General features: G+C 36.0%; 206 protein-coding genes, 2 tRNA genes, 17 pseudogenes and 5 riboswitches. Of the genes and pseudogenes, 63 read left to right on the plus strand and 162 right to left on the minus strand.

Annotated elements, in window-relative coordinates; genetic code table 11:
• Positions 1 to 647: 647 nt before the first annotated feature.
• Positions 648 to 1,229 carry an SMI1/KNR4 family protein gene (locus tag BM350_RS15265; RefSeq protein ID WP_090920465.1) on the minus strand — a complete coding sequence of 194 codons (582 nt, stop codon included), beginning with the start codon at positions 1,227 to 1,229 and terminating at the stop codon, positions 648 to 650.
• Between the two features lie 336 nt (positions 1,230 to 1,565).
• Between BM350_RS15265 and BM350_RS15270 the strand changes: the two genes are divergently transcribed.
• Both BM350_RS15270 and BM350_RS15275 read left to right on the plus strand, forming a co-directional pair.
• Complete coding sequence (locus tag BM350_RS15270) at positions 1,566 to 2,468, plus strand: VanZ family protein (RefSeq protein ID WP_090920462.1); 903 nt, start codon at positions 1,566 to 1,568, stop codon at positions 2,466 to 2,468.
• Between the two features lie 1,454 nt (positions 2,469 to 3,922).
• Positions 3,923 to 5,040, plus strand: a protein-coding gene (locus tag BM350_RS15275; RefSeq protein ID WP_244548023.1) for an IS3 family transposase whose coding sequence is annotated in 2 segments (ribosomal slippage) — positions 3,923 to 4,130 and positions 4,130 to 5,040 — 1,119 coding nt in all. Because the reading frame shifts where the segments join, the coding sequence is not laid out codon by codon here.
• Positions 5,041 to 5,042: 2 nt separating this feature from the next.
• Here BM350_RS15275 and BM350_RS15280 read toward each other — a convergent pair.
• Positions 5,043 to 5,390, minus strand: coding sequence for a hypothetical protein (locus tag BM350_RS15280; protein WP_090920460.1), 348 nt, complete (start codon positions 5,388 to 5,390; stop codon positions 5,043 to 5,045).
• Between the two features lie 445 nt (positions 5,391 to 5,835).
• On the opposite strand from BM350_RS15280, the pseudogene BM350_RS27590 reads away from it, so the two are divergent.
• Together BM350_RS27590 and BM350_RS27005 are read left to right on the plus strand one after the other, a co-directional pair.
• A pseudogene (locus BM350_RS27590) lies at positions 5,836 to 6,033 on the plus strand (recombinase family protein); the annotation flags it as partial.
• 143 nt (positions 6,034 to 6,176) lie between these two features.
• Entirely contained in the window at positions 6,177 to 6,353 is a 177-nt protein-coding gene (locus BM350_RS27005) for a hypothetical protein (protein ID WP_170857723.1), read from the plus strand.
• 593 nt (positions 6,354 to 6,946) lie between these two features.
• On the opposite strand, the gene BM350_RS15290 is transcribed toward BM350_RS27005, so the two are convergent.
• The 4 genes and pseudogenes from BM350_RS15290 to BM350_RS15310 form a co-directional block, all read right to left on the minus strand.
• A complete protein-coding gene (locus BM350_RS15290; RefSeq protein ID WP_016113520.1) occupies positions 6,947 to 7,375 on the minus strand; it encodes a GNAT family N-acetyltransferase in 429 nt (142 codons plus the stop codon).
• A 248-nt stretch (positions 7,376 to 7,623) separates the two neighbouring features.
• Positions 7,624 to 8,463 carry a DUF3952 domain-containing protein gene (locus BM350_RS27595; protein WP_244548016.1) on the minus strand — a complete coding sequence of 280 codons (840 nt, stop codon included), beginning with the start codon at positions 8,461 to 8,463 and terminating at the stop codon, positions 7,624 to 7,626.
• Positions 8,460 to 9,317, minus strand: a pseudogene (locus tag BM350_RS27600) (type VII secretion protein EssC); the annotation flags it as partial. The gene BM350_RS27595 and the pseudogene BM350_RS27600, both read right to left, overlap by 4 nt.
• Positions 9,318 to 9,781: 464 nt before the next feature.
• Positions 9,782 to 10,369: pseudogene (locus BM350_RS15310) on the minus strand (S8 family serine peptidase); the annotation flags it as partial.
• 366 nt (positions 10,370 to 10,735) lie between these two features.
• On the opposite strand from BM350_RS15310, the gene BM350_RS15315 reads away from it, so the two are divergent.
• Together BM350_RS15315 and BM350_RS15320 are read left to right on the plus strand one after the other, a co-directional pair.
• Positions 10,736 to 11,053 (plus strand): PadR family transcriptional regulator, encoded by a 318-nt coding sequence (locus tag BM350_RS15315; RefSeq protein WP_090919455.1) that lies wholly within the window; start codon positions 10,736 to 10,738, stop codon positions 11,051 to 11,053.
• On the plus strand, positions 11,050 to 11,772 hold the full coding sequence (locus BM350_RS15320; protein WP_090919458.1) for a DUF2812 domain-containing protein: 723 nt from the start codon (positions 11,050 to 11,052) through the stop codon (positions 11,770 to 11,772). The genes BM350_RS15315 and BM350_RS15320 overlap by 4 nt, the downstream gene beginning before the upstream one ends.
• 317 nt (positions 11,773 to 12,089) lie before the next feature.
• On the opposite strand, the pseudogene BM350_RS27605 reads toward BM350_RS15320, so the two are convergent.
• The 6 genes and pseudogenes from BM350_RS27605 to BM350_RS15350 form a co-directional block, all read right to left on the minus strand.
• Positions 12,090 to 12,496, minus strand: a pseudogene (locus BM350_RS27605) (helix-turn-helix domain-containing protein); the annotation flags it as partial.
• Positions 12,497 to 12,673: 177 nt separating this feature from the next.
• A complete protein-coding gene (sdaAB, locus tag BM350_RS15330) occupies positions 12,674 to 13,333 on the minus strand; it encodes an L-serine ammonia-lyase, iron-sulfur-dependent subunit beta (protein ID WP_090919463.1) in 660 nt (219 codons plus the stop codon).
• Positions 13,334 to 13,704: 371 nt separating this feature from the next.
• On the minus strand, positions 13,705 to 14,616 hold the full coding sequence (locus BM350_RS15335) for a DMT family transporter (protein ID WP_090919466.1): 912 nt from the start codon (positions 14,614 to 14,616) through the stop codon (positions 13,705 to 13,707).
• Entirely contained in the window at positions 14,613 to 15,845 is a 1,233-nt protein-coding gene (gene hemA / locus BM350_RS15340; RefSeq protein ID WP_090919469.1) for a 5-aminolevulinate synthase, read from the minus strand. Before hemA ends, BM350_RS15335 begins: the two co-directional genes overlap by 4 nt.
• A 559-nt stretch (positions 15,846 to 16,404) precedes the next feature.
• Positions 16,405 to 16,587, minus strand: a pseudogene (locus tag BM350_RS15345) (DDE-type integrase/transposase/recombinase); the annotation flags it as partial.
• 673 nt (positions 16,588 to 17,260) lie between these two features.
• Complete coding sequence (locus BM350_RS15350; RefSeq protein ID WP_090919472.1) at positions 17,261 to 19,222, minus strand: bifunctional metallophosphatase/5'-nucleotidase; 1,962 nt, start codon at positions 19,220 to 19,222, stop codon at positions 17,261 to 17,263.
• Between the two features lie 157 nt (positions 19,223 to 19,379).
• Between BM350_RS15350 and BM350_RS27010 the strand changes: the two genes are divergently transcribed.
• The 3 genes from BM350_RS27010 to BM350_RS15360 all read left to right on the plus strand — a co-directional run bounded on the left by BM350_RS27010 (position 19,380) and on the right by BM350_RS15360 (position 20,680).
• A complete protein-coding gene (locus BM350_RS27010) occupies positions 19,380 to 19,523 on the plus strand; it encodes a hypothetical protein (RefSeq protein WP_170857724.1) in 144 nt (47 codons plus the stop codon).
• Between the two features lie 30 nt (positions 19,524 to 19,553).
• Positions 19,554 to 19,952, plus strand: a complete 399-nt coding sequence (locus BM350_RS15355; protein ID WP_090919475.1) for a CHRD domain-containing protein — start codon at positions 19,554 to 19,556, stop codon at positions 19,950 to 19,952.
• 209 nt (positions 19,953 to 20,161) lie between these two features.
• Entirely contained in the window at positions 20,162 to 20,680 is a 519-nt protein-coding gene (locus BM350_RS15360; RefSeq protein WP_090919478.1) for a hypothetical protein, read from the plus strand.
• A gap of 386 nt (positions 20,681 to 21,066) precedes the next feature.
• Here BM350_RS15360 and BM350_RS15365 read toward each other — a convergent pair whose 3' ends face one another.
• Positions 21,067 to 21,345: a hypothetical protein gene (locus tag BM350_RS15365; RefSeq protein WP_090919481.1), complete on the minus strand. Its 279-nt coding sequence runs from the start codon at positions 21,343 to 21,345 to the stop codon at positions 21,067 to 21,069.
• 5 nt (positions 21,346 to 21,350) lie between these two features.
• Positions 21,351 to 21,575, minus strand: a complete 225-nt coding sequence (locus BM350_RS15370) for a helix-turn-helix transcriptional regulator (protein ID WP_090919484.1) — start codon at positions 21,573 to 21,575, stop codon at positions 21,351 to 21,353.
• Positions 21,576 to 21,782: 207 nt separating this feature from the next.
• Here BM350_RS15370 and BM350_RS15375 point away from each other — a divergent pair, with 207 nt between their 5' ends.
• Positions 21,783 to 22,223 (plus strand): hypothetical protein, encoded by a 441-nt coding sequence (locus BM350_RS15375; RefSeq protein WP_090919487.1) that lies wholly within the window; start codon positions 21,783 to 21,785, stop codon positions 22,221 to 22,223.
• Between the two features lie 316 nt (positions 22,224 to 22,539).
• Here BM350_RS15375 and BM350_RS15380 read toward each other — a convergent pair whose 3' ends face one another.
• Positions 22,540 to 22,899: a hypothetical protein gene (locus tag BM350_RS15380; protein ID WP_090919490.1), complete on the minus strand. Its 360-nt coding sequence runs from the start codon at positions 22,897 to 22,899 to the stop codon at positions 22,540 to 22,542.
• Between the two features lie 179 nt (positions 22,900 to 23,078).
• Here BM350_RS15380 and BM350_RS15385 point away from each other — a divergent pair, with 179 nt between their 5' ends.
• A complete protein-coding gene (locus tag BM350_RS15385) occupies positions 23,079 to 23,705 on the plus strand; it encodes an FMN-binding negative transcriptional regulator (protein ID WP_090919492.1) in 627 nt (208 codons plus the stop codon).
• A gap of 478 nt (positions 23,706 to 24,183) precedes the next feature.
• On the opposite strand, the gene BM350_RS15390 is transcribed toward BM350_RS15385, so the two are convergent.
• The 11 genes and pseudogenes from BM350_RS15390 to BM350_RS15435 form a co-directional block, all read right to left on the minus strand.
• Entirely contained in the window at positions 24,184 to 24,462 is a 279-nt protein-coding gene (locus BM350_RS15390) for a hypothetical protein (RefSeq protein WP_090919496.1), read from the minus strand.
• Positions 24,434 to 25,816, minus strand: a complete 1,383-nt coding sequence (locus BM350_RS15395) for a hypothetical protein (protein WP_348272205.1) — start codon at positions 25,814 to 25,816, stop codon at positions 24,434 to 24,436. The genes BM350_RS15390 and BM350_RS15395 overlap by 29 nt, the downstream gene beginning before the upstream one ends.
• Positions 25,809 to 25,862 (minus strand): annotated as a pseudogene (locus tag BM350_RS28055) (hypothetical protein); the annotation flags it as partial. The gene BM350_RS15395 and the pseudogene BM350_RS28055, both read right to left, overlap by 8 nt.
• Before the next feature lie 178 nt (positions 25,863 to 26,040).
• Entirely contained in the window at positions 26,041 to 27,147 is a 1,107-nt protein-coding gene (locus BM350_RS15400) for a VWA domain-containing protein (RefSeq protein WP_090919502.1), read from the minus strand.
• Positions 27,137 to 29,443 carry a DUF5682 family protein gene (locus BM350_RS15405; RefSeq protein WP_090919504.1) on the minus strand — a complete coding sequence of 769 codons (2,307 nt, stop codon included), beginning with the start codon at positions 29,441 to 29,443 and terminating at the stop codon, positions 27,137 to 27,139. The genes BM350_RS15400 and BM350_RS15405 overlap by 11 nt, the downstream gene beginning before the upstream one ends.
• Positions 29,404 to 30,510: an ATP-binding protein gene (locus BM350_RS15410; protein ID WP_090919507.1), complete on the minus strand. Its 1,107-nt coding sequence runs from the start codon at positions 30,508 to 30,510 to the stop codon at positions 29,404 to 29,406. Before BM350_RS15410 ends, BM350_RS15405 begins: the two co-directional genes overlap by 40 nt.
• A gap of 15 nt (positions 30,511 to 30,525) precedes the next feature.
• Positions 30,526 to 33,954 carry a DUF4132 domain-containing protein gene (locus tag BM350_RS15415; RefSeq protein ID WP_090919510.1) on the minus strand — a complete coding sequence of 1,143 codons (3,429 nt, stop codon included), beginning with the start codon at positions 33,952 to 33,954 and terminating at the stop codon, positions 30,526 to 30,528.
• 762 nt (positions 33,955 to 34,716) lie between these two features.
• A complete protein-coding gene (locus BM350_RS15420; protein WP_090919513.1) occupies positions 34,717 to 35,145 on the minus strand; it encodes an SMI1/KNR4 family protein in 429 nt (142 codons plus the stop codon).
• 53 nt (positions 35,146 to 35,198) lie between these two features.
• Positions 35,199 to 35,837: a hypothetical protein gene (locus tag BM350_RS15425; RefSeq protein ID WP_090919516.1), complete on the minus strand. Its 639-nt coding sequence runs from the start codon at positions 35,835 to 35,837 to the stop codon at positions 35,199 to 35,201.
• Positions 35,838 to 36,210: 373 nt separating this feature from the next.
• Positions 36,211 to 36,675: pseudogene (locus BM350_RS15430) on the minus strand (DUF2004 domain-containing protein); the annotation flags it as partial.
• Positions 36,676 to 36,732: 57 nt separating this feature from the next.
• Positions 36,733 to 37,201 (minus strand): annotated as a pseudogene (locus tag BM350_RS15435) (ankyrin repeat domain-containing protein).
• Between BM350_RS15435 and BM350_RS15440 the strand changes: the two are divergent.
• Positions 37,200 to 37,553 carry a DUF6262 family protein gene (locus BM350_RS15440; RefSeq protein ID WP_090920024.1) on the plus strand — a complete coding sequence of 118 codons (354 nt, stop codon included), beginning with the start codon at positions 37,200 to 37,202 and terminating at the stop codon, positions 37,551 to 37,553. The pseudogene BM350_RS15435 and the gene BM350_RS15440 overlap by 2 nt on opposite strands.
• Positions 37,554 to 37,988: 435 nt before the next feature.
• Here the strand turns inward: BM350_RS15440 and BM350_RS15445 are convergent.
• The 9 genes and pseudogenes from BM350_RS15445 to BM350_RS15485 all read right to left on the minus strand — a co-directional run.
• Positions 37,989 to 38,315 (minus strand): annotated as a pseudogene (locus BM350_RS15445) (IS6 family transposase); the annotation flags it as partial.
• Between the two features lie 23 nt (positions 38,316 to 38,338).
• The gene (locus BM350_RS27610; RefSeq protein ID WP_348272207.1) at positions 38,339 to 38,689 is read right to left on the minus strand and encodes an aldose epimerase family protein; all 351 of its coding nucleotides are present in this window, start codon (positions 38,687 to 38,689) and stop codon (positions 38,339 to 38,341) included.
• 175 nt (positions 38,690 to 38,864) lie between these two features.
• Positions 38,865 to 41,384 carry an RICIN domain-containing protein gene (locus BM350_RS15455; protein WP_090920027.1) on the minus strand — a complete coding sequence of 840 codons (2,520 nt, stop codon included), beginning with the start codon at positions 41,382 to 41,384 and terminating at the stop codon, positions 38,865 to 38,867.
• A gap of 337 nt (positions 41,385 to 41,721) precedes the next feature.
• Entirely contained in the window at positions 41,722 to 44,865 is a 3,144-nt protein-coding gene (locus tag BM350_RS15460) for a beta-galactosidase, LacZ type (protein ID WP_090920030.1), read from the minus strand.
• A gap of 203 nt (positions 44,866 to 45,068) precedes the next feature.
• The gene (galE, locus tag BM350_RS15465; RefSeq protein ID WP_090920033.1) at positions 45,069 to 46,055 is read right to left on the minus strand and encodes a UDP-glucose 4-epimerase GalE; all 987 of its coding nucleotides are present in this window, start codon (positions 46,053 to 46,055) and stop codon (positions 45,069 to 45,071) included.
• Entirely contained in the window at positions 46,052 to 47,581 is a 1,530-nt protein-coding gene (galT, locus tag BM350_RS15470) for a UDP-glucose--hexose-1-phosphate uridylyltransferase (protein ID WP_090920036.1), read from the minus strand. Before galT ends, galE begins: the two co-directional genes overlap by 4 nt.
• A complete protein-coding gene (locus tag BM350_RS15475; protein ID WP_090920050.1) occupies positions 47,578 to 48,747 on the minus strand; it encodes a galactokinase in 1,170 nt (389 codons plus the stop codon). Before BM350_RS15475 ends, galT begins: the two co-directional genes overlap by 4 nt.
• A gap of 183 nt (positions 48,748 to 48,930) precedes the next feature.
• The gene (locus BM350_RS15480; RefSeq protein ID WP_090920039.1) at positions 48,931 to 49,962 is read right to left on the minus strand and encodes a galactose-1-epimerase; all 1,032 of its coding nucleotides are present in this window, start codon (positions 49,960 to 49,962) and stop codon (positions 48,931 to 48,933) included.
• Between the two features lie 20 nt (positions 49,963 to 49,982).
• A complete protein-coding gene (locus BM350_RS15485; RefSeq protein WP_090920042.1) occupies positions 49,983 to 51,443 on the minus strand; it encodes a glycoside-pentoside-hexuronide (GPH):cation symporter in 1,461 nt (486 codons plus the stop codon).
• Positions 51,444 to 51,695: 252 nt separating this feature from the next.
• Here BM350_RS15485 and BM350_RS15490 point away from each other — a divergent pair, with 252 nt between their 5' ends.
• Entirely contained in the window at positions 51,696 to 52,601 is a 906-nt protein-coding gene (locus BM350_RS15490) for an AraC family transcriptional regulator (protein ID WP_090920045.1), read from the plus strand.
• Positions 52,602 to 52,724: 123 nt separating this feature from the next.
• On the opposite strand, the pseudogene BM350_RS15495 reads toward BM350_RS15490, so the two are convergent.
• The 9 genes and pseudogenes from BM350_RS15495 to BM350_RS15535 all read right to left on the minus strand — a co-directional run.
• A pseudogene (locus BM350_RS15495) lies at positions 52,725 to 53,093 on the minus strand (DDE-type integrase/transposase/recombinase); the annotation flags it as partial.
• 386 nt (positions 53,094 to 53,479) lie between these two features.
• The gene (locus tag BM350_RS15500) at positions 53,480 to 53,794 is read right to left on the minus strand and encodes a hypothetical protein (RefSeq protein WP_090920367.1); all 315 of its coding nucleotides are present in this window, start codon (positions 53,792 to 53,794) and stop codon (positions 53,480 to 53,482) included.
• 436 nt (positions 53,795 to 54,230) lie between these two features.
• Positions 54,231 to 54,758: an SMI1/KNR4 family protein gene (locus tag BM350_RS15505; protein WP_090920364.1), complete on the minus strand. Its 528-nt coding sequence runs from the start codon at positions 54,756 to 54,758 to the stop codon at positions 54,231 to 54,233.
• 210 nt (positions 54,759 to 54,968) lie between these two features.
• On the minus strand, positions 54,969 to 55,448 hold the full coding sequence (locus BM350_RS15510) for an Imm30 family immunity protein (protein WP_090920362.1): 480 nt from the start codon (positions 55,446 to 55,448) through the stop codon (positions 54,969 to 54,971).
• A 337-nt stretch (positions 55,449 to 55,785) separates the two neighbouring features.
• Complete coding sequence (locus BM350_RS15515) at positions 55,786 to 56,109, minus strand: hypothetical protein (RefSeq protein ID WP_170857730.1); 324 nt, start codon at positions 56,107 to 56,109, stop codon at positions 55,786 to 55,788.
• 238 nt (positions 56,110 to 56,347) lie between these two features.
• On the minus strand, positions 56,348 to 56,836 hold the full coding sequence (locus tag BM350_RS15520; protein WP_090920357.1) for a hypothetical protein: 489 nt from the start codon (positions 56,834 to 56,836) through the stop codon (positions 56,348 to 56,350).
• A 266-nt stretch (positions 56,837 to 57,102) separates the two neighbouring features.
• Positions 57,103 to 57,738, minus strand: a complete 636-nt coding sequence (locus BM350_RS15525; RefSeq protein WP_090920354.1) for a hypothetical protein — start codon at positions 57,736 to 57,738, stop codon at positions 57,103 to 57,105.
• Positions 57,739 to 58,025: 287 nt separating this feature from the next.
• Complete coding sequence (locus tag BM350_RS15530; RefSeq protein WP_090920351.1) at positions 58,026 to 58,508, minus strand: hypothetical protein; 483 nt, start codon at positions 58,506 to 58,508, stop codon at positions 58,026 to 58,028.
• A gap of 369 nt (positions 58,509 to 58,877) precedes the next feature.
• Positions 58,878 to 59,267, minus strand: coding sequence for a hypothetical protein (locus BM350_RS15535; protein WP_090920348.1), 390 nt, complete (start codon positions 59,265 to 59,267; stop codon positions 58,878 to 58,880).
• A gap of 307 nt (positions 59,268 to 59,574) precedes the next feature.
• Here BM350_RS15535 and BM350_RS15540 point away from each other — a divergent pair, with 307 nt between their 5' ends.
• Together BM350_RS15540 and BM350_RS15545 are read left to right on the plus strand one after the other, a co-directional pair.
• Positions 59,575 to 60,318 (plus strand): siderophore biosynthesis protein, encoded by a 744-nt coding sequence (locus BM350_RS15540; RefSeq protein ID WP_090920346.1) that lies wholly within the window; start codon positions 59,575 to 59,577, stop codon positions 60,316 to 60,318.
• Positions 60,319 to 60,504: 186 nt separating this feature from the next.
• A complete protein-coding gene (locus BM350_RS15545) occupies positions 60,505 to 61,221 on the plus strand; it encodes a hypothetical protein (protein WP_090920343.1) in 717 nt (238 codons plus the stop codon).
• A gap of 256 nt (positions 61,222 to 61,477) precedes the next feature.
• Here the strand turns inward: BM350_RS15545 and BM350_RS15550 are convergent, their stop codons facing one another.
• From BM350_RS15550 to BM350_RS27620, 33 genes and pseudogenes are all read right to left on the minus strand, one after another.
• Entirely contained in the window at positions 61,478 to 61,987 is a 510-nt protein-coding gene (locus BM350_RS15550; RefSeq protein WP_090920341.1) for an ankyrin repeat domain-containing protein, read from the minus strand.
• A 260-nt stretch (positions 61,988 to 62,247) separates the two neighbouring features.
• Positions 62,248 to 63,396 (minus strand): suppressor of fused domain protein, encoded by a 1,149-nt coding sequence (locus tag BM350_RS15555; protein ID WP_090920338.1) that lies wholly within the window; start codon positions 63,394 to 63,396, stop codon positions 62,248 to 62,250.
• Positions 63,397 to 63,664: 268 nt separating this feature from the next.
• Positions 63,665 to 64,360 (minus strand): Imm3 family immunity protein, encoded by a 696-nt coding sequence (locus BM350_RS15560; protein WP_090920335.1) that lies wholly within the window; start codon positions 64,358 to 64,360, stop codon positions 63,665 to 63,667.
• 21 nt (positions 64,361 to 64,381) lie between these two features.
• Positions 64,382 to 64,555: pseudogene (locus BM350_RS27615) on the minus strand (deaminase domain-containing protein); the annotation flags it as partial.
• 255 nt (positions 64,556 to 64,810) lie between these two features.
• Positions 64,811 to 65,320 (minus strand): ankyrin repeat domain-containing protein, encoded by a 510-nt coding sequence (locus BM350_RS15570; protein WP_090948266.1) that lies wholly within the window; start codon positions 65,318 to 65,320, stop codon positions 64,811 to 64,813.
• A gap of 86 nt (positions 65,321 to 65,406) precedes the next feature.
• Positions 65,407 to 65,916, minus strand: coding sequence for an ankyrin repeat domain-containing protein (locus BM350_RS15575; protein WP_090919120.1), 510 nt, complete (start codon positions 65,914 to 65,916; stop codon positions 65,407 to 65,409).
• A 168-nt stretch (positions 65,917 to 66,084) separates the two neighbouring features.
• The gene (locus BM350_RS15580; protein ID WP_244548020.1) at positions 66,085 to 66,267 is read right to left on the minus strand and encodes a polymorphic toxin type 15 domain-containing protein; all 183 of its coding nucleotides are present in this window, start codon (positions 66,265 to 66,267) and stop codon (positions 66,085 to 66,087) included.
• Positions 66,268 to 66,441: 174 nt separating this feature from the next.
• Positions 66,442 to 66,687 (minus strand): hypothetical protein, encoded by a 246-nt coding sequence (locus BM350_RS15585; RefSeq protein WP_090919118.1) that lies wholly within the window; start codon positions 66,685 to 66,687, stop codon positions 66,442 to 66,444.
• Between the two features lie 404 nt (positions 66,688 to 67,091).
• A complete protein-coding gene (locus BM350_RS15590) occupies positions 67,092 to 67,442 on the minus strand; it encodes a hypothetical protein (RefSeq protein WP_090919116.1) in 351 nt (116 codons plus the stop codon).
• Between the two features lie 734 nt (positions 67,443 to 68,176).
• Positions 68,177 to 68,662: a hypothetical protein gene (locus BM350_RS15610; protein ID WP_090919109.1), complete on the minus strand. Its 486-nt coding sequence runs from the start codon at positions 68,660 to 68,662 to the stop codon at positions 68,177 to 68,179.
• A 354-nt stretch (positions 68,663 to 69,016) separates the two neighbouring features.
• Positions 69,017 to 69,481, minus strand: coding sequence for a hypothetical protein (locus BM350_RS15615; protein ID WP_090919106.1), 465 nt, complete (start codon positions 69,479 to 69,481; stop codon positions 69,017 to 69,019).
• Between the two features lie 16 nt (positions 69,482 to 69,497).
• Entirely contained in the window at positions 69,498 to 69,599 is a 102-nt protein-coding gene (locus BM350_RS15620) for a zincin-like metallopeptidase toxin domain-containing protein (protein ID WP_280141391.1), read from the minus strand.
• Between the two features lie 212 nt (positions 69,600 to 69,811).
• Positions 69,812 to 70,213: an Imm48 family immunity protein gene (imm48, locus tag BM350_RS15625; RefSeq protein WP_090919104.1), complete on the minus strand. Its 402-nt coding sequence runs from the start codon at positions 70,211 to 70,213 to the stop codon at positions 69,812 to 69,814.
• 11 nt (positions 70,214 to 70,224) lie between these two features.
• Complete coding sequence (locus BM350_RS15630) at positions 70,225 to 70,716, minus strand: hypothetical protein (RefSeq protein WP_090919102.1); 492 nt, start codon at positions 70,714 to 70,716, stop codon at positions 70,225 to 70,227.
• Between the two features lie 355 nt (positions 70,717 to 71,071).
• A complete protein-coding gene (cdiI, locus tag BM350_RS15635; RefSeq protein WP_090919100.1) occupies positions 71,072 to 71,455 on the minus strand; it encodes a ribonuclease toxin immunity protein CdiI in 384 nt (127 codons plus the stop codon).
• An 80-nt stretch (positions 71,456 to 71,535) separates the two neighbouring features.
• Positions 71,536 to 71,997 carry a hypothetical protein gene (locus tag BM350_RS15640; RefSeq protein WP_170857726.1) on the minus strand — a complete coding sequence of 154 codons (462 nt, stop codon included), beginning with the start codon at positions 71,995 to 71,997 and terminating at the stop codon, positions 71,536 to 71,538.
• Between the two features lie 12 nt (positions 71,998 to 72,009).
• Positions 72,010 to 72,225, minus strand: coding sequence for a hypothetical protein (locus tag BM350_RS15645; protein WP_244548021.1), 216 nt, complete (start codon positions 72,223 to 72,225; stop codon positions 72,010 to 72,012).
• 94 nt (positions 72,226 to 72,319) lie between these two features.
• Positions 72,320 to 72,718 carry a ribonuclease toxin immunity protein CdiI gene (cdiI, locus tag BM350_RS15650; protein WP_090919099.1) on the minus strand — a complete coding sequence of 133 codons (399 nt, stop codon included), beginning with the start codon at positions 72,716 to 72,718 and terminating at the stop codon, positions 72,320 to 72,322.
• 134 nt (positions 72,719 to 72,852) lie between these two features.
• Entirely contained in the window at positions 72,853 to 73,314 is a 462-nt protein-coding gene (locus BM350_RS15655; RefSeq protein ID WP_090919097.1) for a hypothetical protein, read from the minus strand.
• Between the two features lie 16 nt (positions 73,315 to 73,330).
• Positions 73,331 to 74,305 carry a hypothetical protein gene (locus BM350_RS15660; RefSeq protein WP_090919096.1) on the minus strand — a complete coding sequence of 325 codons (975 nt, stop codon included), beginning with the start codon at positions 74,303 to 74,305 and terminating at the stop codon, positions 73,331 to 73,333.
• 561 nt (positions 74,306 to 74,866) lie between these two features.
• On the minus strand, positions 74,867 to 75,355 hold the full coding sequence (locus tag BM350_RS15665; RefSeq protein ID WP_090919094.1) for an SMI1/KNR4 family protein: 489 nt from the start codon (positions 75,353 to 75,355) through the stop codon (positions 74,867 to 74,869).
• Positions 75,352 to 75,600 (minus strand): HNH endonuclease, encoded by a 249-nt coding sequence (locus BM350_RS15670; RefSeq protein ID WP_348272208.1) that lies wholly within the window; start codon positions 75,598 to 75,600, stop codon positions 75,352 to 75,354. Before BM350_RS15670 ends, BM350_RS15665 begins: the two co-directional genes overlap by 4 nt.
• Positions 75,601 to 75,677: 77 nt before the next feature.
• Positions 75,678 to 75,908, minus strand: coding sequence for a hypothetical protein (locus BM350_RS15675; protein ID WP_090919090.1), 231 nt, complete (start codon positions 75,906 to 75,908; stop codon positions 75,678 to 75,680).
• Between the two features lie 190 nt (positions 75,909 to 76,098).
• Positions 76,099 to 76,524 carry a hypothetical protein gene (locus tag BM350_RS15680; protein ID WP_090919088.1) on the minus strand — a complete coding sequence of 142 codons (426 nt, stop codon included), beginning with the start codon at positions 76,522 to 76,524 and terminating at the stop codon, positions 76,099 to 76,101.
• 349 nt (positions 76,525 to 76,873) lie between these two features.
• Complete coding sequence (locus BM350_RS15685) at positions 76,874 to 77,257, minus strand: IS630 family transposase (RefSeq protein ID WP_090919086.1); 384 nt, start codon at positions 77,255 to 77,257, stop codon at positions 76,874 to 76,876.
• 8 nt (positions 77,258 to 77,265) lie between these two features.
• Entirely contained in the window at positions 77,266 to 77,799 is a 534-nt protein-coding gene (locus BM350_RS15690; RefSeq protein WP_090919124.1) for a helix-turn-helix domain-containing protein, read from the minus strand.
• 826 nt (positions 77,800 to 78,625) lie between these two features.
• Positions 78,626 to 79,072, minus strand: coding sequence for an SUKH-3 domain-containing protein (locus BM350_RS15695; RefSeq protein ID WP_090919084.1), 447 nt, complete (start codon positions 79,070 to 79,072; stop codon positions 78,626 to 78,628).
• A gap of 28 nt (positions 79,073 to 79,100) precedes the next feature.
• Complete coding sequence (locus tag BM350_RS15700) at positions 79,101 to 79,676, minus strand: hypothetical protein (RefSeq protein ID WP_090919082.1); 576 nt, start codon at positions 79,674 to 79,676, stop codon at positions 79,101 to 79,103.
• A 152-nt stretch (positions 79,677 to 79,828) separates the two neighbouring features.
• Positions 79,829 to 80,290, minus strand: coding sequence for a DUF2004 domain-containing protein (locus BM350_RS15705; protein WP_090919080.1), 462 nt, complete (start codon positions 80,288 to 80,290; stop codon positions 79,829 to 79,831).
• 496 nt (positions 80,291 to 80,786) lie between these two features.
• A complete protein-coding gene (locus tag BM350_RS15710; protein ID WP_244548022.1) occupies positions 80,787 to 81,314 on the minus strand; it encodes an Imm6 family immunity protein in 528 nt (175 codons plus the stop codon).
• A gap of 173 nt (positions 81,315 to 81,487) precedes the next feature.
• Positions 81,488 to 81,820: a hypothetical protein gene (locus BM350_RS15715; protein ID WP_090919078.1), complete on the minus strand. Its 333-nt coding sequence runs from the start codon at positions 81,818 to 81,820 to the stop codon at positions 81,488 to 81,490.
• A 603-nt stretch (positions 81,821 to 82,423) separates the two neighbouring features.
• Positions 82,424 to 82,675: a hypothetical protein gene (locus tag BM350_RS15730; RefSeq protein ID WP_035431854.1), complete on the minus strand. Its 252-nt coding sequence runs from the start codon at positions 82,673 to 82,675 to the stop codon at positions 82,424 to 82,426.
• A 213-nt stretch (positions 82,676 to 82,888) separates the two neighbouring features.
• A pseudogene (locus BM350_RS27620) lies at positions 82,889 to 83,236 on the minus strand (hypothetical protein); the annotation flags it as partial.
• Positions 83,237 to 83,303: 67 nt separating this feature from the next.
• On the opposite strand from BM350_RS27620, the pseudogene BM350_RS15740 reads away from it, so the two are divergent.
• Positions 83,304 to 83,921 (plus strand): annotated as a pseudogene (locus BM350_RS15740) (IS3 family transposase).
• A 131-nt stretch (positions 83,922 to 84,052) separates the two neighbouring features.
• On the opposite strand, the gene cdiI (BM350_RS15745) reads toward BM350_RS15740, so the two are convergent.
• Entirely contained in the window at positions 84,053 to 84,436 is a 384-nt protein-coding gene (cdiI, locus tag BM350_RS15745; RefSeq protein ID WP_090919072.1) for a ribonuclease toxin immunity protein CdiI, read from the minus strand.
• 20 nt (positions 84,437 to 84,456) lie between these two features.
• A complete protein-coding gene (locus BM350_RS15750) occupies positions 84,457 to 85,173 on the minus strand; it encodes a CdiA family toxin C-terminal domain-containing protein (protein WP_170857729.1) in 717 nt (238 codons plus the stop codon).
• Between the two features lie 64 nt (positions 85,174 to 85,237).
• Here BM350_RS15750 and BM350_RS15755 point away from each other — a divergent pair.
• Together BM350_RS15755 and BM350_RS15760 are read left to right on the plus strand one after the other, a co-directional pair.
• A pseudogene (locus tag BM350_RS15755) lies at positions 85,238 to 85,495 on the plus strand (IS3 family transposase); the annotation flags it as partial.
• Positions 85,496 to 85,611: 116 nt separating this feature from the next.
• Positions 85,612 to 87,072: an IS1182 family transposase gene (locus tag BM350_RS15760; RefSeq protein ID WP_090919068.1), complete on the plus strand. Its 1,461-nt coding sequence runs from the start codon at positions 85,612 to 85,614 to the stop codon at positions 87,070 to 87,072.
• Positions 87,073 to 87,281: 209 nt separating this feature from the next.
• Here BM350_RS15760 and BM350_RS15765 read toward each other — a convergent pair whose 3' ends face one another.
• From BM350_RS15765 to BM350_RS15805, 9 genes are all read right to left on the minus strand, one after another.
• Positions 87,282 to 87,632 carry a hypothetical protein gene (locus BM350_RS15765; RefSeq protein WP_090919066.1) on the minus strand — a complete coding sequence of 117 codons (351 nt, stop codon included), beginning with the start codon at positions 87,630 to 87,632 and terminating at the stop codon, positions 87,282 to 87,284.
• A gap of 18 nt (positions 87,633 to 87,650) precedes the next feature.
• On the minus strand, positions 87,651 to 89,315 hold the full coding sequence (locus BM350_RS15770; protein WP_090919064.1) for a deaminase domain-containing protein: 1,665 nt from the start codon (positions 89,313 to 89,315) through the stop codon (positions 87,651 to 87,653).
• A 34-nt stretch (positions 89,316 to 89,349) separates the two neighbouring features.
• Complete coding sequence (locus tag BM350_RS15775) at positions 89,350 to 89,679, minus strand: MFS transporter (RefSeq protein WP_090919063.1); 330 nt, start codon at positions 89,677 to 89,679, stop codon at positions 89,350 to 89,352.
• On the minus strand, positions 89,679 to 90,410 hold the full coding sequence (locus BM350_RS15780; protein ID WP_090919062.1) for a DUF5081 family protein: 732 nt from the start codon (positions 90,408 to 90,410) through the stop codon (positions 89,679 to 89,681). Before BM350_RS15780 ends, BM350_RS15775 begins: the two co-directional genes overlap by 1 nt.
• Positions 90,411 to 90,430: 20 nt before the next feature.
• The gene (locus BM350_RS15785) at positions 90,431 to 90,736 is read right to left on the minus strand and encodes a WXG100 family type VII secretion target (protein ID WP_090919061.1); all 306 of its coding nucleotides are present in this window, start codon (positions 90,734 to 90,736) and stop codon (positions 90,431 to 90,433) included.
• A gap of 70 nt (positions 90,737 to 90,806) precedes the next feature.
• A complete protein-coding gene (locus BM350_RS15790) occupies positions 90,807 to 91,205 on the minus strand; it encodes a hypothetical protein (RefSeq protein WP_090919059.1) in 399 nt (132 codons plus the stop codon).
• A gap of 375 nt (positions 91,206 to 91,580) precedes the next feature.
• Positions 91,581 to 92,972: a M60 family metallopeptidase gene (locus BM350_RS15795; protein ID WP_090919057.1), complete on the minus strand. Its 1,392-nt coding sequence runs from the start codon at positions 92,970 to 92,972 to the stop codon at positions 91,581 to 91,583.
• Positions 92,973 to 93,678: 706 nt separating this feature from the next.
• Entirely contained in the window at positions 93,679 to 94,656 is a 978-nt protein-coding gene (locus BM350_RS15800) for an ornithine cyclodeaminase family protein (RefSeq protein ID WP_090919055.1), read from the minus strand.
• Between the two features lie 280 nt (positions 94,657 to 94,936).
• Positions 94,937 to 95,941, minus strand: a complete 1,005-nt coding sequence (locus BM350_RS15805) for a proline racemase family protein (protein ID WP_090919053.1) — start codon at positions 95,939 to 95,941, stop codon at positions 94,937 to 94,939.
• A gap of 282 nt (positions 95,942 to 96,223) precedes the next feature.
• Here BM350_RS15805 and BM350_RS15810 point away from each other — a divergent pair.
• A pseudogene (locus BM350_RS15810) lies at positions 96,224 to 96,406 on the plus strand (helix-turn-helix domain-containing protein); the annotation flags it as partial.
• Positions 96,407 to 96,639: 233 nt separating this feature from the next.
• Here the strand turns inward: BM350_RS15810 and BM350_RS15815 are convergent.
• From BM350_RS15815 to BM350_RS15845, 7 genes are all read right to left on the minus strand, one after another.
• The gene (locus BM350_RS15815) at positions 96,640 to 97,407 is read right to left on the minus strand and encodes a hypothetical protein (RefSeq protein ID WP_090919051.1); all 768 of its coding nucleotides are present in this window, start codon (positions 97,405 to 97,407) and stop codon (positions 96,640 to 96,642) included.
• 311 nt (positions 97,408 to 97,718) lie between these two features.
• Positions 97,719 to 99,764 carry a glycoside hydrolase family 13 protein gene (locus BM350_RS15820; RefSeq protein WP_090919049.1) on the minus strand — a complete coding sequence of 682 codons (2,046 nt, stop codon included), beginning with the start codon at positions 99,762 to 99,764 and terminating at the stop codon, positions 97,719 to 97,721.
• Positions 99,765 to 100,152: 388 nt separating this feature from the next.
• On the minus strand, positions 100,153 to 101,202 hold the full coding sequence (locus BM350_RS15825) for a M42 family metallopeptidase (protein ID WP_090919047.1): 1,050 nt from the start codon (positions 101,200 to 101,202) through the stop codon (positions 100,153 to 100,155).
• A gap of 144 nt (positions 101,203 to 101,346) precedes the next feature.
• The gene (locus BM350_RS15830; protein WP_090919045.1) at positions 101,347 to 101,802 is read right to left on the minus strand and encodes a GNAT family N-acetyltransferase; all 456 of its coding nucleotides are present in this window, start codon (positions 101,800 to 101,802) and stop codon (positions 101,347 to 101,349) included.
• Positions 101,803 to 102,034: 232 nt separating this feature from the next.
• On the minus strand, positions 102,035 to 102,361 hold the full coding sequence (locus BM350_RS15835; protein WP_090919043.1) for a nucleoside triphosphate pyrophosphohydrolase: 327 nt from the start codon (positions 102,359 to 102,361) through the stop codon (positions 102,035 to 102,037).
• A gap of 196 nt (positions 102,362 to 102,557) precedes the next feature.
• On the minus strand, positions 102,558 to 102,893 hold the full coding sequence (locus BM350_RS15840; RefSeq protein WP_090919042.1) for a hypothetical protein: 336 nt from the start codon (positions 102,891 to 102,893) through the stop codon (positions 102,558 to 102,560).
• An 85-nt stretch (positions 102,894 to 102,978) separates the two neighbouring features.
• A complete protein-coding gene (locus BM350_RS15845; RefSeq protein WP_090919040.1) occupies positions 102,979 to 103,767 on the minus strand; it encodes an enoyl-CoA hydratase in 789 nt (262 codons plus the stop codon).
• 341 nt (positions 103,768 to 104,108) lie between these two features.
• Here BM350_RS15845 and BM350_RS15850 point away from each other — a divergent pair, with 341 nt between their 5' ends.
• On the plus strand, positions 104,109 to 105,440 hold the full coding sequence (locus tag BM350_RS15850; protein WP_090920645.1) for an O-antigen ligase family protein: 1,332 nt from the start codon (positions 104,109 to 104,111) through the stop codon (positions 105,438 to 105,440).
• Positions 105,441 to 105,483: 43 nt separating this feature from the next.
• Positions 105,484 to 105,957 carry a hypothetical protein gene (locus BM350_RS15855; RefSeq protein ID WP_090920649.1) on the plus strand — a complete coding sequence of 158 codons (474 nt, stop codon included), beginning with the start codon at positions 105,484 to 105,486 and terminating at the stop codon, positions 105,955 to 105,957.
• A gap of 179 nt (positions 105,958 to 106,136) precedes the next feature.
• On the opposite strand, the gene BM350_RS15860 is transcribed toward BM350_RS15855, so the two are convergent.
• From BM350_RS15860 to BM350_RS15875, 4 genes are all read right to left on the minus strand, one after another.
• Positions 106,137 to 106,826, minus strand: coding sequence for a pseudouridine synthase (locus BM350_RS15860; RefSeq protein WP_090920652.1), 690 nt, complete (start codon positions 106,824 to 106,826; stop codon positions 106,137 to 106,139).
• A 100-nt stretch (positions 106,827 to 106,926) separates the two neighbouring features.
• Positions 106,927 to 108,486 carry a fatty acid--CoA ligase gene (locus tag BM350_RS15865; RefSeq protein WP_090920655.1) on the minus strand — a complete coding sequence of 520 codons (1,560 nt, stop codon included), beginning with the start codon at positions 108,484 to 108,486 and terminating at the stop codon, positions 106,927 to 106,929.
• Between the two features lie 146 nt (positions 108,487 to 108,632).
• On the minus strand, positions 108,633 to 110,123 hold the full coding sequence (locus BM350_RS15870) for a coproporphyrinogen III oxidase (protein WP_090920658.1): 1,491 nt from the start codon (positions 110,121 to 110,123) through the stop codon (positions 108,633 to 108,635).
• Positions 110,124 to 110,577: 454 nt separating this feature from the next.
• Positions 110,578 to 111,450, minus strand: coding sequence for a Cof-type HAD-IIB family hydrolase (locus BM350_RS15875; protein ID WP_090918461.1), 873 nt, complete (start codon positions 111,448 to 111,450; stop codon positions 110,578 to 110,580).
• Between the two features lie 135 nt (positions 111,451 to 111,585).
• Here BM350_RS15875 and BM350_RS15880 point away from each other — a divergent pair, with 135 nt between their 5' ends.
• Entirely contained in the window at positions 111,586 to 112,200 is a 615-nt protein-coding gene (locus BM350_RS15880; protein ID WP_090918463.1) for a DNA-3-methyladenine glycosylase, read from the plus strand.
• Between the two features lie 194 nt (positions 112,201 to 112,394).
• Here BM350_RS15880 and BM350_RS15885 read toward each other — a convergent pair whose 3' ends face one another.
• From BM350_RS15885 to BM350_RS15895, 3 genes and pseudogenes are all read right to left on the minus strand, one after another.
• Positions 112,395 to 113,219 (minus strand): DUF4037 domain-containing protein, encoded by an 825-nt coding sequence (locus tag BM350_RS15885; RefSeq protein WP_090918465.1) that lies wholly within the window; start codon positions 113,217 to 113,219, stop codon positions 112,395 to 112,397.
• A gap of 162 nt (positions 113,220 to 113,381) precedes the next feature.
• Positions 113,382 to 113,738, minus strand: a complete 357-nt coding sequence (locus tag BM350_RS15890; protein ID WP_090918467.1) for a YlbF/YmcA family competence regulator — start codon at positions 113,736 to 113,738, stop codon at positions 113,382 to 113,384.
• Between the two features lie 189 nt (positions 113,739 to 113,927).
• Positions 113,928 to 114,305 (minus strand): annotated as a pseudogene (locus tag BM350_RS15895) (DUF445 family protein); the annotation flags it as partial.
• 348 nt (positions 114,306 to 114,653) lie between these two features.
• Between BM350_RS15895 and BM350_RS15900 the strand changes: the two are divergent.
• Positions 114,654 to 115,718: a YheC/YheD family protein gene (locus BM350_RS15900; RefSeq protein WP_090918469.1), complete on the plus strand. Its 1,065-nt coding sequence runs from the start codon at positions 114,654 to 114,656 to the stop codon at positions 115,716 to 115,718.
• 45 nt (positions 115,719 to 115,763) lie between these two features.
• On the opposite strand, the gene BM350_RS15905 is transcribed toward BM350_RS15900, so the two are convergent.
• Positions 115,764 to 116,009 carry a hypothetical protein gene (locus tag BM350_RS15905; RefSeq protein WP_090918471.1) on the minus strand — a complete coding sequence of 82 codons (246 nt, stop codon included), beginning with the start codon at positions 116,007 to 116,009 and terminating at the stop codon, positions 115,764 to 115,766.
• A 54-nt stretch (positions 116,010 to 116,063) separates the two neighbouring features.
• Positions 116,064 to 116,258, minus strand: a complete 195-nt coding sequence (locus BM350_RS15910) for an alpha/beta-type small acid-soluble spore protein (protein ID WP_090918472.1) — start codon at positions 116,256 to 116,258, stop codon at positions 116,064 to 116,066.
• A 252-nt stretch (positions 116,259 to 116,510) separates the two neighbouring features.
• Between BM350_RS15910 and BM350_RS15915 the strand changes: the two genes are divergently transcribed.
• Entirely contained in the window at positions 116,511 to 116,711 is a 201-nt protein-coding gene (locus BM350_RS15915; protein ID WP_090918474.1) for an alpha/beta-type small acid-soluble spore protein, read from the plus strand.
• A gap of 237 nt (positions 116,712 to 116,948) precedes the next feature.
• Here the strand turns inward: BM350_RS15915 and BM350_RS15920 are convergent, their stop codons facing one another.
• The 5 genes from BM350_RS15920 to BM350_RS15940 form a co-directional block, all read right to left on the minus strand.
• Complete coding sequence (locus BM350_RS15920) at positions 116,949 to 117,683, minus strand: amino acid ABC transporter ATP-binding protein (RefSeq protein WP_090918476.1); 735 nt, start codon at positions 117,681 to 117,683, stop codon at positions 116,949 to 116,951.
• A 27-nt stretch (positions 117,684 to 117,710) separates the two neighbouring features.
• Positions 117,711 to 118,412, minus strand: a complete 702-nt coding sequence (locus BM350_RS15925) for an amino acid ABC transporter permease (protein WP_090918478.1) — start codon at positions 118,410 to 118,412, stop codon at positions 117,711 to 117,713.
• Positions 118,399 to 119,205: an amino acid ABC transporter substrate-binding protein gene (locus BM350_RS15930; RefSeq protein ID WP_090918480.1), complete on the minus strand. Its 807-nt coding sequence runs from the start codon at positions 119,203 to 119,205 to the stop codon at positions 118,399 to 118,401. Before BM350_RS15930 ends, BM350_RS15925 begins: the two co-directional genes overlap by 14 nt.
• 370 nt (positions 119,206 to 119,575) lie before the next feature.
• The gene (locus BM350_RS15935; protein WP_090918482.1) at positions 119,576 to 121,576 is read right to left on the minus strand and encodes an ABC transporter ATP-binding protein; all 2,001 of its coding nucleotides are present in this window, start codon (positions 121,574 to 121,576) and stop codon (positions 119,576 to 119,578) included.
• On the minus strand, positions 121,573 to 123,327 hold the full coding sequence (locus tag BM350_RS15940) for an ABC transporter ATP-binding protein (RefSeq protein WP_090918484.1): 1,755 nt from the start codon (positions 123,325 to 123,327) through the stop codon (positions 121,573 to 121,575). The genes BM350_RS15935 and BM350_RS15940 overlap by 4 nt, the downstream gene beginning before the upstream one ends.
• A 713-nt stretch (positions 123,328 to 124,040) precedes the next feature.
• Here BM350_RS15940 and BM350_RS15945 point away from each other — a divergent pair.
• The 3 genes from BM350_RS15945 to BM350_RS15955 all read left to right on the plus strand — a co-directional run bounded on the left by BM350_RS15945 (position 124,041) and on the right by BM350_RS15955 (position 126,437).
• A complete protein-coding gene (locus BM350_RS15945) occupies positions 124,041 to 125,480 on the plus strand; it encodes an NADP-dependent glyceraldehyde-3-phosphate dehydrogenase (protein WP_090918485.1) in 1,440 nt (479 codons plus the stop codon).
• 241 nt (positions 125,481 to 125,721) lie between these two features.
• Entirely contained in the window at positions 125,722 to 125,907 is a 186-nt protein-coding gene (locus BM350_RS15950; protein ID WP_090918487.1) for a hypothetical protein, read from the plus strand.
• A 344-nt stretch (positions 125,908 to 126,251) separates the two neighbouring features.
• On the plus strand, positions 126,252 to 126,437 hold the full coding sequence (locus BM350_RS15955; RefSeq protein ID WP_090918489.1) for a hypothetical protein: 186 nt from the start codon (positions 126,252 to 126,254) through the stop codon (positions 126,435 to 126,437).
• Between the two features lie 59 nt (positions 126,438 to 126,496).
• Here the strand turns inward: BM350_RS15955 and BM350_RS15960 are convergent, their stop codons facing one another.
• Positions 126,497 to 126,871 (minus strand): hypothetical protein, encoded by a 375-nt coding sequence (locus BM350_RS15960; protein ID WP_090918491.1) that lies wholly within the window; start codon positions 126,869 to 126,871, stop codon positions 126,497 to 126,499.
• 220 nt (positions 126,872 to 127,091) lie between these two features.
• A riboswitch (Lysine riboswitch) is annotated at positions 127,092 to 127,271 on the plus strand.
• 132 nt (positions 127,272 to 127,403) lie between these two features.
• On the opposite strand from BM350_RS15960, the gene BM350_RS15965 reads away from it, so the two are divergent.
• The 3 genes from BM350_RS15965 to BM350_RS15975 all read left to right on the plus strand — a co-directional run bounded on the left by BM350_RS15965 (position 127,404) and on the right by BM350_RS15975 (position 130,727).
• A complete protein-coding gene (locus BM350_RS15965; protein WP_090918492.1) occupies positions 127,404 to 128,822 on the plus strand; it encodes an amino acid permease in 1,419 nt (472 codons plus the stop codon).
• Between the two features lie 370 nt (positions 128,823 to 129,192).
• Entirely contained in the window at positions 129,193 to 129,561 is a 369-nt protein-coding gene (locus BM350_RS27275) for a hypothetical protein (RefSeq protein ID WP_090918493.1), read from the plus strand.
• 65 nt (positions 129,562 to 129,626) lie between these two features.
• Positions 129,627 to 130,727, plus strand: coding sequence for an ABC transporter permease (locus tag BM350_RS15975; RefSeq protein WP_090918494.1), 1,101 nt, complete (start codon positions 129,627 to 129,629; stop codon positions 130,725 to 130,727).
• An 85-nt stretch (positions 130,728 to 130,812) separates the two neighbouring features.
• On the opposite strand, the gene BM350_RS15980 is transcribed toward BM350_RS15975, so the two are convergent.
• From BM350_RS15980 to BM350_RS15990, 3 genes are all read right to left on the minus strand, one after another.
• A complete protein-coding gene (locus BM350_RS15980; protein WP_090918496.1) occupies positions 130,813 to 131,358 on the minus strand; it encodes a GNAT family N-acetyltransferase in 546 nt (181 codons plus the stop codon).
• Between the two features lie 26 nt (positions 131,359 to 131,384).
• Complete coding sequence (locus BM350_RS15985) at positions 131,385 to 131,930, minus strand: GNAT family N-acetyltransferase (protein WP_090918498.1); 546 nt, start codon at positions 131,928 to 131,930, stop codon at positions 131,385 to 131,387.
• A gap of 262 nt (positions 131,931 to 132,192) precedes the next feature.
• Positions 132,193 to 133,452: an MDR family MFS transporter gene (locus tag BM350_RS15990; protein ID WP_090918501.1), complete on the minus strand. Its 1,260-nt coding sequence runs from the start codon at positions 133,450 to 133,452 to the stop codon at positions 132,193 to 132,195.
• A gap of 105 nt (positions 133,453 to 133,557) precedes the next feature.
• On the opposite strand from BM350_RS15990, the gene BM350_RS15995 reads away from it, so the two are divergent.
• A complete protein-coding gene (locus tag BM350_RS15995; RefSeq protein ID WP_090918503.1) occupies positions 133,558 to 135,291 on the plus strand; it encodes an SgrR family transcriptional regulator in 1,734 nt (577 codons plus the stop codon).
• A 117-nt stretch (positions 135,292 to 135,408) separates the two neighbouring features.
• Here BM350_RS15995 and BM350_RS16000 read toward each other — a convergent pair whose 3' ends face one another.
• Together BM350_RS16000 and BM350_RS16005 are read right to left on the minus strand one after the other, a co-directional pair.
• Positions 135,409 to 136,206, minus strand: a complete 798-nt coding sequence (locus tag BM350_RS16000; RefSeq protein WP_090918504.1) for a phosphotransferase — start codon at positions 136,204 to 136,206, stop codon at positions 135,409 to 135,411.
• A 325-nt stretch (positions 136,207 to 136,531) separates the two neighbouring features.
• Positions 136,532 to 136,987 (minus strand): Lrp/AsnC family transcriptional regulator, encoded by a 456-nt coding sequence (locus tag BM350_RS16005; RefSeq protein ID WP_090918506.1) that lies wholly within the window; start codon positions 136,985 to 136,987, stop codon positions 136,532 to 136,534.
• Positions 136,988 to 137,258: 271 nt separating this feature from the next.
• On the opposite strand from BM350_RS16005, the gene BM350_RS16010 reads away from it, so the two are divergent.
• Complete coding sequence (locus BM350_RS16010) at positions 137,259 to 138,164, plus strand: DMT family transporter (RefSeq protein ID WP_090918508.1); 906 nt, start codon at positions 137,259 to 137,261, stop codon at positions 138,162 to 138,164.
• A gap of 165 nt (positions 138,165 to 138,329) precedes the next feature.
• On the opposite strand, the gene BM350_RS16015 is transcribed toward BM350_RS16010, so the two are convergent.
• Complete coding sequence (locus BM350_RS16015) at positions 138,330 to 139,484, minus strand: cation:proton antiporter (RefSeq protein ID WP_090918510.1); 1,155 nt, start codon at positions 139,482 to 139,484, stop codon at positions 138,330 to 138,332.
• Between the two features lie 271 nt (positions 139,485 to 139,755).
• Here BM350_RS16015 and BM350_RS16020 point away from each other — a divergent pair, with 271 nt between their 5' ends.
• A complete protein-coding gene (locus BM350_RS16020; RefSeq protein WP_090918511.1) occupies positions 139,756 to 141,159 on the plus strand; it encodes a branched-chain amino acid transporter BcaP in 1,404 nt (467 codons plus the stop codon).
• A gap of 47 nt (positions 141,160 to 141,206) precedes the next feature.
• On the opposite strand, the gene BM350_RS16025 is transcribed toward BM350_RS16020, so the two are convergent.
• From BM350_RS16025 to BM350_RS16040, 4 genes are all read right to left on the minus strand, one after another.
• Positions 141,207 to 141,407 (minus strand): hypothetical protein, encoded by a 201-nt coding sequence (locus tag BM350_RS16025; RefSeq protein ID WP_090918513.1) that lies wholly within the window; start codon positions 141,405 to 141,407, stop codon positions 141,207 to 141,209.
• A 268-nt stretch (positions 141,408 to 141,675) separates the two neighbouring features.
• The gene (locus BM350_RS16030; protein WP_139207733.1) at positions 141,676 to 144,144 is read right to left on the minus strand and encodes a LamG-like jellyroll fold domain-containing protein; all 2,469 of its coding nucleotides are present in this window, start codon (positions 144,142 to 144,144) and stop codon (positions 141,676 to 141,678) included.
• Between the two features lie 142 nt (positions 144,145 to 144,286).
• Positions 144,287 to 144,889, minus strand: coding sequence for a DedA family protein (locus BM350_RS16035; protein ID WP_090918517.1), 603 nt, complete (start codon positions 144,887 to 144,889; stop codon positions 144,287 to 144,289).
• Positions 144,890 to 144,900: 11 nt separating this feature from the next.
• Positions 144,901 to 145,179: a YkvA family protein gene (locus BM350_RS16040; protein WP_090918519.1), complete on the minus strand. Its 279-nt coding sequence runs from the start codon at positions 145,177 to 145,179 to the stop codon at positions 144,901 to 144,903.
• Between the two features lie 373 nt (positions 145,180 to 145,552).
• Here BM350_RS16040 and BM350_RS16045 point away from each other — a divergent pair, with 373 nt between their 5' ends.
• Complete coding sequence (locus tag BM350_RS16045) at positions 145,553 to 146,362, plus strand: non-homologous end joining protein Ku (protein ID WP_090918521.1); 810 nt, start codon at positions 145,553 to 145,555, stop codon at positions 146,360 to 146,362.
• Between the two features lie 167 nt (positions 146,363 to 146,529).
• Here BM350_RS16045 and BM350_RS16050 read toward each other — a convergent pair whose 3' ends face one another.
• Together BM350_RS16050 and BM350_RS16055 are read right to left on the minus strand one after the other, a co-directional pair.
• Entirely contained in the window at positions 146,530 to 147,309 is a 780-nt protein-coding gene (locus BM350_RS16050) for a DUF2935 domain-containing protein (RefSeq protein ID WP_090918522.1), read from the minus strand.
• Positions 147,310 to 147,366: 57 nt separating this feature from the next.
• Entirely contained in the window at positions 147,367 to 147,750 is a 384-nt protein-coding gene (locus tag BM350_RS16055) for a VOC family protein (RefSeq protein ID WP_090918524.1), read from the minus strand.
• A 111-nt stretch (positions 147,751 to 147,861) separates the two neighbouring features.
• Here BM350_RS16055 and BM350_RS16060 point away from each other — a divergent pair, with 111 nt between their 5' ends.
• The 4 genes from BM350_RS16060 to brnQ all read left to right on the plus strand — a co-directional run bounded on the left by BM350_RS16060 (position 147,862) and on the right by brnQ (position 150,657).
• Positions 147,862 to 148,077 carry a spore coat associated protein CotJA gene (locus BM350_RS16060; RefSeq protein ID WP_090918526.1) on the plus strand — a complete coding sequence of 72 codons (216 nt, stop codon included), beginning with the start codon at positions 147,862 to 147,864 and terminating at the stop codon, positions 148,075 to 148,077.
• A 7-nt stretch (positions 148,078 to 148,084) separates the two neighbouring features.
• A complete protein-coding gene (locus BM350_RS16065; protein ID WP_090918545.1) occupies positions 148,085 to 148,348 on the plus strand; it encodes a spore coat protein CotJB in 264 nt (87 codons plus the stop codon).
• Between the two features lie 13 nt (positions 148,349 to 148,361).
• On the plus strand, positions 148,362 to 148,931 hold the full coding sequence (gene cotJC / locus BM350_RS16070) for a spore coat protein CotJC (RefSeq protein WP_090918527.1): 570 nt from the start codon (positions 148,362 to 148,364) through the stop codon (positions 148,929 to 148,931).
• A 406-nt stretch (positions 148,932 to 149,337) separates the two neighbouring features.
• Positions 149,338 to 150,657 (plus strand): branched-chain amino acid transport system II carrier protein BrnQ2, encoded by a 1,320-nt coding sequence (gene brnQ / locus BM350_RS16075; RefSeq protein ID WP_090918529.1) that lies wholly within the window; start codon positions 149,338 to 149,340, stop codon positions 150,655 to 150,657.
• 296 nt (positions 150,658 to 150,953) lie between these two features.
• Here brnQ and BM350_RS16080 read toward each other — a convergent pair whose 3' ends face one another.
• From BM350_RS16080 to BM350_RS16090, 3 genes are all read right to left on the minus strand, one after another.
• Entirely contained in the window at positions 150,954 to 151,154 is a 201-nt protein-coding gene (locus BM350_RS16080; protein WP_090918531.1) for a hypothetical protein, read from the minus strand.
• Between the two features lie 237 nt (positions 151,155 to 151,391).
• Positions 151,392 to 152,390, minus strand: a complete 999-nt coding sequence (locus tag BM350_RS16085) for an ABC transporter permease (protein WP_090918547.1) — start codon at positions 152,388 to 152,390, stop codon at positions 151,392 to 151,394.
• Between the two features lie 2 nt (positions 152,391 to 152,392).
• Positions 152,393 to 153,295 carry an ABC transporter permease subunit gene (locus BM350_RS16090; protein WP_090918533.1) on the minus strand — a complete coding sequence of 301 codons (903 nt, stop codon included), beginning with the start codon at positions 153,293 to 153,295 and terminating at the stop codon, positions 152,393 to 152,395.
• Between the two features lie 402 nt (positions 153,296 to 153,697).
• On the opposite strand from BM350_RS16090, the gene BM350_RS16095 reads away from it, so the two are divergent.
• The 4 genes from BM350_RS16095 (at position 153,698) to BM350_RS16110 (ending at position 158,016) form a co-directional block, all read left to right on the plus strand.
• Positions 153,698 to 154,798 (plus strand): efflux RND transporter periplasmic adaptor subunit, encoded by a 1,101-nt coding sequence (locus tag BM350_RS16095; protein ID WP_090918535.1) that lies wholly within the window; start codon positions 153,698 to 153,700, stop codon positions 154,796 to 154,798.
• Positions 154,795 to 155,469: an ABC transporter ATP-binding protein gene (locus tag BM350_RS16100; RefSeq protein WP_090918537.1), complete on the plus strand. Its 675-nt coding sequence runs from the start codon at positions 154,795 to 154,797 to the stop codon at positions 155,467 to 155,469. The genes BM350_RS16095 and BM350_RS16100 overlap by 4 nt, the downstream gene beginning before the upstream one ends.
• Positions 155,470 to 155,471: 2 nt before the next feature.
• A complete protein-coding gene (locus BM350_RS16105; protein WP_090918539.1) occupies positions 155,472 to 156,656 on the plus strand; it encodes an ABC transporter permease in 1,185 nt (394 codons plus the stop codon).
• A gap of 193 nt (positions 156,657 to 156,849) precedes the next feature.
• Complete coding sequence (locus BM350_RS16110; protein WP_090918541.1) at positions 156,850 to 158,016, plus strand: LCP family protein; 1,167 nt, start codon at positions 156,850 to 156,852, stop codon at positions 158,014 to 158,016.
• 534 nt (positions 158,017 to 158,550) lie between these two features.
• On the opposite strand, the gene BM350_RS16115 is transcribed toward BM350_RS16110, so the two are convergent.
• From BM350_RS16115 to ugpC, 4 genes are read right to left on the minus strand one after another with little or no spacing between them, the layout of a single operon-like run.
• Positions 158,551 to 159,942: an ABC transporter substrate-binding protein gene (locus BM350_RS16115; RefSeq protein WP_090920022.1), complete on the minus strand. Its 1,392-nt coding sequence runs from the start codon at positions 159,940 to 159,942 to the stop codon at positions 158,551 to 158,553.
• A gap of 32 nt (positions 159,943 to 159,974) precedes the next feature.
• Positions 159,975 to 160,793: a carbohydrate ABC transporter permease gene (locus BM350_RS16120; RefSeq protein ID WP_090920019.1), complete on the minus strand. Its 819-nt coding sequence runs from the start codon at positions 160,791 to 160,793 to the stop codon at positions 159,975 to 159,977.
• Positions 160,790 to 161,722 carry a carbohydrate ABC transporter permease gene (locus tag BM350_RS16125; RefSeq protein WP_090920017.1) on the minus strand — a complete coding sequence of 311 codons (933 nt, stop codon included), beginning with the start codon at positions 161,720 to 161,722 and terminating at the stop codon, positions 160,790 to 160,792. The genes BM350_RS16120 and BM350_RS16125 overlap by 4 nt, the downstream gene beginning before the upstream one ends.
• Entirely contained in the window at positions 161,719 to 162,810 is a 1,092-nt protein-coding gene (gene ugpC / locus BM350_RS16130) for an ABC transporter ATP-binding protein (RefSeq protein WP_090920014.1), read from the minus strand. Before ugpC ends, BM350_RS16125 begins: the two co-directional genes overlap by 4 nt.
• A 386-nt stretch (positions 162,811 to 163,196) precedes the next feature.
• Between ugpC and BM350_RS16135 the strand changes: the two genes are divergently transcribed.
• From BM350_RS16135 to BM350_RS16160, 6 genes are all read left to right on the plus strand, one after another.
• Positions 163,197 to 165,398: an MMPL family transporter gene (locus BM350_RS16135; RefSeq protein WP_090920010.1), complete on the plus strand. Its 2,202-nt coding sequence runs from the start codon at positions 163,197 to 163,199 to the stop codon at positions 165,396 to 165,398.
• Positions 165,399 to 165,864: 466 nt separating this feature from the next.
• A complete protein-coding gene (locus tag BM350_RS16140; protein WP_090920007.1) occupies positions 165,865 to 166,929 on the plus strand; it encodes an ABC transporter permease in 1,065 nt (354 codons plus the stop codon).
• Positions 166,929 to 167,642: an ABC transporter ATP-binding protein gene (locus BM350_RS16145; protein ID WP_090920004.1), complete on the plus strand. Its 714-nt coding sequence runs from the start codon at positions 166,929 to 166,931 to the stop codon at positions 167,640 to 167,642. The genes BM350_RS16140 and BM350_RS16145 overlap by 1 nt, the downstream gene beginning before the upstream one ends.
• A gap of 224 nt (positions 167,643 to 167,866) precedes the next feature.
• A complete protein-coding gene (locus tag BM350_RS16150; protein WP_090919997.1) occupies positions 167,867 to 168,238 on the plus strand; it encodes an HsmA family protein in 372 nt (123 codons plus the stop codon).
• Positions 168,239 to 168,295: 57 nt separating this feature from the next.
• Positions 168,296 to 168,694 carry a DUF2871 domain-containing protein gene (locus BM350_RS16155; RefSeq protein WP_090919994.1) on the plus strand — a complete coding sequence of 133 codons (399 nt, stop codon included), beginning with the start codon at positions 168,296 to 168,298 and terminating at the stop codon, positions 168,692 to 168,694.
• 13 nt (positions 168,695 to 168,707) lie between these two features.
• Positions 168,708 to 169,190, plus strand: a complete 483-nt coding sequence (locus BM350_RS16160; RefSeq protein ID WP_090919991.1) for a CcdC family protein — start codon at positions 168,708 to 168,710, stop codon at positions 169,188 to 169,190.
• Positions 169,191 to 169,357: 167 nt separating this feature from the next.
• On the opposite strand, the gene BM350_RS16165 is transcribed toward BM350_RS16160, so the two are convergent.
• Together BM350_RS16165 and BM350_RS16170 are read right to left on the minus strand one after the other, a co-directional pair.
• Positions 169,358 to 170,335: an ABC transporter permease gene (locus BM350_RS16165; protein ID WP_090919988.1), complete on the minus strand. Its 978-nt coding sequence runs from the start codon at positions 170,333 to 170,335 to the stop codon at positions 169,358 to 169,360.
• The gene (locus BM350_RS16170) at positions 170,336 to 171,202 is read right to left on the minus strand and encodes an ABC transporter permease subunit (RefSeq protein WP_090919986.1); all 867 of its coding nucleotides are present in this window, start codon (positions 171,200 to 171,202) and stop codon (positions 170,336 to 170,338) included.
• Between the two features lie 1,386 nt (positions 171,203 to 172,588).
• Between BM350_RS16170 and sdaAB (BM350_RS16180) the strand changes: the two genes are divergently transcribed.
• The 3 genes from sdaAB (BM350_RS16180) (at position 172,589) to BM350_RS16190 (ending at position 175,778) form a co-directional block, all read left to right on the plus strand.
• Positions 172,589 to 173,287, plus strand: coding sequence for an L-serine ammonia-lyase, iron-sulfur-dependent subunit beta (gene sdaAB / locus BM350_RS16180; protein ID WP_090919981.1), 699 nt, complete (start codon positions 172,589 to 172,591; stop codon positions 173,285 to 173,287).
• Between the two features lie 22 nt (positions 173,288 to 173,309).
• A complete protein-coding gene (gene sdaAA / locus BM350_RS16185; protein WP_090919978.1) occupies positions 173,310 to 174,200 on the plus strand; it encodes an L-serine ammonia-lyase, iron-sulfur-dependent, subunit alpha in 891 nt (296 codons plus the stop codon).
• Between the two features lie 258 nt (positions 174,201 to 174,458).
• A complete protein-coding gene (locus BM350_RS16190) occupies positions 174,459 to 175,778 on the plus strand; it encodes an amino acid permease (RefSeq protein WP_090948271.1) in 1,320 nt (439 codons plus the stop codon).
• A gap of 265 nt (positions 175,779 to 176,043) precedes the next feature.
• On the opposite strand, the pseudogene BM350_RS16195 reads toward BM350_RS16190, so the two are convergent.
• From BM350_RS16195 to BM350_RS16210, 4 genes and pseudogenes are all read right to left on the minus strand, one after another.
• Positions 176,044 to 176,127: pseudogene (locus BM350_RS16195) on the minus strand (IS6 family transposase); the annotation flags it as partial.
• Between the two features lie 208 nt (positions 176,128 to 176,335).
• Positions 176,336 to 177,592, minus strand: coding sequence for a neutral/alkaline non-lysosomal ceramidase N-terminal domain-containing protein (locus BM350_RS16200; RefSeq protein ID WP_090919222.1), 1,257 nt, complete (start codon positions 177,590 to 177,592; stop codon positions 176,336 to 176,338).
• Positions 177,593 to 177,676: 84 nt separating this feature from the next.
• Positions 177,677 to 178,246 (minus strand): GNAT family N-acetyltransferase, encoded by a 570-nt coding sequence (locus tag BM350_RS16205; protein WP_090919220.1) that lies wholly within the window; start codon positions 178,244 to 178,246, stop codon positions 177,677 to 177,679.
• 218 nt (positions 178,247 to 178,464) lie between these two features.
• Positions 178,465 to 179,883: a SpoVR family protein gene (locus BM350_RS16210; RefSeq protein WP_090919217.1), complete on the minus strand. Its 1,419-nt coding sequence runs from the start codon at positions 179,881 to 179,883 to the stop codon at positions 178,465 to 178,467.
• A gap of 167 nt (positions 179,884 to 180,050) precedes the next feature.
• On the opposite strand from BM350_RS16210, the gene BM350_RS16215 reads away from it, so the two are divergent.
• Positions 180,051 to 180,392, plus strand: a complete 342-nt coding sequence (locus tag BM350_RS16215; protein WP_090919214.1) for a DUF952 domain-containing protein — start codon at positions 180,051 to 180,053, stop codon at positions 180,390 to 180,392.
• Between the two features lie 31 nt (positions 180,393 to 180,423).
• Here BM350_RS16215 and BM350_RS16220 read toward each other — a convergent pair whose 3' ends face one another.
• The 3 genes from BM350_RS16220 to BM350_RS16230 form a co-directional block, all read right to left on the minus strand.
• The gene (locus tag BM350_RS16220) at positions 180,424 to 180,984 is read right to left on the minus strand and encodes a nitroreductase family protein (RefSeq protein ID WP_090919211.1); all 561 of its coding nucleotides are present in this window, start codon (positions 180,982 to 180,984) and stop codon (positions 180,424 to 180,426) included.
• Between the two features lie 309 nt (positions 180,985 to 181,293).
• Complete coding sequence (locus BM350_RS16225; protein ID WP_090919209.1) at positions 181,294 to 182,703, minus strand: sensor histidine kinase; 1,410 nt, start codon at positions 182,701 to 182,703, stop codon at positions 181,294 to 181,296.
• Positions 182,690 to 183,376, minus strand: a complete 687-nt coding sequence (locus tag BM350_RS16230) for a response regulator transcription factor (protein ID WP_090919228.1) — start codon at positions 183,374 to 183,376, stop codon at positions 182,690 to 182,692. The genes BM350_RS16225 and BM350_RS16230 overlap by 14 nt, the downstream gene beginning before the upstream one ends.
• A 445-nt stretch (positions 183,377 to 183,821) precedes the next feature.
• Between BM350_RS16230 and BM350_RS16235 the strand changes: the two genes are divergently transcribed.
• The 7 genes from BM350_RS16235 (at position 183,822) to BM350_RS16265 (ending at position 187,816) form a co-directional block, all read left to right on the plus strand.
• Positions 183,822 to 184,421: a hypothetical protein gene (locus BM350_RS16235; protein WP_090919206.1), complete on the plus strand. Its 600-nt coding sequence runs from the start codon at positions 183,822 to 183,824 to the stop codon at positions 184,419 to 184,421.
• Positions 184,422 to 184,565: 144 nt separating this feature from the next.
• Complete coding sequence (locus tag BM350_RS16240; RefSeq protein WP_090919203.1) at positions 184,566 to 185,075, plus strand: PCYCGC motif-containing (lipo)protein; 510 nt, start codon at positions 184,566 to 184,568, stop codon at positions 185,073 to 185,075.
• 183 nt (positions 185,076 to 185,258) lie between these two features.
• Positions 185,259 to 185,498, plus strand: a complete 240-nt coding sequence (locus BM350_RS16245; protein WP_090919201.1) for a YhdB family protein — start codon at positions 185,259 to 185,261, stop codon at positions 185,496 to 185,498.
• A gap of 138 nt (positions 185,499 to 185,636) precedes the next feature.
• Positions 185,637 to 186,524, plus strand: a complete 888-nt coding sequence (locus BM350_RS16250) for an LCP family protein (RefSeq protein WP_090919198.1) — start codon at positions 185,637 to 185,639, stop codon at positions 186,522 to 186,524.
• Positions 186,525 to 186,677: 153 nt separating this feature from the next.
• Positions 186,678 to 187,109, plus strand: a complete 432-nt coding sequence (locus BM350_RS16255; protein ID WP_090919196.1) for a disulfide formation protein C — start codon at positions 186,678 to 186,680, stop codon at positions 187,107 to 187,109.
• The gene (locus tag BM350_RS16260) at positions 187,109 to 187,525 is read left to right on the plus strand and encodes a thioredoxin family protein (RefSeq protein WP_090919193.1); all 417 of its coding nucleotides are present in this window, start codon (positions 187,109 to 187,111) and stop codon (positions 187,523 to 187,525) included. The genes BM350_RS16255 and BM350_RS16260 overlap by 1 nt, the downstream gene beginning before the upstream one ends.
• Before the next feature lie 75 nt (positions 187,526 to 187,600).
• Positions 187,601 to 187,816 (plus strand): DUF1540 domain-containing protein, encoded by a 216-nt coding sequence (locus BM350_RS16265; RefSeq protein ID WP_090919191.1) that lies wholly within the window; start codon positions 187,601 to 187,603, stop codon positions 187,814 to 187,816.
• A gap of 66 nt (positions 187,817 to 187,882) precedes the next feature.
• Here BM350_RS16265 and BM350_RS16270 read toward each other — a convergent pair whose 3' ends face one another.
• From BM350_RS16270 to BM350_RS16280, 3 genes are all read right to left on the minus strand, one after another.
• Positions 187,883 to 188,155 (minus strand): hypothetical protein, encoded by a 273-nt coding sequence (locus BM350_RS16270; RefSeq protein ID WP_090919188.1) that lies wholly within the window; start codon positions 188,153 to 188,155, stop codon positions 187,883 to 187,885.
• 195 nt (positions 188,156 to 188,350) lie between these two features.
• The gene (locus BM350_RS16275; protein ID WP_090919185.1) at positions 188,351 to 189,124 is read right to left on the minus strand and encodes a L,D-transpeptidase; all 774 of its coding nucleotides are present in this window, start codon (positions 189,122 to 189,124) and stop codon (positions 188,351 to 188,353) included.
• Between the two features lie 253 nt (positions 189,125 to 189,377).
• A complete protein-coding gene (locus BM350_RS16280; protein ID WP_090919183.1) occupies positions 189,378 to 190,241 on the minus strand; it encodes an SDR family oxidoreductase in 864 nt (287 codons plus the stop codon).
• Positions 190,242 to 190,476: 235 nt separating this feature from the next.
• Between BM350_RS16280 and BM350_RS16285 the strand changes: the two genes are divergently transcribed.
• Entirely contained in the window at positions 190,477 to 191,778 is a 1,302-nt protein-coding gene (locus BM350_RS16285) for an NCS2 family permease (RefSeq protein ID WP_090919180.1), read from the plus strand.
• Between the two features lie 34 nt (positions 191,779 to 191,812).
• On the opposite strand, the gene BM350_RS16290 is transcribed toward BM350_RS16285, so the two are convergent.
• Positions 191,813 to 192,667 (minus strand): patatin-like phospholipase family protein, encoded by an 855-nt coding sequence (locus BM350_RS16290; protein WP_090919177.1) that lies wholly within the window; start codon positions 192,665 to 192,667, stop codon positions 191,813 to 191,815.
• A 123-nt stretch (positions 192,668 to 192,790) separates the two neighbouring features.
• Complete coding sequence (locus BM350_RS16295; protein ID WP_090919174.1) at positions 192,791 to 193,261, minus strand: MarR family transcriptional regulator; 471 nt, start codon at positions 193,259 to 193,261, stop codon at positions 192,791 to 192,793.
• A 158-nt stretch (positions 193,262 to 193,419) separates the two neighbouring features.
• Here BM350_RS16295 and BM350_RS16300 point away from each other — a divergent pair, with 158 nt between their 5' ends.
• The gene (locus BM350_RS16300; RefSeq protein ID WP_090919170.1) at positions 193,420 to 194,607 is read left to right on the plus strand and encodes an MFS transporter; all 1,188 of its coding nucleotides are present in this window, start codon (positions 193,420 to 193,422) and stop codon (positions 194,605 to 194,607) included.
• A gap of 228 nt (positions 194,608 to 194,835) precedes the next feature.
• On the opposite strand, the gene kdpDN is transcribed toward BM350_RS16300, so the two are convergent.
• The 15 genes from kdpDN to tenA all read right to left on the minus strand — a co-directional run bounded on the left by kdpDN (position 194,836) and on the right by tenA (position 207,900).
• A complete protein-coding gene (kdpDN, locus tag BM350_RS16305; protein WP_090919225.1) occupies positions 194,836 to 195,981 on the minus strand; it encodes a KdpD-like non-kinase potassium sensor in 1,146 nt (381 codons plus the stop codon).
• A 65-nt stretch (positions 195,982 to 196,046) separates the two neighbouring features.
• The gene (kdpC, locus tag BM350_RS16310; protein ID WP_090919167.1) at positions 196,047 to 196,628 is read right to left on the minus strand and encodes a K(+)-transporting ATPase subunit C; all 582 of its coding nucleotides are present in this window, start codon (positions 196,626 to 196,628) and stop codon (positions 196,047 to 196,049) included.
• An 18-nt stretch (positions 196,629 to 196,646) separates the two neighbouring features.
• Entirely contained in the window at positions 196,647 to 198,746 is a 2,100-nt protein-coding gene (gene kdpB, locus BM350_RS16315; protein WP_139207758.1) for a potassium-transporting ATPase subunit KdpB, read from the minus strand.
• A 13-nt stretch (positions 198,747 to 198,759) separates the two neighbouring features.
• Positions 198,760 to 200,427 (minus strand): potassium-transporting ATPase subunit KdpA, encoded by a 1,668-nt coding sequence (gene kdpA, locus BM350_RS16320; RefSeq protein WP_090919161.1) that lies wholly within the window; start codon positions 200,425 to 200,427, stop codon positions 198,760 to 198,762.
• A 19-nt stretch (positions 200,428 to 200,446) separates the two neighbouring features.
• Positions 200,447 to 200,563 carry a K(+)-transporting ATPase subunit F gene (kdpF, locus tag BM350_RS16325; RefSeq protein ID WP_348272206.1) on the minus strand — a complete coding sequence of 39 codons (117 nt, stop codon included), beginning with the start codon at positions 200,561 to 200,563 and terminating at the stop codon, positions 200,447 to 200,449.
• Positions 200,524 to 200,628 carry a hypothetical protein gene (locus BM350_RS16330; protein ID WP_090919155.1) on the minus strand — a complete coding sequence of 35 codons (105 nt, stop codon included), beginning with the start codon at positions 200,626 to 200,628 and terminating at the stop codon, positions 200,524 to 200,526. The genes kdpF and BM350_RS16330 overlap by 40 nt, the downstream gene beginning before the upstream one ends.
• Positions 200,629 to 200,727: 99 nt before the next feature.
• Positions 200,728 to 200,871: riboswitch (cyclic di-AMP (ydaO/yuaA leader) on the minus strand.
• Between the two features lie 564 nt (positions 200,872 to 201,435).
• Positions 201,436 to 201,672, minus strand: a complete 237-nt coding sequence (locus tag BM350_RS16335) for a hypothetical protein (RefSeq protein ID WP_090919154.1) — start codon at positions 201,670 to 201,672, stop codon at positions 201,436 to 201,438.
• A gap of 17 nt (positions 201,673 to 201,689) precedes the next feature.
• Positions 201,690 to 202,091 carry a hypothetical protein gene (locus tag BM350_RS16340; RefSeq protein WP_090919152.1) on the minus strand — a complete coding sequence of 134 codons (402 nt, stop codon included), beginning with the start codon at positions 202,089 to 202,091 and terminating at the stop codon, positions 201,690 to 201,692.
• 93 nt (positions 202,092 to 202,184) lie between these two features.
• Positions 202,185 to 202,329: riboswitch (cyclic di-AMP (ydaO/yuaA leader) on the minus strand.
• A gap of 94 nt (positions 202,330 to 202,423) precedes the next feature.
• Positions 202,424 to 203,245, minus strand: a complete 822-nt coding sequence (thiD, locus tag BM350_RS16345) for a bifunctional hydroxymethylpyrimidine kinase/phosphomethylpyrimidine kinase (protein ID WP_090919150.1) — start codon at positions 203,243 to 203,245, stop codon at positions 202,424 to 202,426.
• Between the two features lie 5 nt (positions 203,246 to 203,250).
• Complete coding sequence (locus BM350_RS16350; RefSeq protein WP_090919148.1) at positions 203,251 to 204,270, minus strand: thiazole biosynthesis adenylyltransferase ThiF; 1,020 nt, start codon at positions 204,268 to 204,270, stop codon at positions 203,251 to 203,253.
• Positions 204,263 to 205,033 (minus strand): thiazole synthase, encoded by a 771-nt coding sequence (locus BM350_RS16355; protein WP_090919146.1) that lies wholly within the window; start codon positions 205,031 to 205,033, stop codon positions 204,263 to 204,265. The genes BM350_RS16350 and BM350_RS16355 overlap by 8 nt, the downstream gene beginning before the upstream one ends.
• Before the next feature lie 2 nt (positions 205,034 to 205,035).
• Entirely contained in the window at positions 205,036 to 205,239 is a 204-nt protein-coding gene (gene thiS, locus BM350_RS16360; protein WP_090919144.1) for a sulfur carrier protein ThiS, read from the minus strand.
• A 187-nt stretch (positions 205,240 to 205,426) separates the two neighbouring features.
• The gene (gene thiO / locus BM350_RS16365) at positions 205,427 to 206,536 is read right to left on the minus strand and encodes a glycine oxidase ThiO (protein ID WP_090919141.1); all 1,110 of its coding nucleotides are present in this window, start codon (positions 206,534 to 206,536) and stop codon (positions 205,427 to 205,429) included.
• Positions 206,520 to 207,149, minus strand: coding sequence for a thiazole tautomerase TenI (gene tenI, locus BM350_RS16370; RefSeq protein ID WP_139207757.1), 630 nt, complete (start codon positions 207,147 to 207,149; stop codon positions 206,520 to 206,522). The genes thiO and tenI overlap by 17 nt, the downstream gene beginning before the upstream one ends.
• A gap of 55 nt (positions 207,150 to 207,204) precedes the next feature.
• Complete coding sequence (gene tenA, locus BM350_RS16375; RefSeq protein WP_090919137.1) at positions 207,205 to 207,900, minus strand: thiaminase II; 696 nt, start codon at positions 207,898 to 207,900, stop codon at positions 207,205 to 207,207.
• Between the two features lie 85 nt (positions 207,901 to 207,985).
• Positions 207,986 to 208,086, minus strand: a riboswitch (TPP riboswitch).
• A gap of 59 nt (positions 208,087 to 208,145) precedes the next feature.
• Positions 208,146 to 208,254, minus strand: a riboswitch (TPP riboswitch).
• Positions 208,255 to 208,850: 596 nt separating this feature from the next.
• Here tenA and BM350_RS16380 point away from each other — a divergent pair.
• Positions 208,851 to 210,011: an SH3 domain-containing protein gene (locus tag BM350_RS16380; RefSeq protein WP_090919135.1), complete on the plus strand. Its 1,161-nt coding sequence runs from the start codon at positions 208,851 to 208,853 to the stop codon at positions 210,009 to 210,011.
• A 6-nt stretch (positions 210,012 to 210,017) separates the two neighbouring features.
• A complete protein-coding gene (locus BM350_RS27625; protein WP_090919133.1) occupies positions 210,018 to 210,371 on the plus strand; it encodes a hypothetical protein in 354 nt (117 codons plus the stop codon).
• Positions 210,372 to 210,682: 311 nt separating this feature from the next.
• On the opposite strand, the gene BM350_RS16390 is transcribed toward BM350_RS27625, so the two are convergent.
• From BM350_RS16390 to BM350_RS16405, 4 genes are all read right to left on the minus strand, one after another.
• A complete protein-coding gene (locus BM350_RS16390) occupies positions 210,683 to 211,834 on the minus strand; it encodes a DUF3965 domain-containing protein (protein WP_090919131.1) in 1,152 nt (383 codons plus the stop codon).
• 334 nt (positions 211,835 to 212,168) lie between these two features.
• On the minus strand, positions 212,169 to 212,588 hold the full coding sequence (locus BM350_RS16395; protein WP_090919129.1) for a CBS domain-containing protein: 420 nt from the start codon (positions 212,586 to 212,588) through the stop codon (positions 212,169 to 212,171).
• Positions 212,589 to 213,334: 746 nt separating this feature from the next.
• A tRNA-Glu gene (locus BM350_RS16400) sits at positions 213,335 to 213,406 on the minus strand.
• A 1-nt stretch (position 213,407) separates the two neighbouring features.
• Positions 213,408 to 213,482, minus strand: a tRNA-Asn gene (locus tag BM350_RS16405).
• Positions 213,483 to 213,495 lie beyond the last annotated feature (13 nt).

A 213,495-nucleotide genomic window follows, 5' to 3' on the forward strand; every position in this document is an offset into this window, starting at 1 on the left:
TTTTTCACCAGCTACTTCAAACTGAATTTCTCCATTTACTTCAAAAACCCGTTCAATAATGGGTATTGTAATCATTTTATTTTCCTTTATTTTTCTCTTTCGTACTAGTTCTAAGTTGATAATATTCATGATGAAATCCCCTTTTGTGTATGTAAGACAGAGAAAAAAAGCACCCACATGAGTACTTTTTTAACTTGAATCACCATTTTACTTTTTGAGCTGTTACTCTATGTATATTTTACCATATTTATCTATAACATTTGTTGATAAAGTTATTTTATTCCAATCTTTTATGACTCATAAGTGTACATATCAGGGACATAGCTTTTGAGACATTCGTAAAAGTATACTTTTACGGATGAATCAAAAGGCTCAATTAAAACTACATACAAGAAATCTAAAACGTACATTTTTAGGACATAGTTTCTAAAGTAAGTCTTGTGTAAAGTGATAATAAAGTTATTTAATTCTGATTTAAAAATATAAGAGCCTCGCTACAAATCATATTGTAGTAAGGCTCTTTAAAGTTGTTTAATTTCTAACCTGTTAAATGTGTTTGTAGACAAAAATTAATAATAAAGTTGTTTAAATCTTGTTCAACTAAAGCACCCGTTAGTTTAAGTGTAATTCTTTACAAATTATTGAGATTATTCTTCTTCGTCTAGAAAATTAAAACCACCATCAAGAAGATCCTGTAAATACTCATCAAAGCTGTTTGCAATCACTTCATATTGATCAGGGTCGTGCAAAAAGCGAATTATTTGACCACATACACCTTCATCAGAAGGGTTAAAATCAATATAGAGTCTTGATGTTCCACCATTGTTCATACAGTCTGAAAAATGAATATACGTGCCAGGGAGAAGTCCTTCTGGATTTATCTTAGAATCAACAGCATCCTCGTCATCTTGGTATTCTAAAAGATAGGAGACGTCTTCTTCTTCTTTTGAACTTTCGAGCATCTGCTGTGTAGAAAGCAAATAATATGGATACTCTTCAACATCTGAGCCTAAAATACATACCGCAATTTTGTTTTCTCCATATTTCCGCCAATATGTACCATCAATATTTTCAAGTAAAGAGATTAGTGATTCTGGACAATTTGGATATTCTGACCTTAATGTATCAATATCCTCTTTTGTAGCACCGTACGCTTTATTTAGTGCCTCGAGCTCATCTGTTGATAATGCTGCTCTCAAGCCGTTTAAAAATTTGTTTACCAAATCCATTATTTCGTCCTCCCAATAATAAAATATAAAATTTATTTATTAGGCTATACGCCTAACATACATAAGATTATTCACTTTTATCGAAAGCCTCATTGCATCTTTTTGTTCAAGCAAATGTAAGCAGATAATCCCATTGTAATTATTGATAGGATAATTTTAGCATATTTCACTCTTGAAATATGTCAGTAAATATTAAAATCAGGTCATTTTCACTCTACTAGGGGCACGGCAACGATTCTTTCTTTTTTGAACCCCTGAAGAAAAATACGCTTTATAATCACAATTTAGTATAATAATAATTTGTGGTAAATAATATGTCGAAATTAAGGAGAGATTATGGAAGCAAAATTACGGAAATTCATCATTGCAGGAACCATTTTATATACAATTTTAATTTTATATTTTATGTTCTTTGCTTTTAATAGATTAGATGATGCAACCAGCGATTATGGATACACATTTTTGCTTGTTCCGAACAGTGTTCCGCTTCAATTTCCAGAACCAACTTTTTCATGGTTATTTGACTTTGGAAACATTGCTGCTTTTATCCCTTTTGGAGTAGTAATTCCTCTGTTGTATCGTTCTGGTTTTGGGAAGTTCATATCCTTGTTTGTCTTAACGATTCTCGTTCTGGAATCGTTGCAGGCTTTAACTCATCTTGGCGGCTTTGATGTAGCTGATGTTTTATCTAATACATTAGGTGCAGCGATAGGATTTATCGCCTATAGAGTGGGGTTCTCTTCAAAAATTTCTTATAAAAAGCTTATTGCTTCGGCTCTATCTATTGTTGTTCTTCTAGTTGGAGTAATCGTGATCTCAGAAACCATCAATTATGTTGTGGCAAAAAGAGAAGGCCCGATTCAAGCATTACACAATGTGAAAGAAATGAATGGAACCATGCCCATGACTAAAAATCTTCCGATTTTCACCATATCAGGTAAGAAAATAGAACCCAAAATGAACGTGTATAACAGTGAAGGTGATAAAAGCAAATCATATACTTACATCTTGGAGAACAAGAAAGAGGTGATGTTCTACTCTTATTTTAGCATTCCAGACAAGGGTGAAATCACTATACTGCTAGATGGAAAAGAAATAGCTCATATTAAACAATATCCTAACGCAGAACCTTTAAACTTAGCATCTGATGACAAAATAAGCGAAATTACGATTATCGTTTCCGGAAATGCTAAACTATGGGACGTTAGATTCAGTGAAATGAAGCATTGGTGGGAGTGAAGAACCAACATTCTAAGGGGCTTTCTTTGCAATGTTTTCAATAAATATGGGGTACGGAAACGATTCAAAGAATAACCCGCCACATCTGTAAAAAATAGAATTTATGTGTATTTTTTACTTTTCAGAGCCCGAAATACAATACTTAAATTATTTTTTAACAATATATATTTTAAAATTTATCTCAATGGAGTAAACCCTATTGATAATATAGCAAGTTGTTGAGGTTAAAGGCTTTAGAAGCTCTCAAATAGACTTATCAAAATTAAGTTTTGGAATTTAATCCTAGAGTGGCCCTTGAAATCCATAATTGTTTCCGTACCCCTGAAAGTTTTTCCAAATTCATAAAAAGGGTGTTTTTGCCCAAATCCTCGAGGATGGGTAAAAACACCCTTATTCAATTTTGAAATAAATTTTTGGAACATCCTCAACCTATGGTATTGCACCCGTACTATCTATATAATAAAGCGTCCCAAAAACTTTACTTTTTGGGACGTTTTCAATAAAATAACTAATTTACTTATTCCGTTATGCTTCAAAAGATACCTATTTTTTAGAAGTACTTTAAAAGTGTTGTTTTAGATGTCTTGATACATAGACTTTGTGTGTTTTACACTCCTTCAAAAAGTGTACTTTTTGACATGGCTATAAATCTAGAATTTTTCATTTCAAAAATACAACTCATTATTATTTGAAATGTGTCAATTAAAATGTATATGATTTGACATGTACATTTTAAAAAGAAGTTAAAATCCTTTATCTATAAGGATTTTGCTAATAGTTCACTTGCTATTCCCCCATTTCGAGGGGATGGGCAAAGATACCTACAAGAGGGTTGCATAGTGAGTATGTCAACTCCTTATCCTCCCGTCCCCTTTCGGGTTCGGTCCGGTACCGTTGACACACCCGATACAACTACCTCTTATCTATGTATTTCACTTACCTTTTTTAATTCTTTCACAAAATCCTGTAGTTCTTGTAGAAATGATAGCTCAAATATGTACATTAATGCTTGAATAAATATGTACAGATAAGACGCCATTCTCCATACTAATCCTGAGGTGGTTAGTGTGTATATTAAGCTAGATATTCAAACAGAATTCGAGGTTAAAAGTCTTACAGACTTACCTAAGCTAAAATTACTAATGGAGAATTTGAACATGAAAATAAATAAGAGTCAATTAGCAAGAGAGTTAAGCGTTGATCGTCGAACAATCGATAAATACTTAAATGGTTTTACGCCGAAACAAACAAGAACTAAAGTTTCAAAGATTGATGAATATTATAAAGATATTGCGACCCTTCTATCCAGTGATTCCAAGCAAACTTTTTATTATAAGAGAGTGCTGTGGCAATATTTAACAGATAATCATGGATTACAATGTTCACAGTCTGCTTTCCGCGCTTACATTAACAAAAGACCTGAATTTAAAGCATATTTTGACGAGGGTAAAAGAATGATTTCAAATCATTCAACAGGTATTCGTTATGAAACACAACCTGGTGAACAATTAAGCAGCGAGTATGGCGTATCAGAGGTAACCGTTTATAAATGGATTAAAATATATTCCCCTATCACATCAGTTGATGAAGATGAAATAACACTAGAAGATCTAAAACGAATGAAAAAAGAAATGCTTCGTTTAAAAGAAGAAAATGAAATATTAAAAAAGGCTATGGCCATATTCGCGAGAAAATAGAAGATACAGAATTACATCAGTTCATTGATTGTCAAAAAGAAACGCACTCTGTTCATATGATGTGCCAAGCTCTTGGGATAGCGAGAAGTTCTTACTACCAATCTCAACACAAAACAGAGTCAAAGCGTAGTCGTGAAAATAAAGAATTAACCCAAAAAATTAAACAAATTCATCAAGATAGCGAAGAGCGTTATGGTGCACCTAAGATTCATCAAACACTATTGGAACAAGGTGTACAAGTAAGCATAAAGCGTATACAACGGCTCATGAAAAAAGAAAATATTCGTTCCATTATCTTGAAAAAATACAAACCACATTCATCAAAATCAACTGTAGAAGAACGGACAAATCTATTAGAACAGGACTTCTCTACAACAACAATCAATGAAAAGTGGGTAGCGGATATTACCTATATTCACACGCAAAAAGATGGTTGGTGTTACCTTGCATCTGTGATGGATTTGTATTCTAAAAAAATTGTTGGATATTCATTTTCACGAAATATGACAACAAATCTTGTGGTAAAAGCGTTAGAAAACGCTTACTATACACAGAAACCACCAGAAGGGCTCATTCTACATACTGACTTAGGGACTCAATATACAAGTCAGGAATTTCAAACCTTACTCGCGAGTTTTAAAATCAAACCTTCTTTCAGTAAGAAAGGCTGTCCGTATGATAACGCTTGTATCGAGTCGTTTCATGCCATTTTAAAGAAAGAAGAAGTATATCGTACAAAATATTTCACATTTGAACAAGCAAACTTAGCATTATTTCAATACATCGAGGGATGGTATAACCGCAAGAGAATTCATAGTAGCATTGGTTATAAAACTCCCCAAGCAATAGAAGATCTGGCTAAAAAAATAGCTTAGATTTAACTTTTTTGTGTCCAAAATATTGACTCAAATCCAAAGAGATGTGTCTTCGTTTCTTGGACAGAAGCATATACATATGGGACTTGAGGAACTACTCCTATAGTTTCCCATTGGTTAGCCATATTCCAGTCCCCATCTGCATTAAATTTTGCAATTAAATCCACTACTCCATACTCATATTCTGACCTTGTATTTATATCTTGATAAATAACAGGGGCATATCTTGTAATATAGTCCCAGTAAGATTTTCCATCTGTACTTAAACGATCGAATAAAGGACTGTGACCGTTCATCGTTTGTGCCTGTGCACATTCTGCTGAATTTGAAGAATTTTCATTTAAGTTCATGGGTAATCCTCCTTTATAAATATGGTATTATTTTCCAAACAAATATCTCTTAGCGTACAGTAAAGGGGGGAAGTTGTGTCTAAACGTACACAATTTACGAAATGATATGGTCAAGCCTACTAGTAATAGTAAAAAATATAAATCCTCCTTTCTAATATTGATTGTAGTTTTTATCTCGTCATTTAGAGGGAATATTTAGGAGTAATACATGGCATATCTCGTGCTTTTATGGCAGACGAGAAATATGAGGAAAAAAGTCAGATCTAATTGCGCCAGTTAAATGTGTTGGAAACGACTTTTTATGTAAAATTTCAACAAATATATTCAATTTCCTCTAAGTTTCATAGTGATTATTTATTGAAGTGAAAATTCGTAAAAACAAGAAACATCTCTAACAATAGAGATGTTTCTTGTTTTTTGAAAGAATCCAAATCGGATTCTTTTTGAAGGAATTGCTCTTGCTAGGAAGCAAGGTAAACGTTTAGGACGTCCGCCTGTCGAAATAACGGAAGAATTTACGGATTCTTACAAGGAATGGAAATCTGGTTCTATTACAGCAGTAGGAGCCATGAAAAAGTATGGTATCAAACGTTCTTCTTTTTATAAGCTTGCTAAACAATATGAGGAAAAAATAAAAGAATAGTTTGTCTTATTAGGGTGTTTTTGCCCATCCCCTCACAAAGGGGAATAAGAGGTCTGTGTAGTAATGGAACTAAATTATGCATTAGGGCCCAGTACCAGCGTTGCTGTAACCAGGGGCTAAGTAAATAACAATAGGAGGATACTGTGAAAGGAAATAAGAAACAAGAAGTACAATATATAAGAGAATATACATTGAGAAATAACAGTATAAAATCTATAAAAGTTGAGTCATGGCGTACGATGGAAGATGAAATGCGTGTATTGGGTTTGAAGGAATCGGATATTTTTCAAATTCAGTTAATAAGAAAAAAATCTAATTAAAAAGGTCGTAAAAAAACAAACCCTCATAACAGAGGGCTTGTTCTCGCAAATTTGGAGGGTATCCAGTTGTCGATAAATTAATACTACCATATATTCAACATTGTGATATTGAGAAATAAAATGCTATTTTATTAAGGTTAAAATAAAATTTTCTCACTTCGCAAAGCTGCTAGATCAATAGTAAGATGTACTTGACTACCAGTCATTCTGTCATTCCTTATTGCAGCTCTGTGTGTACGGGGCTGATTTTTTTGTAAATGGGTGTTTTCTTAAAAAGAACTTCTAGTGATTGCTACAAGTTCTTTTTGTTAAACTCCATTTTGTTTGTTATTGACTATATTAAAACGTTTAAAAAGATTCTTAGAATAAGTGGAAGGTTTTTGCTTAGTACTTGCATATATTTTAATTGTAAGCTAGGGAAAGAGGATTAATGGTACAGTGATATATCAATATGAAATTGATCTTTCTGTGATGTATAGCGACAAAGTTGTTTAACTTACAATAAAGTCCTTTAAAAAATAATAAAGCTGTTTAATTCTTATTGGACTAACGCGGTAGTTTAGTGCAAAAATCAAAGGTGCTCCACCTTTACCTTATTTTAACTTTAGCTGTAGTATAGGGTATGGACGTCCAGAAGAATCTGTTTCCGTTTCACTTACTATAAAAAAGCCATTATTTATATAGAATTTAGTTGCACTCTTATTGTCTTTATTTACATCAACTGTCGTAATATCAAAATCTTTAATTAAAGAATAAATAATAGCTTTACCGTATCCTTTACCTGTTTTATTTGGTTTTAAGAATAACATTTCTAAGTGTTGTTTATTTACAGCAGAAAAGCCAATTAAATCATCTTTTTCATACCATAACTGGATATTAAGATGTTGAAAATATGAGGGTATTTCTTTTTTAATCTCTTCTCTATCGGTATCTGTTAAAAAGTGATGAGTAGCTAAAACCGACTCTTCCCATATGTTCAAAATTGTAACATAATCTTTCTGATTTGCTTTTCTATATATCATGAATATCTCTCCTTTAGTTTTAAATTATCAACTCCTTCCCAATAAGTAATTTATGATTTTCATGTTATATAGCCATGAACTTATATTGTTCATTAATAAAACCTCCAATAAACATTTAATTATTTATTCTATAAAGGGTCTCGCCACATCGCTATCAAGCTAAGAAAATACAACTACCCCCAGAACGAGATTTTGTTCTAACTTGTAATAAAAAGCTCTTTTTTTCGTTTTGGGGTGGATTTGTTTTCTTAAGTTGATGGGCATGACTCTCTCCCCTCATTAAATTTATTTTTATAATCTAAATACTCCTTTTTTCCACCTTTATCATTATCTTGTTTATGCGCAAAGCCAACAGCATAACTATCTTCAAATGATAACAACTGATTCTGAACTTTCTTTTTATACTTGATATCCAAACTCATATCTACAACTTCATTAGGTTTATTAGGTGAATTTAGCTTCATTTCTAGTTCTGCTGATATAAATTCATCATAATCCAAGTGTAGTTTCGGTTTCACAATTTTATCAAATTGTTGTTTATTAAACTTAAACGTGACCAGTACAGGCTCATCCATTCCTCTTCTTGTATCTTCAGGTGTAACTTTCGCAAGCCCTTTTAAATCTGTAAAAAAGAAAGTAACTAAAGAGGCGTCTACATTAGGTGTAGAAAGCTGAATGTTCTTATTGGAATAACTTATGTTTGTTGTATACACATTTTTCTCTTTTTTATCCGTTACATCACTTATATGTCCTCCAGAGTAATGCATTGTGTACGTACTCTTAGACTGTGAAGTTACACCATAAAATGAATGATCCCTTATCGAAAAAATTCCTTCCGTGACTTGGTCTATTCTTTCTTCATCCTTCTTCTTTTCATCCCTCTTCTCTCCCACCTTCGGATACTCTAGAATTCTATAAACACCTACTGACACATAAGCATACCCATCATCACTTGCAGCCATCACAGTCTTCATATCACCTTCATCCAGTGCTTTGGCAATATCCTTATACTCAACCTTGCATCCTGTAAGCGTTAAGCATGTTCCTAGTAATACACTTATGAAACTCATTTTCACTCCTTTTTTCATACCGTCACCTCGTTCGTTACTCTTGGCATTTTCAATTTAGTAATACTTCCTTTTACATAATAGTATACTTCATCTTTTCCTAAAGCTGGTTCGTTACTTACATACTTGATGCTGAAAATGCTTTGGTCGTTTAAAGGCATTGCGATGATTGCTGTTGTTAGTTTACTTCGCATTTTCATTGGCAATGCATCTCTGTTTCGGTCCATATATTCATGATGACCAGCCAAGATAAAGTAAATGCCTACTGCACGAGATAAATCTATTAAAGTTGCTGCTGCTGTGTCTTCGATGTAAACAAGTCGATTAAATTCTTCGACGTTTGCGATGATAATAAGTTGTTTTGTGAATGCTGGTACTTCTCTACCTTCTTGTCTTGCTTGTGATAATTCATTGGATCGTTCGCGAATAGTTTCCATCCAATGCTTGAGATGAGTATTCACATCATTTTCTACTACGATGTAGTGGCTCACACTCTCTTTATATTGAATAAATCCGTAGTCGCTCGTGTCTACTAACGTTACACTTTCAAAGCAGTCTTTATTCGTTTGAGAAATGATACTTGATACGATTTGTTTTCTTATACTATCGTCTACACCATAAATCATTAAGTGGTCATTTACCGCGCTATCATGGGCAACAACTTCCACCTCTTTAAAATCAAGACCCATTGGAATTTGTCCAAGTTGTAATGCTTGTTTCACTTGTTTATGGTTACGATATGTCATTAAATCAATTACTTCTGGCATCATTGGAATTGCTTTTGGACGCTCTCCTTGCCATGCTTCATCCATTTCATGTGCTTCTTGTTGCAGTAATTGAATTTGTTGCAGTGCATCTTCTGCTGTTGTTGGTAATGTGGTGCTATCCCATCGCCATCAACTTAAGATTTTAAAGTACCCCATTCCCATCAAGCTAATATTTTGAGACATCCCCATAACAAAAATCCCACCTTTTTACAGTTATTTATGAGAGTTCGGCTCATTTTTTTGTTACAAGTTAACACAAAATTTCATTCTGAGAGCGCTATAAATTTTTAAGTTGATGGAGATGGGGCAGGGACCCTTTCAAAAAATAAAAACAGATTTTCCTTCGCTGAGCATAAAGCGAGTTAAATAAGTTACTTATAATTAAAGGACAATATGGAACACGAAGAAATGTTGCAAATCAATCTCCGAAAATGATGTAATATCTGCAGCGAAATAGGAAGATAGCTATTTGGTCATAAAAAACTGTACCCCAATTATTAGTTACGTCTAACAATTGGAGTACAGTTCATTTAGAGAGTTCCTTTTGTTTCATGTATGCATATACATAAAATCTATTTTACATTTAATACATACGACCCATTTTTATTTGCATATTTATAAACATGCAAATAATATTTCCCTGGTTTCGCATTATATTCTCCTTTAATGACATTAGACTTATTTTGTCCATATGCTACAAAGTTTTGTAAATCTGATTCATGATAAAGCGTCCATGTCATTCCAATCTGTTTTTCATTTAATACGGAAATATCTATATTTTGCGGTGAATTAATCGTAAAAGTATAGATATCTACCTTATCATTATCGTTAAGATTACCTTCAATAGTCGTATTAAAATTTAACAGTTTTGCCTGTATGTGTTGGTTATTTGGCTCTTGTTCTCGCGGTTTTTTTGAAGCTGAATCTTCTTCATTTGGTTGAAATCCTAATTTTAATAATATAGCTTTTAAATCTGGTAAAACACCAATTCTATCGTAAGATGGCTCCCCAGATTGTGTTCCTGTGTTTGGGTTACTTAAGATGTCCCTTAACTCACTTGGCCTATAGGGTTGACCCAAATGCTCTTTCGCAATGCTTTGTATGGAAACGGCTGCACCAGCAATAATTGGTGAAGCGCTCGATGTACCATTAAAGCTAGACGCTAGGTGTAAAAAGAAGCTGTCCCAAAAGGTCGTTGAATAACGGCATTTTGAAGACAGCTTCTTTTTTACTCTTATATGGAGTAGTGACAGGGTTGCTGTCATAGACAGCAAAGTATGAACCAATAAAATTATAAAAAGTGCAGTTTAGTTGTAGAAGGATAATGAACAAGAACATCCTATATTTTTAGATTTAGCGAAAAGCCCATTGTAAGGGTTCTTTTTTGATTTTTAAGGAAAAATATCACATATTTATGTATCGATATGTGATATAACTCTAGACATATATATCATATCATGATATATTGTTTTTGGATATACATATCATTTTATGATATATCTTAAAAAGATATAGAAGGTGATTGGTTGAAGAAAACTGAGCAATTAACAGATTCAATGTTTAATATTATGGCTACTTTAAGTAAACCAATGCATGGTTACGCTATTATGAACTTAATTGAAGAAACAACAAAAGGGGCAATTACTATAGGTCCTGCTTCAATGTACACGATTATTAAAAAGTTATTACAACAAGAGTGGATTTATTTGCATGATGGGTCGGATTCAAGACGTAAAACATATCTGCTTACTGAGAAGGGCAGAGAAGTATTAGAAGAAGAGCTGAAGCTAAGAAAACTGATGATTCAATTAGCGGAAACTGGATTGAAGGAGGTTGAAGAATGAGACAAACAAAGTATATTACGTCAGGTGGGTTAGCTTTTTCTGAGGATAAGGACATGGAAAAATTACGCCGATTTTCTTTGAAGGGTTGGCATGTCAGTGACTTTCAGTTTATGGGGTATACGCTTGAAAAAGGAGAAAGCTCAGATTATATCTACAATGTAGATTATCGTTCATTAAAAGAAGATGAAGAAGAGGAATACTTTTACTTTTTTTCATCTTCTGGATGGTCGCATATTGCCTCAGAAGGAAATATTCATTTATTTCGAGCATATCCTGGTACAAAACCAATTTATAGTGACCGTGACACATCGATTGAAAAGTACGAAAATTCAAATCGTTCCGTAAAATGTCTAGCAATTCCGTTAGTTTTAATAACAGTACTTGTATGGATTGGAGCAATGATAAGCTCTGGTACCTTAAAATCATTACTTCATGTAATAGCTGTTATTCTCAGTGTAATTGCCACCCCAACAGCTTGGACTGTAATCGCAACATACAATAACAAATGGAAGGCAAAAGGAAAAGAAGGATTAGTCAATCTATTGAAAACTATACCATTCTTTCTCTTCTTAATTGCTATTATTACTTTGTTATTTGTCGATGGCTCAGACAGTGTAGTTCGCCTCTTAGCGTCTATGGCAATTGGAGCAATCGCACTTCCAACTGCTATTTGGGTCATCATGTCTCTTTATCATAAAATGGGGGGGAATAGAGCTTAGTATAAAGGTCGAAAATAAAGTTTTTAGACATTGTTATTGAGCTAGAGGGGGCTTTAGCGAAGTAAGAAATGATTAAACTTAATTATAAAAAGTTGTTATTTAGTCAAACAGAAAACCGTTATTTTGGTCACTTTTTTCAAAATAACGGTTTTTTTAATTACTGCTGGTATAAGCCTCACCATACATGCCCATCAACTTAAGAAAACAAATTCACCCCAAAACGAAAAAAGAGCTTTTTTATTACAAGTTAGAACAAAATCTCGTTCTGGGGGTAGTTGTATTTTCTTAGCTTGATAGCGATGGGGTGGGACCCCCATTAGATGTAAACGCTCTTTTTCCGCTTGTAACGCCTCTATTGAACCTTCTACTACACTTTGTCCTTTAGTTGTGCTTGTTTTTTTCTTTTCCATGGATGGACGCCCCTTTTTCTTTGATTGTAGGGTATCCAATCCTCCTGTTTCATAAACTACTTTCCATTTTCGAAATGTTTTGCAAGAAGGAATATTGAAAAGCGCCGCTGTTTCCCTAATAGATGTCCCTTGTTCATTCATATAATGAAGTACATCTAGTTATACTCGGAAGAGTAGGATGTATATCGTTTTTTAAAAGCTTTTTCACCTAAAGATTCATATCTTTTAATCCATTGATAGAGCTCACTAGCATCAACACCTACAGATGTAGAATTTGTTCCTCCATCTTCAGCCCCATCTAAATACCGTCGCATCGCTTATATTTTGTCTTGTGAAAAAAATTTAGCCATAAAAAAGTGCCCCTCCAATTGTTAAACTGTGTCTAACAATTTGGGGGGCACTTCATTTCAGTCGTCTTTTCCGGTTCTGATGCAAAAACTATATGCCTTATGTAACTAATCTCTAAAACCTGGACATGCTGATAAAACTGTCTAACTTAAGGCTAGTGTTTGATAAACCTTTGGTAATCCTTTAATTTCCTCAATTACTTCATGATTTAATAGTTCCTCAGTTTCAATTACCAATAGAGATATTTTTCCTTTTTCCTTTTGCGATACACGTATCCTATTAATATTAATTTTACGTGTTGCTAATATAGAAGTTACAGACGAAATAGTCCCAAAATGATCATTGTTCATAATAAGAAGAGCTGATCTTGTTTCATTTAAATTCAAATCAAAACCATTAATCTCAATAACTTTGATTTTTCCCCAACCAATCGAACAAGCAATCATCTCAATTTTATCTTCACCTTTGTATAAAGTAATCTTTACTGTATTGGGATAAGACGGTTTTGCAATCTCTTCTATACAATTAACTGTAATTCCTCTTTCTGCTGCAATTGTAAGTGCTTTAGAGAATAGTGGGTCATTCATTTCAAAGCCCAAAATACCACCAACAAGTGCTACGTCTGACCCAAAAGTGCAATCAGTTTTTTTGAATGCCCCATATAAAGAAATTTCGATTTTTTCTGGAGGCTTTAAAAATAGCTGACGAACAATATGTCCTATCTTTGTTGCTTCTACTCCATAAGCACTAGGTGTTCCAATAGTAATAGGACCAATAACATCAAATACTGATTTATATTTCATGATTATCCTTTCTCCTTAATATTAGTAGTAGGGGTGCATTAATAAAATGTTTTTGTATTAAGAAAATATTTCATAACTGAAAGGTAATGAAAATACGGATTATAATAAGCGATCCATCCTTTTAGTAAGATATCTATTCAATATAAAAAGTTTTTTAATATTTTTAACAATAACTTTTAATAAAAAGATGTATTGATTTATTTGTCATTATTGAAGGGGAACGATCATGTTTATTTAAAAAATCAGTAAATAGAGAATGCAATTTGTTAGATAGTTATGCCTTATTTACAATTACACTAGAAATCCTATAGATCTGTTCATACTATAAGGGAACAGTATTATATTTTATAAATAAAGCCCATGGGAATTTTTTAATTCCCTGGGCTTTCATTTTTCATAATATTCCGACTTCTGTACGGTAAGCGAAATCCTAGTGCAATTGCTGCTCCAATGCAACTAAATAAACATCCGAACAGTAAATAGAGAGTAGGTGTAGAATCTCCAATCGCAACAGAGGCAATCCCACCTATTGCCGGAAAGAGTGCCACCATATAACTACTAACTGATGCACCAATTCGTTCTACTAGCTTGAGGTAGAACATCCATGCCCCAAAGGAAGCAAATACAGTTAAAAATGCCAAAGCTCCAAGATAAGAAACGGACGTTGGTAGTATAAAGTTCTGTTCCTGAAAGGTACAAACAGCAAGTAAAAGTATCGAAGCCACAACAAAGCCAACACTATTCGAATAAACAGCATTAATACCACGTCGTGCATTTCGAGCGGAAGCTGCGTCACCAATAGCTGTAAGTATAGTTCCAAACAATGCGAGACCTATTCCTTTTAGATCACTTGTACTAGAGCCCTGTGTTAGTAGTGGATAAACTAATATAGAAACACCTACAATACCAACTATTCCCCCTATTAGAATTCGAGGATGAAGACGCTCATCTAGAAATATACGAAGTGCAATTGGTGTCAGAACTGTCTTCAATGAAAACAGCAGCGTTACTAGTGCAGCAGAAATCCAAATTGTCGCGTAGTATAAACACAAGTAACTTAGAGCTAAGTTACATACCCCAAAAGTAACAAGGGGAAAAACATCTTTACGAGAAGGCCTACCATTTGGACGTACCACGCACATGAGGACAATAAACATTAGTGCAGCCCCTACCAAGCGATAGGTTAATGACAATTCAAGGCTTACAGGAGTACCTTGTATTTTTACTGCAATAAAGTTCAATCCCCAAACGATTAAGCAGAAGATGTACATAAAAATTGTCATCCGTGTAACACTTCGTTCTGCGGTGCAAAAGGAATATCGAAATAATTAAAAACTTCTGTTAATACAACGGCCAGTTGTGCTATCTGTTCCTCAGTGTGATTTGGTGTAACATTAACTCGGAAGCGTTCTGTGCCAACAGGAACCGTTGGTGAATTAATAGGTTGCAGATAGACGTGATGTTGTTCAAGTAGACGTTGGGCAGCCGCTTTACATTTTTTTGCATCACCAATCAGTATAGGGAGAATATGAGTTTCACTTGAGTCCATTATCGGAATATTTGCTTGAGCAAGTGCTTCTCTTAACATGCTAGTTTTTTGGTGTAGAGCGTTCCGCTCGTTATCTGAAGATTTTAAGTGTTCCACACTAGCATAACAGGCCGCGACAACAGCTGGTGGTAAGGATGTTGTAAAAATAAAACCAGATGCAAAAGAACGAACAGCATCAATTAGTAATGATGAAGCTGCAATGTATCCCCCGATTACTCCAATACCTTTTGCCATTGTTCCTTGAATAAAGTCCAATCGATCCACAAGACCTAGTTCAGCAGCTATTCCTGCTCCGCGAGGACCGTACATACCGATTGCATGTACTTCATCAAGAAATGTTAAAGCGTTATATTTATCTGCAAGATCCGCAATTTTCTGAATCGGTGAGATATCGCCATCCATTGAGTATACTGATTCAAACACAATAATTTTTGCTCGATCATGTGGTTGAGCTGCAAGTAACTCTTCCAAATGGTTAACATCATTATGTCTAAATATTGCTCGTTCGACTTGAGTGCTACGTATACCATTAATAATTGAAGCGTGATTTCGTTCATCAGAAAATACTATGCAATTTGGAAATAGACGAAGTAAACATTGTAATGTTGCATCATTCGAGCCATATCCTGTAGGAAAAACTAATGCGGCTTCTTTACCATGCCATTCTGCAAGTGAAGATTCAAGTGCAGCGTAATGATAATGTGTACCACCTATATTTCGAGATCCGCCTGAACCAGCACCAAATGCTCGAATTGCATCATGCATTGCTTCAGTAACTACTGGGTGCTGAGACATTCCTAGATAGTCATTGCTGCACCAAACGACAACTGGTTGCCCATCTTTCTGGCCATTCAATTGTGCTAAAGGATATTGGCCACGCATCCGATTAATTGTAACAAATTCTCGATATTGTCCGCTTTCTTTCAAAGATTCGAGCTTATTTTCAATAATTTTTGCATACATGACTTTTCCTCCAAGTATAGTTATAGTTTACAGTTCATCCAGTTTAATATTTTTTCATAAAAATTACGGAAAACTCTTAAACAATTGTTTTTTATTATGTTGGGAAAATATAATAAAACCAAACCAAAAACAAAATTATGCATATTTTTATAATTTTGTTTTTTAAAAACTTCAAATTTCTTTAAGTCAATATAATTAATTTCAAATAAATAATAACAATTTTTTGAAAATAAAACCATATTTTAGAATTTTATCAATAAAAAACAGATAATTATCATTAAAAAATGGTCATATTAAGCTAAATATTATAAGTAAAGACTAGTTTCCTCTAAAAGAATCACTGTAATAATTTGCAAAATCCATATAAAACAATACCTTTAGAACAAAATATAAATATAATTTTCTTATTTTTTATCAATATAACTTTTTAAAATTCTGTTGCAAAGTTGATTAACATCAAACTAGATAAGCAATTGGGGAGTACTTATTATGCAACTATAAATAAATCCCTTAATTCATTGCACACCGAAAAACAGGAGTCTGGTTTATGACTTCTGTTTTATTTGTATAGGGCATGATCGGTTTCGATTCCTTTCAAGGTACATGAAGCATGACGAATACTTTGAAGTCCTGCGAATTTGGCAAAGCGCCTTGTTACATGTCTATGGTCTTGTTCGATGAGATTGTTCAAATGTCTGACTGTACAATGAGTTGTATGTTGATAAAAACCTTGTTCTTTTAATTGAGGTCACCATACATACCAATTCAGAAGGAATAGTATATTTTTCACCAACAAGGGGTCACTTACATGCCCATCATTATCAAGCTAATAAAACAAAATTTACCTAAAATGAAAAAAATACGCTATTCTTTCTGTAGAATCATAGGAAAGGATGGCGTTTTTGTATATCTATTTCCGTATCTGATAAATTGCAACTATTTGCTCAAGAAATTCAAAGCTTCTTATCCCCAAATATCTTACGAGATCTTGCTAGAAGAACAAAATTTTTGATGAAGTAAATATACTAAGAGTTGTAAAAAGAAAAAGCCGATTTCCTATAAAGTGAAACTTCACTCTACATCTACAATATGCTAAAAACCGTAGAAATTCATTATTCCTACGGTTTTATAACATGAAGTCTCGTTCTATTTCATAATATTTTTCACATGACCAATTCGTATTTCACCTTCAGGATAGTATAAGTAACATATCCTGCATCTAGGTAAGTATATCTATACACCAAAAATTACAACTGTAACATCCCTATTAGAATGCAAATCAAAACATTCATACAAACAAGATTTTATTTAACATACCTTATATATTATATAACCATTCTTTTGAATACCGGATCAGTCAATTCTTCCTTAAAATGTAATAGGGAATATATTTTCAAACTAAAACAATCTAAGTATTAGATTTCTCCTATATTTTTAATAACCCTATTAAGTTTTTTGTAAAATTCACCTTTTGTTTTTACATGTTTAAACTGATTTGGATTAACGTGAGCTTTTTGAGAGAGTGCTACAATCTCTTCTTCTGTAACTGAATCTTTAGTATTTATAGATGCTATATTTGTATATTTTCCATCTTCTGTTTTTGGAATTTCTAAAATCCCTTTATTTACGAGATTCACTACAGCCTTATGCTCTGAAGAATGTGTATCTACACCGGTAATTTTCCAATTATGCATAACTTTTGGCGTGTATACACCATTCTTTACCTCTTTTAAATATGTAATAGCAAGATTACGAATGGTTCCACCTGTTTCACCAAATGCATTCTCTTGTTTAGATGACCAAATCTGTTCAAACTTACGTCCCTCTAAAGCCCCTCCTTTTGCTTGAAGAGCCTCCATTCTATATGCATTCATTCCCAAAGTCATAACATCGCTCATTTTGATTGGTTTATTTGTACGAATAGATCGCAAATTTGTAATTCGACTTCCATATGGTTTTGTTAAGTCAATTTCGTATTTCACGCCTCCAAAGAAGTCGTTCGTACTGTATTTAGACGCACGGCGTGTTTTATCAAAGCTAACTGTTACATCTCCGGCACGAGATGTGTTAAAATACCCCGCCGCCCATTCCATATAATCTTTTAAATCTTTTCCCGTTATCTTATATACTGTAATTTCTCCCAAAGCATATTGGTAATTATACGCAATATCTTTCTTCTTAATAGGACCTACATCTAAACGAGCATAATCGTTATCAATTTGATGGGCTACTACATCTGCTTTACTGTAATAGAGCATGACTTCATGAAAGAAATCTGATAAAGGTGTCTCTTGAATTTGCACGCTCGGGATACCATTTATTTCATTTTCAGGAACAAGATTCCTCCCCTTTAATTGAGCGACTACAACATTTGCATCTCCTCTCGCATACTCGTGAAAAGGTGTTAATGTTTCTTCAAGTGCAGGATCGGATAATACCGTTGTTCCGTCAGCATTTTTTACAGGTAAAGTGGTAGCTGTTTTATCTTTTAAAACCAGCTTCCCATCTTGCTTTGTAAAAGTAAGGTCAATACGTGAGATATGCGTGCCATACTTATCTGGTTCTGTAATAATAACACCATTTACAACTTCTTTTTTAACAAGTTTATGCATATGTGCTGCAAAAATAGCGCTTAGTTCTGGACAGGCATTTGCAATATCTTGAACCCCAGTACCAGGGATGCCATTCTCATTTTCTAGTCCCATATGCATAACCCCTACCATTACATCTACTTTACCTTCTAATTCTTTAATTGCCTTTTTTGTCTCTTCTACTGGATTTTTCACCACTAAACCAGCCAAATGATCTGTCCCTTTTTCAAAATCACTAATCATTGGTGTATCCATGCCAATAACTCCAACTTTGATGCCACCTTTTTCAATTATCGTATATGCAGGAAGAAAACGCTCTCCATTTTCCTTGTAAATATTTCCTGCTAAAGTCTTTCCTTTATATTGCTCACTAACTTTTTTCAATGTATCTAATCCAAAATTGAATTCATGATTTCCAAATGCCCAAGCATCATATCCCATTTCGTTCATTGCTACCATCATCGGAGACTGTGGCTTATCATTGAATAATTCTACTGAGTTCCCTTGAATTGTATCTCCAGCATCTAATAATATGGTATTCGGATTTTCTTGACGTACCTTCTTTATAACCGTATAAAGCTGCGTTAAGCTTCCACTCATATTAGCACCATCAAGTGCATAATCCCAAGGCATAAACCTACCATGAATATCTGCAGTACCCAATAATGTAATATTAACATCAGATTCCTCTGCTTTAGAGATAACTGGTTTGATTGTTATTGCTGCTCCAAGCAGTATAAAAATAACAAAATAACATACAAGGCTCTTCCATCTCATTTTTGGCATAATAACAATGTTTCTCCCCTTTTTGTACTGTCATATAGTTTCTTGAACTTTAAAAATGTAACTTATTATTTGGAAAACTTCAACTGCAAAAGGTAATTTTAAATATTTATATCCCCTATTATTGATCATCTAAATTATAGAAAATTGGAGTGAGGTAATGAGTGAAGACAAAGAAACACCTGAAAGAAGAAGAGAAAGACTAAGACAAGAGAAAGGGAGAATAAGAAAAAAGCAACCATTCCTTTTAAGAAAGGTTGCTTTTTTAACTTTTCACCATTTAAGAAGGACAAGCATATATTAGGAGTGAAGAAAAAGCATAGGGGGGATAAACATGTTCTTCTCAAAGTTACGTGGCAAAAATGAAGTTCCACCAGTAGAAACAGATGCTCGAGGAAAAGCTTTCTTTAAATTAAGCCAAGATAAACTAAGCTTAAAGTTTAAATTAGATTTATTTGATATAGAGAATGTAGTAGTTGCTCATCTGCATCTAGGGGCGAAAGGAACAAATGGTCCTGTTGTAGTATTTTTATTTGGTCCTATAACAAATCCAGTTTCGATAGAGTGTGCAACTTTTACAGGAACAATTACTCAAGAAGAATTGATTGGTCCATTAGCTGGTCAAACATTAGACGATCTTGTAAGAGAAATTAATTCTGGAAATATTTATATTAATGTTCATACCGTACAACATCCTAATGGTGAAATTCGTGGCCAATTGCATCATTGCTAATGACAGCAGTGAAAATATTTTTAGTGTAAGACATAAAGCATCCATTTGGGTGCTTTTTTATTTTGAAGGAGGAGTTAGACAAATTACTTCTTATTCGGATAAGTTTCTTCTATAAATATTTCTCAAGTTTTTGATATGTAAAAAAAAGTAAATCCGTTCTATAATAGCAACAGTTAGATAATTCTGATTCCAAGAAAGGTGATGAGTGTATGTTTAAAAAAATTATGGTAACAAGTGCGCTATTATCTGGAGTTTTAGGAGTATCAACAATAGCTCCATCAGAATCTAAAGCTGAAACAAATTCTTCAGTAAATCAACAATACATTTCAGAAGGGACTGAATTCCCAAATGGAATTAACAGCCCCTTTGCCCCAAATTCTTTTGAGCAAAATAACCTTATGCAAGAAAACCTAGCTGCAGCATTTAAATGGCAATATAATGCTAATTACAAATTCTCTACATCAATTCAAGTGAAAAAAACTGTACCTGCATCAAATAACGGATATATTGGAGTAGCCTTTCAAAACAATAAACCTTTTAAATTTAATGTTGTAGTAAAAAGTCTATCATCTGGAAAAACAATAACTCATACTGTGCAGGGACAACCGACCAGTGGTAACCAGCATGTTACAAACTTTTTTGGCCCTATGAAAGCAGGGAATTATGTTGTAACTTTAGTAAATACAGATAAATCATGGCACGAAGGAAACGTTTGGCTTGGATGGTAATAAAAATTAGGAAAAAATCAAATGATGATTCATAAAGTGAAACTTCCATCAGTGGGGGTTTCCTTCATCCCCACTGATGGTTAGTTGAACCAATCGGGCTCTTACAGGCAGTTATCCCCCACCTATCTTCTTCGCTTTCTCTGAATCTTGAGGTGGGGGGTCTTACTGCCCTAAAGTAGCGGGATAAAATACAAGATTTTTTAATCCCAATCTATTTCTAATAGTGTTAGCACACTATACTAAAAAGAATTAGGTCATAGCAGCCATGATGCTGCACTATTATATACTCAACTTGGAGATACAACGATTAAAGATAGGAAAAAGAATAGTTAAAAGGCGTATTCCATAAGCAGGATACGCCTTTTTTATTGTATGTAAGAAGATGTTTAGCTTTTTGCTTGATGATATGTTGAGCTGATTGCTCCAACAATAAAACTTAAAACTAGCGCACAAAAAATTAATTTACGATTCATGTCAGGCGCAGGGTCCCAAGAGATTATTGCAGTGAGAGAAAAAAGCAGTGTGTAATATTGAGCGTTATTAATTTTTAATCGAAGTAATAAACTTCTTTCATCAGATTTTCCTATTTTAGAATTTGAGTACGTCATAATACCTACAGCGATAAATCCAACTACCATAATACCTACAGCGAAATAATTAAACAAATGAATCAGTCCTCTCTTTTATATGTAAATACTTCATTAATAGATACCCCAAACTGGTTGGCAATTCTGAAAGCTAACAATAAGGAAGGTGTATATTTATTTTGTTCTAATGCATTAATCGTTTGCCTTGATACATCCACAAGTTCAGCTAGATCTTTTTGTGTCATTTTTCTAAGTACTCTTAGTTCATACACTTTATTTTCGGTTGTATCGTTTAATTTGTTTTTCAAACAAATCACCACCTCTTTTTGATCTACCTTTATAGTAATGTATTTCTTACTAAAAGTAAAGTATTTTTGACATAAAGTATAAAAAATTATACTTTATGTCATTTTTTTCTTACAATATCTATAAAACATATCCATAGGGAAGCGTGTAGAACCTTGTTATAATGAAAAGATATCCATATCTTAGTTATAGTTGAGGGGGAATTAAATATGGAAAATATAAATAGAATTTTAAGTGATTTTGCTACGGTTAATGAATATGATGGTGTCGGGAATGATTACAGACTATATCTTTTATCAGAAAATACACAAGAAGATATATGTAAACTTATAAAAAAGGATATAAAAGCTACTAGTCATGACACAATAGAACTTATAAAGTTGAAAGAATGGCAGCGGGATTTCCTTTCTTGTAGCTTTCCTGAAAGTGAAGAGTATTGGTTTGGGACAATACCACATGGGTATGATTTAAACGGATTAAAACCGAAAGAATTTATAATAGAACAATTATTAACTGTATTTGAACAAGGAATTGAAGATGTTTATTTGGTTGAAGTAGATATAGGAGATTATTACGCTTGTAGTTATGAAGATTATGTTTTTAAAACCAATAAGGGGATTTATTATCTTTCTATGCAAGTACATGATTAAACATATAAAATATTTTATGGCTAAAGCATGTTTTCTAAAACATGCTTTTTCTTTTGCAATGAAACTCAAAAACGATCGTTGTTCAGGGTTGATGAACCCCTTAGAATAATAAAGTGAAACTTCCATCAGTGGGAGTTTTCTTCATCCCCCACCTATCTTCTTCTCTTTCTCTGAATCCTAAGGCGGGGTCCTACTGCCCTAAAGTAGCGGGATAAAGTTAGCGTTTTTTCATGTTTAGCGTGTATTTTCGTTAAAATGTAGACGTGACTTCTAATTATATTCCCTCTCTAGTTTATCAATTTTTTGACCTTTTTCATCATGTACTGATATCAACTAACGCATCATCGTAATCCTGTAATTCTTCCATAATTTCTTTTAATCGGTTCATATGATTCATAAATTCTTGGTGAGAAATTTCTTGATAATCAAAAATCCCCTCTCCATATTTATCACTTTCAAATATTTTTACTTTTGCGCCTAACTTCAACAAATTATCAACTAACCCTTTTAAGTTCTGCATATCATCAATATCGTTCGCATCCGTTTCGGCAAAACAATCTTCGTTTTCAATTTTATTTTTTATGTCTGTAATTCCTAAACCAGTATACTTTCTCAAAGGAACTATATATGTATGAAGCGCATCATTAGGGCTTATTCTAATTGCGATTTTACTCATCTATTATTCTCCTTTTTGCTAAAATTCTTATTCCCATCGTTTCAACACATCACTGATTTCATTGCGAAAAAACACCAGTAAATAATATACAATATTTTCTTAAAAATCATTTTATTTCAAATAAAACGTGTTATATTTTATGAATCATTATAGATTTTCACACTTTAAGGAGGTTTTTTATGTATACACCTAAATATTTTGAAGTGCAAGATTCAGAACTTATTTTAGAATTTATCAAAAACTATTCATTTGGAACCTTACTATCTAGTACGAAAGATTTCCCAATTGCAACACACCTTCCGCTAGATATATATAATGAACAGGGACATACTTACTTATCTGGACATTTCGCTTATGCCAATCCTCACTGGAAATTGTTAAAAGAAAATCCTCAAGTATTAGTTACATTTCTAGGGCCACATGCTTATGTGTCTTCTTCCTGGTATGCACAAGAAAATGTACCCACATGGAATTATGTATCAGTCCATGTATATGGTACAGCTCAGCTCGTAGAAGGCGAAGAGTTAGAACTTATGTTAGCAAAAATGCTAAAGAAATATGAACAAGGTAGAGATAATGGAGTATTATGGGATACTTTAGATCCAACATTTTTAAAACAAGAGATGAAAGGGATTGTAGGCTTCAAAATAAAAGTTGAGAAAGTTGAAGCTTCCTTTAAATTAAGTCAAAATCGAAATAATGATGATTACAAATCGATTACTAATAATCTTAAGAATGAAAAGGATATCTCTGCAATAGAAGTAGCTAACTGGATGGAAAAAATGAGACCAATTAATGAAAGTTAAGTTCAGAACAAAATCATAGGGGTGGCAGAAAGAAAAAACAGACAAAAAGCGAAAATTCCTGTATTGTACGAATTACCAACACAATAACAATGGAAAATTTTCGCTTTGTTTATTCATACTACTAATGATTTATCATAGTAATAATACGTTTGTTAATGAAACAAGTATCAAAAAACTTTTAACAACTAGAAATCAAGCAAAGATTTCCCCAAAATACTCTCCTGCTTCTTTTTTAGTTTTATCTTTATTATATATTCATTTTAATCTTTTGACATCTTTGTCTAGCTCTGCCTCCAAATCTCGTATGTGGCAGAAAAAGGTCCTGACCGCTTCTATGCATGGCCAGATTCTCTCGCCCACCTAAAAAGAAAGACGGTTTTTATGTCGATTTTTTAATTTGTATTTATATAGTAGACAAAATCTTCCTATAGCAGTATGTATAACATCTTCTGCCTTATCTAAATTCCAAGTTACATATCTATAAATGCAACATTTCGCTCTTTATAACTTGAATATACTCCTGCAACTTACAAAACGCTTCTGTGAGCTTGCTTGTTTCTTCTGTATGAAGGAAGCGTGCTTTGTTTCGCTCTTCCTCTATGATAAGCAGCTGCGCGGCAGCATAAGAGAGACCATACCGTTCGCATTCTCGTTTCATATCATGAAAAAAAGAAAGAGGTACAGTACCTGCTCCCGAGATGAGCATCTCATCTAGAAATTGTTCCAATTCATCGATTATACGCACTAACTCTATCATAGAACGTTTCTCCTTCATTGAGTGTAATATTTACAATCTCTCCTGCTTCTGTATATAAGATGACAGGTGTGACAACGAGCTTTGTACTCTCCTGATAGGAATGAACAAGCATTCGCTTTACGTTCAACGAGCCCATATACATTTTTACCAGTCTAATCATTCGTTCGTTTTCTGGTCGTTTCAGCATTTGCATTTGCAATATTTTACCGTCCTTATCGATAAGAGGAACAATCCATTTTTGTTCTTTTTCCTGAAGCAGCCATTCTCCTATTTCAGCAGCTTCTATACAAAATATTCCTTGCTTATTTGTCTCTAGCTGCTTTACTTTTTCTAACAATTCCTCCCATGAGGTCAGAAAAAGAGATTGCCACTCTGCTACATTTGTTTTTCCATCTGTTTCCCCTGCTGTTTGTGAACTAGATGACAATTGAAAATCGGCGTTAAGTTTTGCCTGCTTCAGTCGAAAAAATGAACGAGACAGTTCGTATCCTTTCCCTGCAATTCCCCATGGAGCTTGCTTTTCATGAAGTATTTCAGGAGTTGTGCTCATTCCTTCATAAAACATCGGACGCGACTGCGTGTATGTCATCCACTTTTCCTGCTCTTGATTATAGAAATAATACGTTACACCAACATAACCGGACTTCGTTTGCCAGCCGGATGCACCGAAGGCATACAAAATAAGCGGCGGTACTTCATAATATTCCGAGCGATACGGGCTCTCTTGCAGGCAATGCCTTTCTAATAACACAATGTGTTCATAAATCGCAGACAGCGTTTGCCGATAGGATGCCATTTGAAAAGACGCATGTTTCATCCGATATAGCCCGATATCTGTCGCGAGCTTACGAAATAAGTTCTCTAACTTTACTAGTTTCAAAGAACGAGCTTTTACAGAAAGTTGTTCTATTTCATTGATTGTGTTTTCAGTAAGCCGCGTTAATCCAAAATGAACAACTTGCTCGATCATCTCTTTGAAAGGGGATAACTTTTCCGGAGCAATGATAAGGGGGTTCATCTGTTTCGTTTCATGCAAGACCCCTTTCTCCTTTTGATACCAATACACGGCTTCCGCCTTATGACGGCATATCCCATCTGCTTTACACGTACAGATCGCATCAGCTACCGATTCAGCCGTTAGAAAGCGAACCGTTATATTCTCTTCTGGAAAGGACGCAATTAAAGCTGCCTCTTCTTCCAAAATGAACTTCGGCTGAAATGTTTCGCGAAACATCATTTCAGCCCACACCTTTTCAGAAACAATGCTGCGTACGTCCACATTCAAAAGAGGGGAAAAATCAACCTTCGTTTCCTCTTCTCCTTCATACATCTTCTTAGCTTCGAGCAGCGCCATAATTACATGCTTGCAAATGGAGCGGGCCTCACAAGTACATGAGTAACTACGGATATCACCTGTAAACGTTACAGCAATTTCGTCATCAAACTGTATTTGCGCTGCATTCTCTTCTATGTCCATTTTGACATTTGATACAGCTGCCAGATCCTTGGTCGCCCTCTTATATGTTCCTTTGTTGGACATTGCGATCAAGTATGTTTCATCAATAGAGGAAAGAACATTTAAGAAATGATTGCTGCGATCCACTGTGCCAACCTCCCTGGTGTTAGCGCCGCTACATGAGCACCGAGCGCTGCCATTTTTTTCGCTGCCTGTTTATCATAAAAAGGCTGTGCAGTTGGATCAAGAGAAGTAAGTACAATAAGCTTTGCTCCTGATTCCACAATCTTTATCGCTTCTCGGTACATTTCAGCGTAACTGCCGCCTTCATATAAATCCGTTACAAGCACAACAATTGTTTTGTGCGGCATCTCTATTTTATTCGTTGCATAGCGCAGCGCCTGGGCAATATACGTTCCGCCCCCAAGCTGTACATTCATAAGCGTTTCGACTGGATCGTCAATACGATCTGTTAAATCAACAACGGATGTATCAAAGATGAACAAATCTGTCTTAATCGTTGGTAAACTTGCAAAAATGCCAGCCATAACTGCACTATGAATAACAGAATCAATCATGCTTCCGCTCTCGTCTACTGCAAGAATTACACGCCATGGGTTAACGTGCTTCGTTGCCGCATAGAAATATGGTTTTTCAATATGGATGGTGTTCGTTTCCTTGTCAAAATGCTTCATGTTCTTTCGAATCGTTTTCTTAAAATCAAAGTTGCGCATCGTGTGTACACGGCTAGCGCGGTTTCGATCCGGTCTGCCACTTAAAGCGAGCTTCACTTCCTGCTCTAAATTAAGGCGCAACTCCTCAGCTACTTTGGCCACAATACGCTTTGCGGTGTCCAATACATCCGGATTTACATGATCCTTAAATTGTAAGATGCATTTTAACAGATTCATATTTGGTTCCATTTTTTCAAGCGTTTGCTTATCCTGCAGCAAAGCCGTTAATTCATACTTTTCCAGCGCATGTTTTTCCATAATTTCAATTGTTTCTTTCGGAAACAACTCGCGCACTTTCGAAACCCAAGTGGGCACTGTTAGCTGCGAAGGATCCAGCGACCCGCCGCGCTCTTCCCCGCGCTCCCGTTCATACAAAAACTCCAGCGCTTCGTCCATCTCCCTGTATACAGGGCTTTCTTCCTGAAATGTTATTTGATCATCCGCATATTTCCCAAGAACAAGACGCCATCGATTCAAAGAGATCTTATTCTCCATCTTCTAGCCCCCGTCTCATCAAAATCTCCCGTGCCTTCTGGTCTAACTGCATTGCATACGTCAGCACAGCTTCCGAAATCACTTCTTCTTTCACCACTTCTTCTGTTGTGTCATATAACCGAGCAATCTGTCTGGCGATCGTATCGACTTCAAGCGGAGTGAATTGACTGAACAAGAGGCGCAAATGCGGCAGTACTTGCAAAAATGTCTCCTCATCAAGTTCTTGCAGAACATGAGACATCCCGCCAAGCAGCGACTCGTTATATAAGAAAATATCTTTTGCACCAGCAAACAAACCATTCAAAAATAGAGGGGCCTGCTTTTGCATATCGCCGCTCCCATAAAAGTATCCTTCTGCCACTTGAATGACATCATCAACCGTCCTCTTCGTTAAGGACGTTAACAGCCCAAATACTGCTCCTTCTACCTGACTTTCCCGTTTTTCTTTTTGCAAATAAAGCTCTAACGCTTCAATAAATTGCTGATCTGCAGGCTGCAATGTATACAAATCGATAAGCTTTTCCGCAATAATTTCCGGCTCGCCGCCATCTAAAACAGAGAATAACGAAAGCGCTTTGCTTCGGGCGCTTTCCGCCTGTTGATTCGTTTTTTCTATTTGCGATAAATAATAAGCGCAATCTGCTATAGACACAAAGTCTCCATCCTCTTGTATAGCCTCATCCATTAACGGGATGTACATGGAAAAATCGGAAAATAACCCGCTTAAGTAGGCTTCCATCAATAAAAGAGCCACCTCTCCCGCACGCCCTTTTGCCTTATACAGCTTTGCTCGCAGCACTTCCTGAGCGGCTTCTCTTACCGTTCCACCATACACAGATAAGTCAATGAGAGCACTTTCCACCTGTGCTGAGAAACGATATTTCCAAGTTTCTCGCATAAGATTGATGTTCTGTTTTCTAGCAAGATTTGGGCCGCGCAGCTTCTCGCAAAACGGAACCTCTAAAAAAGCAAGGCAATGAAAGAATTGACTTAAATGCTGATGCCGTTCTTTCTTATATATGTCAAGAATCGTTTCATGCGGTACAGTGGAGCGGGCTGGAAGACGAAACGAACGAACAGAGGCACGAAAATCATGCACGAGCGGCGGCACATCCGCTTCTTTTGACAATTTTCCTCGCTTCGTCCCTTGCAGACTCTTCTGAAGCAGCATCAAAGGTTTATCTGCCGAGGATATCTCTCCCTTAACAAATGCGCTATGCACCGCGTCCATCAGCTCATACAATCCAGGTTGCATCTTGCCTCGAAGTAGCGCAAGTTCACGGATCATTCGCGCAGCCTCAATCTCATCTGCTATTGATATCCCTTCTGTTTTTAACTGCCTAGCAACCCGTATCATAAATTGCTCAGCTGCCGCTTTATCCCTGTTCTCCCATATGTGTTGGTAAAAAGCAGGTGCAGGCATGCCGCTCCCATAACCGCGCGTCTGGTCGCTTTCCAAAAAGGAGTACGGCATAAGATACGTTTTTGCATATGCTGCAGACAACGGACTTTTGGACAGTTTCTTCTTTTCTCCTTCTAATTCAAGAAGTCCCTTCACATGAAAGCCTCCGGTAATTACGAGCACCTTATCATATGCTTTACGCGCTTTTTCAATTTCCTTTGCCATATGTATTTCTCTAGCCATGCAGCCGTCTTCTATCAACATCTCCTGCGTATAGTCCGCACGCGTGTAATAACAATAATGGAAGAGCTGCTGGATAAACTCCTCGCTTGTCATATGAAAACCTTGCAATTCAAAATATTTCTCCCAAAATTCATGAAAACTTCGGCAACCCGTTTTTTCCGAGAGCATACGGACATATTGACTGTGCCGGAAGTATTGTTCATCATACTTCCCGCGCTCTTCTTCGTTTTTCGTTACATACAAATATTCCTTATAGGGAAGATCAATAAATGAAACCGGAATGTTGCGTGCAGCTCCTTCCCGAAGTGCGACAAGTTCCGGTGAATAGTCGAGAAAGGGATAGTACGCACGGTACTTTCCACTCTCTCCTTTTTCAAGCACATCCGCTTTATCATCATAACTGCAATATATACAAATCGGAGCCTCACTCTCGGCACTCACGATATGCGGAATAAGCGGATTACAATCAATTGGCCCCTCTATAAGAATCGCATCCGGTTTATATGATTCAACTATTTTTTGTACATGAAAAGAGCATGCAGGACTATGATGGCGAATCGGCACGTATACGACGTTGTTGTTTACATTGTAAGCTCTTTGAAACAATGTGTTTACTTCAGCTGATTGCGAGCTTCGAAAAACGACTTCCATGCCTCTCCTCCTACTTGACTTCGTGCTCTGACGATGCTTGTAAAGTAACTGCGCAGCTTTTCTAAATCTTCCTTGTTTTCTTTCGCAATCGTTCCGGATAAGTATCGAACAAGTGCATCCATCTTTACCTGTCCGCTTCCATAATAATACGCATCCATTGCACTTTGATAATATACTGATACTGCTTCTGCGGTACTCATAACAGAAGAAGGCTGATCAATTCGTTTTCCTTCAGCGGTCACGCCTTCCCGCAGCTCATGAAAAACAGTCGCCAATAGCTGAACAACCGTCCGGTCCACTTCTGGTACGATGCCAGATGCCCCTAATAAGCGCATTACTTGCGACTCTATAATTTTTGCTTCAAGCTTTACATCTTTAATTGGATGCACTGTTTCAAAATTAAAACGACGCTTCAATGCACTACTCATTTCATTCACACCGCGATCACGTGTGTTGGCAGTCGCAATAATATTGAATCCAGGCTTTGCTGTAAGAATTCCTTGCTCCCCAAACTCCGGAATGTTCAGCACCTTATCGCTCAGAACACTAATCAACGAATCCTGCACTTCCTGCGGGCAGCGCGTCAACTCTTCAAATCTAGTTAATATCCCTTGTTCCATACCAACGAAAAGGGGGCCTGGCACAAGGGCCTCTCTTACAGGCCCTTTCGCAAGAAGAAGTGCATAGTTCCATGAGTACTTAATCGTATCTTCCATCGTAGCAGCTGTTCCTTGCACAGTGTTACGACTATTTCTGCATATCGCAGCAGAAAGCAACTCACTTAACATCGTCTTTGCTGTTCCCGGCTCTCCGATTAGCATAAGTCCGCGATTCCCTGCTAATGTGACAATAGCTCGTTCCACAAGCGCATCATTACCGTAAAATTTACGACTAATTTCTACTTCCTGTCCCTGCCAAAGAAGCGGTTCTTCTTGTCCGATAATAAACGTACGAACCGCACGTGGTGACAACCGCCAGTTAGCTGGTTTTGGAAACGAATCATTCGCTTCTAAAGCATTCAATTCTACTTCATATAATTCTTCCATTAACGGTTTAATAGATTGCATATGTCATTTCCCTTCTTATCGCTTACTGCGCCAGTTTTCATCACGGCCGAGATTCGATTCTGTCGTCCGTTTTATATCATATAAAATTTCGCTGAAAAAACGTTCAGGTACTTGCTTTGGTGCGATACGTCTCGCATCATCAATTTCGTCATAGGAGTATGAATCGCGGCTCACTGTGCCAGCTTTATAAAATTGAATTTCAAATAAGCAGACATCGTCCTCTCCTTCATATCCAACCGATACACCTTCAAATGCAAGCTCCGCCCCTAATCCTGTGCGAGCGTCTTCCTTATAGAAGGTATAATACACACCAGCATCTGCAACCGATCCGCGATTCCAGCCGTACTTCGTCAACTTACCAAACAGCGAACGACCATTCATTTGAATGCCAGCAAACCTTTCCACAGTTACTTCCTCATCTTCCTTCGCCCGAAATACTTCGCGGGCAATTTGCGGGAATGGCTGGACAACCTCATAATCTTCTAATTGTTCCTTCCATAATTCCCGTTCCTCTTCAGACAATTCTAGTGGATGGATCAAACCAATAACGGTGTCTGGCGTAAATTCATGCTCATCTTCTTCAATCGTATTAAACGTACCGTCCTCCATATAACGGAACATCGCAAGCACTTTTCCTTCCTTATACTCGCCCCAAATAAGCGAGATAGCAAATTGCTGCATAATTGGATTTTCCACAAACAGAGACTTCCATGTATCTTGTGACCAATAGCGATTGAGAGAAAGCGCCATTTCCAGACGCTGCGTTTGCATCGTAATGATGCTTCGCAGCTGTTTCTTGATAGACGATAACTCCGCCTTAGCCTCTTCTGCCTTTTCCGCATGATCTTTTGCATTTGGTTTCGGAAGCGACTTCATTTGTTTTCCTTCTTCTGTTTTTAAATCGATTTTCAAGTTTGGCGTTAAATAGGCAGTAAACGTCCTGCTTCCGTAATCAATTGTCTTTTCACCGCGTTTATTAAAACCAAGGTCTGGAACAAGCTGATCTTCTAATTCTTCTTCTGTTATACCGCGCGTTTTAGCAGCGAGACTCAACGCTTCTTTCGCAGCATTACGCACCTGCTTATGTTTATATTTGAATGCCATAGTATTAATCGTCATAAGTGCAAGATGTGATGAAGACAACGCCAACGCCTGAACAGCTGCAGCAGCGATAGCTCCGCGCATGCCAAGTGCCCACTCATCAATCTGCTTTTTGAGAAGCAGCGCCATTTCATCATTACTATGAATGCCGTACATCGAAAGAATACCGCGCTTCTTCGCTTCCGCACCTTGAGAAATCCACAGCTGATAAATCGCTTGTATATGTTCTTTCAAATCTTGTTCATTCAGAGCAGCACCTATTGCTTCCGCTGCTTCCTTTTTCTCAATTACAGACTCCGATACATACTGCTGAAAATAAGCAAGAGGAAGCGTTGCATCTGCAATTGCATCGGAATCACGAAGACGAATTTGCGGTTCAAATCCGAGCCACTGCACGAGTGCGTTTCTTTTTTGCGGCGTTAAAATACGTGTACAAAGAGCTTCAATACTTCCTGATGCCCCTTCTAGGACTTCATCACCAAGCAGCGGAGCAAACTTCTCCATCAAAGAAGCATTTTTCTTTTCTTGCAAAGCTTCCTGTACAAGCTGTGTATATTTTTCAGATTTATAGTATAAAAGTGTCTGCATTGCATTTTCGCGCACGACTTTCTTTCTACTGTTCAGTTCCTTTGCTACATCCTCTGCAGCTTCCACATCTTTTGTAAGCAATTCAACTGCAACAGCACGTACTTTTTTAGAGGAATCTCCGAGACTTTGAATGAGAAGCGCGCGCGTTTTAACCGCATCATTCTTTGCTAGCTCATCCAAAATGAAAATTCGTTCATCCACAGAATACTCAGTAAATGTCTCTGTCACATATACCCGTTCTTTTACAAACAAATTAACGAGCGCCTCTTTTGCCTTATTTTCCTTCCCACTGTGCCAGGCAGCTTGTTTAACTGAATGAGAAACGAGCTTCTCCCTTAATAAACCATAGGAAAGAAGATCTTCTAACATTTGTTCCAGCGAACTTTCCATATGAGAATATCGGTACAGAAGTTCATATAAACTACAATTATAATCATTCACGAATTGAAGTTCGAGCGCTGCTTCTCTCTTTGCCGCTTCCTCTATATCCCAAAGGAGTGCAATTTCTAAGACAGGCATTCTCCAGTAATTATTTTGATGTTTCGAACTTTCGAATACTTGCTTCATATCTTCAAATGACAATTTTCCAACTAAATAGTCACGATATGTATCACGTATATCAGATGATATCGACTGAAGGACAATCGTTAAAAATTCTTCACGTACTCTGTTTCGATTTAATTCGCATCCATTTTCCGCCAAAAGCATCGCCACGAAAAGATAATGACTTTGACTTACATATTGCAGCGTACGCTGAACAAATTCCGGCTGCTCTTCCACCATACGAAACAACAATTGATATTCATATACCTGGTCGAAGTTAATACCACCTAAATGATGATGTGTAAGACGATATGCGAAAAATCTTTCCTCTGAAATACCGAATTGTTCGCACAAATTTCGAATTGTTTCATACGCTTGTTTATCCAAACGTTTTGTTCTTACATGATTTCCAAACTGATCAAGAACACGACACACATGACCCTTTGCATAATTCATAAAATTTTCAACAGAACATTTCGCTAACAAGTCCATATATCGTCTTGCCACATTCGAATGCTGATAAACACGAAATAATAGCTGCCAAGTCACATCAGGTAAAGACGAACCGACGGAAACTTCACTAACAGATTCACCTTGAACGTATCTTTTAGCCAATTCTATCTTCTCTTGTGCCCCGTCCAGCCTCAATATAAACTCCGCATGCTCTTGCAGTTCTTTCTCCAATAAAGAACTGTAAGTAAGAAATCTCTCATAATCTGTACCTAGCATAAGCAGAAGTAAAACTAGCTTTGGCCGACCTGTCAGTACTTGCAGTTGTCCTTCTATATACTCTGGATTCTCCTGTATTAACTGTCTAATAAAAACATCCGCTTCATTTACATAACGCGAAAGATTTGTTAAGTACTTACAAGCAGATGCTACAAGTATATCCAGCGAAAGGCCGCTTTTTTCGAAATAAACCTTCATCTCTGGAAAACTTACACGTGTAAAACGTACTAGAAGAACATTTAACAATTGCTCCTCAAGCAAATGATAAAATAACCGAAAAAAAACTGGATCTTGCTTATACGTTTTCTCAAAATCGTTCATAAACTGCCAAGAAAAACTATCTCGTTTATTTTCGCGAATGGTCGTTCGTTCTATATGTTTTAAAACTTCCTCATCTCTCGTCTGCAAGTAACGTATTGCTAAATCCTCTTGTTCTCCTGTCATATTAAGGTGCTGAAACAACTGATATGTACTGACTGCCATCTTCTCTGCCTCCCTAGTTCTTTTATAAGTTCATCACTGTAACTTGTAGTTAGTTACATCATATAAAAATGATAACGCTTATTTTTTCATATATCTGAAATCTCTAATTCTAAAACACTTAATTGCAATAAATCGTTTTGCGTAACATACGGAATATATTTACATTACTAGTATAGCATATTAACCTCAATACGAACATATGTTTCTGTGAAATATATGATATATATAAATCCAACTTGACTTTCCAACACACAAGTCGCCGCCATGCTGAATAAAAAATAACCTGTTACTTTCTTTCTCTCTTTGTTTGAACTTCGCACGTGGCAGAAAAAGGAACCATCCTCTTCTACGCATGGCCAGACGCTCTCGATTATCTAAAAAGAAAAGGGGTTTATGTCAGGTTTTTAATTTGGACTTATATATCACATCATCAGATTTTTATACTTGCAATTTACAACTATATATCCATTTCATTTAGAAGTTTGGCAAGGGGTATGATTCCATTAAAAATATGCTTCTTATTACCTATAGAAAGTTATTTTCATTTTTCAGCATATAGATTGCTGCCACGAAGATAGAAATGGACCTACTCCTTGCTGCCTTTCTTTATTTTAAAATTTTGCGCGTGGCAGGAAAAGGCCCTGACCGCTACCATACATAGCCAGTCTCTCTCGACCATTTAAAAAAATGCTTTTCTGTCAGTTTTTCATAGGGTGACTAAGTAGTTACAATCCTTCTATTTGACATTAACTTATTCTCTAGCTAACAGTTAAAATATTCCTTTAAAAACACATAAAATGTTGACCAAGTTTCCTTTAACTCCCCACTTAAAAGCAGTTCATCTCCACCTTCAAAATGAACCGAATAAACTCGATCAGTCACACTATCAAGCACTAGTACGGCATTTGCTAACATTTCACTTAAAACCAGATACTTTTTAGGAAATCCATGCTCATTTCGAGCAATCATTGTATTTGATTGAATATTGTTCTCCTCATCTACAATATCTAACAGCTCGTAAGGAACGTGCTCTTCCCAAAAAGGTCCAGCATACCGAGAATAAAATTCACTAAATGTATCAGATACTTCTACACCTAAGCTAATTAAGGCCTCTTTCACTTTTTTCTTATCTTCACGTTTATAAATGTCTTCTCCAAGAACTTGGTCTAATTTATCAGGCAACACATTCACTTTCATTCCCTCCTAAAGCTTCCTCTCCTTTGGTTTTCCAACGATTCACAAAATCATTTTTTTAGTGTTCCCAACCAAACTTCCCCAACATTAACCTTATAAAGAACGTCATCTCCATCACTGAGCTTAATCTTCTGGATTTTATAAGCCTTATTTATTATTTCATTTACCTCGTCTTTTGTTCTAAACCCTGTTACTATATCTTCTTTTAGTTCCTTATCCCAATACATTTCGGTATCAATGTGAGCTTCCCAATTAAACAAAGCTAATTTATCCTTTAATGATTCATATTTATGAAACGGAAATCTCTTTGTGGTAAGGTTTTTGTCAAAGGTATCATTATAAGTATTTATACAATCCTTGTAAGAAACGACAATTTGAGAACTTATAAAGTCTGGTTCATATAACCAAATTTTCAGGTAAAAGTTTTCATCCTCCATTGTCATTTTTTCATACCAGTTTAGATATACATCTATTATTTCATTTAATAATAAACGGTTATACCAATTAGGAGGATTTCTACGGACTAAAGAATAAAAGGGATGAATCCACAACTTTGCATAATCTCTTTGATGCTCACGAATGTAACTCATATCTATGTCGATTACATTTTGCTTCCATCTTTCTATCTTTCTCTTATGTCGTTTCCACCCTCGTATTTTCTTCTTTTTAGAGTGATAAAACTCTTTCATTTACACACATCCCTTAACAATTGTAGAAACTCTTACGTATTTATTTTTGACAAACGCAAACTATCATGAATCATACAATCCATGTAATTACTCAGCCCTACATTTCATTTAGAAGTTTGGTAGGGGGTATGATTACAGTGAAAATAAACCCCTTATTACCTATAGAAAGTTATGTTCATTTTTCAGCATATAAATTGCTGCCATGAAGATAAAAATGGACCTACACCTTGCTGCCTTTCTTTATTTTAAAACTTTGCGCGTGGCAGGAAAAGGCCATGACCGCTTCTATGCACGGCCAGATGCTCTTGTCCTCCCCAAAAAGAAAGAGTTTTTTATGTCGTTTTTTTAATTTGGATATATAAATTAAAATTGCAATATCCTTATCCTGGTAACCTACCTCAGTTACTTTTTCATTTAATAGACGAAGCCCTAATCCATTTTCCATATCCCATGTACAATTAAATGTGATTCCAATATCTTGACCTTCAAAAATACCCGCATATGAAACAACAATTCCATCTAAACTTATCATTTCTAGTATTTGATCAGTCGTTTCAACTAGTGGATAATTCTCATTTACTTCAATATCATAACCTAGTTCATATCGCTCTTGTTTGTAATATTCTAATATTGATTGCAATAAACTTGGTTGTAAGTCCTCCCAATTTTGCATTAATGATTGATATGCTGTATATTGATCTTCAACAAACTTGCCATCTTCTTCACCCTCTATCATCAAAGCTATCTCAGTTTCTTTTCCCTAAAAATGAATAGTGGTATCCTTAGTCCAAGCATAGTCATACTCAATTTCACCAAAAATCGGATCGTTTATAGCCATTTTAAAATCTCCTTTTTTGTTTATTAGCAAATACTTTTAAATAAAAAATCTCTTTTTCTATTCTTTTTCATCCATCTTTTGCTTTAAATATTCAGCAATTTTTGTTTGTCCTCTTTCAATGGCAAATACATAAACATCCATATCCTTCATACTGCCGTCAGAGTATTTTATAGATATATCTATATTATTCTCAACTAACAATCTCAAAATGGCCACCATATATTGTAGCAAACAGAGGATTTCTATCTGGTTCACTAGTATCAATCTCAACATTTTGGTTAATGAGATATTCTGCAATATCTAAATGTCCTTTTGTAGCCGCTCTTTCAAGGGCATTTGTAGAAAAAGTTCCACCCTGTGCATGAATATCTATCCCAGCATTAATAAGATATTCTATTATTTTTAAATGCCCATGAGCCGCTGTTACATGTAACCATGTAACAAAGGGTGTCATCCATGTTAACATTTCTGGGTCTTTCTCAAGTAAATCTCTTATAGAGTGAAAAGAAAGAAAGGTGTTTTTCATGACTAATTACGATCGTATAGAGCATTTAAAACAGATTCATAAAGAAAGAAAAGCAAATACCTTTCAAAAAGTCGATAAAGCGATAAAAAGCATAAACTTTAATAGTGTAGCAAATGAATCGGGAGTAAGCAAAGCAACGCTTTACAACGATCATGAAATCAGAGAACGTATTAACTCCTTACGGCAACAGCAAACCCAAGCCCCCACTCAAAAACAAATTAAACGTGAGATGATTGAGAACAACAAAGATGCAATTATCGCTTCTTTGAAAAGAAAAATTAAAAAGCTAGAAGAAGATAATAAGGAGTTACGAAAGCAGTTAAAATGCGCTTATGCAGAAGTATATAAGTGAACGGAAAACTGGTGTTTCTCGACTTGTAACTCGAACCTTATTTACAGTCGAAAGAGCAAAACCAAAATCCTTTGCAAGAGTACTCTTTACTTGTTTTGCATTTCCTTCAAGTTTATTAGTTGTAAATTCAGAAACATGAAGAACATTTTCTTTGATTATATCTTGTATAGCTGGTTCCACACACGTTCTATAGATGAATGATCCGATGACAATCATAATTAGAAAAGCAAATGGAGATTTTTCTTTTATTTTTGCTGAAGTATCTAAAACTATACTAGCCCAATTGTTTAAAGTCTCAATAATTTTGTTGGGATTAGTTTGTTCTTGTAATGCTATAACTTCTTATTCAATTTCTGTTTGTACGTAAGTGACATTATGAAATGATTTCCATCCTAGCATAGAACGAACACGTTTCTTGATAAAACGATGATCTTATTCCACGATATTGTTTAAATATTTCTTTTGTCTGAGTTGCATGCCTGATGACATGTTTTTTTCCTTCCTCAATTCTTCAACTGCTATAGGATAAGCCGGATTTTTATCCACTGTTATGACACGCGGCTTAGAAACATGAAAAGACCGCAAAGCTTTCTTGAAAAAGCGCTTTGCAGCCCTGTGGTCTCTTGTTTGGCTTGGATAAAAGTCAATCGTATTTCCTTTAGAATCGACAACTCGGTACAGATACATCCATTGACCTTTAACTTTTATATACGTTTCATCAACTCTCCAGAAGTCATTTGCTTGCTTGAGGTGACATTGTATCCATATTTCACCTTCCCCTTACTTTAAACAATACCGAAACTATATTTGGTTACAGAGCGATATTCCTCATCTTTGTTTAAAACGCAAGAAGGAAAGTTGGGATGATGAATGGAATCTGGTAATCCTTGTGTTTCTAGACACAAGCCAAGGTATTTTTGTGATTGTACCCCGCGCATGGAAAAGTTATCATCCAATTGGTTGCCGGTATACAATACTACCGCATCTTGATTTGTTTCTATCGTTAGCTTTCTCCCGCTTTCTTCATCCCATAAAACAATTTCTTCATCATAGTTGGTATTCAGGAGGAAAGGATGGTCATACCCTTTACTGGCTAATATATTTTGAGGATTGTTGGAAACAACACCATCGCCTATTCTCCTTCATTCCCGGAAATCAAAAGATGTGTGATTAGTTAAATTCAGCAATGTCTTTCAATCAGATTTTCCATAATAGGAGGCCAGGAATTCATTAAGCGGCTTTCCATCGATCATTATACTCTCAAGTGTAGCATCATCATCAAGTACTAACGCAGCATTAGGACCATCACCCTTATCCCCATACCTTTATTTCTGAAATAGCTATACAAGTACCTTGTGCTGCTTTCATCACAGCTCTAATCTGCGATGTGGCAATCGGTGCAAAATGAAGGGTTAACTCTTTTTTCATATTAACATCCGACTGAGTTCCCTCGATTACTTTCCACTCTTTCCCATCCCAATATTCGAGGTGCAAAGAAGCAGGTGGTCTCGTACCTCCTAAATCATCATAAAAATGAAAATCTAATTGGGAGACAGTATTCTCATGACCAAAATCTATTGCCACCCAATCTTCTGGTCTCCAACTGTTTGGATCCCAGTTGGTCCATCGAACAGATGAAATATCTCCGTCATTCACATTCGCTGCTTTATCATTTCTTCCGGTAAAAGAAGCGCTCGCTTTAGGATACTCCTGTCCCGATCCTGGCGGATTTAACGCTATATTTTGCAATACTGTTCTTTCCACACTTTCAGCTTTGACGACTTTCCAAACCTGGTTGCTGCCTGCATTCGGTTGCCATACACCGACAGGTGCATCTTCTTCCTTAGATCCACCCCCTACGTCTAGTAATTTTCCACTCTGTACATTAATGAGCGTGTACTCTTGATTTCCGTATGTTGATAACATCCATTTTTGATTAGCGGCGCTTTCATCAGCCTTTTGTTCAACTGCAGACCCATTTTCAACACCGAGTACGTTCCCACTCGCAGTGTCGACAATTTTGTAATATTCCTTCGTGCTATATCCATTTGTCACTTTCTGAATGCTCCACTGTTGGCTCTCTTTATCACGATCATAGGTTTTTTGAACAATCGATTTACCGTCCTGTCCCTTATCAAGCACTTTTCCACTATTCACACTGGAAATTGTGTATTTATCCTGCGTATTCAAAAAGATATTGTCTTTATTCACTCCACTCACATCTGATATCACAAATGTTGTAACGGATTGGGGTTGAACAACAGTCGATAACGTTTTATCGAAAATCTTGATTTCCTCTTTTTTCTGTAAATTGTCTACAGCTGATGTCACATAAGGTGTGGCTGCTGATGTTTCTTTTACAGACTCGAACCCAGACAAGTCAACGTTGATCGATTTTTCTTCTGACGATGAGTTTGTATAGACTACAACAACCGAATTATTCTTGCTATCAATAGCCGCCAAGGTATTCTTGTTATTAGAATTAATCACCTGGTCACCAGGTCGTATAAACTTACTGTAGTTACCCATTGTATAATACTTTTTGTTTTTATTTATCTTCACATTACTAGGATCTTTCGGCTCAAAATCCACTTGTATAAGTCCCCAGTTACTATTTTCATGTTGAGGATCCATATTCACTTCATCTTCAATCGCTTGCCAAACAACCCATGCTTTCGGTTCCAGTTGCTGAATATCATCTTGAATTTTCTCTGATAAAACAAGTCCTGGTCTGATATCTTCAAAATTTTGCCCATCACCGCCATGACCAAGATCATTCTCAGACATCCATAATGGTTTCCCCGTACCTTTAGCAATATCTCTCACCGCAGTTCGGTTAGCGGTATTGTAAGTATGTACATTTAATCGCCCAATGTTGTTGCGAGTAACACTGTCATACTGATCCCAATCGTTTCTAAAATGCGATGGACTGGTCTCGTCCATAGCTGACACAGAAGTACTCAATCTTTTTTCATCCAATTGTTTCTTTACTTCATTGATGATTTTGGTTTGTGATGCAGGAGACCAGTTTGATCCTTCTTGTCCATTTGTCGATTTCCAAAAACCTGTATTTGGTTCATTTATTGGTGAAAGCGTTTTAAATTTAATGTTCATATCTTCCTGTAAATGTCCAACTACTGTTGTTAAGTAATTTGCAAAATTTTCATATTGATCAGACTTTAGATTGTCATCCCATGGATTCAAATTTCCGGATACATATCCGCTCTGAGTCATAAAATATGGAGCTGAGTTTGAAAATGCTTCAAAAGTATCTGCCCCTCTTACTTTGGCTGCCTGCAACCACCATCGCTGGTTGGCATCTGCACTCCAATCCCAATGCTCGGGATTTTCAGGATTCCACCAATTCTTCTGCTCAGTCCAATTCTCAGTACTCCCATTTGGTGGCCCATATTCAGCAGGTCTATTCCAATAACCTGGGACCGCTCCTCCTTTACGCATATATGGAGTCGTTTCAGGAGAGTTACCCCCGCCTATATTATAACGGGCGATATTGAAATTAAGCCCATTCTCACTATATAGAGCATCTGCCAGCTCATTTTTCATGTTATCCGGCCACCCGCCCGTAATATTGGCAAACCACACCAGAGCTGTTCCCCATCCATCAAAGGGCGCCTGTTGGTAGCTTGGGTCTAGTTTAATTTGCTCCTGGGTAATATTCACTTTATTAACAGTTTCAGCATTTACGAAGCTCTTTGATGTTGTCGGTGCAAGCAGGCCGAACACAAACCCGGTGACCAAACTACAGGTTATAAGTTTTTTGTCAACTTTCTTTAACTTCCTTAACAACATTGAGTGCTTCCTCCTTTTCATTTAGTTTTTAAATATGTTTTATAAGCGAATCTCTGTCGTTTTTTAGTTACACCCTAATCCCCCTCTCTTAATCTCTCAGGACTTTAAGAGATAACGATTAAAATCTTGTAAATAAAGAGACTACTTTTTTAGCACCTTAAGAATTTGGTTGCACTTCGTACACATGATTAAAGTAGGACCTCCCAGTTGTTTTACTGATTGTAATTGAGCATGTTCACATTTTTCCATGTTTTGTTTTACACCTCTTTTTGTAAAAGAGGAAACTCAAGGCTTTTATTACATCTCAAAATTATAATAAAATCTCTTAGAATTTCCCCTTAAATGTCCTATTCTTAATTCAATTTATATTATTTTTTTCGATTCCCTTGAAAGTGAAGGAATACGTATAAGTTCGGTTAGCATAAAGTGTAAACTCCGGATGAGTTGGTTGTCCCCAACTATCATCCCCACCGACACCCATCTGCTTGTAATTGACTCTTAACGCAACTTTATTGCTTTTAGGCAATTTGTATGGATGGTCATGTTCCTCCAACTCAAATGGAGTATACGGCAACGCATTGACTTCAACTGTTGGCAATCCGGAAACCATTAATCCGATTCCTTCATTATTTGTAATAGTCGCCCACCTTACGTCTACCTTATTTCCACACTCCTGTGGCTTTAGATAAGGAGTATATTGATCCTTTACTTTACCATTATGGATGGCAATCTTTGCTCCTGTTTCTCTGTCCCAATAGTTTTCATGAGGGCCTTTTCCGTACCATGTGATGTTTTCAAACGCTTGGTCCATGATAACCATCATGCCAATTTCCGGGATTTCCGGAAGTTTTTCACCAGGGCAAAGATCCTGCTTCACTTCAACAATCCCATTACCTAGGATAATATAACGGATTTTGCATTGTGACGGTGCAGCTGTTGAAAGCTGGAATTCCGCTTCGATAGTCACCAAATTAGCCTTACGTTCAATAGTTAATGCTTGTAATTCTCTTTTTTGGCCCACCTCTCTCCACGTCGCAGATCTTGAAGCCAACCCTCTTCCTCTTGCTATATCATTGTCCGTGGAAGCTCTCCAAAAATTCGGTTCAAAGCCGCTCTTTAATAGTTCATGACCTTTATAAGAATACGATTCTATGCTTCCGCTTTCTTTGCTGAAAACAATCGCAAAGTCCTGACCCTCTACTTGAAGTTTAGTGTCACTTTCAACTACCTTCACTTCTGGATAGTCGTTTTCAATCGTTTTGATTTCCACCTTTTCAACCGGTATAATAAATTGTTCAAAGGCAATTTCATGGCCTTTTTCTGCCCATAATGTTTCCCCTTTTAAGCGAAGACTAACTGTTAAGATATATTCATCTGGTGTTACTCTTTCTTCCGGCAACTGATAAGGTAGTTGAACAACATCGGCACTAAGAGGCTGAATGTCTACAATCTCATACCCTGTTTCAATTACTTCTCCATTTTTCATGATCTCCCATTGTAGCTGATAGTCTTTGAGATTCGTAAATAAATGTTGGTTTATTATTTCAACTGTACCCTTCTTCACGTCAACTGCTTTAATTTTTACATTTTGATAGCATTTCTTTACTTCAAAAATCTTAGGAGTAATGGTGCCATCAGCAAAAATTAACCCATTTCCAGAGAAGTTTCCGTCATGTAGTGTCTCACCAAAATCACCGCCATAAGCCAAATATTCAATTCCATCAGCTGTTTTCGTCTTTAACGCCTGATCTTTCCAGTCCCAAATAAAGGCCCCTTGAAGGATTGGATATTTGTCAAATAAATCCCAGTATTTGAAGAGATTTCCGCACGAATTCCCCATCGCATGGCTGTACTCACAGAGAATGTAAGGTTTAGTCGGATTATTTTGAGCATATTTCTCCACACCATCGACATTAACGTACATAGTACTTTCAATATCCGAAGCAGCTTCTGACGCACGATAATGAAACACACCTTCATAATGCACAAGTCTTGTTGGATCATTTTCTTTAAAGAATTGATGCATCTTAATAAAGTTATCACCACCGAACGATTCATTGCCAAGAGACCAGATTATGATGGAAGGGTGATTTTTATCCCTTTGAAACATCGAATTACAGCGATCAAGGACATTTTCTGTCCATTCAGGCTTACTACCCGGTACCGTATCGCCCTCTTCCTCTTGTCCATATTCCCATGTACCATGTGTTTCAAGGTTCGTCTCGTCAATCACGTAAAGACCGTATTCATCACAAAGTTCGTACCATACTGGATGATTTGGATAATGTGAAGTTCGAACTGCATTGATATTAAACTTCTTCATCAGCTTTATATCATGGAGCATATCCTCATAATTGATGTCTGCGCGTCCTTTTTCCGCAACAAATTCATGACGATTAACTCCTTTAAAGACAATACGTTTCCCATTGATTTGCATAAGGCCGTCTTTTAGCTCAAATTTTCGGAATCCGACTTTACAGCTTTCCGTTTCAATAATGTGGCCTTTTTCATCTTTCAAACTTAAAACAAGTGTATACAGATTCGGATGCTCTGCACTCCATTTCAATGGATTCTCTACAAATTTTGAAACATTTAAGACCACTTCAGCTTTACCATCGATCACTATATCAGCCGTAACTGGCTCATCAAACACTTTGTGATTGTCTTGATCGTACAACATGGCTTCAAACGAGACTGCACCTACATTCCGTTCAAAATAGTTCGTCACTTTTGCTTGAATCTTTACATCCGCATTCTCATAATTTTCATCCAACTCTGTTACAACAAAAAAATCATTGATGTGTACCTCTGGTGAGGAATATAGATAGACATCTCGAAAAATCCCACTCATTCTCCAAAAGTCCTGATCCTCAAGCCAACTTGCATCACACCACCGATAAACTTCGACAGCCAGTTTATTTTCACCGTCAATAAGATAAGGCGTTAAGTCAAAATCTGCTGGTGTAAAAGTATCCTCACTGTAGCCAACAAGCTCCCCATTAACCCAGACATAAAAAGCTGACTCTACTCCCTGAAAACTAATATAGACAGGTTGTCCATCCCAGGCTTTCGGTACAGTGAAAGTCGTTCTATATTGCCCAACAGGATTATACTCTGTCGGAGCAAACGGCGGTTTGATATCTTCCCTTCCTTCCCATGGGTATGTCAGGTTCGTATAGTGTGGGTAATCATATCCCTGAAGCTGCCAGTGTGCTGGGACCTTTATTTCCTTCCATGTACTGTCGTCATAGTCGTTTTCGAAAAAATTCCGGATTCGTTTTTCTGGATTTTCTGAAAAACTAAACTTCCAATCTCCATTTAAACAGTAATAATAATTAGAAGTCTTTCGATTCCCTTTTAATGCTTCTTCTACCGTTGCATATGGCATCAAAGTCGCATGAGGTTCCAGTCGGTTCAGTTGAAAAATATCAGGATTGTTATTCCATTCCGGATATCCATTTTTAGGTGGTGCATAATTAAATTTTTTTAATATTTTTAACATATTATTCCTCCTCTTCCGAAATAAAAACTCTACTCAATTTTAAAAATAGTCATAATCACTCTTACTCTATATCAAGAATATCAACCAGCATGAAAATATTTATTTATATAACTTCAACGTTATTTAACGTTTTTTCGAAAGAAGTCTCTCTCTTCAATAACTAGAAATTTCACCTCCTCTAATACAGTTCTTTTTCGAATATTTTAATACCCTTCTGGATGGCTTTGATGCCATTTCCATGCTGTAGCGATAATATCCTTAATAGAAGTATATTTTGGTTCCCAACCAAGAATTTCCTTGGCTTTCACACTTGATGCAATTAACACATCTGGATCACCTGGGCGACGCGGACCGATTTTTGCTGGAATTGGATGTCCTGTGACTTCACGAGCAGCTTTAAGTATTTCTTTATTTGAATAGCCTTCTGCTGAACCAAGATTAAATACGTCCGATTTTCCGCCAGCTTTTAAATATTCTAGCGCTTTGATATGCGCATCGATTAAATCTACTACATGAATATAGTCACGGATGTTCGTTCCATCCGGCGTGTTATAATCGTCCCCATAAATCATGAGCTGATCACGCTGACCAAGTGCTACCTGTAAAATAATCGGAATTAAATGTGTTTCATGAGTATGGGCTTCTCCAATTGAGCCATCTTCTTTTGCACCTGCAACATTAAAGTAACGAAGCGCCACATAATTCATGTCGCTTGCCTCACTTTGCCATTTCATCATTTGTTCCATCATCAACTTACTTTGACCGTATGGGTTGATTGGATTTGTTGGAGTTGTTTCCTTAATTGGCACCTCTTCTGGAATTCCAAACGTTGCAGCAGTTGAAGAAAAGACAATGTATTTCACGCCGAATTCTCTCATGACTTCTAAGGTAATTTGCGCGCCGTAAACGTTGTTATTGAAATATTTCAATGGCTCTTCCATTGATTCACCAACAAGTGAAAATGCGGCAAAATGTATCACACCTTCAATATTCTTTTCTTGAGAGAAGACTTCACACATGAATTTCTTATCACGTATATCTCCCTTGTAAAAACGCGCTTTTTCATGCAACGATTCGATATGACCGGTCAATAGATTATCGATTACCGCTACATCATAGCCATTTGTGATTAATTGATTGACGGCATGTGAACCGATATAGCCTGCACCACCTAAAACTAAAACTGTCATCTCGTCATCACCTCTCGATTTGTGTTTTGTAATTCTTTGATAAAGCGATCAAACCCTGCTCTACCATCTTTATTCATCTTATAGACACCAGCATCTTCTAAGACGCGTTCAAATGTTTTTGCAACTTCAGTTTGAAGAAAGCTTTGGATAGTCTCTTCCGTATAGCCACCCTGGGCTTTTAATTCATCTGCCCATTTTTGATGGATTTCAGGAACATTGGCTTCCTTATCTAACAAGTACAGCTCAACTTCATGAAGCTCCTCAATCAAACGTGGAGGGAGAACCGCAAGGCCCATGACTTCAATCAGCCCGATATTTTCTTTCTTAATATGCTGTACATCTGGGTGTGGATGAAAAATTCCATCAGGGTATTCTTCACTCACATTATTATCACGCAGTACAAGATCAATTTCATACTTTTCTTCGCGGCGCCGCACAATTGGTGTAATCGTATGATGTTCTGTGCCATCTTTTGACTCTGCACGAATTTGTAAGAATTCATCTGAATAGTTCTTCCAACTTTCATGGATGTAGATGCTGGCATTAATTAGTTCTTCTTTGTTTAAAGAAGAGAGGCGAATCACACTCATTGGCCAGTCGACAATACCGCAAGAAATATTTGGGTATTCAGGTAGTTCAAATGTTTGAAGAACTTTAGCCTTTGCCATTGGAAAACTATAGCGTCCAGCCTGATAGTGATCATGACTTAAGATAGATCCTCCTACAATAGGTAAATCCGCATTTGAACCAATGAAATAGTGTGGCATGATTTCTACAAAACTGAATAAACGAGAGAATGCCTCACGAGAAATTTTCATTGGCCGATGCTTCTTAGATAATACGATGGAGTGTTCATTAAAGTATGCATATGGTGAATATTGAAAACCCCATTCCTCTCCATCTAGCTTGATGTTAATGATTCGGTGATTGCTTCTGCCTGGGTGGTTCAAGCGACCGAAATACCCTTCATTTTCAATACAAAGTAAACATTTTGGATAATTGCCCTTCGGTGTATTTCTAGCCGCTAAGATCTCTTTTGGATCTTTCTCTGGTTTGGACAAATTAATAGTAATCTCAAGTTCACCATATTTTGATTCTGCTAAATAATGAATATTTTTTGCAATTGCACGGGTCTTTATATAATCATTGCGTTTACTTAGCTCAAAGAAGTAATCCGTTGCTTGTTCAGGACTTTTGCGATATGCCTCCTGAAAATTTGCATTGACCTTGGATGGAAGCGGTGTAATCACATTCATTAAAAGCGCTTCGAACATATCACGATTGGCTTGGTTTTTAGAGATAATAAGATTTTCCGTCGCTTTATCTATAAGCGTATCTAACAGCACATGTGGGTCCGTTTCAACTACACTAGTAATCTCTCCCATTTCCGATTCGCCAATCAAACGTAATAGTTGATTGTGCATATAAATTCGGTCATTTTCCTCAATGGCTCCATTCTCAATTGCAAGTGTAGTAAAATCATAAATTGCTTGCCATGTGTTCATCGTTTCCACCTCACTCATCATCCAATCACTGTAGTTCCACTACCAATGTGGGCCACATAAAAGACAGGCGCATATCCCACAACTTTGAGATATTCATCATAAACATTGTTTTTAAAAGTGTGGGTTTCACTTTCTTTTACTAATGCGATGGCACATCCCCCAAATCCTGCTCCAGTCATACGCGCTCCAAGCACACCCTCTTGTTTTTGCGCAGCGGCCACCAATGTATCTAATTCAAGCCCGGTTACCTCATAATCATCTCTTAAAGATGTATGAGAAGCATTCAATAGCTTTCCGAATTCTTCTAAATTACCTGCAGTAAGAGCTGCTTTGGCTTTTTTTGTGCGTTCATTTTCGTAAACTGCATGCTTCGCACGTTTAATTAGGATTTCATCTCCAATAAGATTTTGATTTGCATCAAATTCTGTTTCGCTTAGTTCTCCAAGTGCATGAATCTCTAACTTCGTTTGGAGACGTGCGAGTGCTTCTTCACATTCAGCACGGCGCTCATTATATTTTGAATCTGCTAGTTCACGACGTTTATTCGTATTCATAATTACAATAGCATAGTCGTTTAGAACCACTGGAACCATTTCATACTCTAACGTATTGGTATCAAGGAGAATCGCTTTGTCTTTCTCACCAAATCCAATGGCAAATTGATCCATGATACCAGAATTTACACCAATGAACTCATTTTCAACTTTTTTACCCATTTTCACTAATTCAAGTCGCGTTATGTCTAAGTTGAACAAGCCTTCTAATACTACGCCTACAAGTAATTCAAGTGAAGCACTACTTGAAAGCCCCGCTCCGTTCGGAATCGTTCCTTCAACTAATAACTCAAAACCACAGTCTATTTTATGACCTGCTTCTTTCAGTGTTAAGATAACTCCTTTTACATAATTTGCCCAATTAGCACTTTTATCGTAATCGAGTTCATTTAACGTGAAGCTAATCACTCCAATTTCTTCAAAGTTCGTTGAGTAGACTAATACTCTATCATCCTTACGACGTCTAGCTACTCCGTAAGTTCCATAAGTAATAGAAGCGGGGAATACATAGCCACCATTGTAGTCTGTATGTTCTCCAATTAAGTTAATACGTCCTGGAGAAAAATATTGAGTTGTTTCTTGAGGTCCAAATACCTCAGCAAATTTTAAGGCTAGTTCACGTTTCTTTTCCATAAGTATAAACATCCCTTTTGCATTCATTTTAAATAAGGAAATTATCTCCGTATTCACTGGCTTACTTCTAACAGTTCATCATTATTTCTAGACACAACATCGTATTTTAAATACATTCTGATAGTAGTATCTAATTTTTTCTATACATGTTTCATATTTAAAGAGACTATCCAAAATATGATCTCAAATAATATGAAATTCTGTCATCGTATGATAAGTTGAATCCGCCCTAAGAACCATATCCCCAAAATCAGGATACCGTTCAGCTCCCGGGGAAACCTGTGTTTCAAAGGTAATTCCACCATGGTTTGCAAGTTGTTTGCCATGCATGAGAGGCGTATTCTCACCAAAATTTGCCGTAAAGATGACGACACTTGGTTCTTTTGTGGCTATTTCAATAGTAACCACTTCATCCGGGCTAATGAGTTTCACTGAACGATGTGATAGTCCAGGTCGGTTTAAGAAAAATGGGTGATCAATTCCATCCACTAATTCTTTTTGACCAAAAGTACTATTGAAAGTTTCTTTGAGTTTAACTGGCTTTCGAAAATCAAACGCAGTTCCTTCTACAGGCCACTTTTCACCAATTGGAATACTTTCCCGATTAAGTGGTGCAAATCTATCACTATCCACCCATAATGTGTGTTCATCTACAGGTTGCGTTACATCACCAGTTAAGTTGAAGTACACGTGATTTGTTGGATTAAACAAGGTATCTTTGTCACTTGTCGCCCTAGTTTCTACTTTCCAAACATTCGTGTTAGTTAACGTGTAACGTATCTCGACATTAAGATTCCCCGGAAAACCATTTTCACCATCTGGACTCACCGTGTGAAATATCACTGAGGCCTCATCATTATTATCGACAACTTGATATTGCCACTTTTTTTCTTCGAATCCTGGGTTACCGCCATGTAAAGTGTGTCCAGTTGTCTCATCAATTTGTATTTTATAGATTTCCTCATCAATTTGAAAAGTTCCATTTTGAATTCGTCCAGCTACTCGTCCAATTGAGGCACCAATATATAAATCCTTTTCAAGATATTCCTTTGCCGTATCAAAACCAAGTACGAGCTCACGTAAACCATTCGTTGTTGGTACCTTTAAACTCGTAATGCGAGCACCTAAATCTGAAACGGTCAATTGCAGACCGTTCAGATTGGTAATAGTGATAATCGTATAACCTGCACCGAAATCTTTTGTTGTAATGTTCATTTTAAATATCCTCCACTCTTTTATTTAGAATGAGAAAGTGCAGCGCTAGAATTGAACTCTTCAGTTGCTTCCTCGCCATGATTTAGCTTTGCTTCTAGTTCTTTGACGATTTGTGCATGTTTTTTCTCTGTTAATGTGATCTTCCATGCGAAAATGATGGCAGAGAAAATCATGAGTGCTGCTGGAAGGTAGAACGCATAAAGATGGAACGTCGAAACACCCTGTGCAGTAATGTCTGCTGCTGTAGCATTGCCAGTCATTCCAGCAGCAACAGCTACAAACCCAACGATTCCGTTTGATAAAGCCCCAGCAAGTTTATCAAGTAATGGACGAATTGATAAAGTTACAGCTTCGTTTCGGACACCATTTTTCCATTGTCCATATTCAACCGAGTCGGTAATCGTCATCAAAGCTGAAAGGAAAATCAGCTGCTGAGGGAAGTAGTAGAGCACCAATCCCACAATAACCATTGGTAAACTTGTTCCAGCTAAGATGAAACATACATATGCCAGAAGCATCATCACAATACCGCCAATATAGACAAAACGTCTTGAAATTAATTTCGTGAGTGTTGGGAAAAGTGGAACGGCAATTAAGCCTAATACAGCTGCAATGAATCCCACAATCCAGAACTCACCTGAATTTCCTAGAATATATTTGAAGAAGAAGAATAACACAGCAGTAGTTGCAACATTAGCAATCGCATATGCAATATATGAAAGTGCTAGCCACATCAACTGATCGTTTTTAGCAATAGCTTTGAAAACATCTTTAAAGGCTACTTTTTCTTGTTGCTGACGAATGACGCTATCATTTTCTTTTGTGCCAAGTGCTGTAATAATCGCTGTTCCACCAGAAAGAACAGCAGCAATCAAACCAAACCAAAACCAACCAGAAGCTGATTGAGAATGTTCACCAGTCATCAAGAAAGTAAAGAAGGTAACGATTGGTACAACTGCTAGTGTAGTACCATTTGCACCAAGTGATGAACCAAGTCGTGCAGATGTTGCTAATTTTTCTCGTTCCTTGGTATCAGTGCTTAACGCTGGAATCATCGACCAAAAAGCAATATCCTTAAATGAATAAAAACTATCTAGCAAGATATAAACAATTGCAAACAAAATGATGAATAGTGTAGTATTATGAATTGCAAGACCAAAGAAATTGGTAAAGATGAATGCAAGAAAAATAGAACTAACTACACCACCAATGACTAACCAAGGCTTAAACTTCCCGAATCTCGTTTTTGTGTTGTCAATTACTCCTCCAATAATCGGATCAAAAACAATTTCTACCAATCGAATTACTACGACTAAACTCGTAACAATTCCAATCATTTTTGCAGTCGTTGCTTTATCAGCCCCAGTGAACATCGCACTCGTAACAAAGACCATAAAATAAGTGCTCAAAGTTGCATAAAATATATCATGACCAAATGCACCTAAGCCATAGGAAACACGTTGTTTTAGTTTTCCATTCATGTTCATTCTCCTCTTTTGTAATTTTTTCCACCACTTAATTTTAATAATGATATAAGAGCGTTTACAAAGTTAAACATAAAAAACTAACGAACTACATGAATCTCCTTCCTATGTTTTTGTTTTTCAAGTATAGTTTAACAAGAAAGCGCTTTCTGTTTTATATCATTTTGTGACCTTGATTTAACCTTTTGTTGCATTTCTTCCTTCAAAAGGCAGATGAGGTTATAGTAAGCACGAAGAGGGGAGAAGCCCATGGAACAAGCAATCTTTATGAAAAAAGAACAGCGTCACTTCTCAAGCGAACTTTATTTTGATTTTTGTGGTTTTTCAAAAACACTACCTTTTCATGCTTTTGGACCAGCTGTACGTAACAACTACATTATTCATGTCGTGTTGGATGGAAAAGGAACGTACTATGTAAAAGATGAAAAATATTCATTAAAGAAAGGAAATATTTTTCTCATTCGCCCAGGAGAGTCGACCTTTTATCGCTCGGATGCAGAAGAACCATGGTTGTATGCGTGGCTGTCATTTGGTGGGAAGGTAGCAGACGAAATTATTCATTATTCAATTTTTAAAGAAGATAACTACTCTGTTACTTCAACTAATATTCAACAATATTCGGATATTATCTTGGAGTGTATGAATTGCTCCAACGGTACATTAGAAGATGAATTAAAGTTGAATGAGTTGACCTATCGGCTTTTAAGATTATTACTTACAGATGGTGGCGAATTCTCAACAGGAGTAAAACAAAAGTTTTCACGACTCGCGATTGAAGCGATGACATATATTGGGGAGCACTATCTAGAGGAGATTACAGTAAGGGATGTAGCAGATCATCTTGCGGTCAATCGAAGCCATCTTTCGCGGGTCTTTCACAATCATTTCGGGATGAGCATGAAAGACTGGATTTTAAGAGTGCGCATTAATCACGCAACGTATTTACTTTCAATGACAAATGAATCGGTAGAAAACATTTCTTATCAGGTGGGCTTTCGTAGTTTAGTAGTCTTTAGCCGCATATTTAAAAAAGTGATTGGAGAAACACCTACGCATTATCGAAAACGTATGTCGAAAGAGAATTTCCAAATAATCTCTTTATCAAGCTTGAAGTTCTTACTTGATGAACAAGAAATTATTTCACGGGCCACTTAGGAAAAATGAATAAAATTTCTAGAATAACAATTATAAATTCAAAAAAAGTACGAAGAATTTAAGGTTCTGGTGCAAAAATGTTAGTTAGAAACATAGAGTAGCAAATCCCTCTACATTTCTCTCTTATGAAACTAAACCGAACAATCTATGAATAAGTTCTCTCTGGTTTTGGACGTACTTGTCCGGTAAAACAAGTTGTCCTCTTTTCAGCATATGCATGGCTTCAACACCACTCAATATAGAAGTGGCTGTTTCATACGACTTGAATCCTAACATAGAACGCACGCGTTTCTTAATGAAACGGTGATCCTGTTCCACTATATTATTGAGATATTTAACTTGCCTTATTTGTATGCCTTCAGGCATACGTTCCTCTTCTTTTAACTCTTGAATGGCTACGGGATAGGTTAGGTTCTTGTCTACTGTTATAACACGAGGTTTACAAATATGAGAAACAGCCAAGGCTTTCTTAAAAAAGCACCTGGCTGCTTCTCATGCTTTCTATCTTTCTCTTATGTCGTTTCCACCCTCGTATTTTCTTCTTTTTAGAGTGATAAAACTCTTTCATTTACACACATCCCTTAACAATTGTAGAAACACTTACATATTTAGTTTTGACAAACGTAAACTATCATAAGTATCTGTCATCTTTTGTTTTAACTATCATGAATCATACAATTTATTTAAAAACTCAGTGAAAGTACTTGCCACATGTCCATCAACCTAACGAAATTAAATACCCCCAGAACGAAAATTTTGTGCATTTTGCTCATTTTATTGTTTTGGAGTAACTCATTTTTTTAGCTTGATGGGCATGAGCACAATTTTCTTCTTATGTTATCTAAAATAAAATATGTATATTGTTTTATAAAAAACAATTATTTACGACGCCTTCTCTTTGCTTTTTTACGCTGATTTGTATGACTATATTTTTTTATATGAGTGCTTCTGTTCTTCTTATAATCAGGTAACTTACATATAAGAACAGTAATTGCCCAAAAAATGAAAAATATAAGGTTTGCAATTATCCAAAGGTTAATATCATAGTCATATAGCTTACTAAAATACTTTTTGTCACGAGTAATATGGCTTACGTTACTGTCAATTGCTTCGAGGGTGTAAGGAATAACCCAAAAGGAACCAATTAATATAACAATTGTTCCAAGAATGAAACTGAGTATATGTTTTATCAAGTTCTATTCTCCTTTAATTATGTTTATTGTATACGTTCATATAGTTCTGGTGCAAAGATTGTATTTATTTGAAAGAGGTATATAAATTTCTATTGGAATCTATTTTTATAAATGGGCTCTTGCCACATCACAATCAAGCTAAGAAAAACTTGAATAAATTTCGCTAACGATAATTATGTAAATGAGCTGTCCATATGGGCAGCTTATTGTATTTTTTGCTTAGCGTGGGTTCTTTGCAAAATGCTGGCGATACCACATGCCCAGCAAGCTAAGGTTTTTATGTACCCCCTAAATGAAAATTTTCTTTCTCTATAGTTAGTTACTTTGAGAAGTCAGCGCATTTTTCGTTTTAGGGGTGTTTTCTTTTCTTAAGTTGATGGGTATGTATGGTGACCCCTAATACCGCCTTTCCATAATCTATTTCCGCCTAAATGATTTATACTATGAACCTATACTCATCTCCTGGAAAATCATCTGGGAAAGCGAAACATTCTATTTCCTTTGTTAGAATTTTATATAGAAACTCAGCTAATCCCATATTATATTCATAATAGTTTGCTAACCTTGATTCATATACGACGATATGCCATTCATCGCCTATATTAGATGTTAACCAGTAAATTTCGTCCCCATTATCTGTTATTGCACATGGCAATAATCCACCCTCATTTGGAAAAACATTATGTGTAAAATCTTCTGGAAACGCATTCTTTGATACAATATATGCTTCTCTAATTTCTTTACCTTTTTCAATTAGATTTAAATTCATATTTCGGGTAAATGGATTTAGAACCCATAAAAATTCACCTATACTTCCAACTCCATATGTATTTATAAATTTTTTATAATCTGTTGGTAGCTTGATTCCTAATATGAATTCAATCTCATCCCATTTTTCTTTAGTATATGTATCTAACAAGTCATTATTGGGTTTAATTATATTTTTTAATTTACTTATATACATTCTATCTTCCTCACTTTCTACTTCATCCAGTTACACCTGCTGCGCTATCTTTCATCTTATAATGCTCGCAATGATTGTATTGAGTCGTTTCATACCATTTTAAAGTTGATTTCTTCAGTGATGGTACAAACCCGTTTGATACGGATATGGCGTGTCAAAAAAGACGACAAAAAACCGAAATGACACTAATTTATCAAATCGGTTTTTATTCTATATGAATGAATTTCTATCAGCCTCTTTTAATTTGCTAATAATTTCATTAGCAACGCCCTCGAATCTTTTAGGATCGTCAGAAATAATTTCATTAAGCAAATTGATTACTGTTAATTTTATATCATTATTCATTCCTACAAGAATTTTAGCATACTCACTTCTATATAAATCATTATTTAAAATTCTTATGTTTAGTAGCATTGCCCACTCTTTTGCACTCTCAACCATTTTTGGTAAAGCTTTAGGCATCTCTGTTAGATATTTTTCCATTTCAAAACTTTCAATAAAATGAACTAGACCAAACATCACTTCTTCCTCTTGTGTTTCATCCTCAAATACTATACACAACCCTTTAATAAGCTTCTCATCATCACAATCTGCTAAGTTTTCTAATGCATCATCAAACTCTTCACATTCTGATTGATTTTTTAAAAACCTACAATTATGTAATCTCTTGATTTCAGATCTACTGTCCATATAAACTTCTCCTTTTGAAAGGATTAACAAAATCAGATATTATTGAAAAACATAAGACAAATAAAACGGAAAACTATAATGTTCCAACTATTAGGTTAGTAAAATAACTTACTTTCAGTTGTCTACTATATATATCCATTTTAATTTTCCGACATATCAGTCACTGCTATGCAGAATACAGCATGACCCGTACTCGCTTTATCCTTTTGTTTTAAACTTTGCATGTGGCAGGAAAAGGCCCTGACCGCTACTATACATAGCCAGTCCCCCTCGACCACTTAAAACATGCTTTTCTATCGGTTTTTCATAGAGTGACTGAGTAGTTATCAAAGATTTACTATTCAGTGTCTTCTGATATTCTATCATCTAATTCTTCTCTCGCTCTCGCTATTTCTCTACACGTTTCAATTAAATTGCTCAACATTTCAAGGGAGATCTGTCTATCTTCCTCAAGAATTCTTACTTCTGCACCCAATGCGTTCAAATTAACAACAATATTTTTAAGTTTAATCAATTCTTCTGTATCATAATAACTAAACTGTAAAACTGGAGTTTCATCTTCTATATTTCTTTTTAGCTCACGAATTGATTTATGACTAAATTTTCTTAAAGAAGTAATATACTTAACAATATTCTTATCTGGTCTAACTATTAAGGACATATAATGCACTTTCAGACCCTCCTTAAAAATAGAAAACATCTAATATCGGCTCTTCTGGCAAACTATTCCCCGTGTCATCTATACAAATCATTAAGCATAATACTAAGTGCTAATTTATTCGCTAAGGAATTTAAAGTTCATGATCAAGTGGGAAACGAACTTATAAAATTTATTAAAAAAGAAGAAACTTAGAATGTTGAGATGAAATAGAGAGAAATAGAAAGCGACCTTTCCTAAATTATAGTTTGGCTATATCAATAGGCCCCTCTTCAACAAACCTTTCATACCATCTGTTCAGTGGAAAATGTGCAGCCCTTACTATATCTAATGTGTTTATTTTAAGAACAAACATACCTCCTCGTTCAAGTATGCTGATTAATGGTTCATATACACTTAGATATTTAATAACATCTGGATTTTTATTAGCATACTTAGCTAATTGTATGTAGTATTGTATTATATTTTTGATATATATATTTTTACCTAAAAATTCTACAGTTTTTGAGTTGCAGTAGTCAGAAATAACTACTTCTCCCTCAGAATCACCAAGTAGTTTGGCTATATTTGCAACTAGAGGTTTTATTGGTTGTATCGATTCCTCCTCAAAAAATTTAGCTAATCTCTTCAAAAATTCATAACCTAAGTTAGCTTCTGCTTCCGATGCATTTGTACCCACTACATCCCATTTTATATTATTAATTCTTACTATTGCCTCGTTCATATACATTTGTTTAACCTCAAAGTTAATAATAAATGTCTTTATCCATATTTTGAATAAAATCTAATCCAGCATCATATACCGGAAATAGATTAATCGGGTTTGGAGCTGTTAAATTTGCTTTATCATGTGCATTTTTTAAAGGATCAGGATCAAACTATTGATAAATCATGAATATTTAAAAATAAATATTTTTTCATAGTTTCAGCTGTTGTTTTGGAATAAAGTAGGATTAAAAAGATGCTACAAACGTTAATTTTAGTAGAAAGAAAGGGTTATTTACCCTTCAGCCACTTATCTCTAAACAATTCTTTATCTTCAAGTAAGTTATTCCTAGCCAGTTCATGACACACTAACCAAAAATCTTTTTGCCACTTTGTACAATCTTCCTCGTAATCCATAAGCATCTCAAGCACAAAATATGAATCAGAAGGTTCAAAATGAATCATGTCATTTTTAAAAAATAAAGCTATAAGACCATGTTCAATAGATAACAAGCACCCGTCATCATGAAATGAAATTGCAAAGTAAGCATAGTTGTCCTTCGTATAGTTAGGTAAAATCTCAAATGTAGGATTTCCCAAATAAGGATGAATTTCTTCCATACTATTAAAAGTAATGGGAGAATGATCATGATCATTTTCATTATATATCTCGTAACTCATGAAGCCTTTCACTTGCAATTCAAATAGACCCTTTAGTATATTTTCATAAACAATATCAAAGTTTTCCTTTAAATAACATATCGTATTATAAGCTTCTTTTGTTAAAGGTTGATTACTTTCTAAATACCCCCCTACCTCAATTTTGTTTTGTCCAAAAAACGAAATTGAACAATTTACGTTTATAGATCCATCCCAACAGTCATATTTTTCAGAAAAGCAAAAATCATCCACTTTATCTACCATCATTCACACCTACCTAATTAAATTTTGTTATTCATGTAACCATCAATTAAATTTGAACACATTTCTGGAAATTTGTTCACAACTAAGATCGCTTGACATGGAGCCTCTGCGTACAAGATGTTCTTGTAAAAGCCGCATCATATAAGGAAATTTGCAAGGCTATCTAACCTATCATTCACGCCTCTCCATGTAAAGAGGGTGCTTCGAACTGCAAAAAAGTCTTCATCCTTATCAAACAGCAAAGTATCCAATCTTATTTAGCGTTTACACACGAACGTACTAGAAGACCTTCATTTAGAATAATCATATATTATAAGCTCAACTTCAACTTCGTATATTCCAAATTTCTTGTCACTATAATAAATACTTCTGTCTATCTTATCCATTTTAGATATTTGTAAAAGTAAATCATTGTCTATTATCTTAAAACACCGCTTTAATGGTATTGTAGACTCTTCTTCAAAACAACCTAGTAAAAGATCCTTTATCATTTCTTGCTTCTTTGTTTTACATCTTACTCCGATATACATCATTTCAAATTGATCGTCAGGGGCTAAAAATGTATCAATTACTATGAATTCTTCTGTTTCTTCGTTTTTCAAAATATATACTTTACCAGTTCCATAATCACTTGGAGAAAATTCTCCTCCAAAAAAAAGCTTATCTTCTATGAACTCTTCTGTAATTGCAACATTTATTTCCTTAGCCATTTGAATTAAAACTTCATCTTCGATATTACTTCTCTCATAATAAAGAAGGTATTCCGTAAACATCTTCTCGATCCTCCATTTCAGATTTAATTGTGATATCATTCATCATAATTAAGAGTAATTTTAACATTTATAGGAATTCATTTTAATTTTTCGACATATAAGATTGCAGTTATGCAGAAGAGCCTGCACTTGCTTTCTCCCTCTGTTTTAAACCTTGCATGTGGCAGGAAAGGGCAACTGACCGCTTCTATGCATGGCTAGATGCTCTCGACCACCGAAAAAGAATGGTTTCATGTCCTTTTTTAAATTTGGATTTATATAGATATCCATTTATAACTTGTGAAATTACCTCTCTATAACACTAATCTGCTCAGCCCATTATCTACACAATGCCCAGAATCCTAGTATTACTCTTAATTCACTGTTAAACTATTCACTTGCAAGTGCTTTTTCTATAATTTGCTCGGCTGTTAAATCTTCATCTGAATAGAAAATATAATCTGAGATGCCTGGGTTCTTTACTGCATTTTCTACTATTAATAAAAGATTTTCAATTTCATATTCTTCCCCAGAAACATCCTGTATCTTAGTGACCATATCAATCAATTCTTTTTTTGATAGATTATCTTTTTTTCTGTTCTCATAATCAATTATTCTATTACTGATGTATTCATGACCATGATCCGCATAAAACAAATCACCTACATCAGGAAAAGTTACGAGTGACTGAAGTTCCATAATTAGTTCTTCTGTAAGTCCCAAGAGGTATCTTTTACCCATTATTTCCTTAACCAGTTTTCTTATTTTTTCTTGCTTCATCTTAACTACTACCTCCTATAATTGTTTCTTAAATGACTCCCATTCTAAAATCTCATTACTTCATCGACACGTCTACTACTAAAGTTAATATTTTGAATGGAGTACCTCAATTCAGAAGGACATCACAAACAATTCAAAAAAGTCTTGTACATAGATTCAAAATAACCTCATCTTGAGTACTATTCATAAGTAAACATAAGGTAATCTCAAAATATACAATAAAAGTTGATTTTGGAATTATTTTTTGTTTATGTTTCAGATAAAGTGATAAAATTAAACAAAAACCTTGTATAAAGGTGGAGAAAAGATGAACATTCCTAAACAATTCATTAAACCGTTTCCTGCATATGAAGAAGTATTTTATGATAATTTGGAACAGCATAAAAAACACTTTTTGCCCATTTGCTCCATAAACTTACAATGCATTGAACCACAATGGGACGAATGGTTACATATTGTGTCAGCAAAGGAAATTCACGACGGGTGTGTTGGCGATTTTACCCAACCATTTCACACGAATTTTACGAAGGAAGATACGTTAGGCTTTGATGTCGTTGACGGAAAGTATAAATTTGAAGCAGATTGGAATTACTTTGAAATTGAACAGAGCCCTTCCGACATTGTAGAGAAAGCCTATGTGCGTAATGAAAAAGACTATCAAATCCGTAAAGAATTTTTCCAACGCAATCAGAAAATTTATCCTTATTCTAGCTTTGGAAAAGAATTTACATCCGTAGAATCATTAGAGCAAGAGTTTGTTGAAAAGCAAACAAGTGGCTGGGGATTAGATTATCCCGAGGTAAATGGAATTCTGGATGATATACGTTTTATGACAGAAGAAGGACAAGATTTATTGGAAGATTGCGTTAGCGAAGACGAAATTTTTGACTATACCAATCTACTGTATGTGCCAAAAGATGAAGATGGTCATCCATTTACATATGTTGGATTTGCTACAGGCTATTATTTTCAAGTTTATGGTGCGAATCGTATATACCTATTTTTCAATAAAGAATTAAGAAAAGCAGTAATTTGTTTTGAGTATACATAAGGTACAAGAAGCAGGAGAGACGGGAAAGAGCTGTCGGCAAGCGTTTGATAGTTAAGTAAGCAATATGCACGATTCTAGCACGACACATTTAAAATTCTTTAATTGAAAAGATAAAGCATTGTAATTTTATTTTAAATTCATAAATAAATTTGTATATAATGAAATTAAAATGAAAGGAGGTAAATTATGAAAAGAACAAAAATGACATATAGCATAATGTTTAGTTTATTACTATTAACATCATGTGATATATCGAATAAAGAAATTGAACAAAAAGCACAAAATTATACAAAATCAGAATATGGTATTTCTGTTAAACTAAATCAAGTTGAAACACATGGGGACGAAAAGAATTTACTTGGTCCAGAAGTGCGAACAGCTTATGTGCAGCAAGTAGATGAACCATATTTGCAATTCCAACTATGTTTCGATGGACAAATCTCTCCAAAAGTAAATAATGATAACTATAAAATTAAAAAAGAAGCTTATGATTTACAAGAAAAATTTAATACATATTATGAAAAAAAAGTGAATAATACTATACTTACGTTCGAGCAAATGCATACGGGGGGTGCTATTTTCGATAAGAAGGCTGAGAAAGGAATAGCAAAGAAACATTCGAAGCATTATGTTACGGCAGTTTTTAGAAGTAATATCTTTTTAGATGTAAACAATCCTGCACATATGGAAAAATTAGCGGAGGTTGCAAGGAGCATTCAGGAATTTAATAAAACAATTGAAAATAATAAGATTAGTGTGGATGATATAACGATTCAGCTGCCAAATGCTAATAAGAATTTATTACAAAATATTGTAGTAGATTATGTAGTAACGGCTGCAGAAGCAAAAAAGGCCCTTGAGAAAAAGAGTGATTATATGAAAGCTTTACAGCTTACAAAGTGAAAAAGGAAATCATTTCGATTTCCTTTTTTATATTCTATTCATGCACCAGAAGATCATTAACTTCTTTAACCAGTCATGAGCGCGGATGAATTGCTATAGCTGATGATTAGTTTGACTGTATGTGGCTATTTATGAGTAGTAATGCTTCTAAAAGTAATGAAATTTGACGCTTACATTCATAAGTTATATTCTTGCTCATATGTCTTATTTTATCGTGTCAAGTCCATAATAGTAAAACAATATCAATCCCTCTTACTTATTCTTTTTCACCCATCTTTATCTTTAAATATTCAGCAATTTCTGTTTGCCCTCTTTCAATAGCAAATTCATAAGCTCCCATATCTTTCATAGTATCCCCTGTATACTTAACAGTAATATCGATACCATTCTGAACAAGATACTTTACAATATCAAGGTACCCACCATAAATCGCTGAGAATAGAGGATTTCTATTTGGATCACTAACATCTAATATTGCACCATTATCAAATAAGTACCCTACAATACTAATTTCACCTTCACTAGCTGCATGTACAATAGGCGCTGACTTTGGTACACCTTCGTTTATATTAATATCCATACCAGATTCAACTAGAAATTTTATCATATCCAGTTTACCGGCTCTAGCCGCAACATGTAGCCACGTTCCAAAAGGTGTTACAAAATCAAGCAAACTTTTATCAGTAATAATTATCTCTTTCGCTTGTGCTATATCACCATTCTCAATTAACTCATAGATTTCTATTGCTTTTTCCTTATTATCCATTGAATCCCCCCTGCCATTGTACCATTTCCACCTGGTTTATAATCTTTAAAAATACAGCTGCTATATAATCCAAGACCTCAACTAATTTTCTACAAAACTGGTGTACCTTGTTATTTCTGAATGTGCTATCTTTAAACTGGCCAGTTTAAAATAAGCTAACTATCACCTTTCTTATACGAATCTTTTATTTAAAATATCAGTTAAACAAATCATTTCATTCAAACACCCATTTCTTTTTCGTTCACTGTCTACAAATCTTACTATAAACCAACATTTACCCTGTCTATATCTAAAACATCGGAGATTCCTTTCTCACTCATTCTTTTAAGTAGATAGTCATGACCTTTTTCCAATACAAAATTTCTTTCTTCTTCATAAATAGGAACAAGTGTATAAATGTTTATATTTCCCTGTTTAGTATAGACGTTGTCCAGCCCCGGTTCTTGGGGACGACATACCATTATGCATGATAACTTTGTATTTGATGCAAATGGCTGAGGGGGTTCTCCATTTGGAAGAATAACCCCTTCTTCCAGCAACCCATCATAAATATGTGGAATACGAGCCACTTTTCTTAGCCAACCAAGAGGCCAGTAATGATCTTGATCTTTCATACTGTCTTTCTCAACTATCCAACTTGAAGGCAATTTCAGCAACAACTCTGCATATTTAAACACACCTTCTTCGTTTGAATAGTCCATAGGCTCATCACTCATACCGGTAGTTACGAGCGTTACGAAATCTTTATTCACCGATGGAGGAATTATGTGAATATTGACCGATACTCTACTACCAGGAACAATTTCACTTATAGTATTTTTAATAGGCCCAAAGTGTTTAGTGACATATTCTAAAATCATATGATGGTGATTTTGATTATTATCGTTTATTTCGGTTGAAGTAGTAGAACACCCTTTTTGATTTTCTAACAACTTAACGATTTCTCCTTGCCCTTGTTCCTTTGCAAAAGCTAATGCATCCATAGCCTTCATCGACTCACCAGTATATTTAACATTAACATCTATACCGCTTTCGATTAAAAGTTTTGCAATATCAGGATACCCATTACTAATTGCCCCAAACAACGGGTTTCTTATTGGATCACTTATATCCAGATCAGCCCCACAAGACAATAAATACCTTACTACATTAATATGTCCTTTAGAAGCTGCTACATTTAATGCTCCGCCTCCATATGATCCACCTAGTGTATTTATGTTTACACCAAGTTCTATCAATTTTTTTACTATGTCCAATTCCCCTCTAGAAGCTGCGACATGAAGCCACGTTCCAAAGGGGGTTATCATATTTAAAACTTCAACATTAGAGTCAATTAATTCAACGACTTTTTCAAGATTACCACTTTTTATAGCCGAACGAATCTCTTTTGAAATTTGTATTTTATCCATACTCTAGTTTCTCCTCATTTGTGCAATATCACCGAGATCTCTAAGTTCCTCCACTATATCATCCCTAACTTTTCTAAGTCTATCAACAACATCCCTAAGCCCTTCAATATAGGTTTCAAAAAACTTATTTTATTTCAAATAAGTAAAATCTCCCTAAATCTGGATATCATTTTACATAATTGTGTATGCTTCTTCTTTGAAACTTACACGGTTTAATTCACACTCTCATTGAATGTTTTTTACAATTTTCACTTTAATTTCGCACTTTTCATGCTATGTAATCCAAAACCACTTGTATACGCTGCGTTAACTTTTCTTTCTCATTATCAGATAGCTGTTCACCTTGAATATTGTCTAATGTAAACTCCTTCAATTCGTTTATAAAACTCATGTCTTTTATTTGTGGCATCAAATTATATCGCAATACATTTTCAGCTAAAGTTGTATACACTATCATTTTTTCACTTACTGTATTTTTGCAGTCACGCTCAAAACGCTTGCATACTTTAGCAACTACCTCATTTTCATCTGTACCCTTAGAATTGATTCCATCAAAAAATTTATTAACTTCGTCTGTTAATTCTTCATAGTACCAACATACCCTCGGGTAATAGTCTGACGGCTTTTCTTCTAATTGTTTAAGTACCTGCTCCTTTCGCAAGAGGAAATCATTGTATTGTTCCTGTGTAAGTTTATGCTCCCGTTCTATTAACATAAAGTTTATATTTGATATCGTTTCAATCATATAATTTTTGAATGTACTGAAAATCTTAGAATGTGAAACTAGAATTTCTGCAAATATTACACTGATAATTAATTTATCTGTCTCGCTTTTTTTCATTAACATATCAAACTCATCAAATGTTCGTGTAACTGCCTCCTCTCTGCTCATCTTTTCATCTTCTACATATTCACTATACGTCTCATATATATATTCTAAATACTCTTCACAACTATAAGTCATTTACAAAACCTCCGAACTTTATTATGTTGAAGTTTTAAGTGGAATAGGTGTATCACCATTATGAAGTACTTCAACTTTAATAATAGGATAGTCTTTTTGAAATCGCTGAATGATTTTATTACAACTACCGCATGTATCCTTTTCGGTAAACAATCTAATAGTTCCTGTCGCATCTTTATCGCCACCTAATCTATCCGTTACGTCATTTCATATTTTATACTCTGCATCTTCACCTCTAAGGTAATAAGATTTAGTTTAGTAATGGCATTGAAATCATTCGGCACTGGGTAGTCCCGCTTAAAAAGAAAAAGCGATGAAACGACTTGGTTTGTCAATTCCATCACTTCATTTTTACTTTATACATTCTGATTAACTTTTGTTATACATAAATTTTATTACCATATATGCGTATCTCTATAGCAAACACTATTACATAAAAAGTCTCTTTTTCTATTCCTTTTCGTTCATCTTTCGTGTTAAATATTCAGCGATTTCTGCTTGCCCTCTTTCAACGGCGAATGCATAAGCATCCATATCTCTCATGTTGTCACCAGAGTATTTTATAGATATATCTATATTATTTTCAACTAACAATTTAATAATCTCAAAATGACCGCCATATATTGCAGCAAACAGAGGATTTCTATCTGGTTCACTAGTGTCAATCTCGATATCATGATTAACGAGATATTCTACAATATCTAAATGCCCTTTTGTAGCCGCTCTTTCAAGGGCATTTGTAGAAAAAGTTCCACCCTGTGCATGAATATCTATCCCAGCATTAATAAGATATTCTATTATTTTTAAATGCCCATAAGCTGCTGCTACATGTAACCATGTACCAAAAGGTGTCATCCATGTTAACATTTCTGGGTCCTTCTCAAGTAAATCTCTTAGCGTATCCAGTTGACCACCTTTTATGGCATCTCTAATGTCTTTGACAATTTGAATCTTATTCATTTTAGTTTCCCCTTTAATTTTTACCTTCCAGAAGCAGCTTATTTTCAAAGGTCTTCTAGTATTTCAACAATATCACTCTCTCTTACTTATTCTTTTTCGCCCATCTTCATCTTTAAATATTCAGCAATTTCTGTTTGCCCAAATTCCCTAGCATATTCATAAGCATTCATATTCTTAATATTTTCTCCAGTGTATCTAGTTGAAATATCTATTCCTTTTTCAACTAGATACTCAACTACTTCTTTATGTCCACCAAAAATTGCTCCAAACAATGGATTTCTTTTTGCTAAGGCCACATCTAATTCTGTGCCTGCCTCTATTAAATACTTTACTATCTCCAAATGCCCCGCTCCTGCAGCTAATCTTAAAGGAGCAGCATCAAATATATCACCTTTTGTATTAACATTGATTCCTTTATGGATCAGATATTCTACTATTCCAAAATGTCCTTTCTTTGCTGCAACATGTAACCACGTACCAAATGGTGTCATTGAATGTAAAGATTCTGGATTATCGCCTATTAAACGCTTTACTTCATTAATATCACCAAGCTTAATAGCATTTCTTATAGTCTTATTTAGACTTTTTTCATCCATAACATTACCTCCTGTATTTCTACTCTCTTGTACTAGCTATGCCTCCTAAATCTTTAAGAGCTTCAACAGCTCTTAACCAATTAACTACTTCCTCTAAAGCATCAAGACTATGTTGTCCTATTACGGCATTTGGTGCCAAAACAAGATTTTCTTTCCTAATTATTGGATTTATCCCATACCACCTATTTTCAAAGGATCTCCACCAGTTATTTGGTCAGGATTATGAAGTGCAGCTTGTGTTTCAGTCCATTCTTTGGCTTCTGTTTCTGCTATATCAAATGACTTTCCTTCAGCCATTAATTCAGCAATCTTATCTGCTAATGCTTCAAGGTTAGTTATTATTTTAATCACTAATACATCATATGCTAATTTATTTTTTATTTACGCTACTACTAGATTTACTTTAATAACATACACTAATTAACTTTTAGTAATTTCTTCATAATAATTTTGCAACCATCCTATATCATCTTGTAAATATTCACACTCAAATTCATTCAAACATTCCTTTATATCAATACTCTTTTATAAACCTAAAATTATTTTTATATTACTTAAATCATCTTTATCAATGTTTCCTTTATTTGTACTTAGTAGCCCTATTATAGTTGAAATTACAACAATTGATTCTATCCCATTATTTTGTATTTCTTCATAAAAATCATCATAACATCTTCCAGCAGATTGTTCTGGCGTATATTTATCAATATTTAAATATATATAATAGTTCCTTGTAATCTCATATTTAATTTTAAAAAAGCTTTTTCCCATTTTTAATACCTCCATTTGTTATGTTTTCTTTTAACACAATATTTTAAAGTAAGATATCTTGAAATCCTATTTCAGTAATCACCTAAAAAATTAATAATAGACCCACTAAATTCTATACTAAAACACAAAAAAGTACTCATCGTCTATTGTAGACAATCAAGTACTTTAAGTTTGTAAGTTTATGGTTTGTTCTCAGTAACAATAATTCGTAGATTTAAAATTGCTTCTCATCTACGTATCGTTCTTATTTTTATAAATAAATATCATTATATAGCTCCATAATTGTCTAAACATCATGAGTTCTTTATTCCACACACTTATTCCCTCATATTACTATTTATGATAATTATGAGGCGAAAAGACTCATTCACTACTGGGTAGCCCCAAAAATAAATAAGTACTTTTTACTTAATCTCATCGTCATTAAAAATGGCTTCAAATTCCTCATCAGTATAATCTCTATTACTTGATAGATGATAATGATGAGGGATCCCGTTATGGTCTAGAACATGATCTACAACGCCTTCCTTATCAGAAATAACAAAAGTAATTTCATCATCACCTTCATATGTCTTGGGTGTTATATCTGCCAAAACGAGCCACGCACATCCTTTTATTCTATAAAATTCACTATAAAATCTTACGGACCTTTCTATATCATCATGTATGATCCCATGTAAATTATGCTTTTTCTGATATCGCTTAGCAATTTGAATAGTTTGACTTGCAGTTAGGTTTGTTTCCTTTTCTTCCATCACTATTTCTCATATCCTTTCCAATTAGGTAATGACCATTGTCTATTTCTAATGAAGAAAATATATCTTTGTGCTTCATATATCTCTTCGGCAATACATTTTTCCTTATTCTTCATAATTTCATTATAAACGTACCTTTCTCTTGCTGATCTTAATTATTTCAAATAATTTTCTTGTCCAAGTTCTTTAAATTGCCTAGCGTAGTAGGATTCATGAATGGAACTTAAAAGTAATTCGTCAGGTCTCAAAACCATTTGTCCAGTATAGATATCAAAGCCTCCCGCAACATTTCTAGTGAGAATTTTTCTCTTTTTGTCAAAAAAACTTTAATACCAATTTCATTCATGCCTTTCTTAAATTCCCTTAAATCTCGAATACTCCTAATCCTTAATCCATTATCTGTTAGACTAGTTTGACCACTAACAGGCATCTCTTCCCATTCTTTAAAATCAAGATTATCCGTACCCTTACCAAGTAAATTTACAAATTCAATATCTTTAGTGAGAGACCTAAATAGTATGTACGATAGAAATAACCTTCAAGATTAATGTTTCCATTTGCATAAAAAAACAGCAGGGATTTCTAGTATTTATCTCTGCTTTTTTGCTATCAACTTCCAAAATAAACTAATTTTCATTCCACATAATCGCACACATACTATTCAGATAAGATTATCAAATGAGAGTCTCTTATCTCTTTCATAACTTTTTAAATTATTTTACTTATGCCCTAACTCACTCAAATTCGTCTAAACTATTCAGAGTTTCATCACTTATGTCAGAAGGTTCAAATTCCCCCCAATTGTTTAATTGGAACGATACTCCATCTACATTTACAAAGCCACTTCTCTTATAGAAATAACCACCGCGTTCATAAAGTTTTATTACTGGCTCAAATAAATCTTTATTTTCAATAGCAATTTGATTTCCCTCATCTATAAGTGCATTTAGTTCAAGAAAGCTTATAACTATTGCCTTTTGATAACTATTCTTCATTTCATTAATTAATTCAATTTCTTCCATATTTGCTTGCGGTGATGTGATTGAATTAGAAATACTTATAAAGGGATAAACACATTTACCTGGATATGTCCGGAAAAATATCGCAGTTCTTCTTAAATACTCTTTGCACAATTGGACATTCGATTTTCTTTCTATTTCCCCAATACGACTCCAATCGATTGCTGAAATTCGCTTAATTGCTCGACTTAAATTTTCCAATTTTTTCACCCCTTACGTGTTTTTCATAATATAATCAAAAGCTCCTGGAAATTCACCTTTAGGTTGAAGAGCAGCTAAATCATGTGCTTCTGGAGGATGACTACCAAAATTTCTCCATTATGAGAATCTAAATTTCGACTTACATTTCCTCCTATTAATTATATCCAGTTTTTCATTTCAATTAAAAACTGGAAGATTGTTTACATCTTCCAGTTCAGATCATATAGACAAAAGCTTCAACAAATAACGTTATAAAGTGGAAATGTTTCTTTACCAGTAATCGAGAAACTTGCAAAATTGCATAATAACGATATTTATTCTATTTATAAAACTATACACTAGTTATTAATTTAATTAACCTTCAGAATCCTCATTATTCATAACATATTCGATATCTTCATCCGTAAATTCATTTCCTTCAAATACTGGATGTCCATTTGGATCAAGCATCCCCATCATTTTTTTATCTTTATCAGACACAATCAATGTGTAGTCCTCCATAAGAAAAGGGTTCTCTGGTAAATCTACCAATACTCTCCATGCTGGTCTAACATCATTATTATCTCTATTTTCTTTATCAATTTTGAATGTATAAGCTTCATCAAAGAAAAGTTGGTGGATGTCTTCATTAACCACTCCATCTAAGTTATTTTTCTTATGATATTGTTTCGCAATTTCTATAACTTCTTCTGGCTTCAATATTACATTAATCGTAATTTCCTCTAATTTACGATAATGTCTTGGAAAATCTCTGTCAACAGACTCTAATAAAGTGTCTAATTCTTCTTTAGTCCTATTGTGATAATTTTTCTTCCTCATTTTTTCTCCTCCTCAATCACTTATATTTCATTCGCAATCTATTTATATATTCTCTTGAATGTTGAATTGATGCTCCATCAAATAAATGCTGATTTTTCATGATTTGTTCAAATACCATTAAAAAAATGTTTTAGGCTATAAAATAAAGTATTAAACTGTTAAAAAATAGTTGTAGGCTAAAAAGTGTTAACGCTGATACACAATTATCACTAACTTTAGTATAAGTTCAACCTTCCATATTAATCCAGAAGAGCTTGCGATTTCTTTTATTCGTACTATACACAAAGGGCATTAACTAAGATAAAATTTTCTCAGTCAATGCCCTTAATTTTAATGATTCTTTACTACTTCAATCACATTCTCAATATTATCTTTCAACTCATTATTTTTACCTTCTTCATATTGATAATATCCTTGAATTCCTCTATGAATGATAGAATGCATAGTTGGATGAAATGATTTATCTGTGCACTCAATTAAAAAATTACAGAATTCCGCACTAGCTGCTGGAGAATAGAAGAACATTTCTATCAATATATCAATTGTAGCTCCCTGTATCTGTATGGCGTTCTTTTTATTTTTTAAAGAATAACCATTTATCATGCCAAAACAAAATGTTGCTACTATTTGCTTTTCTTGTTCGTTTAACATTTCTGGCACCAATTGTGAAGTATTTAAAAACTGCTGAATCATTTTTTTCACTTCACTGTAATATTCTACATCATTAGCCATTTTTGTCCCCCCTAATATATAAATATATTTCCTTCTGGGTACTTTCCATTCCACCCACAAGGAATATGTCCACTTAAATAGATTTCTAGCATTTCGTTATAAAATACTGACTTATAATATTCTTCATAAGATAGTACCATTATTATACTTACTATATCGAACTTAACAGCATGTAATATATCTTTTGGTAACCCCAATATCGTTATTTGTTTTTCAATATCATCAGTAATTTTTGGTAATACCTCTGCTTTAATTTTCTTAACCAAAGTATTCCAATTTCCATTATATATTTCTGGTTCATTCTTTGCTAAATAGCCCGTTAAATTATTACTTTCTTCCAGACAAATATTTTCCCATTCTATCCCATTCACAATCTTAACCATTTTCTTTTTATTTGATAAATAGGTATACTCAATTCCTTGAGGAAAATTGCTCTCTGTTCCACAATGTTTTAACCAATTATTAGACAATACCGCTTCCACTACAGAATTATTTAATTCCATGTAAATGCTCCTTTATTTACGTTTTGGTACATTAATTCTACCAGGAATCCTTGGAACAAAATCGTCTCCAGTTAATTTATAAAACAATTGTTGTTCTATTGCTCGTTGAACGGCCTTCTGAGCTTGTGTATCACTCAAACCAGCTGACTTTAAAGTTATATATTAGACCTTGCTTTTTACTTGTCTTTTTTGCATGCAAAAAAGACTCATTCCAACTCATCATTTAAGTTGGAATAAGCCTTTTAAATTTATTAAGCGTGTTTGGCAAACTTTTTAGCGTTCGATTTGTTGATTGTATCGTACAATCCCACTTCTAAAAAGTAAACCCACGAATTAATTTTCATGTACATAGTGTTTATCTAATATTAAATTTATGTCTAATTTCTTTCAAGCAGGCTTCAACTTCCTCTGCATTATGTGAGTTCCGAGATACATAATTTTTACTGACCTCTTTTAAATAATTATAAAATGTTTCATAGTCTACAATTGCATAGACTTCCACACTTGTTACTGGCGGAATCGTAGTAAAGTTAACTCCAGTATCTCCAAAATACTCCTCATCATGTGATTGACATTCGGTAGCAAAGTAGCAACTTGTAAATCCAATTCCAAATCCCTTAGCAAGTTTAAAATGATGTAATGCTTCTAAGAAATATCCGTCTCCAATGGTATGAAAATAAGCTTCCATATTCTGAACTTTTTCCTTAAAATTTTCTGCGTAATAAATTTCATTATCCATTATCACCATTCTCCTTATACTATTGTTGAGGTAACACATGGAAGAAACTTTTACTTCTCCAGTTGATTTATCAATATAACCTATAAATTGTAACCAAATAATTTAAAGTTTTTTAATCTATTCATTCCTTTAATAAAACTTAAAATGGAATCCTTACTTAACATCAAATTACTTAGATATAGTAAATAATCGAATTCATCCTCATCATCGCCAAAAGTTAAAACGAATGGGCTTATATATGGTTTATATGTAATATCACACACAACCTTATCTGTTATTTTAACTTGAAAATTACGTTTCCCATCATCTATTCTCTCATTTATACAGGTTATCTCATCAGGATTTGCCTCATATTTCTTCTCATTATATATAAAAAAGAATTTATCTGAATTAACATAAATACCTATCAATTGTCCATCTTCACTAAATCCTCCCACGCCTTGTCTAACTAACTGTACTTTATTTTTTTCAACTATTGAATATCCACTAGGTTCTAATATAATATATGTGCCAATCTTAGGGTAATTATTCAGTATTATCATAAGCTCCCCCTCCTAATGCACTAATCCTAATAGTGTATTTATCACATCATCTTTTTGCATTGATTTTTCAATTATAATTTTCCATACTTGTTCATCTGATTCATAAATTCCTTTATCAATGTATGAATCTTTTATCTTATTAAACATACTTTCAGCTGTTGGTCCTATTGGATTACCGTATTTTTTAATATTTCTTTCCTCTAAACCAGCTCTCTCCTCAGCAGTCATATTTCCCCTTGCTGCAATTTTTTGCTGTAATGATTTTTATAGTTTTCAAGAAAAAAGCACTTCTAGATTTATCCAGAAGTGCTTATACTATTACTTATTTAATATTATATTTTTCTTTGATTTTCATCAACAACTCTTCAATAATCTCTTTCTTTTCAGGATTTTTCCCTATATAAAATTCACATGCTGTTTGCAGGTATTCACATAATTCTTCGTGGGTCACGATGTCTTCCCATTCTTCGTCTATACCGTAATAGAATAATACTTTATTTTCTCCGAAATACTCTTCATCACTTTGATCAAATTCATCTGAATATACTACGCCAATGGTATCTCGTCTTTCAACATCCTCTTTAAGAAATCCTTTTAAAATGTCTACAAAATCATAATTAAACACAAACTGTCCTAATACAATAACGGTATAATTCTTTTTTAAGTTCTTTTGTTCAAAAATATCATAAAACTTTTCAAACTCTTCTTTTCTGTTTTGCATTTGCTCTCACTTCCTAACTACTTATTGCCAAATTCAAAAACAGTTCAAAAATGGCACATTCTAGAGGACTATGCAATCTTGATATTAACTTATTAGGAAACCTTGACCGGAGTCAAGGTTGAAGACGTACAATCTTAGGTCCATCTATAATACTTGATACACCTTTCTTGAAAAGGGATTCTATCATCGAGCAGCACTTCTTCTTGCAGCAATTTTGTTATATTCTCTATTTTTCCAATGAATAGTGCGAAGAAGTCGCCCGAATTTGGATATGAAAATAGTCCATACCCCTTTGGTGACAGTATTTTGTTGACCTCCTTGATCTTTTCAGGTAAAAATTCATAATGAAATGCTTCTAATTTCTCGAGTTCTTCTTGTGTTGCTAATTCAATTTGATGGGCAAATTCGTAATCAAGAATAAAATTGACAATTTCTTGGTATTGCTCACCTTTATAGTCAACGTATAAAAACTGTTTCGTCGTTAATCCATATTTTAATAGATCTTCATGTAAGTCATAACTTCCTTGCTCCTTCAAAAATGTTTCCAAATCCTTGCTATCAGGAAATATAATCTGTGCTATCCCTTTATCAGGCATATTAGCTTCCTCCCTTTTATTGAAATAATTCTCCATGCTTGTTAGGAATATATTCCGGGTAGTTTTTACGATAAAATTGATCGATCATCTGAAGCACGGGATCCCATTCAGGGTATGGCTCACGTTCTCCAAATACCATTTTCGCTTCTGGAGTATTCATCAGAAAATTATCGAATTGAGTAGGTACTGGCAACCCTAGTTGTTTCCTTACATGAATCAAGAATAAGATTTCAAAAGGATAAAATCCGAATCCGAAATCACCAAATTCACCGAACTGTCCGATTTCAGAAGCTAATGCAGAATGATACTGTGACATTATCAAAATTAGATGTTCTATTTCTTCTAAATCACCAGTCGACCAACGTCCCAGCACTTCATCATAAATGTTCAGGTCTTCAGGGATTAAGTCGCATCGTAGTTCAGCTTCCTTAAACTTATTTATCACGGCTAGATGCAATTTTTCATTCGTTCCCATGATGGTTTTATTTTTATACTGCAAGTATAGCTCTAGCAAAAACCAAATATGTCTATCCTTTTCATTGGCATTTATTAAATGTCCACCGAAGTGATGAGCAATAAAATCATATAATATATTTTCTTCTTTCTCCCATCCATACATTGCAAAATGAACTAACGTGAAGACGACTTCGCTAAACGAATATTCCAAGAACATCCCTGGATACTTGCTTGTATAGAGATCCTGTCCCATGCACTGATAAAATAATACTTTCTGCATGTTCTTTAATCCTTCTACATTGTTTCCACCGCTGATCAATACATCATTTTTCCATAGTGACAAGTAATATGAAGAAATTTGGTTTAGATTTATTAATAGTATGTGATCTTTCTCTGTTTCATTTTGCTCAACGATTTTCTCGTTCTCTTTTCTACTAACATTATATTTATCTTTCACATCTTCAAACTTGATTCCATCCACAAAATTTTTGCTATATCTTCTAAAAGCCATTTCTAACTTTTTTTGGTTTATCATTGTATCCTCCCTATGAATTAATCTATTTTCTTATTCCAGTCCTTTACCTGTAACTCATCAATACTGAATCCAGTATTAGTGATCTTGATATCTGTTTCAACTCTATTGAACTACCCCCACCCACCGTTGCGCACTTGAGATAGGGGTTTTCTCGCCAGATATGATAAAATCGAATTGTAGATGAGGACTCTCCTTCATTAGGTGAATCCATATTAAACACCCATTCATGGGTTATTTTACCACTATTTTGATTAGAACGGTGAATGTTCCCCCTTAATCTCATCATCCATAATCTTACCTCTCTCTAGATGATACTTATTGACCGTAACCCTTTCTTTGCTTCGCTATCATTGTACCGTCCCTAGCCAGTTCAAAACCTTTGAATGTAGCTGCTATATTCCCGATTTTTATCTTTAAACTGATCAGTTTTACATAAACTAACTATCAGCTTGCTTATACGAATCTTTTATTTAAGATATCAGTTTCTTCTAAAACAAAAAGGGCCATCTCATAAGCAAGCAAAGCTGACTTATAGGACAACCCTTTTATTTTAACTATCTATTAATCATGCAATTTGTTTAAAAACTCAGTGAAGTTACTTGCCACATAAAATACATTTTCTCTTGCTACTTCCTCTGCTTCTTCTGCTGTAATCCCTTCACTTTCCATCAGTGCTTCTTTTTCCCATGCACCCTCATGTTCCCAAAAAACCACTATCGGTTGGTCCCTACGACCTCTAAAATCAAAACAAATTAAGTTTTCAGCGGGATCAAATCCAATTGGAAATAACTCACTAGGCAAGGTATCTTTATAGTCGCCATAAGTTTCAAGTATAAACTCTTCACTCTCAGGATTAAAAGATAATAGTGAACCAAAAACTCTTTCAATACCTTCAACATCAAAAAGCATTGGTTCAACATGTCCTCCATTATTTATCGCAACACATTCTATATAGTCCATCGGAAAATCAAAACCAGTACCTTTTAAAGTTTCTTTGACATCATCTGTACTAATTTTTTTATATGTATACTTCCATACTAAATTACTCATCTAATATCTCCCCCCCATAATTTGTTTCCTCCTAAATGGCTTAAACTATGTTTCTTTTTAATTACCAATTGCATTTTTCCAGGCACTTGATGATGATGCCAAGTTAAATCCGATATACGTGGCAATCCTATTTTTATTTCTTTTAACTGTTTTGGAGTAAATATTTCTTTTAGAATCTCTCCCTTCTCTATAGCCTTCTTTAACATTTGAGTACACTCTTTAAACTGTATATCATCTGGCTTAATATATAAACTTTGTAACTACTCAGCCATACACTTCATTTAGAAGTTTTGTAAGGGGTATGATTCCAGTAAAAACACGCTTACCCATAATTACTGCCATGAAGATAAAAATGGGCCAACGCCTCGCTGCCTTTCTCTGTTTTAAAACTTTGCATGTGGCGGAAATAGGCCCTGACCGCTACTATACATAGCCAGTCCCTCCCTGGCCATTTAAAAAAATGCTTTTCTATCGTTTTTTCATAAAGTGACTGAGTAGTTACAAAAAAAGATTGATTACAGTTCTTGATCAATCTCTGATAATCTTTTGCCATGTTATTCTTCCTTTCTTGGATAAAATAAAAAACGGGGCTGTCTCATAAGTCCCTTTTGAAGTAAAATCACATGAAATTGAAAAGGCAGAAACGTTGTTAAATCAACGTTTCTGCCTTTCACTTTTTATTCAATTTTGGCTAAAAAGCCCCTTTTGGGACAGCCCCATGATAAATGAAAAATTAAATTATACTATTTTTTTGTTTTTCTCATATAATCATGATATGGGTCGGATATATTATCTCCGACTTCTTCAATTGCATCTTGGATCTCTTCTAATACTTCTGGTGCTATATTTATATTATCTTTAATAGATTCAAGCATTTTCTTGTATGTTTTTTCTAAACCTAAATTTATTAAAAACGATGTAATCGTATCTACATCATCATAATTTTCTGTATTCCATAACTTACATAGCACATCATCTAATTCACCTTTTACAGGATCTTTTAAAATTTCATATGTATCTCCTTGTCTCATCATCAATTCTTCTATAATGTCAAAAAACTCTTCTTTTGTTAATTTACTTGCTTTAAAATCAGTGATAGCTTGTTCAAATAATACATACAATTCATCAACAGACACTCCTTGCATTTCAGAATAGTCTTCTTTTTTCATAACTTTTTTTCCATTTTAATTACCTTCCTTTAACTGGAACATGAACTTCATTTAAATTCTGTTTTTTCGTCCATAAACCATCTATTGTTACTTGTTTATTTCCTATCTTAATTTGAGCAGTCTACCTTGAACCAGATGCTGAATCTGGATATTTCATTGCCGCAATAGGATCTGATTCATGCCATCTATATATAACTGACTTATCTTTTCGACATGTGGCTTAATGCAACCCAAGCCAACGAAGTACGGCTTGGGGAGTGGTAGCGATTTCTGATAAAAAGCCTTGTACTGCCTCTTTTATGGATGCTTGTGTCGGATGAAATCGGTTGGCAATGACCTGTTGTTTTAACTATTTCCACAGTCTTACAATTGGGTTCAGATTCGGTGAATATGGAGGAAGGTATACCAACATCAGCCGCTCTTTCTGTTCATGCAAAAAGTTTTGTACGGATTTGCTTTTATGAATGCGATCGTTGTCGGTGACCATGACCACAAACTTATCTTCATATTGCTTTAGCACATAGAAGAGGAATGACAAAAAGTCTTCCTGTTTACAGGAAGACTTCGTCTGATGTACGACTTCTCCTGTTTGGGCGTTTACTGTTCCAAAAACGGTTACGCTGGCATGATGACCATAAGTTGGAATCTGTTTTTGCGATCCCCGTTGTGACCAAGTAGCGTGTAGACTTTGATATGCTCGCACATGCGTCTCGTCTTGATAGAGAAGAACCATATCGTCGGTCAGCAGTTTTTTCTAATCAAAGTAATTTGATGTCGGAACATACGCTGTTTTTTTGGATCTGCCTTCTTGAGTGTGTAGGTCGGACGGGTATAACTTAACTTCAACCGCCAAAGCATGCGTAAAACACCTGTAGTCGACATTTCTACATCATACGTACGACGCAAATATTCCCGAATGACTGGTGTAGTCCAGGACACAGCGCTTCCCAAGCCTTGATCTGTCAGTGTGCTCGTTAGAATGCTTTCTTTGAGCGCCTGTTGTTGGTCGTCCGTTAGAAAACATGCGCATCCCGGTGCCATTTTACGCTGAAGAAGGAGGTCCATGCCACCTTCATTAAACCGTTTTACGTATTCGGAAACAGACTGGCGATGGATCCCACAAATCTCGGCTGCTTCTTTGCCCAATTTTCCTTGCATGACGAGACGCACAGCCATAATACGTGTGCGAAAAAATGCATTGCTTTCCTGTTTTTCTTGTATCCGCAAGTCAGTAATCGTAAGGCCATGTGTATTTGTAATCTTCAAACGCTTTATCATAATCCGCTCCTTTTTCTTGTCCTTGGAACCAGTATGGACAAGATTTTGAGAGAATAAGCACAGAAGATGAAGAAACTAGTCAGTTATATATAATTAAATAATCGTAATCCGTATTTAAACATGCAAAAAAAGCACTTGTCGCCTGTTATAGACAATCAAGTGCTTTAAGTTTATAAATTTTCTAAGTTTATTAATATTTGCAAGTTTTATAAGTTAGTTTAGTATTGACAATATGACATCTTTTTTACCACATGGCAAGTGTAACGTTTAAACCCTTTAGCTTGTTTAATCTCGTGTGTTTGTTGCTTATGCCATCCATAAGTGGTCCTTGTAAATAAATTGTCATCTCGCCTATTCTCGCTCTTATTGCTTAATTGTTAAAATAACACTCCTTGATGGTCTAGCCTTCATGAGTTATTAATTCGAATTCAAGGAATCTTTAACCGTAAACAAGTTTTAAATGACTCTGTCATATTATACCTTGTATTTATCGCCACGTAGTAATTCCATATCATACTGCACTTAACCTAAAAATTTCATACTTGGAAGTAAGCTTTGTACGTAGAGTATAGCTCTTATTATCATTAATATTTACCTAAAATAATATACCTAGATTTATATTATCATAATCGATACGCAAAAATCCTTCCATAAAACAGTTCAACATAATTAACTTGTTTCATGTAACGCTATTACGCTAAATTTCCGAGACATTCTGTACACCCATCTTAATTCTGGAAAATATTAAAGATGATATATTTCATTCAACACTGACTAGCCTCTTTCCTGTTGCCAAAACAATTCATAGAATGACTGAATTTTATTATTTTATTTCTTCTGGTTTTCTAAATAAGCAAAGAGTATCTAGTGCCTCAAATATGTCATCTCCAAACTTAAATAATGAATAACCATTTTTCCCAAAGACCTTACCCGATTTTGAGATAAACATTACTAAATTTCCACGATATGCTTCTCCAATTACTACGAGCGGCTCTTTTACTCGTACCTCAAATTCCTCAAAGTCTTCTTTTTCATAGTAATCCCCAACAACTTCTTCTGGGCTAAAATGAAAGGTTTCCAAACTTCCATCCGGATGCTTAAATTTATATTCAACCCCACCAAATTGACTTAATGCATCCACCACTGGGTTAAACACTTGATATCCCATCGCCTCTAAAAATTTTACTGTTTCGGTTAATTCAACCTTATTATTTGGATTCCATCCCGCTTGTAGCAATATATCTCTCGTTTCATCTGATAAATTTTGCATAAGTATCCTCCCTATTTATTCAAAAGTTCTATTCACGAAAATCATTAATGAAATCTAAAAATGTCTCTTGACAATTTTTACATGGCGCTTTATATTTCCCATTACCATTAATCGTGCTTATTAATATATCATCTATTTTTGAACCTGACCATAATAGCTGGTTGACTGCTTGAATCTCAGCACAATTTTCAACATGCCAAATTTCGAAACTCTCATCATCCTTATAAGGATTTTTGGGGTCATTTTTGGCTTTCTTCCTTGTTCCTTGTGCTATCTTACCTAAGTCTGGATGCAGTTCCATTACACTTGGATTGAATTGTCCTTCTCTAGCTCCATTATAACCAAATGTTATTTTAGTTTTTTTACCATCTACCCTTGTTATGTCTACAGCGGCACTTATTACATCCGGTTTATATTTCCCTCCACCAAATCCATTTTCATCTATAGGTTTTTTGATTCCACCGTTCTTAAGAAACTTAACATGTTCATCTAACTGCTCTCTTGCAAAATCTTTGGCAACCTCAACTTGCTTTTGTCTACTAACTTTATCCGTACCCTTAGCAAGTAGATTTACAAATTCAATATCTTTAGTGAGAGACCTCAATAGTATGTATGATAGAAATAATCTTCAAGACTATTTTTTCTATTTACATAAAAAACGGAAGGGGTTTCCAATACCTATCTCTGCCATCTTTAACTTCTAAAATAAACCAATTTTCACACTCTATTATGCGTATTCTTAACAGAGCATAATGTTTAAATTACAACATCTTGGTATCCTATCCTAGCTACTTCTTCATTTATTAGACGAATGCCTACCCCATTTTCTATGTCCCATGTACAGTCAAATGTTAGTCCAATATATCTGCCTTCAAAGCGTCTAGCAGATGGGACATAGATTCCAACTGGCCTAATTGTTTCAAGAAGCTGATCAACCGTTTCAATTAAGGGATAATTTTCATTAAAGGAAACATCATATCCAAGCTCATGTCTTTTTTGTTTATAATAATCTAAAATTGGTTGCAAAATACTTTGTTGAAGATGTCCCCAATTTTGTATTAAAGAATTATACGAAGCATACTGTTTTTCACTAAATTCACCGTCTTCTTCACTATCTATCATCAAAACAATATCGGTTTCTTTTCCACAAAACTCAATGGTAGTATCTCTAGCCCAGACATAATCATATTCAAGCTCACCAAAAACTACATCATTCATTTTGAATCCCTCTTTCTATTTATTGTAAAATAACCCCATCTTTCAATTTTTTAGTTTTACAAGGGAACCAAGATCAATCATTCCTTTGAATGCCCTTGTTGTTGCACCTAAAACCGGAATAGCATGGATCGCTCCAAATAATCAATTCTCTATTGGTTCTGAATTACTTAGCTTTCTGCCGATTCCACTAATTCAAACCCATTTACTCAAAAATATTGACGGTACCGTTAAATTTATATCGTTTTAATGTAACTACTTAGCCATACATTTCATTTAGAAGTTTTGTAAGGGGTATGATTCCAGCAAAAACACACTTACCCATAATTACTACCACGAAGATAAAAATGGGCCAACACCTTGCTGCCTTTCTTTGTTTTCAAACTTTGCGTGTGGCAGGAAAATGTCCTGACCGCTACTACACATAGCCAGTCCCTCTCGACCGCTTAAAAAAATGCTTTTCTATCGGTTTTTCATAGAGTGACCGAGTAGTTACGTTTTAATAATTATTATCTACCATTTTCATAATATCTTCTTTAATGATTGTATTACTTTGCAACCCACCTCCAATAGGATAATTTTCTAATAAGTGTTTTTTTACTTCATTAAGACTTTCCATCTTAAAAAATTTAGATTCAATAGCAAGTTCAGTTAATCTTACTAGTGTTGTATCATCTATTACTTCTATTGGTTGTGGAAAACAATAGTCATTTTCTTTTTTATAAGCTTGCCAAGTCGTATATGAAACAGCATATAAAACTGAACCTAAAGCATCTGCTTCCTTTTTATCTTTTATCCTAAGAACAAGTGTAGCAAGATTTAGATAATCTTCACCATCTATATAGCCACATAAATCATCTGCTTCTATTTCTTCATCTTCAAGCCATTTCCAGCAACTATCTAATGCTTCTCTACAAGTTTTATACCCATTATCATTTTTACCTATTAATTCAAACATGCTTTCAGCTATTATTAAGCCGATTACAACTTTAGCATTTTCATTAATACTTTCTATAAAATCCATCATTAATTACCACTCCTATTCTGTAAATTGGAGAGGATAAAATATTTTGTGTAAATGAAGAAATACAAAATATTTTATCCTCTCAGTCGCTTGCTATTAACATAATAAATTGCAACAAATTAAATTTAATACTACTCTATAATTATTTTTGTAGTTAGTTTTACATTTAAATGTATCTAGTTTGAAATATATCCAGACACTTCACTTATTTCTTCTTTTAAAGCTTTTAATTCATCTTCGTTTAAATTATACTTCGATAAATCTAACATATTAAAACTTTCAATCTTCTTTTTCAAAACTTGTTTAAAATCATCACCTAATAGTTTTCCACATCTAGCAAATCTAGTAGCAATTGTTATAGACATGACTATTTCATCAAGCTCATTCTGTGGTTGGTCATAATACATACATTGTGATGCTGCAACATCATAAGTACTTCCTTGTTCTATCCACATGTAAAAAGATTCCAAAGTTCTAAACTTACTTTCATAAAAATTGTATTTGTTCATCAAATATAACCTTCTTTCTATTTTTTTATCTTACATATTACTTCAATATCTATGTTAGGATATAATTTTTCAAATTGTTCCATTACATCTAAACAAATTGGGCAACATTCCAATTCAGTAAACAATTTAATTTTCCCTGCTATATTATACTTAGCTCCTAATTTATTTTATATTTTTGAAAATATTTTAAATTTAGTATCAACATCTCTTAACCACGCTCCAGCTCCAGCTACTACATTGTTTCCTCAAATCCTACTTGCACAATCAAAACAGCCACCGCTGAAATTTCCTTCTTCACGGGAATAGATGAGCACATCATCCAAACAGTCATAAGAGAGTTGATTAACAGTACGAGCTTTGTCATTCTCGTATTTAAATGTACTTGAGTAGTAAGTGTGGTGATTATCCTAAAATTCACAGTAACCATTCTAGTATGTTTGCTAACCATCATGAGTATTTGATTCAAAACTCATATTGCTTTTCACCCTAAATATCTAAAAGTAAAAACCTTGAAAGGCAAAAGCCAATCAAGGTTCTTATATTGTGCTATATTTCTTGCATACCTATATCTAATAAAAAATTTATAAAATCATAGGCAAGCTATCAAGATTCAATAGTTGTTCGATCAACAAAATTTTGATTCTCTTTAATAATCATTCTTGAAAGTCGTCTTCCTGCTCTCTTAAAAAAGAATTCATCAGCAAACTCTTGTGAATCAATTTGCGATAGCTGGTTGATAACTCCATTTTTTTTATCATATTCAATTCGTCCCATTAAATCTTCATTCGGTCCATATTGATATACTACCCTCTCTTCATCCTCAAACTCCTTCAACATTAAAACAAAAACTGCCATGAATCTTCACTCCCCATAGTTTTCCGCCCAATTCCAAGGCCTTCCAGATTCTATTATTTTGTCATGAGCTGTTCTATAATTGAAATATACCCTCAAATTTTGATTCGAAAATGAGTAGTTACTTATTCCCCCCAGATATCCCCCGCTGAAAAATGTAGCTATCTCACAAAAATCTTCTGGTAATTTTATATTCAATTTCTCTTCTATTTTCACTAAATCTTCATCCGTAAATTCATTTCCTTCAAATACTGGATGTCCATTTGGATCAAGCATCCCCATCACTTTTTTATCTTTATCAGACACAATCAATGTGTAGTTCTCCATAAGAAAAGGATTTTCCGATAAATCTACTAATACTCTCCATGCTGGTCTTACATCATCATTATTTCTATTTTCTTTATCAATTTTGAATGTATAAGCCTCATCAAAGAAAAGTTGGTGGGTGTCTTCATTAGCCATTCCATCTAAGTTATTTTTCTTATGATATTGTTTCGCAATTGCTATTGCTTTCTCAGGTTTTAATACCACATCTACAGTAATTTTATTTATTTTTCTATAATGATGCTAGACTAAAAAGTAGACACAGATTGTTATAATAAGTATATCAACTATAACAAGGTGTGTCTGTATGGCAAGAGGTAACGGAAAACGATACGATGAGACATTTAAAATTGAAGCGGTAAAGTATATTCATGAAAATCATAAGCCTGTGGCTCAAGTAGCTCGAGAAACGGGTGTGAATGAGAATACTTTACACGGCTGGATCAAAAAGTATAGTCAACAACCAGAGATTAAGGCTGTCCAATCATTCTCTTCGACAAAAGATGAATTACTAGCTCTTCAGAAGGAAATTCGTGATCTCCAGGAAGAGAATAAAATCTTAAAAAAGGCGATGCACTAACCATGGCTTACAAGCGTCAAAATCCGGAGAAAGGCGTCATTCGCCATTCAGAACGAGGGGGGTCAGTATGCTTCTCATGAATATCAGAGACTGTTAAAAAAGTACCACATGATAGGCAGTATGAGCCGAAAGGGAAACTGTTATGATAATGCTTGTATTGAATCTTTTCACGGTATTCTTAAACGTGAGCTAGTGTATCAAACGAAGTATAAAACAAGAGAAGAAGCAAAAAAATCATTGTTCGAGTACATCGAGTTCTTCTACAATTCCAAACGAATTCATTCGACTTTGGATTATCATACACCGAACGAATTTGAACGCATGTATGGAAATTCAGCAGCTTGATTTTACCTTCATAAAAAATTTTAAACCGTTCTTTATTTGAAATTTTTTATGAAGACCACGGAGCGAAAGCGCGGTAGAAATCTGTGTCTATTATCTTGACGTAGTATCATCTATTTCTTCTCCATCTTAAATTATGATAAATTTAAAATTTCTTTTAGTTCTTTTAAGGAAACTTCAACTCTTGTTCGATCTTGAGGTCGTCCTGTTAAATAGTCTTCCCCAGCCTCTGTTAAATATTGAAAAAATACATTTTCATCTACAATAGCATTTTCCTCAACTTCAGCCATAGGAGGTTGTATACTGAAGTTAACACCAGTTTCACCAAAATATCCCTCTTCTCCTGGCTGATATTCATTTGCAAAAATACAACATACTGGATCAATCCCAAAACCTTGTTTGTTTTTGAAATTTTCAATCGCTTCCATAAACTTTCCATCACCTATTATTTTGTAATATAGACGCATCAACTCAACTTTTTCTGAAAATTCTTCAATAATAAAAACTTCCTCACTCATAACAAACACTCCTTTAACATTTAATCTAGAACTGGGAAGAAATTCGAAATCTCACCTGTATTTTTGTCTTTAAAGCCCACAAATTTCAATTGTTTCCCATTTACATTGACATACCCTTCTACCATATCACTTGGTGACCTATCTCCACCTTGAATTATCCTATTATTACTAATACCTTCTTCCATTGCTTCCCTACCCAACTTTAATATCTGTTCATCAGAAAAAACCTTTGGGTCATATACTGTCTTAGGATTCTTATACTCTTTCCACTGTCCAGTAAAGTTACCTTTCCCACCATTTTCTTTACTCAATCCATCATAAACAGGAAGCTTATATTTTACCTCATAAATTCCTGAAATATCAGGATGAGACGTTTTAGTAACAGCTTGATTAATATCCTTAACTTGATTACCAAAGTTATCTAAAATAAATTGTTCAAAGTTCTCAAGATTGTGACCACCCTTTATTCCGATATTCGGTTTTGCTTTAAAACCCTCCACTTCGGTTAAATGTGTATCATAACCCTTTTTAAAAGTAACATCTTTTACCGTACCCTTAACACCACTCTCTTCCAACTTCGAAATCCGACTCTGAATAAACTCTTTCCTATTTTCAAAGGTCGCTTTCACTGAATCTCTCAAATCCGTTCCGCGAAGAATTGTTTTGGTCCCATCAGTAGCGTAAGCGTAGGCTAAGGAATTATCTGAGGATTTCCCAAATAATTCTTTTTTTGCCACATTAATTCCACCTGCTACACCATCTATCACCTTGATCCATTTTAAAAACATCGGAACATTGTGGCAGGGGTGGCACTATCAAATGAAGCAATACCAAAATGTATTGAAAGAAAAAGAAATTACACAAAGTATGTCTCGTAAGGGGAATTGTTTAGATAACGCAGTCATCGAAGTTTTCTTTGGCTTATTAAAGCCTGAACTACTTTACTTACACGGATTCGAAAGTAGGGAACACTTTACATTAGAATTAGAAAAATATATTCACTACTACAGTAATGAACCAATTAAAACAAAATTAAAAGGAATGAGTCCTGTACAATACGAGGGCACTGAAAAACTCCATCTAGTTCCACTTGGCGATATATTCGACGATTCAATCGTCGAATATATCGCCTTTTTAATTTATAATAGAGAGACTAAATGCAAGTGGTGTTCCCAATGATTTCAGACCAAGAGACACTCAACTTAAGTCCGTACATGGCCATTTACGATATTGTCGTGCCAAAAGATAATATGCTTCGTCAAATTAACGAACTGGTGGATTTCTCATTCATTTTAGAGGAATTGAAAACAAAATATTGTTTAGATAATGGAAGAAATGCGATCCCTCCGATTCGAATGTTTAAGTACTTATTGTTAAAAGCCATTTTTAATGTATCCGATATAGACCTTGTCGAACGTTCAAAATATGACATGTCTTTCAAGTATTTTTTAGGTATGGCGCCAGAAGATGACGTGATTGATTCAAGCTCACTCACAAAATTCCGCAGACTTCGTCTTCAAGACGTAAGTTTATTAGATATGCTCATTGGAAAAACAGTTGAAATCGCACTCGAAAAGAACATTATCAAAAGTAAAACAATCATTGTGGACGCAACACATACCAAAGCACGTTATAACCAAAAATCACCGAAAGAATTTTTACAAGAGAAATCAAAACATACCCGCAAAGCAGTGTATCAATTTGATAAATCCATGAAAGAAAAATTCCCAAAAAAGAATACTTCTAACGAAGTAAAAGATGAAATAGCTTACTGTGAAAAATTGATTGCCATTATTGAAAACAAACCACAAATCGCTCATCTACCAGCCGTAAAGGAAAAATTGAACGTGTTAAAAGAAGCTGTAGAAGATACGCAAGAACATCTAAATTATTCAACAGACACCGATGCACGAGTAGGACATAAAACAGCAGACAGTTCTTTCTTTGGTTATAAAACACATTTAGCAATTAGTGATGAACGTATTATTACAGCAGCAGTCATTACAACAGGTGAAAAATCAGATGGCCATTATCTACAAGAACTGATTGAAAAAAGTAAAGTAACAGGAATGGAAGTTGAAACAGTCATCGCTGACACGGCTTATTCAGGGAAAAACAATTTACTTTATACAAAAGAACAAAGCATTCAACTGATTTCTAAGTTAAATCCAATGATTACTCAAAATGGGCGAGCAAATGGAAAAGGATTTGACTTTAATAAAGATGCAGGTTTATTTGTATGTCCAGCAGGACATTTAGCGAAAAGAAAAAGTAAAAAACCAGATTCACATCCAGGAGCAAGTGCAAGAATGGTTTATTTTTTTGACGTTGAAAAATGTAAGGTCTGTCCACTCCGAGAAGGATGTTTTAAAGAAGGTGCAAAAACTAAAACCTATTCTGTTGCCATTAAATCAGAGGAACATTTAGACCAACAAGCTTTTCAAGAAACAGAAGAATTTAAAAGCTTAGCTCGAGAACGCTATAAAATCGAAGCGAAAAATAGTGAGTTAAAAAATAAACACGGGTACGATCAAGCATCGGCTGCGGGTTCATTTGGCATGCAAATTCAGGGAGCAACGACGATATTCGCTGTCAATCTAAAAAGAATCTTGAAGCTTCTGAATGAAAAAGGGTAATAAATAGGCAAAAAAATAGGGCGTTTCCTGTTCAAAATTGAACAAGAAGCGTCCTATTTTTCTCTATAATGAATTTATTTATAAAAAACGCAAGTTTTTCAGTGCCCTCGTACAATACCGAGCTCATGCCCAAAAATCCGCTTAATGAAATACATGTCTAACTTTTTGGGTTCACTTCAATCTATGAATCTACTACATTTTTCAGTCCGTCACTTGGACAATCCATTAATATCCTCAGATTTATTTTTAAACTTTTCGATGTCTAATAAAATTTGTTCTGTAATTTCAGAACCTAACTCATCTTTAATAGGTAGTGATTCAAGTTCATTTATCATGTTAATCATTTCAGTTTTAATATCTTCACGAAGATAATCTCGTTCAATACTAAGGAGTGCAATCTTTAAATATATAACTAATTTTTCGACTTTACTATTTACTATACCTCGCCAATACTCTACAAGCAGTTTTTCAGTTACTTGTGAAATGGATAATCCTTCATTCAAAAATTCATCAAAATCTTCTACAATATATTGATTAAGCTCTTCATAACTACTTAACATTGCTCTAAACATTCCTTTCTAATTTTTAAATTCTCCAGAGTAAACATTTAATTTAATGTTCGGATATTCTTTTCTGAACTGCATAATAATATCTGTACAGCTTCCGCAAGCAGGTAGCTCTGTAAATAAATCTATTGTCCCCTTAACAGTCTTGTTATCTCCTAATTGCTGTGCTATGTCTTCAAGAATTTTACGTTCAGTATCATTAGCCCTTAAGAATGCACCTTCTCCGTCAAGTTCTCCTTTTTGGTTAACTGATTTAGCTGGAAACTGACCTTCACCAACGACTGATGAAAAACCACCATCGTTTTCTTTGTGAATTCTACTATGGGCCTTAAATTCAGATTTAAGCCCAGAAATATTAACATCTGCTACCGCAACGTTACCATAGTTCTTATATTTGTTTGGCAAAGTATCACGTATAGCCTGAGCCCTTCTTTGAAAACTTTCTACTTTTTGTACATAAGAAAAATTATCAGTACCCCTAGCAAGCGAAGCCTCAAGCCCCTGAATCTTATCATTCATAAACTTAGTACTCTCTGCATGGTGCTTATTAACCCACTCGGTAACCTTTCCTGGACCACCTTGCTTCCATGCAGCTACACCGTCTCCAACTATTTCAGGATCCTTGAAGAAGGCAAGTGTATTATCCATACCTTGGGCCATTTTTCCGCCAAACTGATACATCTTATCGTTTCCGGATTTTTCTACTTTTAGGCCTGCTAGTCTCATGCGGTCAAACGCAATATTTTTTCTGTCTAGCAACGATTGTACCACATTTTTCCCTTCATTTGGGTTAAAACCCGTTACTCCCTCTGACGATTTTCCTAATAATCCAATATTTTGGAACCCTTTTACAATTCCTACACCACTCGTGATAAACTCGAGGGCACCAGAAACATATCGTTCCGTCCGTTCCCCTTCACTTAATTTCCGGTGTGTTTCCCAATCTTCTCCGTCAGAGGCACTTTTTACTTGGAGCCTCCCAAATACCAGTGATGCTGCAACCCCTAATAGTGGACAAATGAACGTTAATCCGACTGTTAGAGTTCCTAATCCAAAGTCACGCCATGCCTCTAGCTGTTTTTGCTCATCCTCTATTGATCTGTATTCAAATCCTCGCGTCGAGGGAACTCGTCTTCTGTACTCTTCATAGTCTAGCTTCATGTTTGGATCTTGTCTTTTCCATTCTTCATACTCTGCACGAAGAACCTCATTAAATGCCTCTGAGTCTCTGAAAATATCATCCACTGTTATTTTCGGTTTTGTCGTTGTGATGGTTTGCGGTGTGCCACCATAGCTACGTGAATCCACTATAGTTGTCGTTGTAGAACCAATTCGGTTTGTAGTCTCAAAATTTTTAATTGATATATCTCTCATTTCTTGTGCAAAGCGATCCATTGTTTCCACAAATGGTTTGTCGATATGTTCATAGACAGCTTGCCCTGCCTGATCACAGTAACTGTCTAGATCTGTATAGGCATTATGTAGTTTACCGATTGTTTCAAGCTGATCTTTATGATGAAAATAAATACTTCGATCTGAATCTAGATCTTGTATCCTTTCCTGTATATCTTTTACAAGATTATTAGCTTGGCGTAAGTTTACAAACGTATCTTTTGTGAGCCTGTTCATGCCGTCTTTCATATCTTGCCAAGCCCTTACCTTATAACTAACATCCATTTTTCTCCATCCCCTATTCCTTTATCAGGTAAAGTTACCCTTGAGGTTGTAGTTTATTATGTAATTCTTCATCCTGTTTTCTCATTTCTTCGCGAACCAGCTCTACAATGGATGCCGCTCGGTTATAATGTTCTGATAGCTCCAATATTTTATTTAATATTTGGGGATATATGTCTATGACTCTCATCGCTTCTCCTTCAAGATAGAATTTACATTCTGCTAGACTTTTCGCATTTGTCGCTATAACACCTGTATAAATGTTATATATACTTTGAAAACGGCTTATAATCTCTTCCATCTCATCGTAATTCATTACAATTTCTGAACTACTACTTGCACTTCCATCTCCCATTGGTACTTGCATTAATGGATTCCTCCTAACGAGAATTGTCTTGGATCGCTTATTTTCTTATACGGCATTTTTAAAACATCATATAACTTCTTATTCACCGCATACAGACTAGCCCATTCATAACGCTTACGGTCTACTTCAATTTGAATAAAGTCTTCTCCCTCTGTAAAGTACAAGAAGCATTCCCATTTCCCACTATCTCCTGCTCTTCGATTTCGCGGTCGAGAAAACGTTTCAATAGCTAATAGATCTTTTTCAGATAAATCCATTTCCTCGAATGTTCGCTGCTCCTTTTCTGTCATTTTCTTTGTAAAAAAAGTATCTTCAATTTCTCTTGGTTCTCGCATTAAAAACGGAATCCGTTCTAATAATGAAAAATATACATCTCGCTTCGTTATGTAATGAATTTCATATTCTTCATTTTGTTTTCGTTCTGTTAAAACAGCCAATCTATCTTTATCTTGTGGCAAAAATCCAATTAATAGATTATTAATTCGCGTATATTCTTGGCTTTCTTGATATGCCTTCAGTAATTCAATCAACTGAAAAGCCGCTGGTGTCAGTCCATTATTCTCCGTAATAAGCCCTTTCTCTTTCAACTTCATTGTTGCCTTCGTTATACAGCCTTCATCAGTTAAAGTAAGAATTCCACGCTCTTGTAAGCCAAATATGTATGTAACTCCAGCTGCACCAGCTAATATGTACAGTTCAGCAGGTGTAAAGCTCCACGTATCTTTTCCCATCCGGTTTTACCCCCTTTCTATTACAATCTTTTTATCTTTTCCACTTCAATTCTATTTGTAAATGATTGAATGCTCTCATCCAGCTCTTTCAAGGCTTTTGTTTGTCCTTCAAGCACAGTTGCAACTTTAGCATTATACTGAATGAGCACATCTAAATAGCATAAAAAAGCATCATTTGTTTTCCCGCTCCAACGAGTACCCGTCACATATGATTGTAAAGCTTTAGCCTGCTCGAGCGAGTCTTTCACACCCTTTTCAATTTGCTCTGCATAAGAGATGGCACTTGATATTTCACTTCCATGAATCTCAACGTCTTGACTACGCATGTTCTTATTCCCTCATTTCCTTCAATACATTTCCTTATATTCACATCGCTTTGCCGATTATTTATACTTTTCAGCCTCCCAAAAGTTTCTTTAACGCTTCAGTTGCCTCTTTATCTTCCGCATCTGCTTTCGCTTTATATTCCGCCCATTTGTGATACGCCTTATCTTTCGCAGATGTAACATCATCTAATGTTTTTTCGAAGTAACGTATCAGCTCAGCTAGTTCTGAATCCTTTTCTCGTCGTTTTTCTACAAACTCACGGGCTGGTATTTTATCTTGTCGTAATTCTTGACCTGTTCCCTCATAAGCTGTCTTTGCAGATCCAACATCGTGAATTATTTTTTTTAACTCACTTTCTTTACCCTTTAAATATTCGTACAATTTATCGTAATTATCACGCTTTCTTTCACTATCCGTATACCCGATATGAAGTAAGTTACCGACGGAATCTATGAAGTTCTCTGCCATATTTGTTCCCCCTTTATTTCCCTAAAAAAGAAGATATTTTCCCGATATTTTATCAAAAACTAGTGGCTGTTTCACTATTTATTAAGATGAAATGCTTCAGTATTTCTCCTCTGTTCTCTCGAGTTACAAAATAATGTAAAACTTTAATTAGTAAGGCCTTCTTCATACCTACTAATAATTAGCCTAACCAATCTGTTTTTTACAGGTAGTTGAGTAAAAAAGAAGATAACTTCCTACTATACAAATAGGAAGTTATCTTCTTTTTGATTTCAGCAGTCTCTTTTCTGACCAACCTTGCCTTAAGAGACATGCTACGTTTATAATCGTTCGCTTTTCATCGATTACATTACTAGTTGGATCACGTACTTGCCTTCATTATTTTCTTTGACCATACGCGGCTGTTGGTTTAACAGGTTTCGCATCCGTCGCTTCCCATATAGGGGCAGTTAATGTTGGATAGTTTAAAGCTTCTACTTTTTTTCTCGTTTCTGGTGATGCTTTCAGTCCCCATTGATCAAAAAATGGAAGTACATTTTGTCTCGCCACTTTTGATGTATTGTAAATAAATGCTTGTATTTTATCTTCATTCGTTGCTGGAAGTTTATCCTTTGGTAACTCTCGATATAGTTTGTGAAGATTTGGATAAAAATCATCCCCATATGCTAAATGAAGTTGCCAAAACATAACAACTTTCACAAACGGGTCATCAATCTTTTCATATTCTTTATCTGTTTGTTTTAAGTATTGAAAGGCTCTGTCATAATCCCCTTCTTTTTCTAAACGTGTTGGTTGACCTGGGAATAATTGTTTTTGTGCAGCTAAAGAGTATATATTAACATTGACTTCAACTACTCCATCCCACGTCCAAGGGTATTGTTGCCTTGTATGCCCTGCTTCATGCATTTGTCCCCATCCAAATTCATTTACATTCAAAGCACTTCTAATTGCATCATAAGCAGTAGTAAATACGACTCCATCTTGACCTGCATACATGTACATGCCAGATGGATTGTTAGGGTTTTCTACAAAAGCCCAGAGGCGGCGAGTTGAACGATGTAACGGATTAGAACTTGTTTCAGATAGTCCCGAGAATCTATCTTGTGCTAGAATCATGTCATCATATTTTTTTAATAGAGGAACAGGATCTTGATCCACAATATATTTCTTAGCACTATCACGAGTCACCGTAAGTACCGCTCGTTTTGATTTTAATTGTACAGCATGGGCATCTGGATACTTGTCCAGCATAGTAATCCAGTCTTCTTTCGTATGCTTCCCTAATTCAAAGAACGGAACAGGGCTTCCGCCTTGTGTGACTTTGACCTTAACTGTTCCTTTCGCTTCAGAGTTATCAAATCCTAATAAACCACCATTTGGAGAGGAGATGGTATTAGAACCAGGAGAAAGACGAAATGCTTTTCCCCCTTCTTTATCATATTCATTTGTCCCAATCGTTGCTCCAAGCTTGTCTAATCCTGATAGTCCTGATACTTCAATTGTGACTTGTTCATTCGGTTTTACATAGATTCCTGTTGGCACATAGTTTCGTTGCTCACTTCTTCTTTCTCTTGCTGCTTCACCCATATAATGTCCTGTACTTGGAAGTTCAAACGTCTTCGCTTCATATTGGGCCTGGGTTTGCGTAGTTTCAGCATGAATGTTCAAACTATTTACAGTCATAGATGTAAATAATGTCGTTGTCATAACAGCAGCTGCCATAAATACTTTCATTGGTTTTTGTGATTTACGGTTATTTTTCCTATTCAAATAAATCAATCCTTTCGTTCCAATCCGTTCTAACGTTTATACAAAACGTCGATTTTCTCACTAAGACAATAAAGTGAAACTCCCATCAGTGGGGGTTTTTTTCATCCCCCACTAATGGTTAGTTGAACCAATCGGGCTTTTATGGGCAGTTATCCCCCACCTATCTTCTTCGATTCTTTCAATTTTCAGGTGGGGGTCTTACTGCCCGTTAATGCGGGATAAACACTTCTCTTACTATAGCAACTTCTTAAACTTACCTATTTCTTCTCTCTTATTTCATACACGTAAAAATTATACCTACATATTATTATATAATATATAAATATGCATAATTTCATATTTATATATTATAAATTGTTTTAAACATAATGCTTTTAAAGAAATTACCACATGCGAAATTCCGCCCCGCCGATCAAGTGAATCAGGAAAAGGACTGCTCCGTAAGCAGTCCTTTTGTCATGTTTATTAACATTCTCATACCCAATCTTTATCAATCCTACGATATCGACCGTTCTTTGGAATATATCGGCGATTCAACATGGAATAAAGTGAAACTTCCATCAGTGATGCTTTTCTCACTGATGGTTAGTTGAACCAATCGGGCTTTTACGGGCAGTTTTCTTCTCCGTGCTTCCCCAGTCTTTACTGCCCGTTAATGCGGGATAAAGACCTTCCGACACATTTCACCACGCAATAAGAAAAGCAATCACAACTGAATTCGAGTTCCCACTCCATTTTTAACAGCCTTCTCGTAAAAATATTTTGCCACGACAATATCTACAACAGCGAGTCCGACAGATTTAAATACGGTAATTTCTTGGTCGCTTTCCCGGCCCGTTTTTTCTCCGCTTATAATTTGTCCAAGTTCGGCGTGAAGGTCACCTTCTTTGAAAACTCCTTCTCGCACTGGAACTTGCAGGTCACCGGTTTCTTCTAATGCTGCTTCTTTTGATTCTACGACTACTTTGTCAGCTGATGAAATGACATGAGAAGGAAGTTCTTGCATCGCCGGCCTGAATGAGCCGACAGCATTTACGTGAACACCGGGCTTTAATGTGTCTGAAAAAACGGGTGTTAACGAGTTCGTTGTTGTGACAACAATATCTGCCTCGCGGACTGCTTCATTTGCATCTGCATATACATAAGCAGGTTTATGAAAATTCTCCTGAATATACTCGGCAAACTCGGCAGCTTTTTGTTCTGTCCGATTATAAAGCATAATCTTTTCAATATCCCGTACAGTAAGCATAGCTTGAACAAGCCCTTTCGCTTGTTCTCCTGTACCGATGATACATAAGTTTTTTGCATTTTGACGAGCTAAGTATTTCATTGCAACGCCTGATAAGGCACCTGTTCGAACCATCGTTAAATAAGATCCTTCTAAAAGGGCGAGTGGTTCTCCTGTTTGAAAATCAGATAGCATCACAACCCCGTTGATTGTTTTCTTTCCTATTTTCGGATTATTCGGTGCTACTGTTACGACTTTTAATCCAAGTGCTCCGAGTTCTTCCGCCACAGAAGGCATCATTAGTGCGGTATTTTGCGAATTCGCAAATGGCAGCGAATAGCGAATCGGAGTAATCGTTCTTTCTGCCGAAAACTCTCGTAAAGCAATCGCCGCATATTCAATTACTTCATTCATATCTACTAAACTTTTTTGTTCAGCTGCATTTATGACTAACATAGTATCTCATCCTTTCCCGAATCTTTTGTTGTCAATATAATCCACTTTGCAAGAAGAGTTGTTTTCTATATAAATCCATTTTAATTTTTCAACATAGAAGTCACTGTTATGCAGAACACAACATGACCGCTACTTGCTTTCTCCTTTTGTTTTAAACTTCGCATGTGGCAGGAAAAAGGCACTGACCGTTTCTATGCACGGCCAGATGCTCTCGCCCCTCCTCTAAAAGAAAGGTTTTTTTAACTTGTATATATAATCAGAAGGTAACTCTTCTCCAACATTATGCTAATAAAAACCCTTGTTTTAACGGATCTCTTGGATCTATTAAAAATTGGTGAAATCCTGTAATAAACGCCTGACCAGTAACTTTTGGAATCACCGCGTCATATTCGCCTACTTTCGTTAATGACAATACTTCTCCGGCAAATTGTCCGTCAGTAATGCATTCATGGATGAAACTTCCGCCTTCTTGCAATACTCCATTTTCAACAAGAGTTGCTAGTCTCGCTGAAGTCCCTGTGCCGCAAGGGGAACGGTCTACTTGCCCATCAGCAAAAATGGTTACATTTCGTAACGTCGCATCTGTTCCGTTTGGTTCATCAGAAAAGATCACGCCGTATATGCCTTTTAAGCCTTCTTCGAGAGGATGTTTTACTTCCATCTGACTTTCAATGTACTGTTTAATTTTCCCGCCCCACGTTTGAATAGCGGATAAATCGTTAAAATTCACTTTCAAACCAATTTCTTTACTGTCAACAACAGCATAAAAAGCTCCTCCAAAAGCGATATCTACTTGAAATTCATAGCCATCAATTTTTACAGGAACATCTTTCTTGTAAACAAACGAAGGAACATTTTCAAATGATACGGATTCCACTTCGTTCCCATTGTATTTCGCATATGCGATCACTTCTCCTGCCGGACTATCAATAATAAATCTTTGTTTTTCACCTGTCACTTCGAACATGCCCGTTTCAATTCCGACTGTAATTACAGCCACAATTCCATGGCCGCACATTGTACTCCAGCCTTCATTATGCATAAACAATACTCCAAAATCAGCATGCGAACTTGCCGGCGGCGTGATGATACAACCATACATACCGTGATGTCCTCTCGGTTCATACATCAAAACTTCGCGAAGGTGATCCAAGTGCTCCATGCAATAAGCGCGTCTTTCTAATTGCGTTTTCCCTTCGATCCTTGGTACTCCGCCTGTAATAATACGAAGCGGCTCCCCCGCTACATGTGCGTCGATTGTTGTGTACGTTTTACTAATATTCATTTCTTGTCCCTCCGTTATTTAGATTCTCTTTACTTTTTTATTAGCAAATACCGTGCCAACTCATAAAACGCACAATACAATTCATATTCAGTTAAACTTTTTTTACACTTTTTCAAAAAAGTGTATTCTTTTAGCGACAAATTTGTTTACCAGTGTCTACTTTCTTTTACACAAAACGATAAAAGAGGTGATAGAAATGAAATCATACGCTGCTCTCTTCTGTAGAGGAGGCTATTTCAATTGTAAATACAAATAGCGAGATCTGTTTCACAACCTGTTAGCCAATCTGACCTTTCACTTACTGATGAAAAAGAAAGTCTAGAGAAAACAAGCATTCTCCAAACCCTTCAAAACACTTATGGGAACAAAAGCATTGCTGCTAAAAAGCTAGGAATGTCACGATCGAATTTGTATAAGAAGATGAAGAAGTATGGGATTGTATTGCGTAGTGAAGAGTATAAGTAGAATTTAAAAAGAGTATAAAAAACCCTTTTTAGGTAAACAAAAGCATGTTTATACAAGAAATAAAAAAATCTATATATGCAACATTACATAATATATATGTTGTTTACTTTGTTATAATAGCAAAAGCGAGACTATTCCATACATAGCATCGCTTCCATCCCTAGAACTTCATTAAAAAAGCGAAGAATGGTAGACATTCTTCGCTTTTTTGTTGCTAGGCGTAATCGATTTTTTTATTGTAAAGGTACTAATTCATAGCCAGCGTAGTCTTCAGGGGCAGATATTCCCCACAATTTATCTTGATTTGCAAATGGTTGCTCTGAAGTCTCTAGCTGGAAAGTTGTGATAACTCCATAACTAGATTGCTGTGGATCTGCATTATACCAGTCAGTAGGTCTACCAAGTTTATCTCTCAGATAATCCGTTTTACCTGTTACTAAATCTATTTCCTTCGAATTCTTTTTCTTAACTGTTAACGTGCTTTTTGATTGGTCACTAAAATAGATCCAGCTTCGATTGCCTGCATTTACATATTTTTTTGTTCCTCCTGCATCAGCATTTGGTCCCCCAATCCACATTGACATTGTAATCGGACTATTATTTCTTACATATCCATCACTCTCTACTCCAGCCGGCGCTTCAAAATTGATAGGTGTACCATAATACTCATTACCTTTTGTATCCTTACGCTTTTCAGCATCACCGTAATAAGATGAGTTTTTATATTGAATTACATAATGCCAACCCGCAAACTTCTCATAAGTTACTCCAAGTCTATTCTGACCTACAGGTGCTACTCGTTTTTCAAAAGGAATACCTGTCACCCATAAATATTTATCTACTAGGATGTAATCTTTATTTGTAGTAATTGGATCACCGTATATATCAAGTATACGATTGTCCTCAGCTGCATAAGCCGAACTTGTAGGAAAAACAGTTACGATTAAACTAAATAGTAATAATAAGAACGTAAGTATCGGTAGTTTTCTTTTCACGAACATATCTTAATTCCTCCTTATTTTTAAAAATAATTACGCTACCTGCCTGCATAATCTTAACATTAAGTTTTAAAGATGTAGATAGATTCGATAACATATGTAAAATTGCATATTTATATACTTACAAAATGACGTTCTATCTGAAAAAATGAAAAAGTCATTTACACAAAAATAGCGAAGACTTCCTACTGAAATCGAGGAAGCCTTTGCTTGTTTCAAAAACACTGTAAGATTTCGAGATTGATCGTTCATAGGTTTGCTCAGCTTAGCTGGCAAAATAAGAGCGCTACATAAAAATATATTAGTTATACGATTTATTGCGCTAAAATTGCACCGTAATGTCCATCAACCGTAAGGGTAACAGTTCCGCTTTGCACTGTGTACGTTTTACCAGTCAGTTTGTCTGTAACAACACTTCCATTTGGCATGCTTAGTTGCCATACAGGGACGGTTACGCTATGGCCGGTAGAATCATTGTTAAGTACAACTGCAATTCTGTTTTCTTTGTCAAAGCGGCCATAGGAATAGATTTTATTTGCATCATCTGTTTGCAGCGTCATGAACGAACCTGTTCTTAATGCTGGGTATTGGTTACGGATGCTGATAAGTTTTTGCGTTAAAGCTACAGCACGATTGGAAGTCGTACCTTGTGACCAGTCAAACGTCCGGCGGTTATCAGGGTCGGCGCCGCCCATCATGCCATATTCATCTCCGTAATAGATTGTTGGCGTACCAACATAAGTCATTTGAAAAATAAGCGCTAAATATGTCTTCCAAATATCGCCGCCAGCACGCTCGCCAAAACGCGAAATATCATGATTTGATAAGTGATTGCTCATAGCTTGCTGAACGTTTGCCGGATAATTAGCGCGCGTAGCTTTTAACCAGTTATCAAACCCGGAAGTAGATATGGAAGCTGCATTGTTACTGTAATCTTTTCCTGTGATCCACTCAGAAACTGGTTGTGTAAATCCGTCAAAGTTTGTTGCACTATCCCATTGGTTTCCTTGACCTGTCCAAGAATTTGCATTTCCCCAGTACTCTCCAAATATTGCTGCATTCCCGTTTACAGACTTCACAGCACTTCGGAATTCAGACCAAATTTGGTGATTCACCAAACTACCACCATTTCCTCCACCAGCATCTGCACCGCCAGCATCTGTATATTGAGGTGCATCTAATCGCCAGCCATCAATATTATACGGTGCTTTTACATACGTTTTTGCTACAGAATCACTATTATTATAGATTTGATTTCTTACTGGTGACCCACTAGCTCCATAATCTAGCTTAGGCAAACTGTTGAATCCTAAAAAGCTAGCATATGTATTCGGCCAAGACTGGAATGTATAATAATTAGACCATTGGCTAGATTGAGACTCAAAAGCTCCTAAAGAGGAAGATTGATTGTACTTATCAAACCATGTATGAGTGTCTCCAGTATGGTTAAATACACCATCTAATACTAAATATCCTTTTTCCCCATTTGCTGTGCTATGAACACCAGATGATAACGCTTTCAAAGTTTCGTTTGTTCCAAATGCAGGATCCACGGCCATATAATCCTGTGTATCATACTTATGGTTAGAAGGAGATTTAAAAATCGGATTTAAGTAAATAATGTTAGCTCCTAGCGTTTGTTTAATATAACCGAGCTTCTGATTTACTCCCGCCAAATCACCGCCGAAGAACACAAGGTTATTCGTATGACCAGAACCAGCATAGACACTGCTCCCCCAAGCTTTTTTCTCAGTTGGTGTGCCGTCATAAGTATATGCACCCGTTTGCACATCATTCGAGGAATCACCATTATAAAAGCGGTCAGGGAAAATCTGATACATTACACCATTCTTCATCCAGTCCGGCGTTTTAAAATTCGGGATAATATAAAAATCGCCTGATGACGGTTCAGATGCAGAAGGACCGTTAGCATTATACCAAACTGAAGAAGACCCATCAGTAATCTGAAAACGGTAATATTTCCGCGAAGAACTAGCAGGGATTGTTCCTTGCCAATAATCAAACGTTCCCGTAGAATCGCCGGAAACCCAAGACATCGGAATGACACGGAACGATCCGTCAGCAGTATCATAGTACTTTATATTGACACCGGTAGTATCCCCTTTAAACGTCCGGAATTTCAGCGTCACAGTTTGAGCAGATGTCGGTTCTGGCGCGCTATCATAAACAGGACCTTGATCATGAAATAAACCATTCCACTCTACATTATTATCGTTAGTGGCAGCGTAGGCCAAGGATGAAGCTGGCGCATACAGTAAGGATGTCCCTAAAACAAGTGTTGATAGGGCAATCGTTTGCATAAATGAGCGCGTTTTTTTATCTTTCTTTAATTTCCCCATGATAAACCTCCTATAAATGTAAGTGCTTTCATTCCTATTATATTAGTAATCTATCAAAAGTAAACGGATTACTTCGTCGAATTTTTAACATGATGATTCAAGTCTATTTCATTTGAGACATTCTCTAAAATATGAAAAGAAAATACTATAAAGTTAAAAAATTACTTTTCTTTTAGGGGGGACGAGAGCATCTGGTCGTGCATAGAAGCGGTCAGGGCCTTTTCCTGCCACATGCGAGGTTTAAAACAAGGGGAGCAAATCATGTTGTATTCTGCATAGCTGCGACTTATATGTCGAAAAGTTAAAATGGATTTATATATATGCTCATCATTATCCTCATACAAAAAGAGCTAATCTTCACCAAAGAATCAGCTCTTTTCTCTATTCTTTATTCTTCTACTAACTCTGATTGTACATACGCATAAATAAGCGCCTCCGTATGCGCAATCGATGTCTCATGTGTACGCTCATAAGCGTGAGACGCATCAATACCAGGACCAATAAGTCCATGTTTTACATCTGCGCCGGCGCGGATTGCTGCTGATGCGTCAGATCCGTAGAATGGATAAATGTCCACTTTATATTCGATATTGTTTGCTTTCGCAAGTTCTACTAAATGTTTGCGCATTGCATAGTGGTATGGACCACTCGAGTCTTTCGCACAGATTGATACTGTGTATTCATCTGATGCTTGACCATCGCCAAGTGCTCCCATGTCAACTGCCAAGTATTCTACTGTTTCTTCTGGAATATTTGAGTTACCGCCATAACCGATTTCTTCATTATTAGAAATTAAGAAATGCGTTGTGTATGGTAGTTTCACATTTTTGTCTTGTAATCTTTTAATTAATTGCAGTAAGATCGCTACACTTGCTTTGTCATCTAAGTGACGAGATTTAATGTAGCCGCTGTCTGTCATTTGAACGCGCGGGTCAAATGATACGAAATCTCCTACTTCGATGCCAAGTTCACGTACTTCTTCTGGTGAAGATACGCGCTCGTCGATACGAATTTCCATGTTTTGTTCATCACGTTTTGCTTCTCCAGCATTTTTGTACACGTGTACGGACGTTTGATGGATTAAAATTGTACCGGTATACGTTTTACCGCTCGCTGTTTCAATTTCGCAATACTCTCCTTCTACCGCATTCCAGCGAAATCCGCCAATCATTGATAATCGCAGGCGTCCGTCTGCTTTAATTTCTTTTACCATTGCGCCTAGTGTATCAACATGAGCAGTAAGTAGACGTTGTCTCGTATCGTCTTCCCCTTTTATCGTTATAATAAGGCCGCCTTTATTGTTGCGCTTCATTTCTACATTCCACTCTTTTACATAGTCCTCAATAAAACGAATAATTGTGTTCGTATTTCCGGATGGGCTTGGGATTGAAACGAGCTGTTTTATAAGTTCCATTGTGTCTTTTACGTTATGTGCCATATGTTTTTCCCCTCTCTTTTATCTTTCTAATTTTCAGTATAATAGAAAAACAATGAAATAGAAATAAAGTGAAATTTCCTTCCTGTAATCTTTATTTCATTAAAACACCGTTTAATTGAACAAGAAGATATCTCCATACTATCGTTATGATTTAGTTGTCATAATAATGGAACGTGGATAGAATCCCAATTTCTGATAAAACGATACAGCTTCATTCCCATACACTACTGTTAATTCAATTTCATATATTTGTTTTTCTTTAAACCATTCCATTGCACTATTCATTAATTTCAAACCCAATCCGTTTCTTCGATATTCTTCATCAACAAATAGGACCTCAATCTTCCCACTTACTTTTTTACTATATGCTATACAAAATCCTACTATATTGTCTGTTTCTGACTCAATCAATAATTCAATCCTGTACTCTCCGTACTTTGAATTTTTTTTATATTCTTCAATACGTTCCTCAAATGTAATTCTTGGATAATCACCAGAAAAATATTTTGATTTACTGTTATGGTATTCATGCAATTTATCTAATGGGTTTCTTATTATCTCTATTTCATCGAGAGTTATCTGTTTATTAATAATTCCCATACTTCAACCTCTCCAATAATGTATATTTATTCAAAAATATGTATAACGTAATTATTTATTAAGATTCGTTCAATAAGAAAAAATCTTGCATGAAAACAAGATTTAATCAAACTTTATTTAAAAGCTACATCCATAGGTGTTTTTTTATACTCCACCTATCTTCTTCGGATTCCTCACAATCTACTGCCCGCGAATAGCGAGATAAAAGGCACCGCATGTACTGCGATGCCTTTTACTCCTCACTCACTTCTACTAAATACACACCTTTTTCAAATCCGCCGCGCTCCGCTTCTTTCTCTTTACGAATGTGCTCAATATCTTCTAACGTTACACCTTCTGCTTGCGCCAATGCTTTAATCACTTCTAATGCATCGGCTAAAGAATCTAATGCATGCTCACGTTCTTGCATAGATGCAAATTCACGCATTTCTTCAATGCCAATTTTCGATAGTTCTTCTATGTACTCTTGTTTATTTAATTTTTTCGATGTATATGTTTTACCAGACATTAAAATCATTTCTGGTACACGGTCGCGGACGATTTTATTATAAGCTGACATGAGAACACCTCCAAATACAAATTAAAAAACTCTTTCTTTTTAGATGGACGAGAGCATCTGGCTATGCATAGAAGCGGTCAGGGCCTTTTTCTGCCATACGCAAGGTTTAAAACAAAGGGAGAAAGCAAGTAGCAATCGTGTTTTGTTCTGCATAGCAGCAACTTATATGTTGAACAAATAAACTGGATTTATATGCTTAAAAGCACCCTAGCTCTGCATAGTATAAAAACCACCGTTTTCTTACACAAGCTGATGACATATCAATGCTAGATGAACTATGACGTATTTCTGGAAAGCGATAATTTTCATATTCTTTCTCTGGCACACCGTAAAAAGCGCGGAGATGATCTGGCACAACGCCATCATATGGATCTCCCATTCTCTCAATCTTACCTTGCATAGCTGCCTTTGGATTGCCAGATAAAAACATCTCAGTTCGAATGGCTGCAGTCGGTGTGCGGTGTAACAGTATGTATATGAGTAGCCATACCCCGATAATACTCATAATTATTCTTTTTTGTTTGCGACTCATCCATATCTCCTTCTATCATTCGAAAAAAAAGTGCTAACACCATTATACAAAAAATGTGTTAACACTTTCTATTTTTGTAAAACTTTTATTCCCCTTTAAACACCGGAGGACGCTTCTCTAAAAACGCAGTAATTCCTTCTCTATGATCCGCTGTTTTTCTCATTGCATATTGACCGCGTTTTTCAAGCTGAAGTGTTTGTTCTAACGAAGAACGGTTTAATTCAGCCAAAATTTGCTTCGTTTGAATCATAGAAGCAATTGGCCTTTGCAGCCATTCGCTAATTTTTTGTTTCACTACATCTTGGAAATTCTCACCGACTACTTCATCAATCATGCCCATTTCAAGCGCTTCGCTTGCTGATAATTTCTTTCCTTCCCAAATGATCTCTTTTGCCATATGCTCTCCAAGACGTTTTTGTAGGAAGAAATGGCCGCCGCCATCTGGAATTAAAGCGATGCCAATAAAATTCATTGCAATAATAGATGAAATATCAGCCATTACGCAATCAGCTGTTAAGGCAATGCTAAGACCAAGCCCTGCCGTTGGACCATGAATCGCACTAATCACAAGCTTTGGCATTGTATACAGAGTGACAATAATTTCTGAAATAGTATTCATAATGCCTTCAAACGCACTTTCATCTCCACTTGCTAACATCGATTTAATATCGCCGCCCGCCGAAAAGCCGCGGCCATTTCCGCATAGTACAACGACATGAACAGAACTTTCAGCTACTTCTTTTAACTTTTGCAGCAGTTCTTTTAACGTTTGCTCATCTAATGCATTTAACACTTCTGGACGATTTAACATAATCGTCGCAACTCGCCCTTCATATTGTACAACTACTGATTCCGCCTTACTAGAAACTGTCATAAACTCTCTCTCCTTCTATAATCTGTTATCCTTATATAATTATAGAAAGGGCTTTCAAAAACCTTCTTTTTTCTTAATTTTCTGTCGAATTTTCACTAAATTATTTTACATATATTTACCATATCACTAAACTAGTGTATTGTGAAAAAGCAGCATACTTTTATCCCGCATTAACGGGCAGTAATACTCCCTCCTCAAAATTTGGCGAAAGCAAAAAATTTAGGTGGGAGATAAACTGCCCGTAAAAGCCCGATTGGTTCAACTAATAATCAGTGGGGGATGAAGAAAACCCCCACTGATTAAAGTTTCACTTTATTTCTTCGATTATGAAAGGGGACAAAATGAGTACCAAATGGATACAAAAGGAACATCATTTCACGTATTTCTTTCTATTATTCATCGCACTGCAACCTGTCTTAGATTTATTAACATCACTGTCCATTCAAACGTTACATATGGATGCAACGCTAAGTATTGTCGTACGTTTTAGCGTGATGCTTCTTACGATGATCTATCTATTTATTTATCAGAAGAATAAAAAGCCTCTCGCATATATTTGCCTACTAGGCGTTATCATGACAGCTGGACTTCTTAATAATCTCGTTGTAAAACATCCAATTTCACTTGGAGAAGAAGTTAAGTTCATGGCCAAATGTATGTATCCAATCGTTATGTTGTTCGGGTATATTCTTGTATTTAAAACTTTGCAAGGCAAGCAAAATTCGTACGATACATTATTACGGTATTTCTTATATGCCAGCTTATTCATGAGTATTGTCATGGTCATTTCCATCGCAACTGGAACAGACTATCAAAGTTATACAATTGAGAAAATCGGCTCGAAAGGATGGTTTTATGCCGCAAACGAAATTGGTGCCATTTTAGCCATTACATTCCCTGTTGTTGTCCTATATTCGATTCATAAGACAACTTCTTTTACGCAAGCATACTACTGGCTTCCGACAATACTAGCACTATATTCCAGTATTATGATAGGAACAAAGGTTGCATACATATCTAGTATTTTGACATTAGGAGTGGCACTATTCTTTTCGTTTATCGAATATATGATGAAGCGAAGCCGTCCGCAGCTTATTAATACAATTCTCGCCTTCATTGTATTAGGAGGCACTGCAATTGCAACGCCGTTTACTCCCATCGCCAAAAACATGGACATTCACTTACAATTCTATAACAAACAGCATGTAAATAAACAAGCAGAACAGCCTAGTAAACAAGAAGAACGAGCTTTAACAACTGGAGAAGTAAACAGTTTAATTTATAGTGATCGCGACAAATTTCTAAACGCACATCAAAAATATTTTCAAGAGGCACCGCTGTCACAAAAATTGTTAGGCATGGGATATGCCGGCAACTATAAAAAAACACCAAAAGTGATAGAAAGAGACTTCCATGACCTATTCTTTTGGTTCGGTATCATTGGATTTATCATGTACCTACTGCCATTTGTTTACTTTGGTATCAGACTTACGTTTCGCATTCTCACAAACTTCAAATCTATTTTAACGATAAAATATATGTTGCTTGGTACGGCAATCGTGCTTGCAATTGGCACCGCATTTACAGCTGGACATGTATTTACCGCACCAGCTGTCAGCATTTTCTTTGTTGCCTTGCTCGCTTATCTGATTGTGGACTTACAAGCAGAGTGATATAATGAACCATCATATTATTAATTACAATTACGGAGGGTTTATGATAACTTTTGAAGAAAAATTAACGATTATTGAATCATTTCCTGAGCTAGAAAGAAAAACTGTCTCTCTAGGACGAATTAACTTTCATTATGAAGAAAGTCGCCTAGATAAAAAGAACGTTGTATATCATTTACACCCGAATGGAAATGGGTTTGTCTATGCCGGGCATCTAAAAGGCTACAAAACAAACGATAAAGGAATGGTGAACATCCGCGATTTTTCAGCGGAAGAACTTCGCTCCTTACTTGAAAAATCAATTGCCGGCCTTTCACAAGAGCCAGTAGAAGAAGTTGCAATTGCGGAGAATTTTCAAGAAGAAGAGTGGGTAAATGAGGACAAGCATATCTTAACTCTTATTAAAGAAGATGAAGATATGTGGAACGTTTATGCTGGGATACAGTTAGATGGTACATTTAACTCTTACAAAGAAGCAGCACAATACCTTGATGAAGAAGGATTTACACGTAAATAAGAATGATGGGTTTGCAACGATATCGGCGCTATTCGCAATATATCGGCGACTTTTCGAATATATCAGCGATTTTTCTGATATATCGGCGATTCGACACAACTTAAAGACCCTTCGACAATATTCGATTCGCGAATAGTCGGGACACTAGTAGAAGGAGGCATCACCTCCTTCTTTTTCTTTTATCCTAACAGCGCAAGAAGCTCACTCAGTTCCTCCTCAGTCAAATCTCGCCACTGACCTGTCTCTATTCCACCTATTGTTATATTCATAATCCGAATGCGCTCTAACCTCGTAACGGTATAGCCAAATGCTCGGCACATCCGGCGAATTTGCCGGTTCATCCCTTGCGTCAAAATAATGCGGAATACACAATCGCTGATTCGATATATTTCACACGGATTTGTTTTTCCATCGCGAATCGTTACACCGCCAGCCATTCCTTTTAAGAAGGCATCATCAAATGGCTTATCGACTGTGACAATGTATTCTTTCTCGTGACCATATTCAGAGCGCATCATTTTATTTACGATATCGCCGTCATTTGTCATTAAAATTAATCCTTGTGATGCTTTATCTAAGCGGCCCACTGGAAAAATGCGTTCTGGATAATTAACAAAATCGATAATATTTCCTTCGATATGCTTCGCCGCTGTACAAGTAATCCCTACTGGTTTATTTAATGCAATATAAATCGGATGCGTCTTCTTAGGAATCGGTTTCCCGTCAACAAGGACAATGTCGTCAGGCTCTACTTCTTGTCCAGGCTCACAAATTTCGCCATTCACCGTAATTCTCTTTGCAGCAATGAGACGATCCGTTTCTCTTCTTGAATAATATCCTGTTTCACTAATGAATTTATTTATTCTCATGCAAAGTTCCTTTCCTTATTCACGCTTTTCCTATTCTATCATGAATCGGAAAGGCAAAAAAATGCACAGCTTCAACATCAAGCTGTGCATTCTCTTTCTATTAAGATTTCTTCGCTTCCTTCAAAGCTTCACGCAACACAAACTTCTGTAATTTCCCACTAGCATTACGCGGCAGTTCTTTCGCAAATTCGTAACGACGAGGACGTTTATAATCAGCTAATTCATCACTTTCCTTACAATAACGCTCTAATTCTCCTTCTGTTAATGACTCATCTTTCTTCACCACTACTGCGACGACGCGCTCACCCCACAGTTCATCAGGTTCTCCAAGTACAGCCACATCTAACACACCATCATGGCTATGCAAAAAGTCTTCAATTTCACGCGGATAAATGTTCACACCGCCGCTAATGACCATATCGTCAACGCGGTCCGCCACATATAAATAGCCATCTTTATCGAAATAGCCAAGATCACCGGAATGATACCAGCCTTTATACATGACTTTTTTTGTTGCTTCTTCGCGGTTATGGTATCCAGCCATCATACTTGGCCCGCGTACAATGATTTCGCCAACTTCGTAAGGTGCAAGGATATCGTCTGGTTCTGATGGTTCATCTTCACTTGACTTCACGATGCGCACTTCATGACTAAAGCAAGGTGTACCCGCTGATCCTGCTTTTGTAATTTGATCTTCTTCTACAAGAAAAGCAATAACAGGGCCAAATTCTGTCATTCCGTAAATTTGTACGAGATCGATATACAGACGTTCTTTACATTCTTTCACAAGCGCAGGCGCCATTGCTGCTCCGCCGTAAATTCCAATCTTCATCGATGTTAAATCATATTGTGTTAAATCTTCTTGCAGCATCATGTTCCACATTGTCGGTGCTGCAAAGAACGTTGTAATTTTTTCTTTTTGAATTGTTTCTAACACTGTTTTCGTATCAAAATGATGCAAAATCACATTTTTCCCGCCAACTTGAATGCGCGGCAAAATCCCAGCGTTTAATTCGCCGCAGTGATATAGCGGAGCAACAACTAACCCAACGCTATCACGTGTATATTTTAAATAATATGTACAAATCATACTATGCTCAGCCATATCACGGTGGCGATGCATCACTCCTTTTGGATTCCCAGTCGTACCGCTCGTATAAAGCATGGAGCAGTAATCCATTTCATCAACTTCAATGTAGGCCGGTTCTGTCTTTGCCTCATTTACTTTTTTATGATAAGAAGCGGCATAAGACGGTGTGTCCTCTTCAATGTACCAAAATGAAGTATGCGGGAAGTCACGTTCAATTAAAGCAATTGTTGATTCAACTTCTTTTTCAAAAACAACAACTTTAGAAGAAGCGTCTTGCAATATGTAGGAAACTTCTTTCGCTTTTAAGCGGAAATTAATTGGGTTAAAGATTGCACCAATCTTCGTACAAGCGAGGTAAATAGTTACAAATTCATGTGAATTATATAAATAAACAGAAACGCGATCGCCTTTTCGTACTCCTTCTGCAAGAAGTGCGTTTGCAGTTTTATTTATCTCCCTATCCCACTGTTTATATGTAAAGCGAATGTTTTTTGCAGGTTCTACTAACGCTTCTTTCTGTGGATATTTTTGCACAGCTAAATCAAAAATTCTGCCAACAGTCATATACATACCGCATATTCCCCCTTTTGAATTTTCATAATTTTATGAATTCGTTCACAAATAGACATTTCCTGCTCATTTTTACTTCCTTTTTCTGATCATTCTCGACAACCTTTTACAAAAAAAAAAAAAGAAACCGCCAAACTGGCAGTTTCTTATCCAAATAACTCTTGTAAAATTTTAAGTTTATCTTCTGTATACTTTATATAACCATCATTATATGATTTTGGATCTTTCGGGTTCGCAAAGTGCGTAATCGCCCCCGTCTTTGGGTGAACAAATTTACTTGATGCACCGCAACCAAGACCGATAATAGACTGCACTTCTTCCATAATCACAATGTTATAAATGCTTTCCTGACTTGGCATTGCATAGCCAACGTTCTCTAAGTTACCTAAAATATTCTTTTGACGATATAAATAATACGGTACGTAATTATGCTCTTCCGTCCATTTTTCCGCTTCGTGCATCATCGCTGTAATCTCTTCGCGGCCTGCTACTTTATATTTACGCTTATTTTGCGTCATTTCAGAAGCACGCTTAAAGGATAATGTATGCACCGTTAACGATTCTGGCATCAGCTTTTCTGTTTCTTCTAGTGTATGCTTAAAGATATCTAATCCTTCACCTGGAAGACCGATAATTAAATCCATATTAATATTATTCATACCCATTTCGCGAGCAAGGTGATACTTTTCAATCGTTTCTTCTACTGTATGATGACGTCCGATTGCTTTTAATGTTTCTTGATGGTACGACTGCGGATTAATACTAATGCGGTCGATATTCCATTTATTTAACACATCTAGCTTCTCTGGCGTAATCGTATCTGGACGCCCTGCTTCTACCGTTACTTCACGAACTTGCTTTACATCCGGGAACGACTCATACATTTCTTCATACAGCATGTCCATTTCTTCAGCTGTAATACTTGTTGGCGTACCGCCGCCGTAGTAAATCGTCGTTACTTTCACGCCTTTTTCTTTTAAAAACTTACCGATTTCACGAACTTCATAATGTAAACCGCCTAAGAATGAATCCACAGACCCTTGGCGTCCATTAATCGCATAAGCTGGGAATGTACAATATGCACATTTCGTTGGACAAAACGGAATCCCAATATAAATACTTACTTCTTCTTTTAAACGATATAAATCTGGAACAACAGCTAATTGACAATCCACAATACGCTGCATCAGCTCAATTTTTTCATCATGAATTAAATAGCTTTCACGCAGTTCATTATGCGCTGCTTCTTTTGTCATGCCGCTTTGCAGCATTTTATGAAGAAGCTTCGTTGGGCGCACACCCGTTAAGATGCCCCACTTTTGCTCCACGCCTGTTAACTGCTGAAGAACAGATAAATATACATAAGAAACAACATGCTTCACTTGTTTCATACGTTCCTTTTCTTCCGTAAAGGACGATAAATCTTTCGAAAACGTCTCTTCATACACGTTTCCTGTCGCGATTTCTGTTAAACGAGCAGAAGCCGTCACATTTCCTTCTATATTTATATCAACAATAATATTTGCATCTTCTTGTTCAAATGCTACCGTACTTTCTTCAAAAAATAAGCCGCTAATATTTTGAAGCGGACGTAAAAAACGATCATCTTGTAACGTTTTAATTGAAATTAACAACAATCATCACCTTTTCTATTTTCAAACTTCCTTTAGTTTACTTGAAGGGTGATAGGAGGTCAACAAGGAACTATTGGAGTGAAATAAACCCTCTTTTTTAGGGAGGCAAGAGCGTCTGGCCATGCATAGGAGCGGTCAGGGCCTTTTTCTGCCACGTGCGGCGCTAAAACAGAAGGACAAAGTGAGTGCAGGTCTCTTCTTGTTTGCATAGCAACAATTTATATGCAGAAAACAAGAGCATCTGGTCATGCATAGGAGCGGTCAGGGCCTTTTTTTGCCACGTGCGGCGCAGGTTACTAGCAGCGACTTATATGTTCTTCTAAGATACATTTATGTCAAATATCGCCGAATGATCTTTATATTGTGTCGAAAGGTCGATATATCCCAAAAATCGCCGATATATCCTCTAGAGCAGTCGATATATTAGAAATCTCAGGCGAATGCCTGAGATTTCCGATTACCATCTCTTTATTTGCAAGTGATTGTTTAAAAACTTAATTGGAAACTGCTTTCGGAAATGTTCTTTAATCATATATTGTACGCCATTTTCATCATTTGATCGTGTAATCCAATCGGCAGCTTTTTTCAATTCAATCGGTGCATTGCCCATTGCTACTCCTAATCCAACGCTTTCAATAACATCTAAATCTTCGAAGCTATCTCCAATCGCTACCATTTCTTTTAGCTCAATACCGAGATGCTCACCTAATAATTGCAGCCCGCGTAATTTTGATACATGAGGCGGTACGATTTCGATTTGTACTTTCCCGCATTCTATAAAATGCACATTTTCAAATGATTTTTGTAAAGTCGTAAACGCACGCTGCTTTTCGCTTTGACTTGCAAATGTCACATCAATTTTCGGGGCAGCCACCGGTTGATCACGCAGTGCATCGCCAAGCGAATCTACAAATTGAACTGGATAAAATAACGGATCCGAAGTGGATAAGACTGTTCGGGCAATTAAATTTGGTGTATGCTGCTGGCGATTACCAATCGAAAACCTTTCATGAGAAATGCGAACGTTACATTCAAAATGTTCGAGTACCTGCACAATATTAAATGTTGTTTCTTCTGATAATCGTTTTTGAATTAACGGTTTATCTAATGAAGATGAAATAAATGCACCTCCATGCGTCACCAATATCGAATCCAGTTTTAATGATTTCGCTACTTTGTGAGCAGATTGAAAATTTCGGTTTGTAAATAGCGTAACGTATACACCTTTTCTCTTTACAAATTCAATTGCTTCACGCGTTCCTTTTTGTAACTTTCCATTTGAAAGCAGCAATGTTCCATCTATATTAAGAGCTAACAAACGATAAATCATGATGTAGTACCTCCTTTTCTTAGCTGCACTGTTCTATCACTAATTTATGAAATGATGCTGTTAATTAGAACGAGTTGGAATTTGTGCAGTGAATTTGCTTTAATAAGATACAAAGCTATGAAAGGAGTTTTCTAAATGAAATGGCCACTCTCTTCGTATGAAGGCGACACATTAGACGTTGCGAAACGGTTACTTGGACATAAACTCGTTCACATTGTAGATGACATAAAACGAAGCGGAATCATTGTCGAAGTAGAAGCATATAAAGGACCTGATGATAAGGCGGCACATAGCTATGGCTGGCGCCGTACAGAACGAACAGAAATTATGTACGGGGCTCCTGGCCATGCTTACGTATATCTTATTTATGGGATGTATCATTGTTTTAATATCATTACAGCACCAGAAGGTATCCCGCAAGGAGTGTTAATTCGGGCATTAGAGCCAGTAGAAGGTATTGAAGAAATGAAGCAAGCAAGATACGGTAAACAAACGATTACGAAATCACAATTCAAAAACTTAACAAACGGACCTGGAAAGCTCTGCAAAGCACTGGGAATTACGTTAGAACAAAAAGGGCTTCTCCTTACGAGTGATGAGCTATATGTTGAACAGGTTTCTCCAGAACATCACCTTTCTCATACATATAACATCACCGCAGGCCCGCGTATTAATATTGATTACGCAGAAGAAGCGGTGCACTATCCATGGCGTTTTTACTTTCAAGATCATCCGTTTGTTTCGAAATAAAGTAAAACTTCCATCAGTGGTTTTTTTTTCATCCTCCACTGATGGAAAGCTCTCACCAATCGGGCTTTTACGGGCAGTTATCTCCCACCTATCTTCTCCGCTTCTCTCTTCTTAAGATGGGGGGCTTACTGCCGACGAATAACGGGATGAACGAAAAAGGTGTTTTCGATACATGAAAACACCTTTTCTTTCCATCACTTCGTATATCTCATATGCTTCTTTTGTTCACGAATATCTAATTCAGGAAGGTGTTCATGAACAAGGATGATGACTTCCTCAATTAACGATTCTAATTCTTTTATACTTTTTTCTGGATTGCCCATTAAAATAGTAGTCATTCGATCATGAAGATTTTCTGGTTTGATTGTCATGCGTTCAGTATTAAAAGGCATCCATTTAAATGCAGGGTGATGCACATACATTTGATTCAATCCAAATAGAACACCAAACAACTTCTTCTGCACCTCACAAATGACATCATAGAACATCAACCAATCTTTTCTTTTCAAAAGTGCTTCGCGGTTATTCCAACGATTCCCAAGCCAAAGATTTTCTGAAACCATATATTTGGAAAGTTCTACAGGATATTCTGCTACTTTATTTTTTAGCATGTTAACTTTTTCTTCTCCGTACAAGCTCACACCATCTTGAATAGAAGCCACAATACATTGTTTATTATAATCCGTTTCATACTTATCCACCACATCAGAAATGAAACGTTCCACTGCCAAAGATAAAAAGTTGCTTATTTCTAATTTAATACCTTCTTTCGTTATATAAGATTCAGACCACTCTTCCTCTTCATAAGGATAATAGGACAAAATCTGTCCTTCCACACGTTGTATAGGTGCCTGACGATCTTCATCTCCTGGTGCTCTTGACCACAAAATATGTAACTCTATATCAGAATTTTCATCATGCCAATTTCTTGATACAGATCCGGCTAAAATAATAGCTTCCACTTTCGGATTTTCTTTATATATAGCTGCCATCTCTATTGATTTCTGTATTAAATTCATGTCATTTCCCCCATAAAAATTTTAAACTCTCTCCCTAAGCTTTCATACAAATACTTTATTTCTACTAACAGAACACTAATTCCTTCTATTTAAATATTCCATCTTCATACTTGTACAGAAAAAGAAAAAACACTTCCTCGCTTACGAGAAAGTGCCTCTTTCTTATGATTGCATGTATACGTTATATAAGTCTTCAAGCGGCTTCATGATAATTTTGTTTACATCGCCGATTAAGACATTTAGACGTTGCTCTGCTTGCATTAAGTTTGTAATTTTTGCATTTTGTTGTACCATTGCTACAACTTCTTGCGCCTTTTGGTTATCTTCTTCTGTTAATTGCTCACCTTGCATCATTTTTTGCTGAAGCTCCATTTGCATCATACGGAAACGCTCAAATAGTTGTTTCGCCTCTGCGTCTGCTTGTACTTCTGCATAGCTCACTTTTAATGATTGAAAGTCTGGATGTTCTGCAATTGCTTTTTGTAATTCATACGCAACATCATGCATGTTTTTTGTCATTATATATATCCTCCTTGCAGTGTAATACATTATCACACTGTTTATATGTTTTCGATACTTACATACTCTTCCTACGATATCAGACTATGTATCATATGTGAAGTAAATTCACTTTATGACAGTATAATTAATAATAACCCTTGCAGGGCTCCAATTAAGCCGCCAAGTAATGCTCCTAAATACGTAATCATTTTCAATTTGCTTTGTAACTCGTTCTTCCATATGAATCATATCTAGCTTCTTTAACACTTCATGTAATGTTTGCTCGTTCATCAAAAGCTTGTCCGCTGCTGTTTGAGCCCAGCCGATGAGCTCTTGCTGAAACGAATCATTTGTTAACTTCTTCTCAATTCCTTCTGGTGTTAATAAATGATCGACAACCATCTTCCCTAATTGTACAGCTAACTCATCCCGGCGCTGCGGAATTAACCCAGGCGTAAACGGCACTCGAAACTTTCCAATATATTTTGGATGATGCGGTCGAAATAACATTTTAATCGCGAGATGATTCGTATATCCGTCGATGACCGCGCCTATTCCTGTTGTTGTTAATAAATTTAGCCACATATTCAAACTATATCAGCCTTCCGTTTCTCAAATATACATAAATCGCTGCTATACAGAACAAATCGTGACCGCTACTCGCTTTCTCCCTTTGTTTTCGAAAAAACTTCTATGTATGAAGGCAGTTTATCCCGCTATTTGTGGGGGATGAAGACCTCCCCCACGGATGGAAGTTTCACTTTATTACATATCCTTCATTATAACTGCTCTATAATGCGCCAGCAAACGAGATACTAGCCTACCTTTGAAAAATATTCCGTATAAAATCCAGAGCAATTGGTATAAGAAATATTTCTTTGAATATTAGTCAATTAGATACACGTTTAACTCCCTATGAAAGGAGGTTGTCTCATGATCCTCGGACTATTAACATCACGTTTCCATCATGAGCGAGAATACTACACAGAAATTGCAAAGCGTGCATGCTTCCATCACATTACCGTTGCACAGTTTACTCCCTTTAACATCAATCCAAAAACAGAGCTTGTCGACGGACTTCTCTTTGATGCCAATCAGCAGGATTGGATAGAGCAGCAATTTGTCATTCCATCTCACATATACAACCGATGCACATACAAAAATGAAAAAAATTTTAAAAAAGCACTCCCTATTATCAAATGGCTTCAAAGACGCCCGCAATCCTTATTTTTAAACGATGAACTTCCAAATGAAACCGATATGTATGAAATTCTTGTAAAAAACAAAAAACTAGCACCCTATGTTCCCTTAATAAAACACGCAAATGAAAAGACAACGTTACAACTATTACAAATGAAAAAAGATCTGGTTATAAAGCCGTTGCATTCACTTTCCAAACAAAATATGTACCACATTTCTTATCAAAACCGTCTGTTTCATGTTACTACATTAGAACGAAACCACTTTCTAACAAAAAAATTCCAAACAAGAAATACATTTTTATCTTGGTTACAATCATTGCTTCAAACATGTAAGTATACAGTACGGCCTATGGCGCAAACATCTCCTGTTCATATTCGCTCTCTTTTACAGAAAAACAAACAAGGTACATGGGAAGAGCAAGAAAAGCTAGTTCAAATAGACGACACACCTTGTTCTTTCTTATTTCCTCTTACAGAGCAAACACGTTTTATTCCGTTTACAAAGTGGCAACACCAACTATCAAAAATTGACTTTACATTATTACAAGATAGTTTACACATTATTACGAAAGAAACGCCCCAAGCTTTAGATGGCGTCACTTCTCACCTTTTTGAACTAGAACTTTCTATTATAATGGACAATAACGGCGCTGTTTGGCTATATCAAGTAGATACCAATCCTACTTACACCACTTTTATTCAACACAATGTTGATCTTGCTGAAAAAGTATACACAGCACCGCTTCACTATTACCGCCATATAAGCAGAAGCAAGAACAGTAAACTGGAGATGTAAATATTCTATAAAAAACCCGCCTCAACTTTTTGCTGAGACGGGTTTTCATATAAGCTGTACAGTGATTTCGGTTTGCTTTTCACAAAGCGGGCAATATAAAAGATGAAGGCAATACTGCTCTGAGTCATGTACAGATAGTCCATCAACTTTCTCTAGCAGTTCTTGATCCTGATATGCGCTATATGGTCCTAAATAATCGACCGCTTTCCCGTAATCTTGCAGTTGACTCTTACAATTAGGACAAGTATATTCTTTATACTCTAATGCATTACAAAGCGGACATATCGCCATTTTGATTCCTCCAAAAAAAGGGACGGTATTCCCGTCCCCTATAGCTATTTTCGTTTATTTTTGGAAACCACCTAAATGTTGCTCTGCATAAGACACAAGACGTTTTGTAATTTCACCGCCAACAGATCCGTTTGCGCGTGCTGTTGCATCTGGGCCAAGTTGTACGCCAAACTCAGTTGCGATTTCATACTTCATTTGATCTAAAGCAGCTTGTGCACCTGGAACTGCAAGACTATTGTTTCTAGCCATGTTATCTCACCTCCTTGTATTGGTGTATTCATAGTATGTAAAAGCATATTTTTTCTATCCAAACAAAACATGTGTAATTTTTGACATTATTTCATTTTACAAATTTTACAAAGTAACAACTCGCATATCTTTCTACGTATCATCCATACTATGAATACAATCACTCCACACGATGGATTAGTGCCAAACGGGGCAATTCTGGTTCAACTCCAGCTAATCCAACCAAAACTCACTCTAAGGAGGACATATACTATGACAAACCAACGTTCTAATCAATTAGTAGTACCTGGTGCAGAGAGCGCTTTAGACCAAATGAAATACGAGATTGCAACTGAATTTGGAGTATCATTAGGTGCTGATACAACAGCTCGTGCAAATGGTTCAGTAGGTGGAGAAATTACAAAGCGTTTAGTAGCAATGGCTGAACAAAGCCTTGGCGGATTTCAAAAATAAATATATATGGCAAAAAGGTCTCAAGCATCGCTTGAGACCTTTCTATATACATACAAGTTGAAAAAGGACATAAACCCTCTTTTTTAGTGGGCGAGAGGAACTGGCCATGCCTAGAAGCGGTCAGGGCCTTTTCCTGTCACGTCCGTTGTGAAAACAAAGCGAGCAAACGAGTGTATATCACTTTTTGTTTTACATAACAGCAACTCGGATGTTGAAAAATCAAAATAAATCTATATATTACTGCAGCATTTGTAAAAACTTCTTCGTACGCTCTTCTTTCGGATGTACTAACACTTCTTCCGGTGTTCCTTGCTCGACAATGACACCGCCATCCATAAAAATAACACGGTTTGCAATTTGATGTGCAAAGCGCATCTCATGCGTAACAATTACCATTGTCATCCCTTCCTGTGCAAGTTCGCGCATTACTTTTAGCACTTCTTGCACCAGTTCAGGATCAAGTGCTGATGTCGGTTCATCAAATAAAATGACTTGCGGCTCCATTGCCAGCGCGCGGGCAATCCCTACGCGTTGCTGTTGTCCACCTGAAAGCTGAAATGGATATAAATCCATTTTATCACCGAGTCCCACTTTTCTTAGAAAGTACTCTGCTTTTTCTTTTGCCTTCTCTTTTGAAACCTTCTTTACTGTGACAAGGCCTTCCATTACGTTTTCACGAGCTGTAAAATGCGGAAATAAATTGTGATGCTGAAACACCATACCTGTTTGCGTGCGCAAATTCACAATACCCTGCTTCGTCACTTTTCTCGAAAAATCAAGTGTTTCATCACCGATACGAATGACACCGCTATTTGGCGTTTCTAATACGTTTAGACAACGAAGCAATGTTGTCTTCCCAGAACCAGAAGGCCCAATAATCACAACGACTTCACCTTTATCTACATTCATATCAATTTGCTGCAAAACGGTGTTATCACCGAAACTTTTTTGTAAATGTTGAATTGAAATCATAGAAACAAAAACTCCTTTTAACAAGGATTATTTTAAAATATAACGCTCTGTTCGTTTTTCCAGCATTTGCTGTACAATCGATAATAAGAAACAAATGACCCAGTAAATCAGTCCTGCTTCTGTATAAACGATTAAGAATTCATAGTTTGTCGCTGCAATTTCCTGCGCTTTTCGAAACATTTCTGTTACTAAAATTAATGACGCCAGCGATGTGTCTTTAATCAAACTAATAAATGTATTGGAAAGAGGTGGAATTGAAACGCGCGTTGCCTGCGGCAAAATAACGCGGCGCAGTGCTTGCGGGTACGACATACCAATTGTATACGCAGCTTCCCATTGCCCCTTTGGAATCGATAAAATCGAAGCGCGAATAATTTCTGAAGCGTACGCTCCGACATTTAAAGAAAAACCAATAATGGCTGCTGGGAACGAATCAATTGTAATTCCAATCGTTGGAAGCCCATAAAAAATAATAAATAACTGAACAAGAAGCGGTGTACCACGAATAATAGATACATAGATGCGTGCAATCCATTCTAACACACGATTTCCAGAAATGCGGCATAGCGCTGTTAACGTCGCTAACGCCAAACCAATTATAAATGTAATCAATGTCAGCGGTATCGTATTGAAAAGAGCACCCTTCAGCATAGGCATGAAGGATGCTTTTGTGATATCAACCCAAACAGATAATCGATCTAAATCCAATATAGCATTACTTAGATACATCTTCACCAAACCATTTCTTCGATATTTTGTCGTAAGTGCCGTCTTTTTTCATGTCATCTAATGCTTTATTTACTTCCGCAACCAATTTGTCACTGCCTTTACGGAACATGAAACCACTTTTTGATGCTTCTTTTTCTGTATCAACAATTTTTACTTTTGCATCCGGTTTTGTTTTTAAGTAATTTAATACAGATAAACGGTCATTAATTGTGAAATCAACGCGGCCTGAGTTTAATAATTCAACCGCTTGGTTAAAGCCTTCTACCCCAACGATTTCTGCACCGTTTTTCTTCGCAATGTCGCTAAAGTTACTCGTTAAAGACTGTGCTGCTTTTAACCCTTTCACATCTGTAAATTTCGCTGGCTTGTCTTTATCTTTTGGAATAACAAGTACTGCTGAAGATGATACGTATGGATTAGAGAAGTCGTATTTCTTTTGGCGATCTTCACGAATTCCGACTTCGTTCGCAATCATATCAACACGCTTTGCATCAAGCCCAGCAAATAAGCTATCCCATTGTGTTTCTTTAAATACTGCTTTCGCGCCAAGACGCTTTGCTACTTCTTCTGCAATTTCAACATCAAACCCAGTCAACTTTCCACTTTCATCATGGAATGTGAACGGCGGGTATGTACCTTCTGTACCAACAACAAGCTCTCCGCTCTTCTTAATTTGCTCAAGCGCATCTTTGCTAGTGCCCTCTGCTGTATGATCTTTTTCTTGTTTTCCGCAACCTGCTACAACTCCCACAATCAGTAGTGCAAGTACGAAAAATGAAAGTAATTTTTTCATGATGACAATCCTCCAAGTATTCTGATAGGAATTTAAGAATAACATTAACTTATTCTATTCAATCTTGCAACATTTTTCAATCAAAATGTTTTCACTTAGTGTATCCTTTTCGTTCAAAATCAAACGTGTTGAACATCGCGGATATATCGGTGGGCACAAAAAAAGAACTTGCCTCCCTGGCAAGTTCTTCAAGAATCTAACACACAATATCCAATCATTCCGCATAATAACAAAAAGAACGCAATGTTAAAGGTAACTGATAATTCCTCCATTTCTATTCCCCCTTTCGTTCAACGTATCATATAAACAAAGGGAGAATACGTCCTACTTGTAAACATTGTTTTAAAATTATCTGAACATTGCGTGAACACTACGCACTTTGACTACCCGCAATTTGCGTTTTGTACATTTCATAGTAACGACCTTGCTTTTCCATCAACTCCTCATGTGAGCCCTTCTCAAGAATCGTTCCGCGGTCTAGTACGATAATTTGGTCAGCGCTTTTAATTGTTGATAAACGGTGGGCAATAATAAATGTCGTTCGCCCTTTTTTCACAACTTCGAGCGCCTGTTGAATCATTGCCTCTGTTTCCGTATCGATGCTGGATGTTGCTTCATCTAAAATTAAAATAGCTGGATCAAAGGCAAGTGCCCGGGCGAAAGAAATGAGCTGCCTTTCACCTGTTGAAAGCGTACTTCCTTTTTCCGCTATTTCTTCTTCAATGTTACTAGCAAAACGCTCTGCACCAACATCACGCAGCGCTTTCACAATCGTTTCCTTCGAAATTCGTTCTTGCTCTAAACTTACATTAGAAGCAACTGTTCCTGTAAATAGAAATGGATCTTGCAGTACAATTCCCATATGTTCGCGAATCGCTTGTTTTGGCACTTCTTTTATATCGTGTCCATCAATTGTGATGCTGCCTTTTTGAAATTCATAAAACTGAAAGAGTACATTCATAATCGAACTTTTTCCCGATCCGGTGTGCCCGACTAACGCAATTGTTTCCCCTTGCTTTGCTTCAAAGGAAATATTTCGCAGCACTTCATCTTTCCCGTTATAAGAAAACGAAACGTTATCAAAGCGAACATTTCCTCTTATCAACGGAATGTGCTCTTCCTGCACCGCTTCTCCCTTTTCATCTAACAATTCAAACACACGCTCAGCAGCAACGCGCGCTTGCTCTAAGTTCGCTAACTGATTCACCATATTTGTAATCGGCGAAAATAATCGCGTTAAATAATCAACGAACGCATATAACACACCTAATGAAATCACTCCTGCTGCACTTAATGATGCGCCGCCAAAGTACCAAATCACACCTGTAAATGCAATGTTGCGGAGTACACCAACTAAGTTATGAGACGTCGCTGCATTTAAACTTAAAATTTTATTTTGGTACATATAATACTCTTCATTTAATTGTTCAAATTCTTGTTTTGCCCTGTGCTCTTGACGAAACGCTTGAATGATTGGCATCCCTTGAATGGATTCATTCACTGTTCCATTAATGTCCGACAAGCGTGAGCGCATTTTATGATTGTATGCAGCTGCATATTTTCGGTAAAAAATCGCCCACACACATAAAATTGGAATAAGGATTAAACACATAAAAGCAAGCTTTACATCCAATAAGAACAAGGCAACAAAAATACCAATAATATAAATAAAGCTAGAAAAGAATGTCGATAATACCGTTACATATAGTTCGCGAATCGCCTCCGTATCATTTGTCACACGAGAAACAATTTTCCCGGCCGGCAAATGATCAAAGTAGCGAATCGGTAATGTTTGAATGTGAGAAAACACGTCTTCTCGCATAATTTGAATAATTTTATTCGCTGCTTTTTGTAAATAAAATTGTTTTCCATATGCAAAGAGAGACACAACAAGTAATAGTGCTAAATAGCCGCTTCCGAGTATAAGTAGTCGTTTTATTTCTGGCTGATAAAACGAGAAAACTTCTTTCCCTGTCAGCTTCGTTCCTTTATAGACTTGCGCAGCTTCCCCTTTCTGAATCGTCACCATATCTCCTTTTACAGACCGCGTTCCTTCAAATGAAAGTTTGTTAGGAATAAAATAATAGTCGCGGCCAATTTGAACAATGCGCACTTCTTTTCCTTTCTGCTCACCTGCTTCAAATCGATCGCTTCGTTTATACCAAGTGTTGTGATAAAAAACAGCATCATCTCCTTTTACTGTTTCATACCAAGTTTTTTCAACACCAACAATATGTTCATCAATCATCGTTTTTGCTACAAACGGCCCAGCTAATTCCGCAATAACGAAAATAAATAACATCGCTAAAGCAATTCCAATCGTTGCTTTTACTTTCATCGCATATTGAAATAATCGTTTTCCAACACTCATATTTTCACCTCGCCTTCTACGATTTCCCCTTGTTGCCTTTCAAACTGTTCTGTATACCAACCGCCCTTTTGAATCAGCATGTCATGCGTTCCTTCTTCAATGATTTCACCATTATCCATCACGAGAATCCAATCTGCATGCTGCGTTGCGGATAAACGATGCGTCGTAATAATCGTCGTTTTCCTGCTTCGTTCTTTCCTTATATTTCCAATAATTGCAGCTTCCGTTCTTGCATCAACCGCTGATAACGAATCGTCTAAAATTAAAATTTCTGGATTTTGAATGACTGCACGTGCAATGGAAATACGCTGTTTTTGCCCGCCAGATAGCGATACACCTTTTTCTCCAACAAGCGTTTCTAGTCCATCCGTCAAAAATTCCAAGTCTTTCGTAAAAGCAGCAATTTCAATTGCCTTTTGCAGCTCCTCTTCACTTGCCTCTCGGTTACCAAATAAAATATTTTCCCGCGCTGTTTTTGAAAACAGAATGTGTTCTTGCGGGACATATCCAACCCAGCTTAATACTTGATCGATGTGAATGTTTTGCAGCGGTATACCTGACACTGTAATTTCCCCTGTTCCGAGCGGATACTGGCGCAGAAGCTGCCGAATGAGCGTCGTTTTTCCGCTCCCTGTTTTCCCAACAATCCCAAGCGTTTCTCCTCTGCTAAGCGAAAACGAAACGTTCTTTAAATTTAGCGTAGAAGATGTCGGATATGAAAAAGATACATCTTCAAAATCAATACAATCTGGCTGATATACGCGAAGTGGTTTCTTTACGTTTTGTACATCTTGCTTATATGCTAACGTTTCATTTACACGATCAAGTGAAGCATTCCCGCGCTGCATCACGTTAATCAGTTCACCAATCGCAAACATCGGCCAAATCATCATACCAAGGTACACATTAAACGATACAAGTTCCCCAAGTGTTACCTCGTTTTGAAATACTAAAAACGCTCCGTACACAAGGCCAATTAAATAACTCATCCCAACAAGCATTTTCACTGTCGGTTGAAAAAGCGAATCAATTTTTGCGACTTTCATATTCTTTGCATACACATCTGTCACTAACGTATTAAAGCGCTTCTCATCTTCTCTCTCCTGTACATAAGCGCGAACCACACGTACACCAGCAATCGACTCCAGCACTTTATCATTCATATCTCCAAATGCATCTTGAGCAACTGTAAAGCGATCATGTAATTTCTTTCCATAAGCACTCACTGCATACGCCATAATCGGCAGCGGTAATAATGCTGCAAGTGTTAATTTCCAACTAATTGAAATGCCCATCATAAGCACAATTGTCAGCATATATAAACTCGAATCAACGAGCGTTAAAATACCAAATCCAGCTGTCATGGCAATTGCTTTCAAATCGTTCGTTGCTCTTGCCATTAAATCACCTGTACGGTTTTTCTGATAGAAAGTTGGCGTCATCTTCAGCAAATGTCCCATAAATTTGGAACGCATCGTTTTTTCAAGCACAAATGCACCGCCAAATAACTGATATTGCCACACATAAGAAAGTATATAACCGACTGCGGCGGCCCCGAGCAACATTCCTACATATTTCATAATCCCCGCATTTGTTAAATCCCCAGCTTTTATATCATCAATTGCTAATCCAATTAACTTTGGCGGGATCACCTCAACGACATTGACAATAAGTAAACAACCAATGGCAATACTATACCTTTTCCAATGCATTTTAAAAAACCACGTTAATTTTTGTAATACAGAAAACAATGTAACCTCTCCCTTCTCGTTGTTGTATAAACATAGACTCGTTATCCGCTATCTAGCGTCTCCGTTTTTACCATACGCACCTCATACTTTTCCATCGTCATTCCTACCTTTCTAAAATGAATTATTGTTCCTATACAGATGTATAGGAACAATCTAAAAAAAGGGACAAAAAAAGGCATACCGTCGCTTTAACGATATGCGAAAAACGCATAAAAGCGTACGTCACGGCACACGCAACGTACGCTTTCTTTTTAACTAACAAGAAGCGTTATTTGTCCGTAGAGGTTGCGTGATTATATTTATTGTGTAAAACACCTAAGCCATTCATATATACGATTACAATCATCACGCAAACCTCCTTCTTCTTTTATTTTCCATTTTTAATTGTATAACTTTAAAGACTTTTCTGTCAATTATTTTTTCATATAAATACAAATTGAAAAACCACTTTTTTTAGATGGGCAAGAGCTCCTGGCCATGCTTGGAGCGGTCAGGGCCCTTTTCTGCCACAGGCAATGTTAAAACAAAGCGAGAAAACGAGTGATCCGTTAATAATTCTTTAACAGAACTTTATTTTATAACAAAGAAAGCGAATGCAAAAACCATGCCAAAAATAGATTTCACAAACATTTCATTTGAATTCTTTTTTCAAACCTCATACAATCACCATATACTCACTCTTACAAGTCACTATATTTTTAGGAGGACTTACGATGCAAACTAGCAAGACGTATAAATTTTATATAAATGGAGAATGGAAAGAAAGCTCCTCGGGGCAAACAATCGACATTTCCTCTCCTTATCTTCATGAAGTAATCGGACAAGTACAAGCAATTACTCGCACGGAAGTAGATGAAGCGATTCAATTGGCGAAAGAAGCTCAAAAAGACTGGTCCGAAGCATCTCTTCAAGATCGTGCACAATATTTATATAAATGGGCTGATGAGCTCGTGAATATGCAAGATGAAATTGCCGATATCATCTTGAAAGAAGTCGGCAAAGGATATAAAGATGCACAAAAAGAAGTTGTTCGTACAGCTGATTTCATTCGTTACACAGTAGATGAAGCTATGCATATGCATGGTGAAAGTATGATGGGCGATAGCTTCCCTGGCGGCGCTAAATCTAAACTTGCGATTATTCAGCGCGCTCCGCTTGGCGTCGTTCTTGCCATCTCACCATTTAACTATCCTGTCAACTTAGCAGCTGCCAAGCTTGCACCGGCCCTTATTACAGGAAACGCCGTTATCTTTAAACCGGCTACACAAGGTGCAATTAGCGGTATTAAAATGATTGAAGCCTTGCATAAAGCAGGCCTTCCAAAAGGACTTGTTAACGTAGTAACAGGACGTGGTTCTGTCATTGGTGATTATTTAGTAGAGCATTCTGGCATCAATATGGTATCGTTCACAGGTGGTACACACACAGGAACGCATTTAGCGAAAAAAGCGGCAATGATCCCACTTGTCCTTGAACTTGGCGGAAAAGATCCTGGTATTGTACGCGAGGACGCAGACTTACAAGAAGCTGCCAAACATATTATTAGTGGGGCATTCTCTTACTCCGGTCAACGATGCACAGCGATTAAACGCGTACTTGTACATGAACATGTAGCAGATGAACTTGTTCGCTTATTAAAAGATGAAATTGCAAAGTTATCTGTTGGTTCTCCGGAACAAGACAGCACGATCGTACCATTAATCGATGATAAATCTGCTGATTTCGTTCAAAATTTAGTAGACGATGCAGTGCAAAAAGGTGCAACTGTTGTCATCGGCAACAAACGTGAGCGTAACTTAATCTATCCAACACTTCTTGATCATGTAACAGAAGATATGAAAGTCGCTTGGGAAGAGCCATTCGGTCCGATTCTTCCAGTCATTCGCGTTTCTTCTGATGAACAAGCAATTGAAATTGCAAACAAATCTGAGTTTGGTTTACAAGCAAGTGTATTTACAAAAGATATTAACAAAGCATTTCACATTGCAAACAAAATTGAAGCAGGCTCTGTTCAAATTAACGGACGCACTGAACGCGGCCCAGATCACTTCCCATTCATCGGTGTAAAAGGTTCTGGTATGGGCGCACAAGGTATTCGTAAAAGCCTTGAATCTATGACACGCGAGAAAGTAACCGTATTGAATTTGATGTAAAGACAGAAAACCTCTTTTTTAGGTGGGCGAGAGCACCTGGCCATGCGTAGTAGCGGTCAGGGCTTTTTTCTGCCACTTACAAAATTTAAAACAAAAAAACAAAGTAAAAGGAAGTAGAAAATAATTTCTACTTCTTTTTATATTTTATAAAAATGGTTGCTAGCACTATATTTCTCTCGCACACACTCTCTTTCATTTTCATATATATATATTAACTTCTGATAGAGAGGAGGCGGTTCTCATGGCATTCACAACATTAAATGGATTAAGAGAAGGCGACAGAATTCGTGTATTTTCAGCAGGACGTGAAATTGATGGTCAAGGTGTTTTCATTCGCGTAGAAAACAACTTCTTAATTTGGGTTGATAACCATGCAAATATTAACATTACAAGCTTAGATGAAATTAGCGTTAGCAGAGTTGGCTAATTACCTATAAAATTGTTAAACTCTTTCACCAAAAAATACTGAGTCTATATCAAAGAGGGTTATATAAATCCTTTTCAAATAGACTCTTTTTTATAATATGTTTTTCACTTTTCATATGACTAATGGTAGAATACAAAACATTCGTCACGGCAAACGGCTCTGCACAGATTAACGGAAGCAAAGGGTATTCGTAAGAACTTTGAATTTATGGCGCATGAGAAAATAACAATATTGAATGTAATGCAATTCTATAAAAATAGTTGCTATAACTACATTTCTCTTGCACACACTCTCTATCGTTTTCATATATTATATTAACTTTTGATAGAGAGGAGGCGGTTCTCATGGCATTCACAACATTAAACGGATTAAGAGAAGGCGACAAAATTCGCGTATTTTCAGCAGGACGCGAAATTGATGGCCGAGGCGTTTTCGTCCGCATAGAAAACAACTTCTTAATTTGGGTTGATAACCACGCAAATATCAACATTACAAGCTTAGATGCAATTAGCGTTAGCAAAGTTTGCTAATTATTCACAAATTGTTTAACCCTCTCACAAATAAGATACTGAGTCTATATTAAAAAGGGCTATACATACCCTTTTTGAATAGACTCTTTTTTTATAATACGCTTTACACTTTTTATATGACTAATAGTTAAATCATAATCTACGTTAATCCAATATAACCATTCATTTATACACTCAATAAAGATCCCTTCTATACTTGTTTCCCCGTCAAATACTTCTATCTTATCTCCTAAGGAAAAAAGAGGAGGTAATGCACTCTTTTCTGTTTTTTTACTTACATTCTTTTGTATATTATAGAGTAACCTCATACATTGTTCTAAAGAAGCTGCGAGTTCTTCATTTTGTTTTTTTAACTCCTCAATTGGATCCGGTTTTTCACACCTATATATTTCCTTTCCGCATATAAAACAGTTTCTCTTTAACCAGCTCTCCATCCGTTTATCCCTCTCAAATAAAGTGCTCTTTATGATAAAAGCTGCACTTTCCCCTTCTTTTATATACATATTGTATGATGCAAATCCAGAAGTTGTTTCATTATTTAAAACATACTTTATTATCACAATCATCTGATTATATTTATTTGCATTGACGAATAAAAATCCATTTGTTACCCTTGGTTATGTTAACTTTATATATAAATCCTCATTCGTATCTCGGTGAGGTAGAGGTTGCAATTATTAATAGTATGATTTGGGAGATGTGTGGCATCGCTGAACAAATCAAAAAGGAATAATTGCCGAAGCAAGAAGTATCCACAACGCTTTCTTGCTGGGTCTGCATTGAATAAGTGCAGGACTGTCACAAGCGTTTTGCTTGTGGAGAGCTATCGAGAGGTATGTCCGTGGGTTTCTTAATAAGATTGAGAAGCGCGTGAGCATATACGCGCTTTTTTGTTTTGTTTGGAACTTCAAACACATACATATCTCCTCGCTTGACTTGGTTATACTAATTTTGGAGGTAGTTTCTATGCAACAAAAAAAATGGGGTTTTTGGGTACTCACTGCATTTGTAGTTGGAAATATGGTCGGAGCTGGTATTTTCATGGTTCCGAGTACATTAGCACAAACAGCTAGTCCTCTTGGCGTTACATTAGCTTGGTTAACGACAGGATTTGGCGTGTTAATGTTAGCTCTTGTTTTCGGTAATTTAGCAATTCGTCGTCCTGATTTAACAACAGGTCCGCAAAGTCATGCTTATGCACTCTTTTCTTCACAAAAAACGAAAAAAATGGCGGGTTTTAGTATCGTATGGGGCTACTGGGTTGCAAACTGGGCAAGTAACGTAGCGATCATTACATCATTTGCTGGTTATTTATCGCTCTTTTTCCCAATTATGAAAGATACGCATGTATTATTTTCAATCGGAACGTTTAACATTGAAGTTGGAAAACTAATTACGTTCTCTATCTGTACCTTGTTACTATGGGGAACACATATGATTTTAACGAACGGCATAAACGGTGCTGGGAAATTGAACTTCCTTGCAACAACAACGAAAGTAACAGGATTCCTTCTCTTCATTGTGGTAACGTTATTTGCCTTCCAAGCATCTAAACTTGGACAATGGTATACACCGATCATTGATAAAGAAGGCGTTTCACACGGACTATTATCACAAGTAAACTTAGCTGCCTTAACAACACTTTGGGCCTTTATCGGCATCGAGTCAGCTGTCTTATTATCAAACCGTGCTGTTTCACCAAAAACAGTAAAACGCGCAACTGTTACTGGCTTACTATTAACAGTTGGTATCTATTTAGGAATTACAATCTTAACAATGGGCGTTCTTCATGTCGATAAACTACAAGCATCTGAACGACCATTGGCAGATGCATTATCTGCAGCAATGGGACATGGCGGCGGAAAATTAATGGCGCTGCTTGCACTTACTTCTTTATTTGGATCCATCCTAGGTTGGGTTTTATTAAGCTCAGAAGTACCATATCAAGCAGCAAAAGAAGGATTCTTTCCATCTTTCTTTACAAAAACAAATAAAAAAGGGAGCCCGATTTATTCGCTTCGTATAACAAACATTATGTCGCAAGTGTTCCTATTCTCAACACTATCCGGGACAATTGCCGAGGCGTATACATTTGTTATTACCGTTTCAACACTTGCCTACTTAATTCCATATCTCGTTTCACCAATCTTCCAGCTTAAACTTGTTATGACAGGTGAAACATACGAAAATCAAAAAGGTTCTCGTATCATAGATGGAATCATTGCGGCTATTGCACTTATTTATGCACTATGGGTTATTAAAACAGGATCTTCTGATGTGAAAACATTCCTGCTTGGCATTGGATTATTTATCGTCGGATTTGCATTCTATCCATTAATGAAACGTGATGAGAAAAAAGAGAAACAAAACGAGCAAGTTGCCTAGTGAAAGGTGACTTGCTTTTTTGTGTACATGTAAAGACAGAAAACCTCTTTTTTAAGGTGGACGAGAGGATCTGTCCATGTGTAGGAGCGGTCAGGGCCTTTTTCTGCCACGTGCGATGTAAAAACAAAGGGTACATTTCAAGGTGCAGATCACTTTTTCTTCTCCATAGCAGCAATTTATAGTTTGAAAAACAAACAAAAAAGCACTTCCCTTTTAGAGGGGCAAGAGCATCTGGCCATGTGTGGTAGCGGTCAGGGCCTTTTTCTGCCACGTGCGGTGTGAAAACAAAAGACATTTTCCAAATTCACCCATGATATCGTGATGTGCATATGATAAAATAGCAGAAAAAGGAATAAGGAGTATTTGCAACATGTTACAAGTTTTCAAAAAGAGAAGTGTTGTGCACATTATAGGATATTTATTAGGGATTCTTGGATGCGTTCTCAATTTAACTGTGTGTATTCGCAAATTTTATTTAAATATGGAAATGATAATAGCTCTTTCCTGCCTGCTCATATCGACAATTTTTGTCTTATTCGCAATTATTTTAAACCGCCCATCTCTTATGTGTTTAGCTGTCTTCCCTACTTTACCTATTATGTCTTTGCCTATAATAGTACTAATAATAGCTAATTGCATGTATATTGCAGCAAGCCTATGCATGACAACCGAACACATACCTAAAAAAGGAAAACAGAAAAATAAAAGACTAGAACATTTTCGAAAAAATGGGTATTGAGTCGCTTCGAAGACTTGTTCATATATTTCAAATCGTAATAATCCTACAATATAGAGGTGGCTATAGTGACAATCGAAACACTTTGGACGAGTCGTTTCCAGCAACATCTACAAAAAATCACGATGTACTTTGCGCGTATTGTAAGTGGTCTAGTTTATAGCTTCCTTATTCTTCTTGGCACTGGCGGCTATTATTATGCAAAATTTCTTCGTTCCTTTCCATCTGAGTCTGTTGCATTAACCATTGTGACGATTTTACTTACGGTTATACTCACTCGTTCTCCCATTCGAACATTTTTACAAAAGCCAGATATCCTATATCTATTGCCGATAGAAGAAAAACTAGCCTACTATGTTAAGCGTTCTCTTTTATATAGTTATATCATGCAACTCTTTCCATTATTATGCGCGGTACTCATCATTACACCTCTTGCTCAGCAATCATTACATACAACTCCCGCTTTTTTATGCGGAGTCTTTGTCATTCTTGCTTTTATAAAGTGGTGGAATATGTACATACATTGGACATATAGAAATACAGACTTTGCTTCATACTGGTTACTCATTAGAGTATTCTGTAACGCAGCCATTACATATACAATGTTTCAATTCACTTCCATTACGGTTGTAGGAAGTATACTCCTTGTCATAACGCTCATATTTTTATATACGATGAACAAACAAAAAAGGCACATTCATTGGGAATATTTAATAGAGCAAGAAGAACAAATGGACATGCGCTTTTATCAATTTGTACATTTCTTTACAGATGTACCGCAAATTAAACAACAAGTCAAACAAAGAAAGTGGCTCACTACCTGGATGGAACAGATACTATATAAAAAACGATCTCCTTTTTTATATTTGTATAGTTTATCCTTTGTACGTACTAACGATTACTTTGGTATGTATATACGATTAACTTTAGTAGGAGGCTTTCTTTCCTACTACATTCCCACCTTTATTGGAAAAGGAATCACCGCGTTATGTTTCCTATACATATCGGCTTTACAACTTCGTGCTCTTTGGAATTATTTTTCGGGAAATAGTATTGTAGCATTGTATCCAGTTTCAGTTGTGGAACGAAAGCGGATTTTTATGACGTTTATCTATATAGTGAGTTTTATACAGTTTTTGTTCTTTTTCGGGGTTATTTTACTGAAATAAAAAGAATCCATTTTGATCAAAATGGATTCTTTTTCTGTCGAACATTGCCGAAGGGTCTTTATTCCCTGTCGAATCGCCGATAAACTTAATTCCGAGTAGAAGCAGGAGTTGGAAGCAAGGAGTAAACGTTCGTATCATAGGCAACATTATTTTGATACATATAATTTCTAAGAACGCCTTCTTTTTGAAAGCCTAATTTTGTTAGTAGTACATTAGATGCTTTATTTTCTGTAAAAACAACTGCTCCAATCCGAGTTAAATGTAGCTCATGAAATCCGTATGATATAACTTTTAAAACGGCTTCAGTGGCATACCCTTTTCCCCAGTGTTCAGGTAAAAGGGCATAAGCGATTTCCGCTCTCTTATGTTCGAAAGACCAGTCATGAAATCCAATCGTTCCAATAATTCCTTCTGTTTCTTTTATTTGAATTCCCCATTTTATCCCACGTTTTTCTTTATAGTTATTTGAAAAATTCCTAATTATATTTTCAACCTGTTCTCGATCTGTTAATGGATTTTGTCCGTAGTAACGTAATACATCCTCATTTGAAAAGCAATTCAATATTCCTTGTGCATCATCTTCTATTAGTTCTCTCAAAATTAGTCTTTCTGTTTTTAAAATAGGAAACATTCTCCCACTTCCTTTCCTATAACACTTTACCCATTAAATCTTCCCATCAAAATAGTATTATAGTAATTTCCATCCGATAAAATTTTGTCATTTTTTAAAATCCCTTCTACTTCAAAACCGTATCTTTCATAAAGACTTTTCGCTTTATCGTTCGTTTCAAGAACATTCAAAGTGATTTTCTTAATTCCATGCGAGTCTGCCCAATTGATGGATTCTGTTAAGAAGTTCTTTCCAATACCGTATCCCCAATACTCTTGTAATACGCAGACACCAAATTCTACTTTATGAGATGTTCTTTTCAATTTGTTCCCTTCACACCTTGAAAAACCTGCAATTCTTCCATTCACTTCAGCTACTAAAAATAGATTACTTACACTGTCTGTATCCTCTTTAATGATTTTTTTAAAACCATCTTCATCTATGTATGCTTCGCCTTTTTCTCTATCTAAATTCTCTGTTTCGCCATCTATTTGTAATCGTACTTCAGATAAATTTTTTGCATCTTCTTCCATTGCTGACCTAATCATATAACGTATATTACGAATATAAAATTCTTTTGGGCTAATTTTCATTATAATTATCTCCTATATAAATCTGTTTTAATGTTTCGACACATAATTCACCGCTATGCAGAATACAACATGCTCGCTACCGACCCGCTCCCTTGCATGTGGCAGGAAAAGGCCCTGACCGCTCCTATGCGCGGCCAGATGCTCTTGTCCTCCCCTAAAAGAAAGGGGTTTTATGTCGTTTTTTTAGCTTATATACATATCTTCTATCTTTCACACTTACTTTAATATAATAGAAAGGTTAATAAAACAAGCAGCCTTCTCATTATCCTATCTTCTCTACCTTCTCCCCTTGACGATGATACATATCAACTGCTTTCTTAAATAAGAAGATACTACTTATTCCTATGAAGCAGTACAAGATACTCATCCCCCAAGAAGCAATAACGGAACCGATCATAATGCCGAGCGTTCCTACCATCTTCGCAATTTGAAAGACCATGCCGTTAATGGCCATATACGAACTTCTCGCATCATCCCTTGCCATATCTGCCCGAATCGATTGGCTGACTGGCACATACATCATTTCTCCAATTGTTTGGAACAAACCTGCGAGTAATAAAATCCATAGACTGTTACTTGCTCCAAATATCGTAAATCCAATTGTATAGATAAATAAACCTGTATACAGTACTTTCCGGTCCTCAAAGTGATTCATGATTTTTACTATAAGCGCTGAAAATAAAACGACTAGTACTGTATTTTCAGTGGAGATCCAGCTTAGCATCCGAATCCCTGTTAAGTCAAAACTATTTCCGTTCCAAAGTGAAAATGTTATCGTTTCAAATTCCTTTTGCAGACGGACACCGATATAGTTGTTAATTTGGAATTCTAGTGATAATGCGCATATACTTCCTAAGCACAATACGATAAACGCCCTGTCTTTCATAACAACTCGGTAATTGTTCATCATATCTTTTAATACGTTTTGCTTTTCTACTTTCTTTTGAACGACATATACTTCTTCCATGTAAACCGTAATTAAATACAGTGTTAATAAGGCAATGCCTGTCAGCAGTATAAATAATTGAAAACGATAGTGTTCAAAGAGAAGTCCGCCGAAAATCGCACCGATTGCAATCGATAAATTGATTGCCCAATAATTAATGCTGTACATCATTTTTCGGTTTTCCGGTGTACTTACATCAATTAGCATTGCTTCTGTTGCTGGATTCATCACGCCAGAACCGATGCTATTGATTAGTAAAAATACAAATGTAAGCCAAGCTGAATCTATATAGTCTGAGTTCACAACTCCCATGCAAGCAATAGAAATGACTTGAATCACCTGTCCGATAATCATAACCTTTTTCCGTCCTAATGTATCGGCAATATAGCCGCCATATAAACCAACAATAAGCGACGCAATTACATTCAATAACAATAAGAACCCCGCTAATACTGCTCCTAATTTTATGGAAAAGTAAATCGCCATAAATGGAAAAATCATCGTTCCTACTGTTCGAGTTAAAAAGGATGTAATAATTCTAATTTTAATGTTGCGATGCATTGACCAAAATCCCATTTGTTTCCTCCTCCTTCTGTTTCTTCATTTTACTTTGAAAAAGAGGAAGAAAAAGGTTAAAATATTCTGAAGAGTTTCCCCTTTTAGAAAAAGGAGCTGTATAACATGAAAATTATGGACCACTATATTCGGCTAAGACTTTCCTTTCCAAATGAACAGCATATTCAAAATAGTCTCCAAGAACTGGCTGCTATTTTATTTTGTAGTACAAAAAATGTGAAGATTTTACTGAAGAAAATGAGTGAAGAAAAACTGATTGACTGGATACCAGGAAGAGGCCGGGGAAATAAAACGGAAATTCACTTTCTTCATACATTTACAGAAGCGATTTTGCCGCATGTTGAAGAACTTTTAAAAAATGAGAAGTTAAAAGAAGTTTTCCTTCTATTGAAAGAACCGCTGCCTTTCTTACTGAAAGAAAAAATAGAAGAACGATTAAATACTTATTTTGGATATACAACTTCAGATGATCTGTATGATGTGCTAAAAATTCCATATAATCGAAAATTACTCCCCATTGATCCAGCTTTTGCAGCTGTGACAACAGAAAGTCACCTTATTAGCCAACTCGTTGATACATTAGTGAAATATAACGAGAAAACGGACGAAATTGAGCCGCATTTGGCACATACGTGGGAAGTAGGCGATGATCAACTTACTTGGACATTCTACCTGCGTAAAGGTGTTCGTTTTCATCACGGGCAAACATTATCAGGAAAAGATGTAATCTTCTCCTTTGAAAGGTTAAAGGCCGTTCAATCTCCTTTTGACTGGTTAACAGAGGGAATTGAGAAAATAGACAATCCATCTCCTCTGCAAGTTATCTTTCATTTACGAAAACCAAATCGCTTTTTTCTACATTACGTAAGCTCTGTGCAATTATCCATTTTACCGCATGATGTAATGATCCAAAATCACCAGTATATTGGCACAGGTCCCTTTAAAATAAAAAGTCTTACCGAAGATCATATTATTTTAGAAGCATTTCCAGATTATTTTAAAGAGCGGGCACTCCTTGATCAGATTGAATTTTGGTTTGTTCCAAAGCAGTCAAAAATACGAACAAATTACGAATTACCGAACATGGGGTGTAAAGAAGAAAAGGCGGTGGAAACAGAAGAAATTGGCTGTATATACGCAGCATTTAACTTTCAAAAAAACGGCCCGCAGCATGATATCTACTTCCGAAAAGCGTGGGCAGAAATCATGGATCCCTTATCGTTAATTCAAGATCTTGGTGATAATCGGACAATGCCAGCTTATAGCTTCTTTCCCGATAAAAGCCGTACAATGCATAAAGAAACATCTTTATCGAAAGCGAAAGAATACCTGCAACAAAGTACATATAACGGAGAGACGCTACACATCTATTTCTTTGCGGTTAAAGGTAGCGAGTACGATGCAATCTGGTTACAAAAACGATGTGAACCACTCGGCATATGTTTACAGCTTCATCCCTTTCCAGTCACTGATTACTTTAACAAAGAGATTGCCAAGCAAGCTGATATCATTTTAACAGGAGAAGTGCTCGACGCTAATCTTGAAATGGCTTTTCTACATATCTTTAAAAATAAAAGCTGCTTTGTTCATCGTTTTAGACATCCGCATTATCATAAGCAAATTGAAAGCATGCTTGACCGCTTTATAGCAGAGCCAAGTAAAGAAAAACGATATGATTTAATATCTAAAATCGAAAAACTTCTTAGTGACCAGTATCTTCTTATCTTTTACTACCATGTCTTAAAAAGAAGAAGTTTCCCATCCGCCTTGCAAAATGTCACCATCGATTCGTTCGGATGGACAGACTTTGCCAAACTGTGGATTCGTCCGCATGCATAAGAGGCGGAGCTAAACAGCTCCGCCTTCTTCTCTTTGTTAAAAAACAGTGATATACCTAAGATGGCAAAAAGCTCAAAGTCCCTATATAACTCTGAGCTTTACTTTTGACTTATTTCATTAAATCCACTCTTTTCCATGTTCACGAATGAATTGAAGTTCCTTTTGATAATGTTCAAAATGTCCTTCATCTATCATTTTTTGAAACGCCATATCGCCTTCTTCAGCTTTCCTTTGCATGGTTTTACATAAGCCTTCAACTCGTAGCAATACCATCTCTAAAAAACCTTTTTCCATTCCTTCAATACCATAGGATTCAAAAAACAATTTAACCCTTTGTTTTATACGGTCGGCATCCTTTAACGGATCATAATAAACTGCCTCACCTGTTTCAGAATGATAAAGTCTGCTTAAAGGAACGCAAGTGTAAAGAGTATAGGCTATATCCCAAAGTCTTGGACCAGGAGCAGCAAGATCAAAATCAATAATCCCTACTGGCTTTTCGTGATTAAAAATAATGTTATAGATGGCAAAATCATTGTGACATAGCACCTCAAATGGCTGAGGGGTGTTATCGATTGGTTGCCAACTTTCTTCAATTGGAAAATCACTCACAGCATTATGATAGAGACGAAGCATTTTCGCTATCTCTTTTAAAGCATCATTAGACCACATATATTTTTTTAAAGGATAATTACCAGCTGCTCCTTCAATAAATGATAATATCTCTCTATTTTTTTCATCAACACCTAAAAACTTCGGTGCGTAACTGCAACCTTTGTTCTCCAAATGCTTTAATACCTTATGAATTTTGGAACTATCTTCCTTTATGTCTCGTCGCACAGTATCTCCCGCACGATATACGTTTGAAACATTCCCACCTGATAGCATTTCTTCGTTACCGTACTGACTTTTCATTAAAATTCCCCCAATATAGGGACTCTATGATCGTGTCAATAGAGATGTAGTTTTACCCATAAATAAAAGCAGATATACAAAGGTATCTGCTTGGCAATGGGAATTTAATTGTCCACACCATGTGTCCCTTGAATGATTTAAGATAGACAAATAAACGCATCCTTAAAAATCAAGAACCGCAACTGTCTCTATCTAATTAAATAATCATTTCAAGGTATTCCACATATGTATAGATTCCCCTTTCTTTACATCTCTAAGTTAGATATTACCAAATATCACTAATTAAGTAAAGAAAGATGAAGCCATAACGCTTAGACATCTCTCCCTACAAAGGCAACACAGTAGAATACTTAATCTCCCTTAGCGCTAAACTCGTTTGAATTCTCGTAATGCCGAGCATATTTAATTTACGAATAAAACGTTCCAATTCATTTCGATCGCGGTGCACCACTTTTAAAATATAATCATACTCCCCTGTTAAACAATGACATTCCAATACTTCCGGCATTTCGCGCATCGCTTTCTCTAACACTTCAAGCTTCTCTGCTTGATGAATATTTGTACTAACAAAAATAAAGCATAATAAGTCAAATCCAAGTTTCTCTTGATTTAAAATAGCTACTTGCCGATTAATAAATCCCTCGTTTTCTAATCGTTTCACCCGTGCGTGCGTAGCTGGCGGTGAAAGATTAACGCGTCTTGCAACCTCCGCATTGCTCAGCTGCCCTTCTTGTTGCAGCACATTTAAAATTTGAACATCTAAATCATCTAACCGTTCCATTTCCAATCTCCCTTTTCAAAGCAAACGATTATTCGCGAAAACACATAACAACCGCACTTAAAATGAACAACATTTCGTAAAATAGCATAATCACTTTATATTATTTCGAATTTTATTAATTATACAAAATAACATATATGACAAACAAGAAAAATGCTACAATTTACATAGTTTAAAGTATATATATTACACCACCGTGCACAGTGGCTTTCTTCCATCAAACGGGCAATGCGCAAGCCCTACTTTCTTGTAAAAGGAGCTAACTCGTATTATGCCTTATGTTATTTTATTACTTATCACAAGCCTATTATGGGGCGGAAATTTCGTTGTGGGAAAATCTCTTGTCGGGCACGCTTCGCCGATGACACTTACGACTCTTCGCTGGGGCATTGCAGTCATTTGCCTTTTCCCCATTGTTTGGCTGAAAGAAAAGAAACTATTCCCGCCGAAAGAGGCAATTCTTCCCTTATTTCTAATGGGAGTTACTGGTGTTGTTTTCTTTAACATATTTCAATTTTGGGCGTTAGAGCATACATCAGCAACAAATGTTGGACTTATTTCTACGTTAAATACGATTTCTATCGCTGCTTGTTCGGCGCTATTTATAAAAGAAAAAATAAATATATGGCAAATCACATCAATGATTATTTCCTTTTTTGGCGTTACGCTTGTTCTTTCAAAAGGAAAAATAGATGCACTGTTTTCCTTACATTTTAATATCGGTGATTGGTGGATGATGGCCGCGGTATGCGTATGGGGCATTTATTCTGTTTGCAGTAGATGGGCAACGAAAAAGACAACGCCAATGATGTCTACTTTATATTCTGGTATCTTTGGTATTATCATATTGATTCCCTTTAATATTTCTAATTTCACTATTTCAAATGTAAACGCTTCGTTCTTAGGATCTATCCTGTACACAGGTGTAATTTCAACTGTGTTATGTATGGTTTTCTGGAATATCGGCGTCCAAAAATTAGGGGGGACTACAGCTGGTATTTTCTTGAATTTCAACCCGATTTTCACTGCTATTTTAGCGTTTCTCTTATTAGGAGAACAGATGACGTGGATTCAAATCGTCGGAAGTATGATTGTGATTGGTGGCTGTTACTTATTTTCACACTTTAAATCTAGTACCACTTCATATACATCGACCCGCTTGGCAAAGACTCATTAAGAAGTATGCCAAACATTGTCGAATAGTCTTTTTATCGTGTCGAATCGCCGATAAATTGTAAAAATCGCCGATATATTCTAAAGAACAGTCGATATATTGCGAAAATCGCTGATAATCGATAAAAAACTTGAGCTGGCAAAGGCACATGGATGCCTTTACCAGCTCTCACACAAAATACTTCTTCAACAATGGCGGCGTAATAATTGTCGTCAAAATAACAACGATGACAATGGATGTAAAACTCTCTTTCGCTAATAAATTGGCAGTCAATCCGTTTGAAGCAATAATGAGTGCTACTTCTCCTCTTGATACCATTCCTGCTCCAATACTAATGGATGAACGTAAATCAAATCCTGTTAACCGAGCTCCAAGTCCTGAGCCGATTAATTTTGTTAATATAGCAATAACAGTCATAATGACAATGAACCATATTTGATTCCCTAATCCGTGAAACGTAATTTCCATCCCAATACTTACGAAAAAGATCGGAACAAAAATGGCATAGGCAATCGGCTCAATTTTATGTTCTACTTCATGCTTATATGTAGTTTGTGAAATGGCAATTCCGGCAGCAAACGCTCCGATAATCCCGGCAATCCCCATCATTTCACTGTAATAAGCAAAGGAAAAACAAATAATGAGCGCCGCGCTAATTAATGATTCTGAAACACGAAGCGGCGACAAAATTTTCATAATGAAAGGAACAGCCTTCCAGCTAATGAGAAAAATAGTAACAAAAAAGATGATTTTCTTAGCAATTACGATCGTTATATTCACATCTTGCGCACCGAGAAAACTCATCACAAATGCTAATAATATGACAACGATAACGTCATCAAATACAGCTGCTCCTAAAATCGTTGTGCTTTCTCTTGTATTCATTTTCCCAAGATCTCTTAATGTTTGCACGGAAATACTAACAGAAGTAGCGCAAAGAAGTAACCCTAAAAAAATGGCATGCGCCTGCACCATCCCAAATAAAAGCCCTCCAACATATCCGCCGACAAACGGAAAGATAATCCCCCCTATTGCGACAGCAAAAGATGATGTAAGATTACGGCTTAATTCCTCTAAATCTGTTTCAAGCCCGGCCATAAACATAAGAAGTAATACACCAATTTCACTTAATTCATCAATCAGCTCAGAGCTATTGATAATGCCAAGCATTGCCGGACCAATCACAATACCGATAATTAACTTCCCTAATACAGATGGCTGTCCAAACCGAGCACTAATATCACCGGCCAGTTTCGTACAAAGTAAAATGACGACAAGTTCAAAATAAAATAACATGCTATCTTCTCCTACGTAAAAATGCATTCGTTTCTTACTGTAGTGTTTACTTAAATGTGTCGTTTTATTTGTTACAGTTTTTATTGACAAAATATTCTGAAATATGATAAATTCACAAGTAAAATTACATATTTATTCCAAAAAGTACAACTGCACCATTCTCCATTGTATTTATATGTCATACAACCTCGACTCTCTACTTCGTTCTTTCAGGTGCTACGAAACCTCGCAGTTGTGTCTATCCCGTTTTCTAGCGGGAGTAAGAAAGACCACCATTTTACGGAGAGGAGATTTGAATTTGAAAACACTTTTACGAAAGAAACCCCTTACGACCGAAGCACCACGTCAGCTGAGTCGAACATTAAGTGCCCTTGATTTAACCTTTTTAGGCATTGGAGCTGTAATTGGAACAGGCATTTTTGTTTTAACCGGCATTGTTGCTGCAAAGCACGCTGGTCCTGCTATTATGCTATCTTTTCTCATCGCTGCCTTTACTTGTGCATGTGTTGCTTTTTGCTATGCTGAGTTTTCATCCTCTATCCCTATTTCAGGAAGCGTGTATACATATGCTTATATGACAGTTGGAGAAATTGTCGCTTTTATCGTCGGCTGGTGTTTAATGCTTGAATATTTACTCGCAGTTGCTGCAGTTGCCGTTGGTTGGTCTGGTTATTTACAATCACTACTGCTTGGGTTTGGAATCAAACTCCCGGCTACAATCGCTTCTGCCCCTGGTATAGGAAAAGGAGGCCTCATTGATTTACCAGCTGTCCTCATTATCCTTTTTATTACATCACTCTTAAGTAGAGGCGTTCGCGAAAGCGCCCGTATAAATAATATCATGGTATTAATTAAACTAGCCGTCATTATTGCTTTTATCGTTGCCGGTGCAAAATATGTAAAACCAGAAAACTGGACACCGTTTCTACCATTTGGTTACGACGGAATTATTGCCGGAGCCGCAACTGTATTCTTTGCCTTTTTAGGCTTTGATGCTATTGCAACTGCTGCTGAAGAAACAAAGAAACCGCAGCGCGACCTGCCAATTGGAATTATCGGTTCTCTTCTTATTTGTACCGTATTGTACATAGTTGTTTCCTTTGTATTAACAGGGATGGTTCCTTACACACAATTAGACGTATCAGATCCTGTTGCTTATGCACTTAGGTTTGTTGGTGAAGATACAGTTGCTAGTTTCCTAGCTGTAGGAGCAATGACAGGGATGACAACTGTTATTCTTGTCGTTATGTATGGACAAGTACGCGTCTCCTATGCAATGAGTCGCGATGGATTACTGCCAAAAGCACTATCTCGCGTAAATCAAAAATTTAAAATTCCTTTAGTAAACACATGGATTATGGGGATTGGCGCTGCGGTGCTTGCTGGTTTATTAGATTTACACATGCTTGCAAACCTTGTAAGTATCGGTACATTAACAGCATTCACGTTTGTTTGCTTTGCAGTATTGATTCTACGAAAAACACACCCAGACTTACCGCGAGCATTTCGAGTCCCATTTGTCCCTATTTTACCAATCATTGCAATTTGCTGTTGTCTATACTTGATGTTCAACCTTTCAAAAGAAACGTGGATTAGCTTTGGAATATGGCTAACAATTGGTTTATGTGTATACTTTTTCTACTCAAAGCGAAACAGTCACTTAGTCCTTTCGAAGCAAAACGACGAAAAAAAAGAAGCGTAAAAAAACAAGCTCGCTATCCTTAGCGAGCTTGTTTACGTTTTCCACCATTACTTCTGTTCTTTCTTCTTTTTCCAAGATTCCATACTATCAAAGAAAAAGTTAATAAATAATGCTCCTAGTCCTCCTAATACAAAGGTTATTAAAAAAAGCATCCACAGGCTTTTATCTCCCAAAAATTTATATCCGACTAGGAGCACGATACCAACCCATATATACTCAAGAATTTGTTTTATCTTTCGATTCGACACATCATCCGCTCCTTCTAAACAATCTCTATTCTATTGTAACATATATTCTACTTCCTCAAGTCCCGAATGATCCTCACGCAAAAGAGACTTGTCCATGACAAGCCTCTTCCCCGCCCTATTTGTTTATCCCGCACTAACGGGCAGTAAGACCCCCACCTCAAGATTCAGAGAAAACGAAGAAGATAGGTGGGGATAACTGCCCGTAAGAGCCCGATTGGTTCAACTAACCATCAGTGGGGGATGAAGAACCCCCCCACCGATGGAAGTTTCACTTTATACTTTTCTCAGCAAGCCCTATGGCATCCTCTAATGCACGTTGCATACTATCTGTACGTTGATCCGTCATTTTTTGATCACGTACAACTGCTTCGGCTACTTGTATTTTTTGCTCTAATGCTTTCACTGGTTCATGCTTGTATTGCCCTACCTCTGTTCCTACTTGTATCTTTGTTAAGAAATCTTTTGCTCCATTAATCTTTACTTGAAGCTGTTCTTTCGCCGTTTGTGGCTTTTCTTCTGCCACTTTAGAATTTAAAAAGGTTTGATGTGCCGTTTGTAATGATTGATACATTGCAACGATTTCTTCTTTTGTTACCGTCATTCTTTCAAACGTTTCTTTTGCACCGTTATATGCTTTTTGTAATTCAGCAAACGCTTGTTGTGAATATTGACCAGGTTTCTCTCCAAATTCGTAAGTACCTGCCAATGTTTCTTTTACCTTATTTATTTCTTCATATAAGTTTTGGATCTCTTCTATTTTTATCCGATTATGAAACTCATTATAAGCTGCTTTCACTTCAGAAGGCGTTAACGCCTTACTATATAGTCTTGCAAGTGCAACTTTTCCATTTAACGGAACATTACCATTACCAGCGCTTGTTGGATCTGCTCCAATCGCAAATGGTACGTTTGGATGATACACTTTCCCTGTTACTCGCTGACTATTTACTTTTTTCCCATCTACATATAATGCAAGTTCACTCCCATTATATGTTCCTGTTAGATGGTATGTTTTATTAGCTTCTAGCTGTACACCAATATGTTTATAACTGCCATCAATATGTGCCCATAATTCTACATAACCAGAACCTGTTGACTCAAATCCAATTCCACCGCTTTCGGTATTTTCCATAATTGCTTGATTACGAATTTGATTCATAGAAAACGCTGCTTCAAGTGTAAAGGAATCCTTTACCTTTTCTTTTTGCTCATTTGAAAATGGAATATATCCATATGTATTATCCTGCCCACTTAATTTCATTACGTGTTTCTTTAAAGGTTTCTCATACTCAATTGCTACATTTCCTTTTACACTTCCATTTGCACCAAACGATGAATAGTCTTTAAAAGTACCATCTAAAAAGTTCACATCGAATACATCTGCTTTCGGTACTTTCGCATTCGGATCGATTACTTCTGTATTCGTTTCAAATTCTTCACGCAAAGGAGCACTACTTTCATTTCCAAATGAATCTAATGGTGTTACTTCTATGTTATATTCCGTATTAATATCTAGTCCACCTAATGTAAATGTCAACTCTTTAGGCACCGGATCCCGGTAAAACTCAGAAAAGACTAAAAGCTGATTTTTCACCTTTCCTGTTGCTTTCTCTTTTGCTTGCAAACGGTATGAGTGAACGAGTAAATTATCTACAGCTTGTGGAAATGTCGCTGTCACCGATGTCTCTGTTATATTCGAAAGTTTCAGCTTTACATCCTGTAAAAATGCCGGCTTTTCCTTATCGCGATCTTCTGTATACTTGAAAGATTCTTTCTTTGCTGGAAGTTCAACTACCCACGGCTCACCTGTCCAAGAGTTATTATGAAAATCACGGCGATGAATCGTCACTTTTTGATCGTCAACTTCTACCAATAAGCCTTGGCTTAATGTTTCAGCTCCCGGCGGAATATTTCCTTGTACTTTTCCCTTTTCTATTTCCATATAACTAACTGATGATGTCCCAACAGACGTAAAATCTTTTTGGTGAATTGACCTTGGATCATCAAGTGGATAATGAGAATGACCAGAAAACGTTACAGCTTGTGGATACTCTTTTAAGACTTCATTAATTTTGGCACTATCATTTGTCCCCCATTCATGACTCCCGTACACTGTTCCTTTAATATGCTGATGTAAAAAGACAAAGATTGGCTTACTTGGATCAGCTTGCTTCGCTTTTACTAATTCCTGTTTCAACCAATTAATTTGTGTATCTGAATAATATCCATGTGTCACTCCATTTTCCGGACTCATCACAAGAAAATGATAGCCCTTTACAACTTTGTGATAATAGATAGATTCCATTCCTGTTTTTTTCAGAAAACGTTTTTGCGCATCATGTGCAGCTAATCCGTTCCAATAATCATGGTTACCTAAAGCATACATAGCAGTTGCATTTTGGTTTCCATATTGCTTATAAGTTTGGAAGAAACGATCATACTGCTGCGTCGAGCCACTGTCTGTAAAATCACCAACAACTACAAAGGCATCTTGGTTTGGAGCTACTGCGTTTAATTGCTGCAGCGCTCTTTGAAAACGAAACGTATCATCCGTTCCACTATTTTTAATGTGCACATCACTTAACACTGGAAAAACAAGCTTCTTCTCTGACGATTCTTTCTCTGTTTTTTCTTCTTTTGTTTCCGCGAAACTAGTCCAAGAAAAAGATGTAAATACTAAAAAGAAAACTGCTAAAAAACCAATAAGACCTTTCACTTTACACAACGTTCTTTTGATCACAAAAATCCTCCTCGCATATATTGTAAAATACAAGAATATTTTAGCGAAACGTTATTAAACTAGTATAAATTAAAGGTAAAAAATGTTAAAAAATTGTAAAACAAAGTAAAAAAACCGCCAAAATAAGGCGGTTTTCTTATCAACATTCTCTTCGACTTTTCTTCTTAATCAACTTGTACATCACAAACCCAATTAAGAAAACAGCGATAACCCCTAACATCGGCAGCATATACTGCTCCACCATAGCACCAGCCTTGTGCCAATGCGGGCCCAGTTTCATTCCGACATAAATATAAAGTGCCGTTAATGGGAACATCGCAACAAATGTGTAGATCATAAACTGCCAAATATTCATTTTCGCCATACCGCACGGAATCGAAACCAGTGTACGTACACCTGGAACAAATCGCCCTGTAAATGCCACCACTGGACCATATTTCGCAAAGAAATGATCTGCTTTTTGAATTTGTTCTTCTTTAATAAAGAAATACTTTCCATATTTTATTAATAGAGGACGGCCTCCGTAATATCCTAAAGCATACAATGTTAACGGTCCTGTCGTTCCTCCAATTGTACCCGCTAAAACGGCAATCCAAAAATTCATATCACCTTCATATACCCAATAGCCAACGAGCGGCAATACAACTTCAGCTGGGACAAACTCAAACGTTAAAGCTAAAACAACACCTAAATAAGAAAATTGTTTTAAGTAATTAATAAAATCTAAAATCAGTTGTTCCATCTATCTTTCTCCTACTCTATTAGTCCATACTTATCCTGTAAATGAACAGGAGCCATCTTCACAATGCGTTGCAAAATAAACAAAATTACCGCTACATCATCTAGCACACCAAAAAACAATAAAAAATCTGGAATGATGTCAAACGGAAACATGACATATCCACATAAGAATAAGATAGAAAGCATTTTCTTCTTCAATTCAACATCCTTCGATATAAAGAATTCACCTAAAAACGGAATGAATTTACGTACTTGAAAGATTAGACGTACTCTTTTCCACAATTTTCTCATATTCCTTCTCCTCTCTCGTTCTCCTATTCCTGCATACAAAAAGGACCTTTACCGAAATGATAAAGGTCCTAAAAAGACAATAAGGGGCCCTTACCATGATTGGTAAAGGTCTCACTAACAACACGATTGTTGCCAACAAAGCCGAGGGTTTCTCCCTGTAATGACGACTTTGCTGCAAGAGCTACTCCCCTTTATATACATGTTTTATACCGCTATGTTAAAAGATTTCATATAAAAAGTCAACGTTTCATGCATTAACTAATAGCCCTAACAGCTCATAACAAGAAGTCTCTGTATAGGAACCCCTCATTACTAACATACTAAACATATTCATTTTCTTTATAAATGATTTTGTGTAAAGGAGGATATTCTTTTGTATACAATTTGGAAAGGCTCTCTCTCATTTGGATTACTCAAAATTGGGATTAAATTGTATAGTGCAGTAGAAGAAAAAGATATTAAGTTATTACATCTTCATAAAGATTGTCTTACTCCTATTAAATATAAAAAAATCGCCCCCAATTGTTTAGATGAAGAAGTAGAGGAAACGGATATTGTGAAAGCTTACGAATACGAACCTCATAAATACATTATTTTAGATGAGAAAGAATTAGAGAACTTAAAACGAACCCACGAATTACGAGCAATACACTTTCTTTCCTTTATTCAAAGTGACGAAATAGATCCTATTTTTTTCGATCGTTCCTACTTTGTTGGTCCTACTACTGGGTCAGAAAAAGCATATTTATTATTAAAAGAGGCTCTTGATCGAACGAATAAGTTAGGTCTTGTACATATATCTCTTCGTAAAAAGCAGCATTTAGCAATTGTCCGCAATTTTGGTCAAGGTCTACTGCTACAAACCGTTCACTATTCCGATGAAATCCGAAAAGTTGAAAACATTCCAAATCTACCGAAACACGAAGAAATCCCCATCCAAAAACAAGAACTTGTTGCAGCAATGAACCTGATTCATCATCTTACCACTCCGTTTACACCAGAAGAATATACAGACGAATATCGAGAAGCTCTCCTTGATCTCATTGAAGAAAAAATAGAACATGATGAAAAAACAGAAACAATTTTCCCTTCCAAAAACATTGTAGACATTATGGAAACATTAAACGCCAGTATTGAACAAACCAAACAAAAAACGAAACTACAAAAACGAAAGGCCAAATAAAGTGAAACTTCCATCAGTGGGGGGCTTCATACCCCACTGATGGAAAGCCTGCCCAATCGGGCTTTTACGGACAGTTGTCCCCCACCTATCTTCTTCGCTTCTCTCTAAATCTTGAGGTGGGGGTCTTACTGCCCACGAATAGTGGGATAAACTGGCCTTTCATTTCCCTAAAAGGGTTTGCAATTTGGAATCTTAATTCCTGAAGATTGTGCAAGCTTTAATAAATAATAGCACTCTTCCCTTGCCATATGATCTGGCATTCTCCCCGAAAGCGAGCTTAGCATTTGTCCCGATAACTCTAATTCTTCTAGTTCCTGAAGAAAACGCGAAAATAAAGTAATTTCCAGCGAAACATCTTTTGTGAACTTCTTTAAAGCAGGGAAAGATACTAATTCTGTCCGTAAATAACCAGCCATTTCAACAGCTTTTAAATATAATTGTTCAAAATGCTTTTCATATTCTTCACTTTTTTCTTTTAAACGTTTTTCGACAGAATCTAATCCGGTAGACATGGCTTCTGCATGACCGGCTGCATCTATTAACCAAAGAAGATGATGGTGTAATTCGTGAAAAAGAGGGGGCTCTTTCCCTTCCATTAAATATTTCAGTATCGTTATGTATTCTTCGACTTCATTAACCATGTGATTAAGAAATGTCGGTGTTAAATGAATAGAAATTTTCCCTTCTAATTGTTTATGTAAAATATGCAATTTAAACTTTCTTATTTCATTTGCCGCTTCATTTGCCTCTTTTGCAAGTGCAATTAAGTCAGTAGTTCCAATTTTCTTTTTCAATTCATCAAACTTTTGTATAAAATACATTGCTCGCTCGATTTCTTCTTTTTCTTTAGGAGCTAAAGCATCCGTTATAAAATGAGCATGATCTTCCAAAATCCTTAACCAAAACCGATGCTCGAATAATGCATTTTCTTCATAAGCTCGATCCATCATATTTCCCTCCTCACAATGGACGTTTCTTGTTATATATATTCATACACCTTTTGCCTATGATAAGGAATCCCCACTCTCATATTGTGATTGCAACTGAATTATATGCCCGTCAGGATCATATATAGATATCACTTTTTTCTTCTCTATATAATCTTCTAGTTCTGTGTATATGACTTGATAGTAACCTAACTTTTTCAGTAACTTCTCCGCATCATGCGATTGTATATTTACTTCGATTTCCGGAAAAATTTTCTCACACTGAGTAGCTTCTTTGTCCCTATTTAGAACACAGCAAATCCGCATTTCCCCTGCATCGTACCACACCCCAGGTACATCTAATTGGGGCCTTTCTCTACTTGGCCGAAAACCTAATATACCTTCATAAAAGTATAATGTTTTCTTTAAATCTCTCACCTCTAACACAACAGAATGTCCCATCTTATCCTCCTTCTCTTCTCTCACCCATTAGTTTTTGTATATGAGTCATAAACGATAATTATGTTTGAATACAATACATAATAGCGATGTTTTCCAAAGGAGGTGTCTAGGTTGGATAAATCTGTGAAGTCATACACACCGTATCACAGTCCGCAAGACCCATGTCCACCAATTGGAAAGAAATACTATTTCACCCCGCCGCATTTATATATGGGATTTCAGCCGCCAAACTTACCGCAATTTTCTCCAAGTGAAGCACTAAAGAAAGGGACACTGTGGCCTGCTTTATATGACTATTATGAAAATCCTTACAAAAAAGGACGGTGAGGCTATTATGACGCAACCACTTCCTAATGAATTTTATAAATGGATGGAAGAAATGCAGGAACTCGATTTTGTACTCGTAGAACTCACCCTCTATTTAGATACCCATCCTGATGACGTTGCATCCATTAAACAATTTAATGATTTTTCCTATAAACGCAGACTATTAAAACAGCAAATTGAAGAAAAATACGGACCGCTTCAACAGTTTGGAAATAGTTATTCAAAAGCTCCTTGGGAATGGAATAAAGGACCTTGGCCATGGCAAATGTAAAGGTGGGGAAAATATGTGGATATATGAAAAAAAATTACAATATCCTGTAAAAGTAAGTACTTGCAACCCAAAACTCGCAAAATTTTTAATTGAACAATACGGCGGTGCCGACGGCGAATTAGCTGCTGCACTGCGCTACTTAAATCAGCGCTACACCATTCCAGACACAGTTATTGGTTTATTAACAGACATCGGAACGGAAGAGTTTGCACATCTTGAGATGATTGCGACAATGGTATATAAATTAACAAAAGATGCCACACCTGACCAAATGGTAGCCGCTGGTCTTGATGCTCACTACGCTGATCACGATAGCGCCATTTTCTATCACAATGCTGCAGGCGTCCCTTTCACAGCAACCTACATACAAGCAAAAGGAGACCCAATTGCAGATTTATACGAAGACATCGCGGCAGAAGAAAAAGCAAGAGCAACATACCAATGGCTCATTAATATGTCCGACGATCCCGATTTAAACGATGGGTTACGTTTTCTACGAGAACGCGAAATTGTTCACTCCCAGCGCTTTCGAGAAGCGGTCGAAATATTAAAAGAAGAACGAGATCGGCAAATATACTTTTAAAATATAATGCACATACTGTAATCAGTATGTGCATTATATTTTGCTATTCGCTTTAAATAATTTATCAAATTACACTTCTTCATTCTTCAGCTCTGCTTGTTTTCCCCTCATCGCACGCAGCAGAAAAAGGCACCGACTTCTATGCATGGCCAGTTGCTCTCGCCCTCCTAAAAAGAAAAGGGTTTTTATTTCATTGTTTCAATTTCTACTTATATAGTTGATCTTCCAATAAACAATCCCAAAATCTTCTTCCTTTCCTTAGAATGATTATTCAACTTAGTGAGTCAATTATTAATTTTTTAATAATTACCTGTTGCTTTCTAATCATCAGACCATTAAAATAAAAACATCAATTCGACAAATTATTTGAATTTTCGACAAAAAAATCTAGGAGGACTTCTATAGAATGCGTACAACTTTAAAACCATCCCAAATCCTCTCGATTAGCTTACTGCTATTTGCGATTTTCTTTGGTGCTGGTAATATGATTTTTCCGCCCCTGCTTGGCCTTTCATCCGGTGAGAATATGTGGGTGTCTATCGCAGGATTTGTAATTACCGATGTTGGTTTATCACTATTAGCAATTGTTGCAGTTGCATTAGCAGGAGGTAGCTTCAAAACCCTTGCAAGCCGTGTTCATCCAAAATTCGCAACGATTTTTGCCATCATTATTTACCTTTCGATTGGACCGCTTTTCGTTATCCCGCGTACAGGATCTGTTTCATACGAAATCGGAATTGCACCGCTTTTTCAAGATCACTGGTATTCTATGTTGCTCTTTACAGGAATTTTCTTTACGATTACCTACTTCCTATCGTTAAATCCTTCCAAACTAGTGGATCACATCGGAAAAATTTTAACACCTATTTTACTCATTATTATTGCGGTTATGGCAACAAAAGCAATTCTTTCACCAACAAGCTCGTTCGCTACTCCTGTTGGTGACTACAAAGAAATTCCATTTTTCAAAGGTTTCTTAGAAGGCTTTTTAACATTAGATGCGATTGGAGCACTTGTATTATCTAACATTGTTGTAAATGCGATTCGTCAAAATGGAGTAAATGATAAAAAGGCAATTACAAAATATACGATTATATGCGGAAGTATTGCAGCTTTATTTTTAACAGTCATTTATTTTGCATTAGGTTATATTGGCGCATCAAACGGGCACCTTGGACAATTCGAAAACGGTGGCCAACTATTAGCGACGATTATGTACCAATTATTTGGGACAAGCGGCAACATACTATTAAGCCTAGCCATTATTTTCGCTTGTTTAACGACAGCAATTGGTGTTGTTAGTGCATTTGCAAACTACTTTTCAAACGTATTAACAAATGTCTCATACAAAAAACTTGTATTGTGGGTTTGTATTTTTAGCTTTATCATTTCTAACTTAGGATTAAGCATATTAATTAAACTGACACTACCGGTATTAATCATCCTTTATCCGATTACAATTATCTTAATTTTCGTATCGTTTATTGATAAATATACGAAAAGAAAACCTAGTGTGTATATCGGCGCAATGATTGCGGCCTTTATTATAAGCTGCATTCATGCACTTGATAACATCGGCATGATACCATCTGCCATTACATCCCTTGCAAGTGCAATTCCATTTTACAAACTAGGAATTGGCTGGATCGTTCCAGCGATTATCGGCGGTATTGTCGGTTACTTTATTCCGCAATCACAAGCTGAAGGTGAAGTTTCTGCAAAATAAGAAGACTAGGGGGCCCTAGTATAGCTTTAAATTAAGGGTTGCTCTAATAACACCTCGCAAATCCGAATTTTACGTTAAATTAAAAGAACCCACTTTGAAAAAGATTGTTCAAAATGGGTTCTTTCTTTGTAAAGTATTGTTCAACTTTCATAAAAAAGTTTGATCATTTTCTACTATTGATCCTCAACAATCGCTCATAAGTTATTGTTTTTCAAGCCCCTTACTTCTCTTTTTCCGTCAATAATAATAACGGACCCTATCCCCACAATAATTACACCGGTATTCATATTCTCAAACTATGATTTCTCTTTCTTGCTATAAATTCCAAAAGCAATAACTCCAAATAAATAGCCTATTCCAGTTCCTAAACTAACTGTAAATACTAGAAAGATTGGTTTGAAAAACATGCCAAAAATTACACCGATAGCACAACCAAAAATTATTCCCATTGGTATTAAACTATCTATTAAACCTTTAGCTTCTCCTGACTTTTTCATACCTAATGTTCCTTTCTGTGTAAATAAAGTATCAAACTTTATTCCAAATCAACACCTAGTCTTTTTATTTTACCTTTAACATATAAGTCACTGCTACGCAAAACAAAACATCTCCTGCTCTCATTTCCTACATTTGTTTTAAAGCCATGTACGTGGCAAAAATAGGCCCTGACCGCTTCTACGCACGGCCAGTCTCTCTCGCCCACCTAAAAAAGGTTTTTTAGAGTTTTAAGTTCTTCACATCGTATGCTTAAACACAAACAATTCTTCCTTCGTTTGCGTTATAGATTGTGTCGTCTCTATTTCTTCCAGTTCTCTTCTCTCTCCTAGCTTTGCTTTCGCCACCGCATCCTGTATACATTTTACAATCACATTCCCTGAAAAAATGGTTAATCCAAAACAGGTAATCGGTACAAGCGGAATCCATGGATGCACTGATAAAGAACGAAAGTATACCCCAATTAATCCTGACCATTCATGAGTAAAAGAATCAGTCTCTCCTCCATAAAACTTTACCGTTCCCCCAAAGAATAAATCTAATAAACCGAGGTGCAATAAGATGATAAGTGTCTGGACAAATTGCTGCATAAATACAATGACGAAAGTTGGGTACAAATGCGGAAACACGTGTTTTATAAGAAGATGTCGTTTACTTCCTCCTAAAATTTTAGCAGCATCAATAAATTCTTCTGTTAATACCTTACGTATTTCATTAGCAACGTACAAAGAAAGGGTCGGAACTGCGAGCGCCGTTAATAAAATGATTTCAAACGAAGCTCGTTCAAAAAAAGTTGACATTTCTTCGCCATTCTCAAATTTAATCGCATGTTTTAATAAAAAAGCTGCAATCATAACCATCGGAATAATTGTGAAACTATCAAAAAAAGCTTCTAATTTTGGAAATCCTCTCTTTACGTACATACCGAGACAAACACCGAAACAAACTCCAAATACAATACGTAACAATGCGATCAGTATCGAAACTCCAATTGTCCATTTTGCCCCTTCAATTACTAAGTTTAGTAAATCAAATCCCTTTCCATCTGTTCCAAGTAAAAACTGAAACGAGGGTGGAAATGGGGGTACTTCTGGTATTCCATCTTTATTAAACTGAATGGACACCTTCCGAATATGCCCATCATTAAAAATTGTATTTCCAATGCTTAACAAAAGAAATATAGTAATGAATGCACTACTAATCCAAAAGCGCTTATCACGTTTCAAATGTTGCCACATCATTAAACCCTCTCTTTCATTGCATTTGGAACAAAATAATGAAACAGCTTAAAAATAATAAAAATAGGTACATAAAGCAGCAGCAAACTCACTGTAAACAGAGGAATACCTGTTGCAAAATGCGTATCAGCAGCTACTCTTACAAATACAAACATGCCGTATGTATTAAACATCCATTCAATAATGTACAAATTGGATAACATAAACCAAATGTTTGTTTTTGTAAAAAAGAGCGTACTTAATAACACATTACGTAAAACATGATGATTTAAAATATAAAGCTTATCCAGCCCTTTTGCCTTTGCAAATAGAACATAATCTTTTTCAAGTTCTGTTTCAAAACGCAATAAGACTAGTTTCACAAACATAATCGTTGTCGGTACACTTAAACAAATAATGGGTAATCCTCGAACGGATTGCTCCCCTACCCCTGAAATACTTACAGCTAAAATACCTGTTTGTTTAAAAATCCAAATGACGAAAAGCTGTGAGCCAATAATAAGAAGAATATCTGGAATAGATTCAAGAAAGAGTAAAAATGATTTAATTTTCTTCTGAACATTAGCATTACTTCGTAAAACGATATAGACAATTAAAAAGGCAATCAAAAGTGAAATAAAAAAAGCTGCTAAAAAAATAATCATCGTTTCTTTATAGTGGATAAATAGTTGTGGAAATAGTGGTTTTGGTGTTGGTCTTGCACTATTACTAACTGGCATATACGTCATCGATGATAGATGCAGTAGACTATTGCATACCATCTTAATCGTTTCTATATATTTATGAAAATCTACTTTTAGGCCTTGAAACAAACCAGGTAATGCTCCTACACAAATAATTCCGATCACCGATAAGAAAAATTGCACAATGACTTCCGAACTATTTATAAACACCCTCTTTGCCATATTTTTCCGACCCCAATCCTTTTTCCCCATTTTATAAAACGTTTTCTAAATTGTAAATATTTTCTGTTAATTATTAATTTATTTTGTTTCTCTATGAAGAACCCTCACTATAATTCGCTGCTATGCAGAACGAAACATGCCCCGCTCTTGTTTTCTCTCTTTGTTTTAAATCTTGCACGTGGCAGAAGAAGGCCCTGACCGCTTCTATGCATGGCCGGTTGCTCTCACCCACGTAAAAAAAGAGGCCTTGGCTTTTTTTATTTCACGCTTAATCCTACATCTCTTAATTTAAACCTTACAAAAATGTAATACTATTGTAAGATAAAACACTTTGTCAGATTTAGTCTCCCCCTTATACTAAGAGTTACAGAGACAAAAACGACACGAAAAGGTGAAAATACAATGAAAAAGAAAACAAAATTATTAATTGTCGGTTTAGCAACAATCGGAATTGGTGCTGGTTCTTATTTTGCGTTAGCTGGCGGATCTGACACGGCTATGGCGTACAGCGGTTATAAGGTAACAGAAAAGAAAATTGAAAATGCGCAAAAATTTGGCGGTGAAGTCATCCCGAACGGTATCGAAACAATTGCATTTGATCCAACGAAAGGTAACTATGAGCTTGCCGTTAAAAAAGGAGATCAAGTAAAAAAAGGGCAGTTATTATTTAAATATAACAATCCATCTATTAAACTAGAAAAAAACGAAGCGGAAATGCAAAAGAAACTAGCCGAGAAAGAAGTTGCACTCCTACAAAAACAACTGGATGCAGCAAAACAAAAGCTACAAACAGCAAAACAATCTGGTGCTACGAGTGAAATGTTAAAAGCTGCTGAGCAAGAAGTTCAAGGACAAGAAGCGCAGCTTGAAACAAAAAAGTTTGAAGTCGAAAAAGCGAATCAAATGATTGAAAATAATAAAGAAAAAGAAAATGCACTATCAGTAACAAGTCCTGTAGATGGCACAATCGAAGATATTAACAAAGGTACAGACGAAAAAGCTGCTATGAGCGGTATTACGATTCGCACTGCTGGCCCATTAAAAGTAAAAGGACAATTATCTGAATATGAACTCTCTCAAATGAAAGTTGGCCAAGAGGTTTCTGTTACATCTAAAACAGTGCCAGGAAAAACATGGACAGGAAAAGTAACAGAAATTGGAACAACACCATTGAAAAATCTGGATGAAAACAAAACAGTTTCTAATTACCCTTTCATTATTACATTGGATAATAATGATGACTTGCAACCTGGCTTCCATGTTTATGTAACAGCAAAATCAGGTGAAGCAAACGGTATGGTTGTTCCAAAAAGCAGTATCGTGAAAAAAGGTGATAAAAATGTCGTATTCGTTGTAAAAGATGGAAAAGCAAAAGAACAAGCCATTGCCATTGAGTTTGAAACAGACAGCGAAGCAAAAATTTCCGGTTTAAAAACAGGTGAGCAAGTAATCTCAAAACCAGAAAAAGATTTAAAAGATGGTATGGAGGTTGTCATTAAATGATTGAACTAAAAGGCATCACGAAGTCTTTTCAAAACGGAGAAGAAGTTGTTCAAGTTCTACATGGAATTGATGTGAAACTAAATCAAGGTGAATTTACTTCCATTATGGGACCATCTGGTTCCGGGAAATCAACATTAATGAATATCATCGGTTGCTTAGATCGACCTACACTAGGCACATACACGTTAGCTGGGCAAAATATTTCAAACATGTCCGAAACAGAACTAGCGCACATTCGTAATAAAGAAATTGGATTTATATTCCAAAACTTTATGCTGCTCCCTCGCCTAAATGCAATGCAAAATGTCGAACTACCCCTTATCTATGCTGGCGTAGATAAAAAAGAGCGACGTGAACGTGCGTTAGCTGCATTAACAAAAGTAGGGCTAGCTGACCGAGCAACTCACTTACCAAATGAATTATCAGGCGGACAAAAACAACGTGTCGCTGTCGCCCGTGCAATTGTGAATAACCCGAAATTCATTTTAGCTGATGAGCCGACTGGTGCACTTGATACGAAAACAAGTACACAAATTATGGATCTCTTTTACGAATTAAATAAACAAGGCTCTACCATTATTATGATCACCCATGACCGGGAAATTGGGGAAGCGGCATCACGCCAAATTGTAATTCGTGACGGAAAGATCGTCCAAGATTGGAGAGGTTAAACTTGAACATGAATGAAAATATACGTATGGCCCTTTCCTCCATCTTCGCTCATAAAATGCGTTCTATTTTAACAATGCTTGGAATTATTATTGGAGTAAGTGCGATTATTACCATTATCTCTATTGGTGATGGAACAAATGCTAAATTCCGTGAACAAATCGGGAAAGAAAAGAAAGATCAGTTTACAGTAAACTATAGCACAGAAGATATTGCAGATATGGACGGTAAAATTTCAGCGAGCATGTATGACAATGTCTTAAAAATTCCTGGTGTTCAAGATGTTTATCCTGATGTTGGAAGCAAAGCGAAAGTATATGCAGGAAAAAAAGACTTAGATATTGATGTAACTGGTGCTAAAGGTGATTATTTTGATGATCCTTCTAAATTTCGACTTGAACACGGCAAATTCTTAACAAGTGCTGATTTAGATAAGCCTGGACATACAATTGTATTAAGTAAAGATGCCTTTAATAAATTATTCTCTTCCTGGGAATCAAATTTATATGTAGATATAAAAGGTACCCCTTATAAAGTAGTCGGCGTATATTCTAAGAAAGGAATGGGGGGTGGTATCACCGAATTAAAAGAAGGTATCATCTCTGCTGAAAATTGGCCTGTTTTATTTGGAAAAAATAAGTATGATGGTATCACAGTAAAAATCGCTCCTGGTCAAGATAAGCAAGCTGTACAAGATGCAGTTGTAAAATCATTAAACGATGCTAAAAAACCAGAGCAAACAGGAAAATTCAAAGTACCGGATCCACAAGAAGTGCTAAAAGAAATTGATAACTTCACAGGTATCTTAAAAAGTGTATTCGGTGGTATTGCAGCCATTTCATTATTAGTTGGTGGTATCGGTGTTATGAACATCATGCTTGTATCCGTCACAGAGCGTACACGTGAAATCGGAGTCCGTAAAGCACTCGGTGCAACGCGCGGAAAAGTATTAATGCAATTTCTCATTGAATCTTGTATCTTAACAGCATTAGGCGGCTTGATCGGATTTGTACTCGGTATCTTCTTTGCATGGGTCGTATCAATATTTGCTGAATGGCCACTCGTTGTCTCAGTGAAATTAGGCTTAATCTCGGTCGGACTATCCATGTTAATCGGTATTGCATTCGGCTTACTTCCAGCAAACAAAGCGGCGAAGCTAGATCCGATTGAATGCTTGCGATATGAATAATAAAAAAGGTTGCTAAATATGGCAACCTTTTTTTCTACAGATATATGAAAAACAAAACCTAACTTACTATTAAGAAAGAAAGAAAATTTTAAAAATGTAAATAACTTGTAATATTCTTTTTAATAACAAAGAATTATAATTAATTGATGCAGGGGCTAAATTAGCTCCCATTATTGATGAAGGAGCATATAAAATGGATGAAAAAACGGATTTACGTGAAAATAAGCATAAAAAAAGCTATAAAAAGCTAAAAATTACAATGTTCATTATTGTCTTGTTTTTAATGTGCGGCGGCGGTTACGCTTGGTTTTTAGTAAATAAAGCTTCTTCCGCTGTTCAAAATGCCTCTCAAAATTTAGAACGTGGTGAAAAGTCTGAATTACGCGAACAAGCGGTTAAACCCGTTTCCAATAACGTATCTGTGTTAATTATGGGAATTGATGAAAATCAAGGGCGTGAAAAAGAGTATTCTGGTGCATTTCATCCAGACGCACTGCTACTTGCAACGTTTAATAAAGATAATAAAACAGTAAAACTAGTAAGTATTCCGCGTGATACATACACATACATTCCAGTAGAGAAGAAAAAAGATAAAATTACAAACTCATATTCACTCGGGGTTGCAAAAAACGGAAAAGACAGTGGGCCTCAATCTACGATCGAATCAGTAGAAAAACTCTTCAACGTTCCGGTCGATTATTTTGTGAGGTTTAATTTTAAATCTTTCATAAAAGTTGTCAACGATTTAGATGGAATTGACTTAGATGTACCTGTTACATTTACAGAACAAGATAGTAACGATACAGCTGATGCGATTCATCTCAATAAGGGGTATCAACATCTAAATGGAGAACAAGCTCTTGCGCTAGCAAGAACGCGTAAAATTGATAGCGATGCGATGCGCGGCCAACGTCAACAACTTGTCATTGAAGCGATTGTTAAAAAACTAGCAAGTGCTGGATCCATCACAAAAGTAGGAAAAATTATTGATGATATTAATGGGGAATTTAAAACAAACTTCTCATTTGACGATATGTTATCATTCTACAAATATGGTATAAATTCTTCAATTGGAAAACTTCAACTAGCCGGGGAAGACTGCTATATGGCGGAGGATAAAGTTTGTAAGCCTACTTCCGCTCCGAAACACACGTATTACTACATGCCTGATCAAAAAAACATAGCTGACATATCAAAGCAGCTCCGCGAACATCTTGGGCTCCCTGCTGATACAAAACCTGTAATGCAAGATAAAGATACTGATGCAGATAAAAATACCGATACAGATAAAAAACAAAACCAAGAGCATAAACAACAAGCGCCAAAGAAGACAACTACTAACGAAACCAATGACAATTAATGCAAAAAGATAAGTCCTATGAAAATAGGGCTTATCTTTTTATAAATGCATAAAGTGAAACTTCCGTCACCAATCGGGCTTTTACAGACAGTTATCCCTCACCTATCTTCTTTAGAAAAGCGGAAGCGGCTCGCTCAGAAGCGCAGACGCCCACGTCCCCTCCGCCGAGGCGCTTTTTGCCTCGGCGGAGGGGGCGAAACGACCGGAGATTCTAGCCGCTAGAGCTGGACAATGAAGAAAAGTGGAAGTGGCTCGTCCAGAATGTGAGGGGGATGGAGCTTCTGACGTAGAGGTGTATTTTACCTCGTAGGAAGAAGCGAAGTCACCGAACATTCTAGCCACTGGAACTGGACAATATTCTCTCTGAGTCTTGAGGCGGGGGTCTTACTGCCCGCAAATAGCTGTATAAAATGTCGCTATTTTATACATATGTTTTCTCTAGTAAAACATTTAATCGTTTGAAAATAAGAAGACTACCTCAGCTTTCAAGGTAGTCTCTGTGTATTTTATGAATTTTTCTCTTTACAACATCTATTATTTTTTACCATTTGTTCTGTTTGCAATTTCAATAGCACGGTCTGTTGCTTTCGCTGCATCATCTAATGCTTGTTTACTATCTGTTCCACCATACATTGCTTCTAGTGATTTTACAACCGCATCACGTGATTCAGGAAATACACTAATTAATGCTCCTTGTGTCGCTGGTAATGCTTTTGTAGACTGAAGTTGATTAACTGTTACTTTCAACTGTGGATATTTCTCATATTGTTCTTTTACTAATGGTTCATTATACGCAGCTGGTGTAATAGCGAAATACCCTGTTTGTGTATGCCATTTCGCTTGTACATCTGGCTTAGTTAAATACTTCATGAAATCCCATGCGCCTTGTTGTGTCTCTTTTCCAACCATATTTGTCATCCATAATGATGCCCCGCCAATTACAACACCTTTTGAATCTACGCCATCTGGATGAGGAATATATGCAACACCTACATTAAATTTGGATGTATCAATGATATTACGAACACCAGCAGAAGAATCTAAATACATCGCCACTTGTCCAGATTGAAATGCTGCCCGCATACCATCCCAATCGTTACCGTATTTTCCAAGTTCCCCACTTTTATTTAAGTTATTAAGCATTGTAAACACTTTTTGTCCTTCTTTACTATTAAATAATGCTTTTTCAGCCGAACCTTTACGGCCATTCTCATTGTCCACATACAAGCCGCCTTGCGTTGCCAATAATTCTTCAAAGAACCAACCATAGTTTAACATAGAGAAGCCGTATTGCTTAGTTGTATTCCCTTCTTTTATTGTCAATTTCTTCGCAGCTTCTTCTAGTTCCGAATATGTGCTAGGTGCTGTTTCAGGATCTAAACCTGCTTTCTTAAATGCATCCTTGTTATAGATTAATACAGGTGTAGATGAGTTAAATGGCATAGAATACATTTTGCCATTTACTGAATAATAGTTTGTAATAGCTTTTTCTAATTTCGATGTATCATACTTATCTTTGTCAATCCACTCTTGTACAGGCGTAATTTTTTTACTATCAATCATATATTTAGTTGTAATTTCACTGGATTGTACTACCGCTGGCACCTCTTTAGATGTAGCTGTACTACGGAATTTTGTTAATAATTCCTCGTATGTGCCTTCAAATTCAGGTTTAATTTCATACTTATCTTGTGACTGATTATATTCTGCTGCAAGTGCATCTAATTTCTTTTGTAGATCTCCGCTCATTGCGTGCCAAAAACGTATAACAACTTTATTTCCATTTTTTTCAACGTGTGCTGTTTCAGCTTTTTCTTGTGAAGAATTTTTAACTGAAGTTTGCGAACTTGAACATGCTGCTACTGACATTGCCATTGCCATTGCCACTGCTGTAAGTAATAAAGAGCCTTTTTTTACTAACTTCATGTTTTTATCCACCTTTTCTCATTTTTTTAACATTATTTAATCGCACCTTTTGTCAATCCTTGTTGTAATTGTTTTTGACCTAAAAATAACAATATCAATGTTGGAAGAATCACAATTGTAATGCCAGCCATAACACCTCCCCAATCATTTGCTACTTCTTGTGTCTGCAATTGTTTAATCCCAATTTGTACTGTACGAGCTGTTGCATCATTCGTTACGAGAAGTGGCCACAAATACATGTTCCAAGTTGTTAAAAATCCGTACACCCCTAACGTAATAAAGCTCGTTTTACAATACGGAACGACTACTTTAAAAAGGAATCCAAAATGACCAACACCTTCAATTAATGACGCTTCCCGAAGCTCATGCGGAATTGTAAGGAAATGTTGTCTTAATAAGAAAATTCCAAAAGCCATTGCAAAAAATGGTACTGTTAATCCCATCAAAGTATTTGTCCATCCAAATTGCTGAACCAATAAGAAATTTGGAATCATTGTTGCTTCCCATGGAATAAGCATCGTTGAGATAAATAAGAAAAAAATTGCATTCCTTCCTTTAAATCGTAAAAACACAAACGCGTATGCTGCTAAACTAGATACAATAAGTTGTCCGATCATAACAGTTGTTGAAACGATAAAACTATTTCTCAAATATAAAAGCAATGGTACTTTCTCAAAAATATGAACAAAATTATTAAAAGTGAAATTCGTTGGAAAAAGATGCCGCATTTGGATATCATCAGGTGTCATAAATCCGATTGAAACTGCATATAGCACTGGAAAGAATACAAGTATTGCACTAAGAAAAAGTAATATGTATAACAATACTTTCCGTCTCCATGTGTAACTCATTGGTAATGCACCTTTCTTTCCGCAAATTTAAACTGAAGTATTGTTGCAATAAAGATAAAAGTAAACAACACTATAGCTTGAGCGCTTGCCGTACCAAACTGGTAATTCACAAATGCTTCTTTATAAATTGAATAAACAATTAAATTCGTTGCATTGTTTGGACCACCCTTTGTTAAAATATCGATTTGTCCAAAGCTTTGAACTGCATTGATAAGCGTAACAGTTGCTATAAAGAATAAAGTTGGTGATAACATGGGCAATGTCACTTTACGAAGCTTATAAAAGTAAGATGCACCATCAATTGATGCACTTTCATAAAGTGTCGTATCAATATTTTGCAAGCCTCCTAGAATTACTAAAAATGAAAAACCAATATTCATCCAAATAGTTGGAATAGATACCGAGATTAATGCCCATTTTTGGCTTGTTAACCATTCAATTGTAGGTAGATGAAGAATGCCTAGTATATTATTAAATACACCAACACTTGGATGAAATAAAAATAACCAAATCACCGCACTCGCGGCCACAGAAATTCCCATTGTGGAAGAAAAAAGTACACGGAAAACGCCAATCCCTCGTAACTTTTCATTCGCTAGCAATGCTAGAAATAAAGAAATGCATATGCTAGCCGGAACAGTATATAAAGTAAATAAACACGTCGATTTTATACTTTGATAAAAAGAAGGATCCGTTAATAAATATTGATAGTTTTCTAGACCTACAAAGACACTTGCTTCACCCTGGGCGTTCGTTAAATGAAAACTATAAAATAGCGTTTTAATCAACGGGTAAAACAAAAATACCGAAAATAAAATAAGTGATGGAGCCAAAAATAGAAAAGCTATACGTAAATCTGATGTTCGGTTCCATACATTCAGTTTTCTTACACTTTGCTGCTTTGTTAAAGATTTCGTCGCATCTATCATGTTATAGCCACCCCTTGCTCACTATATAACAATAATGATTTTAATGTAGATTGTTCAAAGAAGTGCAGCTTATCTACTTGAAACTGTACATGTACAATTTCATCTCGTTTACACTTCAATTGTCCGGTCACCTTAGCACGCCACATGTGATTGTCTACTAGAAAGTTAACAATTGATTCATTTCCTAATACTTCAACAGATTGTACAATAACAGGCTGCCCCTGCTCGCCAATACTAATATATTCGGGCCTTATACCGATACGTACATCTGTATGCTGCAATTGACTTACTAACGAATCTATAAGCGGAATACGTAAAGATCCTACATGAGCAGTATTTTGCGTCATATCAATTTGACAATTAGCAACATTCATAGAGGGAGAACCAATAAAAGTAGCAACAAACTCATTTTTTGGCTCGTTATATATATCAAGCGGTGTTCCTACTTGTTGGATTTCGCCATTATTTAATACCATCATACGATCTCCCATCGTCATCGCTTCAATTTGATCATGTGTTACATAAATCATTGTAATGCCAAGACGCTGTTGAATATCTCGAATTTCCATGCGCATTTGTGCCCTCAGTTTTGCATCAAGGTTAGATAACGGTTCATCCATAAGACAGATCGGCGCTTGACTGACAATTGCCCGCGCGAGTGCTACACGCTGACGCTGTCCTCCTGATAATTCTCTCGGTTTCGCCTTTAAATATGAAGTTAATCCAATTAGTTCAGCCGCTTCAATTAAACGTTTTCTCTGTTCCGTTTTCTCTATTTTTCGTACCTTTAAACCAAATAAAATATTTTCTTCTACTGTAAGATGCGGATATAAAGCATAGTTTTGAAACACCATTGATAAGTGACGCTCTTTCGACTGCAAGTCATTTGAAACAATTTCATCGATTAAAAGATGGCCTGATGAAATATTTTCTAACCCAGCAATCATTCGAAGTAATGTACTTTTCCCACATCCTGAAGGGCCTACTAGAACAAAAAACTCTCCTTTTTGAATCTGAACAGAAACATCTTGTACTGCTTTTTGATTTGAGTTTTCATATGTTTTACATACGTTTCGCAAAGTAATCATGTTATAACCCTCTCTTATTCTCAAATATTAAAGAACGAAAAATCAGTCTATTCTCACAAAAATAAATAACACCTACTTGCATATATAGGCCATCATTCACGCACAATACATAGACACCTTTTATGATCTCTTATTGATTGTGAATGGCACTATTCTATGCAAGCGGGTGTTCTCAAAGTATCTCTGCCCATACATTCTCACAAGTATTATTTTTTTATCGAAGTTTGTTCCTTTTGATATTTTTACTATAACCTTTAATTATTAAGGGATTTTTAACCATATGTGAAGTTAAAGTAAAAATCTAAATTTTCGTAACATTCCGTTCATATTCCGTTCATATTCTTATTTTAAAATCTTCTTGAAGATAATAAGAGGAGGTTATAGATGTGATTCATAAACTTGCTCGCTTCATCAGTAGTCCAAAAGGTGCTAAAATCGTGTTAATCGCTTGGATTCTTGCTATTGGCGTTTTAAGTTTCATCGCACCATCAGCCAAAAAGTACGCAACAAGCAGTGGTGAAGGAAGCATACATGAGGATACGCCGTCTGCTGTAGCCCAAAAGATATTAGACGATCAATTTCCATCCAAAGATGGAGCAGTCGCCTTACTTGTTTTTCATGGAAAAGACGCAATCACTGAGGCCGAGCGCGCAAAAATTTCAGAAATTAGCAAATGGCTTTCCTCAGATGATAAACCGAAAAATGTCGCAAGTGCCTTACCATTTCACCAACTCCCCAAAGCCACACAAGATAAAATGTTCTCCAAAGATAACACAACTATTCTGTTAAATGTTGCCCTAACAAAAGATTTAGAATCAGATCAAATTTATGACACATTACAGCAAATCCGAAAACATGTAAAACAAATGGATATCGGAGACTTAAAGCTTGAGATTACAGGTCCAGCTGGAATTGCAGCGGATACAATTACGCTGTTCAAAAATGCTGACTTCGTATTAATGTTTGCAACAATAGGATTAATTCTCATTATATTAATCATCATTTATCGCTCCCCATTGCTGGCTGTCATTCCCTTAATCATTGCCGGTATCGTATATCAAGTAGTCGATCGCATTTTAGGATTAGCAGGCCAAAATGGATGGTTCGTTGTCGAGAAACAAGCTCTTTCCATTATGATGATTCTACTCTTTGCAGTTTTGACGGATTATTGTTTATTCATCTTAGCTCGTTATAAAGAAGAGTTAAAAAAGGTGAATTCGAAGTACGATGCGATGCAAACCGCATTAACGCAAGTAATGGAACCTATTCTATTCAGCGGCGGAACAGTGCTGGTCGCGATGCTTACATTGTTCTTTGCTGTTTTTAAACCGTATCATCACTTTGCCCCAGTATTTTCAGTTGCCATGGTGTTCATTCTTCTTGGAGGCATTACACTCATTCCAGCTCTATTTGCACTAGTAGGCCGAAAAGCATTTTGGCCGTTCATTCCAAAACTAGCTGAAAAAGAAGAGAAGCTGGGCGGCTTCTGGACAAATGTAGGCACTTTTGTAAAGAAAAAACCTTCCATCACAGCAGTTATACTGTTCATTATGCTCATTCTTGCCTCGCTGAACGTTGGATCTATGAAATATTCATTTAATTTAATGAAGTCATTTCCGAATGACATTTCATCGCGGCAAGGTTTTGAAATTTTAGAGAAAAACTTTCCACCAGGACAACTAGCACCTGTAACTGTCATTTTAAAATCAGACAAGGAAATTGCATTAGACCAATCCTTTCTTGATAAATTAGCTTCATTATCAAACGCAATGAAAAAACTAGATGGGGTAAACACCGTCACACCGGAAATCACTTCCGCATTAGCGAATGCGAACTTGCCAAAAAATTTCTTATCGGAAGAAAAACATGCGATCAAACTGCAATTAACTTTACAAGCTAACCCTTACGACCAGGAAGCTTTAAATACAATCAATACACTCCGAGAAAACAGTAACAGTTTATTAACAAAGAGCGGCTTTGATTCCCAGCAATATTCCTTACATTATAGCGGGCAAACCCCGCAGCAATTAGATGTGCTATCTTTAAACCAAAAAGATACAATCGTGACGTTCTCACTCATTTCCCTGTTCATTCTCATTATGCTGACATACCAATCACGCTCGATCATTATCGCGTTAACAATGATGATCACAATGCTACTTTCTTATTCAGCAACGCTAGGGCTAGGTTGGATGATCTTTCATTATATTTTAGGTTACCACTCAATTAGTTATCGCCTACCTGTCTACACCTTTGTGTTTCTCATTGCATTAGGGGTCGACTATAATATTATGCTCGTATCCCGAATCAAAGAAGAAGCGCAAAAATATGAATGGAAAGAAGCTGTAGCACGCGGGATTGCTTTAACGGGGGGCGTCATTTCATCAGCTGGTATTATACTCGCAGCTACATTCGGCGTACTCATTACACAACCACTTCAAGAACTCTTTCTGTTCGGTTTAACAATGACAATGGGGATTTTAATCGATACATTTCTTGTTCGTGGTATGCTGCTCCCTTCAATTTTGATTTTTTTCAAACCAAGCCGTTCCAAGCATATTTCTTCACTTCCAACGGATTTAAAATAATTGTTCAAAATGAAAAGTGTGCGATCCAGCACACTTTTCGTTTTCTTTCCAATTATAATAACGTGTTCATAAACATTTCTTATTCTACAAAAGTAAAACCCCATCAGTTTTTTCTTCCTCCCCATTGCTCTTCTTTATTTTTTCAAAATGTTAAGGGGAAGGATTACCATATATATCTATTTTAATTTTCCGACACATAAGCCGCTGCTATGCAGAATAAAACATGATCGCTACTTGCTTGCTCCATTTGTTTGAAACCTCGTATGTGGCAGGAGCAGTCCCTGACCGCTTCTATGCATGGCCAGATGCTCTCGTCTCCCTAAAAAAGAAGGAAGGTTTTAAGCCTTTTTTCATTTGTATTTATCTATAAACTATAGACTCGTCTTTTGTAATCTTCTGTTCATATTCCGTTCATATTTCCTCTTTATGATAAGAACATAGAACGAAACAAGGAGGAACGAGCCTAATGTTTTTAGCACTTAAAGAATTAAAACAATCGAAATTACGTTACGGATTAATCGGTACAATCATGATGTTATTATCATTTCTTGTACTTATCATATCAGGTCTAGCAAATGGTTTATCTCATGATAATGCCTCTTCTATTATCGAGATGAAAGCAAACAAATTTATATTATCAGATGATGCAGATGGTAAATTGCTACGCTCTCAAATTAAGAAAGAAGATGTAGATAAAGTATTAGCACAAGTTGATGCAAAAGATGCAGTTCCAATGCACATTAAAGTGTCAACATTTGAAAAAGAAGGAACTTCAAATAAAGTTGATGTTGCGATTTTCTCAAGTAAACAAGATTCATTCATTGCACCAAAAGTAATCGAAGGAAAAAATGGTACGTTAGCAGATAATGAAGTTGTCGCTGATGAATCAATTAAAGAAAAAGGAATTAAGCTTAACGATGTACTAGTAGATCCTATTTCTAAAAAAGCTTTCAAAGTTGTCGGATTCTCGCAAAATCAAATGTTTAGTCATACACCTGTTATTCACATGAATGAAAATGTATGGGACGCTATTGCCTTGCCAAATCAAAAAGATTACAGTGTAATCGCTCTAAATACTGATAAGAAAATCGATAATGCAAAAGTTGTTGATAAAAAAGAAGTACTACAAAGTATTCCAGGTTATAAAGAAGAACAAGGAACATTAACGATGATTATTGCGTTCTTACTTGTCATTTCAGCATTGTTAATTGGTGTTTTCTTCTATGTCATTACATTACAAAAAACACATCAATTAGGTGTATTAAAAGCAATCGGAACGAAAAACTCATATTTAGCAAATACTTTAGTTGTACAATCTATATTCTTATCTGGCGTTGCTCTTATTATCGGCATTGGTTTAATCTTTGCGGTGGAGGCTATTTTACCAGCTAGTATGCCGTTCTTATTAACAACAACAACAATCCTGCAATACACAGGTATCTTTATCTTAATTAGTATATTCGGTACACTCATTTCTCTATATCAAGTATTAAAAGTAGATGCATTAGAAGCAATCGGAGGTGGCATGTAATGGTAACGGAAGTAAAATGGGATAACCCAGCGTCATTATTGAAGCTCGATCAAGTAAGCAAAGTATATGGCGAAGGAGAAACGGAAGTAACTGCCCTGCACCCTATTACGTTAGATATAAAAGAGGGCGAATTTATCGGTATTGTTGGCCCATCTGGTTCAGGAAAAAGTACATTGCTTTCCATTGCAGGTGCACTTCTCTCTCCTTCAAAAGGAAACATTTATATTTCTGATCAAAACATAACAAGCTTATCAGAAAGGGAAATGACAGATATTCGCTTACGAAAAATCGGATTTATATTTCAATTCGCAAATCTCGTACCTTTCTTAACGGTAAAAGAACAACTTCTGTATATCGCTAAGTTAAAGGGAGAAGATAAAAAAGAAGCTAGTAAGTTTGCGGAACAATTACTGAAAACATTTGGATTAGGACATCGAATGAATCATTATCCAAATCAACTTTCAGGCGGAGAAAAACAACGTGTAGCTATCGCTCGTGCGTTTATGAATGATCCAGACTTAATTTTAGCAGACGAACCGACTGCTAGCCTTGATTCAAAACGTGCAAGAGAAGTCGTTGAATTAATGAAACAAGAAGTAAAGAAAAATAAAAAAGCAGCGATTATGATTACACACGATGAAAAAATGCTTGATGTATGCGATCGAATTTTAACACTTCGCGACGGAAAATTATTACGAGAAAACGAAGTGTAAACAACAGTAGTCTAAAAAAACTTTCTTATCCCTATTTACATAGGGAATAAGAAAGTTTTTTCTTTATTCACAAGTACCTCTTCATTTTTCGTTTACAACATAATACAATTTAAATATAATAATTACGCCAATTTCATATGTAATATTGCGTTCATATTCTATTCATAATTCCCATGTAACATGATTTATATAAGGAACATGACAGTTAGAAAGGAATGATGAACGTGTTGGCATCTGCTATTACATGTATTACAGCTGCACTCATTTTTTATACAATTGGTGTATGGAGTGAAAAATTCCAAAAGACATTAAAACCTTGGCATGTCGTCATTTTTTGGCTCGGCCTCGTCTGTGATACACTCGGAACGACATTAATGGAAAAAATGGCAGAAGCAGGTTCCCTGTTCAGTTTCCACGGAATCACAGGTCTAGCAGCCATTTTACTCATGTTATTCCATGCTGTTTGGGCAACAATTGTGTTAATCAAAAAAGATACAAAAATGATGACAACATTCCACAAGCTAAGTGTTATCGTCTGGTTCATTTGGCTGATCCCATATATTTCTGGTCTTATATACGGAATGACAAACCACTAATAATCGCAGCCTACTATCCAAAAATAAACATTGCTAATGCTACCTAGGAGGTATATGATGAAAAAGTTATATAATGCAGCATTCACTTATTTAATTATTGGCCTATTATCAGGTGTATTCGCGAGAGAATATTCAAAAGCGCAAGGAATTCAAGGTACGACTTCGCTATACAAGTTGCACACACATGTGCTAGTTCTTGGATTTATATTCTTCTTACTTGCCTTAGCTCTATCGAAATTATTTGCAGTCCATGAGGCAAAAAGTTTTAACATGTGGTTCATCGTCTATAATTTAGGATTAGTTTTAACAGTTGGTTCAATGGCGACCCGCGGACTTCTTCAACTCAATGGAGCTGATTTTAAAGGATTAAGTCATATTGCTGGAATGTCTCATACGATCATTGGTATCGCTCTCGTTTGGTTTATGATTCTATTAAAAAAATCGTTTAAAGGATAAAAGGAGGTCAAACATGAACTTAGCTGTTCTATCGAGTATTGTTGCTCTTTGTATGGCTGTTGGAATGATGTTCCTTCGCTTAAAATCAGCAAAGAAACCTGTAACACTGAAAAAAATTATACTCCCGCCATTTTTTATGAGTACGGGAGCATGCATGTACATCTTGCCAGAATTTCGCTTAACATCAACTGAAATTATAGAAGCAGTTATCGTTGGTTTATTTTTCTCTATTTTTCTTATTAAAACATCAAAATTTGAAATACGCGGAAAAGACATCTTTTTAATACCTTCTAAAGCGTTTATCTTTATTTTAGTCGGTTTACTTGCTGTCCGCATCGGTATGAAAGAATATTTAAGTCAATCAATTGATTTAGGACAATTAAGCGGTATGTTCTTCTTACTTGCCTTTGCGATGATCGTCTCTTGGAGAATTGGCATGTACCGTTCGTTTATGAAATTACAAAAAGAAATGAACTTTGTAAGCAAGAGTGTTTAATCATATAAAAAAGCCCGATATTGTATCGGGCTTTTTTTATTAAAAACCTTTCTTTTTTAGATGGGCGAGAGCAGCTGGCCTTGCATAGAAGCGATCAGGGCCTTTTTCTGCCACGTGCAAAGTTTAAAACAAAGGGAGAAAGCGAGTAGCAACGACTTATATCAGTCTCAAAAATTAGAAGTCTGTTTTTCTTCCACTAGATCATATGCTACTTTCTGCACTTTTGAAGCACTTGATTTTTCAAGTGCATTTTGTAATCCTACTAACATCAAATTAGCAGCAACGACTGTTAAAGAGAAAAAGACAATTGGAACGAGAGCAATCCAAGGGTGAACAGAAAGCATATGAAACGTATCTCCAATTAACCCAGACCATTCAAATGATAACGTTCGCGGTGGTTCTTTTGCAGGACTGTGATCAATAACTGTTCCGCCAAAGAACATCTTCAATACTCCTAAATGCGCCAAAACGAGAAGAACTTTATTGAATTGCTGAACTAATAAGATGACTAACGTAGAGCGAAGCTGCGGGAATATATGTTTACGTAAAATATGAAACTTTGATCCGCCTAATACAGAAGCAGCTTCCACAAACTCTGTTGTGAATAGTTTTTTTACTTCGTTCGCTACATAAAAAGACGTTGTAGGAAGTGCAAGAATGGTAAGAATAAACATTTCAAAAAGAGCACGTTGATAAAACGGCTGCTGAAATCCATCTATCGGCATCGACATCACATTTACTAGCAAGAAGTACGCTATAATCGTCAGCGGCATAATCGTAAAACTATCAAAAAACGCTTCAATCTTACTGCTCCAGCTTTTCAGAAACGTACCGATTCCGACGCCAAACACAATTGCAAATCCGACCTGAAGCATGGCAATACAAGCCGATAAACCAATGGTAAACTTTGCACCTTGTATAATGACATGAAGTAAATCATATCCATGCATATCAGTACCTAGCAAAAAATGAGTAGATGGGGGAAATGGCGGCGCTTCAATCAGGTTCCCGTTCTCATAAAGGGCCGTCACTTGCCTAATTTGCCCATCATTGAAGATCGTATTCGCAATACTAGCAAGTAACAGTATGACTAAAAACAAAAAACTAAACAGAAATTGCTTCTCCCGTACAAGATGTTTCATCATCTACACTCCCTCCCCTCTCATAACAGCAGGTACAAATAAATCGTACGCTTTGTAAATAATGAAAAACGGAATGTATAACAATAAAAGTGTCACAACAAACACTTCTGGAAACGGATATTTCAAAACAAAATACACAATACCAGGAACATTAAACAAAGATTCAATCATCAATAGATTAGAAAACATAAACCATACAATCGTCTTGGAGTAATGAAACATCGTAAACAACACATTGCGGAGCACATGATGACGAAATATGTGGTAGAAATTCAAACCTTTCGCATGAGCATACGCAATATAATCTTTTTGCAACTCTGCTTCTACTTGCAGCAGGAAAATACGAGTTAACATAATCGTGGGGGGAATACTTAAACAAACAACAGGCATCAAAATGGACTTCTCCTGCCATGTAGTAGCGATATTGAATACCATAATATTCGTCTTTTGAAATAACCAAAGCACCAAAATTTGAAAACACATAATGATGAACAAGTCTGGTACTGATTCTAATATAACTAACACAAACTTCATTCTTTTCAATTTCTCATAGAAAAAGCGAATAATCAGATAGGTAAAACAAAAAGCACATACAACCGAAATGAAAAGTGCCAACATAAATAACCACAAAGACTGCCAATAAAACTCAAAAATTTGCGGAAATATCGGCCGTAACCCTTTCCCATACGTCAAATGTGAAAAATCTAATAGCTTTTTACATAAGTCCCCAAGAGCTTTGAAATAATTATTTATATCAATTTCCATTCCTTTAAACAAACTCGGTAGTGAACTTAAACAAAGAATACCAGCTACAGCTAAAATGAGTTGCATGATCGCTGTGGTTATTTTTTGGATTGTGATTGTTTTCATACTTCCCTATCCTCCTATATATCTCTTAACCTTCCAAAAATTACTATATAAATTCTATCAATATTTAACTGAATATTCAATAAAATTAAGATACACAAAATTAAATATACCGTAACTACTCAGTCACTCTATGAAAAAACGATAGAAAAGCATTTTTTTAAGTGGTCGAGAGGGACTGGCTATGTATATTCCTGCCACGCGCAAAGTTTTAAAACAAAGAAAGGCAGCGAGGTGTAGGTTCATTTTTATCCCGCTATTCGTGGGCAGTAATACTCCCACCTCAAAATTTGGCGAAAGCATTTTCCAGCTCCAGTGGCTAGAATGTTCGGTGGGAGATAAACTGCCCGTAAAAGCCCGATTGGGAGGGCTGATAATCAGTGGGGGATGAAGCCCCCCCACTGATTAAAGTTTCACTTTATCTTCATGGCGGCAATTATAGGTAAGCGTATTTTCGCTGGAATTATACTCCTTACCAAACTTCTAAATGAAATGTATGGCTGAGTAGTTACAATATACCTTTATTTGTTTTAAGTGACTATAAGGTCCAATACCAGCGTAGCTACGATTAAGGGCAAAGTAATTTGTTTTGTAACAAAATACCGTATCAAAAATAATTCGTAACATTATTAATTAAACCCCTTTTTGTTACTGAAAAAACACGTATCTCGGCTGTACCCCTAAATAACTGTTCTTTTTCCATACTAATCACACACCTTTTGTAAAGTAATACTATCAGTATGTCCAAGATTTATAAAAAAGAAGTTCCTTTTTTCTGAAAAATGTATATAAACTCAAGATAAATAATAAAAATTCAAAAAGGATCTTATATTTCCTTAATTCATTCCTTTCCATCTACATTAATCATTTATTATAACAGCTTTCACGTCTAAAATAAGATGTTTCAACAAAGCAAAATATAAGTATCTTCATAATAATTTTCCAATATAATCAATGTGTTAATCAAAGGAACTCTGTATTATTTTTGCTTTTCGACTAACTAATACAGCTTCAAACAATGGACACAATTGCTACATGCCAAGTGTAATTTATTATCTATTCAAGATTCTGTTTATTCAATCTTTCTAAAAACAAAAAAATATTAAATTCATAAATATACAAGTTATAATGAGGACGTCGAGAGATAATCTATTACCTCCGGAGAAAATATCAAACCTGGTTCTGGCGCAAAAATTCTAAAGACCTTGCAAGTAATCTTCTAAAATTGGACATACTGATACGATTACTTTACAAAAGGTGTGCGATCAGAAGAAAAATTTATTTCACATAAAAATGAAAGCGCTATCAGCTGGAACGTATGTTAAATTGGTTATTCTAATAACTTAGATTCAACTGTAATTAAAAATAATAAATTATGGGGGTGCTTATATGAACATGAATGTAGCATCTATTAAAGAAAAAAAGGTTGTTAAATACAAAAGTTGTTTTGATGTGATTGGACCGGTAATGATAGGTCCTTCAAGTTCACATACTGCGGGTGCTTTAGCTATTGGAGCAGTTGCCAATAAATTATTTCAAGGTCTTCCAAAAAAAGTCGTGGTAAAGTATTATGAATCATTTGCTGAAACCCATAAAGGACACGGAACTGATTTTGCAATTATTGCTGGGATATTAGGATTTGCTACCGATGACAGCAAAGTGCCAGATGCTATTAAAATAGCAGAATCTAAAGGAATGGACATTACCTTTATTGAAAAAGCAGGTGATAGTCCTGCTGGTCATCCAAATACGGCAGATGTATATTTAGAGGATGAAAAACGAAGTATTAGAACGATGGGTATTTCGGTCGGCGGCGGATTAATTGAAGTCAAACATGTTGAAATTGACGGATTTAGCTTAGATCTGCAGGGGCCATTGCCAGTTATTATTGCGATTTCCGAAAGAGCTGACTTTGAATTTGTCTTACGCAGGATCTTTAAACAATATGATGTAGAAATTAACAACTTTCATAGTTTAGAAGAAAACGGAAAATATTTATACGCATTCGCTTTGGATTCGCTATTGCCTGGTGATGCTCATAAGGAACTTAGAAGTTTAAGCAGTATAGCTAATATCATTATTCTTTAGTTACATTAAGGGGTGAAAAAATATGTATATGACTATAAAAGAGATTGTAGATGCAGCTAATAAAAGGCAAAAGCCAATTTATGAATTAGCAATCGAACAGGAAATCGAACAAACTAAAACTTCTTATAAAGAAGTTTGGAGCAAAATGAAAAAAAATTTAGCGACTATGGAAAGTTCCGCAAATAAAGGTATCGAGGGCGACGGGGTATTTTCTCCGACCGGTTTAACCGGAGGCGATGCTGTTAAAATAAAAAAATATCGAGAAAAAGGAAAAACTCTTTCTGGAGATTTGATGGTGTTAGGGATTCAAAGTGCTATCGGTGTTAATGAAGTAAATGCTTCATTAGGGGCTATTTGTGCAACTCCAACAGCAGGTGCGAGTGGGACGATCCCGGGAGTCCTATTTAGTATTAAAGATACGTTGCAGTTAAGTCATGAAGACATGATCCATTTTCTATTCACTTCAGCGTTATTTGGAACGATAGTCGCAAATAACGCTTGTATTTCCGGAGCGTACGGAGGATGTCAAGCTGAAGTAGGCAGTGCCTCAGCAATGGCGGCTGCAGCGGCGGTAGAAGCTGCCGGAGGAACAGCGCAGCAATCTTCTGAAGCTTTCTCAACCGCATTACAAAATTTACTCGGTTTAGTTTGTGACCCGGTTGCTGGTTTGGTAGAAATTCCTTGTGTAAAGAGAAACGCCATTGGAACGGCAAATGCTTTAGCAGCAGCGGACATCGCATTAGCCGGCGTAAACAATATCATCAATGCTGACGAAGTTATTGAAGCGATGTATAGAGTTGGAAGACAGATGCCTCGCGAATTAAGAGAGACAGGTTTAGGCGGAGTTGCGGCCACACCTACAGGGATTGCCATTAAAAGTAAAATTTTTGGAGAGAAACAATCAAAACATTAAACAGTTATTGGAAATATTGTGAAATACTTAACAATCCTATTCTCTATTGTTCTCCTAAGGATGCCTGTGTATTGAGAGCCATTATCACTAAAATATACTACTATGCAATTAAAATGTTTTGTGAACGCTAACAAATCTATCAGGTTGATGACTAGCGAATATGTGGCACACCTTGGAAGCAATTCATTTTCAAGAATAGTCTATATTCCTAAGCCTTAAAAAGAGACGTAAGAATAAGATACAAGGAGGAATTATTATATGAATGGAAATACTGCAAAAAAAATAGAATTTCAAGCTGAAAATACTGCAGCAAAAAATGAGAAATATCCAGACCCTAAAAAGTGGCATAAACAGGATACTACCTGGGCATTGAGCCTTTTTGGAACAGCAATTGGAGCCGGAGTACTCTTTTTACCTATTAATGCAGGTTCAGGTGGTTTATTATCATTACTGTTAATTACCATACTTGCATATCCTGTTATGTATTACTCACATAGGGCGCTTGCTAAAATGATATACGCTTCTAATTCTGCTGATGAGGGGATTACAGGTACAATAAGAGAGTATTTCGGAAATAAGGCAAGTAGCATTTTTAACATAGTATATTTCGTCTCAATTTATACGATCGTGCTGATGTATTCGGTTGCACTTACAAATACCGCAAGTAGTTTTATCGTGCATCAATTGCACATGCCGGAGCCTCCAAGGGCCATTTTATCGCTTGTATTAGTACTCGGTCTTATAGCTATACTAAATTTTGGTCAAGATATCACTGTAAAGATAATGAGCATGCTAGTATATCCTTTCATAGCTTCGCTACTTTTTATCGCAATATCTTTGATTCCACAGTGGAATACGTCAATGCTTAGTTTTTCAAGTGTCTCTACCGCTTCAACAGGAACAGGATATTTCGGAACGATATGGATGATACTACCAATCATAGTATTCTCGTTTAATCATTCTCCTATGATTTCGTCATTTGTTATGAAACAGAGAGCTACCTATGGAATAGAAGCTACTGATGCCAAATGTGCTCAAATACAAAAAGTTTGTTATATCATGACATTCGCTGTTGTTATGTTCTTTGTTTGGAGCAGTACCTTGAGTTTGACTCCAGATGATCTTATAATGGCAAAAAAAGAGAACTTGTCAATCCTATCATATCTTGCGAATGAGCTTAATTCGCCTATAATCACTATTGCAGCTCCAATCATTGCTTTTGTGGCCATAACAAAGTCCTTCCTTGGCCATTATATAGGAGCATATGAGGTAATGCGTGACATGATTATCAAGTCCAGTAAAACACGCGGAAAAGATATAGGAGAAAAAACGGTTAAGACAATGATCCTTACTTTTGTCGTATTAACATGCTGGTATGTTGCTTATGCAAATCCAAGTATTCTTGGACTCATTGATGCCCTTAGCGGTCCGTTAGTTGCTGCTATCTTATGTCTATTACCAATGTATGCGATCCATAAAGTACCAGTACTAACTAAATACAAAGGGAAAGCGAGCAATGTATTTGTCATTATTATAGGTATACTTACTGTCCTAGCAAGTATTAAGTCATTATTCTAATTCACTATTGAAAGATTCCTAGTGGATAAGATATATAGATGCAAATTGAAAAACTAACATAAAAACCCTTTTCTTTTTCGGTGGGCGAGAGCAACTGGCCATGCATAGAATCGCTCAGGGCCTAATTCTGCCACATGCGCAGCGAAAACCAAAAAGAGCAAACAAGTGCAGGTTCCTTTTTTTCATAGTAGCAATCTATATGTAAAAAAAAACAAATTGGATTTATATATATCTGTTTTTGGACAGACTCCTCACCTTGGGGAGTTTGTTCTTTTTTAATCATATGCATAACTTCTATTCCAGCAATCACTTTTTTAGCTGTTTGCAATGATTTTAATCCAAGCATATTTGGGTGCTGCCCCACATCCATCAACTTAAGGATTTAGACTATTTTTGAAGTTAAAAGCACGTTACTATTCTCTTATGTTAATGAGAAAGGGTGAGGTGCTTTTTATGAATATGAACCAAAAACAAGAATTATCTTTATTGGGCCTATAAACAAAGAGCTTGGATTATTTCCAAGCTCTTAATCTATAAACTGCTTCATTATAAAAGTTTTAAGAATTATATAGTTCCAAAACTTTGTCCATTACAAGCTCAGCAGTATTCTCTTCTGGAGGCATCCACAAATTTGTAACCGGTCCATATACCACAGGATTTAGTTCTACTTCATACCCTCCGTATCTATATTCTTCTTTTGTAGGTAAATAACCAAGATAACCGTTCGTATAACCACCCAAAAAAGCGAGTTCGTTATTCAGTTGTTCTTTAATCTCTAGAGCTGTTTCTGAAAATGGCTCCATCGGTATCCCAGAAAATGAACCTTCATTGATTTGAAGTAACTGAATTTCTAAATCAATTGTTAACTGTCTCATATTTTGTTTGTATTTATCTAACATGCTAGTCAGCCATTCGTCAGTATTTATGCCCCAATGTTTTTCAGCTAATAGCGCCATCTTCTTTATTTCATCAGGTTCAGGAATATCCTTTAATTTCATTGGTAATGTGCTTGAAATAGTTTTCAACTTTGAAATTGAGTTGTAAGTAATTGTTGGCAACATCGTTAAAACATTTCGACTTACTATGTAAGCCATTTGTTTTAATGCTTCCATTGAACCACGATATTTTGCATTTACATTTCCCGAGGCTCCCTGAACAATTGTTACCGGACAATTAAGTGTTTGTTCGAGAATTCCCCTTGTTAAGCCTGGGTAATCGGCTGATAATCTATCACTATCTCCCTTTAAAACATTTGGATGTGCCGTACAAAATACAATGATTCCAATTAAATCCTTTGTTTGGTCGTTTCTGATTGCTAAAACACCGATTCGTTTATCTACAACTCCATTTTCATTTACACCCATTTTTGCTTTACCATCAGGTGTTTTTTCTCTTCGATTTACTCCTATTTCACCAATTGTTACGTTCCAACCAACTTCAGATGGTTGCATATTGTCATTTGCAATAACAGCAGCTCTTACCACATTGTTAATTAGAATCGTTTTATAAGACTTTATTAATTTATCATCACCAACTGTTTCCGGACCAGAATGGGTATGAGTAACCATTATGTTTTCAAATGGAACATTTAACTCATTTGCAATTTGTTCCCGAATTGTTACGGTATCTTCTATTAGCATTCCTATGTTATCAATGCTAATAAATATGGTCTTTGTTTGATTGCTTTCAAACACGTATACTGTTGCATAAATGTGTTCATCAATATTACAGACCCCTGTTTCTCTATGGTATCCAATAAAATCAATACCTAAAGGAGGTGTAATATCTACCTTATGTATTCCTACTTTACTCATTTGGACCTCTCCAGTTATCTTTGTAGTTTGTTATTTCATTCAACTAAATTGCCCGGAATTCGCTTCTGCTTCTTGGAATTTCTTTTAAATTTTAGTCCCTAATTCCTTTTTAATTCTACTATAATATTCATCTTTAGAAATATTATAGAACCAACTGCTCACTACTTTATCTTCTAATTGCTTTAAAGTGATATCATGACTAAACTTATAATTAAAGCCACATTTTTCAACCACTCTTTTGGATTTTAAGTTAAAATCGTAATGTCCACACCAAATTATAGCCAATTTCATCTCTTCAAATCCGTATTTAATTACGGTATTAACAACTTCAGGAACATATCCTTTTCCCCAGTATTTTGGATTTAAAACATAGCCAATTTCTCTTTGTTTTAAGTCTTTAAGTGATTCGTCAGGGATCCTATCATGCAATCCAAGTCCACCAATTACTTTGTTTTCAGATTTCAGAACAATCGCATAGGAATCACCATTTTCGATAAACATGTTTATAATAGATTTGCTTTCTTCTATATTTTTATGAGGAGCCCAACCTGCATTCGGACCAACTCTTCCATCACTTGCATACTCGTACAAGTCCAAATAATCGCTTTCTTGCCAATTCCTTAACATTAACCGCTCAGTTTCTAACATTTTCATAAAAATCCCTCCACCTTACTCTTGATTCAATAACGTTTCAAGTATTATACAACCTACCGGAATATTCAGAATAGTCTAAACATAAAAGAAACTAACATAGAATTCCATAATCATTTTGATTGCTAATAAAGGTGAAGAAGTAATTCCTTATGAAAACACCGCCATCCCTAGAACCAAATCTCCATTCACTATAAAAAAGCCGCTAATTCCAGCGGCCCTCACACATACTTCCGATGCACCATCTTCCCATCATATGAAAACACAACACTCTTATTTTCTACGGTAGACTCCATATGCACCGTTCTTCCCCATACTTGATAAACATATGGCAATACTTTCTCTAAATATTTTAAATCCAGTTCAATTCCTTCATAACAATGCTTAATGTACAATTCGCCATTCTTTAAATAGTCCCCATCTTCGACAACTAAATACGGAAATCCACCGTTTGTTCTCATATTGACTAGCTGATCACGAACATTTTCCCAATTTTTATCAATGACTTTATAATCTTTTCCTTGGCGCTGGAATAAATACATATCTTCGCGCATGACAAGTTCTTTGTTTAAGTAATTTCGCAGGAATGATACGTCCCATTCAATTTCGCGCACTTCAAAGATTTTTTCTCTTCCTGAGTTTGGTTTTACGCCTTGGCGTATCATTTCTTTTGTCGGATTGTTATAGCGTTCTTCGATGTCTTCAAAAATTTTGATACCGAGGTAGTACGGGTTAATGCTCGTTTTTGACGGCTGCACGACTCCTGCGTTTAGCTTCGCGAATTCAATGGCTTCATCCGAGCTTAAGTCCATTTCGCGGAGGATGCGTTGGTGCCAATACGAAGCCCAGCCTTCATTCATGATTTTTGTTTCAAGCTGCGGCCAGAAGTACAGCATTTCCTCACGCATCATCGTTAAAATATCGCGCTGCCACTCTTCTAGTTCGCGGCTGTATTTTTCAATAAAGAGAAGTAAATCTTTTTCTGGTTGCGGCGGAATTTTTCTTTTCTTCCGTGCATTAGGTAATTCACGTTTCTTATTTCGATTCTCTAAGTTCCATAAATCATCATATGGCGTAGGAGCCTTTCTTGTTTGTTTTTCCTCTTCTTGATTATCTGCACTCCACGAAAACTTTGGTCTCATAAGTGAAGGATCAATGTGCTCTTGAATAGCCAACACTGCATCTAAAAACGTTTCGACTTCTGCTTTTCCGTATTTATGTTCATAAATTTTTACTCTCTCTGCAGTTGCTGCCATACTTTCCACCATATCCCGTTTTGTGTTAGAAAACCGAATATTATTTTTAAAGAAGTCACAATGCGCCAATACGTGAGCAACAATAAGTTTATTTTGAATGAGTGAGTTTGTATCTAATAAAAATGCATAGCACGGATTAGAGTTAATTACGAGCTCATATATTTTACTCAGTCCTAAATCATAATGAAGTTTCATCTTATAAAATTGTTTTCCAAAACTCCAGTGTGAAAAGCGTGTTGGCATCCCGTAGGCACCGAATGTATAAATAATATCGGCTGGACAAATTTCATAACGCATCGGATAAAAATCTAACCCAAATCCTGTCGCGATTTCCGTAATTTCCGCAATTGCATATTGCAATGCTTGCTCCTCACTGCTTCTCATCTCTTTTCCCTCCTTACACCTTCCCTTATGAAAGTGTATGAATAGAAGCAAGCTTTCATGAAGATTAAAGAAACTACCTCTATTTATTTTATCTTTTAGATGCGATTAACTTGAAAAACATGTAAAATTTTCTTTAGGAAAACAGTCATTACAAAGGGGACAATACTATGAAAACAATCATGAAAGTTATGACAGTACAAGCGTGGGAGAACGCAAAGGAAACAGGAGCAATTGTCGAACCTTCTTTACACGATGAAGGCTTCATTCACTGCTCATTTCTTCATCAATCATTACGAGTTGCTCATAAACATTTTGCATCAAAACCTTCTCTTGTATTGTTAGCGATTGATGCCGAACGTGTACAAGCAGAAATTAAGTACGAATTAGCTGCAAACGGTGAACGATATCCGCACATTTACGGTGCCATACATACAAGTGCGATTACACACGTCTACACATTACATCAACATAACGATGGAACATTCACTCTTCCAGCAGAACTCGCATAACAAAAAAAGGATGCTCATGCATCCTTCTTTGTTATCCTTCAATAATCTCCAGCTTCTCCATAATCGGCGTACGCTCTTTTCCTTCTGGTACTTTATCAAAATATCCAACATGTAAAACACCAACAATTCTGTGTCCTTTCGTTAAACCAATTGCTTTCATAAAATCAGGATTGTAAATGAGTCCGCCCGTTTTCCAAACAGTTCCTAATTGATGTTCCCAAGCTAGAAGCTGAAAGTTTTGTATAAATGCACATACAGCAGCATAGTCTTCATCACGCTGTACTTGGCGCGGGTCTTCATCCATATAAACAACGATTTGAGCTGGTGTATTCATAAACCGTTCTGTTAGCATTTTTCCGCGTTTTTCTCTTTCCTCTGCTGAAAATGAGCTTAAAACAGCGTTTACAAATGTTTTGCGGCCGTCTCCCATAAATAATTTACATTGCCACGGCTCGCGGTGTTTATGATTCGGTGCCCACGTTGCATCATTTAATAATTCAATCAATAATTCTTTTTCTACTACTTTATTTATAAATGTCCGAATTGATCTTCTTTCTTTCACAACAGTTGCGATGGAAGTATAAGTTGTCATCTTTTCCTCTCCTTCATCATTTTATATCTATATGTATACTCTTTTAGTTGATAAAGATTATCAATTTCAATTATAAGTTAGTTTCCTTATATAAATCAATATTTAATACAAAAAAACTCTTTTCTTTTTATCCCGCTATTCGTGGGCAGTAAGACTCCCACCTCAAGATTCAGAGAGAAGCAAAGAAGATAGGTGGGGGATGAAGAAAACCCCCACTGACGGAAGTTTCACTTTCTGGACATGTATAGAAGCGATTAAATCCTTTTCCTGACGTAACAAAAAATCGCCTTACTTTATGTAAGACGATTTTTATGACCTGAGAAAACGTATGATAAACGTTGTTCCTTTATCTTGTTCACTCGTTACTTCAATCGTTCCATCGTGCAGTTTCACAAGTTCCTTGACAATCGATAACCCTAATCCAAATTCACCATAGCTATTCGTTCTAGAAGCATCCGCTTTATAAAAACGCGACCATATGACAGCGACTTCTTCTTGCTTCATTCCTATTCCTGTATCTGTAATTTCAATACTTATTGTTTGTCCTTCTTTTTTTCCTCGTAATAGAATCGTTCCGTTCTCTGTAAATTGCAGACTATTTTTGGTGATGTTCAGTAAAATTTGAAGCAACCGGTCATAATCAGCGTAAACAAATAAACGAGCCGGGACATCGATTTCAATTTTATTTCCTTTTTCTTCTGCTTGCAGTTCTAATTGTTCACTAATGACTTCAAAGATTTCCTTTACGTCAATTTCTTCTTTTTGAAGTGTAATTTCATTTGAAAGAATTTTTTCATAGTCTAACGTTTCATTAACGAGGCGAATCAATCGCTTCGTTTCTTGTTCCATCATTTCATAGCAGCGCTGCTTTTTCTCCTCTGGAATGAGATCATTCTTCATCCCTTCTACTAAACCATTCATTGTTGTAAGCGGTGTTTTTAATTCATGGGAAACATCAGCAATAAATTGACGTTTTCGCTTTTCTAAACGATTGATTTCTGTCTGTGCTTTCTGAAGTTGCTGTGCCATATTATTAAAATCGTTTCCGAGCAAACCAATTTCATCATATTGTCCAATAGGAATATGTACATCATACTGACCTTTTGCAATCATTGCGGTTGCCTTGCGAAGGCGCTGCACCCGTTTTACTAAAGAGCGCGAGAAAAAAATACTGACTACGAGTACAATTAGAAACGTAACACCTGCTGCAATTAATAAATAACGATTTAATTCCGTAATAATTTCAAGTGTACTGTGAATGGGAGACGTTAACATCACACCTCCTTGCAGTTCACCATTTCTCATATATGGAATCGCAACAATTGATACAGGCTGTTCAAATCTGTTCACGTCTCGTTTTATTTTCAATGTTTCACCATGTTGAATTTTCTTCCATTCCGCCTCGCTTAACAATGGATTTTTCTTTACATGAACGGGTGATTGCGTAATTTCTCCCTTTTCATTAAAGATGAAAAACTTTGTGTCACGTGCACGTAATAGACTAGAAAAATGTTTCAATTTCACAACATGAACATCCATTTCTTTTTTCTCAAGCTCATCAATAATTTTAGTCCCATAAGAAGTAAGCTCTTCTACCTTTGTTTCATAAGCAAGATTTTCAGCTAAACTTAAAAACATGACGCTTAATAGAATAAAGGCAACAAGTAAAACAAAAATGTAACTAAACAATAACTTATAAAAATATTTAATCCTTTTCACAGACAGCTACCACTTCATCAAATTTGTAACCGATGCCCCATACAGTATGAATCCATATATGCGAGTCAGTCCTAATTTTTTTACGAAGCCGTTTAATATGTACATCCACCGTTCGTTCATCTCCGTAAAATTGATATCCCCAAATGCGTTCTAAGAGCTGCTCTCTTCGAAATACTTGGCGTGGGTGCTTCGTAAAAAAGAGGAGTAATTCAAATTCTTTTGGCGTTAAATTATTCACTTTCACGCCGTCTAAAAATACTTCTCTCGTTTCTTCATTAATATGAAAATGATTCGTTTCACTTTTTACCTGTTTTTTGGATAAACGACGAACAACTGCCTTCATCCTTGCGATTAATGCAAGCGGGCTAAACGGCTTTGTAACATAATCATCTGCCCCAATTTCTAACCCTAGCACTTGATCTGCTTCGCTATCTTTTGCTGTTAACATAATGATAGGAACGTCACTGCTTTCTCTTATTTTTTTACATAGTTTTATACCATCCATCCCTGGAATCATCCAATCTATAATAAGCAAATCCCATTCTTTCTTTTGAACCAATGCATATGCTTCTAAGCCATCTGCGACAAATGTTACTTGAAAGTTTTCTTTCAAAAAAAACATTTCAAGCATGGAACACACACTCTCATTATCCTCTACAATTAATACATGCATCGCAGCATCTTCTCCATTCATTGAAATCTTTTTCTTCATTTTAAAACTCTTATCATATAGAAACAACTTGCTACCTCTCTTTTTTCGTACATACATATAAAGTGAAACTTCCATCAGCGGGGGTTTTCTTCATCCCCACTGATGGAAAGCCCGCCCAATCGGGCTTTTACGGGCAGTTATCCTCCACCTATCTTCTTCGATTCTCTCTCAATCTTGAGGTGGGGGTTTTACTGCCCGTTAATGCGGGATAAATCTATTTTAAATTTTTAACATATAAGTTGCTTCTATGCATGGCCAGATGATCTCGCCTACCTAAAAAGAAAGAGGGTTTTTATGTCGATTTTTTAATTTGTACCTATTTAAAACATAATTTGTTCATAGTTTTGTCATACTTTTTGGATAAGCTATAACAAAAGCAATCAACTACATATAGGAGTGATAGAACATGAAGAAAAAGCTAGTAACAGGAATGTTAGCGGTATCATTATTATGCGGAGCAACATCGCTAACTGCATACGCTTCTACGGATAACTCACGAGCAGAAACGAAACACCACAAATTTATTTCTGAAGAGCAATACAAATCATTAACAGAAAAAGGCTATCAAAAGCATGAAATTTGGAAAGCGGCTCGTATCGCAAAGTTAAGCGGCAAAGATATTAACACTGTATTAGACTACTATAAACAAAAACGAGTATGGAAAGAAACTGCGCAGCACTTCGGCGTTGATGCGAAGAAACTACATAAACATCATATGAGTAAAGAGATGAAAGCAAAATTGTTTCAAAAAGTAGCAGACATGCAAAAATCAACGCCAGACCAAGTGAAACAAACAATGCGTGACTATGAAGTATCTTTATTCCAGCTTGCTGCGCTCAACATTATTTCACAAAAGAGTAACACACCTTTAAATGACGTTTTAAAAATGAAGAAAGACGGTATGAATGTAAAACAAATTGCTGAAAAATTAAATGTGAAAAAAGAGGATATAAAAGCTGAAATGAAGAAATTAAAAGCTGAAATAAAAGTGAAAAAAGCAAAATAAGGAAGGAGTGTATATTCGCTCCTTCTTTTTTACTTCTAAAAGTGAGCTACGCTTAATATATGTTTAATACCTGTCCATTTCTCGTAGGAAACAACTGAGGAGACTGTTACAATTTCAGTAAAGTGAAAATAAAGGGGGATGCCAATGAAAAAGCCGCTTTTGTTATGTTGTATGACGGGAATACTTACATTTACAATGATAGGCTGCAACAATACGGAACAAAAACAACCAGCAAAAGAAACGAGCTCATCACATAAACATCATACAGAAGAGCAAAGAGATATTGCCGAAACAACAAAAGGAATCGATACACTTCCTTCTTTCTTATCTGAACATGATGCACAAATTAAAAAAGTTTACGATGTGGCAGGACAGCACGCTGAATTACTTCAATGGATTCCATGCTACTGCGGATGCGGTGAGAGCGCGGGACATAAAAGCAATAAAAACTGCTTTATTCGTGAAATCAAAAAAGATGGTCAAGTTGTTTGGGATTCTCACGCAACAACTTGTGTAAATTGCTTAGAGATTGCACTAGAATCAGCAAGATTACAAGAAAAAGGTAAATCGCCGCTTGAAATTCGAAAATACATTGATAATAAATATAAAGAAGGATATGCAAAACCAACACCTACTCCAATGCCAAAATCGTAAAATAAAATTTTTTGATGTATTAAAATATTCCCCATTTAAACGAAAGAAAAACGAGGAATTATCTCCCTCGTTTTTTTATGTAAAGCCTCATTAATTCCATCGCACTGTTAACAAATTCTTTCAAGTGTATTTCTTTTTTTCTGTCACACACTATATATAACTCCTCATTAAAGGAGGCACACAATGCACACATACACCGACTACGATAAGGCCCTTTATTACACATATTGCTGTAATTGGGAGAAACTGCTTGTACTTATGGTACAAACAGAAGATCAGTTGTTTTCGAAACGAATTGAACACTTCCTACATGCGTATCAATACGGCAAAGATTTATCAGAAATTGACAAACAGCTTCAACTTTTGTTTCAATATATTGATCATGCTACGCAGAAAACATATACAGAACAAGTCCATATGTAAATCACAACATATAAAACGAATTGAGCTCCTACTATGATAAGACGCTATCCCTATGCACCGGGGTAGCGTTTTTGTATATTTTGCCAAGCTATTGTTCATAATGCATATTATGAACATTAAGCAAACGGACGTGATGGTATGAAAAAACACATTTACTTACTTTTACTTATCGTACTATTGATAATTGGTTGTCAAAAATCACCAAAACAAACACCGCCTAAGTTTCAAGGAGTGAAAAACGAACAAGGATTACTTAATGTACTCCTAATTGGAAGCGATTCACGCGGGGAAGCACAAGCTAGAGCTGATACGATTATGATTGCACAATATAATAAACAAGAAAAAACGGTCAAGCTTGCTTCTATTATGCGCGATAGCTACGTAGAGATTCCTACATACGATAAAAAGTATAATAAAATTAATGCCGCCTACTATTATGGCGGTCCTGAATTATTACGAAAAACCATCCAACATAATTTTGGAATCGATGTATCCCATTACGTTACCATCGACTTTGCCGCATTTGAAAAAATTGTAGATACCGTTGCTCCAGAAGGAATTGCCGTAAATGTAACACAGACAATCATCAACGATATGGGATTACATGTACAACCTGGTTCTCAGCGATTACACGGAAAAGAATTATTAAAATATGCACGCTTCCGTCATGATGCTGAAAGCGACTTTGGACGTGTACAGCGCCAGCAAGAAGTACTACAAGCATTGCAAAAAGCCTTTACTGAAAAAGTGCAATCCGTAGACGGAGTCTTCCAATTACCTATGATGGTACAAGACCTTCTCCCTTATATTCAAACTAGTATGGATACTCAAATGCTATTCTCACTTGGCAGTAACGTTCTCGTTCATCCTATCGAAAAAGTGAAAACGATGCGAATTCCAGTAGCAAATGGATATGAACCAAAAACATACGAACATGCCGGGGCAGTATTAGAACTTGATCCACACAAAAATAAAGAAGCAATTTACGACTTTTTTATGAATTCAACGAAAGCTGTAAACCATTAAAATCCAATGAAAAACAAGGTGTATATCACCTTGTTTTTTTATTCCCGAGTTTTCAGCGTAAAAAACTTTTATTTTGTCGAATATTTTGCTTTCTTTTTCCCTCCTCCTCATACTATAATTTTGTATGTAACTATTATAAGAGAGGTATAAAAAATGGACCGCGAAAAAAAACAAGAAGCTCTGTTATTTACCGCTTGGGGAACTTCATTTATTGCTACACTCGGAAGCTTATATTTTTCCGAAATTATGAAATTTGAACCTTGTGCATTATGTTGGTACCAACGTATTTTTATGTATCCATTTGTGTTACTGCTTGGAATTGCAGTGGCACGCAAAGATTACCGCATTGCCACATATTCTTTTCCAATCGCAAGCATCGGCGCTTGTATATCGCTATACCATTATGCCATTCAAAAAATTCCTGCTTTCTCAGAAGCTGGTACAATATGCGGACGAGTTCCTTGTACAGGACAGTATATTAATTGGTTCGGCTTCGTCACAATTCCATTTTTAGCACTAATTGCGTTTGTAACGATTTCAATTTGTAGTTTTCTTTTACTAAAGACAAATAAGGAGATGAAATAATGAAGAAAATGTTTCTTTTCGGCGGTATTGTCATCGCTTTATTAATCGCTATTTTTGCTGTATCAAACATAGAACAAAAAGAAGAAGCCAAAACAGATTACTACACAAATAAAATTTCTCTAGACGATATTCGAAAAAACATACAAGAAAAGAAAGATCAAACGATATACTTCTACCAAACAAGCTGTCCACACTGCCATAAAGTATCACCAATTATCGTTCCAATGGCAAAAGATATGAACATCGATGTGAAAGTTATCGACTTAGAAAATGAACCAAAGGCTGTGTGGGATGAACTTAAAATTACAGGTACACCAACTATCATCCACTTTAAAGAAGGTAAAGAAGTAAGTCGTATTGAAGGAGAACAACCGAAAGACGAATTTAAAAAGTGGTTTACACAAAATAAAAAGTAACAAGAAAAGGAAACTTCCTGTATACATGAAGTGTGCTCAAAAACCTCACACTATTTGTATAAGGAGGGGGATCCTATGCCAGAAGTACGATGCTCTGTCTCTAACTGCTCATTTTGGGGACAGGGTAACTTTTGTCAAGCAAATGCCATCTTCGTACAACCTGACTCTCAAGAGTCTATACATTCAGAGGACGAGTCATTTACAAATTCAATCTTATCTGGACAGATGATAGAAAGTTCGGCAACAACAAGTGTAGAAACATGTTGCCATACATTTCAGCCAAAATATTAAACCGCTGCCCATCTCATCACACTACATGAGATGGGCTTTCTTTTTCGCCTTTATCATCGTACGCTCTTATATCCAAATAAACCCTTGCTTCCAAACATCATGCATCATTGCAATATATACAATAAGAATAAAAGCCGTTCCGCCCAATGTAATCCGGCGATATATACTATCTTCACACTCTCTCGCTTCAACAAATGCCCATACAAATCCCACCAATAACAATAAGTCTATATACGGAATGTACATAGAAAAGATAAATGAAATAAACAAATATATAACAAATAAGCACAATGCGATTAAAAAAATTTTAAATGCAAATTTACCGTCTTCCTTTTCCATTGCATATTCCCCCTCACCTTTACAACATTCTATTCAAGGAAGAATTCAGATGCGATATAAAATAAAACTTCCATCAGTGGAGAGTTTTTTCATCTCTCACCTATCTTCCTCGTTTCTCTCTGAATCTTGAAGTGGCGGATCTTACTGCCAGTTAATGCGGGATGAAAAAAGGATACCATGCCCAAACGGTATCCTTTACTTTACTTCGTATTTTCGTTTATATATATTGCTTAATACGGAGTAAGGAACTTGCTCATACTTTACTGTCGTTTCTTTTTCATCCATAATATATAAATTATTCCCTATATAATAAAATCCTTTCTTTCCTTGCGAATACACAGGATATACTTCATTCGGTAATACTGTTTGAATTTCTGTAAATTGTCCGTTCGGCTCTTGCCAATATATTTTCGTCTGATCGATCGTTGTAATCTTCCCAATCTGCTCTTCCTCTAGCATACGTCCGTTCCAGCTGACAACCCGGTATCCAAATTGATGCGCTGCATATTCAGGAGATGTATGAAAATGAGTAATAATTACCCTCGTTTGTAATGGAATTCGCTCATACAACCATTGAATATCTCGGTCATACATACGAATACATCCGTTCGACTCACGTCTGCCAATCGTCCATTCACGATTTGTCCCATGAATTCCATATTCATTTTTATTTAAGCCCATCCATCTAGTACCAAGTGGATTATTAGGTGCACCACCTGGAATATTTTTTCGATGATATTCTTTATTTTTATATTTATTAATAATGCAAAATGTTCCTTCTGGTGTAGGCGTGTTTTTCCTGCCTGTTGTAATAGGAAAAGTTCGTACATAGTTTCCATCTTCAAAAAAAGATAATTGATTTGTTGCTAAATTTATAAGCAATAAATGATCTGCCTTCTCAGCAAAAGCAATTGGTACCCATAAAAAAAAGAAAAGAAATAATAATGCAAGTGAACATGCTTTTTTCATCAATGTCACCTCCACATTCCCCTCAAAATCTCACCATGAAAATACTATGGTTCATTTAGTTTTTACTATAAGTCCCATTCTTATGAATGAGAGACTGATCTTTACGATCAGTCCCTTTTTATGCGCTCTCAAAAATATCAGCGCTTTTTACAATATATCGGCGGAAATGGTACATTTATCGGCGGAATTTGTGATATATCGGCGATTCGACACAGTTTAAAGACCTTTCGACACCGTTCGGCACGAGAGTATCCTAACCGTTAACAATCACGCCCCCGTTAACGTGTAGGATTTGTCCCGAAACATAAGTAGAATCATTTGAAGCTAAATATACATAAGCCGGTGCTACTTCATACGGTTGTCCCGGCCGTTTCATCGGAACATTGCTGCCAAATTCAGATACTTTTTTCTCATCGAAACTTGATGGAATAAGCGGTGTCCAAATTGGTCCTGGCGCAACGCCGTTAACTCGAATACCTTTTGGAACTAAAGATTTTGCCAATGAACGTGTAAAAGAGACAATCGCTCCTTTTGTTGCCGAATAATCAATGAGCTGCTCATTTCCTTCATACGCCGTAATGGAAGCAGTGTTCACAATGACATCACCTTGTTTTAAATGAGCAAGTGCCGCTTTTGCTATATAAAAATACGAGAAGATATTAATTCGAAATGTCTTTTCCAGCTGCTCTGCTGTAATAAATTCTAAGCCTTGCTGCGGATATTGCTGCGCAACATTATTCACAACAATATGTAAACCTCCCAATTGCGTGGCAGCCTCTGCTACAACTTGTTGGCAATGCTGCTCTTCACTTACATCTCCTGGAAATAAAAAACACTTTACGCCTTGCGCTTCGACCCAGCGCTTCGTTTCCTCTGCATCTTCATGCTCATCTAAATACGCAATCGCTATATTTGCTCCCTCTTTTGCAAAAGCGATCGCTACCGCTCTTCCAATTCCGCTGTCTCCTCCTGTAATCAGTGCCGCTTTTCCTTGAAGCTTCCCACTTCCTACATAATTCTCATCTATACATTTCGGACGTGGATTCATAATCTTCTCAATTCCCGGCTGTTTCTCTTGATGTTGCGGGGGTAATGTTTTCTTCGGTTGTTCCGTCATACTATAAAAACCTCCTTATCATATGTCTTTCTTATGATGTACGAAATCAAAAAAATATACTTAATTCTTACAAAAAACGAAATATATACATAGAAAACGCGTTTAACATTCGAAATTTCTCCATAAAAAACCGAAAAAATGAATTTCTTTCTCTAAAACTCTTGCCAAAAAACAAAATAACGAATATTATATATAACTGTTGTGACAATTATTCGTAAAAAGAAAGGATGTTTTTATGTTTAACCTTTCAAAACATCAAACTTCTATTAAAACTGAAATTATGGCTGGTATTATTACCTTCTTAACAATGGCATACATTATCGTCGTAAACCCAGTCATCCTTGGTGATGCAGGTGTTCCATTTGAACAAGCATTTACAGCAACAATCATCGCTGCTGTTGTCGGAACATTATGTATGGCATTCTTTGCAAATTTACCAATTGCAATTGCACCAGGTATGGGATTAAATGCTTACTTTGCTTACTCAGTTGTCAAAACTCATGAAGGCATGACATTTGCAATTGCTTTCTCTGCTGTATTCGTAGCAGGTATGATTTTAATTTTGCTATCATTAACTTCTTTCCGTACAAAATTAATGGAAGCTATTCCTGAAAACTTAAAACATGCGATTACAGCTGGTATCGGCTTATTTATCGCATTTATCGGCTTACGTCTAACAGGGATTGTTACGAAACATCCTTCAAATTTAGTTGGGCTTGGAGATCTTCACTCTCCGTCTGTTTTACTTGCATTAGCTGGACTTGGGATTACGTTAGTACTAATGTGTTTAAACGTGAACGGTGCATTATTTATCGGTATGTTATTAACAGGAGTTATCGCTTACTTTACTGGACAATTAACGTTTTCAAACGGAGTTACCTCTCTGCCAGGTTTACCAGAAGGCGTAATTGTTTCTAATCCAATTACAGCAGTGTCCGATGTCATTCACTACGGATTATACGGCGTTGTCTTCTCGCTCTTCCTTGTAACATTATTCGATACAACAGGTACACTACTTGGTGTTGCACAGCAAGGCGGCCTGATGAAAGATGGCAAACTTCCAAATTCCGGACGTGCTCTTCTTTCCGATTCTATTTCAGCAACGATTGGTTCTATGTTTGGGACAACACCAACAACTGCTTATATTGAATCTTCTGCTGGTGTTGCGGCTGGTGGTCGTACAGGCTTAACAACATTAACTGTTGCGGCACTGTTTGCAGCAACTGCATTCTTCGGACCACTTGTCGGTGCAGTATCTGGCGTTTCCGCTATTACAGCACCATCATTAATTATTGTTGGTAGCTTAATGATGGGCGCAGTTCGTCACATTGATTGGGATGCATTTGATGAAGCTTTCCCTGCATTTTTAGTGATTTTAAGCATGCCGCTTACATCAAGTATTGCAACAGGTATTGCGCTTGGCTTCATTTCATACCCTCTTATGAAAGTGGCAAAAGGACAATTCCGTGCGGTTCATCCGCTTGTATACGTATTTGGTATTTTATTTGCTTATCAGTTAGTATTTATACCACATTAAAAAAAGGTGACTCATATTACTTTGAGTCACCTTTTTACTTACTAAGAAATTGCACCAAGTCTCCATACATTTTCTCAGCATCTCGAAATCCTTGATCATACAAGCGCTGTAATTTTTCTGGATTCTTCTCCATACGATTCACTTGTAATTGTTCTGTCGGCCGAATCACAAATATATTTCCAGCTGCTTCTTCTTTTTCAATATAATGAAGGGTTTCATTATACACTTCGTAACGAGTTAACATTGCGTCTACTAATTTAGGATATTTTTTATATGCTTTCCCTGCAATCCATCCAAATTTTGATTTTTTCTTCGCATACCCTTTATTCCTTGTCAAAATAACAACTGATTTTCTGTAACCATCTTCCTGCGCTTTTCGAACAGGAATTGGATCTGAGATGCCACCATCCAATAACTTTTTCCCGTCAAATTCTACGACAGGCGCGACAAAAGGCAATGAACTTGACGCTTGTAATACTGTTAATGCTTCTTCTTGTGAATGGCCTTTTTCAAAATAGACAGGTTGTCCCGTTTCACAATCCGTTGTTCCAACAAGAAATTGCTGCTCCGTATTAAAATACGTTTCAAAATCAAATGGTACATGTTGCATCGGAATTTCACGAAAAATAAAATCCATATCAAAGAGCTGACGCTTTTTCCAAAAGTTTGTATACGATAAATATCTTGGATGTGTCACATATTCAATGTTTACTGTTTTATTTCTCTCTTTTTGTCTTGAAAGATACGACGCTGCATTACACGCACCCGCTGATACACCAATCACATATGGAAAATGTAAATCGTTTTCCATAAAATATTCTAATACACCAGCTGTATATACGCCGCGCATACCGCCGCCTTCTAATACTAAACCCGTATTTTCAAGCATGGCTCTCTCTCCTCGTTCTATATATACTTTATGATGATTCACTTTGTTAAATATCTCTTTCTATTATATATAAAACTTTTGAGAAACCATATTCAGACGACTTGCCTGAAACGAAATATCTCTTTATCTCTCCTTCGTTCCTATATGCATCGTTACATCCGCTATGAATTGTTGAATAACCTCCAGCTCTTCTTTTGTATATTTATCTAAAAATAATAACCACTCTTCTTCAGCTTGATTATGTAACGTTTCATGAGCAGTATATATTTCTCTCCCTTTGTCTGTTAAACGGAAGAATATTTCTTTTTGGTTGTTCAACATTTTCATCTTTTCAACAAAATTCTTATTAAATAATTTTGTACAAATTTTAGAAATGGCCCCTTTTGTCATTCCCATACTTTCAGTAATTGCCGTTACATTCATTAAGCCTTCTTCTCCTATACAGGCAATCACATGTAATTCTGATAATGAAATATCATTTATCCCCATTTCACCTAAAAATTGTTCATGTACTTCTTTCATGTACTCTTCTTTCTTATGAATAAGTGCTTGCATATCAACTAATATTTGTTTTTGCTCAGCTGTGCAGTTCAATTTGTTTCCCTCCAAACACAAATTACGTTTCCTTAGAAACAATTATACTTTATAGTATTCCATATTTTAAATATAATTTACACTATCTATTTACAAAAAAGAAAATTATGTTAAAATTATTTTAGTTTCCAAGGAAACTAAAATAAGGAGGGTTATTTATGACAACTACAACAAACCGAACACCTATTTTCTATGTCGTTTGTATTAGCGCTTTATTAGGCTCACTAGCCCAAAATATGTATACTCCTATCTTGCCAATGATTCAGGGGTCATTTCATACATCATTATATTTAGTCAATCTTACTGTTTCCTTTTTTACTTTTGTACTTGCGATTATGCAAATTGTATATGGCCCACTTATTGATACAAAAGGACGAAAATACATTCTCATTCCAGGGCTATTGATGAGTTTCATCGGCTCAATAGGTTGTGCTTTTTCATCAAACATTTATGTATTTCTTGTATTTAGAGCCATTCAAGCTTTTGGAACAGCAGCTATTCCAGTTGTTTCAGCTACCATCATTGGAGATTTATATGAAGGTAATGAACGCGGCAAAGCAATGAGCATCTACCAGATGCTTTTAGCACTGGCACCTGCTATTGGTCCTTTAATGGGGGGCTATTTAGGAAATAGAAATGGTCACGTTTCTATCTTTCTCTTTTTAGGGACGATTAGTATCATTTTATTACTTATAAACATTGTTTTACTTCCAGAAACAAAGCCTGTTTCTTCTATAAAACAACAAGCAGCAAAACACTACTTTCGCGTTTTACAAAATAAGATTGGTTTTACCATTGTTATAATTGGTTTTATGCAATTTTATCTTTACTTTTGCTTCCTTGTCTTTTTACCATCCATATTAAAAACTTTATTTCATCTTCATCCAGATACGATTGGGCTCATCTTTGTTCCCATGTCATTATGTATGATGGTAGGCAGCTATTGTTATAAAATATTGCAAAAGAAAATCCAGACAAAACATGCTTTACTCTTTACAAGTTTCTTTCATATTGCATGTATCTTATTATTTTCTATCACCTATAGCATGAATGTCCCTATCCTTATTATCGTCATTTCTTTATACGGATTCAGCATGGGATTATCAATGCCAACTCATACAACATTATTAACAGAAGAATTTGTGGATGAACGTGCAACTGCTATTGGCATCTATAACTTTATTCGCTACTTCGGAATGGGAGTCGGTCCACTCCTTGGAAGTTTTCTATTATTTGATCAAAATTACTTTTGGATTTTCTTTTCAGGATCTATAGTTTTTCTATTGTTTCTCTTATATGCAATTAAGAATTTTATTCATTCTCAAACAAGAAAAGAAGCAATTTAGAAAGATAATATTTTCAATCACTCAGGACGTATAAGTCACTGTTATGCAAAATACAACATGACCGCGACTTGTTTTCTCTCTTTGTTTTAAACATTGAATGTGGCAGGAAAAGGCCCTGACCGCTTCTATGCACGGCCAGATGCTCTCGTCCTCCCCTAAAAAAAGTTTTTTTAACTTGTATATAGTAATCGTGAAAAAAGAATCTCTAAAAACTACTTTTAGAGATTCTTATCCTCTTTGATCCGCCACAATATGAATATCAATATTCTTCGTCTGTCTCATAATTTCATTTACAATGGAACCTTTGCGAATTTCTTCCCATCTTGTTCTTGCTGATTGTCCAAGCAAAATTTGTGTGACTTGTCGCTCTCTTGCCACCTTAATAATTGCATCTGCCGGCTTACTTCCTTTTGCTTCTTCTAATAAAAAGGTTGCATCAAATTGATTCGTTAACGCTTTCCATTCTTCAATAACTTGTTTTTTTGCTTCTGATATAGATTCAATCGTTTCTCTTTCTACATTTAGTACATATAATTCTGCATTTAAACGGTTTGCCATGCGCCATCCACGGCGAATAAGCTTTTCTGCTGTAGAACTGTACTGCACGCAAACAAGAATCTTTTCCTTTACTCCAATTGGTTCCTCAGTAAATTGACTAATTTTCTCATCCATATCATCCGCAACTTCTCGAAGTGATAATTCGCGGAGCGCCCCTAAATTATTAAGGGTAAAAAAATGATTTAAGCTCCGTTGAATTTTTTCTTCCTTATATATCTTTCCGTCCATCAATCGTTTTCGAAGTACTTCTGGCGTTACATCCACAAGCTGAATTTCATTTGCCTTTTGTAAAATGAAGTCAGGAACGCGCTCTCTTACTTTGACTCCTGTAATTTGCTCAACAATATCGTGAACACTTTCCAAATGTTGAATATTAAATGCAGACAAAACATCAATGCCAGCATCCAATAATTCTTCCACATCCTGATAGCGTTTTTTATGTTTCGAACCAGGGATATTCGTATGGGCTAACTCATCCACAATAACAACTTGTGGTGCACGTTTTATAATTGCTTCAACATTCAGTTCTGGAAACACTTTTCCTTTATAATGAATTTCTTTTAAAGGAACCGCTTCTAAATCAGCAATCGCCTCTTCTGTTTCTTTTCGCTCATGAGTTTCGATGAGACCAATTACAACATCAATGCCTTCTTTTCGCATCTCTCTTGCATCAAAAAGCATTTTATAACTTTTTCCGACTCCAGGAGCTGCTCCGACATAAAGCTTTAACTTCCCCCTGTTTAGTTGACGAATATATTCTAAATATTCTTCTGGCGTTCGTCTTTGAAACGTTGGCTTATAGTCATCTGCATACATTACAAATGCACCCTTTCCGACCAAACAATGCTACCTCAATCTAAACGATTGAGGTAGCATTGTTATTATTTAATCATTTTTTGTAATTCTACATTTAACTTCAACACGTTGACACGATCTTCTCCAAATAACCCAAGTGCTTGCCCTTCTGTTTGCGATTCAATCAGCTTATTAATTTCTTCTTTCGGAATATTCGTTATTTTAGAGATACGATCTACTTGTACGTAAGCCGATTGTGGGCTAATATCTGGATCTAATCCTGAACCTGAATTCGTTACTAAATCCATCGGAACTTCCGTAACAGGAACTTCCCGATTTTCCTTCTTCCAATTTTCCACACTTTCTTCTACACGTTTTACTAAATCTGGATTGGACGGTGCATAGTTATTAGATCCAGATGCTTCTGACTTATATTCTATACTAGAGACACGTCCATGAAAATAACGTGGGTCTGTAAAATTTTGACCAATTAATTTCGAACCAATGACTTCATTGTTTTCATTATATATAAGGCTCCCGTCTGCATTATCTTTCATGACCGCTTGTGCAATTCCTGTAACTAGCAGTGGATATATAAGCCCGCATATAACAAGAAATGTAAAGGTTACACGAATGACAGGTGAAAGTATCTTTTGTTTTTCAAACATTTTCATTTCCCCTTTTCTTTAAATAAACAATCCGACAATCATGTCAATCAGCTTAATGCCGACGAACGGAACAATGACTCCACCAAGTCCGTAAATAAATAGGTTACGTCCTAACAATGCATTAGAACTCATCGGTTTATAAGCAATCCCTCTCATCGCTAGCGGAATAAGCATCGGGATAATAATCGCGTTAAAGATAAGCGCTGATAAAATCGCTGATAGCGGTGAATGTAATTTCATCACGTTCAGAGCTTCCATTTGCGGAATTGCCAATGTAAACATCGCTGGGATAATCGCAAAGTATTTCGCAATATCATTTGCGATACTAAATGTTGTTAGCGCACCGCGTGTCATTAATAACTGCTTACCAATCCCTACAACCTCAATAATTTTCGTTGGGTTTGAATCTAAATCAATCATATTTGCTGCTTCTTTCGCTGCAGCTGTACCACTATTCATCGCCAGACCAACATCCGCTTGCGCTAAAGCTGGTGCATCATTTGTACCATCACCTGTCATCGCAACAAGCTTTCCTTTGTCTTGCTCTGCTTTAATGACCGCAATTTTATCTTCTGGTTTACATTCTGCAACAAATTCATCTACACCAGCTTCTTTCGCAATGGTTGCGGCAGTAAGCGGGTTATCACCTGTACACATTACCGTTTTAATCCCCATTTGACGAAGCTGTTCAAATCGTTCGCGCATACCTGGTTTTACAGTATCTTTTAAATAAATTAATCCGTAAATACGATCATTCGCTGCAACTGCAAGCGGTGTACCGCCTTCTTTTGCAATTAAATCCGCTTTTTGATTTAAGTCTTTCGGAACTGTACCGCCTTGCGATTGTACCCATTCAATCACAGCGCCAACCGCACCTTTTCGTACTTTTACACCATCCGTTAAGTCCACACCACTCATACGTGTCTCAGCTTTAAAGGGAACAAACTCACCTTGTTCAGCAAGTGTACCGTTATAAGAGAGTGCTTTTGATTGTACGTATTCAATAACCGAGCGTCCTTCTGGCGTCTCATCTAACACAGAGCTAAGCGCTGCCCATTTTGCAACTTGTTCAATTGTTTCATTTCCTACTGGTAAAAGCGTATGTGCCATACGATTACCAAATGTAATTGTACCTGTTTTATCTAAAATAATTGTGTTAATATCACCAGCTGCTTCCACCGCTTTACCACTCATCGCTAACACGTTAAACTTCGTTACACGGTCCATACCTGCAATCCCAATTGCGGATAACAAACCACCAATTGTTGTTGGAATTAAACAAACAAGAAGTGCAACGAGTATAGATGTATCAATTTGAAAACCAAGATAATTCGTAAAGATCGGCAATGTCACAACAACGATTAAGAAAATAAGTGTTAAACTCATTAAGACCGTATTAAGAGCAATTTCATTTGGTGTTTTTTGACGAGATGCCCCTTCTACTAAAGAAATCATTTTATCTAAGAAAGATTCACCAGGATTACTTGTAATTCGAATTGTAATTTCATCACTTACCACCATTGTTCCGCCTGTAACGGAGCAAAAATCGCCGCCAGCCTCTTTCATAACTGGTGCGGATTCCCCTGTAATAGCTGATTCATCAACAGACGCTAAACCTCGGATGACTTCTCCATCACTAGGAATCATTTCACCTTGTTTTACAAGAACAACATCACCTTTTTTTAGTTCAGTTGCTGAAACTCTAGCAACACTTCCATTTTCTTTTATTACATTTGCAAATACATCTTTTTTCGATTGTTTTAAAGAATCAGCTTGTGCTTTCCCGCGTCCTTCTGCTAATGCTTCTGCAAAATTAGCAAACAAAACAGTGAATAAAAGAATAAGAGAAACCGTTATATTGAACCACCCTGGGATACTACTAGATCCATTAGGTAAAAATGATAAAATTAATGTTAGGAAAAACCCAATTTCTACCACGAACATAATCGGATTTTTTACCATCACTCGTGGATTCAATTTTGTAAAAGCTTCTTTTATCGCATGTGTAATAATGTCACGATCCATCGTTTTTGCTTGTCTCACTTCATTTTCGACTGCCGTTTTTGGCGATACAATCGATTGATTCGGTTGTTTATCTTTTACCACTACAGGTTTCATCATGTACCCTCCATTACTTCAATGTAAGAAATTCCGCAATTGGTCCTAACACTAGCATTGGGAAGAACGTTAATGCTCCAACAATTACAATTGTTCCAATGAAAATGCCGCCAAATAAACTATTATCTGTTCGGAATGTTCCGATTGTTTCTGGTACTACCGTTTTTTCTTTTAATGAAGCCGCTACAGCCAGCATTGTAATTAAACTGAAATAACGTCCTAAGAACATCACGATACCAGTCGTAATATTCCAAAATGCTGTATTGTCTGCTAAACCTTCAAAACCTGAACCGTTATTAGCTGCCGAAGAAGTATATTCATATACAACTTGTGTCAAACCGTGAAAACCGGAGTTTGAAATTGCATCTGTTCCAAAATGAGTTGAAAGAGCTAATGCTGAAAATCCTAAAATAAGTAAAGGATGGAATAGTATTGTTACTGCAATCAATTTCATTTCCTTTCCTTCAATCTTTTTCCCTAAAAATTCTGGTGTACGTCCAACCATTAATCCCGATATAAAGACCGCGATAATCGCGTACATAATAATATTAATAAATCCTGCACCAACCCCGCCGTATACTGTATTTAACATCATGTTTACAAGTGGTACGAGTCCTCCGATTGGTGTCAACGTATCATGCATTGTATCAACAGCACCTGTTTCCGCTGCAGTTGTTACTGTTGCGTATAGTGAAGAAAATACTGTTCCAAAGCGGACTTCTTTTCCTTCTAAGCTGCCTTGGGTATGCTGCATTCCCATTTCATTTAACGCTGGGTTTCCATGTAACTCTGACGTTACAATTGTTGCAAATCCCATTAAAAATACGATGAATAAAGAAACGAAAAGAACGCGTCCTTGTTTTTTATTCCCTACCATTCTTCCATATGTGAATGGTAAAGCTGTTGGTAACAGCATCATAAGCATCATTTGTAAAATGTTACTGATTTGACCTGGGTTTTCAAATGGATGCGTTGAATTTGCCCCGAAAAATCCTCCGCCGTTGTTCCCTAATTCCTTAATAGAAACGAAAGAAGCAACCGGACCACGTAATATACTTTGTTTCACACCTTCAATTGTATGAGCTGTAACCGCTCCTTCTAACGTTTGCGGTACACCAAGCGCAACGAAGATCAATGCTGCTATAAATGCAATTGGAAGAAAAACTCTCGTTAAAGCACGTGTAAAATCTACGAAGAAATTTCCAAGTTCTTTCCCTGCTAAACCTCTTATAAAAGCCATTACAATTGCTAATGTTGTTGCCGGTGCTGTAAACATTAAAAACGTAATTCCGATTAATTGTGATAAGTACGAAACACCATTTTCACCGCTGTAATGCTGTAAATTTGTATCTGCCATAAAACTAATCGCTGTATTAAAAGCGAGTGTAGGTTCCATCCCCTCAACATGAGCTGGATTTAATGGCAATACACCTTGTAGGCGAAGTATGAAATAGACAACAACAATCATAAATCCATTAAGCGCAACTAATGATAATGCGTATTGCTTCCAACTCTGGTTATAAGGTTTCACACCGGAAATTTTAAAAATAATATTTTCAAAAGGTCCAAACACTTTATCCAATTTGCTATTCCCTTGAAACGCCTTCTCTAAATAAATCCCGGTTGGCTTTGCAACAAGAACAAATAATAACATTGTGACCAAAACGGCAATCCAAATCATAATAAATCTTTCCTCCTAATTAAAACTTTTCTGGATTTAATAGCGCATAAACTAAGTACACAGTAAGTAAGCCAACAATAATGGATACTGCAATAGTCATTGCTTCTTCCCTTCCTTCACAACATGATCCGACCATCCTGCAAGACCAATCATTGATCCAACTAACACAATTAAAATTCCGATCATAGCGATATCTAACATAATTCATCCCTCACTAAATGTAAATTTTTTCCATAAAAAAGCATAAAAAAGAACACTGAGGATCTACTCAGTGTTCGAAAATGAACAACACAAAAGTAAACCTCCTCTCCAAACGCTTACGAGGTTAGCTGTCGGATTCGGGCCTAAAGAGTAGCCCTACTTTCATCATGAAAGATTCACCCCAAGTGACAATGCACAAAATTGGTTCCCCCGCTCCATTTCTGGACTCAGCGATATCAGGTTGTTTTCTGGAAATTTTATGAACAATTTATGAATGTAAATATACTCCTCTAAATTTCACTTGTAAAGAGGTAAAATAGCTAAAATATAAAAGTATAAGACCTTTTAAACGCTTACATTAAGGATAAATACATCTTTATCATCTTTTTTCTTTTATTTTCTTCTTTTTTCATTATGTATACGTTCTTTTGCAAATAAAAAAAGAAGATTATCTCTAAAAATCAAATTTAACTTCCAGGCATATGAGTCAAATACAGTATAACCTGCTCTTCTCTTTTTGTTTGAAACCTCGCTCGTGGCACAAAAAGGCCCTGACCGCTTCTATGCACGGCCAGAGCCTCTCGCCCTTCCTAAAAAATGCAGTTTTATACCGTTTTTTCAACATAAACATCACTGCCACGCTGAATAAAAAAGGGCCACTACTTGCTTGCTCCCTCTGTTTTACAACTCGCTCGTGGCACAAAAAAGCTCTGACCGCTTCTACGCACGGCCAGGTGCTCTCGCCCACCTAAAAAAAGAGGTTTTTATACTAGTTTTTCAATTCATATTGATAGATAACCTTCGAAACTATAAAAAAGACCGTAAGTTACGACCTCGAATATATACTTGCACCAATTCTGCATGTCGCTTCTCATATTCGATAATGTCTTGTTCTAAATATAAACGGATATCTTCTGGCGGAAGAATCACATATGGCTTCGGAAAGAATGGATCATGTTCTGCTAATTCATGTACTCGTTCTAACGATACTGCCCAGCGCCTTGCTAATTCACGGCACAATAATACTTTCATCGCTTCTCTCATATCCGATTCCTCCGCCCCTACTCTAAAGTCAAAAACGAAATATTATCACAAGTTGTAAACACCACTAACTTAATGCCAATCGTTTCATAGAGGTGCTTGGGATATTGTTTATTTCGCGTGACAACTGTAATAGGCGCGGTAAAAGAAGAGCGAATACGTTCAGCGAAGAAGCTAATTGTAGACAATTCATCTCCTAGTAAAATCGCTTTTTTAGCTCCTTTGCATATGTTCACAATCATGCTCGGATCATCCGGACAGCAATATGCTTGTTGAAATCCACATGCTTTCACTTCACTTACCACATACTCACTCGCTGCAAAAATGACCATTTCACTTTGAAACGGTACTAAATCCTTTAAACTCTTTACTTTCGCAGCTTCTCCTACACAAATGAGCGTGTACTCTTTTTCTGCATCCATGCACTGCATCCTCCTTCACATAAAAGAATTTTTAAGTATAGATTAAAATTCTCTTATACTAGTCGGACCGATGAATTGCTGTATTCACTTGCACCATCCTCTCTCAACACGCTTACGGAGTTAGCTGTCGGATTCGGGCTTTGAGAGTAGCCCTACCTTCGAAAAAGGATTCACCCCAAGTGACAATGCACAAAGTTGGTTCCCCCGCTCCAAAGTCTGGATTAAGCGTTCTTAAAAATAGATTCTGGCTGATATATTACTCCTAATTTTGGAAAAAGTAAATATAAAAAAAAGCCAATTTTTTTAATTGACTTTTCTAAGAATATACATATTTATGCATGTACATTTCTACGTCCATACGCAAAATGGTTCGTTGGTCCGTGACCGCTGCCTATGTTCAGCTCATCTTCAATTGCTATACTAATAAAGTTCTTCGCTTCCCGAACTGCATCTGCAATTTCGTAACCTTTCGCGAGTCCTGCTGTTACAGCTGCGGCAAACGTACAACCACTTCCATGTGTTTGTATAGAAGCAATCCGTTTACTTCTATACCCTATAAACACATTTCCATCAAACAATAAGTCAATTACTTCATTTCTTTGGTAAGCTGCATGTCCGCCTTTCATAACGACAAACTTTGCACCTAAATCATGCAGCATCTTCGCCGCTTCTTTACTGTCTTCAATCGTATGAATCTTCATTCCTGTTAATACTTCTGCTTCAGGAACATTCGGCGTAATTACCGTTGCAAGCGGCAATAAATGTTCTTGTAATGCCAAAACAGCTTCTTGTTGTAATAACGATGCTCCGCCTTTTGCGATCATAACAGGGTCTAGTACAATATTATTCCATGAAAATGATTTAATATTTTCAGCTACGATTTTAATAATTTCACTACTAAATAACATCCCTAGTTTCACTGCATCTGGCGTTAAATCCGTACCGATAGAATGTAACTGCTTTTCAATTCCTTCTACAGGAACAGGATACACCCCTTGTACACCAAGCGTATTTTGAGCCGTAATCGCTGTAATAGCTGTCATTCCGTACACACCGAGCTCTTGAAATGTTTTTAAATCTGCTTGAATCCCCGCACCGCCGCCGCTATCGGAGCCAGCAATCGTTAATGCTTTATTCACTCTCATTTCACTCACCCTTTTTAACCAAAATATCGATGATAAATCGTTTTTGCTTCCGCTATATCCTTTGTCCCATGCACAAGCACACGGCCGTCTTGAAATGCTACTAACCGTTTATTCTCAACAGAAAACGATAATAAATACGGATTCACTGTTAAATCCGTTACACGGTTTTGCAGCAGATTTTTATACATAGACAAATGAATATGCTCTTTATGCGGCGGACGAATTTGTACTGTATTTCTACCGCATAAAACAGCCGCCCTGGAAGTATTCTCCTTGCTTAAATACGGATAAACAGCTTCTTCTCCGCACGATAAGCAGTACTTGTTTCGCAACTTTTGTACATTCATGCATGAATATTCATTTTTCCACACATCAAATGACACAAGCCCCTCACGAAGTGCCTCGTAATCTTCTACTAAAATCTTTAATGCTTCCGCAACTTGATGTGAGACAACAATAGATACAGCAGGCGAAATAATCCCCGCTGTATCACATGTCGCTCCCCCAAGCGGTATCGACTGCAATAAACAAGATAGGCACGGCGTCTTTCCTGGTAAAATCGTATAAGAAAGACCGTAACTCCCAACACAAGCTCCATAAATCCATGGAATAGAATGCTTTTGCGATATATCATTTACAATAAACCGTGTCTCAAAGTTATCTGTTGCATCAATAATGAGATTTACACCTGTGACAAGTTCTTCTAGCTCTTCTGCTGTTACATCTTGCACATAAGTTTCTACAACTACATCACTATTAATGGCTTGTAAACGCCGCTTAGCTGCCACTGCTTTTGGTAAATGATTTTCTACATCTGCCTCACAATATAACTGTTGGCGCTGCAGATTACTCCAGTCAATGTAATCACGGTCAACAATCGTCACTTTGCCAACTCCAGCGCGAACGAGCATCTCTGCATTTGCACTACCAAGCGCTCCCACGCCGATAATAAGTACATGTTTTTCTCTTATTTTGTTCTGCCCTTCTTCCCCAATTGGAGAGAACAATACTTGACGGGAATATCGGCTATTCAAGAACACTCATTCCTTCTAACGGACTACTCGCGACCCCGCAGCGCTTACATGCAATACGTCCTGCTTCAAAACCTAATCTTCCTGCCTGAATACTGAGCTTCATTGCTTCTGCCATTTTCACAGGATCTTTTGCCCCGGAAACAGCTGTATTTAATAACACGCCTTCTGCGCCTAATTCCATCGCAAATGCTGCGTCAGCTGGACTACCAATGCCCGCGTCAACAATAACGGGAACAGTTGCTTGCTGAATAATAAATCCTAAATTTAATGGGTTTACAATGCCAAGACCAGAGCCGATTGGTGATGCACCCGGCATAATCGCATGGACGCCTAATTCTTGTAATTTACGCGCTAACACAACATCATCAGACGTATACGGCAAAACGATAAACCCTTCTTTCAATAGCATTTCTGATGCTTTTAACGTTTCAACTGGGTCTGGTAATAACGTTTGATCATCACCGATTACTTCTACTTTAATCATGTCGCATAAACCTGATGCTTTTGCTAGTTTTGCAATGCGCACGGCTTCTTCTGCTGTTTTTGCTCCTGCTGTATTTGGAAGAAGGGTATACTTTGTTACATCAATTTTTTCTAGTAAATTGGGCTGCTCTGCATCAAAAATATCCATACGACGCACCGCAAACGTTAAAATTTCTGCTTCTGATACTTCAATTGCTTTCTTTTGTACATCAAAATCTGGAAATTTACCTGTTCCTAATAACAGTCTAGAATGAAAATTAAATGGTCCAATCTTTAACATAATCAACCGCCTCCTACGAATGTTACAATTTCAATTTGATCTCCCTCAAAAACAGATGTATCTTGATGATCCTCTTTTTGTAAAATATCTTGATTGCGTTCTACTACAACAATTTTCGTCTCTAATCCTAAATGAATAAGCAAATCAGCCACCGTCTTAACCTCAATTGGTACCTCTACTTGCCTTCCGTTAATTTTTAAATTCAAGCTTTCATCTCCCTTACAATATATAAACCTAAAACCCTTTTCTTTTAGGGTGGGCGAGTGGTCCTGGCCTTGCATAGTAGCGGTCAGGGCCTTTTTCTGCCACGTCCTGTGCTAAAACAAAAAGAGAACACGAGTGCAGGTCTCCTTTTTCCCTAACAGCAACTTATATATCGAAAATAAAATTGATTTACATAGATTGAGAAAGTAATGAATCTAGTAAACCATTTTCTTGCTTTCCTTCAATAAGATCAGCCATATACTCCCCTGAAACTGGACTTAATAAAATTCCATTTCGATAATGGCCCGTACAAGCATATAAACCAGTAATGTCTGTATGTCTGCCGATATATGGCATACTATGATTCGATTGTGGACGTAATCCTGCCCATGCCCCGTCCCATTCTGCTTCCTTTAATGCTGGAAGAATCCGATACGCACGCTCCAATATAGAAGTAATACTTTCTGGACGCACCGCCTTGTTATATGTATGAGGTTTCATTGTTGCTCCAATGACATAGCGTCCACCGCGCTTCGGTGCGATATAAAATCGCTCTTGAAAAATAGGTGCTTGTAATAATGGTTTACGACTGCGCACTGCAACGACTTCACCTTTCACAGGATATGTTCCCCACTCACGGTGAAAATATTTTAATAGTTTTGTACTCCATGAACCGCCTGCAACTACTACATTTTCACATGAAATCGCGCCTTCTGTCGTAAGTAATCCTGTTACATGATTATCGTTCATTTGAATATCAAACACTTCAGTTTCTTCATATATATCCGCTCCAGATAGCGCAGCAGAGTGAGCGAATGCTTTCGTCAGCTCTGGGGCAATCACATGACCATCTTTTGGGTGGTAGACTGCTCCAATAATAGAAGTAGATAAATAGGGCTCTTTTTCCCGCAATTCTTCTCCTGAGATAAAATGAGACTCTTCTCCTGTTTGCTGTTGCCATTTCATAATATGAAGAAGCCGTATACTCTCTTCTTCATTTTGAGCAATGCGGTAAATCCCTTTTTCTTCATATCCAATATCAATTCCGGTTTTATCACGTAATAGACTTGAAAGTTTTGGAAACATCGCGCGGCTTTTCCTGCCTAACTCAAACAGCGGATCGTATTCATCCCATTCCGCCTGTACGCCTAATAATCCGGCTGCTGCTTTAGAGGCTTCAGAAGCAATCTTTTGTTTTTCAATGATGGCAACTTTATAACCTCTTTCAGCAAGGAAATGTGCAACCGAACTTCCGATTACACCGCCGCCAACGATGGCAACATCATATACTTTTTTCATGATTTCTCGCCCACTTTCGTATCGTTTCCTTATATAATTTCGCCTGTTCATTCGGTTTTACTGCACTTAAAATTCCAGACATAATTGCGATACCATCAGCGCCGGTGCCGAGTACTTCTGCCGTATTATGAGGAGTAATCCCTCCAATAGCGGTAATTGGGATTGTTAAACGGTTTGCTATTTCCGTAATCCCGGCTAATCCTCTTGGCGGAACTCCCTTTTTAGAGTTTGTTTGAAACAAATGCCCATACAGAAGAGAATCTGCACCACTTTGAAAAGCAGAAACAGCTTCTTCAAATGAGTGCACGGAGTAACCAACATGCAAATAAGAAAATTTTTCTTTAACAGACTTTATATCCGCGCTGCGATATCCAAGTTGGACACGTCTAATATTGAATAAAATTGCAATATCAATCCGATCATTGATGACAAGTTTAGAAGAAGGAAACCCCTTATGTAAGAGCTTTTCCACACCTTCATATAACTCTTTCGTACTTTTCTCTCGCTCACGAATGTGCAAATAATCTATTTCACTTTCAATATCAGTTGCTATATGTGCTAACTCTTCAAATGACATACGACCATTTGATATAACGTGAAGCTCAGCTTTCATATCCATTCGCCTACTTTAAAATGGTTTCAAACTATTCGTTTGCCGAAAAGAAACGTTACGAAATTGTAGTATGTTCTTGCTCCTCAAAACCCCACATCTCCTTGCGATATGCCATATCCCAAAATAAGTATTCAAACCGACTGGAATATAAGAAGATTTCTTCTAAACGATTTAGTTCTTCTTCTGTTTTCCCAATTGTAATTTCATTAAATAAATCAATTAACCATATACAAAGATCCCCATATTCTTCAGAGCTGTATCCTCGAATCCACTCACCAAAAAATTCATGATCACGTGCTCCTGAAATAGCATTCAAACGCTTTCCACTCTCCCAATAACTCCACATACATGGAAGCAATGCTGCAATTAACTCAGCAAGTGTACCGTTTTGTGAGACAGACATCATATAGTTTGTATATGCTAGATTCATAGCAGACGGCTTTGCTAATTCCATGTCTTCAACAGAAATTCCTAAACGTTTTGCATATTGTTTATGAATCTTCATTTCCCCATTTAAAATGCCATCAATTTGTTCAGCAAACTTCGCCATCACTTTTGGATTTGTTGCTTTTACAACACCGATTGCATATAACTTTGCGTAATCTAACAAATACAAATAATCTTGAACAATATAATGTTGAAATCTATCTTTCTCTAACGTTCCATCTCCCATACCTGTTACAAATGGATGATTATGACTTTTTTCCCAAACAGGTTGCACTTTTTCAAATAGTCTTTCACAAAATGTCATCTCAGTTTCCCCTTCCTGTATATATGTTCCCAAATAAAAAACCACTTCTATATAAGAAGTGGCCACAGCAAACAAAAGAAAACCTCATTTGTTGTTTCCACTTCCCTACGCTAGCATCACCTAGATCAGGTCATAAGGGTTAAGGTTTTTACCTCTCTCAGCTTTTAAGCACCCCTAGTGGTGTTCTATAAAATTTTCAATAAAAAATCCCCGTTTCTATGCATAAAGAAACGGGGACGTTATTTATATCGTCCAAGTTGCTTCCCTACGCTAGCATCATCTAGATCAGGTTCAAGGGTCAAAGACTATAGGTCTTACTCTCAGCTAGCAACACTAGCTCCCCTAGCATTATATTCATTTAACATAGTCAGTATACCATCGCCATATCTCATCGGCAACTCTTTTCATTTATGAAGTGAAACTCCCATCGGCAAAGTTTCTTTATCCCTCACCAATCTTCTTTGTTTCTCTCTGAATCTTGAGGTGGGGATCTTACTGCCCGTTAATACGGGATAAAGTAAAACACTAATCGTTTAAACAAAATAAAACATTATAAAAACATATTGTAAGTTCAGAAAAAAACGAATTTCTTCTATCTATTTCCATAACAGCTATAAATCTGCTATCCTTTTATTATATAGCTTTATAATCTATATCCATTTAAATTTTCCGACATATAAGTCGCTACTATGCAGAATATAACATGACCGCTACTTGCTTTCTCCTTTTGTCTTCTACCTTGCGTATAGTAGGAAAAGGCCCTGACCGTTTCTATGTATGGCCAAATGCTCTCCCTAAAAAGAAAGGAGTGTTTATGTCAATTTTTTAACTTGTATATATAGAGAAAAAGCATTCGCTTGTTTTTAATCAACGAATATATTACAAACTCAATATCTTTACATTATGATTTTAATCATAATAATTCATTACATAAGGAGGTCTATGAATATATGAATTTAAAAGTCGCAACAATAACAGCTACTACTGTAGCAGTTGCTTCTATGCTCCCCTCTATAGCAGAATCTAATGTACATACTGTAACAGCAGAGCAAACATCAAAAGCAAAAATTGGTTATGTAAAAACGGAAACATTACAAATGTACAATAGTCCTAATGGGACAGATTATGTTATTGACAGCATTACGCGTGGCACTCCCATTACAATTCTTGAAGCAACAAATGAATGGTATAAAGTTCACGTTCACAATAAAACTGGCTATGTAAAAAAAGAAGCAATTTCTTTAACAAAACCACACGATAGTGGAAATCAATATATCGTAAATACGGATGCAGTAAACGTTCGCTCTGAACCAAATACACAATCTGAAATTGTTACTGTATTACCAAATGGAAAATTTGTTACTGTTCAAGAAGAACAAGAGGGATGGTATAAAGTTATACAAAATGGAACAAGCGGCTATGTAAAGAAAGAATTTTTATCTAACGCCGATCAGCCATTAGTAAAAGGACTTACTGTGCAAGGTGGAAGTTCTTACTATGTTGCCACTCCGACATTAAAAGTACGTAGCGGAGCAGGAACAAATACAGCTATTATTGGTTCTTTAACCAATGGGACACAAATACAAGTCGTTGAAAATATGGGAACATGGTATAAAATTCGCTACGGATCAGGATATGGCTATGTCGCACAGCATTGTATAATGCAAAGACAACAGCAGCAGCAACCAAAACAGAAAGCTACACCATCTATTCCAGCTGTATTTAAATATCCTGCTCAAGGAAAAATCAGCTCGGAATTTGATATACGCTGGGGAGAAATGCACTATGGCGTAGATATTGCAGCAACAGGAAATGTTCCAATCCAAGCTGCAGCACCTGGAACTGTTGTTAAATCATATTATTCTACAAGCTATGGAAATGTTGTATTTGTTGCTCATCGTATAAACGGGAATTTATACACAACTGTATATGCTCACATGAAAAGTCGAGTTGTCAAAGCAGGAGACACAGTGACAACAAGCCAATTGCTCGGTTATATGGGAAATACAGGACATTCGCATGGACAACACTTACATTTTGAATTACATAACGGGGAATGGAATTTTGAAAAAACAAATGCTGTAAATCCACTTCCTTTCTTAGTTAGGTAACGCATAATGGCACGTAATATTGCATTAATTATTGAGTGTTTCGCATTTTTCGGTTTAGTTTATTGCTTATTAATTTATAACACAAACATTGTATTTTTAAGCATTATTATTGCGTTTGTTGCTTGTGAAGTGATGATGGAAACATTCAAAATTCGACTAAAGCGACATATTTCACACATATATACCACACTATTCATTATAAGTTCTTTATTAACAAGCATCATTTTTAATGGCTTACATGTCTCCGCAATGTTTCCAGTATTTTTTATGACTATTCTTCTGATAGTATCTCAGTATATATATGTTCCAAAACATCGTAAACAACAACAACATGAAGAAACATGGAAAGTGGGAAAATAATGCCACGATTCTTTGGGATTATTTTCTTTTTTCTTTACTATTAAATAAGGATTCCACATGATGTGGAATCCTTATTTATGTTCTATATATACAAGTTTTCAAAAAATATAACTCTTTCTTTTTTGGGGAACGAGAGCATCTGGCCGTGCATAGGAACGATCTGCTCTCACCTCATGCAAAGTTTAAAACAAAAGGAGAAAGCAAGTAGCGGTCATCTTATATTCTACATAGCAGTGATTTATATTTCAGAAAATTCAAACGTATATATATAAATACAAATTAAAAATCTAACATAAAACTACTTTTCTATTTTACCCGCATGCATACTGCTCATAAATAAAACTTAAATTATATTTATGTTCTAAATTCATACGTTGTTCGTCGCTACACCAATAAAATAAAATATCATGTATTGATGCATAGCGCTTATTCTTTAAAAATTGCTTAATAAAGGAAGGAAAACAATTTGGTAATTGTATAAATATATAATTGCGTAGTAGTTCCTCTTTATAATCGATTCCTTTACATATATGCATAAGTTCTTCACAATAATACATTTGCTGTGGAACTTGAATCATTTCAAAAAATGGAATGTATGATAGTAATTGCCCAATAAAGTGCTCATATTTTGTTATAAATTCCAACGACACATGTTCCATCATCTCTTTTATAACAAACAAATAATCATCAACATGAGTTGTCTTCAACGGATTAAGACGATCAGATATTTGTGCAATCACTGCACGCTGGCATGCTACAGCAGCATGGCTTGGTTCATAATATGTTAAGAAATCCGTACATTTTCTATATTTTTTTAATAAATCTAACGTGTATACATCACAAATATACGTATTGCAATATATTGCTAACTCCATTAAAATTTCATCTAACTTCTCTTTTGATAATCCCTTTGCTTGTTTACAAAGATAGAGAAACATAAACTCCATCATTTCTTTATGAGACAAAAGTGTCTTATACTTTTCAATACACTCTACATTAAACTTAATTCTTTCCCAAATAAAATCATCATTACTTTCTAATTCCGTAACCTTTTGTTTTATAACTAAATAATTCCAAGCAACTACTTGTGTAAATGCATCCCATGATTCATACTCTAGCGATGTTTGTACGAATTCCTCTAATCCTTCAGCAATCATAAAATCATAAGCCTGTTGATACCATCCTACTTCTTGGCATAAACGAATAATTCGAACCAAAGTTGGCATTTCATCTTTATGAAACTTCGGTAAATCATGTAATTTTTTCATTCCATATAAAATAAAAAGAATTAAATTTTCTTTCTTATAAAATTCTTTTTCTTTCCAAGCCAGAATAGTTCGTTCTTTTCCTTCTCCTTTTGGATACTTTGGTATAAGTAAAGAGAGTAAATCTGCAAAATTTTCCGGCTCTGTATACGCATCCGTAACCAAGTTCCAATTGGGTTCGGTTTGCACAATCCCCATATAATTCCCCCTCCATTTTCTATATGTATGATAAAATATTTGAATGCTATTAAACTATTCATCAATATTATTATATTCAAAATAACATATAATGCTTATATTTATTAGTATATCATTTTTTTCATATGTTAATAGTTATTAACAAAAATTCCAAAAATAATTTACATAAAATGTGAATTTAATCTGCGGGGAAGCCCCCACAGATTATGAATTAAACTAATGAGGCGCATATTAACATGCTTATCCTTCACTACATCATTGCTTTCAAATAAATTTTCAGATGAAGCATTCCTGCCCTCAAATAGCAAATTGCAAACAGAATAAAAGTATTTCTTTAGTCTGTTTGCTCTGATATTTCACTTAAGGCAACGCCTGCCTGATCATCTGCATATTTAGTTGTTGCTAAATCACCAAGTGATAGCATTCCAACAAGTTGCCCATGTTCAACTACTGGTAATCTTCTTATTTGGTAACGTGCCATTAACTCTGTCACTTTTTCAATAGCATCATCAGGTGACACTGAAATAATTTGTGTTGTCATAACATTTGTAATTTGATTGGAACCTGGATGCTTTTCTGCAATTCCTCGCACAACCAAATCACGGTCTGTTACAAGACCGATAACTTGATTATTCTCCACAACAGGAATCATTCCTATATCTTCTTCTTTCATTTTCACCGCTGCTTCATATACGTTGTCTAGTGGTGTACATTGTACAATATTCGTGCTCATCAATTCTCGAACAGTTGTCATAAATATATTACCCTCCTTTACACACTTTATCATTTCCAACCCTCTTCATTTCAATTCGCAAGTTCCTTAAAAGATAAACGAGATACCATCTCTTATTAAAAACAGATGAAATTACACTTTATCAAATGTAGAAAACTATGTAATCATAAAACGCAAAATAAATTGGATATTCACAGCTACAATGACCAATTCTAAAAACTTTAGAATTGCGGAGAGTAAATATAGACTTTATCGTTCTTATTTGAGAAGGCAGCTTGTAAAGATACAGAGCAATAAGCAGGATGAGGTTAGTAAAAGAAATACTTTATACCGTAAAATATTCATGCAACATTCCGTTGTACAATCATCAAAATGAATTGATGTAGTTCAATTCTGAGTATAGCTAAAATAATCAATTGGTAAAAATATAATGTACTATATTCTTTCCTAATTACACAAAATCATACAAAATCCTTCATTATTTATAATAAAAAATAAAACATTTTATAATATGATAAAGATATACTTATTGTTATAATAGCTTGAAACGTCCATCAGTAGATTTTCTTTATTCGACTACTTTTGGTTAGTTGAAGCATTCTCATTCTTACTGTCCAAAAGTAGCCCAATAAACATATGTATAAGGAGATCATTAATCAGAAGTAATTATAATTCGTTATAATAAATACGATATACGGAAAAAATAATATATAATATTATTTTTCTTCAAATAAAAAGAGTCAGCATAGTGCTGACTCTTTTTATAATGACCCGTACGGGATTCGAACCCGTGTTACCGCCGTGAAAGGGCGGTGTCTTAACCACTTGACCAACGGGCCATGGCTCCGCAGGTAGGACTCGAACCTACGACCGATCGGTTAACAGCCGATAGCTCTACCACTGAGCTACTGCGGAATATGGTGGGCCT

This window comes from Bacillus sp. 103mf, from assembly GCF_900116295.1.
Taxonomy (GTDB): Bacteria; Bacillota; Bacilli; order Bacillales; family Bacillaceae_G; genus Bacillus_A; species Bacillus_A bruguierae.

What these genes read in the sequence shown, in the direction of transcription:
- BM350_RS16125 (WP_090920017.1), bottom strand. Translation starts at nt 161,722, where the DNA reads ATGATAGATGCGACGAAATCTTTAACAAAGCAGCAAAGTGTAAGAAAA.
- BM350_RS16040 (WP_090918519.1), bottom strand. Translation starts at nt 145,179, where the DNA reads ATGAGAAAATTGTGGAAAAGAGTACGTCTAATCTTTCAAGTACGTAAA.
- BM350_RS15515 (WP_170857730.1), bottom strand. Translation starts at nt 56,109, where the DNA reads ATGTCCTTAATAGTTAGACCAGATAAGAATATTGTTAAGTATATTACT.
- BM350_RS16380 (WP_090919135.1), top strand. Translation starts at nt 208,851, where the DNA reads ATGAATTTAAAAGTCGCAACAATAACAGCTACTACTGTAGCAGTTGCT.
- BM350_RS16155 (WP_090919994.1), top strand. Translation starts at nt 168,296, where the DNA reads ATGAAAAAGTTATATAATGCAGCATTCACTTATTTAATTATTGGCCTA.
- BM350_RS16170 (WP_090919986.1), bottom strand. Translation starts at nt 171,202, where the DNA reads ATGAAAACAATCACAATCCAAAAAATAACCACAGCGATCATGCAACTC.
- BM350_RS15910 (WP_090918472.1), bottom strand. Translation starts at nt 116,258, where the DNA reads ATGGCTAGAAACAATAGTCTTGCAGTTCCAGGTGCACAAGCTGCTTTA.
- BM350_RS15505 (WP_090920364.1), bottom strand. Translation starts at nt 54,758, where the DNA reads ATGTATATAAGTAAATTAAAAAATATAATTAAACCCAATAATGACTTG.
- BM350_RS16235 (WP_090919206.1), top strand. Translation starts at nt 183,822, where the DNA reads ATGAAGAAAAAGCTAGTAACAGGAATGTTAGCGGTATCATTATTATGC.
- BM350_RS16140 (WP_090920007.1), top strand. Translation starts at nt 165,865, where the DNA reads ATGTTTTTAGCACTTAAAGAATTAAAACAATCGAAATTACGTTACGGA.
- BM350_RS16230 (WP_090919228.1), bottom strand. Translation starts at nt 183,376, where the DNA reads ATGCATGTATTAATTGTAGAGGATAATGAGAGTGTGTGTTCCATGCTT.
- BM350_RS16285 (WP_090919180.1), top strand. Translation starts at nt 190,477, where the DNA reads ATGTTTAACCTTTCAAAACATCAAACTTCTATTAAAACTGAAATTATG.
- BM350_RS15490 (WP_090920045.1), top strand. Translation starts at nt 51,696, where the DNA reads ATGGAACAAGCAATCTTTATGAAAAAAGAACAGCGTCACTTCTCAAGC.
- BM350_RS15550 (WP_090920341.1), bottom strand. Translation starts at nt 61,987, where the DNA reads ATGGATAATAAGGAAAAAGCAATAGAAATCTATGAGTTAATTGAGAAT.
- cdiI (WP_090919100.1), bottom strand. Translation starts at nt 71,455, where the DNA reads ATGGATAATGAAATTTATTACGCAGAAAATTTTAAGGAAAAAGTTCAG.
- BM350_RS15990 (WP_090918501.1), bottom strand. Translation starts at nt 133,452, where the DNA reads ATGGGATTTTGGTCAATGCATCGCAACATTAAAATTAGAATTATTACA.
- BM350_RS16390 (WP_090919131.1), bottom strand. Translation starts at nt 211,834, where the DNA reads ATGGGGATTGTGCAAACCGAACCCAATTGGAACTTGGTTACGGATGCG.
- BM350_RS15780 (WP_090919062.1), bottom strand. Translation starts at nt 90,410, where the DNA reads ATGGGAAAAGATACGTGGAGCTTTACACCTGCTGAACTGTACATATTA.
- BM350_RS15995 (WP_090918503.1), top strand. Translation starts at nt 133,558, where the DNA reads ATGAAAATTATGGACCACTATATTCGGCTAAGACTTTCCTTTCCAAAT.
- BM350_RS15960 (WP_090918491.1), bottom strand. Translation starts at nt 126,871, where the DNA reads ATGGAGAGCTGGTTAAAGAGAAACTGTTTTATATGCGGAAAGGAAATA.
- BM350_RS15630 (WP_090919102.1), bottom strand. Translation starts at nt 70,716, where the DNA reads ATGGAATTAAATAATTCTGTAGTGGAAGCGGTATTGTCTAATAATTGG.
- BM350_RS16035 (WP_090918517.1), bottom strand. Translation starts at nt 144,889, where the DNA reads ATGGAACAACTGATTTTAGATTTTATTAATTACTTAAAACAATTTTCT.
- BM350_RS15860 (WP_090920652.1), bottom strand. Translation starts at nt 106,826, where the DNA reads ATGAGAATAAATAAATTCATTAGTGAAACAGGATATTATTCAAGAAGA.
- BM350_RS15985 (WP_090918498.1), bottom strand. Translation starts at nt 131,930, where the DNA reads ATGAAAATTAGCCCAAAAGAATTTTATATTCGTAATATACGTTATATG.
- cdiI (WP_090919072.1), bottom strand. Translation starts at nt 84,436, where the DNA reads ATGAGTGAGGAAGTTTTTATTATTGAAGAATTTTCAGAAAAAGTTGAG.
- BM350_RS15805 (WP_090919053.1), bottom strand. Translation starts at nt 95,941, where the DNA reads ATGAATATTAGTAAAACGTACACAACAATCGACGCACATGTAGCGGGG.
- BM350_RS15335 (WP_090919466.1), bottom strand. Translation starts at nt 14,616, where the DNA reads ATGACAATTTTTATGTACATCTTCTGCTTAATCGTTTGGGGATTGAAC.
- kdpDN (WP_090919225.1), bottom strand. Translation starts at nt 195,981, where the DNA reads ATGTATGCAGATGACTATAAGCCAACGTTTCAAAGACGAACGCCAGAA.
- BM350_RS15645 (WP_244548021.1), bottom strand. Translation starts at nt 72,225, where the DNA reads ATGACTGCTGAGGAGAGAGCTGGTTTAGAGGAAAGAAATATTAAAAAA.
- BM350_RS15520 (WP_090920357.1), bottom strand. Translation starts at nt 56,836, where the DNA reads ATGTATATGAACGAGGCAATAGTAAGAATTAATAATATAAAATGGGAT.
- hemA (WP_090919469.1), bottom strand. Translation starts at nt 15,845, where the DNA reads ATGTATGCAAAAATTATTGAAAATAAGCTCGAATCTTTGAAAGAAAGC.
- BM350_RS15955 (WP_090918489.1), top strand. Translation starts at nt 126,252, where the DNA reads ATGGCATTCACAACATTAAACGGATTAAGAGAAGGCGACAAAATTCGC.
- BM350_RS15905 (WP_090918471.1), bottom strand. Translation starts at nt 116,009, where the DNA reads ATGGCGATATGTCCGCTTTGTAATGCATTAGAGTATAAAGAATATACT.
- thiO (WP_090919141.1), bottom strand. Translation starts at nt 206,536, where the DNA reads ATGAAAAAAGTATATGATGTTGCCATCGTTGGCGGCGGTGTAATCGGA.
- BM350_RS15570 (WP_090948266.1), bottom strand. Translation starts at nt 65,320, where the DNA reads ATGAATAAGATTCAAATTGTCAAAGACATTAGAGATGCCATAAAAGGT.
- BM350_RS16260 (WP_090919193.1), top strand. Translation starts at nt 187,109, where the DNA reads ATGAAGAAAATGTTTCTTTTCGGCGGTATTGTCATCGCTTTATTAATC.
- BM350_RS15850 (WP_090920645.1), top strand. Translation starts at nt 104,109, where the DNA reads ATGAGTACCAAATGGATACAAAAGGAACATCATTTCACGTATTTCTTT.
- BM350_RS16005 (WP_090918506.1), bottom strand. Translation starts at nt 136,987, where the DNA reads ATGGAACGGTTAGATGATTTAGATGTTCAAATTTTAAATGTGCTGCAA.
- BM350_RS15540 (WP_090920346.1), top strand. Translation starts at nt 59,575, where the DNA reads ATGAACATTCCTAAACAATTCATTAAACCGTTTCCTGCATATGAAGAA.
- BM350_RS16165 (WP_090919988.1), bottom strand. Translation starts at nt 170,335, where the DNA reads ATGATGAAACATCTTGTACGGGAGAAGCAATTTCTGTTTAGTTTTTTG.
- BM350_RS27595 (WP_244548016.1), bottom strand. Translation starts at nt 8,463, where the DNA reads ATGAAAAAAGGAGTGAAAATGAGTTTCATAAGTGTATTACTAGGAACA.
- BM350_RS15525 (WP_090920354.1), bottom strand. Translation starts at nt 57,738, where the DNA reads ATGATGGTAGATAAAGTGGATGATTTTTGCTTTTCTGAAAAATATGAC.
- BM350_RS15920 (WP_090918476.1), bottom strand. Translation starts at nt 117,683, where the DNA reads ATGATTTCAATTCAACATTTACAAAAAAGTTTCGGTGATAACACCGTT.
- BM350_RS15760 (WP_090919068.1), top strand. Translation starts at nt 85,612, where the DNA reads ATGATTTCAGACCAAGAGACACTCAACTTAAGTCCGTACATGGCCATT.
- tenA (WP_090919137.1), bottom strand. Translation starts at nt 207,900, where the DNA reads ATGACATTTTGTGAAAGACTATTTGAAAAAGTGCAACCTGTTTGGGAA.
- BM350_RS16355 (WP_090919146.1), bottom strand. Translation starts at nt 205,033, where the DNA reads ATGTTAAAGATTGGACCATTTAATTTTCATTCTAGACTGTTATTAGGA.
- BM350_RS15830 (WP_090919045.1), bottom strand. Translation starts at nt 101,802, where the DNA reads ATGGGAATTATTAATAAACAGATAACTCTCGATGAAATAGAGATAATA.
- BM350_RS15925 (WP_090918478.1), bottom strand. Translation starts at nt 118,412, where the DNA reads ATGTATCTAAGTAATGCTATATTGGATTTAGATCGATTATCTGTTTGG.
- BM350_RS15890 (WP_090918467.1), bottom strand. Translation starts at nt 113,738, where the DNA reads ATGACAAAAAACATGCATGATGTTGCGTATGAATTACAAAAAGCAATT.
- BM350_RS16270 (WP_090919188.1), bottom strand. Translation starts at nt 188,155, where the DNA reads ATGGAAAAGGAAGACGGTAAATTTGCATTTAAAATTTTTTTAATCGCA.
- BM350_RS16210 (WP_090919217.1), bottom strand. Translation starts at nt 179,883, where the DNA reads ATGAGAAGCAGTGAGGAGCAAGCATTGCAATATGCAATTGCGGAAATT.
- BM350_RS15475 (WP_090920050.1), bottom strand. Translation starts at nt 48,747, where the DNA reads ATGGAAAAGAAACGTGAACTAGCCTTAAAATTTGCTGAGGTATTTGGA.
- BM350_RS15480 (WP_090920039.1), bottom strand. Translation starts at nt 49,962, where the DNA reads ATGAACATTACAACAAAAGATTTCGGTGCAGGTTATACGATTATCACT.
- BM350_RS15900 (WP_090918469.1), top strand. Translation starts at nt 114,654, where the DNA reads ATGATCCTCGGACTATTAACATCACGTTTCCATCATGAGCGAGAATAC.
- BM350_RS16240 (WP_090919203.1), top strand. Translation starts at nt 184,566, where the DNA reads ATGAAAAAGCCGCTTTTGTTATGTTGTATGACGGGAATACTTACATTT.
- BM350_RS16300 (WP_090919170.1), top strand. Translation starts at nt 193,420, where the DNA reads ATGACAACTACAACAAACCGAACACCTATTTTCTATGTCGTTTGTATT.
- BM350_RS15375 (WP_090919487.1), top strand. Translation starts at nt 21,783, where the DNA reads ATGGAAAATATAAATAGAATTTTAAGTGATTTTGCTACGGTTAATGAA.
- BM350_RS16255 (WP_090919196.1), top strand. Translation starts at nt 186,678, where the DNA reads ATGGACCGCGAAAAAAAACAAGAAGCTCTGTTATTTACCGCTTGGGGA.
- BM350_RS15535 (WP_090920348.1), bottom strand. Translation starts at nt 59,267, where the DNA reads ATGAAGCAAGAAAAAATAAGAAAACTGGTTAAGGAAATAATGGGTAAA.
- kdpC (WP_090919167.1), bottom strand. Translation starts at nt 196,628, where the DNA reads ATGTTTGAAAAACAAAAGATACTTTCACCTGTCATTCGTGTAACCTTT.
- BM350_RS15685 (WP_090919086.1), bottom strand. Translation starts at nt 77,257, where the DNA reads ATGGTTCTTCTCTATCAAGACGAGACGCATGTGCGAGCATATCAAAGT.
- sdaAB (WP_090919463.1), bottom strand. Translation starts at nt 13,333, where the DNA reads ATGAAATATAAATCAGTATTTGATGTTATTGGTCCTATTACTATTGGA.
- BM350_RS16055 (WP_090918524.1), bottom strand. Translation starts at nt 147,750, where the DNA reads ATGGGACATTCTGTTGTGTTAGAGGTGAGAGATTTAAAGAAAACATTA.
- BM350_RS15390 (WP_090919496.1), bottom strand. Translation starts at nt 24,462, where the DNA reads ATGATAGAGTTAGTGCGTATAATCGATGAATTGGAACAATTTCTAGAT.
- BM350_RS15590 (WP_090919116.1), bottom strand. Translation starts at nt 67,442, where the DNA reads ATGGAAGAAAAGGAAACAAACCTAACTGCAAGTCAAACTATTCAAATT.
- BM350_RS15775 (WP_090919063.1), bottom strand. Translation starts at nt 89,679, where the DNA reads ATGCAAGTACCAATGGGAGATGGAAGTGCAAGTAGTAGTTCAGAAATT.
- BM350_RS15615 (WP_090919106.1), bottom strand. Translation starts at nt 69,481, where the DNA reads ATGAGGAAGAAAAATTATCACAATAGGACTAAAGAAGAATTAGACACT.
- BM350_RS16265 (WP_090919191.1), top strand. Translation starts at nt 187,601, where the DNA reads ATGCCAGAAGTACGATGCTCTGTCTCTAACTGCTCATTTTGGGGACAG.
- BM350_RS15530 (WP_090920351.1), bottom strand. Translation starts at nt 58,508, where the DNA reads ATGTTTACGGAATACCTTCTTTATTATGAGAGAAGTAATATCGAAGAT.
- BM350_RS16010 (WP_090918508.1), top strand. Translation starts at nt 137,259, where the DNA reads ATGCCTTATGTTATTTTATTACTTATCACAAGCCTATTATGGGGCGGA.
- BM350_RS15835 (WP_090919043.1), bottom strand. Translation starts at nt 102,361, where the DNA reads ATGTCAGCTTATAATAAAATCGTCCGCGACCGTGTACCAGAAATGATT.
- BM350_RS16160 (WP_090919991.1), top strand. Translation starts at nt 168,708, where the DNA reads ATGAACTTAGCTGTTCTATCGAGTATTGTTGCTCTTTGTATGGCTGTT.
- BM350_RS16280 (WP_090919183.1), bottom strand. Translation starts at nt 190,241, where the DNA reads ATGACGGAACAACCGAAGAAAACATTACCCCCGCAACATCAAGAGAAA.
- BM350_RS15395 (WP_348272205.1), bottom strand. Translation starts at nt 25,816, where the DNA reads ATGGCGCTGCTCGAAGCTAAGAAGATGTATGAAGGAGAAGAGGAAACG.
- BM350_RS16015 (WP_090918510.1), bottom strand. Translation starts at nt 139,484, where the DNA reads ATGCATTTTTACGTAGGAGAAGATAGCATGTTATTTTATTTTGAACTT.
- BM350_RS15825 (WP_090919047.1), bottom strand. Translation starts at nt 101,202, where the DNA reads ATGGCACATAACGTAAAAGACACAATGGAACTTATAAAACAGCTCGTT.
- BM350_RS15585 (WP_090919118.1), bottom strand. Translation starts at nt 66,687, where the DNA reads ATGGGAAAAAGCTTTTTTAAAATTAAATATGAGATTACAAGGAACTAT.
- BM350_RS16090 (WP_090918533.1), bottom strand. Translation starts at nt 153,295, where the DNA reads ATGGCAAAGAGGGTGTTTATAAATAGTTCGGAAGTCATTGTGCAATTT.
- kdpA (WP_090919161.1), bottom strand. Translation starts at nt 200,427, where the DNA reads ATGATTTGGATTGCCGTTTTGGTCACAATGTTATTATTTGTTCTTGTT.
- BM350_RS15425 (WP_090919516.1), bottom strand. Translation starts at nt 35,837, where the DNA reads ATGAAAGAGTTTTATCACTCTAAAAAGAAGAAAATACGAGGGTGGAAA.
- BM350_RS15380 (WP_090919490.1), bottom strand. Translation starts at nt 22,899, where the DNA reads ATGAGTAAAATCGCAATTAGAATAAGCCCTAATGATGCGCTTCATACA.
- BM350_RS15455 (WP_090920027.1), bottom strand. Translation starts at nt 41,384, where the DNA reads ATGAAAAGGAGGAAGCACTCAATGTTGTTAAGGAAGTTAAAGAAAGTT.
- BM350_RS15845 (WP_090919040.1), bottom strand. Translation starts at nt 103,767, where the DNA reads ATGACAGTTTCTAGTAAGGCGGAATCAGTAGTTGTACAATATGAAGGG.
- cotJC (WP_090918527.1), top strand. Translation starts at nt 148,362, where the DNA reads ATGTGGATATATGAAAAAAAATTACAATATCCTGTAAAAGTAAGTACT.
- BM350_RS16000 (WP_090918504.1), bottom strand. Translation starts at nt 136,206, where the DNA reads ATGAAAAGTCAGTACGGTAACGAAGAAATGCTATCAGGTGGGAATGTT.
- BM350_RS15945 (WP_090918485.1), top strand. Translation starts at nt 124,041, where the DNA reads ATGCAAACTAGCAAGACGTATAAATTTTATATAAATGGAGAATGGAAA.
- BM350_RS15350 (WP_090919472.1), bottom strand. Translation starts at nt 19,222, where the DNA reads ATGCCAAAAATGAGATGGAAGAGCCTTGTATGTTATTTTGTTATTTTT.
- BM350_RS15660 (WP_090919096.1), bottom strand. Translation starts at nt 74,305, where the DNA reads ATGATAAACCAAAAAAAGTTAGAAATGGCTTTTAGAAGATATAGCAAA.
- BM350_RS15675 (WP_090919090.1), bottom strand. Translation starts at nt 75,908, where the DNA reads ATGGCAAAAGATTATCAGAGATTGATCAAGAACTGTAATCAATCTTTT.
- BM350_RS15840 (WP_090919042.1), bottom strand. Translation starts at nt 102,893, where the DNA reads ATGAGTCGCAAACAAAAAAGAATAATTATGAGTATTATCGGGGTATGG.
- BM350_RS16110 (WP_090918541.1), top strand. Translation starts at nt 156,850, where the DNA reads ATGGATGAAAAAACGGATTTACGTGAAAATAAGCATAAAAAAAGCTAT.
- BM350_RS16100 (WP_090918537.1), top strand. Translation starts at nt 154,795, where the DNA reads ATGATTGAACTAAAAGGCATCACGAAGTCTTTTCAAAACGGAGAAGAA.
- BM350_RS15290 (WP_016113520.1), bottom strand. Translation starts at nt 7,375, where the DNA reads ATGATATATAGAAAAGCAAATCAGAAAGATTATGTTACAATTTTGAAC.
- BM350_RS16120 (WP_090920019.1), bottom strand. Translation starts at nt 160,793, where the DNA reads ATGAGTTACACATGGAGACGGAAAGTATTGTTATACATATTACTTTTT.
- BM350_RS15710 (WP_244548022.1), bottom strand. Translation starts at nt 81,314, where the DNA reads ATGATGGATTTTATAGAAAGTATTAATGAAAATGCTAAAGTTGTAATC.
- ugpC (WP_090920014.1), bottom strand. Translation starts at nt 162,810, where the DNA reads ATGATTACTTTGCGAAACGTATGTAAAACATATGAAAACTCAAATCAA.
- galE (WP_090920033.1), bottom strand. Translation starts at nt 46,055, where the DNA reads ATGACAGTTTTAGTTTTAGGTGGTGCAGGCTATATCGGTTCACATGCC.
- BM350_RS15885 (WP_090918465.1), bottom strand. Translation starts at nt 113,219, where the DNA reads ATGAATTTAATACAGAAATCAATAGAGATGGCAGCTATATATAAAGAA.
- BM350_RS15640 (WP_170857726.1), bottom strand. Translation starts at nt 71,997, where the DNA reads ATGATAATACTGAATAATTACCCTAAGATTGGCACATATATTATATTA.
- BM350_RS15770 (WP_090919064.1), bottom strand. Translation starts at nt 89,315, where the DNA reads ATGGATGTTAGTTATAAGGTAAGGGCTTGGCAAGATATGAAAGACGGC.
- BM350_RS15575 (WP_090919120.1), bottom strand. Translation starts at nt 65,916, where the DNA reads ATGGATGAAAAAAGTCTAAATAAGACTATAAGAAATGCTATTAAGCTT.
- BM350_RS15965 (WP_090918492.1), top strand. Translation starts at nt 127,404, where the DNA reads ATGCAACAAAAAAAATGGGGTTTTTGGGTACTCACTGCATTTGTAGTT.
- kdpF (WP_348272206.1), bottom strand. Translation starts at nt 200,563, where the DNA reads ATGGTCGGATCATGTTGTGAAGGAAGGGAAGAAGCAATGACTATTGCA.
- BM350_RS15265 (WP_090920465.1), bottom strand. Translation starts at nt 1,229, where the DNA reads ATGGATTTGGTAAACAAATTTTTAAACGGCTTGAGAGCAGCATTATCA.
- BM350_RS16335 (WP_090919154.1), bottom strand. Translation starts at nt 201,672, where the DNA reads ATGAGAGAAGCGATGAAAGTATTATTGTGCCGTGAATTAGCAAGGCGC.
- BM350_RS16065 (WP_090918545.1), top strand. Translation starts at nt 148,085, where the DNA reads ATGACGCAACCACTTCCTAATGAATTTTATAAATGGATGGAAGAAATG.
- BM350_RS15820 (WP_090919049.1), bottom strand. Translation starts at nt 99,764, where the DNA reads ATGGGGAAATTAAAGAAAGATAAAAAAACGCGCTCATTTATGCAAACG.
- BM350_RS15545 (WP_090920343.1), top strand. Translation starts at nt 60,505, where the DNA reads ATGAAAAGAACAAAAATGACATATAGCATAATGTTTAGTTTATTACTA.
- BM350_RS16395 (WP_090919129.1), bottom strand. Translation starts at nt 212,588, where the DNA reads ATGACAACTGTTCGAGAATTGATGAGCACGAATATTGTACAATGTACA.
- imm48 (WP_090919104.1), bottom strand. Translation starts at nt 70,213, where the DNA reads ATGGCTAATGATGTAGAATATTACAGTGAAGTGAAAAAAATGATTCAG.
- BM350_RS15785 (WP_090919061.1), bottom strand. Translation starts at nt 90,736, where the DNA reads ATGCGTAGTCAAGACGTTGAGATTCATGGAAGTGAAATATCAAGTGCC.
- BM350_RS15620 (WP_280141391.1), bottom strand. Translation starts at nt 69,599, where the DNA reads ATGGTATTTGAACAAATCATGAAAAATCAGCATTTATTTGATGGAGCA.
- BM350_RS15400 (WP_090919502.1), bottom strand. Translation starts at nt 27,147, where the DNA reads ATGGAGAATAAGATCTCTTTGAATCGATGGCGTCTTGTTCTTGGGAAA.
- BM350_RS15790 (WP_090919059.1), bottom strand. Translation starts at nt 91,205, where the DNA reads ATGGCAGAGAACTTCATAGATTCCGTCGGTAACTTACTTCATATCGGG.
- BM350_RS15415 (WP_090919510.1), bottom strand. Translation starts at nt 33,954, where the DNA reads ATGGCAGTCAGTACATATCAGTTGTTTCAGCACCTTAATATGACAGGA.
- BM350_RS15880 (WP_090918463.1), top strand. Translation starts at nt 111,586, where the DNA reads ATGAAATGGCCACTCTCTTCGTATGAAGGCGACACATTAGACGTTGCG.
- BM350_RS16080 (WP_090918531.1), bottom strand. Translation starts at nt 151,154, where the DNA reads ATGAAAAAGTCAGGAGAAGCTAAAGGTTTAATAGATAGTTTAATACCA.
- BM350_RS27625 (WP_090919133.1), top strand. Translation starts at nt 210,018, where the DNA reads ATGGCACGTAATATTGCATTAATTATTGAGTGTTTCGCATTTTTCGGT.
- galT (WP_090920036.1), bottom strand. Translation starts at nt 47,581, where the DNA reads ATGATGAGTGAGGTGGAAACGATGAACACATGGCAAGCAATTTATGAT.
- BM350_RS15355 (WP_090919475.1), top strand. Translation starts at nt 19,554, where the DNA reads ATGTTCTTCTCAAAGTTACGTGGCAAAAATGAAGTTCCACCAGTAGAA.
- BM350_RS15410 (WP_090919507.1), bottom strand. Translation starts at nt 30,510, where the DNA reads ATGCAATCTATTAAACCGTTAATGGAAGAATTATATGAAGTAGAATTG.
- BM350_RS15320 (WP_090919458.1), top strand. Translation starts at nt 11,050, where the DNA reads ATGAGACAAACAAAGTATATTACGTCAGGTGGGTTAGCTTTTTCTGAG.
- BM350_RS15865 (WP_090920655.1), bottom strand. Translation starts at nt 108,486, where the DNA reads ATGTATATGACTGTTGGCAGAATTTTTGATTTAGCTGTGCAAAAATAT.
- BM350_RS15560 (WP_090920335.1), bottom strand. Translation starts at nt 64,360, where the DNA reads ATGACTTATAGTTGTGAAGAGTATTTAGAATATATATATGAGACGTAT.
- BM350_RS16050 (WP_090918522.1), bottom strand. Translation starts at nt 147,309, where the DNA reads ATGGATCGAGCTTATGAAGAAAATGCATTATTCGAGCATCGGTTTTGG.
- BM350_RS16145 (WP_090920004.1), top strand. Translation starts at nt 166,929, where the DNA reads ATGGTAACGGAAGTAAAATGGGATAACCCAGCGTCATTATTGAAGCTC.
- BM350_RS15360 (WP_090919478.1), top strand. Translation starts at nt 20,162, where the DNA reads ATGTTTAAAAAAATTATGGTAACAAGTGCGCTATTATCTGGAGTTTTA.
- BM350_RS16340 (WP_090919152.1), bottom strand. Translation starts at nt 202,091, where the DNA reads ATGGATGCAGAAAAAGAGTACACGCTCATTTGTGTAGGAGAAGCTGCG.
- BM350_RS16275 (WP_090919185.1), bottom strand. Translation starts at nt 189,124, where the DNA reads ATGAAAAAAGCATGTTCACTTGCATTATTATTTCTTTTCTTTTTTTTA.
- BM350_RS15815 (WP_090919051.1), bottom strand. Translation starts at nt 97,407, where the DNA reads ATGTTCGTGAAAAGAAAACTACCGATACTTACGTTCTTATTATTACTA.
- BM350_RS16190 (WP_090948271.1), top strand. Translation starts at nt 174,459, where the DNA reads ATGAATGGAAATACTGCAAAAAAAATAGAATTTCAAGCTGAAAATACT.
- brnQ (WP_090918529.1), top strand. Translation starts at nt 149,338, where the DNA reads ATGCGTACAACTTTAAAACCATCCCAAATCCTCTCGATTAGCTTACTG.
- BM350_RS16215 (WP_090919214.1), top strand. Translation starts at nt 180,051, where the DNA reads ATGAAAACAATCATGAAAGTTATGACAGTACAAGCGTGGGAGAACGCA.
- BM350_RS15655 (WP_090919097.1), bottom strand. Translation starts at nt 73,314, where the DNA reads ATGCCTGATAAAGGGATAGCACAGATTATATTTCCTGATAGCAAGGAT.
- BM350_RS16085 (WP_090918547.1), bottom strand. Translation starts at nt 152,390, where the DNA reads ATGTGGCAACATTTGAAACGTGATAAGCGCTTTTGGATTAGTAGTGCA.
- BM350_RS16290 (WP_090919177.1), bottom strand. Translation starts at nt 192,667, where the DNA reads ATGCTTGAAAATACGGGTTTAGTATTAGAAGGCGGCGGTATGCGCGGC.
- BM350_RS15280 (WP_090920460.1), bottom strand. Translation starts at nt 5,390, where the DNA reads ATGAACTTAAATGAAAATTCTTCAAATTCAGCAGAATGTGCACAGGCA.
- BM350_RS15930 (WP_090918480.1), bottom strand. Translation starts at nt 119,205, where the DNA reads ATGAAAAAATTACTTTCATTTTTCGTACTTGCACTACTGATTGTGGGA.
- sdaAB (WP_090919981.1), top strand. Translation starts at nt 172,589, where the DNA reads ATGAACATGAATGTAGCATCTATTAAAGAAAAAAAGGTTGTTAAATAC.
- BM350_RS15765 (WP_090919066.1), bottom strand. Translation starts at nt 87,632, where the DNA reads ATGTTAAGTAGTTATGAAGAGCTTAATCAATATATTGTAGAAGATTTT.
- sdaAA (WP_090919978.1), top strand. Translation starts at nt 173,310, where the DNA reads ATGTATATGACTATAAAAGAGATTGTAGATGCAGCTAATAAAAGGCAA.
- BM350_RS15715 (WP_090919078.1), bottom strand. Translation starts at nt 81,820, where the DNA reads ATGAACAAATACAATTTTTATGAAAGTAAGTTTAGAACTTTGGAATCT.
- BM350_RS15875 (WP_090918461.1), bottom strand. Translation starts at nt 111,450, where the DNA reads ATGATTTATCGTTTGTTAGCTCTTAATATAGATGGAACATTGCTGCTT.
- tenI (WP_139207757.1), bottom strand. Translation starts at nt 207,149, where the DNA reads ATGAAAGCTGAGCTTCACGTTATATCAAATGGTCGTATGTCATTTGAA.
- BM350_RS27275 (WP_090918493.1), top strand. Translation starts at nt 129,193, where the DNA reads ATGTTACAAGTTTTCAAAAAGAGAAGTGTTGTGCACATTATAGGATAT.
- BM350_RS15405 (WP_090919504.1), bottom strand. Translation starts at nt 29,443, where the DNA reads ATGGAAGTCGTTTTTCGAAGCTCGCAATCAGCTGAAGTAAACACATTG.
- BM350_RS15980 (WP_090918496.1), bottom strand. Translation starts at nt 131,358, where the DNA reads ATGTTTCCTATTTTAAAAACAGAAAGACTAATTTTGAGAGAACTAATA.
- BM350_RS16250 (WP_090919198.1), top strand. Translation starts at nt 185,637, where the DNA reads ATGAAAAAACACATTTACTTACTTTTACTTATCGTACTATTGATAATT.
- BM350_RS15680 (WP_090919088.1), bottom strand. Translation starts at nt 76,524, where the DNA reads ATGAAAAAAGAAGACTATTCTGAAATGCAAGGAGTGTCTGTTGATGAA.
- BM350_RS15730 (WP_035431854.1), bottom strand. Translation starts at nt 82,675, where the DNA reads ATGGCAGTTTTTGTTTTAATGTTGAAGGAGTTTGAGGATGAAGAGAGG.
- BM350_RS15800 (WP_090919055.1), bottom strand. Translation starts at nt 94,656, where the DNA reads ATGTTAGTCATAAATGCAGCTGAACAAAAAAGTTTAGTAGATATGAAT.
- BM350_RS15950 (WP_090918487.1), top strand. Translation starts at nt 125,722, where the DNA reads ATGGCATTCACAACATTAAATGGATTAAGAGAAGGCGACAGAATTCGT.
- BM350_RS27010 (WP_170857724.1), top strand. Translation starts at nt 19,380, where the DNA reads ATGAGTGAAGACAAAGAAACACCTGAAAGAAGAAGAGAAAGACTAAGA.
- BM350_RS15485 (WP_090920042.1), bottom strand. Translation starts at nt 51,443, where the DNA reads ATGAATGGAAAACTAAAACAACGTGTTTCCTATGGCTTAGGTGCATTT.
- BM350_RS15855 (WP_090920649.1), top strand. Translation starts at nt 105,484, where the DNA reads ATGATAACTTTTGAAGAAAAATTAACGATTATTGAATCATTTCCTGAG.
- BM350_RS15705 (WP_090919080.1), bottom strand. Translation starts at nt 80,290, where the DNA reads ATGAATGATGTAGTTTTTGGTGAGCTTGAATATGATTATGTCTGGGCT.
- BM350_RS15510 (WP_090920362.1), bottom strand. Translation starts at nt 55,448, where the DNA reads ATGGACAGTAGATCTGAAATCAAGAGATTACATAATTGTAGGTTTTTA.
- BM350_RS15935 (WP_090918482.1), bottom strand. Translation starts at nt 121,576, where the DNA reads ATGAGTGTTGGAAAACGATTATTTCAATATGCGATGAAAGTAAAAGCA.
- BM350_RS15270 (WP_090920462.1), top strand. Translation starts at nt 1,566, where the DNA reads ATGGAAGCAAAATTACGGAAATTCATCATTGCAGGAACCATTTTATAT.
- BM350_RS15695 (WP_090919084.1), bottom strand. Translation starts at nt 79,072, where the DNA reads ATGCAAAATTTATCAGATGAAACGAGAGATATATTGCTACAAGCGGGA.
- BM350_RS16330 (WP_090919155.1), bottom strand. Translation starts at nt 200,628, where the DNA reads ATGTTAGATATCGCTATGATCGGAATTTTAATTGTGTTAGTTGGATCA.
- BM350_RS15915 (WP_090918474.1), top strand. Translation starts at nt 116,511, where the DNA reads ATGACAAACCAACGTTCTAATCAATTAGTAGTACCTGGTGCAGAGAGC.
- BM350_RS16205 (WP_090919220.1), bottom strand. Translation starts at nt 178,246, where the DNA reads ATGAAAATGTTAGAAACTGAGCGGTTAATGTTAAGGAATTGGCAAGAA.
- BM350_RS16115 (WP_090920022.1), bottom strand. Translation starts at nt 159,942, where the DNA reads ATGAAGTTAGTAAAAAAAGGCTCTTTATTACTTACAGCAGTGGCAATG.
- BM350_RS16095 (WP_090918535.1), top strand. Translation starts at nt 153,698, where the DNA reads ATGAAAAAGAAAACAAAATTATTAATTGTCGGTTTAGCAACAATCGGA.
- BM350_RS15665 (WP_090919094.1), bottom strand. Translation starts at nt 75,355, where the DNA reads ATGAGTAATTTAGTATGGAAGTATACATATAAAAAAATTAGTACAGAT.
- BM350_RS15385 (WP_090919492.1), top strand. Translation starts at nt 23,079, where the DNA reads ATGTATACACCTAAATATTTTGAAGTGCAAGATTCAGAACTTATTTTA.
- BM350_RS16245 (WP_090919201.1), top strand. Translation starts at nt 185,259, where the DNA reads ATGCACACATACACCGACTACGATAAGGCCCTTTATTACACATATTGC.
- BM350_RS15460 (WP_090920030.1), bottom strand. Translation starts at nt 44,865, where the DNA reads ATGTTAAAAATATTAAAAAAATTTAATTATGCACCACCTAAAAATGGA.
- cdiI (WP_090919099.1), bottom strand. Translation starts at nt 72,718, where the DNA reads ATGCAAAACAGAAAAGAAGAGTTTGAAAAGTTTTATGATATTTTTGAA.
- BM350_RS15555 (WP_090920338.1), bottom strand. Translation starts at nt 63,396, where the DNA reads ATGGATAAAATACAAATTTCAAAAGAGATTCGTTCGGCTATAAAAAGT.
- BM350_RS16220 (WP_090919211.1), bottom strand. Translation starts at nt 180,984, where the DNA reads ATGACAACTTATACTTCCATCGCAACTGTTGTGAAAGAAAGAAGATCA.
- BM350_RS15440 (WP_090920024.1), top strand. Translation starts at nt 37,200, where the DNA reads ATGACTAATTACGATCGTATAGAGCATTTAAAACAGATTCATAAAGAA.
- BM350_RS16200 (WP_090919222.1), bottom strand. Translation starts at nt 177,592, where the DNA reads ATGAGTAAAGTAGGAATACATAAGGTAGATATTACACCTCCTTTAGGT.
- kdpB (WP_139207758.1), bottom strand. Translation starts at nt 198,746, where the DNA reads ATGAAACCTGTAGTGGTAAAAGATAAACAACCGAATCAATCGATTGTA.